Annotated in this window: 175 protein-coding genes and 12 pseudogenes (1 of these 187 running past the window's edge); 98 read left to right on the forward strand and 89 right to left on the reverse strand. The window is 70.0% G+C overall.

Annotated features, from left to right (window positions below; translation table 11 throughout):
* On the reverse strand, positions 1 to 869 hold the 5' portion of the coding sequence (locus ACIBLA_RS16550; RefSeq protein ID WP_363239866.1) for an alpha-L-rhamnosidase. It extends 2,362 nt beyond the left edge of the window; only the first 869 of its 3,231 coding nucleotides appear in the window; its start codon is at positions 867 to 869; its stop codon lies beyond the left edge, outside the window.
* A 495-nt stretch (positions 870 to 1,364) separates the two neighbouring features.
* Here ACIBLA_RS16550 and ACIBLA_RS16555 point away from each other — a divergent pair.
* The 5 genes and pseudogenes from ACIBLA_RS16555 to ACIBLA_RS16575 form a co-directional block, all read left to right on the forward strand.
* A pseudogene (locus ACIBLA_RS16555) lies at positions 1,365 to 2,447 on the forward strand (ATP-binding protein); the annotation flags it as partial.
* A complete protein-coding gene (locus ACIBLA_RS16560; protein WP_363239865.1) occupies positions 2,444 to 2,893 on the forward strand; it encodes a response regulator in 450 nt (149 codons plus the stop codon). The pseudogene ACIBLA_RS16555 and the gene ACIBLA_RS16560, both read left to right, overlap by 4 nt.
* An 89-nt stretch (positions 2,894 to 2,982) precedes the next feature.
* Positions 2,983 to 4,146 (forward strand): DUF475 domain-containing protein, encoded by a 1,164-nt coding sequence (locus ACIBLA_RS16565; protein ID WP_363239864.1) that lies wholly within the window; start codon positions 2,983 to 2,985, stop codon positions 4,144 to 4,146.
* Positions 4,147 to 4,153: 7 nt separating this feature from the next.
* Entirely contained in the window at positions 4,154 to 4,360 is a 207-nt protein-coding gene (locus ACIBLA_RS16570; RefSeq protein ID WP_363239863.1) for a hypothetical protein, read from the forward strand.
* Positions 4,361 to 4,433: 73 nt separating this feature from the next.
* Complete coding sequence (locus tag ACIBLA_RS16575) at positions 4,434 to 5,969, forward strand: SDR family oxidoreductase (RefSeq protein WP_363239862.1); 1,536 nt, start codon at positions 4,434 to 4,436, stop codon at positions 5,967 to 5,969.
* A 228-nt stretch (positions 5,970 to 6,197) separates the two neighbouring features.
* Here ACIBLA_RS16575 and ACIBLA_RS16580 read toward each other — a convergent pair.
* Positions 6,198 to 6,933 (reverse strand): annotated as a pseudogene (locus tag ACIBLA_RS16580) (capsule biosynthesis protein CapD).
* A 523-nt stretch (positions 6,934 to 7,456) separates the two neighbouring features.
* Here ACIBLA_RS16580 and ACIBLA_RS16585 point away from each other — a divergent pair.
* The 12 genes from ACIBLA_RS16585 to ACIBLA_RS16640 all read left to right on the forward strand — a co-directional run bounded on the left by ACIBLA_RS16585 (position 7,457) and on the right by ACIBLA_RS16640 (position 19,120).
* A complete protein-coding gene (locus ACIBLA_RS16585) occupies positions 7,457 to 8,683 on the forward strand; it encodes an ROK family protein (RefSeq protein WP_399198988.1) in 1,227 nt (408 codons plus the stop codon).
* Positions 8,684 to 8,947: 264 nt separating this feature from the next.
* Complete coding sequence (locus ACIBLA_RS16590) at positions 8,948 to 9,451, forward strand: flavin reductase family protein (RefSeq protein WP_363239860.1); 504 nt, start codon at positions 8,948 to 8,950, stop codon at positions 9,449 to 9,451.
* Between the two features lie 51 nt (positions 9,452 to 9,502).
* Complete coding sequence (locus ACIBLA_RS16595) at positions 9,503 to 10,855, forward strand: LLM class flavin-dependent oxidoreductase (RefSeq protein WP_399198989.1); 1,353 nt, start codon at positions 9,503 to 9,505, stop codon at positions 10,853 to 10,855.
* A 56-nt stretch (positions 10,856 to 10,911) separates the two neighbouring features.
* A complete protein-coding gene (locus ACIBLA_RS16600; RefSeq protein WP_399198990.1) occupies positions 10,912 to 11,370 on the forward strand; it encodes an RrF2 family transcriptional regulator in 459 nt (152 codons plus the stop codon).
* A 166-nt stretch (positions 11,371 to 11,536) separates the two neighbouring features.
* Positions 11,537 to 12,811, forward strand: a complete 1,275-nt coding sequence (locus tag ACIBLA_RS16605) for an acyl-CoA dehydrogenase family protein (protein WP_399198991.1) — start codon at positions 11,537 to 11,539, stop codon at positions 12,809 to 12,811.
* Positions 12,812 to 12,948: 137 nt separating this feature from the next.
* Entirely contained in the window at positions 12,949 to 13,917 is a 969-nt protein-coding gene (locus tag ACIBLA_RS16610) for an alpha/beta fold hydrolase (RefSeq protein WP_363239856.1), read from the forward strand.
* A gap of 79 nt (positions 13,918 to 13,996) precedes the next feature.
* Complete coding sequence (locus ACIBLA_RS16615) at positions 13,997 to 14,641, forward strand: alpha-ketoglutarate-dependent dioxygenase AlkB (protein ID WP_363239855.1); 645 nt, start codon at positions 13,997 to 13,999, stop codon at positions 14,639 to 14,641.
* Positions 14,642 to 14,715: 74 nt separating this feature from the next.
* Positions 14,716 to 15,432 carry a GntR family transcriptional regulator gene (locus ACIBLA_RS16620; protein WP_399198992.1) on the forward strand — a complete coding sequence of 239 codons (717 nt, stop codon included), beginning with the start codon at positions 14,716 to 14,718 and terminating at the stop codon, positions 15,430 to 15,432.
* 39 nt (positions 15,433 to 15,471) lie between these two features.
* Positions 15,472 to 16,479: a 1-aminocyclopropane-1-carboxylate deaminase gene (locus tag ACIBLA_RS16625; protein ID WP_399198994.1), complete on the forward strand. Its 1,008-nt coding sequence runs from the start codon at positions 15,472 to 15,474 to the stop codon at positions 16,477 to 16,479.
* 148 nt (positions 16,480 to 16,627) lie between these two features.
* Positions 16,628 to 17,377, forward strand: a complete 750-nt coding sequence (locus ACIBLA_RS16630; protein WP_363239852.1) for a carbonic anhydrase — start codon at positions 16,628 to 16,630, stop codon at positions 17,375 to 17,377.
* Between the two features lie 392 nt (positions 17,378 to 17,769).
* Positions 17,770 to 18,546, forward strand: a complete 777-nt coding sequence (locus ACIBLA_RS16635; protein ID WP_399199051.1) for a polysaccharide deacetylase family protein — start codon at positions 17,770 to 17,772, stop codon at positions 18,544 to 18,546.
* An 82-nt stretch (positions 18,547 to 18,628) separates the two neighbouring features.
* Positions 18,629 to 19,120 carry a DNA-binding protein gene (locus ACIBLA_RS16640; protein WP_363239851.1) on the forward strand — a complete coding sequence of 164 codons (492 nt, stop codon included), beginning with the start codon at positions 18,629 to 18,631 and terminating at the stop codon, positions 19,118 to 19,120.
* A 29-nt stretch (positions 19,121 to 19,149) separates the two neighbouring features.
* On the opposite strand, the gene nhaA is transcribed toward ACIBLA_RS16640, so the two are convergent.
* From nhaA to thrS, 5 genes are all read right to left on the reverse strand, one after another.
* Complete coding sequence (nhaA, locus tag ACIBLA_RS16645; RefSeq protein WP_399198995.1) at positions 19,150 to 21,051, reverse strand: Na+/H+ antiporter NhaA; 1,902 nt, start codon at positions 21,049 to 21,051, stop codon at positions 19,150 to 19,152.
* Between the two features lie 91 nt (positions 21,052 to 21,142).
* Positions 21,143 to 21,874: a 2OG-Fe(II) oxygenase gene (locus tag ACIBLA_RS16650; protein ID WP_363239848.1), complete on the reverse strand. Its 732-nt coding sequence runs from the start codon at positions 21,872 to 21,874 to the stop codon at positions 21,143 to 21,145.
* Between the two features lie 129 nt (positions 21,875 to 22,003).
* Positions 22,004 to 22,879, reverse strand: coding sequence for an alpha/beta fold hydrolase (locus ACIBLA_RS16655; RefSeq protein ID WP_399198996.1), 876 nt, complete (start codon positions 22,877 to 22,879; stop codon positions 22,004 to 22,006).
* 64 nt (positions 22,880 to 22,943) lie between these two features.
* Entirely contained in the window at positions 22,944 to 23,615 is a 672-nt protein-coding gene (locus ACIBLA_RS16660) for a CGNR zinc finger domain-containing protein (RefSeq protein WP_399198997.1), read from the reverse strand.
* 79 nt (positions 23,616 to 23,694) lie between these two features.
* A complete protein-coding gene (gene thrS, locus ACIBLA_RS16665; protein WP_399198998.1) occupies positions 23,695 to 24,930 on the reverse strand; it encodes a threonine--tRNA ligase in 1,236 nt (411 codons plus the stop codon).
* A gap of 329 nt (positions 24,931 to 25,259) precedes the next feature.
* Between thrS and ACIBLA_RS16670 the strand changes: the two genes are divergently transcribed.
* Positions 25,260 to 28,556 (forward strand): LamG-like jellyroll fold domain-containing protein, encoded by a 3,297-nt coding sequence (locus tag ACIBLA_RS16670; protein ID WP_399199000.1) that lies wholly within the window; start codon positions 25,260 to 25,262, stop codon positions 28,554 to 28,556.
* 92 nt (positions 28,557 to 28,648) lie between these two features.
* Here ACIBLA_RS16670 and ACIBLA_RS16675 read toward each other — a convergent pair whose 3' ends face one another.
* Both ACIBLA_RS16675 and ACIBLA_RS16680 read right to left on the reverse strand, forming a co-directional pair.
* Positions 28,649 to 29,608: an aldo/keto reductase gene (locus ACIBLA_RS16675; protein WP_363239844.1), complete on the reverse strand. Its 960-nt coding sequence runs from the start codon at positions 29,606 to 29,608 to the stop codon at positions 28,649 to 28,651.
* A 90-nt stretch (positions 29,609 to 29,698) separates the two neighbouring features.
* The gene (locus ACIBLA_RS16680; RefSeq protein WP_363239843.1) at positions 29,699 to 30,430 is read right to left on the reverse strand and encodes a haloacid dehalogenase type II; all 732 of its coding nucleotides are present in this window, start codon (positions 30,428 to 30,430) and stop codon (positions 29,699 to 29,701) included.
* Positions 30,431 to 30,513: 83 nt separating this feature from the next.
* Between ACIBLA_RS16680 and ACIBLA_RS16685 the strand changes: the two genes are divergently transcribed.
* A complete protein-coding gene (locus tag ACIBLA_RS16685; protein ID WP_363239842.1) occupies positions 30,514 to 31,086 on the forward strand; it encodes a CGNR zinc finger domain-containing protein in 573 nt (190 codons plus the stop codon).
* A 16-nt stretch (positions 31,087 to 31,102) separates the two neighbouring features.
* Here ACIBLA_RS16685 and ACIBLA_RS16690 read toward each other — a convergent pair whose 3' ends face one another.
* Complete coding sequence (locus tag ACIBLA_RS16690) at positions 31,103 to 31,696, reverse strand: GNAT family N-acetyltransferase (protein ID WP_363239841.1); 594 nt, start codon at positions 31,694 to 31,696, stop codon at positions 31,103 to 31,105.
* A gap of 178 nt (positions 31,697 to 31,874) precedes the next feature.
* On the opposite strand from ACIBLA_RS16690, the gene ACIBLA_RS16695 reads away from it, so the two are divergent.
* Positions 31,875 to 32,132 (forward strand): type B 50S ribosomal protein L31, encoded by a 258-nt coding sequence (locus ACIBLA_RS16695; protein WP_363239840.1) that lies wholly within the window; start codon positions 31,875 to 31,877, stop codon positions 32,130 to 32,132.
* A gap of 345 nt (positions 32,133 to 32,477) precedes the next feature.
* Here ACIBLA_RS16695 and ACIBLA_RS16700 read toward each other — a convergent pair whose 3' ends face one another.
* The 4 genes from ACIBLA_RS16700 to ACIBLA_RS16715 all read right to left on the reverse strand — a co-directional run bounded on the left by ACIBLA_RS16700 (position 32,478) and on the right by ACIBLA_RS16715 (position 36,562).
* On the reverse strand, positions 32,478 to 33,830 hold the full coding sequence (locus ACIBLA_RS16700) for an MFS transporter (RefSeq protein WP_363239839.1): 1,353 nt from the start codon (positions 33,828 to 33,830) through the stop codon (positions 32,478 to 32,480).
* A 110-nt stretch (positions 33,831 to 33,940) separates the two neighbouring features.
* Entirely contained in the window at positions 33,941 to 34,411 is a 471-nt protein-coding gene (locus ACIBLA_RS16705; protein ID WP_363239838.1) for an RpiB/LacA/LacB family sugar-phosphate isomerase, read from the reverse strand.
* Positions 34,412 to 34,414: 3 nt separating this feature from the next.
* Positions 34,415 to 35,389 carry a ribokinase gene (locus ACIBLA_RS16710; protein WP_399199001.1) on the reverse strand — a complete coding sequence of 325 codons (975 nt, stop codon included), beginning with the start codon at positions 35,387 to 35,389 and terminating at the stop codon, positions 34,415 to 34,417.
* 162 nt (positions 35,390 to 35,551) lie between these two features.
* A complete protein-coding gene (locus ACIBLA_RS16715) occupies positions 35,552 to 36,562 on the reverse strand; it encodes a LacI family DNA-binding transcriptional regulator (protein ID WP_363239836.1) in 1,011 nt (336 codons plus the stop codon).
* Between the two features lie 264 nt (positions 36,563 to 36,826).
* On the opposite strand from ACIBLA_RS16715, the gene ACIBLA_RS16720 reads away from it, so the two are divergent.
* Positions 36,827 to 37,606 (forward strand): SDR family oxidoreductase, encoded by a 780-nt coding sequence (locus ACIBLA_RS16720; protein ID WP_363239835.1) that lies wholly within the window; start codon positions 36,827 to 36,829, stop codon positions 37,604 to 37,606.
* Here the strand turns inward: ACIBLA_RS16720 and ACIBLA_RS16725 are convergent.
* On the reverse strand, positions 37,560 to 38,066 hold the full coding sequence (locus ACIBLA_RS16725; protein WP_399199002.1) for an HIT family protein: 507 nt from the start codon (positions 38,064 to 38,066) through the stop codon (positions 37,560 to 37,562). The genes ACIBLA_RS16720 and ACIBLA_RS16725 overlap by 47 nt on opposite strands.
* 112 nt (positions 38,067 to 38,178) lie before the next feature.
* Positions 38,179 to 39,111 (reverse strand): EamA family transporter, encoded by a 933-nt coding sequence (locus ACIBLA_RS16730; protein WP_363239832.1) that lies wholly within the window; start codon positions 39,109 to 39,111, stop codon positions 38,179 to 38,181.
* A gap of 40 nt (positions 39,112 to 39,151) precedes the next feature.
* Between ACIBLA_RS16730 and ACIBLA_RS16735 the strand changes: the two genes are divergently transcribed.
* From ACIBLA_RS16735 to ACIBLA_RS16750, 4 genes are all read left to right on the forward strand, one after another.
* A complete protein-coding gene (locus ACIBLA_RS16735) occupies positions 39,152 to 39,667 on the forward strand; it encodes a MarR family transcriptional regulator (RefSeq protein WP_363239831.1) in 516 nt (171 codons plus the stop codon).
* A 94-nt stretch (positions 39,668 to 39,761) separates the two neighbouring features.
* A complete protein-coding gene (locus ACIBLA_RS16740) occupies positions 39,762 to 40,445 on the forward strand; it encodes a winged helix-turn-helix domain-containing protein (RefSeq protein ID WP_363239830.1) in 684 nt (227 codons plus the stop codon).
* Positions 40,446 to 40,537: 92 nt separating this feature from the next.
* Complete coding sequence (locus tag ACIBLA_RS16745) at positions 40,538 to 41,866, forward strand: MFS transporter (protein ID WP_363239829.1); 1,329 nt, start codon at positions 40,538 to 40,540, stop codon at positions 41,864 to 41,866.
* A gap of 65 nt (positions 41,867 to 41,931) precedes the next feature.
* Positions 41,932 to 43,206 carry an aromatic acid exporter family protein gene (locus ACIBLA_RS16750; protein WP_363239828.1) on the forward strand — a complete coding sequence of 425 codons (1,275 nt, stop codon included), beginning with the start codon at positions 41,932 to 41,934 and terminating at the stop codon, positions 43,204 to 43,206.
* Positions 43,207 to 43,255: 49 nt separating this feature from the next.
* Here ACIBLA_RS16750 and ACIBLA_RS16755 read toward each other — a convergent pair.
* Positions 43,256 to 43,609: pseudogene (locus tag ACIBLA_RS16755) on the reverse strand (MerR family transcriptional regulator); the annotation flags it as partial.
* Positions 43,610 to 43,660: 51 nt separating this feature from the next.
* Between ACIBLA_RS16755 and ACIBLA_RS16760 the strand changes: the two are divergent.
* Positions 43,661 to 44,761, forward strand: a complete 1,101-nt coding sequence (locus ACIBLA_RS16760; protein WP_363239826.1) for an alkene reductase — start codon at positions 43,661 to 43,663, stop codon at positions 44,759 to 44,761.
* 51 nt (positions 44,762 to 44,812) lie between these two features.
* On the opposite strand, the gene ACIBLA_RS16765 is transcribed toward ACIBLA_RS16760, so the two are convergent.
* From ACIBLA_RS16765 to ACIBLA_RS16775, 3 genes and pseudogenes are all read right to left on the reverse strand, one after another.
* A complete protein-coding gene (locus ACIBLA_RS16765; RefSeq protein WP_363239825.1) occupies positions 44,813 to 45,952 on the reverse strand; it encodes a lactonase family protein in 1,140 nt (379 codons plus the stop codon).
* 241 nt (positions 45,953 to 46,193) lie between these two features.
* On the reverse strand, positions 46,194 to 47,099 hold the full coding sequence (locus ACIBLA_RS16770; protein WP_363239824.1) for a hypothetical protein: 906 nt from the start codon (positions 47,097 to 47,099) through the stop codon (positions 46,194 to 46,196).
* 163 nt (positions 47,100 to 47,262) lie between these two features.
* A pseudogene (locus ACIBLA_RS16775) lies at positions 47,263 to 47,424 on the reverse strand (ATP-binding domain-containing protein); the annotation flags it as partial.
* A 517-nt stretch (positions 47,425 to 47,941) separates the two neighbouring features.
* On the opposite strand from ACIBLA_RS16775, the gene ACIBLA_RS16780 reads away from it, so the two are divergent.
* The gene (locus tag ACIBLA_RS16780; RefSeq protein WP_363239823.1) at positions 47,942 to 49,039 is read left to right on the forward strand and encodes an N-acetylmuramoyl-L-alanine amidase; all 1,098 of its coding nucleotides are present in this window, start codon (positions 47,942 to 47,944) and stop codon (positions 49,037 to 49,039) included.
* Positions 49,040 to 49,203: 164 nt separating this feature from the next.
* Here the strand turns inward: ACIBLA_RS16780 and ACIBLA_RS16785 are convergent, their stop codons facing one another.
* From ACIBLA_RS16785 to ACIBLA_RS16810, 6 genes are all read right to left on the reverse strand, one after another.
* Positions 49,204 to 50,187 (reverse strand): carbohydrate ABC transporter permease, encoded by a 984-nt coding sequence (locus ACIBLA_RS16785; protein WP_399199003.1) that lies wholly within the window; start codon positions 50,185 to 50,187, stop codon positions 49,204 to 49,206.
* 7 nt (positions 50,188 to 50,194) lie between these two features.
* Complete coding sequence (locus tag ACIBLA_RS16790; RefSeq protein ID WP_363239822.1) at positions 50,195 to 51,130, reverse strand: sugar ABC transporter permease; 936 nt, start codon at positions 51,128 to 51,130, stop codon at positions 50,195 to 50,197.
* Positions 51,131 to 51,154: 24 nt separating this feature from the next.
* Positions 51,155 to 52,465: an extracellular solute-binding protein gene (locus ACIBLA_RS16795; protein WP_363239821.1), complete on the reverse strand. Its 1,311-nt coding sequence runs from the start codon at positions 52,463 to 52,465 to the stop codon at positions 51,155 to 51,157.
* A complete protein-coding gene (locus ACIBLA_RS16800) occupies positions 52,462 to 54,444 on the reverse strand; it encodes a sugar-binding domain-containing protein (protein WP_363239820.1) in 1,983 nt (660 codons plus the stop codon). The genes ACIBLA_RS16795 and ACIBLA_RS16800 overlap by 4 nt, the downstream gene beginning before the upstream one ends.
* Before the next feature lie 162 nt (positions 54,445 to 54,606).
* Positions 54,607 to 56,106, reverse strand: a complete 1,500-nt coding sequence (locus ACIBLA_RS16805; RefSeq protein WP_363239819.1) for an alpha-N-arabinofuranosidase — start codon at positions 56,104 to 56,106, stop codon at positions 54,607 to 54,609.
* Between the two features lie 165 nt (positions 56,107 to 56,271).
* Positions 56,272 to 56,838 carry an NAD(P)H-dependent oxidoreductase gene (locus ACIBLA_RS16810; protein WP_363239818.1) on the reverse strand — a complete coding sequence of 189 codons (567 nt, stop codon included), beginning with the start codon at positions 56,836 to 56,838 and terminating at the stop codon, positions 56,272 to 56,274.
* An 83-nt stretch (positions 56,839 to 56,921) separates the two neighbouring features.
* On the opposite strand from ACIBLA_RS16810, the gene ACIBLA_RS16815 reads away from it, so the two are divergent.
* Positions 56,922 to 57,434 carry a MarR family transcriptional regulator gene (locus tag ACIBLA_RS16815; protein WP_363239817.1) on the forward strand — a complete coding sequence of 171 codons (513 nt, stop codon included), beginning with the start codon at positions 56,922 to 56,924 and terminating at the stop codon, positions 57,432 to 57,434.
* 51 nt (positions 57,435 to 57,485) lie between these two features.
* Here the strand turns inward: ACIBLA_RS16815 and ACIBLA_RS16820 are convergent, their stop codons facing one another.
* From ACIBLA_RS16820 to ACIBLA_RS16830, 3 genes are read right to left on the reverse strand one after another with little or no spacing between them, the layout of a single operon-like run.
* Entirely contained in the window at positions 57,486 to 58,226 is a 741-nt protein-coding gene (locus tag ACIBLA_RS16820; protein WP_363239816.1) for a PIG-L family deacetylase, read from the reverse strand.
* Positions 58,223 to 58,879 carry a DUF1796 family putative cysteine peptidase gene (locus ACIBLA_RS16825; RefSeq protein WP_363239815.1) on the reverse strand — a complete coding sequence of 219 codons (657 nt, stop codon included), beginning with the start codon at positions 58,877 to 58,879 and terminating at the stop codon, positions 58,223 to 58,225. The genes ACIBLA_RS16820 and ACIBLA_RS16825 overlap by 4 nt, the downstream gene beginning before the upstream one ends.
* The gene (locus tag ACIBLA_RS16830) at positions 58,879 to 60,027 is read right to left on the reverse strand and encodes a hypothetical protein (RefSeq protein ID WP_399199004.1); all 1,149 of its coding nucleotides are present in this window, start codon (positions 60,025 to 60,027) and stop codon (positions 58,879 to 58,881) included. The genes ACIBLA_RS16825 and ACIBLA_RS16830 overlap by 1 nt, the downstream gene beginning before the upstream one ends.
* Before the next feature lie 216 nt (positions 60,028 to 60,243).
* On the opposite strand from ACIBLA_RS16830, the gene ACIBLA_RS16835 reads away from it, so the two are divergent.
* The 3 genes from ACIBLA_RS16835 (at position 60,244) to ACIBLA_RS16845 (ending at position 62,714) form a co-directional block, all read left to right on the forward strand.
* Positions 60,244 to 61,095: an aldo/keto reductase gene (locus ACIBLA_RS16835; protein ID WP_363239813.1), complete on the forward strand. Its 852-nt coding sequence runs from the start codon at positions 60,244 to 60,246 to the stop codon at positions 61,093 to 61,095.
* Between the two features lie 72 nt (positions 61,096 to 61,167).
* Positions 61,168 to 61,407 carry a DUF2630 family protein gene (locus tag ACIBLA_RS16840; protein WP_363239812.1) on the forward strand — a complete coding sequence of 80 codons (240 nt, stop codon included), beginning with the start codon at positions 61,168 to 61,170 and terminating at the stop codon, positions 61,405 to 61,407.
* A 101-nt stretch (positions 61,408 to 61,508) separates the two neighbouring features.
* Positions 61,509 to 62,714 (forward strand): cysteine desulfurase-like protein, encoded by a 1,206-nt coding sequence (locus tag ACIBLA_RS16845; RefSeq protein ID WP_399199052.1) that lies wholly within the window; start codon positions 61,509 to 61,511, stop codon positions 62,712 to 62,714.
* 42 nt (positions 62,715 to 62,756) lie between these two features.
* Here the strand turns inward: ACIBLA_RS16845 and ACIBLA_RS16850 are convergent, their stop codons facing one another.
* The 3 genes from ACIBLA_RS16850 to ACIBLA_RS16860 form a co-directional block, all read right to left on the reverse strand.
* Positions 62,757 to 63,632 (reverse strand): DMT family transporter, encoded by an 876-nt coding sequence (locus ACIBLA_RS16850; protein WP_363239811.1) that lies wholly within the window; start codon positions 63,630 to 63,632, stop codon positions 62,757 to 62,759.
* A gap of 3 nt (positions 63,633 to 63,635) precedes the next feature.
* Positions 63,636 to 65,243 (reverse strand): MFS transporter, encoded by a 1,608-nt coding sequence (locus ACIBLA_RS16855; protein WP_399199006.1) that lies wholly within the window; start codon positions 65,241 to 65,243, stop codon positions 63,636 to 63,638.
* Positions 65,244 to 65,399: 156 nt separating this feature from the next.
* The gene (locus ACIBLA_RS16860; RefSeq protein WP_363239809.1) at positions 65,400 to 66,431 is read right to left on the reverse strand and encodes an NAD(P)-dependent alcohol dehydrogenase; all 1,032 of its coding nucleotides are present in this window, start codon (positions 66,429 to 66,431) and stop codon (positions 65,400 to 65,402) included.
* Between the two features lie 102 nt (positions 66,432 to 66,533).
* Between ACIBLA_RS16860 and ACIBLA_RS16865 the strand changes: the two genes are divergently transcribed.
* The 5 genes from ACIBLA_RS16865 to ACIBLA_RS16885 all read left to right on the forward strand — a co-directional run bounded on the left by ACIBLA_RS16865 (position 66,534) and on the right by ACIBLA_RS16885 (position 73,510).
* Complete coding sequence (locus tag ACIBLA_RS16865) at positions 66,534 to 67,334, forward strand: SDR family NAD(P)-dependent oxidoreductase (protein WP_363239808.1); 801 nt, start codon at positions 66,534 to 66,536, stop codon at positions 67,332 to 67,334.
* A gap of 183 nt (positions 67,335 to 67,517) precedes the next feature.
* Complete coding sequence (locus ACIBLA_RS16870) at positions 67,518 to 68,387, forward strand: branched-chain amino acid ABC transporter permease (protein WP_363239807.1); 870 nt, start codon at positions 67,518 to 67,520, stop codon at positions 68,385 to 68,387.
* 11 nt (positions 68,388 to 68,398) lie between these two features.
* Positions 68,399 to 70,903, forward strand: coding sequence for an ATP-binding cassette domain-containing protein (locus ACIBLA_RS16875; RefSeq protein WP_363239806.1), 2,505 nt, complete (start codon positions 68,399 to 68,401; stop codon positions 70,901 to 70,903).
* Between the two features lie 76 nt (positions 70,904 to 70,979).
* A complete protein-coding gene (locus ACIBLA_RS16880; protein ID WP_363239805.1) occupies positions 70,980 to 72,323 on the forward strand; it encodes an FAD-binding protein in 1,344 nt (447 codons plus the stop codon).
* Positions 72,324 to 72,376: 53 nt separating this feature from the next.
* Positions 72,377 to 73,510 (forward strand): acyl-CoA dehydrogenase family protein, encoded by a 1,134-nt coding sequence (locus tag ACIBLA_RS16885; protein WP_363239804.1) that lies wholly within the window; start codon positions 72,377 to 72,379, stop codon positions 73,508 to 73,510.
* 15 nt (positions 73,511 to 73,525) lie between these two features.
* Here ACIBLA_RS16885 and ACIBLA_RS16890 read toward each other — a convergent pair whose 3' ends face one another.
* Positions 73,526 to 74,389, reverse strand: coding sequence for a 3-hydroxybutyryl-CoA dehydrogenase (locus ACIBLA_RS16890; protein WP_363239803.1), 864 nt, complete (start codon positions 74,387 to 74,389; stop codon positions 73,526 to 73,528).
* A 157-nt stretch (positions 74,390 to 74,546) separates the two neighbouring features.
* Here ACIBLA_RS16890 and ACIBLA_RS16895 point away from each other — a divergent pair, with 157 nt between their 5' ends.
* The 18 genes from ACIBLA_RS16895 (at position 74,547) to ACIBLA_RS16980 (ending at position 91,057) form a co-directional block, all read left to right on the forward strand.
* Positions 74,547 to 75,605: an alcohol dehydrogenase catalytic domain-containing protein gene (locus ACIBLA_RS16895; protein ID WP_363239802.1), complete on the forward strand. Its 1,059-nt coding sequence runs from the start codon at positions 74,547 to 74,549 to the stop codon at positions 75,603 to 75,605.
* Between the two features lie 115 nt (positions 75,606 to 75,720).
* A complete protein-coding gene (locus ACIBLA_RS16900; RefSeq protein WP_363239801.1) occupies positions 75,721 to 76,509 on the forward strand; it encodes an enoyl-CoA hydratase/isomerase family protein in 789 nt (262 codons plus the stop codon).
* A 5-nt stretch (positions 76,510 to 76,514) separates the two neighbouring features.
* Positions 76,515 to 76,916: an OB-fold domain-containing protein gene (locus tag ACIBLA_RS16905; protein WP_363239800.1), complete on the forward strand. Its 402-nt coding sequence runs from the start codon at positions 76,515 to 76,517 to the stop codon at positions 76,914 to 76,916.
* Positions 76,913 to 78,058, forward strand: a complete 1,146-nt coding sequence (locus tag ACIBLA_RS16910; protein WP_363239799.1) for a thiolase family protein — start codon at positions 76,913 to 76,915, stop codon at positions 78,056 to 78,058. Before ACIBLA_RS16905 ends, ACIBLA_RS16910 begins: the two co-directional genes overlap by 4 nt.
* Before the next feature lie 17 nt (positions 78,059 to 78,075).
* Positions 78,076 to 79,278, forward strand: a complete 1,203-nt coding sequence (locus ACIBLA_RS16915; RefSeq protein WP_363239798.1) for an acyl-CoA dehydrogenase family protein — start codon at positions 78,076 to 78,078, stop codon at positions 79,276 to 79,278.
* Positions 79,275 to 80,249, forward strand: a complete 975-nt coding sequence (locus ACIBLA_RS16920; RefSeq protein WP_363239797.1) for a phosphotransferase family protein — start codon at positions 79,275 to 79,277, stop codon at positions 80,247 to 80,249. The genes ACIBLA_RS16915 and ACIBLA_RS16920 overlap by 4 nt, the downstream gene beginning before the upstream one ends.
* A 37-nt stretch (positions 80,250 to 80,286) precedes the next feature.
* Complete coding sequence (locus ACIBLA_RS16925) at positions 80,287 to 81,531, forward strand: acyl-CoA dehydrogenase family protein (RefSeq protein WP_363239796.1); 1,245 nt, start codon at positions 80,287 to 80,289, stop codon at positions 81,529 to 81,531.
* The gene (locus tag ACIBLA_RS16930; RefSeq protein WP_363239795.1) at positions 81,528 to 82,313 is read left to right on the forward strand and encodes an SDR family oxidoreductase; all 786 of its coding nucleotides are present in this window, start codon (positions 81,528 to 81,530) and stop codon (positions 82,311 to 82,313) included. Before ACIBLA_RS16925 ends, ACIBLA_RS16930 begins: the two co-directional genes overlap by 4 nt.
* Positions 82,310 to 83,095, forward strand: coding sequence for an SDR family oxidoreductase (locus ACIBLA_RS16935; protein ID WP_363239794.1), 786 nt, complete (start codon positions 82,310 to 82,312; stop codon positions 83,093 to 83,095). Before ACIBLA_RS16930 ends, ACIBLA_RS16935 begins: the two co-directional genes overlap by 4 nt.
* Positions 83,092 to 83,895 (forward strand): enoyl-CoA hydratase-related protein, encoded by an 804-nt coding sequence (locus tag ACIBLA_RS16940; protein WP_399199007.1) that lies wholly within the window; start codon positions 83,092 to 83,094, stop codon positions 83,893 to 83,895. Before ACIBLA_RS16935 ends, ACIBLA_RS16940 begins: the two co-directional genes overlap by 4 nt.
* 28 nt (positions 83,896 to 83,923) lie before the next feature.
* Positions 83,924 to 85,072 carry an acetyl-CoA C-acetyltransferase gene (locus tag ACIBLA_RS16945; RefSeq protein WP_363239791.1) on the forward strand — a complete coding sequence of 383 codons (1,149 nt, stop codon included), beginning with the start codon at positions 83,924 to 83,926 and terminating at the stop codon, positions 85,070 to 85,072.
* 85 nt (positions 85,073 to 85,157) lie between these two features.
* A complete protein-coding gene (locus ACIBLA_RS16950; RefSeq protein ID WP_399199008.1) occupies positions 85,158 to 85,778 on the forward strand; it encodes a TetR family transcriptional regulator in 621 nt (206 codons plus the stop codon).
* A 180-nt stretch (positions 85,779 to 85,958) separates the two neighbouring features.
* Positions 85,959 to 87,155 (forward strand): ABC transporter substrate-binding protein, encoded by a 1,197-nt coding sequence (locus tag ACIBLA_RS16955; RefSeq protein ID WP_363239788.1) that lies wholly within the window; start codon positions 85,959 to 85,961, stop codon positions 87,153 to 87,155.
* A gap of 56 nt (positions 87,156 to 87,211) precedes the next feature.
* Positions 87,212 to 87,595, forward strand: coding sequence for a nuclear transport factor 2 family protein (locus ACIBLA_RS16960; RefSeq protein WP_363239787.1), 384 nt, complete (start codon positions 87,212 to 87,214; stop codon positions 87,593 to 87,595).
* A complete protein-coding gene (locus tag ACIBLA_RS16965) occupies positions 87,592 to 87,969 on the forward strand; it encodes a hypothetical protein (RefSeq protein WP_363239786.1) in 378 nt (125 codons plus the stop codon). Before ACIBLA_RS16960 ends, ACIBLA_RS16965 begins: the two co-directional genes overlap by 4 nt.
* A 70-nt stretch (positions 87,970 to 88,039) precedes the next feature.
* Complete coding sequence (locus ACIBLA_RS16970; RefSeq protein ID WP_363239785.1) at positions 88,040 to 88,360, forward strand: EthD domain-containing protein; 321 nt, start codon at positions 88,040 to 88,042, stop codon at positions 88,358 to 88,360.
* A 73-nt stretch (positions 88,361 to 88,433) separates the two neighbouring features.
* The gene (locus ACIBLA_RS16975) at positions 88,434 to 89,945 is read left to right on the forward strand and encodes a class I adenylate-forming enzyme family protein (protein ID WP_363239784.1); all 1,512 of its coding nucleotides are present in this window, start codon (positions 88,434 to 88,436) and stop codon (positions 89,943 to 89,945) included.
* Between the two features lie 71 nt (positions 89,946 to 90,016).
* On the forward strand, positions 90,017 to 91,057 hold the full coding sequence (locus tag ACIBLA_RS16980) for an MBL fold metallo-hydrolase (RefSeq protein WP_363239783.1): 1,041 nt from the start codon (positions 90,017 to 90,019) through the stop codon (positions 91,055 to 91,057).
* Between the two features lie 48 nt (positions 91,058 to 91,105).
* On the opposite strand, the gene ACIBLA_RS16985 is transcribed toward ACIBLA_RS16980, so the two are convergent.
* From ACIBLA_RS16985 to ACIBLA_RS16995, 3 genes are read right to left on the reverse strand one after another with little or no spacing between them, the layout of a single operon-like run.
* A complete protein-coding gene (locus ACIBLA_RS16985) occupies positions 91,106 to 91,864 on the reverse strand; it encodes an SDR family NAD(P)-dependent oxidoreductase (protein WP_363239782.1) in 759 nt (252 codons plus the stop codon).
* Positions 91,840 to 92,898: a phosphotransferase family protein gene (locus tag ACIBLA_RS16990; RefSeq protein ID WP_363239781.1), complete on the reverse strand. Its 1,059-nt coding sequence runs from the start codon at positions 92,896 to 92,898 to the stop codon at positions 91,840 to 91,842. The genes ACIBLA_RS16985 and ACIBLA_RS16990 overlap by 25 nt, the downstream gene beginning before the upstream one ends.
* Before the next feature lie 2 nt (positions 92,899 to 92,900).
* Entirely contained in the window at positions 92,901 to 94,103 is a 1,203-nt protein-coding gene (locus tag ACIBLA_RS16995) for an acyl-CoA dehydrogenase family protein (RefSeq protein WP_363239780.1), read from the reverse strand.
* Between the two features lie 134 nt (positions 94,104 to 94,237).
* Between ACIBLA_RS16995 and ACIBLA_RS17000 the strand changes: the two genes are divergently transcribed.
* The 3 genes from ACIBLA_RS17000 to ACIBLA_RS17010 all read left to right on the forward strand — a co-directional run bounded on the left by ACIBLA_RS17000 (position 94,238) and on the right by ACIBLA_RS17010 (position 97,083).
* Positions 94,238 to 94,918, forward strand: coding sequence for a TetR/AcrR family transcriptional regulator (locus ACIBLA_RS17000; RefSeq protein ID WP_363239779.1), 681 nt, complete (start codon positions 94,238 to 94,240; stop codon positions 94,916 to 94,918).
* Between the two features lie 61 nt (positions 94,919 to 94,979).
* Positions 94,980 to 96,098: an AI-2E family transporter gene (locus tag ACIBLA_RS17005; protein ID WP_363239778.1), complete on the forward strand. Its 1,119-nt coding sequence runs from the start codon at positions 94,980 to 94,982 to the stop codon at positions 96,096 to 96,098.
* 37 nt (positions 96,099 to 96,135) lie between these two features.
* Positions 96,136 to 97,083 (forward strand): aminoglycoside phosphotransferase family protein, encoded by a 948-nt coding sequence (locus tag ACIBLA_RS17010; RefSeq protein WP_363239777.1) that lies wholly within the window; start codon positions 96,136 to 96,138, stop codon positions 97,081 to 97,083.
* Positions 97,084 to 97,173: 90 nt separating this feature from the next.
* On the opposite strand, the gene ACIBLA_RS17015 is transcribed toward ACIBLA_RS17010, so the two are convergent.
* On the reverse strand, positions 97,174 to 98,061 hold the full coding sequence (locus ACIBLA_RS17015) for a septum formation family protein (RefSeq protein ID WP_363239776.1): 888 nt from the start codon (positions 98,059 to 98,061) through the stop codon (positions 97,174 to 97,176).
* A gap of 190 nt (positions 98,062 to 98,251) precedes the next feature.
* Here ACIBLA_RS17015 and ACIBLA_RS17020 point away from each other — a divergent pair, with 190 nt between their 5' ends.
* Positions 98,252 to 98,548 (forward strand): hypothetical protein, encoded by a 297-nt coding sequence (locus tag ACIBLA_RS17020; RefSeq protein WP_363239775.1) that lies wholly within the window; start codon positions 98,252 to 98,254, stop codon positions 98,546 to 98,548.
* Between the two features lie 388 nt (positions 98,549 to 98,936).
* Complete coding sequence (locus ACIBLA_RS17025) at positions 98,937 to 99,470, forward strand: hypothetical protein (RefSeq protein ID WP_363239774.1); 534 nt, start codon at positions 98,937 to 98,939, stop codon at positions 99,468 to 99,470.
* 687 nt (positions 99,471 to 100,157) lie between these two features.
* On the opposite strand, the gene ACIBLA_RS17030 is transcribed toward ACIBLA_RS17025, so the two are convergent.
* Positions 100,158 to 100,442: a hypothetical protein gene (locus ACIBLA_RS17030; protein ID WP_363239773.1), complete on the reverse strand. Its 285-nt coding sequence runs from the start codon at positions 100,440 to 100,442 to the stop codon at positions 100,158 to 100,160.
* Positions 100,443 to 100,693: 251 nt separating this feature from the next.
* Positions 100,694 to 102,481, reverse strand: coding sequence for an NAD(P)/FAD-dependent oxidoreductase (locus tag ACIBLA_RS17035; protein ID WP_363239772.1), 1,788 nt, complete (start codon positions 102,479 to 102,481; stop codon positions 100,694 to 100,696).
* Positions 102,482 to 102,650: 169 nt separating this feature from the next.
* On the opposite strand from ACIBLA_RS17035, the gene ACIBLA_RS17040 reads away from it, so the two are divergent.
* On the forward strand, positions 102,651 to 103,670 hold the full coding sequence (locus tag ACIBLA_RS17040; RefSeq protein WP_399199009.1) for an SMP-30/gluconolactonase/LRE family protein: 1,020 nt from the start codon (positions 102,651 to 102,653) through the stop codon (positions 103,668 to 103,670).
* Positions 103,671 to 103,695: 25 nt separating this feature from the next.
* Here the strand turns inward: ACIBLA_RS17040 and ACIBLA_RS17045 are convergent, their stop codons facing one another.
* A complete protein-coding gene (locus ACIBLA_RS17045) occupies positions 103,696 to 104,295 on the reverse strand; it encodes a helix-turn-helix domain-containing protein (protein WP_363239770.1) in 600 nt (199 codons plus the stop codon).
* A gap of 55 nt (positions 104,296 to 104,350) precedes the next feature.
* Here ACIBLA_RS17045 and ACIBLA_RS17050 point away from each other — a divergent pair.
* Positions 104,351 to 105,019, forward strand: a pseudogene (locus ACIBLA_RS17050) (Tn3 family transposase); the annotation flags it as partial.
* Between the two features lie 254 nt (positions 105,020 to 105,273).
* Here the strand turns inward: ACIBLA_RS17050 and ACIBLA_RS17055 are convergent.
* Entirely contained in the window at positions 105,274 to 105,852 is a 579-nt protein-coding gene (locus ACIBLA_RS17055) for a TetR/AcrR family transcriptional regulator (protein ID WP_363239769.1), read from the reverse strand.
* 92 nt (positions 105,853 to 105,944) lie between these two features.
* Between ACIBLA_RS17055 and ACIBLA_RS17060 the strand changes: the two genes are divergently transcribed.
* Both ACIBLA_RS17060 and ACIBLA_RS17065 read left to right on the forward strand, forming a co-directional pair.
* Entirely contained in the window at positions 105,945 to 106,391 is a 447-nt protein-coding gene (locus tag ACIBLA_RS17060) for an anthrone oxygenase family protein (protein WP_399199010.1), read from the forward strand.
* Positions 106,392 to 106,700: 309 nt separating this feature from the next.
* Positions 106,701 to 107,126 (forward strand): DUF4267 domain-containing protein, encoded by a 426-nt coding sequence (locus ACIBLA_RS17065; RefSeq protein WP_363239767.1) that lies wholly within the window; start codon positions 106,701 to 106,703, stop codon positions 107,124 to 107,126.
* 260 nt (positions 107,127 to 107,386) lie between these two features.
* Here ACIBLA_RS17065 and ACIBLA_RS17070 read toward each other — a convergent pair whose 3' ends face one another.
* Complete coding sequence (locus tag ACIBLA_RS17070) at positions 107,387 to 108,025, reverse strand: TetR/AcrR family transcriptional regulator (RefSeq protein ID WP_363239766.1); 639 nt, start codon at positions 108,023 to 108,025, stop codon at positions 107,387 to 107,389.
* Positions 108,026 to 108,169: 144 nt separating this feature from the next.
* Here ACIBLA_RS17070 and ACIBLA_RS17075 point away from each other — a divergent pair, with 144 nt between their 5' ends.
* Positions 108,170 to 108,931 (forward strand): SDR family NAD(P)-dependent oxidoreductase, encoded by a 762-nt coding sequence (locus ACIBLA_RS17075; protein ID WP_399199012.1) that lies wholly within the window; start codon positions 108,170 to 108,172, stop codon positions 108,929 to 108,931.
* 37 nt (positions 108,932 to 108,968) lie between these two features.
* Here ACIBLA_RS17075 and ACIBLA_RS17080 read toward each other — a convergent pair whose 3' ends face one another.
* The gene (locus tag ACIBLA_RS17080) at positions 108,969 to 109,220 is read right to left on the reverse strand and encodes a hypothetical protein (RefSeq protein ID WP_399199013.1); all 252 of its coding nucleotides are present in this window, start codon (positions 109,218 to 109,220) and stop codon (positions 108,969 to 108,971) included.
* A 16-nt stretch (positions 109,221 to 109,236) separates the two neighbouring features.
* The gene (locus ACIBLA_RS17085; RefSeq protein ID WP_399199014.1) at positions 109,237 to 109,485 is read right to left on the reverse strand and encodes a hypothetical protein; all 249 of its coding nucleotides are present in this window, start codon (positions 109,483 to 109,485) and stop codon (positions 109,237 to 109,239) included.
* Between the two features lie 339 nt (positions 109,486 to 109,824).
* On the opposite strand from ACIBLA_RS17085, the gene ACIBLA_RS17090 reads away from it, so the two are divergent.
* Positions 109,825 to 110,526, forward strand: coding sequence for an LmbU family transcriptional regulator (locus ACIBLA_RS17090; protein WP_399199053.1), 702 nt, complete (start codon positions 109,825 to 109,827; stop codon positions 110,524 to 110,526).
* A 21-nt stretch (positions 110,527 to 110,547) separates the two neighbouring features.
* Here ACIBLA_RS17090 and ACIBLA_RS17095 read toward each other — a convergent pair whose 3' ends face one another.
* The 3 genes from ACIBLA_RS17095 to ACIBLA_RS17105 all read right to left on the reverse strand — a co-directional run bounded on the left by ACIBLA_RS17095 (position 110,548) and on the right by ACIBLA_RS17105 (position 112,738).
* Positions 110,548 to 111,222 (reverse strand): hypothetical protein, encoded by a 675-nt coding sequence (locus ACIBLA_RS17095; RefSeq protein WP_399199015.1) that lies wholly within the window; start codon positions 111,220 to 111,222, stop codon positions 110,548 to 110,550.
* A gap of 183 nt (positions 111,223 to 111,405) precedes the next feature.
* Positions 111,406 to 112,197, reverse strand: coding sequence for a hypothetical protein (locus tag ACIBLA_RS17100; RefSeq protein ID WP_399199016.1), 792 nt, complete (start codon positions 112,195 to 112,197; stop codon positions 111,406 to 111,408).
* Between the two features lie 85 nt (positions 112,198 to 112,282).
* Positions 112,283 to 112,738 (reverse strand): peptidoglycan-binding protein, encoded by a 456-nt coding sequence (locus ACIBLA_RS17105; RefSeq protein WP_399199017.1) that lies wholly within the window; start codon positions 112,736 to 112,738, stop codon positions 112,283 to 112,285.
* Between the two features lie 303 nt (positions 112,739 to 113,041).
* Here ACIBLA_RS17105 and ACIBLA_RS17110 point away from each other — a divergent pair, with 303 nt between their 5' ends.
* The 6 genes and pseudogenes from ACIBLA_RS17110 (at position 113,042) to ACIBLA_RS17135 (ending at position 119,653) form a co-directional block, all read left to right on the forward strand.
* Positions 113,042 to 113,860 carry a peptidoglycan-binding protein gene (locus tag ACIBLA_RS17110; RefSeq protein WP_363239758.1) on the forward strand — a complete coding sequence of 273 codons (819 nt, stop codon included), beginning with the start codon at positions 113,042 to 113,044 and terminating at the stop codon, positions 113,858 to 113,860.
* Positions 113,857 to 114,711, forward strand: a complete 855-nt coding sequence (locus ACIBLA_RS17115; RefSeq protein WP_363239757.1) for a DUF2690 domain-containing protein — start codon at positions 113,857 to 113,859, stop codon at positions 114,709 to 114,711. The genes ACIBLA_RS17110 and ACIBLA_RS17115 overlap by 4 nt, the downstream gene beginning before the upstream one ends.
* Before the next feature lie 37 nt (positions 114,712 to 114,748).
* A pseudogene (locus tag ACIBLA_RS17120) lies at positions 114,749 to 115,292 on the forward strand (IS5 family transposase); the annotation flags it as partial.
* Between the two features lie 65 nt (positions 115,293 to 115,357).
* Positions 115,358 to 115,606: a YlcI/YnfO family protein gene (locus ACIBLA_RS17125; RefSeq protein WP_399199018.1), complete on the forward strand. Its 249-nt coding sequence runs from the start codon at positions 115,358 to 115,360 to the stop codon at positions 115,604 to 115,606.
* 2 nt (positions 115,607 to 115,608) lie between these two features.
* Positions 115,609 to 115,980 (forward strand): toxin Doc, encoded by a 372-nt coding sequence (locus ACIBLA_RS17130; protein ID WP_399199019.1) that lies wholly within the window; start codon positions 115,609 to 115,611, stop codon positions 115,978 to 115,980.
* Positions 115,981 to 116,716: 736 nt separating this feature from the next.
* Positions 116,717 to 119,653 carry a BTAD domain-containing putative transcriptional regulator gene (locus tag ACIBLA_RS17135; protein WP_399199020.1) on the forward strand — a complete coding sequence of 979 codons (2,937 nt, stop codon included), beginning with the start codon at positions 116,717 to 116,719 and terminating at the stop codon, positions 119,651 to 119,653.
* 7 nt (positions 119,654 to 119,660) lie between these two features.
* Here the strand turns inward: ACIBLA_RS17135 and ACIBLA_RS17140 are convergent, their stop codons facing one another.
* Positions 119,661 to 119,831 carry a hypothetical protein gene (locus tag ACIBLA_RS17140; protein ID WP_363239754.1) on the reverse strand — a complete coding sequence of 57 codons (171 nt, stop codon included), beginning with the start codon at positions 119,829 to 119,831 and terminating at the stop codon, positions 119,661 to 119,663.
* A gap of 207 nt (positions 119,832 to 120,038) precedes the next feature.
* Between ACIBLA_RS17140 and ACIBLA_RS17145 the strand changes: the two genes are divergently transcribed.
* The 9 genes from ACIBLA_RS17145 to thpD are packed head-to-tail and all read left to right on the forward strand — an operon-like array spanning position 120,039 to position 127,188.
* Complete coding sequence (locus ACIBLA_RS17145) at positions 120,039 to 121,328, forward strand: diaminopimelate decarboxylase (protein ID WP_399199021.1); 1,290 nt, start codon at positions 120,039 to 120,041, stop codon at positions 121,326 to 121,328.
* The gene (locus tag ACIBLA_RS17150; RefSeq protein WP_363239752.1) at positions 121,325 to 121,717 is read left to right on the forward strand and encodes a 4'-phosphopantetheinyl transferase superfamily protein; all 393 of its coding nucleotides are present in this window, start codon (positions 121,325 to 121,327) and stop codon (positions 121,715 to 121,717) included. The genes ACIBLA_RS17145 and ACIBLA_RS17150 overlap by 4 nt, the downstream gene beginning before the upstream one ends.
* A gap of 23 nt (positions 121,718 to 121,740) precedes the next feature.
* Complete coding sequence (locus ACIBLA_RS17155; protein WP_363239751.1) at positions 121,741 to 122,172, forward strand: hotdog fold domain-containing protein; 432 nt, start codon at positions 121,741 to 121,743, stop codon at positions 122,170 to 122,172.
* Positions 122,169 to 123,704 carry a class I adenylate-forming enzyme family protein gene (locus tag ACIBLA_RS17160; RefSeq protein WP_399199022.1) on the forward strand — a complete coding sequence of 512 codons (1,536 nt, stop codon included), beginning with the start codon at positions 122,169 to 122,171 and terminating at the stop codon, positions 123,702 to 123,704. The genes ACIBLA_RS17155 and ACIBLA_RS17160 overlap by 4 nt, the downstream gene beginning before the upstream one ends.
* Positions 123,705 to 123,731: 27 nt before the next feature.
* The gene (locus ACIBLA_RS17165) at positions 123,732 to 124,001 is read left to right on the forward strand and encodes a phosphopantetheine-binding protein (RefSeq protein ID WP_214923742.1); all 270 of its coding nucleotides are present in this window, start codon (positions 123,732 to 123,734) and stop codon (positions 123,999 to 124,001) included.
* Positions 124,002 to 124,038: 37 nt separating this feature from the next.
* Complete coding sequence (gene ectB, locus ACIBLA_RS17170; RefSeq protein ID WP_363239749.1) at positions 124,039 to 125,307, forward strand: diaminobutyrate--2-oxoglutarate transaminase; 1,269 nt, start codon at positions 124,039 to 124,041, stop codon at positions 125,305 to 125,307.
* Between the two features lie 26 nt (positions 125,308 to 125,333).
* Positions 125,334 to 125,738: an ectoine synthase gene (locus ACIBLA_RS17175; protein ID WP_363239748.1), complete on the forward strand. Its 405-nt coding sequence runs from the start codon at positions 125,334 to 125,336 to the stop codon at positions 125,736 to 125,738.
* Between the two features lie 2 nt (positions 125,739 to 125,740).
* The gene (ectA, locus tag ACIBLA_RS17180) at positions 125,741 to 126,295 is read left to right on the forward strand and encodes a diaminobutyrate acetyltransferase (RefSeq protein WP_363239747.1); all 555 of its coding nucleotides are present in this window, start codon (positions 125,741 to 125,743) and stop codon (positions 126,293 to 126,295) included.
* Positions 126,292 to 127,188 carry an ectoine hydroxylase gene (thpD, locus tag ACIBLA_RS17185; RefSeq protein WP_399199023.1) on the forward strand — a complete coding sequence of 299 codons (897 nt, stop codon included), beginning with the start codon at positions 126,292 to 126,294 and terminating at the stop codon, positions 127,186 to 127,188. The genes ectA and thpD overlap by 4 nt, the downstream gene beginning before the upstream one ends.
* A gap of 59 nt (positions 127,189 to 127,247) precedes the next feature.
* Here thpD and ACIBLA_RS17190 read toward each other — a convergent pair whose 3' ends face one another.
* The gene (locus ACIBLA_RS17190; protein ID WP_363239745.1) at positions 127,248 to 128,267 is read right to left on the reverse strand and encodes a helix-turn-helix domain-containing protein; all 1,020 of its coding nucleotides are present in this window, start codon (positions 128,265 to 128,267) and stop codon (positions 127,248 to 127,250) included.
* Between the two features lie 64 nt (positions 128,268 to 128,331).
* Here ACIBLA_RS17190 and ACIBLA_RS17195 point away from each other — a divergent pair, with 64 nt between their 5' ends.
* Together ACIBLA_RS17195 and ACIBLA_RS17200 are read left to right on the forward strand one after the other, a co-directional pair.
* Positions 128,332 to 129,615 carry an MFS transporter gene (locus ACIBLA_RS17195; protein ID WP_363239744.1) on the forward strand — a complete coding sequence of 428 codons (1,284 nt, stop codon included), beginning with the start codon at positions 128,332 to 128,334 and terminating at the stop codon, positions 129,613 to 129,615.
* A 45-nt stretch (positions 129,616 to 129,660) separates the two neighbouring features.
* Positions 129,661 to 129,903 (forward strand): hypothetical protein, encoded by a 243-nt coding sequence (locus tag ACIBLA_RS17200; protein ID WP_363239743.1) that lies wholly within the window; start codon positions 129,661 to 129,663, stop codon positions 129,901 to 129,903.
* Here ACIBLA_RS17200 and ACIBLA_RS17205 read toward each other — a convergent pair.
* From ACIBLA_RS17205 to ACIBLA_RS17215, 3 genes are all read right to left on the reverse strand, one after another.
* A complete protein-coding gene (locus tag ACIBLA_RS17205) occupies positions 129,894 to 130,913 on the reverse strand; it encodes a helix-turn-helix transcriptional regulator (protein ID WP_363239742.1) in 1,020 nt (339 codons plus the stop codon). The genes ACIBLA_RS17200 and ACIBLA_RS17205 overlap by 10 nt on opposite strands.
* Positions 130,914 to 130,919: 6 nt before the next feature.
* On the reverse strand, positions 130,920 to 131,924 hold the full coding sequence (locus ACIBLA_RS17210; protein ID WP_399199024.1) for a phosphoribosylglycinamide synthetase: 1,005 nt from the start codon (positions 131,922 to 131,924) through the stop codon (positions 130,920 to 130,922).
* A 172-nt stretch (positions 131,925 to 132,096) separates the two neighbouring features.
* Positions 132,097 to 132,402 (reverse strand): hypothetical protein, encoded by a 306-nt coding sequence (locus tag ACIBLA_RS17215; RefSeq protein WP_363239740.1) that lies wholly within the window; start codon positions 132,400 to 132,402, stop codon positions 132,097 to 132,099.
* 99 nt (positions 132,403 to 132,501) lie between these two features.
* Between ACIBLA_RS17215 and ACIBLA_RS17220 the strand changes: the two genes are divergently transcribed.
* Positions 132,502 to 133,929 (forward strand): gamma-aminobutyraldehyde dehydrogenase, encoded by a 1,428-nt coding sequence (locus ACIBLA_RS17220; protein WP_399199025.1) that lies wholly within the window; start codon positions 132,502 to 132,504, stop codon positions 133,927 to 133,929.
* A 75-nt stretch (positions 133,930 to 134,004) separates the two neighbouring features.
* Here the strand turns inward: ACIBLA_RS17220 and ACIBLA_RS17225 are convergent, their stop codons facing one another.
* Positions 134,005 to 134,193, reverse strand: a complete 189-nt coding sequence (locus ACIBLA_RS17225) for a hypothetical protein (protein ID WP_399199026.1) — start codon at positions 134,191 to 134,193, stop codon at positions 134,005 to 134,007.
* Between the two features lie 210 nt (positions 134,194 to 134,403).
* On the opposite strand from ACIBLA_RS17225, the gene ACIBLA_RS17230 reads away from it, so the two are divergent.
* Together ACIBLA_RS17230 and ACIBLA_RS17235 are read left to right on the forward strand one after the other, a co-directional pair.
* Positions 134,404 to 137,544, forward strand: a complete 3,141-nt coding sequence (locus ACIBLA_RS17230; RefSeq protein WP_399199027.1) for a discoidin domain-containing protein — start codon at positions 134,404 to 134,406, stop codon at positions 137,542 to 137,544.
* A 202-nt stretch (positions 137,545 to 137,746) separates the two neighbouring features.
* Positions 137,747 to 138,196: a hypothetical protein gene (locus tag ACIBLA_RS17235; protein ID WP_363239736.1), complete on the forward strand. Its 450-nt coding sequence runs from the start codon at positions 137,747 to 137,749 to the stop codon at positions 138,194 to 138,196.
* 74 nt (positions 138,197 to 138,270) lie between these two features.
* Here ACIBLA_RS17235 and ACIBLA_RS17240 read toward each other — a convergent pair whose 3' ends face one another.
* The 12 genes from ACIBLA_RS17240 to ACIBLA_RS17295 all read right to left on the reverse strand — a co-directional run bounded on the left by ACIBLA_RS17240 (position 138,271) and on the right by ACIBLA_RS17295 (position 151,317).
* Positions 138,271 to 139,365 (reverse strand): PP2C family protein-serine/threonine phosphatase, encoded by a 1,095-nt coding sequence (locus tag ACIBLA_RS17240; protein WP_363239735.1) that lies wholly within the window; start codon positions 139,363 to 139,365, stop codon positions 138,271 to 138,273.
* A gap of 302 nt (positions 139,366 to 139,667) precedes the next feature.
* Positions 139,668 to 140,441 carry a glucose 1-dehydrogenase gene (locus ACIBLA_RS17245; protein ID WP_363239734.1) on the reverse strand — a complete coding sequence of 258 codons (774 nt, stop codon included), beginning with the start codon at positions 140,439 to 140,441 and terminating at the stop codon, positions 139,668 to 139,670.
* Entirely contained in the window at positions 140,438 to 141,241 is an 804-nt protein-coding gene (locus ACIBLA_RS17250; RefSeq protein ID WP_363239733.1) for an SMP-30/gluconolactonase/LRE family protein, read from the reverse strand. Before ACIBLA_RS17250 ends, ACIBLA_RS17245 begins: the two co-directional genes overlap by 4 nt.
* Positions 141,242 to 141,603: 362 nt before the next feature.
* Complete coding sequence (locus ACIBLA_RS17255; protein WP_399199029.1) at positions 141,604 to 142,569, reverse strand: sugar kinase; 966 nt, start codon at positions 142,567 to 142,569, stop codon at positions 141,604 to 141,606.
* Positions 142,566 to 143,198: a bifunctional 4-hydroxy-2-oxoglutarate aldolase/2-dehydro-3-deoxy-phosphogluconate aldolase gene (locus tag ACIBLA_RS17260; protein ID WP_363246584.1), complete on the reverse strand. Its 633-nt coding sequence runs from the start codon at positions 143,196 to 143,198 to the stop codon at positions 142,566 to 142,568. The genes ACIBLA_RS17255 and ACIBLA_RS17260 overlap by 4 nt, the downstream gene beginning before the upstream one ends.
* Positions 143,199 to 143,271: 73 nt before the next feature.
* Positions 143,272 to 144,420, reverse strand: a complete 1,149-nt coding sequence (gene dgoD, locus ACIBLA_RS17265; RefSeq protein ID WP_363246583.1) for a galactonate dehydratase — start codon at positions 144,418 to 144,420, stop codon at positions 143,272 to 143,274.
* Positions 144,417 to 145,202 carry an FCD domain-containing protein gene (locus tag ACIBLA_RS17270; RefSeq protein WP_363246582.1) on the reverse strand — a complete coding sequence of 262 codons (786 nt, stop codon included), beginning with the start codon at positions 145,200 to 145,202 and terminating at the stop codon, positions 144,417 to 144,419. The genes dgoD and ACIBLA_RS17270 overlap by 4 nt, the downstream gene beginning before the upstream one ends.
* 59 nt (positions 145,203 to 145,261) lie before the next feature.
* The gene (locus tag ACIBLA_RS17275; protein WP_363246581.1) at positions 145,262 to 146,542 is read right to left on the reverse strand and encodes a DUF4380 domain-containing protein; all 1,281 of its coding nucleotides are present in this window, start codon (positions 146,540 to 146,542) and stop codon (positions 145,262 to 145,264) included.
* 3 nt (positions 146,543 to 146,545) lie between these two features.
* The gene (locus ACIBLA_RS17280) at positions 146,546 to 147,628 is read right to left on the reverse strand and encodes a zinc-binding dehydrogenase (RefSeq protein WP_363246580.1); all 1,083 of its coding nucleotides are present in this window, start codon (positions 147,626 to 147,628) and stop codon (positions 146,546 to 146,548) included.
* A 44-nt stretch (positions 147,629 to 147,672) separates the two neighbouring features.
* A complete protein-coding gene (locus ACIBLA_RS17285; RefSeq protein WP_363246579.1) occupies positions 147,673 to 148,692 on the reverse strand; it encodes an ABC transporter permease in 1,020 nt (339 codons plus the stop codon).
* 11 nt (positions 148,693 to 148,703) lie between these two features.
* Positions 148,704 to 150,239 carry a sugar ABC transporter ATP-binding protein gene (locus tag ACIBLA_RS17290; protein ID WP_363246578.1) on the reverse strand — a complete coding sequence of 512 codons (1,536 nt, stop codon included), beginning with the start codon at positions 150,237 to 150,239 and terminating at the stop codon, positions 148,704 to 148,706.
* Positions 150,240 to 150,318: 79 nt separating this feature from the next.
* Positions 150,319 to 151,317: a substrate-binding domain-containing protein gene (locus ACIBLA_RS17295; protein WP_363246577.1), complete on the reverse strand. Its 999-nt coding sequence runs from the start codon at positions 151,315 to 151,317 to the stop codon at positions 150,319 to 150,321.
* An 851-nt stretch (positions 151,318 to 152,168) separates the two neighbouring features.
* On the opposite strand from ACIBLA_RS17295, the gene ACIBLA_RS17300 reads away from it, so the two are divergent.
* Entirely contained in the window at positions 152,169 to 152,933 is a 765-nt protein-coding gene (locus ACIBLA_RS17300) for an MBL fold metallo-hydrolase (protein WP_363246576.1), read from the forward strand.
* Positions 152,934 to 153,002: 69 nt separating this feature from the next.
* Here the strand turns inward: ACIBLA_RS17300 and ACIBLA_RS17305 are convergent, their stop codons facing one another.
* The 3 genes from ACIBLA_RS17305 to ACIBLA_RS17315 form a co-directional block, all read right to left on the reverse strand.
* A complete protein-coding gene (locus ACIBLA_RS17305) occupies positions 153,003 to 153,218 on the reverse strand; it encodes a hypothetical protein (protein WP_363246575.1) in 216 nt (71 codons plus the stop codon).
* A 462-nt stretch (positions 153,219 to 153,680) separates the two neighbouring features.
* Positions 153,681 to 153,941: a hypothetical protein gene (locus ACIBLA_RS17310; protein ID WP_363246574.1), complete on the reverse strand. Its 261-nt coding sequence runs from the start codon at positions 153,939 to 153,941 to the stop codon at positions 153,681 to 153,683.
* Positions 153,942 to 153,963: 22 nt separating this feature from the next.
* On the reverse strand, positions 153,964 to 154,170 hold the full coding sequence (locus ACIBLA_RS17315) for a hypothetical protein (protein WP_363246573.1): 207 nt from the start codon (positions 154,168 to 154,170) through the stop codon (positions 153,964 to 153,966).
* 112 nt (positions 154,171 to 154,282) lie between these two features.
* Between ACIBLA_RS17315 and ACIBLA_RS17320 the strand changes: the two genes are divergently transcribed.
* The gene (locus ACIBLA_RS17320; RefSeq protein ID WP_363246572.1) at positions 154,283 to 154,819 is read left to right on the forward strand and encodes a hypothetical protein; all 537 of its coding nucleotides are present in this window, start codon (positions 154,283 to 154,285) and stop codon (positions 154,817 to 154,819) included.
* Positions 154,820 to 155,246: 427 nt separating this feature from the next.
* Positions 155,247 to 156,032, forward strand: a complete 786-nt coding sequence (locus tag ACIBLA_RS17325; RefSeq protein WP_399199030.1) for an IS5 family transposase — start codon at positions 155,247 to 155,249, stop codon at positions 156,030 to 156,032.
* A 206-nt stretch (positions 156,033 to 156,238) separates the two neighbouring features.
* Here the strand turns inward: ACIBLA_RS17325 and ACIBLA_RS17330 are convergent, their stop codons facing one another.
* Positions 156,239 to 157,042: an SDR family NAD(P)-dependent oxidoreductase gene (locus tag ACIBLA_RS17330; RefSeq protein ID WP_399199031.1), complete on the reverse strand. Its 804-nt coding sequence runs from the start codon at positions 157,040 to 157,042 to the stop codon at positions 156,239 to 156,241.
* A gap of 129 nt (positions 157,043 to 157,171) precedes the next feature.
* On the opposite strand from ACIBLA_RS17330, the gene ACIBLA_RS17335 reads away from it, so the two are divergent.
* The 3 genes from ACIBLA_RS17335 to ACIBLA_RS17345 all read left to right on the forward strand — a co-directional run bounded on the left by ACIBLA_RS17335 (position 157,172) and on the right by ACIBLA_RS17345 (position 159,780).
* Positions 157,172 to 158,080, forward strand: coding sequence for a LysR family transcriptional regulator (locus ACIBLA_RS17335; RefSeq protein ID WP_399199032.1), 909 nt, complete (start codon positions 157,172 to 157,174; stop codon positions 158,078 to 158,080).
* A 432-nt stretch (positions 158,081 to 158,512) separates the two neighbouring features.
* A complete protein-coding gene (locus tag ACIBLA_RS17340; RefSeq protein ID WP_399199033.1) occupies positions 158,513 to 159,382 on the forward strand; it encodes an IS5 family transposase in 870 nt (289 codons plus the stop codon).
* A gap of 68 nt (positions 159,383 to 159,450) precedes the next feature.
* Positions 159,451 to 159,780 (forward strand): hypothetical protein, encoded by a 330-nt coding sequence (locus ACIBLA_RS17345; RefSeq protein ID WP_399199035.1) that lies wholly within the window; start codon positions 159,451 to 159,453, stop codon positions 159,778 to 159,780.
* Between the two features lie 12 nt (positions 159,781 to 159,792).
* On the opposite strand, the pseudogene ACIBLA_RS17350 reads toward ACIBLA_RS17345, so the two are convergent.
* A pseudogene (locus ACIBLA_RS17350) lies at positions 159,793 to 160,242 on the reverse strand (hypothetical protein); the annotation flags it as partial.
* Positions 160,243 to 160,555: 313 nt separating this feature from the next.
* Between ACIBLA_RS17350 and ACIBLA_RS17355 the strand changes: the two are divergent.
* Both ACIBLA_RS17355 and ACIBLA_RS17360 read left to right on the forward strand, forming a co-directional pair.
* Positions 160,556 to 161,314, forward strand: coding sequence for a NucA/NucB deoxyribonuclease domain-containing protein (locus tag ACIBLA_RS17355; RefSeq protein WP_399199036.1), 759 nt, complete (start codon positions 160,556 to 160,558; stop codon positions 161,312 to 161,314).
* Positions 161,315 to 161,420: 106 nt separating this feature from the next.
* Positions 161,421 to 161,894 carry a hypothetical protein gene (locus tag ACIBLA_RS17360; RefSeq protein WP_399199037.1) on the forward strand — a complete coding sequence of 158 codons (474 nt, stop codon included), beginning with the start codon at positions 161,421 to 161,423 and terminating at the stop codon, positions 161,892 to 161,894.
* Between the two features lie 120 nt (positions 161,895 to 162,014).
* On the opposite strand, the gene ACIBLA_RS17365 is transcribed toward ACIBLA_RS17360, so the two are convergent.
* On the reverse strand, positions 162,015 to 162,407 hold the full coding sequence (locus ACIBLA_RS17365) for a Dabb family protein (protein WP_399199038.1): 393 nt from the start codon (positions 162,405 to 162,407) through the stop codon (positions 162,015 to 162,017).
* Positions 162,408 to 162,487: 80 nt separating this feature from the next.
* On the opposite strand from ACIBLA_RS17365, the gene ACIBLA_RS17370 reads away from it, so the two are divergent.
* The 3 genes and pseudogenes from ACIBLA_RS17370 to ACIBLA_RS17380 all read left to right on the forward strand — a co-directional run bounded on the left by ACIBLA_RS17370 (position 162,488) and on the right by ACIBLA_RS17380 (position 165,297).
* Positions 162,488 to 163,114, forward strand: a complete 627-nt coding sequence (locus ACIBLA_RS17370) for a TetR/AcrR family transcriptional regulator (RefSeq protein ID WP_399199039.1) — start codon at positions 162,488 to 162,490, stop codon at positions 163,112 to 163,114.
* Between the two features lie 90 nt (positions 163,115 to 163,204).
* Positions 163,205 to 163,353: pseudogene (locus ACIBLA_RS17375) on the forward strand (IS5/IS1182 family transposase); the annotation flags it as partial.
* Positions 163,354 to 164,064: 711 nt separating this feature from the next.
* Positions 164,065 to 165,297: an IS110 family transposase gene (locus ACIBLA_RS17380; protein WP_399199054.1), complete on the forward strand. Its 1,233-nt coding sequence runs from the start codon at positions 164,065 to 164,067 to the stop codon at positions 165,295 to 165,297.
* Here the strand turns inward: ACIBLA_RS17380 and ACIBLA_RS17385 are convergent.
* The 4 genes and pseudogenes from ACIBLA_RS17385 to ACIBLA_RS17400 form a co-directional block, all read right to left on the reverse strand.
* Entirely contained in the window at positions 165,287 to 165,817 is a 531-nt protein-coding gene (locus ACIBLA_RS17385) for a hypothetical protein (protein WP_399199040.1), read from the reverse strand. The genes ACIBLA_RS17380 and ACIBLA_RS17385 overlap by 11 nt on opposite strands.
* A gap of 266 nt (positions 165,818 to 166,083) precedes the next feature.
* Positions 166,084 to 166,221: pseudogene (locus ACIBLA_RS17390) on the reverse strand (DUF6233 domain-containing protein); the annotation flags it as partial.
* 18 nt (positions 166,222 to 166,239) lie between these two features.
* On the reverse strand, positions 166,240 to 166,371 hold the full coding sequence (locus ACIBLA_RS17395) for a hypothetical protein (protein ID WP_399199041.1): 132 nt from the start codon (positions 166,369 to 166,371) through the stop codon (positions 166,240 to 166,242).
* A gap of 16 nt (positions 166,372 to 166,387) precedes the next feature.
* Positions 166,388 to 166,687 (reverse strand): hypothetical protein, encoded by a 300-nt coding sequence (locus ACIBLA_RS17400; protein ID WP_399199042.1) that lies wholly within the window; start codon positions 166,685 to 166,687, stop codon positions 166,388 to 166,390.
* A 212-nt stretch (positions 166,688 to 166,899) separates the two neighbouring features.
* Here ACIBLA_RS17400 and ACIBLA_RS17405 point away from each other — a divergent pair, with 212 nt between their 5' ends.
* Complete coding sequence (locus ACIBLA_RS17405) at positions 166,900 to 167,403, forward strand: hypothetical protein (RefSeq protein ID WP_399199043.1); 504 nt, start codon at positions 166,900 to 166,902, stop codon at positions 167,401 to 167,403.
* A gap of 27 nt (positions 167,404 to 167,430) precedes the next feature.
* Here ACIBLA_RS17405 and ACIBLA_RS17410 read toward each other — a convergent pair whose 3' ends face one another.
* The 14 genes and pseudogenes from ACIBLA_RS17410 to ACIBLA_RS17475 form a co-directional block, all read right to left on the reverse strand.
* Positions 167,431 to 168,108, reverse strand: a complete 678-nt coding sequence (locus tag ACIBLA_RS17410; RefSeq protein ID WP_399199044.1) for a DUF6262 family protein — start codon at positions 168,106 to 168,108, stop codon at positions 167,431 to 167,433.
* 211 nt (positions 168,109 to 168,319) lie between these two features.
* Positions 168,320 to 168,580, reverse strand: coding sequence for a hypothetical protein (locus ACIBLA_RS17415; protein WP_399199045.1), 261 nt, complete (start codon positions 168,578 to 168,580; stop codon positions 168,320 to 168,322).
* Positions 168,577 to 169,149, reverse strand: a complete 573-nt coding sequence (locus ACIBLA_RS17420; RefSeq protein WP_399199046.1) for an N-acetylmuramoyl-L-alanine amidase — start codon at positions 169,147 to 169,149, stop codon at positions 168,577 to 168,579. Before ACIBLA_RS17420 ends, ACIBLA_RS17415 begins: the two co-directional genes overlap by 4 nt.
* 9 nt (positions 169,150 to 169,158) lie before the next feature.
* Positions 169,159 to 169,623 carry a hypothetical protein gene (locus tag ACIBLA_RS17425; RefSeq protein WP_399199047.1) on the reverse strand — a complete coding sequence of 155 codons (465 nt, stop codon included), beginning with the start codon at positions 169,621 to 169,623 and terminating at the stop codon, positions 169,159 to 169,161.
* A 245-nt stretch (positions 169,624 to 169,868) separates the two neighbouring features.
* Positions 169,869 to 170,147 carry a hypothetical protein gene (locus ACIBLA_RS17430; RefSeq protein WP_399199057.1) on the reverse strand — a complete coding sequence of 93 codons (279 nt, stop codon included), beginning with the start codon at positions 170,145 to 170,147 and terminating at the stop codon, positions 169,869 to 169,871.
* Positions 170,135 to 170,371 carry a hypothetical protein gene (locus ACIBLA_RS17435; RefSeq protein ID WP_399199058.1) on the reverse strand — a complete coding sequence of 79 codons (237 nt, stop codon included), beginning with the start codon at positions 170,369 to 170,371 and terminating at the stop codon, positions 170,135 to 170,137. Before ACIBLA_RS17435 ends, ACIBLA_RS17430 begins: the two co-directional genes overlap by 13 nt.
* Before the next feature lie 58 nt (positions 170,372 to 170,429).
* Positions 170,430 to 170,741 (reverse strand): annotated as a pseudogene (gene tcmP, locus ACIBLA_RS17440) (three-Cys-motif partner protein TcmP); the annotation flags it as partial.
* A 373-nt stretch (positions 170,742 to 171,114) separates the two neighbouring features.
* A pseudogene (locus tag ACIBLA_RS17445) lies at positions 171,115 to 171,647 on the reverse strand (two-component system response regulator); the annotation flags it as partial.
* A gap of 181 nt (positions 171,648 to 171,828) precedes the next feature.
* Positions 171,829 to 172,341: a hypothetical protein gene (locus ACIBLA_RS17450; RefSeq protein ID WP_363246851.1), complete on the reverse strand. Its 513-nt coding sequence runs from the start codon at positions 172,339 to 172,341 to the stop codon at positions 171,829 to 171,831.
* An 823-nt stretch (positions 172,342 to 173,164) separates the two neighbouring features.
* The gene (locus ACIBLA_RS17455; RefSeq protein ID WP_399199048.1) at positions 173,165 to 173,656 is read right to left on the reverse strand and encodes a hypothetical protein; all 492 of its coding nucleotides are present in this window, start codon (positions 173,654 to 173,656) and stop codon (positions 173,165 to 173,167) included.
* Between the two features lie 479 nt (positions 173,657 to 174,135).
* The gene (locus tag ACIBLA_RS17460) at positions 174,136 to 176,118 is read right to left on the reverse strand and encodes an esterase-like activity of phytase family protein (protein WP_399199049.1); all 1,983 of its coding nucleotides are present in this window, start codon (positions 176,116 to 176,118) and stop codon (positions 174,136 to 174,138) included.
* Complete coding sequence (locus ACIBLA_RS17465) at positions 176,115 to 176,471, reverse strand: hypothetical protein (protein WP_399199056.1); 357 nt, start codon at positions 176,469 to 176,471, stop codon at positions 176,115 to 176,117. Before ACIBLA_RS17465 ends, ACIBLA_RS17460 begins: the two co-directional genes overlap by 4 nt.
* Positions 176,387 to 177,790 (reverse strand): IS3 family transposase, encoded by a 1,404-nt coding sequence (locus ACIBLA_RS17470; protein ID WP_399199050.1) that lies wholly within the window; start codon positions 177,788 to 177,790, stop codon positions 176,387 to 176,389. The genes ACIBLA_RS17465 and ACIBLA_RS17470 overlap by 85 nt, the downstream gene beginning before the upstream one ends.
* Before the next feature lie 5 nt (positions 177,791 to 177,795).
* Complete coding sequence (locus ACIBLA_RS17475; RefSeq protein WP_363023801.1) at positions 177,796 to 178,083, reverse strand: transposase; 288 nt, start codon at positions 178,081 to 178,083, stop codon at positions 177,796 to 177,798.
* A gap of 85 nt (positions 178,084 to 178,168) precedes the next feature.
* Here ACIBLA_RS17475 and ACIBLA_RS17480 point away from each other — a divergent pair.
* Positions 178,169 to 178,409: pseudogene (locus tag ACIBLA_RS17480) on the forward strand (IS5/IS1182 family transposase); the annotation flags it as partial.

The raw sequence follows: 178,409 nt of genomic DNA on the forward strand, positions 1-178,409 counted from the left end.
CCCGCCGAGGTCAGCTCCAGCACGGCGATGAGACCGGCCGGGCTCTCGGTGGCGTTGACCGCCGACGCCGCCAGGACGTTGGCGCCCGCGCGCAGATGGGCCGTGACGTCGACGACGGCGGGGCGGCGCCAGTTCTCGGCGGGCCCGTCGGGCTCGGTCCGGCCCACCTCGGTGCCGTTCACGTACACGGTGTACGCGTCGTCGGCGCCCACCACGAGCCGGGCACCCGTGACACCGGCAGGGACGTCGACGGCGCGCCTGAACCAACGGGTCCCGGCGGGCAGGTTGCTCGTCGGTTCGCCCTCGGGGTACCAGATCCAGGACGCGCCCCGCAGCGTCGGCGCGCCGCTCAGCGCGGCCGGCGCGGCGATCCACCGCGCGGACCAGGCCGCCGTGCTCAGCAGCCCGGTCTCCCACCAGGCGCTCTCGCTCCAGCCGGAGACCTCACCCGCGGTGTTCCAGACGCGAACCGACCAGTGATACCGCGTCAGAGGCTTGAGCGCCGGACCCGCGTACGGCACGAGCACCGAGCGGTCCGACACGACCTTGCCGCTGTCCCACACATCGGGCTCGGCCAGCTTGTCGGGACGGGAGGCGACCCGGATCTGGTACGCGCTCTGCGCCTGGCCGGGAGCCTCGGACAGGAGGGGCCAACTCAGCCGGGGCTTCGGGGTGTCGAGGCCCAGCGGATTGCGTACGTACTCGACGGTCGGCGCGCTGACCCGGAGTGCTCCGCGCCCGCTCGAGCCGGCGGCGGTGCCGGCCGGGGACTGCTCGACGGCCTGCGCCGACGGCGCGTTGGCCGTGGCGAGGGTGGTGCCCAGTGCGGCTGCTGTGGTGGTGGTGAGCATGCGGCGTCTACTGATCACGTCAACCCCAGAACAATTCGACAGTGAATCGATTCAGGGCAGTGAAAGTAGGGGCGCCCTCCTGGCGCGTCAAGGTGTCGCGCTCACATTGCCTTGCCGGACAGGCGATTTGGGGCGCTTCACTGAACCCTTTCAGTCAGACCGCCCGCCGGGACGGGTGCAGCGGGGGTCGTTTGCGACCGATCCGTGTGTACGGTCCTCACCTCTGCCGGGATCTCTTCCCTGGGCACGCCGACGGCCGTCCGTCACTGATCCGGGGAATGTTGTTGTGCGGTAACTGATCGCTTTAGTCTCAACCCGGACGCACCCGGCGGTCCCACGGGGCCGCGGCGCCCGTGGCGAGAGGAGAACAACTGCCATGGGCACCCGCCCCGACACTGCGGTCAAATCCACCTCGGGCAGACCCGGCACACCCACTCCGTCCTCCGGCGCACAGGGACACATCCCCGCGAGGCGGGCCACGAGCCGGGGCAGCGGAAGGCGCGGGCGGCGTTCGCCGAGGCCCGCTCGGACCGCGACCGGGCGCTGATCGCCGCGCTCGTGGCGTTCCTGCTGACCGGGGTGGCGATCACCGTCCTCGTGCACTTCGCGGTGGTACGCCCGCTGCACACCGTGCGCACCGCGTCCCGGCGCGTCGCGGGCGGGGACTTCGACCACGCGATCCCCGCGCACGGACCGGCCGATCTGCGGACCCTCGCGGAGGCCGTGGAGGGGATGCGACTGCGGGTGGTCAGCGAGCTCGCCACCTCCCGCGGCAACGAGGGCGAACTCGCCCGCCAGGCCGCCGAGCTGGACGCCGGCGCGGTGGAACTGCGGCGGTCCAACGCGGAGTTGGAGCAGTTCGCGTACGTCGCCTCGCACGACCTCCAGGAGCCGCTGCGCAAAATCGCGTCCTTCTGCCAACTGCTGGAGAAGCGTTACGGCGACCAGCTCGACGACCGCGCCACCCAGTACATCGACTTCGCCGTCGACGGAGCCAAGCGCATGCAGGTCCTCATCAACGACCTGCTTACCTTCTCCCGTGTCGGCCGGGGCCAGGACGCGCAGGAACCGGTCGCCCTCGACGCGGCCCTGGACCGTGCCGTACGCAATCTCTCGGTGACGATCGAGGAGACCGGCGCGGTCGTCGAGCGCCCTGCGGAGCTGCCCGAGGTCGTGGGCGACCCGACGCTGCTCACGATGCTCTGGCAGAACCTCGTCGGCAACGCGGTCAAGTTCCGCCGCCCCGACCGGGATCCGCGTGTCCGCATCACCGCGTACCGGACCGTCGACCGCGAGGAGGGGGCCGACTTCTGGACGTTCACCGTCACCGACAACGGCATCGGCATCCCCGAGGAGTTCGCCGACAAGGTCTTCGTCATCTTCCAGCGGCTGCACGCCAGGGACGCGTACGCCGGCACGGGCATCGGTCTGTCACTGTGCAAGAAGGTCGTGGAACACAGCGGAGGACACATCTGGATCGACACGACGCACACCGGCGGCACACGAATCGCCTTCACCCTCCCCGCCGATCCCGCGCGGCCCGCGGCCGTCGAACCGCCCCCACCGGCCCCCACCACCGAAGGAAGCACCGCATGAGCACATCGCCCCAGCCCCGGCCCGTCGAAGTACTGCTCGTCGAGGACGACGCGGGTGACGAACTCATGACCCGCGAGGCGTTCGAGGACAACCGGATCGGCAACACCCTGCATGTCGTACGGGACGGTCTGGAGGCCCTGGACTTCCTCTACCAGCGCGAGGAACACGTCGAGGCACCGCGCCCCGATCTCATCCTGCTCGACCTGAACCTGCCCAAGTACGACGGCCGGCAGGTGCTGGAGAAGATCAAGTCCGACCCGGACCTCAGCCCCATCCCGGTGGTCGTCCTCACCACGTCGGCGGCCGAGGAGGACATTCTCCGAAGCTACAAGCTCCACGCCAACGCGTATGTGACCAAGCCCGTGGACCTCGACCAGTTCATCAAGGCGATCCGGCAGATCGACGACTTCTTCGTGACCGTGGTCAAACTGCCGCGCGCGTTCTGAGACGGCTCCGCCACGCCGCCGGCTCCGCCGGGCCCACCGGGTGTGTGAGGGGAAATCGCCTAGCATGTCCGCGGAAGGCAGGGTGAGTCGTGGTCCTCAAAACATTCGGCTGGGCGTTCGGTTTCACCGTGCTCGGCCTCGTGGTGGCGGTGCTCTACGACGGATGGACCGCGCTCGGGGTCGTGGCGATCCTGACGGTGCTGGAAGTCTCGCTGTCCTTCGACAACGCGGTGATCAACGCCGGGATCCTGAAGAAGATGAGTGCCTTCTGGCAGAAGATCTTCCTCACGATCGGTGTCCTCATCGCCGTGTTCGGTATGAGGCTCGTGTTTCCCGTCGTCATCGTCGCGGTCACCGCCAAGCTCAGCCCCGTCAAGGCGGTGCAGCTGGCGGTCAACGACAAGGACCGGTATCAGCAACTGGTCACCGACGCCCACCCGTCGATCGCCGCCTTCGGCGGCATGTTCCTGCTGATGATCTTCCTCAGCTTCATCTTCGAGGAGCGCGAGATCAAATGGCTGGGCTGGATCGAACGCCCGCTGGCGAAGCTCGGACAGGTCGAGATGCTGGCCGTCTGCCTCGCGCTGATCGTGCTGATGATCGCCTCCATGACCGTCGCGACGCACGCCCATCAGCACGGCGGCGCGCACGCCGACAAGACGCAGACCGTCCTCACCTCAGGACTGGCCGGTCTCATCACGTATCTGATCGTGGGCGGGCTCTCCACCTACTTCGAGAACAGACTCGCCGACGAGGCGGACACACAGGCCGGCGCGCAGGTCATCACGCCCGGTGAGGGGGGACGGGAGGCAGGACCGGAGACGGTGCCCGGCCAGCGCGGCAGCGGCGCCTCGCTTGTCGCCGTCACCGGCAAGGCCGCGTTCTTCATGTTCCTCTACCTCGAAGTCATTGACGCGTCCTTCTCCTTCGACGGCGTGATCGGCGCCTTCGCGATCACCAACGACATCGTGCTGATGGCACTGGGGCTCGGTATCGGCGCGGTGTACGTCAGGTCGCTCACCGTCTACCTCGTCCGCCAGGGGACACTCGACGACTACGTCTACCTGGAGCACGGCGCGCACTACGCGATCGGCGCGCTGGCGGTGATCCTGCTCGTCACCATCCAGTACCAGATCAGCGAGATCATCACCGGCCTCATCGGCGTCGTACTGATCGGCTGGTCCTTCTGGTCGTCGGTCCTGCGCAACCGCCGGATCGCGGCGGGCCGGGCGCGCCCGACGGACTTCGCCTGAGCCGCGCGTGACCACCGGGACCGCCCGCCGCGTCACCGAGGCGCTCCAGCCCCGCGACACCCTGCTCGCCGGAATGGTCGGCACCGGTGCCGGCGCGCTCGCCACGACCGCCGGACGGGCACCCACGGGCATCCTCGTCGCGATGACCGCGCTGTGGGCCATGACCGTACGGCCCGGTCGTCGCCGTGTGCTGGTCACGTTCCTGCCGCTGTAGAGCCGCCCGGCCGGGCGGGAGTCCTCGTACCGGGAGAGGGTGGGGCCAACGTACCCGGCCGGCGGAGGGCTCCATGACGAACCGTGACGAGGCACCCGTCGAGGACACCGCCGTCGCCCCGCACTGCCTGGTGACCGGTGCCACCGGCTACATCGGCGGGCGGCTCGTACCGGAGCTGCTGGACGCCGGGTACCGGGTGCGCTGTCTCGCCCGTACGCCCGAGAAGCTGCGCGACCACGTCTGGGCGGGCCGGGCCGAGGTCGTACGCGGCGACGTGACCGACGCCGAGTCGGTCGGCGCCGCCCTGCGGGGCATCGACGTCGCGTACTACCTGGTCCACGCGCTCGGCTCCGGCCCCGGCTTCGAGCGGACCGACGCCGACGCCGCCCGGATCTTCGCCGAACAGGCCCACGCGGCGGGTGTCCGGCGCATCGTCTATCTCGGCGGCCTGACCCCGGCCGGCGTACCCGAGCGGAACCTGTCACCCCATCTGCGCTCGCGCGCCGAGGTCGGACACATCCTGCTCGACTCGCGCGTCCCCACCACCGTGCTGCGCGCCGCCGTCATCATCGGGTCCGGCTCGGCGTCCTTCGAGATGCTCCGCCATCTCACCGAACGCCTCCCGGTGATGGTCACACCGAGCTGGGTACGCAGCCGGATCCAGCCCATCGCCGTACGCGACGTCCTGCGCTGTCTCGTCGGCAGCGCGCGGATGCCCGCCGAGGTGAGCCGCGCCTTCGACATCGGCGGGCCCGACGTCCTCACCTACCGGGACATGATGCACATCTACGCCTCCGTCGCCGGGCTGCGGCGCCGGCTGATCGTCCCCGTGCCCGTCCTCACGCCGAGCCTGTCCAGCCACTGGATCGGCCTGGTCACCCCCGTACCCCGCGCGCTCGCCCGGCCGCTCGCGGAGTCCCTGCGTCATGAAGTCGTGTGCCACGAACACGACATCGCGCGGTACGTCCCCGACGGGCCCGGCCGGCCCATCGGCTTCGAGCAGGCGCTGACCCTGGCCCTCGAACGGATCCAGGACGCCCAGGTGACCACCCGCTGGTCCTCCGCCTCCGTCCCCGGCGCGCCCAGCGACCCCCTGCCGACCGACCCCGACTGGGCGGGCGGCAGCCTCTACACCGACCACCGCGACCTGACCGTCGACGCCGGGCCCGAGGCGCTGTGGCGGGTCATCGAGGGAATCGGCGGGGACAACGGCTGGTACTCCTTCCCGCTCGCCTGGGCCGTACGAGGCTGGCTGGACCGGCTCGTCGGCGGCGTCGGGCTGCGCCGGGGACGCCGCGACGCCGCCCGGCTGCGGGTCGGCGACTCGCTGGACTTCTGGCGCGTCGAGGAGATCGAACCGGGCCGGCTGCTGCGGCTGCGCGCCGAGATGCGGCTGCCGGGGCTGGCCTGGCTGGAGATGCGTGTGGCGCAGGACGATCGGGGCCGTACGCGCTACCGGCAGCGCGCCGTGTTCCATCCGCGCGGGCTGCTGGGGCACGCGTACTGGTGGAGCGTCGCGCCGTTCCACGCCGTCGTGTTCGGCGGGATGGCGCGCAACATCGCACAGGCGGCGGGCAGGAGCGGGCTCGTCGGCCCGTCGGGTGACTGACACCGGGAGTGGATTCCGTCGGGTCGGCCGGGGCCGCCGAATTGGCTGATGTGTTCGAGTCGTTGGCGGGGGACAGAGGGTGGGGCGATTCGCAGAAATGCCGGTCCGCGTCGCAGAACACGGCGTAACCCTTGTTCACACACCCTCCCTCGTCGGCGACAGCGCCAACCGTGCCATGCCGCCAGGGGAATTTCGCAGACACCCGGGCGCCGTCCGCAGGCGGACGGCTCAGCGGAAGGCGACGGCATTCTCGGCGGCCCACTGCCGAAACGTCCTGGCCGGGGCGCCGATGATGCGGGAAGCGGTGTCGCGCACCGCGAGCAATTCGTCGTTGACATCGCCGCCCGTCAGATCGAGAACGGCGTCCGCGGCTTCGTCGCCCAGGAATACGGCCATCCGGCCATGGGCTTCCTCCCGGCTGATTTCGGTGAACGGCACTTCCCGCCCCAGCGCAGCCGCGATGGCACCGACCTGCTGCCGGGCCGTGATCAGCTCCGGACCGGTCAGTGCGTAGGTGCGCCCTCGGTGGCCGGACTCGGTGAGCGCCACCCGTGCCACTGACGCGATGTCCGCGGGGTGGACGGTGGGGAGGCCGATGTCCGCATAGGGCACGCGGACCGTTTCACGCTCGCGGATCGCGCCCGCCCACCACAGGGCGTTCGAGGCGAACTGCGTCGGCCGCAGGATCGTCGACGCCATGCCACTGTCCTTGAGCAGCCGCTCGACGGCCAGATTCTCGCCGGCGGGGCCCAGGTGCGGATGGGTCTGCACGGTGATGGACGAAACCAGCACCACGTGTGCCACGCCCGCGCGCCGGGCCGTCTCGATGATCTCGGCATCCGAGCCCAGGCGTGAGACGAGAGATGTCACGGGTGAGGCCTCTCAATGGCCCGGCGCCGCAGGCGTGGAGCTCCCGCAGAAGGGCACTGCCGATAGTTCCGGTGGCTCCGGTCACGAGGATCATGAGGTGTTCTCCTCGCGGCAAGCGGGTCGGCGTAGACCCCGTAGGCGTCCGATCATCCGGCTCGTTGTGCCACTCGCTCGCGAGCGGTCCGGCGCCGTGCGGACGTGTCCTGTTGATGTGGCCCGGCTGAAGCAAGGCGTGGTGGTCGGGACGATCAGTGACGCGCCACTTCATGCTGAATTTCGCAGGGTGGGCCGGTTCCGGCTCCTCCACCACAACCTGGCCCTCTTCCCCGGCGCCACCTGTCGGGTATGCGCCGGGGGCCCGGACCCCGGCGACGTGGAAGCCCGTACGTCCAGGATGCGGCCGGTGATTGACCCCGTCCGGGCGCCACGGTTACGTTGCCGGGCATGCAGCGATCCGCGCGCCTGACGACGAGAGGTCACATCGACCTCAAGCGCGTCTGCTCCGCGGCGTGTCACCAGGGCTGACACCACAGCGCCCACGCGGTCCGGCCGACCACCCGAGACGGGACGAGTTCCCGCGGTCGCCGCCGCTGCCGTCCAGGACCTGGAAGACACCCGTGAAGAATCCGCCGGTGCCCACCCGACGCCGACCAACTCCCGTACGCCGCACGGACATCCCGCCTCCCGCCGCACCACCACGCCGGGCTCCCGGCACGAGGGCCGTGCTGAACGCCGTACTCGACCACGGCCCGGTCGCCCGCAGCACCGTCGCCCGCCTCACCGGGCTGTCCCCGGCGTCCGTCACGGCGCACAGTGCCCGCCTGCTTGCCCGTGGGCTGATCCGGGAGAGCCCGGAGACCTCCGGGCCGCGCGGGCTCGGACGGCCCCACGTCCCCGTGGACATCGACACCAACCGCTATCTGGTGGCGGGCGCGCACATCGCCGTCACCAACTCGACGCTGTCCCTGATGGATCTGCGCGGCCGGATCGTCGCCGAGGACCGGCAGCCGCACCAGGACACCCGGCCGCACCCGCGCCGAGTGCTGGACGGACTCGCCCGGCGGCTGCCTCGCCTCATGTCCGCCCACGCCGAGGGCCGTTCGGTGCTGGCCCTCGGCGTCGCCACCGGTCACCGCGTGGACCCCGGCGCCGGGGTGATCAGGCTCCATCCCCAACTCGGCTGGCGGAACGTGGCCGTACGGGACCATCTCACCGACGCGACCGGGCTGCCGGTCCATGTGGACAGCCACGCACGGGCGTTGGCGCGCGCCGAGCAGCTGTTCGGCGAGGCCGCGACGCGCGGGAGCGCCGTGCTGCTGTTCGTCGGCGCGGTGGTGGACGCCGCGTTCGCCACCGCCGGAGAGGTGCACCTCGGACCCCGGCACGGTGCGGGAAGCGTCGCGCGTCTGCCGGTCGGCGGTGCCGGCAGCCTCGAATCGGAGGTCTCCGAACAGGCGATGGTGCGGCTCGCGGCCGAACAGGGCCACCCCGTAAGGGCGTTCACGGAGCTGCTGGAGCGTGCGCTGGCGGGGGAGCATCGAGCACTGGAGCTGTTCCGCCGCAGGGCCAGGCTCGTCGGCCGGGCGGTGGCACTGCTGCTCGACATGTTCGACCCCGATGTCCTGGTGGTGGTCGAGCCGGGCACCGGGCTCCTTCCGCACTGCCTCACCGATCTGCGGACGGCGGTTGCGGAGCGCTCCCTGGTCTGCGAGGACCCCGAACAGGCCGTCGTGGCAAGCAGCTTCACCGGCGGTGTGCTGTCCACGGCGGGCGCTGCGGTGGCCCTTGCCGCCCTGTACGCCGACCCGCTCGGTCCGTGGCCCGCGCTGACGGCCGTGTCGTAAGCGGATGGGCGGCGGAGCGATGGGCGGCGGAGCGTGGAATCGAGCCGAGTTAATTCAGAAAGTTGCATTGTTGACCGGCTCCGAAGACGCACCGGACAATGAATTCATGACCATTCGGCAGCGGATTCCGCAGTACGTGCCCTGCCTCTGTTGTCGCGCCTGAATTCCCCGCGCGCCCTGGTCCACCGCTGAATTCACCCGCCCTCTCACCTGCGGGCTGCTGCCCTCTTCTCACCGCTGCCACCACTCCTCCTGGGGGAGACCTTGACTGTCACCGTGCCGACGCAACTCGCCAGGGGCATCGCCCCGGAGCGCTTCAGGAAAGCATTCCGCCGATATCCGGCGGGAGTGGTCGTGATCACCGCCGACGCCGGCCACGGCCCCGTCGGATTCACCGCCACCTCGCTCACTTCCCTGTCCCTCTCGCCGCCGCTCGTCTCGTTCGGTATCGCCGTCTCGGGGTCTTCCTGGCCGACGATCCAGCGCGCGTCGTCGGCCGTCGTCAACTTCGTCGGGTCCGAACAGGAGCCGCTGGCAAGGACGTTCGCGACCAGCGGCGCCGACAGGTTCGCGGCGCCGACGGCCTGGCACCGCCTGCCGGAGGGGGAGCCCGTACTCGACGGTGTGGCCGGCTGGCTGCGGCTCGCCATCCAGCAGATCGTCCCGGCCGGTGACCACCGGATCGTCGTGAGCCGTGTCGAGGAGGCCGAGTACGACGACACCCGGCGCCCGCTGCTCTTTCACGACGGCTGCTACCTCGCGCTCTGAGCCGTAGCAGTGGCAGTAGCCGTAGACCCCCGCCCCAGGAGACGAAGCCCCATGTCACGCGAACCGGACCGCAAGCCCCTGCACCTCAACGCCTTCCTGATGACCGTCGGCCATCACGAGGCCGCCTGGCGGCTACCGCAGAGCCCCACCGACGGCACGGACGTCGAGCACTACAAGAACCTGGCGCGTATCGCCGAACGCGGCAGACTCGACTCTCTCTTCCTCGCCGACAGCCCCGTCCTGCACGGCGACCCCGGGCGGCGGCCCTCCAGCATCCTGGAACCCACTGTGCTGCTCACCGCCCTGGCCGGCGTCACCAGCAGGATCGGCCTCACCGCGTCCACCAGCTACAACGAGCCGTACAACCTCGCCCGCAGGTTCGCCTCCCTCGACCATGTCTCCGGCGGTCGCGCAGGCTGGAACATCGTCACCACGGCGGGCGCCGACGCCGCCCGCAACTTCGGTCTGGACGACACCCCCTCGCACCGCGACCGCTACCTGCGGGCGGCCGAATTCCTCGAAGTGGCCACCAAACTGTGGGACAGCTGGGCCGACGACGCGGTGGTGGCCGACAAGGAGCGCGGAGTCCACGCCCGCGCCGAACGCGTCCGCCGGATCGACCACCACGGGGCCCACTTCCGGGTCGACGGCCCCCTGAACGTACGGCGCGCCCCGCAGGGCCACCCCCTCCTCGTCCAGGCCGGATCCAGTGAGGACGGCAAGGACTTCGCGGCGCGTTACGCGGAGGCGGTGTTCACCGCGCAGCAGACCCTGGAGGAGGGCGTCGCCTTCTACAAGGACGTCAAGCAGCGGGTGTTGGCCTTCGGGCGTGATCCGGACGGCATCAGGATCCTGCCGGGGATCGTGCCGGTCATCGGTGCCACGGAAGCCGAAGCGCTGGAGCTGGACGCCGAGTTGGACCGGCACATCGTCCCCGAGTACGCCCGCCGCCAGCTCGCCCGCCTCCTCGGCATCCCCGACGAGCGGTTGGCGCTCGACGAGGAACTGCCCGACGACATCCCCACCGAGGACGACATCGAAGGCGCCAAGAGCCGCTTCACGCTGGTCGTGGAGCTCGGCAGACGCGAGCGCCTGACGGTACGTCAACTCATCGGCAGGCTCGGCGGAGGCCGCGGGCACCGTACCTTCGCAGGCACCGCCGAGCAGGTCGCCGACACCATCGAGCACTGGTACGACAGCGGCGCGGCCGACGGCTTCAACATCATGCCCGCGCTCCTCCCCTCCGGCCTTGAGGTCTTCGTCGACCAGGTCGTGCCGATCCTCCAGGAGCGTGGCCTGTTCCGTACCGAGTACACCGGCACCACGCTGCGCGAGCACTACGGACTGCCGCGCCCCGCCAACCGGCTGTTCGACACGGTGGCGACCTCCGCCGGCGCGGGCTGACACCGGCCCGCACGGTGGGCCGCGGACGGGGCGGAGCCGTACGAGATACTGCGGGCATGCGCATTTCAGCCAGAGCGGACTATGCGGTACGTGCCGCGCTGGAGCTCACGACAGCCCGAGACGAGGCCCCTCTGAAGGCGGAGGCGATCGCCGCCGCCCAGGACATCCCGCACAAGTTCCTCGAAGGCATCCTCAACGACATGCGCCGCGGCGGGCTCGTGGTGAGCCGGCGAGGCGGCAACGGCGGCTACCGGCTGGCCAGGCCGGCGGGCTCGATCACCATCGCCGATGTCATCCGCGCGGTCGACGGACCTCTCGTCTCGGTGCGGGGGGTCCGGCCGCCCGAGCTTTCCTACACCGGTGCCGCCGAGTCGCTGCTGCCGCTGTGGATCGCACTGCGGGCCCATGTCCGCCAGATCCTGGACGTCGTGACCCTGGCGGACGTGGCCTCCACCGGCCTGCCGGAGGACGTGTCCGTGCTCGCGGCCGACCCCGAGGCCTGGACGAACCCCTGACTCGGGCTCTGCCCGCTCCGCTCGCTCCGGCCGCTGTTCCGTTTCGCTGTCCGGAACGCGAGTCCACCATATGAACGCGCACTTGGGGCCGTGAAGACTCCGTGGCAGTATTAGTTTCCCTACTAAACAGGTGGGAAAACTGGGGATGTTGGAGGTGGCCGGCAGCGTGCCGACGAAACCCGTGGTCCGAACCGCCGCCCCGCCCAAGCCCCCCGTGTCCGACGACGCGATGTGGCCGCGCGTCACGCGGGAGGTCGCGGACGATCTCGCCGCCGACGCGATCGCCCGCGACCGGGCGGGCAAGCCGCCGTACGACGAGGTGGCACGGCTGCGCGAGGCAGGCCTGCTCGCGCTCCTGACGCCACCCGCGCTCCCCGGCGGACACGGCGGCGCCGACTGGCGCACCGCCGTCGCCGTCGTCCGCGAGATCGCGGCGGCCGACGGCTCCATCGGCGAACTCATCGCCCGGCACTACGTGTTGTCGTGGAGCAGCCGCTTCTTCGGCGCGCCGGACGACAGGGCGACCGGGCACGAACCACCCGCCGTCGCCCCCGGCTGGCTCCTCGGCGGCGGCACCGACCTCCCCGACCCGGACGCGGGCCCCGGCCTCACCCTCTCCCCGGCCGAGTCGGGCCATGTGCTCAACGGCCGCAGGGCCTTCGCGGCCGGTGTCACCGTCGCCGACCGGCTCGTCGTCGGCGCGACCTCCACCCACACCGGCGAGTTGCTGATCGCGCTCGTGAACCCGGCCCACCCCGGCGTGCTCGCCGGCACCGACAACGACCGCCTCGGCCAGCGGCTCACCGCCGCGGGCAGTGCCGACTTCGACAACGTGCCCGTGGGCGCCGACGACATCCTCGGCGCGATGCCACGCGACGAGCACGCCGTCTCCGCGTTCACCGCGCTGGCGCCGGTCGCCCTGCGACTCGTCCTCAGCCATGTCGCGCTGGGCATCGCGGAAGGCGCGCTCGCCGAGGCCCGCGACGTCAGCCGGGCGGTGCGGTCCGCGCCGCGTTCCGGGGCGCCGGACCCCACGACCTACGCCGTGCGGCCCAGCGGCGACCCGTATCTCCTGCTCGCCTACGGGGAGTTGGCGACCGCGGCGCACACCGCCGCCGCCGTCGTGGGCCGCGCCACGGACGCCCTGGAGCAAGGGCTCCTCGCCGGGCGGGACATCGGCATGGACCAGCGCGCCGAGATCGCCGTCCTCGTCGCCGCGGCGGAGGCGGTCACCAGCAGGTCGGCGGTCGACATCACCACCCGCGTTCTCGAACTCACCGGCACGGCGGTGTCGTTCGACGGCGGCGCGGCGCTCGACAGATTCTGGCGCAACGCCCGCGCGCTGACCGCGCAGAGTTCGCCCGCCCACCGGCTCCGCGACATCGGCGACCACTACCTCAACGGCACACACCCGCCTTTCACGGCCTCGGCCCGCACCTGACCGCCCCGGCCGGGGTAGCTCCACCGGGCACGCTCCGCGCCCACCGATGGGGTAATCAGGCCGGTGGGAGACCGTATGGGATCGGATGGCGGGCGTCATCGAAAGACGCCCTCTCCTCCGTACCTCCGGGAGTCCCGTTGAAGCTCAGACATGTCGCCGCCGCGCTGGTCGGATCCGCGGCGCTCGCCGTCGCGGCGGCGGTGCCCGCGTCCTCGTCCCCCTCCGTCTCCGTCCCTTCCCTCACTTCCGTACCCGAGGGCTCCGCCCGTACCGCGGCCGTCGCCCCGAACACCGGCCTCGCGAAGTTCGCCGCGGCGTTCACCCGGTCGCAGGCCGCACCCGAGGCGGCACCGCCCGGTGCCAACGACTGGGCGTGCGAGCCCAGCACCGCGCACCCGCGTCCCGTCGTGCTCATCCACGGCACCTGGGCGAACGCCTACGCCAACTGGTCGGGCCTGTCGCCCGTCCTGAAGAAGGCCGGCTACTGCGTCTACGCCCTCAACTACGGCGCGCCCGACGGCGACGTGTTCAAGGGCAAGGGCCATGTCCCCGATTCCTCCAAGGAGGTGGCCGCCTTCGTCGACAAGGTGCTCGACGCCACCGGCGCGGAGAAGGCCGACCTGGTCGGACACTCGCAGGGCGGCGGGCTGCTGCCGCGCTGGTATCTGAAGTTCGACGGCGGCGCGGCGAAGACCCACCGGCTGGTGGGCATCGCGCCCAGCAACCACGGGACGACGGCGTCGGGCATGGCCTCCCTCGCCAAGTCGCTGCGGGTACTGGACACCACGGCGCAGATGGCCGGACAGGCGGCGAAGGATCAGACCGTCGGATCCGACGTCAACGCCCGGCTGGACGCCGACGGCGACACCATGCCCGGCGTCCGCTACACGACCGTCGTCACCCGCACCGACGAGGTGGTCACCCCCTACCGCCAGCAGTACCTCATGGCGGGTCCCGACGCCCCGGTGGACAATCTCACCCTCCAGGACGCGTGCCCGACCGACATGAGCGCGCACCTGGGCATCGCCTACAGCACGGTCATGAACCGGCTCGTACTCAACGCACTCGACCCGGCGAACGCCCGCCCGGCGAGCTGCCTCAGCTGAGTGCGCCCCCACCCCCGGCACGCGCCGGACCCGCCGCGCTAATCGTTCGTACGTTCGAACGTGTGGCTATGCTCGACGCATGGCAGCACACACGCAGGGTTCGCTCTTCGACCAGACCGACGAGATCCGACTCGGTCCGCTCACGGACATCCGGCGGACCGTGCTCGGCGACGGGGCGTGGATCGATCTGCTCCCCGGCTGGCTCGGCGGGGCCGACGCGCTGCACGAGGAGCTGGCCTCGGCCGTGCCGTGGCGGGCCGAGCGACGGCAGATGTACGAGCGGGTGGTGGCGGTGCCGCGACTGCTCGCCTTCTACGGAGAGCGGGGTGACGGTACGCGCGAGGAGCTGCCGCACCCGGTCCTGGACGAGGCGCGCGACGCGCTGAGCGCGCACTACGCGGACGAACTGCGCGAGCCGTTCGCGACCGCCGGGCTCTGCTACTACCGGGACGGCCATGACGGCGTCGCCTGGCACGGCGACCGGACGGGCCGGGGCTCCCGCGAGGACACCATGGTCGCGATCCTCTCGGTCGGCGCGCCGCGCGATCTGGTGCTACGGCCTCGCGGGCGCCCCGGCTCCGTCGTCCGCAAGCCGCTCGGGCACGGCGACCTCATCGTGATGGGCGGCTCCTGTCAGCGCACGTGGGAGCACGCCGTCCCCAAGACGGCGCGCGCGGTGGGGGCGCGGATCAGCATCCAGTTCCGGCCGCACGGCGTGCGCTGACCGTCGCTCCAACCCGGTCCGCGAAACAGGCCCGCTCTTGACGGGCCCAGCCGTGGCGATGTGCAATATTTTGCATGCCGGTACCTCAGAGCCGAGGGCTCGTCTCCAGATCGCTCCTCCGGGAGAACGCCTACAACGCCCTCAGGGACGCGATCGTCGACGGCACCCTCACGCCGGGCGAGCGGCTCAACGACGGCGATCTCGTGGAGTGGCTGGGCATCAGCCGCACGCCCATCCGGGAGGCGCTGGGGCGCCTGGAGCAGACCGGCCTCGTACGGACCAAACCAGGCCGCTACACGATCGTCAGCCCACTGGATCTCCGGGCCGCCCGCGGCGCGCAGTCCGTCACCGCCGCCATGCACGAACTGGCCGTACGCGAAGCCCTGCCCAACCTGTCCCGGTCCGAACTCGATGCCATGCGCGCCGCCAATTCCCGTTTCGCCGACGCGCTGGCCAGGAACGACGTGGACGCGGCGCTCGCCGCCGACGACGCGTTCCACGGCGTCGCCGTCACCGCGAGCGCGAACCAGGCCCTGCGCGCCGTGCTCGAACAGTTCACACCGGTGCTGCGCCGCGTCGAACGGCTGCGCTTCTCCTCGCTGAGCGGCCGGGGCTCGGTGGCCCAGCACAACCGGATCGTCGAACTGTGCGCCGTCGGCGACGTGGACGGCGCCGCGGCGGCCACCGGCGCCAACTGGCAGACGCTCGTCCCGCTGCTCGACGCCCTGCCCGACGACGACGCGGAGGAGGACGAGGCCGAGCGGCACCCCAAGAGCAAGAACACCGACTGACCACGCCCCACGGCGCCCGCCCCGCTCCAGGAGTCTCAGATGTCCCTCGACACCTTCCCCCGCCACCCTCTCCTCTTCGGTCCCAGCCCGGTCCACCCGCTCGACCGCCTCACCGACCACCTCGGCGGCGCCCGTATCTGGGCCAAGCGCGAGGACTGCAACAGCGGCCTGGCGTACGGCGGGAACAAGACCCGTAAGCTGGAGTATCTGGTCCCCGACGCCCTCGCGCGGGGCGCCGACACCCTCGTCACCATCGGCGGCATCCAGTCCAACCACACGCGCCAGGTCGCGGCCGTCGCCGCCCGGCTCGGCCTGAAAGCAGTCCTGGTCCAGGAGAGCTGGGTCGACTGGCCCGACGCCGTCAACGACAAGGTCGGCAACATCCTGCTGTCCCGCGTCATGGGCGCCGAAGTACGCCTGGTCGAAGCCGGGTTCGGTATCGGCGCCAAGGACAGCTGGCACCAGGCCCTGACCGACGTCGAGGCCGGGGGAGGCACCCCGTACGCGATCCCGGCCGGCGCCTCCGACCATCCCCTCGGCGGGCTCGGTTTCGCCAACTGGGCCTATGAGGTGGAGCGCCAGGAGCGTGAACTGGGCGTCTTCTTCGACACGATCGTGGTGTGCAGCGTCACCGGCAGCACGCAGGCGGGCATGATCGCGGGTTTCGCGGGCCAGGACCGCCCCCGCAGGATCCTCGGCATCGACGCCTCGGCCAAGATCGACGAAACCCACGCCCAGGTCGCGAGGATCGCCCGCGCCACCGCCGAACTCATCGGCCTGGGAAGGGACTTGAGGGACGAGGAGATAACCGTCCTGGAGGGCTGGGCCGGGGACCTCTACGGCATCCCGGTGCAGTCCACGCTCGATGCCATCCGGCTCACGGGCGGCCTGGAGGGCGTGATCATCGACCCGGTGTACGAGGGGAAGTCGATGGCAGGGCTGATCGATCTCGTACGCGGCGGGGACATCCCGGCGACCTCCAACGTGCTGTACGCGCACCTCGGCGGCCAGCCCGCCCTCAACGCGTACAGCGGCATCTTCCGCTGAGCTGTGGGGCTTTCAACCCTCACGGGACGTCGCGAAGCGGTCGTAAGCGCTCACGCTCAGGTCATGTATAGCCAAGGGACATTCAAGGGCCAGCCAAGACTTGTCTTGTATGAAAGTCCTTTAATGTTACGGACGTTAGCGTCCCGGCGTGAACCTGACCCCACATGCCCAGCTGCCGGAGGCCACGAGCCGCCGCGCGCTGCTCCGCGCCTCCGTCGCCACGGCCGCGGTCGCCACCGCGGCCGGAAGCGGACTCATCGCCGGTTCGCCGGCGAGTGCCGCCACCCGGACTCCCACTACGCACTCCAAGAGGCCAACGACCCCCGCCGAGGCTCTGGCGGAACTCTCCACGGGCAACCGCCGGTGGCGCACCTTCAATCAGCAGCACCCGCACGAGTCGCAGAGCGTGCGGCAGGTCCTGGTGTCCAGCCAGGCGCCCTTCGCCGTCGTACTCGGCTGCATCGACTCCCGCGTACCGCCGGAGCTGGTCTTCGACCAGGGGCTCGGCGACCTCATGACCGTGCGCTCCGCCGGTGAGGTCCTGGACGACGGCGTGCTCGGCAGCGTCACCTACGGTGTCCTCGAACTCGGCGTCCCGCTGATCCTGGTCCTCGGGCACCAGTCGTGCGGCGCCGTCCGCGCCGCCGTGCACGCGGAGGAGACGGGCGAGCCCCTGCCCGCCTCCCTCCAGTACATAGCCGAGCAGATCAAGCCCGCGATCGACCACTCGCAGGAGGGCGACGCACGGGTGGACGCCACGGTCAGCGCCCAGGTGGGGCTGGTCCGTTCGCGTCTGGCGGCGGAGCCCGACCTCGCTGCCAAGGTGGCCGCCGGGAAGCTGGAGATAGTCGGCGCGCGCTACGAACTGAACACCCAGCTGGTCCACCGGATCAGCTGATCAACCGGAGCCCGCAGGGCTTCGCGACGGGTAACCGAGGGATCGCGGACGAGTGCTTCTCGTCCGCGATCCTTTGCGTTTCCGGCGGCGATTCCCGGACCTCTATGCACTGCGCGTATACATCGTATGTATAGTGATTCGCATGTCATGGGACCCCGCCTGGCCTGGCTTGTTCTGCCCTGCCCGGCCCCATCTGGCCGACGCCGCGCCCTTTCGCGGTGACGGGAACCGGATGTAAGCACTTGCCCTTCTGAGGGCCCCTTCCTCCACGCGGCAACCCCGCTCGCGCACACCGTCGCGAGGCATCGGGGCGGGCCCCGTCGTGCCGGTTCCGACCCGTACATCGCAGAGAGAACTCCGTCATGCCCGAGAACGCCACACCCGGCTCCGCCATGCCCGAAACCACCCCATTCGCACCCGTGCGCCGCACGGCCGCCGCCGCATGCGCCGTCGTCGCGGCCCTCGCCCTTGCGCTCACCGGCTGCGGGACGCAGACCGTCTCGCCCGCCTCCGTCAGAGGGGGCGCGGGGGGTGACGGCAAGGGTGCGTACGGCTCCGTCGACTGTGCGAAGGCCAAGTGCATAGCCCTCACCTTCGACGCCGGACCCGGCAAGGACACGCCCCGGCTGCTGGACACCCTCAAGGAGAAGAAGGTGCCGGCCACCTTCTTCCTGCTGGGCAGGAATCACGTACTGGCCCATCCCGAGACCGTCCGCCGCATCGCCGACGAGGGGCACGAGGTCGCCAACCACACCTGGAGCCACCGGATACTCACCGATCTCGACCGGGACGGGATACGCGAAGAGCTCGCCCGCACGCAGAACGCCATCGCGAAGATCACCGGACACAAGCCCACGCTGATGCGCCCGCCCCAGGGTCGTACCAACGGCGACGTCACCGACATCTCCCGCGAACTCGGTCTCTCGCAAGTCCTGTGGAGCGCCACGGCCAAGGACTACTCCACGACCGACTCCGCCCTCATAGAGCGCCGCATCCTCGACGACGCCTCCGCCGACGGGATCATCCTGCTCCACGACATCTACGACGGGACGGTCCCGGCCGTGCCCGGAATCATCGAGAAGCTGAAGGAGCGCGGCTATGCGTTCGTGACGGTTCCGCAGCTCTTCGCGCCGGCGGTCCCGGAGCCGGGCGAGGTGTACCGCCCGTGACTCTTTGACCGAAGTCGTGTTTGAACGGAATGTTCAACACGATCAGTTGACATCATCACGTGTGTCGACGCATGCTTGTCGCATGTCATCGACTCCTGACTGGCACGCCTCCGACCCCTTCACCGCTCCCCACCCGGACCAGGCCCGTGCGCACCGCGTGCACGCGTCGCTGTTCCGTATCGCCGAGCGGCACGCGGCCACCGACGCCCAGCGCCGCAGGCAGGCGCATCCGTCCGTCATCGCGCCGCACGAAGCCGTCCGGCTCGTGTCGTTCCTGCTGAGCGGGGCGGCGCGGCCGGAAGCGGGTGAGCCGGAGGTGGATCACGCGGACATCACCGCCGCACTGAGCCTGGTGCCGCGCGCCCGTGGGGACATGGACGAGCTGGAGGCGGGACTTCTCCAGATGGCGCGGGGCCGGGGGATGACCTGGCAGGAGGTCGCCTTCGGCCTGGGTCTCGGCACCCCGCAGGCCGCCCGCCAGCGCTACGAACGGCTGGTCGGGCGTACGGCCGGCGGCCAGGATCAGGGTCCCGACGGAGACGCGGGCGGAGACCCGGACGCGGACGGGAAGTAGACCGGCGGGTCGCACATGACCCGCCGGCATTACGGCTCCGGCTCCGGCTCGTCGAGCGCCGCCTGTTGCCGGGCGGTGCGCACGGCCGCCGAGAGATTGCCGATGTCGTACGCCCCGTGGTGACGGCGCCCGTTGACGAAGAACGTCGGCGTCCCCGACACCCCGCTCAGGTCGGCGGAGTCCGTGTCGTCGGCGATCCGCCCCGCGCCCTTGTGGCGCCGCAGGTGCCGCTCGAAGCGCTCCGTGTCCAGACCGAGGTCGGCGGCGAGGCGGAGCGCGTCCGTGAACAGCAGCGTGCCCTCGCGCGCGAGCAGGAGGTCGTGCATGTCCCAGAAGGCGCCCTGGTCGTGCGCGGCCTCCGACGCCTCGGCTCCGAGCATCGCGCCCGGATGCACATCGGTCAGCGGCAAGTGCCGCCATACGTAGCGGACATCGCCGAAGTCGGCCAGCAGCTCCCGGATGACCGGTTCGGCCTTCCCGCAGTACGGGCAGTCGAAGTCGCCGTACTCCACGACCGTGACCGGCGCCTCCAACGGGCCGCGGATCTTGTCCCGTTCGGAATCTACCGGGACCACGAGGTCGACGATCGAGTCGGCGGTGCCGAGCAGCGCGCGGATGCGGCGCCGCTTCGGCAGGAGCCCGATCACGGTGCTGACGGCCCAGGTCACCGCGAACGAGCAGATGAGGGCCGTGAGTGTGCCGATCTTCGCGTTCTCCAGCTGTTCGCCGTCGAAGGCCAGGGTGGCGATCAGCAGCGACACCGTGAACCCGGCACCCGCGATCGTCCCGCCGGCGGCGACGGCGCCCCAGCCGACGGGCGGGCGCAGCCGCCCGTGGCTGAAGCGCGTGGTCAGCCACGAGGCGGTGAGGACCGCGACCGGCTTGCCGACGACGAGTCCGCACACGATGCCCAGCGTGACGCGGGAGGAGAAGGCCTGGGACAACTCGTCGGCATTGATCCGGATCCCGGCGTTGGCCAGCGCGAACACCGGCACGATCACATAGCTGGACCACGGGAGGTATATCCGCAGCAGCCGGTCGTTCGGCGAGATCGCCGACGCCAGGCCGATCCGCGCGGAGCGTTCCAGCTCCGGCGTCGGCTGTTCCCTGAACCGGCGGAAGAGGCCGGTGGCCCGTTCCAGATCACCACGGGCGGCCGGATACGCGTACGTGAGCAGCCCCACGACCAGCCCGATGACGACGGGATCGACACCGGACTCCCACAGCGCCACCCACGCGGCGGCGGCCAGCACCGCGTACCAGCCGCCGCGGCGTACGCCCTCGTAGCGCAGCAGCGCGATCACGCCGAGGATGCCGACGGCCACGAGCAGCGCGACGGGCGCCACGCTCTCGGTGTAGGCGAACGCGATGACCCCGAGAGCGACCAAGTCGTCCACGACGGTCACGGCCAGGATGAACGTACGCAACCCCTTGGGCAGCCGTCTGCCCAGCAGAGCGAGCATGCCGAGGGCGAAGGCGGTGTCCGTGGACATCGCGGCGCCCCAGCCGTGGGTCGTGCCATGACCGGCGTTGACGAGGAGATAGATCGCGACGGGCACGAGCATGCCGCTGAGGCCGACGAGCACGGGCAGCGCGATACGCCGCGCGTCGCGCAGCTCGCCCAAGTCCCGCTCGCGGCGCGCCTCAAGCCCGACGACGAAGAAGAACACCGACATCAGACCGCTGTTGACCCACTCGCGCACTTCGAGAGACAGGCTCCGCGAACCGAACGACAGCCCCACATGTGTCCGCCAGAAACGCTCGTACGACGAGAGGTCGGCGTTCGCCCAGGCGAGCGCGGCCAGCACTGCGACCAGCAGTACGGCGGCGCTGCCGGTCTCGGTACGCAGGAACGTCAGCCACGGCGACCGCGCCGGCCCGTCGCTCTCCGTCTGCCCGGTGTATCCGGCGGCTGATGAGGAATCCGTCATTTCTGGATTCTCCACTCGCCGCGCGCGCGGGACCGGCAGCGTTCAGTGTGTCGGCCACGGCTGTCGCCGTACGCGCCCGGCGGGACGTACGTCACGCGGCGTCGTGGAAGACGAGCCCCAGCGTGTGCCGGTGTCCGGAGCGCACCGTGCTCACCCCGTGCCGCATGGGCGCGTTCGACCAGCCCCGCGCCGAGTGGACCGGCCGGTCGCGGGTGGTGAAGACCAGCCCGTGGCCCTGCGGGACGGTGGCCGACGAGCCGCGCGACTGGGCGCGCGGACGCTGCTCGGTCATGATGAACTCCCCACCGCTGAAGTCCGTTCCGGGTACGTCCAGGCCGACGACGACCTGGAGCGGGAAGACCATGTCGCCGAACACGTCCCGGTGCAGGGCGTTCCAGTCGCCGGAGCCGTAACGCAGCAGGATCTGGGCCGACTTGGCCTGCCCGGCCTCGTGACACATCGTCAGCCACTCGTCCAGCGTGTCGGGCCAGGGCGCGGGGTTGCCCAGCTTCCCGGCCCAGTCGCGTGCGACGGGCAGCAGACGCGGATAGAGCGCGGCACGCAACTCCCGTACCGGCTCGGGCAGATCGTGGGTGAAGTAGCGGTACTGCCCCGACCCGAACCGATGCCGGGCCATGTCGACGGTCGTCCGGAACCGTTCGCCGTCGTCGTACAGCGCGGTGATCGCACGGCACTCGGCGGGGGTCAGGAGCGGCTTTCCGGTGAGGGCGTTGCCGTACGAGTCGAGATCACCGGCGATCGTGTCCCAGTCCTGCGCGGCGACACGATCGCCGATCCGGCCCGCCCGGTTGATGGTCTTCATTGTCTCTCCGCCTCTCCGGTCACTCTCGTCGCACTGTCGAGAGTGCCGCGCGGAGATATCCCCTGCTGGCGGGATTCGGACATGGCACTGGGGCCCGTCCTCAGCGCGCCCCAGAGGGGCGGGGGTCCGTCAGCCGGCGGGCAGATCCGCCTTCGCGAGGAAGGTGCGGATCAGCTCGACGACCTCGTCCAGTGCGCTTTCGAGCAGGAAGTGGCCGCCATCGACGAGATACACCTGGGCGTCGGGCACGTCGTCGACGAACGCCTCGGCGCCCGCCGGGCCGAAGATCTCGTCGTTCTTGCCCCAGACCGCCAGCAGCGGGGGCCGGCGATCCCGCAGATAGGCGTGCAGGGCCGGGTACAGAGGCAGATTGGTGGCGTAGTCGAGCAGCAGCTTCAGCTGCACGCGGTCGTTGCCCGGGCGGGAGACGAGAGCGTGGTCGTGGTGCCAGGTGTCGGGGCTGACCAGGCTCGGGTCCGGCACGCCGTGCAGATACTGCCACTTGATCATGCCCAGGCTGAAGGCCTCGCGGATGGCGGCGATCGTCTCGGGGGTCTGTTCGCGCCAGTAGGCGCGGGCCATCCCCCAGAAGCCCTCGACGAGGCCCGCCTCGTAGCCGTTCCCGTTCTGCGTGATGATCGCCGTGATCGCGTCCGGGTCCTTCAGCGCCAGACGCCAGCCGACCGGGGCGCCGTAGTCCTGGACGTACATGGCGTAACGGTTCACCCCGAGCCCGGCGAGCAGGTGCGCCGTCAGGTCGGCGAGGGCGTCGAAGGAGTAGTCGAACTCCCCGACGGTCGGCGCGTCGGACAGGCCGAAGCCGAGGTGGTCGGGGGCGATGACGTGATAGCGGTCCGCCAGCTCCGGGATGAGATGGCGGTACATGAACGAGCTGGTGGGGAAGCCGTGCAGCAGGACGAGTACGGGCGCGTCGACAGGGCCGGCTTCCCGGTAGAACAGCTCTCGGCCCTGGACGGTCGCGTAGCGGTGGTGGACCTTGACCATGACGGACTCCTTGTCTGAGGGCCCCGAGTGTCGGTGTCGGTTCACACCCTCGCGGGGTGTCGGCTCACGCCTTCGCCGCCTCGCCGGCTCCGCGGTGGCGCCGGTAGTGGCGGGCCACGCGGGCGCGGTTTCCGCAGTCGGCGGAACACCACTCCCGGCGTGGGTGGGAGCGCACGAAATACAGCACGCAGCGCGGACCCTGGCAGGCCCGCAGCCGGGCCCGGCCGGGCCCGGTGAAGAGGCGTACCCCTTCCTCCGCGACGCGCGACAGGATCCGCGCGGCCGGGGTGCCGTTCGTGACATCCGTACGGGTCGGCCCGCCGGCCCCGGTCCACTCCAGCGAGGACCAGGAAGGCGCGTACGCGCAGGCCTCGTTGACGGCGGAGACCGCCGTCGCGAGGAGGTCGGCGCCGGCGACGGGGTCCCGCGTGCCCCGCTCGTCGCCGGTCGTGACGGCGGCGAGGTGCCGCAGCGCGTCGCGCAGCCGCCGGAACCGCCGGAGTTCGTCCGCCGACGGGTCCGGCAGCTGCGCGAGGGACAGACCCTCGGCCGCTGAGAGACGCGGCCCGACGCCGCGCAGCCAGGCCGCGAGACCTTCGGGATGTGTCAGCTCGTCATGTACGCCGTCCCGGTCTGCCCAGATGGTGTTCATCAGCTCGACCGGCAGCGGCTCACCGAGCAGCGGGGCCGCTGTTGGGTGAGCGGACTCGGACGTACCGGGCTGAATGCTCTCCATACAGCCGACTGTAGTGCCAGATCTAATGGTTGTCGACCGGAGTAAGCATGTGGACCCTGCCGAATCGGCAAGGCCCGCCTCAGGGGCCGGTGTCCCCGTCCCCCTCCCACAGATCGGTGCTGAACGCGCCGACGAGCGCGCCCACACGGGCCGGCAACTCGGCCGCCGGCAAGGCGTCCACGCGCCGCCCGTCCCGCAGCCGCAGCGCCACCGAGTCCCCGGCCGCCTCCCGCGCCCCGATCACCGCCTGGTACGGCACCAGCCTGGCCGCCCTGACCCGTGCGCCGAGAGTCCCGTGCTCCGGCCCCGAGACCTCCGCCCGCAGCCCTCGCTCGGCACATCGCTCCACGAGCGCGGCGGCCTGCGGGAGTTCGCTGTCGGAGATGGGCAGCACCACGATCTGGGTCGGCGCCAGCCAGCCGGGAAACGCCCCGCCGTGCTGCTCCACGAGATGCGCGACCGCTCGCTCCACGCTGCCGATGACACTGCGGTGGATCATCACCGGCCGGTGCTTGGCGCCGTCCGCTCCGATGTACCGCAGATCGAACCGTTCCGGCTGGTGGAAGTCGACCTGGACGGTGGACAAGGTCGACTCGCGCCCCGCCTCGTCGGCGATCTGCACGTCGATCTTCGGGCCGTAGAACGCCGCCTCGCCCTCCACCGCCTCGTACGCGACACCCGAGCGGTCGAGGACCTCGGTCAGCAGCGCCGCGGACCGCTCCCACAGAGCGGGGTCGGCGACGTACTTCCCGCCGGGCCCCGGCAGCGAGAGCCGGAACCGTGCCGGGCGGATGCCGAGCGCGCCGTACGCCCGCCGGATCAGCTCAAGCGCCGCCCCCGCCTCGTCGGCCACCTGGTCCAGGGTGCAGAAGATGTGCGCGTCGTTGAGCTGAATCGACCGTACGCGGGTCAGTCCGCCCAGCACCCCCGACAGCTCGGAGCGGTACATGCCGCCCAACTCGGCCATTCGGAGCGGCAGTTCGCGATAGCTGTGGGCGCGGGAACGGTAGATCAGCGCATGGTGCGGGCACAGGCTCGGCCGCAGCACGAACTGCTCCCCGCCCAGCTCCATCGGCGGGAACATGTCGTCGCTGTAGTGCGACCAGTGCCCGGAGATCTCGTACAGCTCCCGTTTGCCCAGCACCGGTGAGTACACATGCCGGTAGCCCGCGCGCCGCTCCACGTCGCGGATGTACTCCTCCAGGGCGTGCCGTACCGTCGCGCCGTCGGGCAGCCAGTACGGCAGACCGGCGCCGATCAGTGGGTCGGTGTCGAACAGGCCCAATTCGCGGCCGAGTCTGCGGTGGTCGTGCATAGTGGTCTCCTCGCTGGTGCGGAGCGAGTGACCACGTGACGAAGCCCCGGGGCACTCGCCCCGGGGCTTCGAACTGGGTCAGCAGTCAGCGCGCCGGGACACTCTCCGGCGTCGTCGTCATCGCGGCACGCTTCATGGCACGGACGGTAGAGGCCAACCCCTGTCGAGGGCAACATCATTTCTCCCCGGTGTCTCGCGAACACCTTCTGTCGTAACTCTGGACACTCGCGGAGCGGGCGTGCTGTCATTCCGCTGCGGACCTTTCCAACGTTGTAATGACGGGCGAAATCCCTTCCGCCCCCGCCCGCGCGAGGACACCGAGGACAACCATGAGACGAAAGCCCGCCGCCCGCCCATCCCTTCGCTCCCGACCACTGCTCCGCTCGCTGCTGCTCGCCGTCGCCCTGCTGCTGCCGGCGACCGGCTTCGCCCCGGCCGCGACGGCCGCCGGCACCGCGCCCGGCGGCGTACCCTCCGCCGCATCCGCTGCCGCCCCCGCGGACGAGGTGCACGGCCTCAAGGGCGAGTACTTCAGCATGTCCGCGCCCGGCGCGCGCGACTTCGCCGATCTCGGGGGAGTGGCCCTCGACCCGCAGATCGAATTCCCGGGCCTGGCCTCGACGTTCGAGTCCCTGACGGGCCGTACGGAACACACCACCGCCCGCTGGACCGGCCGTATCGAGGCCCCCGCGAGCGGCGACTACACGTTCTACGCGACCGGCGACAACGGCTTCCGGGTGTGGATCGGCGACCGGACGGTGATCGACCACTGGGAGCCGGACTGGGACAAGGAGCAGACCAGCGAACCGGTCGGGCTCACCGCAGGTGAGCCGCAGGAGATCCGTGTCGAGATGTTCCAGGACACCGGCGGCGCGAACATGTTCCTGCGCTGGTCGGGCGCCGGGACCAAGAAGCAGATCGTCCCCGAGTCGGCGTTCACCCCGCCCGCCGACTTCGAGATCTACCCGGTCTCGCTGACGGTCGGCAAGGACGGCCGTCAGGTCCGTGCGACCTTCGAGGACAAGGTCGGCGGCACGGTCGCGGCCGTCAAGGACCATCTGAAGGTCGAGGTCGACACGACACCGATGCCGGTCTCGTCCGTCGCCCGTACCCCCGGTGACCCCACCTCCCTGACCGTCACGCTGAAGGCGCCGGTCCAGAAGGACCAGCGGGTCGGCTTCCGTTACGACGGTGAGGGCGGCCTCCAGGTCGGCGGCGAGACGGTGCCGCAGATCATGCGTACGGCCGCCAACGAGTCCACGCACCGGCTCACCACCGAGTGGGGCGACAAGCTCGACAAGAACAACCCCCTGCCCGAGTACCCCCGTCCGCAGCAGATGCGCGACAAGTGGCAGAACCTCAACGGGCCGTGGCAGTTCGCGGGCGCCGAGAAGGACGAACTGCCCGTCTTCGGCAAGGACCTGGACGAGAAGATCATCGTGCCGTTCCCGGTGGAGTCGCAGCTCTCCGGCCTCGAACGCCACGAGGACCACATGTTCTACCGCAAGCTTGTGACCGTCCCCAAGAACTGGCAGGTCGGCAGCGGCAAGCGGCTGAAGCTCAACTTCGACGCCGTCGACTACGCGACCCGCGTCTGGGTCAACGGCACGAAGGTCACCGAACACACCGGCGGCTACACGGCGTTCAGCGCCGACATCACCGACGCCCTCAAGGACGGCGGCAGGGGACCGCAGGAGATCGTGGTCGCCGTCACCGACACCAACGGTCCCGACCAGCCGATGGGCAAGCAGTCGACCGACCCCGGCGGCATCGTCTACACCCAGTCGTCCGGCATCTGGCAGACGGTCTGGATGGAGCCCGTCGCGACGGCGGCCGTCGACGAACTCGTCACCACGCCCGACATCGACTCCCGCAGCCTGGCCGTCACCGTCAACTCCGCGAAGGCATCGCCCGACGCGAAGGTCAGGGCGGTCGCTCGCGACGCCCGAGGGGGGATCGTCTCGACGGCGAGCGGCCGTCCCGGCACCGAGCTGCGCCTGCCGATCACGAACCAGCGGCTCTGGACCCCGGACGACCCGTACCTCTACGACCTCGACGTCACCCTCACCGACGGCCGCTCCACCGACAGCGTCGACAGCTACTTCGGCATGCGGTCCGTCGGGATCGAGAAGGTCGGCGGCTACCAGAAGCTCGTACTCAACGGGAAGCCGGTCTTCTCCCTCGCCATGCTGGACCAGGGATTCTGGCCCGACGGCCTCTACACCCAGCCCAGCGACGCGGCGCTCGCCTTCGACCTCAAGGCGCAGAAGGATCTCGGCTTCAACGCCGTACGCAAGCACATCAAGGTCGAGTCGGCCCGCTGGTACCACCACGCCGACAAGCTCGGTCTGCTCGTCTGGCAGGACTTCGTCTCCAGCGACATCACCACCGAGGCAGGGCAGCGGACCTTCGTCGCCGAGGGCAAGCAGATGATGCGGCAGTTGCACAACTCGCCTTCCATCATCGGCTGGATCGTCTTCAACGAGGGCTGGGGCGAGTGGAACAGGGAGGAGACCGGCAGGATCGCCGAATCGGTGAAGCAGACCGACCCCTCTCGTATCGTCAACGCCCACAGCGGGGTCAACTGCTGTTCATCCAAGGGGGATTCGGGCAAGGGCGAGATCATCGACCACCACGACTACGTGAACAACGACGCCCCGTTCCCCGACCACCGCGCCGCGATGGACGGCGAGCACGGCGGCTTCACGCTCCGTACCCCCGGACATATGTGGCCCGGCCCGCCCGCCGCGATCTACAGCGGGGTGGCCGACAAGGAAGCGCTCACCGCGAAGTACGTCCAGAACACCACGGACTTCTACCTCGAAGCGGCGGGCGCCGAGCTGTCCGGCTCCGTCTACACCCAGGTCAGCGACCTGGAGAACGAACTCAACGGCTTCTACACCTACGACCGCCGGCAGATCAAGGTCGACCCGGCACCCGTGCGTGCCATCAACGAGAAGGTCATCGAGGCCGGCGCGGAAGCGGGCGACCGGGACGAGTTGAGCGGCGGCGGTCACTGGCCGATGGACGAGGGGAGGGGCGTCACGGCCGAGGACAGCGGCCCGAACGGCAAGGCCCTCGGCCTCGTCGGCGGCGCCACCTGGACGCCGGGCGTCAGCGGCTCGGCACTCGCCTTCGACGGCACGGGCCAGTACGCACAGACCGAAGGCCCGGTCGTCGACACCACCAAGAGCTACTCGGTGTCGGCCTGGGTCACCCTCGACGCGCTCCCCGGCAACTACGCGACGGCCGTCAGCCAGGACGGACGGCGTACGGAGAATCCGTTCTATCTCCAGTACGGCCAGGGCGCGTTCGCGTTCAGCACCCCGGGCGGCAACCGCGCACGGCTGGTGACCGAGCCGGAGACGGACCGCTGGTACCACCTCGTCGGGGTCCGTGACGCGGCGTCGGACGACATCACGCTGTACGTCGACGGCGCACCGGCCGCGACCGTCGCGGCGGGTCCGGTCGATGTGAGCACCGGGCCGCTGTCGGTCGGCCGCGCCAAGTACGACGGCGCCAAGGGCGACTTCTGGAACGGATCGATCGACCAGGTGCGCGTCTACGACAAGGCGCTGACGAGCAGTCAGGTCCAGAGCCTGCACGAGGAGGAACGGCCGCGGTAACGCGTCCGAGGTAACGCGGTCACATGGGGGTTGGTCCCTGGCGAGCCGACCGGCATGCCAGGGACCACACCCGCGTCGGGAAGGGGCCCCGGTCAGGGCAGCGGCGCGCCGCGCGCCGTCAGCCACAGGTCGTACCACTCCTCGTGGGTGAGTTCCGGCTCCCGTACGGCCGCGTCCGCGCAGGCGCGGATGCGCTCCGGCCGAGCGCTGCCGACGACCGGCGCGATCCCGGCCGGGTGGCGTCGCAGCCACCACAGCAGGATCGTCTCCGGCGTGGTGTTCTTCGCCTCGGCCAGCGAGGCGACGAGCCGTGCCGTGGCTACCTCGTCCGGGGTCTCCTGACGACCGGTGTAACGGCCCTGCGCGAGGGCTCCCCATGCCTGGAGGGCGATCCCGTTCGTCCGGCAGTACTCGGTCGTCCCGAGCGGATAGCCGCCGTCGGCCGCCGCCGGGGTGTTCACGAGCACCCCGGCCTCGACCCAGTCCCGCCGCTGGAGGCTCATCTCCAACTGGTTGGCGACCAGGGGGAGTCCGAGCGCTGCCCGCAGCGGCTCGATCTGCGCGCCGCTCATGTTCGACACCCCGAACCGGCGTACCAGACCCTGCTCGTGGAGCGAGATGAGCGCGCCCGCGATGTCGTCCGGGTCGGCGAGCGGGTCGGGCCGGTGCAGGAGCAGGACGTCGATGACATCCGTACGCAGCCTGGTCAGACTCTCCTCGACGCGTCGGACGATGCTCTCGGATCGCAGGTCGTAGATTCCGGGCCGGTCGCCGTCGGCGAGACGGATGCCGCACTTGGTCTGGAGGACGACACGCTCCCGCAGTCCGGGGGTGCGGCTGAGGACCTCGCCGAAGACGGCCTCGGACTTCCCGTGCCGGTAGATGTCGGCGTGGTCGAACGTGGTGATCCCGCTGTCCAGCGCCGCCTCGACCGCCGCCTCGGCGGCGTCGATGTCCGCCGGACCGTAGGGCGTGGTGTCCCAGCCGCCGCCGAGTCCCATGCATCCGTAGAGCAGCCGGTCGCCGTTCGTGGTCTCCGCTTCGTTGGTCACGCGATCACCCTACGGCGGCCCCGGCGGCGGACGGCTCCGGGGCCCTGACCGGCTGATGCTCCCGGCTTCCTGATGTCCTGGGCGTGCCGGTTACGGCTCGGTCAGGGCGGTGACCAGTTCGTCCAGTCCGTCGAACTCCCCGTCGAAGGCGTCGGAGGCCGTCGGCGGATCCCCGACCGGCCGCCGGACGTAGGCGGTTCGCATGCCGCTCGCCCGCGCGCCCCGGAGGTCCCAGGCGTGGGCGGCCACCATGAGCACGCGCTCGGCCGGGCATCCGGCGGTGTCGACGGCGAGTTGGTAGACCTGCGGGGCCGGCTTGTAGGCCAGAACGGCTTCGCCGGACAGGACTTGGTGCCAGCGCAGCCCGGCATACGCGTTGAGCCGCAGCAGCGCGGCGCCGCCGGCGTTGGAGAGCCCGAGTACCGGCAACCGCCGAGTGAGCCGATCGAGACCGGCGACGGAGTCGCCCCAGGGCGGCAGGCGCCGAGCTGCTGTCGACAAGCGGGCGACAGTCGCAGGATCGGTCAGTCCGGCCCGGTCGGCCACCCGTCGGGCGGCCTCCGCGTCGATGACGTCGGAGTTGACGTACGCGCGGTGCCCCCGCGCGATGTCTCGCTGCTCGCTCTCGACGTGCCGCTGCCACAAGGAGAGCAACTCATCGACGAGCGCATCGTCGGAGGGGCCCCTCGACTTGTCGCCCGACCCCTCGTCGGACGCAGACAGCGCGTCCCGGATCGCCGCCCGAAGCCCGCCGGGTTCATCGACCAGTGTTCCGAGGATGTCGAAGACGACAACCTCGATGTCGCGGACGCTCTCGGCCACTGCGCTCTCCCGTTCCCGCCGATGTCACCGGCTCAGCAGGTGACGACCTTGTCACCAACAACGTAACCGGTCAAGATGGTGACGTGGATTTCGCCTTTGTGAGCGGCAACCCGGCCCTCGATCTGGCCGGCACCGTGGCGTCCCGCCGGGACGAGCCCGTCGACGCCCTGGCCACGCCCCGTGACCTTGAACGGTGGGTGGCCGAATGCGACGAACTCCCCGACCGTGTCACCGCCGACGTCGCGACCTTCGAGTCCGCGCTCTTACTGCGGGAAGCCATCTACCGACTCGCTCTCGATCGCGTGTTCGGCCGATCCTTCGATCCGGGCAGTCTGGCGATCGTCAACGACACGGCCGCCGGGCCGATGCCCACGGTCAGGCTCGGCGACGCGGGACTGCGGATGTCGGGAGACCTTCTCGCGGTCCTCTCCCACCTGGCCAGGAGCGCCATCGCCGTGCTCGCCGATCCGCATGCCTGTCTCAAGGAGTGCGGTCGCAGTACCTGCACCCGCGTCTATCTCGACCGCTCGCGCGGCGCTCGGCGGACCTGGTGCGGGATGGACGAGTGCGGTAACCGCGTCAAGGCCGCGGCTTATCGGGCCCGTAGAAAGGCATCGGCCGAGGCCAAGGGCCACGGCTCCGAAGGAAGAATCTGACGCGTCGCTCTTCTCGCTATCGCAAAGCCGCTGTGGGACCGCTCGCGTCAAGGTCACCTTTGCGCAGACGGTAAACCTGCAATGACAGGTTGTAGTACTTCTCCGTCTCGCCGACCCACTCCATCCCGACCCGCCGGGCGGTCGCCGCGCCTCGGCTGTTCCGGGGCCGTACCACCGCGAACAGCTCCTCCACCCCGGCGCCCGACTCGAAAGCCTGATGCGCCACGGCATGCCCCGCCTCCGCCGCCAGGCCCTGACCCCAGACATCGGGAGCCAACTGCCAGCCGATCTCCAGGTCGCTGCCCAACGGGGGGAGTGGCAGCAGTGCCACCCCTCCGACCAGCCGGCCCGTTTCACGCAGCGAGACGGCCCACCTGCCCTGGGGAGGTTCGAGGGTGGTCGACTCGGTTATCCACCGCTCGATGAGCTGTTCCATGGCGGCCAGGTCCGACACCGGCTCCAGCGCCGGGGCGAGCCATCGGGCAACCTCGTGCACGCCGTAGACGGGCAGCGCCGCGTCGGCGTCGCCCGGCGCCCACGGTCGAAGGGTCAGCCGGGGAGTGCTGATCCGTGAGCCTTCGATAATGACCCGATGTATTCGGTCGGCCATATATCGAGAATATCACCGGAAGGCCTGGTCAGTCGGGGGCCGGTTCGGGCCAACTACCGGTTCGGCGGCCATGGGTGGGCCACGCGAATCCGGTGGAATATCCGGCCTCCATCCGCCGTTGAGAGTGGTACCGGGGGTCGTAGAGACCCCGGGCGGCCGGCGACAGGAAGGATCACATATGAAGGCTCGTATCCACCCTGAGTCCCGTCCGGTGGTATTCCGGGACCGCGCTGCTGACGTCGCGTTTCTGACGCGCTCGACGGCCGATTCGGACAAGACCATCGAGTGGGAGGACGGGCAGAGGTACCCCGTCGTCGACGTCGAGACATCATCGGCGAGCCACCCCTTCTACACCGGTAACTCGCAGGTTCGTGACACCGCGGGCCGTGTGGAGCGCTTTGAGCGCCGCTACGGCGACGCGTCGAAACGTGGATGAGCGCCACCGGGAAGCGTCGGCGCGAAGACGGAGAGTACGAGGCCCCGGCAGCGGGATCGAGATGATCACGCGGTCGGGGTTTCTCCATGTCGCGCCCTGCCGTGCGCCACGGCCAAAGGAATTGATGACCGCCCGCGCCCTCTGACACCATCACCCGGTGATCAGCATCGGCACGATCGTGATGGGCGCCACCGACGTACGGCGCGCGGCCGACTTCTGGAGCCGGGCGCTGGACTACGTTCCGCGCCGAACGCCCGGCGGCTGACTAGTCGCCCACCTCCGGGTCCCACGCCCGCCCCGCGCCCTCGGGCGGGCGCCGGGCGGGCGTGCTCGGTGGCTTCCGCGTCAGGGCCGGCCCGCCACCAGCAGGTCCGCCTTGTCGGCCTCCTCCGCCGCCGCGCGCTCGCGCGGGCCCCACGTTTCGCGTGTCGTCGCCACACCGAGCAGTCCGACCAGGCCGATGACCACGTAGAAGCCGGCCGGGCCCGCCCAGTCGAAGGACTCCGCCAGGAGCACCGCCAGGAATGGCGCGAATCCGGCGACGGACGCCGCGGTCTGGTAGCCCAACGAGGCGCCGGACGTACGGGTGTTGGTCTTGAACAGCTCCGCGAACCACGCCGCCTGCGTGCCGGTCAGCGCCGCGTGGATCACACCGATCGCGATCAGATAGATCAGCACGATCAGCACCGGATTGGCGGTGTTGGCCATCAGAAACATCGGGAAGCCGAAGGCGACCGCCAGCAGACAGCCGGCCAGATACAGCTTCCGGCGGCCGATCCGGTCGGTCAGCGCCCCGGACAGCACCGTCGTACCGACCGCGAGCAGACTCGCTATGACGATGCCCGCGAGGGCGATCCCGCGGTCGTTCTCGTCGCGGTCGGTGATGTACGACAGCAGGTAGGTCGCCGTCAGGTAGTACGCGCAGGACTCGACGACGCGCAGCGCGATGATCCGCAGGATGTTGCGCCAGTCGTCGCGCAGCACCGTCGCGAGCGGGTTCTTGACGGTGTGGCCGCTCGCCTTGGTCTCCTCGAACTCCGGTGACTCCGTGAGCTTCACCCGTACGACGAGGCCGACCACGATCAGCGCCGAGCTGGCCAGGAACGGAATGCGCCACGCCCAGTCGCTGTCGAGATTCACCGACAGCAGGAAGGCGATGTTCGCCAGCGCGATGCCGAGCGGGTTGCCCGCCTGCGGAATCGCCGCGTACAGACCGCGCCGCCTGCGCGGTGCGTGCTCGTACGCCATCATCACCGCGCCGCCCCACTCGGCGCCGAACGCGAGGCCCTGCACCATACGGATCAGCACGAGCAGGATCGGCGCGGCGATGCCGACCTGTGCGTAGGTGGGCAGCAGACCGATGAGGACCGTGGCGATGCCCATCGTCAGCAAGGCCCCGACCAGGACGGGCTTCCGGCCGTACTTGTCGCCGAGATGGCCGCCGACGGCGCCGCCGATGGGGCGCATCAGGAAGCCGACCCCGAGCGTGACGAAGGCCAGCAGTGTGCCGACGACCGGATCGGACTCGGGGAAGAAGACGTCACCGAAGTAGAGGGCGGACGCCGTGCCGTAGGCGACGAAGTCGTAGTTCTCCACGCAGGTTCCCGCGGCGGCTCCGAGGGAGGTTCTCAGCTTGCCGCGGCTGCCGTCCTGAGCGGTGGCGGCGGCCGGGGAGGATGCGCTGTTGTTCGCGCTCATGCCGTAACTCCTAATCACCTTTGATCACCGGTTACGCGGTGGGTACTCCAGCGGGTGTTGTACGTGGGGAGTGGGGACGGGGGTGTCTGGGACGGTCAGGGGGGCGGGCGTCAGCTCTCCGCGATGAGTTCGCGGGCCGACCTCAGCTCCAGCTCGCGGAGCTTGCCGACCCGCCGGACGGTGTCCTCGTCGTTGTCGAACGTCGCGCCGAGGAACGCCTCGACCACCGCGCCCGCCATCGCCGGGCCGATCAGCCAGGCGCCCATCGCGATGGCGTTGGCGTCGTCGTGCTCGACGGCCTGGTGGGCCGAGTAGACGTCGTGCCCGAGACCGCAGCGGATCCCGGCGATCTTGTTGGCCGCCATCAGCGCGCCGGCGCCGGTGCCGCACACGAGTACGGCGCGGTCCGCCTCACCGGTGCGAACGGCGTCGCAGGTGGCGAAGGTGATGTCGGGGAAGTCGACCGGCGCGTCGCTGTCGGTGCCGCGGTCGAGGACTTCGTGTCCGAGCCTTTCCAGGACACCGCGCACATGGTCCTTCAGCGCGTGCCCGGCGTGGTCGTTGCCCAGTGCGATTCTCATCTGTCAGCCCTTCGTGGTGAGTTGGGTGTTGTCGGTGTACGGGTGCGGTCGCGGGGCCGCGTCGATCTCGTGCGCGTACGGAATCGAGGCCATCGCCCCGCGCCGGGTGACCGTGACCGCGGCGGCGGCCGAAGCCGTAGTCAGCGAGGCGGTCAGATCGGTCTCGCCCCGCGCGAGCGCCGCCGCCAGATAGCCGGTATAGGTGTCGCCGGCCGCGGTGGTGTCGACGGCGGTGACTCGTACGGCGGGGATGTGCGCCACCCGGTCGCCGACGTTGACGTACGCGCCGCCCGCGCCCGTGGTGCAGACGACCACGCAGTCCAGCGCTCGCGACGTGGCGAGCACCGTCGCCGCCACATCCTCCCGCCCGTCGGCATCCCCACCCGCTCCGATCAGCCGGGCCACCGCCCGCATCTCCACCTGGTTGACCACCAGCACGTCGATGTCGGTCGTCAGACAGCCGGAGTCGGCGGGTGCCGGCGCGGCGTTGAGGAGGACGGTGGCGCCGCGCTCCTTGGCGAAGCGCGCCGCGTAGGCGACCACCTCGACCGGGGTCTCCAGCTGAAGCAGGACGAGATCGCCCGGCGCCGCCCCGGCGAGCCCCGATTCGACGTCCTGACCGGTGAGGCGGGCGTTCGCGCCGGACGCCACGATGATGCGGTTCTCGCCGCCCGCCTCGACGGCGACGACCGCCGTGCCCGTGTGCGTACCGTCGACGGTCCCCACCCACCCGGTGCCCACGCCGGATTCGGTCAGCGCCCGGCGTACCAGCAGTCCGTGCGCGTCGTCGCCGAGCGCGCCGATCATGACGACCGCCGCGCCGGCCCGTGCGGCGGCCACCGCCTGATTGCCGCCCTTGCCTCCGGCGGTGATCAGCACGTCCGAGGCGAGCACGGTCTCGCCGGGTGCCGGGAACGCGAGCACCTCCAGGAGCTGGTCGGCGTTGAGGCTGCCGACGACGAAGACGGTGGTGGGCATGGGGGATCCCCGTTCATGGTGTGGAAGGCACGGTGCGGCAGGGCGACGGCGGACGCCGGTCGGGCGCGCCGTTCCCTCGAAGGGCCTGATTCGGATGAGCAGTTGTGTGAGGTGGGGCAGGGCGCCGACCCCTTGACACGGGATCCGGCGCCCCGGAAGTCCCTACGCCTGTCGGCGTGCCCCGCCCGATGACTCCCGCACGACGAGGCGCGTCGGGAGGACCACCGATTCGGGTGTGCGGCCCGCGATGACGTCGAGGAGGAGTCCCATCGCCGTCGACCCCATGGCCTGCGCGTCGTGGGAGACGACAGTCAGGGGCGGGTCGAGTTCGGAGAACCACTCGATGTCGTCGAAGGCCACCAGATCGATGTCCGAGCCGATCCGCAGCCCCCGGCGGCGCAGCGCGCCGAGCGCGCCCACCGCCATCGGACTGTCGGCCGCGAGCAGCGCGGTCGGCGGACGCCCGCCGGACAGCAGCCGCTCGGCGGCCGTCGAACCGCTCGCCGACCGGAAGTCGCCGGAGGTGATCAGCTCGGGGTCGGCGTCGAGACCGTGCCGGGCCACCGCACGCACGAAGGCGTCGTGCCTGGCACGCCCGGTGGAGATGGACCGCGGGCCGCCGATGTAGCCGATACGGGTGTGGCCGCGGTCGGCGAGATGGGCGACGGCCTGGTCGATGCCCAGCGCGTTGTCGGAGGTCACGCTGGGCACCTCGAACCCGTCGACGGTCCGGTCGACGAAGACGAGGGGCACGGTGGTGGCGAGGGTCCGGAGGTGGGCGCTGTCCTCGCCCTGCGGAGCGATGATGATGCCGTCGACCCGCTGGGTGAGGAAGGACTCCAGGTAGGTGTCCTGCTGCTTCGGATCCTCGTTGGCGTTGGCGAGGAGGGTGACGTACGAGGAGCGCAACGCCGCCTGTTCCGCGCCGTGTGCCACATCTGCGAAGAACGGGTTGCGTACGTCGGAGATGAGCAGCCCCACCGTCTGCGAACGGGCCGAACGCAGCGAGCGCGCACGGGCGTCGGGCCGGTAGCCGAGTTGGGCGACGGCGGCGTGGACGCGTTCACGCGCGGCGGGGGAGGTGGAGGGGTTGCCGGAGAGCACTCGGGACGTCGTGCCCACGGAGACACCGGCGAGTGCGGCGACGTCCTTGATGGTCACGGTGCTGTCCATGGGTGCCTCTTGCGAATCGAGTGGGGCAGGTGCAGGAGCGGGTACAGACGGTCGAGATATGTGGGCGGACGGGCGGACCGACCTGACGGGACTGTATCCCGAGCAGGCCTGGAAACGATTCCATGGAAACGTTTCCGAGACAGGATCCTGAAGTGTCTCCTCCCATGCGTCAAGAGGTTCGACCGATCGGTTTTCGGATCGGTCCGCGCGCCCGGTGCCACCCTCATCAGGCCGGGAGCCCCGCCCGACCTCTAATCTGCGGGCATGGAATCGCAGGCGTACCTCTCCGAACTCTTCTCCCTGGAAGGCCGCGTGGCCCTGGTCACCGGCGGCAGTTCCGGCATCGGCAAGGCCATCACCGAGGCCCTTGCCCGCGCCGGGGCGAGCGTCGTCATCGTGGCGCGCCGGGAGGCCGAACTGACCGCCACCGTCGAGGAGTTGACGGACCGTGGCTGCCGGGTCGCGTGGGTCAGCGGCGACCTCGGCTCACGCGAGGGCGTACGTACGGTGGCCGACGAGGCGGCGGAGGTCTTCGGCGAACCCGACACCCTCGTCAACTGTGCCGGGATCAACCTGCGGCCCCCGATGGGGGAGGTCGGCGACGACGTGTGGGACACGACGATGGCGGTGAACCTCCAGGCGCCGTATCTGCTCGGTCAGCGGTTCGGCCCCGGTATGGCCGAGCGCGGCTTCGGGCGGATCATCCATGTCACGTCCCAGCAGGCGCACCGGGCGTTCGTGCAGAGCGGTGTCTACGGTGTCTCGAAGGGCGGTCTGGAGTCGCTGGCCCGCTCGCAGGCCGAGGCGTGGTCGCCGTACGGGGTCACCTGCAACACGCTCGTGCCGGGCTTCGTGATGACGCCGCTCAACGAACGGCTGTCGTCCGACCCCGAGCGGGTGGCGGCGCTCGCCGCGCGCACGATGACCGGGCGCAACGGGGTGCCGGAGGACTTCGCGGGCGCGGCCGTCTTCCTGGCGAGCCGGGCCTCCGCGTACGTCACGGGGCAGTCGGTCTTCGTGGACGGCGGGTTTCACGTCCACTGACCCCGCCCGAGCCACTCGGCGTCGACCGCGTATCGAGGGCGGCGAGGCCTCCACGAACCGCTGCCGCCGCCTCGTCGAGCACGGCGCGTTCGTGTACCCGCCAGTCCGCGTCGATGCGAAATGGATCTCCCCCGAAGCGGGGGAAGACATGCAGGTGGACGTGGAAGACCTCCTGGAAGGCCGCTTCGCCGTCTGCCAGGAAGAGATTGACTCCTTCACATCGAAGGCCGGACATCCGCAGTGCCCGTCCGAGCCGGTGGCCCACCTTCCAGACCCGTACTCCCAGGTCGTCGGGCAGGTCCACCAGCCCTTCCGCGTGAGGTTTGGGAACAACCAGCAGGTGCCCCGGGTTGACGGGGCGCAGGTCCATGAACGCGATGACCCAGTCGTCCTCGTGGACGACGCTCGCATCCGCCCGGCCTCGCGCGATCGCGCAGAAGACACATTCATCGCTGAGCAACCCAGCCTCCTCATCCTCGGGGACGTCCGTACTTACCCCAGCAGACGAACCGGCCGTGCACGAGTCCTCTGCCGCCCCCCAACCGGTCGTACCCCGGCAATCGCTGCCGTCGTCAGGCCTGTTGGCGCGGCCTTACGGGTGACTCGGGTGCGTCGGGCCCCGCTGTCGAGCGCCGGGCGCGCCCGCCGCGTACGGCGCGGGTCACCCCCGGCTGCCCCAGCACGATGCCGAGGAACACCAGCACCAGCCCGGCGCCCTGGCGCCCGGTGAGGGTGTCCCCGGCGACGAGCGTGCCGAGCAGGACGCCGGTGACCGGGTTGAGGAGACCGATTGGCCCCACCGTGCCCGCGCTCAGGCGCCGCAGGCCCGCGAACCACGCGGTGAACGCGAGAGCGGTCGCCACTCCGGACACGTAGGCGAAGCCGAGCACCGCGCCCCCGTCCAGAGTCGGCGGCGCGCCTTCGGCCACGACCGCGATCGGTGCCAGAACCACGCCGCCGGCGATGAGCTGCCAGGAGGTCAGCGCGAGCACGTCGACGTCCGGGCACCACTTCTTGGTGAGGATGTAGCCGATCGAGGACATCGTCATGGCCGCCACCGAGGCGAGTACGCCGAGCGGATCGATTCCGGTCGCGTCCGTGAGGAGCATGACGCAGACGCCGGCGATCCCGACTCCCGCGCCGACGGCCGGCAGTATCCGCGGGCGCTCCGCCAGCAGCGGCCAGGCCAGCAGCATCATCACCACCGGCGCGGTCGCCATGACCGTCGAGGCGATGCTGGTCGGCAGAAGCTGAGCCGCTACGTAGACGAGGGCGAAGAACGCACCCATGTTGAGGGTGCCGAGCACCATCGCCTTCCACCACAGCGCTCCGTGCGGCCGTCGTCGGCTCAGCGCCAGCAGGACGATCCCGGCGGGCAGCGCCCGGAAGACCGCCCCGTACAGCGGATGGTCGGCCGGGAGATACCGCTGGGTGACGAAGTACGTCGTGCCCCACGCGATCGGGGCGACGGCGGTGACGAGGGACCAGCGGGCGGTGGCTTCCATGGAAGCGATAGTATCTTCCTCGGAAGGTATTATTCCCTCCATGGCTGAATCCCTTGACCGCGTCGCGCGTATCCAGCGCGAATGGGCCCGCGAACGCCCCGACATCGACGTGCGCCCGCAGGGCGTGATCGGGCGGCTGCACCGCCTCGGCGCTCATCTCACCGAGGAGTTGTGCGTCGTGTACCGCAGGTACGGGCTGGGGGAGGGCGACTTCGACGTCCTGGCCGCGCTGCGGCGGGCGGGCGCGCCGTTCGAGCGCGCACCCGGTGAGCTGGCCGAGCACACCATGGTCACCACGGGCGCGATGACCAAACGCGTAGACCGGCTCGAACGGGCCGGACTCGTCTCCCGGCGGGTGAGTGAGAGTGACGGGCGGGGCAGGGTCGTCGCGCTGACCTCGGAGGGGCGCGCGCTCATCGATCGCGCCTTCACGGAGCACATGGCCAACGAGCGCCGTCTCCTTGACGCGCTGACCGAGGAGGAGGCCACGCAGCTCGAATCACTGCTGACCAAGTGGCTGGCCGAGGCGGAGGGGTCGCGTCGGCCGCAGGACTGAGGGCTCCGGGGGCTGGACTCCCAAGGCGTATACGCAAAGAGATCTTTGCGAATAAGTCTTTGCGAAGAATTGTTTGCGGTCTAGGCTGCTCGGTATGACGGATTCGAACGACACCCCTCCCGGTCCGAAGCACGAGTCGAACGCGGTCGTCCTGGACGCGAAGGGACTGCGCGCCCTGGCGCATCCGGTCCGTGTCCAACTGGTCGGACTGCTGCGGAAGTTCGGCCCTTCGACCGCCACCCGGCTGGCCGAGCGTCTGGGGGTCAACTCCGGTACGGCCAGCTATCACTTGCGCCAGCTCGGAGACGCCGGGTTCGTCGAGGAGGACACGGAGCGCGGCAACGCGCGGGAGCGCTGGTGGCGCGCGGTCCACCAGTCGACGTGGTTCAGCGAGCCCGAGCTGGCGGAGCGGGAGCCCGAGGCGGCATTGGCGTACCTCCAGTCGGTCGCCGCCGCGTACACCCTGCGCACCCAACGGGCCCTCAGCGAGCTGCAGACCATGCCGGAGCGGTGGCGGGGCACCTTCGACATCAGCGACTGGGCGCTGCGGCTGACTCCCGAGGAGGCGGTGCGGCTGCGCGAGGAGCTGTACGCGCTGCTCGCCCGCTACCGGTCGGACAGCCCGGAGGCGGCGGCCGAGGCGCCGGAGGGCGCCGAGCGCGTCTCGCTGATCACCCAGATCCTGCCGGAACTGGACACCCCTGGGCCGGACACCTCCGGCGGTGGCGCCGCGGGAGATCCGGCTCGCGCACGTCTGCGGGGGATGGAGAGCTGGTGAGAAGACCGTGGTCATGTGCGGTGCGGGAGAAGGGTTCTGACAGGCCATCAGGAAGAAGCGCGCTGCTGCCGCTCGTCGGCGTACTCACCGCGATGGCGGTGTCATTGACCGGTACGCGGGTCTCGGCCATCGCACTGCCCTGGTTCGTTCTCGTCACCACCGGCAGCGCCACGCAGACCGGAGCGGTGGCCTTCTGCGAGATGGCGCCGTACGTGGTGGTGAAGGCGTTCACCGGACCGCTCGTCGACCGGGCCGGACCCCGGACCATCTCCTGGACCACCGACCTGGTCAGCGCCGTGGCCGCCCTCGCGGTTCCCCTCCTGCACGCGGCGGACCGGCTCTCCTTCCCCCTGCTGCTCGTGCTGGTCGCCCTGATCGGCGCGGCGCGCGGGCCGGGCGACCTGGCGAAGGACGTCATGGTCCCCGAGGCGGCCGACCACGGCCGCGTACCGCTGGAGCGGGCCACCGGCTTCGCCGGCGTGACCGAACGGCTCGCCTCCACCGTCGGCCCGGCGGCCGGCGGCGCGCTTATCGCGCTCCTCGGGCCGCTGTCGGGGCTGACCGTCAACGCGGCCTGTTTCGCGCTCGGTTCGGTGGTCGTCGGGCTGATGCTGCCGCGCGGCATGGGCCGGCCCGCCGAGCAGGTTCGGTCGCCTCAGGACGTCGCCGACGCGGCTGCCGGTCCGTCAGCCGCGTCGGGGTACTGGCGTCGGTTCGGCCAGGGCTTCACCTTCCTGCGCGGTGAACCGCTGCTTCTCACGATCATCGTGATGGTCATGGTCACCAACTTCCTGGACGCGGCGTTCAGTGCCGTGCTGCTTCCCGTCTGGGCCAAGGAGTCGGGCAACGGACCGAGCGCCATCGGCCTGTGCGCCGCCGCGGGCGGACTCGCGGCGATCGGTGGCAGTCTGATCGCGGCGGCGATCGCGCACCGGATGCGGCGGCGCGCGGTCTTCTTCGCCGGATTCCTCCTGGCGGGCGCGCCGCGATGGCTGATCCTCACCTCTCCCGCACCTCTGTGGGCCGTGGTGGTCGTGTTCGCGGTCGGTGGCTTCGGCGCCGGTTTCCTCAATCCCATCCTGGCGGCCGTCAGTTACGAGCGCGTACCGCGCCGCCTGCTGGGCCGGGTCAAGGCCCTCAGCGGTGCGCTCTCCTGGGCCGGGATGCCGCTCGGCGGGCTGATCGGGGGCGCCGCGGTGGCCTCGTTCGGGCTGGCGCCGGTGCTGCTGGTGGGAGGAGCCGCGTACTTCCTCACGACGAACCTCACCGGACTGCGCCCGGAGTGGCGGGAGATGGACCGGCTGCGCGGCAAGGGCCGGCCGGCCGACGACCCCGTCGCCGTACGGAACACCGAACAGGGCTCGGACCCGGCCCCGGATCCACCGCCCGAGCCCGTGCGCGTACGACGAGGGGGTCCGTAGCCCCGCACGCCGTAAGCCGCGTGTCGTACGGAATCCGCGCGCCCTCTGTGGGCAGGGTGCTGCTCATGAGACTGCGGGCCGCGAACAAGGACGACAAGGGAGGCTCCGGGAACGGGGCGTTGACCGGGCTGCTTAAACTGCGGAACGACGTGACCGTCACCCAGACCCTGCGCTCGACGGTGGCCGCGACGCTCGCGTACATCGTCGCGCTGTGGCTGAGCAGCGAACCCGCTCCGCTGACCGCACCCCTCACCGCGCTGCTCGTGGTCCAGGTGACCCTCTACTCCACCATCACCACCAGCATCCGCCGCGTGAACGCCGTCGTCGCGGGCGTGCTGATCGCCATCGCGTTCAGCGTCCTCGTCGGGCTCTCGTGGTGGAGCCTCGGGCTGATCATCCTGGCCTCGCTCCTCGCGGGGCGGCTCGTCCGGGTCGACGAGTTCGTACCCGAGGTCGCGATCAGCGCCATGCTCGTCCTCGGCGTGACCCACGCCGCGGGCACCGCCTGGGACCGCGTACTGGAGACGTTGATCGGCGCGGTGGTGGGGCTGCTGTTCAACGTGCTGTTCGTGCCGCCGGTCTGGGTCGGGGCCGCCGGGGAGTCCATCGAGGACCTTGCCCGCCGGATGCGCCGGCTGATGCGCGACGTCGGCGAGGAGCTGACCACGCCCACCCCCGTCGAACGCGCCGCAGCCCGGCTGCGCGAGGCCCGGCGGCTCGATCACGGCATCGCCGACGTGGACGCGGCGCTGCGCCAGGCGGAGGACAGCCTGCGGCTCAACCCGCGCGTCAAGGAAGGCCTGCTGCACCGGGTGGTGCTCCGTACCGGCCTCGACACGCTGGAGATCTGCGCGGTGGTCCTGCGCGTGCTCACCCGCACCATCACGGACCTGGCCAAGGAGCGTGAGGAGGAGGACCTTTTCGCACCGGAGGTGGGATCCGCCCTGGAGGAGCTGCTGTCGCAGGTCGCCGACGCGCTCGTCAGCTTCGCCGTACTGGTCACCACACAGACGAGCGAGGCCGCCGAGGCGGCCGAGGACCGACTCGCGGGGGACCTGAGCGCCGCCGCCGCGACACGCGAGAGGGCGGCGCATTTGCTGCTGGAAGGCGTACAGCGGCACCCGCGCCAGTGGCAGCTCCACGGCGCGCTGCTGTCGGAGATCGACCGGCTGCTCGACGAACTCGACACCGACCACCGCTCGCAGCGACTGATGGAGGAGCTGGACAGATCCACCCGCGAAGAGCGCGAACGGCACCCGCGACTCACCAGGTTCACCCAGTGGCTACGCGGTCTGAAACGACCCTCGCTGAAACGTCCTGCGGTGAAGCGGCGTGGCTAGGGGGTGCCGGCGGGCCCGAATCCGTCTGCGACCCGGTGGGCGAGGACACACCTGACGCCGCCACGATGACATCGTCCAGCACCTCACGCGTACGCATCAGCTCGGCGATCTGCTCGTCGATCCTGGCCCGCTGCCGCGTCAGGTCCGCGACGAGCCACGGCGTCGCAGCCGCCGAGGGACCCCCGTCCTCGTCCCGCATGCACGGCAGCAGCTCGGCGATCTTCCCGCTGCACAGCCCGGCGGCGAACAGCTCCTGGATACGGATCACCCGGTCGACCGCCCGCTCCGGATAGGTGCGATGACCCGAGGGCGTACGCGTGGAAACGAGCAGCCCCTGCTCCTCGTAGTAGCGCAGCGAGCGTTCGCTGACGGCGGTTCGTCTCGCCAGTTCGCCGATCTTCACGCTTCCTCCCAGATTGAACCTGACACCAGTGTGAGGTCCTACCGTCCCGCCATGACGAAAACGACGCTCCTCACCCCCTATTCCCTCGGCCCCCTCCACCTCCCCAACCGCATGGTGATGGCACCCATGACCCGCCACCGCGCGGCCGTGGACGGTACGCCCCTGCCGGTCGTCGCCGACCACTACGCGCAGCGCGCCGGCGCGGGCCTCATCGTCACCGAGGGCATCTGGCCCAGCAGCCGGGGCCAGAGCGACTGGCGGCTGCCCGGCCTGGAGACGGAGGCGCACATCGAGGGCTGGCGAGCCGTGACCGGAGCGGTGCACGCCGCCGGCGGGCGGATCATGGCCCAGCTGATGCACGGCGGCCGGCGCGGCCACCCGCGGTCCCGGATCGACGGGGACATACCGAGCGGCCCGTCGGCCGTCCCGGTGCCGGGTCCCGTCCACATACGCGACGGCCTCAAGGCCGACCCGCTGCCGCCGCGCGAGATGACGCGGGACGACATCCGGCAGGCCGTCGTCGACCATGTCAAGGCGGCCGAGAACGCCCTGGCGGCAGGCTTCGACGGGGTCGAACTGCACGGCGCCAACAGCTACTTGATCCACCAGTTCCTCGCCGACAACACCAATCTGCGCGATGACGCGTACGGCGGTACGACCGAGGGCCGGATCCGCTTCCCCGTCGAGTTGGTCACGGCCGTCGCCGACGCGATCGGAGCGAGCCGGACGGCGCTGCGGCTCTCACCGGGCAACCCCCAGTTCGGCATGGCCGAGGCCGACCCGGCCCCCGTCTACCGCGCGCTCCTCGGAGCCGTCGACGGGCTCGGTCTGCTCTACCTCCACCTCACCGACAACGACACCTACCCGGCCCTCGCCGACCTGCGGCCCCGCTGGCACGGCCCGCTCATCGCGAACATCGGTGAGAACCGCGACCCCACCACGCGCGAGGGGGGTGAGGCGGTGCTCGCCGGCGGACTGGCCGACCTCGTCTCGTACGGCAGGTCCTTCATCGCCAACCCGGACCTCCCCGAACGCTTCGCCTCCGGCGCAGCGCTCAACACCATCGACGCGCGGTACCTCTACACGCACGGCGCCGAGGGCTACACCGACTACCCCGCGCTGCGGCAGGAGTTGTGCGCCGCCGACAGGTGACCGCCGTGGCCTTCGCCGGCCAACTGCTGCTGCGCGTCGGACGGGCCGGTCTCAGAGCGGCAGCACGCAGACGGCGACCGGAGACGCGAACGGGGCGCCCGTCGAAGTCAGTTGGCCGCTGTCCTGGTCGACATGGAAGACGGACACGGCGTTCGACCGCTGATTCGCGGCGAACAGCAGACTCCCGTCGGGGGAGAGCGCGAGCTGCCTCGGGTAGTCGCCGCCGACGGGCACCGTGTCCAGCAGGCGCAGACCGGCACCGTCCTCCTCCACCGCGAAGCGGGAGAGGCTGTTGTGCCCCCGGTTGGCGAGATGGACGAACGCGCCGTTGGCGGTGATCACCGGCTGGGAGGGGAAGCTGCTGCCCGCGCCTCCGGCGCCGGTGGGCTGCGGTTGGCCGGGGGTGAGGGTGCCGCTGTCGGGGTCGTACCCGCAGACGGCGATCGTGTTGCTCAACTCGTTGGCCAGATAGGCGAATCGCCCCGAGGGGTGGAAGACAAGATGCCGAGGCCCGGCACCGGCGGGCAGCGTCGCGTACGAGACCCGCGTGAGCGTGCCCGCCGTCTCGTCGAGGCGGTAGGTGTAGACGCTGTCGGTGCCGAGATCGACGGCGAGTACATGGCCGCCGTCCGGGCTGGTGACGATCTGGTGCGCGTGCGGGCCGTTCTGGCCGGGCCCCGGAGCCGGTTCGCGGTGCGTGACCAGGTCGGTGCGCTCGCCGAGCGCGCCCGACGCCTCGATGGGGTGGACGGCGACATTGCCGGAGCCGTAGTTCGCGCTCAACAGCCAGCGCCCGCCGGGGTGTACGGACAGATGGCAGGGCGACGAGCCTCCGGTGCCGCGCGTGCCGAGGACCGTGTGCCCGCCGTCCGCGCCCAGCGCGATCGCGGTGACACCGCCGTCCTGGCGCTCGTTGACCGCGTACAGGGTGCTGCCGTCGGGGTGCACGGCGAGGTACGAGGGGTCGCCGACGCCCTGCAAGGTCCCGGCGGAGGTGATGTGGCCGGTGGCCGTGTCGTACGAGGCGAGCCCGATGCCCGGACCGCCGCTGGAGGTGTACGTGCCGATGAACAGCGGTCCTGTGGCGCGGGGTTGCCGGGGGCGGTGCGGTGCGGACGCGGTGGCTGTCGGGGCCGCGGTGGCCGTCGCCGTGGCGGGCACCGAGACCGTCGCGACGGCCGCTGCCAGCATGCCGACGACCTGACGGCGACTCGGCCCGCCGGCCGATGTCGCGCTTGATCCGGATCGTGTCGCGGCTCCGGTTCCTTTTTCGGCGGCTGCTTCTGTTCCTGTTTCTGTTCCTGTGCTGTCGCTTCTCATGCCGGGCACCTCGGATGACTCGTGGGGGGGGGAGTGGGGGAGTGCTTGCCGGTGTAGTGGCAGACACCCTGTCGCCATCCCGCCCCCGGCGGCAAGTGCCCCACCGGCGGGGTCAGTTGCGGAGCGACGCCGCGTCCCCCATCACGATCACCGGGCGCTTCGCCGGGTCCAGCAGACGCAGCAGTTCCACCATCCGCTTCTTCGTCAGCGAGACGCAGGCCTGGGTGGGGCCTTCGTGGTCGACATGGATCCAGACGCCGCCGCCCTTGCCTTGGCCGAGGGGGCGGGACGTGTCCAGCGGAGTGGTCCCCCGCGTCCGGTTGTAGTCGATGGCCACGACGTAGTCGAAGGAGCCTTCCAGCGGCTCGCCCAGGAAGCCGGTGCCGGCGACCTCGAACGCGCTGTCCTCGTCGTACGGGAGTCTGGCCCCCGGATCGGGGAGCCGGCCCCCGGCGTCGCCGAGCGAGAAGACACCGATCGGCGAACGCAGGTCGCCGACCTTGTGATGGCGTGTCCAGCCGCGCAGTGCGTTGTGCGCGGGCCAGCGGTTGGTGACGGGTTGCCAGCCCGCGTCCGCTTCGCGCTCGTACAGCACGACGCCGGAACGGGGCGAATTCCGGCCCTCGCCCCTGACGACGAGCGCCTGGCGGGTGGCGACAGGGATACGGGAGCGGGTGGCAGGACCGAGACCGGGGATCTCGCGGCCCATGGCCGCCTCGACCGGCGCCCCGGCGAGCCCACGCGCCGCCTCGTTCGGCGAGCCCTGACGCCGCTGGGCCCGGCTCCCTGACGTGCTCCCCTCTGCCGACTTGCTCCCGGCGTCCGGGCTCGCCACGCTCGGGATCCCGGCGCTCGGGCTCGGCGGCGGCACGGTCCGCGCCGGCCGGCTCTCGGCCGGCTGTCCGCCGGCCGGCGAGGCCCCCTGCTCCGCGCATCCGGCGAGGACCAGGCACGTACAGAGCGAGGTGAGGGCCAGGGCACCTCTGGCGAGCTGTCGAGCGCGGGGGAGGGGGAACATGTCAGGCCTTTCGTGGGGCGTCGGCAGACGGTCGGTCCTCGTCCGCCGCGTTTCTGTGCGCCATGAAACGCGATCATCGTGTGATCCGACTGCCCCCGGATCCGCGATCAGACATGGGCCCGAAGATTTCCCCCGTTCTGCCTAACTGCTGGGCCGGGGCCCGTCATGCCGAGGTGATGGTGAGAGCGCAGAGCCGTTTGGTGGCGCGGGTGAGGGCGACGTACAGGTCACGCTCGCCGCCGGGGCGCGCTCCGGCGATCTCCTGCGGGCCGACGACGACGTCGAATTCCAGCCCGCGGGCCTCGGAGGCCGGCACGATGCGGGCCCACCGGCCTGCCAGACGCTCATCCAGTACCTGATACGCGGCGGTCACCTGAACCTGCTCGGCCCCCACCTGGCCCCGGCGTCATCGTCGTCGGACCGCACCAGCAGCCACCTCGTTCCCCTCTGAGAGGCCCCCACTGTGCGACCGAGTTCCCGTAAAGGTAAGTCTTGGCTTACCTGCTGGCTCGAGCCGCTGACCTGCGTGCGGTCCGAGCCGGTCGCCGGGACGGAAAGGAGCCTTCCGGCCTTCCGTCATTGGTGCGAGCAAAGACGGTCGCGGGTGATTCGTCGTGCCGCGGGTGATTCGCGCATACGTGTGGTTTCAGACTGCCGAAAGAGCGTCAAATAGGTTGCCCGGCAGGGTTGTCGGGGCCGTCGCGGAATTGCTTATCTTGATGCGTCGTGGACAGTCGACGCGCGTCAACTCCGCCCCACCGCAGCCGCGTTCGCCTGTTGCGCGACGTGCCTGCCGTCGTTGAACACGGGAGAGCTTTCCCCCACATCCCAAGGAGATCGACATGGTTGCCAAGTCGGGCCCCGGCCGTCGTACGGTACTGCGGGGTGGTCTGACCGCCACCGCGGTCGGCGCTCTCGGACTCGCCGCGAACGGACCGGCCAACGCCGCCCCGGTGGGCGCGAGTCGCCGCGCGGCGGCCGATTCGGGGCTCGCCGTGCCCGAGCCGCGAATCTACAGCACCAGCGAATGGGGCGCGCGGCCCCCGAACGGACAGATCGTGGTGCTCGACCGGGTGCCGACCTACATCGTGGTGCACCACACCGCCGAGCCCGGCAACAGCGAGGACTACTCGCTTGAGCATGCGATGGCGATCTGCCGGTCGATTCAGAACTACCATATGGACGGCCAGGGTTGGGTCGACTCGGGCCAGCAGTTCACCAACTCGCGCGGCGGCTTCGTCCTCGAAGGCCGGCACCAGAGCCTCGACGTCGTACGTGGTGGTACGCAGCACGTGCAGGGCGCGAACGTCGGAGGCCGGAACAGCGAGGTCATCGGCATCGAGAACGAAGGCCTCTACACGACGGTCGACGTACCGGCCGCGCTCTGGGACTCGCTCGTCCAACTCGTCGCGTGGATCGCCACCCGGTACGGGCGGCCGGTCACCGACATCATGGGCCACCGCGACTTCAACTCCACCGAATGCCCCGGCGGCGTGCTCTACGGACGGCTCCAGGAGCTGCGCGACGCCGTCGCCGGAGCGCTCGGCGTCGCGCCGGCCGACCGGCCCTCCGTCTGGCCGCTGCTGCGGCCGGGGGCCGCCGGCCCCCAGGTGCGTGCCGCGCAGTACCTCCTGCGCGCTCGCGGCTTCTCGGACGTACCGGTGGACGGGGTCTTCGGCGCGGACACGAAGCGGGCGGTGGTGAAGCTGGCCGACGTGCACAACGTCGAGAAGCACACCTGCGCGGCCATGACCCGCGCCGGCACGGACGAGACCGGCTACCTCGGCTCCGACATCTGGCCGCTGATCACCCCGAAGGTCGGGGCGGGCGAGAACGCCGATGTCGAGAAGGCGGTGACCACCCTGCACCGCGCGGGCGCGAACCGGGCCCACTCGGCCGGCGTACTCACGGCGACGGACTGGAAGCGTCTGCTGGCCTGACGAACCACCGCCGGACCGCACCGTCCGGCGCCTCGCGGTGCCTTCGGCGGCAGGAGTCCCTTCCTGCCGCCGAAAGGCATGTCCGGGCCTCCGGCCCCTTCTGTTTCGACCGGCTCCACCCCAGCCGCGCCCACGGCCGCGAGAGTGTCACCTCGCTGTCCGGCTCACTGGCCTCCCAGCCCCGTCGTGGCGACGGACCTGACGATCTGCCGCTGGAACAGCATGAAGACCACCAGCAGCGGAATCGCCGCGAGGACCGACGCCGCCGACGCCTGCGCGTTCTGCAGGCCGTAGGAGTCCTTGACGCTCGACAGGCCCACCGGCAGCGTCATCAGCGTCGGGTCGCTGGTGATGATGAACGGCCACAGGAAGTTGTTCCAGGTGGTGATGAAGACGAAGATCGACACCGCGGCGAGGATCGGCCGCGACAGCGGCAGGATGATGCTGACGAAGATCCGCGCGCTCCCCGCCCCGTCGATCCGGGCCGCCTCCTCCAACTCACGCGGAACCGCGTCGAAGAACTTCTTCAGGATGTAGACCATGACCGGTGCCACCACCTGCGGCAGTATCACCGCCGCGTAGGTGTCCACCAGGTTCATCACCAGCATCTGCCGGAACAGCGGCACGATCAGGATCTGCGGCGGCACAATGATCGAGGCGACGATCACCGCGAGCAGTGCCCGGCGGCCACGGAAGAGCCCCCGCGACAGCGCGTACGCCGCCATGGCGGACACGACGACCGTCAGCACGGTCACCGCCGCACCGATCAGCAGGCTGTTGAGTGCCCAGACGGGCAGGTTCCCCTGCGCGAAGATCTCCCGGTACGCCGCGAGCGTGAAGCCGCTCGCCGGAATCCAGTCGCCGCCGCCCCCGCTCGCGTCCACCTCCGACTTGAAGGAGGTGTCCACCCCCCAGGCGAGCGGCACCAGCCAGACACCGGCCATCAGAATCAGCGCCAGCACGGACAGGACGCGGGGCAGGAGGCCGGCACCCAGCATCGGGTGCCAGCTCCGCCCGCCCCCGCTCCCGCCCCCGAGCGACCCGCCGCCATGCCCTCCTCCCGCACGGCGCTTGCGCGCCACCTCCCTCGGCATGGTGCTGCGGCGTGGTCCGGACGCGTTGGTCGTGAGTGATGCGTCGGTGGTCATGGCCGGATCAGTCCTCCCTGCGCGAGAAGAGCTTGAGCTGAACGAGGGAGAGGACGACGACGATCGCGAAGAAGACGTAACTCACCGCGGAGGCGTAGCCCAGCCGGTAGTTGGTGAAGCCGGTGTCGTAGATGTATTCCAGGATCGGCCGGGTCGATCCGGCGGGCCCGCCCTGGGTGAGCAGATAGATCTGGTCGAACACCTTGAGGGAGGCCAGTACTTGAAGGACGGCGATCAGTCCGGTCGTACGGCGCAGCTGCGGCAGCGTGATCGACCACAGCCTGCGCCACGCGCCTGCTCCGTCGAGCGCCGCCGCCTCGTAGAGATGGTCCGGGACGGACTGGAGGGCCGCCAGATAGAGCAGGAAGTTGAAGCCCACGGTCCACCAGAGTGTGAGGAGCGCGACGGCCCACATCGCGTACTTCTCCTCCACCAGCCAGCCGATCCCGTCGATGCCGACGGCCTTCAGCAGGGTGTTGAACAGCCCCGCCTCGGGCTGGTAGAGCAGGCCCCACACCTGGGTGACGACGGCCACGGGCAGCAGGTACGGGGCGAAGAAGGAGAGCCGCCACACCCACTGGCCGGGCATCCCGGTGTGCACGAGCAGTGCCATCACCAGGGCGAAGAGCACCAGCGGCACCGACGAGAGCAGCGTGAACCAGGCGGTGTTGCCAAGGCTCTGCCAGACCTCGCTGTCGGTGAACGCCTCGGTGTAGTTGTCCAGCCCGGCGAAGGTGGCGTCGCCGCGGCCGGTGAGACTGGAGTCGGTGAGGCTCATCCACAGCCCGAAGCCGAGGGGCACGACGAGGAAGAGCACGAAGAAGACCAGGAACGGCACGACGAACGGCCACCCGGAGCCTTTCGGGGCGCCTCGGCGACGTTTCGCGGAGGGACGGGCCCCATCGACGGCGGCCGGGCCGGTGGCGCTGCGCACACTGCTCATGACCATCGCTCCTTTCCTGCGCGATCAGGCCGGATTCGGCTTGGACAGAAGCGTGTTGATCTCCGACTCCATCGTCCGTACGGCGCTGCGCGCGGACGCCGCGCCGGTGAGAGTCGGCTGCAGGGCCTGGCACATCCGGTTCTGGAAGTCCGACCCGGAGCCGGTGAACCAGGCCTGCGGATCGAGGACCGGGTGGTCGGCCGCCCCGGCGTACTCCGCCTGCGGACGCAGCGCGGCGTACTCCTCCGACTCGACGACCGGCCGGTACGCGGGGATATGACCGGCCTCCGCCCATGCAAGGCTCGACTTGACCAGCTCGGCGACGAACTGATGCGTACGGCGCCGCCGTTCCGGATCCGCCCCGGTCTGCCGGGGGAGCACCAGCGAGTGGCTGTCTGACGCGCCGCCCGGTCGGTCGAAGAAGGTGGGGAAGGGGGCGGCGCCGAGGGCGTCCTTCTTGGCCGTACGGAACGTGTTGAGCTCCCACTCGCCCGCGAAGATCAGGGGAGACTCGCCGTTGGCGAACGCGGCTATCGCCGTGCCGAGATCCATCGTCCGGCAGTCGGGCCGCACGATGTCCGCCATGAACTCGACCGTCTCCGCGGCCACTTCACGGTCGATCTCCAGCCGGTCGCCCGACAGGTCGAAGGTGGCGCCGGTCTGGTGGAACAGGGTCCAGAACATGCGCCAGCCCATTCCGGCGTCGGTGACATGCCCGAACACGGGGCCGAGCTTTCCGTGGTCCTTGCGGAGTTTCTCGGCGAGTTCGAGATAGTGCGCGGGCGATTCGAAGGGGACCGGCTGCCCGTCGGGCTTGAGGAGACCGGACTTGTCCATCATGTCCCGGTCGAAGTAGATGATGAACGGGTGGGTGTCGAGAGGGATCGCGTACGGCTCGCCCTCGTACAGACAGCGCTTGAACACCGCCTCGTTGAGATCTTCGCGGCGTACGCCGAACTCGGCCAGCAGATCCATGTCGAACGGGTCGAGCAGCCCGCCGGGCGCGTAGCCGGGCAGCCGGGTCAGATGCAGGATCGCGAGGTCGGGCGAGCGTCCGCCGGCCGAGGCCATGGCGAGCTTGGTGTAGTACGGCCGCCCCCACTCCAGCACCGTGCTCCTGACCTTCAGTTCCGGCGTACGGCGCTCGATGTCGCGGGTGATGTCCTTCATCAGCGCGCCGTCGGGCCCCTGGAACAGATTCCAGTACTGGATCTCCTCGGCGTCCGACCCACTGCCCGTGACCGAGCCGCAGGCGCCGAGCGCGGGCGTCAGGGCGGCGGCCCCGGCGCCGTACAGCGCCCCGGTCAGCAGCCGGCGCCGGGAGAGGCCGTTCACCGTTCCGCCCCGTCGTCGCCGTCCGCTCCCGCGCCGCCCGGGTCAGCCGGATCCTCCAACGCCGGATCCTCGAACGCCGCCCGGCGCTCCTGGGCCGCGCGCAGTCGCCCCACGTCGAGTTTCGGCGTGCGGTCGAAGCGGTAGACGCCGTTCTGTTCCTGGAACACGTCGGTGAGCTGGGTGTAGCAGTAGCCGAACATGTGCGGATCGTCAAGCAGTACGCTGGTGAGCCCGGCGAAGCGCCGCTGGAACTCCTCCTCCGTACGTGGGCGTTGACCGTAGCCCCACGACACGCTGCGGTCGGCGTCGTCCGCGGCGATGTCAGTGTCCGTGCCGTCCCGATGGGCGGCGGCCTCTTCCGGATTCCACCAGATGCCGCCGAACTCACTGCAGAAATAGGGCTGTCCGCGATAGGGCAGCGACCACACGGCGTCCGTGTCGCGCTCGTCCGGATTGGTGAACGGCGCGTCCTTGTCCAGTCCCGCCATCTGGGCGCGGAAGAGTTCCGGGTCCTGTTCGTAGCTGTGCGAGTCGTACACGTCGGTCTCGGCGACCCGGTGGGAGTAGCCGGACGCGTCGATGACCGGCCGCGAACGGTCGGCGGCCTTCGTCGCGAGGAACATGGACCGGGTGACGTCGTCCAGGACGGTCCGCCGGTCGTGGAGTTTCTGGTGGGTCTCGTTGAGCGGGCACCAGCCGACGACCGAGGGATGCGAGTAGTCCCGCTCCAGCGCCTCCAGCCACTGCGCGGTGTATCCGGCGGTCGGCTGCTGGTTGTCCTTGGTGGTGCCCCCGATCGCGCACCCCCAGTCGCCGAACTCGCCCCAGACGAGATAGCCCAGCCGGTCGGCGTGGTGCAGGAACCGCTCCTCGAAGACCTTCTGGTGGAGGCGTGCGCCGTTGAAGCCCGCGGCGAGGGAGAGTTCGATGTCACGGACGAGTGCCGCGTCGTCGGGCGCGGTCATCAGCCCGTCCGGGTACCAGCCCTGGTCGAGTACGAGCCGCTGGAAGACCGGGCGCCCGTTGAGCAGCAGCCGTTTGCCGTCGATGGCGACCGACCGCAGTCCGGCCGTGCAGACGGCCGAGTCGGTCACCTGCCCGCGCGCGTCCACCAACTCGACCAGCACCGAGTACAGATGCGGGTCCTGCGGACTCCACGGCCTGCGCCGGCCGGCGGGGACGGTCAGCACCATGCGGGGCGCGAGATCGAGATCGGCGGGGACGTCGGCCCGTACGACGGTGTCGCCGTCCGCGTCGCGCAGCACGGCCCGTACGCGGTGCCCCGGCCGGTTGGCGGAGAGCGGCAGTTCGAGATGGAACGCGCCCGAGCCGAGGTCCGGGGTGATGCGGGGGCGCTCAAGGCGGACGTCGGCGACCGGCTCCATCCACACGGTCTGCCAAATGCCGGTCGTGCGGGTGTAGTTGCAGGCGGTGTTGGCGTACTCCACGGACTGTTTGCCACGTGCCTGCGGGCCGTGCGGAGTGTCCCTGGCCCGTACGACGATGACGACCTCGCCGTCGCCGTTGTCGTCGCCCGCCCTCGGATTCGCTCCCGCCACGTCTCCGAGATCCACGGTGAAGGAGGTGAACCCGCCGCTGTGGCGGCCCACTTCACGCCCGTCGGCCCACACGGTCGCATCGTGGTCGACCGCACCGAAGTGCAGAAGCACCCGCCGGCCGGCCCACCGTGCGGGGACGCGCACCGTACGCCGGTACCAGACGGCGGGGTGGAAGTCGGGGTCCCCGATGCCCGACAGCTCGGACTCGGGACAGAAGGGCACGACGATCCGGCCGTCCAGTTCCCGGTGGACCAGGCCACGTTCCAGACCGCTGTCGCCGGGGTCGAACGCGAACTGCCAGGTGCCGTTGAGATTCCGCCATTCCTCACGCACGAAGCTGGGACGAGGATATTCGGGCCGTGGGACGGTGTTCGACTGGTCGGACGGGAAGTCGGACGGGCCGGTGGAGGACAGTGACATGGCGTCTCCGGTCAGGGAAGAGGCACGTACAGGCACGTGGAGCCATGGAAGAGGCAGCCGGGAGGCTGGGCGGACGTGTGCGGCAGGTTTTCGATTACATCGATGTAAAAGGCCTGGTGTAAATACCTCGTACCCAGGTTTCTCGTCCGCGGGGACGCGCGATCAGGACAGCCGGATCATGTTCCAGGAGAGCGGAGCGAGCGTGGCGCGCAGGGAACCGCCGGACAGTACGGTGTCCAACTGGGCGCGCGGCGCGACCCGTTCGGGCTCGGCGAGCGTGTTGCGCGCGTCGGGATCGGCGTCATGGAGCGCGCTGTGCTCGACGACTTCGCTCACCCCCGTCCCGCGCAGGGAGACCTCCAGCGGCAGCGGCTCGGTCGTGCTCCGGTTCACGGCGAAGACCGTGACCGAGCCGTCGGCGCCCTCGACGGCGGTGGCGTGCAGCAGGTCGGTCTCCCCGTACCTGCGGGTCGGATACGTGGGCGAGTCCGCGGCCACCTGGAGCACCCGGCCCCGGCCGTACCGCGACGCCTGCTGGAAGGGGAAGTACGTCGTCTGCTTCCAGGCTCCGCCGCCCGGCTCCGTCATGATCGGCGCGATGACGTTGACCAGTTGGGCGAGACAGGCGACGGTCACCCGGTCGGCGTGCCGCAGCAGGGCGATCAGCAGCGAGCCGAACACGACGGCGTCGGTGACCGAGTACGCGTCCTCCAGCAGCCGGGGGGCCTCGTCCCAGCTGTCGCCGGCCGGGGGCTCGTGACGCGACTGGTACCAGACGTTCCACTCGTCGAACGAGAGATTGACGCGCTTGCCGGACTTGAGCCGGGCGCCCACATGGTCACAGGTGGCGACCACGTTCTCGATGAAGGACTCCATGTCGACGGCCGAGGCGAGAAACGAGTCGCGGTCGCCGTCCTTCTCCTCGTAATACGCGTGCAGGGAGATGTGGTCGACCAGGTCGTACGTCTCCAGCAGCACCTCCGCCTCCCATGCGGCGAACGTCGCCATGCCCTGGTTCGAGCTGCCGCACGCGACGAGTTCGACGGACGGGTCGAGCTGGCGCATGGCGCGTGCGGTCTCGGCGGCGAGCCTGCCGTACTCCTGGGCGGTCTTGTGCCCGGTCTGCCACGGGCCGTCCAGCTCGTTCCCCAGGCACCAGAGCCGGATGCCGTACGGCTCCTTCGCGCCGTGCGCCCGGCGCAGCTCCGACAGGGCGGTGCCGGCGGGGTGGTTGGCGTACTCCTGGAGGTCCAGCGCCTCCCGTACCCCGCGCGTGCCGAGGTTGAGGGCCATCATGGGCTCCGCGCCGACCTTGCCGGCGAAGTCCATGAACTCGGCGAGGCCGAACCGGTTGGTCTCCGTCGAGTGCCAGGCGAGATCGAGCCGGCGGGGCCGGTCCTCGACGGGGCCGACGGAATCCTCCCAGCGGTGGCCGGAGACGAAGTTGCCGCCGGGGTAGCGGATGACGCTCACCCCCAACTCCCGTACGAGGGCGAGCACATCGCCGCGCAGGCCCGCGGCGTCGGCGGTGGGGTGGCCCGGCTCGTACACGCCGGTGTACACGCAGCGGCCGAGGTGCTCCACGAAGGAGCCGAAGAGACGGTCGTCGACGTGGCCGACCGTGAAGGCGGGGTCGAGGGTGAAGTGGGCGGTGCGGGGCATGCGTTCCTCACCTTGTTCGGTATGTCGGACATCGGTCGCTATCCCGGACGCGAACAAGGCGAACGTAAGGCGGGTGAAGAGTCTCGTCAACGGTTCCGGGGCGGGCGGACATGCCCTGGCGACTCCGCCCGCCGCGGCCGGCCGGCCGGTCGTGAGGCGCTTCCGTCAGCCGCCGGTGCGGACCGTCCGCAGTGCCTTGGACCAGCTCACGAGCTGGTCGAGCGTGGTGTCCAGGACGGCCTTCTGGTGGTCTCCGGGCGTGAACGAGGAGTAGTTCTCGAAGTCCGTGAAGAGGGAGAGGGCGACCTGCGACCGTACGGTCGCCACCTGGAGCTCGGACATGATCAGACGCAGATGCTCGACGGCGCGGGCGCCGCCGACGCTGCCGTAGCTGATGAAGCCGGCGGCCTTGTTGTTCCACTCGCCGTACAGGAAGTCGATGGCGTTCTTCAGGGCGCCGGAGGTCGAGTGGTTGTACTCGGGGGTGACGAAGAGATAGCCGTCGAAGGAGGCGATCTTCTCGGCCCATGCTCGGGTGTGGTCGTGCTCGTACTGCCCCGCGGAGGCCGGAACGACCTCGTCCAGGTGCGGCAGCTTGAAATCGGCGATGTCGACGAGTTCGAACTCCGCGTCGCCGCGCTGAGCGGCGATCTTCTCGGCCCACTTGGCGACGGCCTCGCCGTTGCGGCCCGGACGGGTGCTGCCCAGAATGATCGCGATCTTCACGGTCATGCCCTGCTCCTGACTTGAGATGTCAACCGACGTCCCATCCTGGGCACGCTTGAAGTCTCAAGTCAAGCGACTACGATGTTCGCATGACGGACGAGAACTCCCCGGCCAACGACACTCCGTGGCTCTCCGCCACCGAGCTGGAGTCCTGGGTGCCGTTCAGCGGGATGCTCCTCGGTCTCGTCAGCGCCCTGGACGCACAGCTCCAGAGCGACGCCAAGGTGAGCTTCTTCGGCTATCTGGTGCTGGCGGGCCTCTCCGAGGCTCCCGAACGCACCCTGCCCATGAGCGACCTGGCGGTCCTGGCCCACGGCTCCCTGTCGCGCCTCTCCCACGCCGTGTCCACCCTGGAGAAGCGAGGCTGGGTCCGCCGCAGCCCCTCGCCGGACAACGGCCGCGTCACGGTCGCGATTCTCACCGACGCCGGGTACGCCAAGATCGTGGCGACCGCGCCCGGCCATGTCGAGGCAGTCCGCCGGCTCGTCCTCGACCCGATCAACGCGGACCAGCTGCGCGCGCTCGGCAAGATCTCGACCGCCATCGCCGACTCGATGGGTTCGCCCTGTGCGGGGCCGGCCCGCCCGGCCGCCGACCGTTGACCATCTGCCGCGTCGCTGGTCCCCGGGGACGTCGGGCGGGTGTCGGCGCTCTCAGCGCCCCTCGGCCCCTGCCGCCCAGACACGCTCGGCACGCAGCGGCCCGGTGCGCGCAGTGAGCATGCCGTGGTCGGTGGCCAGCGCGGCGAGTTGGGAGCTGTAGCACAGCACCGCCTCACGCTTCAGGGCCCATTGATCATCCGTCAGGACGAGGTCGTGCACGGGACGCAATTCATGACGCTCCGTCATGTCCTGGTAGGCGAGCCCGTACCGGTGGCTGCGGCCGAGCGCGTGATCGACCTCGGGGGAGCCCCATTCGTCCAGATGGCCGGTGTAGGGGAGGTCCGCGTAGAGCAGCGGCAGCGGGCGGCCGAGCTTCTCGATCACCGTCAGCGCACGGTCCCGCACCTTCTGGTGGTCCTGCTGGTTGGTGGAGAGGGGAATCAACAGCTGGGTCTCCGGGGCGAGTTCGGCGAGACAGGTGTCGATCGCCGTGAGTTCCGTCCCGTCGAAGTAGGGGCCGTCGGGATGGTGCAGGGCGACGCTCTCCACCCCCAGGAGCCCGCAGGCCCGCTCGTCCTCGACGCGGCGCGCACCGTAGGCCTCCCGCGCCGTGGAGAATCCGCAGACACTGTCCCACCAGGAGACCGGGTGGTGGGACCCGGGCTCGCCTCCGTACACCGTCACGACCGTGACGGGGCCCGGGAGTTGGGGAATGAGCCCCGCGAGTGAGAGCACGGCGTCGTCGAAGTGCGGCGAGAGGATCACGGTGGCGGGCTGCTGTCCGGGCGTCATGCGGGGTGGCTCCTCGGTCGTGGGGTGGGTCGAAGGGGATCGGGCGACATCGGTAGGGCGCTGAACACCTGGTCCCACTGGGCGTCGTCGCCCTCCCAGCGGCCGGGGGCGGCGGCGACCACGCCCCACGAGATTCCCGGACCGAGGTCGGCGGCGTCGGCGGGCGGCGTACGGCGCAGCCACAGCAGCGAGAACCGCTGCTCGGGATGGGCGGTGGCGATCACGTGCCGCAGCCGGCGCAGATCCCTCGCCACGCATTCGTCGAAAGCGTCGTGATGGACGTACAGCACCTGGGCAGGGGACCTGGCGAGGGCGCGCCAGCGCTCCGCGAGCGCCCCGAACTTGGCCCTGACACGGTCGAGTTGGCCGTCGATGTCGTCCTGGGTGACCAGGTGTCCGTAGGCCGGCCGGAAGTCGTGGAAGAAGCGGATGTCCGAGCCGCGGTCGAGGGCGCAGAGCCCGTCGCTGAACGGTTCCACCAGCCCCGGACGCAGGACGTTGGCGAAGTCGTCGGCGATGGTCTCGACCACCGAGTCGAGATCGAGGTCGAGCCAGTCGAAGAAGTGCGCCGACTCGTTCCCGGTGATCCGGCGGATCTGATAGGTCGATTCGCAGTGGTAGCCGAGCCCCACGCAGACGTCGTACGCGTCCATCAGCCGGTGGTACGTCGCAGCAGGAGCCCGTCGCTGCCGCGTTTGATGAGATAGGCGCGGCCCGCGCACACCGTCTCGACGCGCGGCGGGACCAACTGGACCGTCTCCGCCTCCCGCCAGGTCGTGGACGTCGCGAGCCACGGCCGCAGACGGCTGTTCATGGCATCCGGTTCAAGAGCGACGAAGACGTGATCGGTGGGCAGACGGTCCAACAGGCCGAGGTCCTGGCCGTAATAGAGCATCTCGATGAGCAGATGGGCTCCGGCACGCGGGTGGCCTCCCTCGGTGAGCCCCGCCAGATCCTCGGCGGAGACCCGTACGGACCCGGTGCCCCGCACGGCGTCCGCGAGGCGCGTCCTGAACAGCGGGTTGGGCTCGGTGGCGTGAACGGCGATTCCCCCCGCGACCAGACGCCGTGTCAGGGCGCCTTCGCACGCGCCCACTTCCACCAGCGACTCGCCCGTCTCGGCGCGATGGCCCAGCACCCAGGCGGCGGTGGCGTCCAGCCGGTCCTTCTCGTACGGGGAACTGCCGAACTCCCAGGGGTCCGGGACGGACGCGGCCTCGTCGTCCAGGCTCGCCAGCAACGCGAAAAGCCGTTCGCGCTCGTCGGCGTCGGTGTGGAAGAAGCGCTCGGTGGAGGGTATGCGGGGCGTCTGGACCACATACTCCGGAGACTGCTCCGTGAGCAGGTGCTCGCACGCGCGGTTGACGAAGTCGAGCTTGGCGGCGATCAGTTCGCGGTCCACCGAACGGTCGAAGTCGCTGACGACCTGGAGAAACGGCGAGTAGCCGACGGCGTGCCGCACATCGCCGCCCGCACACCCGATCGCCGTGTCCCGGCCCACCTTGCCCCGGCTGCGCCGGTTGTCCGCGGGCGAGTGCGTCCATACGCGCGCGTCGCGGTCGCCGCCCGCCTCGCGTACCAGCTCCGCCAGGGGGACGGGACCGGGCGAGCCGGCACGGTCGTCGGCCGGACGTACGTGCCGCGCGATGTCGGCGAGCCGTTCGGCCGGGCTGCGCGCGGCGGAGAAGGCGAGTGTCCGGCCCTGGTCGGCGAGGACAAGAGCGGCTTCCCCGTCGGTGAGAACGGACAGGAAGTCGAGTACGGCGTCTTCGGCGCGGAGCACAACAACGATGTCGATCACAGGATCGGTCCTCTGTACGGAACGGACGGGCCGCGAGTGGCACACGCTAGGTCTAGACCACTGCGCGATGCAAGGGATCGAGCCCCCGAGGGGCGTGTCTCGGCCTTCCCGGCCCGGACGGCGGACCGCGGCGCCCGGAGCGGCCGGGGGCCACCGCGGTTGACAGGGAGCACCCTGGTGAGAGCCTTGAAGAAGCACGAGAGGAGGGGCGCGCCGATGGGACCGACACCGGACGTCCGCACCGTCCCGCTCCCTTCGGGAGAACACGTCCCCGTGCTGGGACAGGGCACCTGGGGCTGGGCGCAGGACCCGGCGCGCCGGGCCGGTGAGAAGGAGTCCCTGCTGCTGGGGCTCGACTTCGGCCTGACCCTGGTCGACACGGCCGAGATGTACGGCCGGGGCGCCGCCGAGGAACTGGTGGGTGAAACCCTCGCCGCCCGCCGCAACGAGGCCTTCCTGGTGACCAAGGTGCTGCCGTACAACGCGGGCCGGGCGGACACCGTCAACGCCTGCGAACGCAGCCTGAAACGCCTGCGCACCGACCGGATCGACCTCTACCTGCTGCACTGGCGCGGCTCCGTGCCCCTGGAGGAGACCGTCACCGCGTTCGGGGAACTGCTCCGCGCGGGCAAGATCCGCCACTGGGGAGTCAGCAACTTCGACCCGGCCGACCTGCGGGAACTGGCCGACGTGCCGGGCGGCGACGCGATGGCCACGAACCAGGTCCTGTACAACCTCACCCGGCGCGGAACCGAGTACGACCTGCTGCCCCGGAGCCGGGAGCGCGGCATCCCGGTCATGGCCTACTCACCGGTCGAGCAAGGACGGCTGCTGACCGCCCCGGCACTCGAAACCGTGGCCCGGCGCCACGGGGCCACACCCGCACAGGTGGCCCTCGCCTGGGTCCTGCGCCGCAGCGAGGTGATCGCGATCCCCCGGGCGGGCCGGCCGGACCACGTCCGCGAGAACCGTGCCGCACTCTCGCTCACCCTGACCCACGACGACCTCGCCGCCCTCGACGAAGCCTTCCCGCCCGTCCGGGGCCCGGTGCCGCTGGAGGTGCTGTGAACGCACCGCACGAACCATCGGGCCCCACCGGCCCGTTACGGCCAGTCGGGGCCCACGACAACGGAGGTAGCGATGGCGGACGACATTCTGCGGACGATCGACTCACTGGTCGCGGAGGAACACCGCCTCCGTGACCAGGCTCCCGGCAAGGGCCTCGACCCGGAGGACCGCGCACGGCTCCAGGTGCTGGAACAGCGGCTGGACCAGTGCTGGGACCTGCTGCGGCGGCGGAGGGCCGAGGCGGATTCGGGCCAGGACCCGCAGCGGGTCGAGCCCCGCCCGGTCGCCGAGGTCGAGTCGTACGAGCAGTAGACACACCCGGGTGATGTCAGGGGCGTCTGCGATGATCGGCCCGAGCCGGACCGACGGTTCCGGACCGAGCATGGTGAGGGGTTCTCGTGACGTACGACGCCGTGACGTACGACATCGACGCGGTGCGTGCCCGGATTCCCGCGCTGCGGGCGGGAGTCGCGCACTTCGACGGCCCCGGCGGTACGCAGACGCCCACGCCGGTCATCGAGGCCGTCACGAACGCGCTGAGCCGTCCGCTGTCGGTCAGGGGCTCCGTCGCACCGGGAGAGATCAACGCCGAGACGATCGTCCGCGACTTCCGCCGGGCGATGGCCGACCTGCTGGGCGCCGAGGAGACCGGCATCGTCGCCGGGCGCAGCGCCACACAGCTCACGTACGACTTCTCCCGCGTACTGGCCCGGAGTTGGGCCCCCGGTGACGAGGTGGTGGTGACCCGGCTGGACCACGACGCCAACATTCGCCCCTGGATCCAGGCCGCCGAGGGAGCCGGTGCGGTGGTGCGCTGGGCGGACTTCGATCCGTCGACGGGCGAGCTGCCCGTGGCGTCCGTGGGCGCCCTGCTGACCGACCGCACGCGCCTGGTCGCGGTGACCGCCGCCTCGAACCTGATCGGGACCAAGCCCGACGTCGCGGGCATCGCGGACCTGGTCCACCGGGCGGGCGCTCTGCTGTACGTCGACGGGGTGCACTTCGCCGCGCACGATTTCGTGGACGTCGCGGCGCTCGGCGCCGACTTCTTCGTCTGCTCGCCGTACAAGTTCTTCGGCCCCCACCACGGCGTACTCGCCGCGTCCGCACGGCTGTTGGAGACCCTGCGACCGGACAAGCTGGCGCCGTCCACCGACGCCGTACCGGAACGCTTCGAGCTGGGCACCCTGCCGTACGAAGCCCTCGCGGGCACCCGCGCCGCCGTGGACTTCGTCGCGGATGTCGCCCCTGGCACGGCAGGAGACCGGCGCGAGCGCCTGCGCGCCGCCTACGCGGCGATCGGGGTCCATGAGACGGCCCTGCGCGAGAGCGCCGAGGAGGCGCTGTCCCAACTGCCCGGCGTGACACGCCACTCCCGTGCCTCGTCGCGCACCCCCACGATGCTGCTCACCTTCGACGACCGCGCCGCGGTGGACGCCTACGGCTTCCTCGCCCGCTCCCAAGTCCACGCCCCCGCCGGTTCGTTCTACGCGCTGGAGGCCTCCCGCCACCTCGGCCTGGGAGACGCGGGCGGCCTGCGCGTGGGCCTTTCCCCGTACAACAACACGGACGACATCGAACGCCTGACGGCGGGCCTGTCGGCGTTCCTGCGCTCCTGAGGACGACGTCCGACCTCATCAGACACGGCCTAGGCGTCGAGGTCAGCGGACGCGGCGTTTGACCGGGGAGGTACCTCCCGCCAAGGGGGACCGGGCCAGTTCGAGGCAACCGGCCGTGATCAGGGCGACCGCGATCAGCTCGGGCAGCAGCCACCAGCCGGTACGTACGCTCTCGCCGAACAGCGTGACACCGAAAGTGATGCTGATCAGCGCGTCACCGAGCGTCAGCATCGGCTGCGACGCGACCAGGGAGCCGGCCTGGAGGGCGTTCTGGAGGAGGAAGAGCGCGCCGATTCCGGCGACGGCGGTGGCGTACAACTGCCAGGAAGAGAAGAAGGCGGCGATCCCCGCTCCCTGGTCGAGCCGGGCCACGGCGTCCTTGAGAAGCGCGGCCGTCAGGGCGTACGCGCAGGCCGCCGCCAGTCCCAGCAGCGCGGCACGCGCGTTCCTCCGCGCCCGGCGCGCGGCGGCGATCAGCAGCGCTTCGAAGATCCCCGTGGCGATCAGTGCCGGAACCCAGGCGAGACCGTTCACCGTCTCGCTGCCGCCGGTGGGCGCGGCCGAGCCGAGACCCAGCGCCAGTCCGAAGGTCACCGCGGCCACGCCGTACCAGGCGGTGTGGGGCAGCCGGGAACGGAAGGCGTAGCTCGCGATCAGCAGCGTCATGGGCAGTTCGAGCACGAAGATCGGCTGTACGACGGAGATGGGCCCGGTCGCGAGCGCCACCGCCTGACAGAAGGCGGCCACGATGACCAGCGCGATACCGGCGAGCCAGACCCGCTGCCGGAGCAGGTGCCCGATCAGCGCCAGGCGCATCGAGTGGGAGTCGGACACCGTGGACGCGGCGCGCCGCTGGAGGACAGAGGCGGAGCCGTTGCTGATCGCGGTCAGCACGGCGAACAGGACACTGATGACCACCGCCTACCTCCCGGCGTCGGGAGCAGCCGCTTTCGCCGCCGCCTCTTCCTCTGCCGCACGGGCTCGGGGAGACTTCCCGTTGATCATGAGGGCGCCGATGACCGCCGCGGTGAGCAGGATGATCGCCGCCCAGGCGATGGCGACGGTGAAGCCGTGGACCGTGCCCGTGTTCACGATGCGTGTCCGCTCCGCCGGCGTCAGCGGGCCCTCGCGCGCCGCCGCCGCGAGATGGCTGGTCAGGTACGCGGTCGTGGTGGTGGTCGCGATCGTGTTCAGCAGGGACGTACCGATGGAACCGCCCACCTGCTGCGCGGTGTTGACCGTCGCCGAGGTGACCCCGGAGTCCCGTGGGGCGACCCCCATCGTGGCTGTCGAGATGACGGGCAGGAAGGTCAGCCCGAGCCCGAAGCCCAGCAGGATGGTGCCGGGCAGGATGTGCCCCACGTAGGTGGAGTGGATGTCCAGAAACGTCAGCGTGTACATGCCCCCGGCGCTGAGCAGCAGCCCGGGGACCAGCAGGGCGCGTGGGGGGACGAGGGGGAGCAGCCGGGCGGAGATCTGGGTCGAGCCGATGATGATTCCGGCGGACAGCGGGAGGAAGGCGAGGCCGGCGCTGAGCGGCGAATACCCGAGGACGGTCTGCAGGAAGAACGTGAGGAACAGGAACGCGCCGAACAGGCCGATCGTCGTCATCCCCATCACGATCACCGACCCGCCGCGATTGCGGTCCCGGATGATGTGCAGCGGCAGCAGCGGATCGGGAGACTTCGTCTGCCACCAGGTGAACGCGGCGAGCAGAAGGACGCCGACGCCCAGCACCGTCAGGACCTCCGTGGAGGTCCACCCCTGCGGCTCGGCCCGGCTGAACCCGTACACGATCGCGACGAGGCCCCCGCTGCCGAGGAGGACCCCCGGAATGTCGAGGTGCGCGCCCTTCGCCCCGGCCCGGTCCCGGAGCAGGGTGAGCGCGCCGATCACGGCGAGAAGGGCGATGAAGACGTTCACGTACAGACACCAGCGCCAGCTGAGCCATTCGGTGAGGATGCCACCCAGCAGCAGCCCGATGGCGGAGCCGCCGCCCGCGATGGCGCTGAAGATGCCGAAGGCCTTGGCGCGATCCTTGCCGCCGGGGAAGGTCGTGGTGAGCAGGGAGAGCGCGGAGGGCGCGAGGAGCGCGGCGAAGACGCCCTGCAGCGCACGGGAGAGGTACAGCATCTCCTGCCCCGGGGAAGCGCCTCCGAGTGCGGAGGCGCAGGCGAAACCGATGAGACCGATGATGAAGGTGCGCTTACGGCCGACGAGGTCGGCGACCCGGCCACCGAGCAGCAGCAGTCCGCCGAAAGCCAGTGTGTACGCGGTGATCACCCACTGGCGGTTCCCGTTGCTGATGCCGAGGTCGCGCTGTGCGGAGGGAAGCGCGATGTTCACGATCGTCGCGTCGAGCACGACCATGAGCTGCGCGGTCGCGATGACGGCCAGGGCCCACCAGCGGTGGGGGTCCGGTTCGTCAATCGTGGTGCTGGGCGCGTCGGTCCGTGAATCGCCCGGTTTCCCGCTCTCTCTTCCGCCCGCGCCGATGCCGGGCCGGTCGGGAGCCGACGGATCACTCATCGATGACTTCCTTCGCAGTGGACCTCCGCTGCCGCGCGTCAGCGGCTCACCATTCAGGAAAGAACATCACAAAACGGACTCCGTTGTCCTTCTGTGGGGTCCGAGCCGCGGCGCAGGCCCTGGTTGCGGCGGCCGGGTTCACGTGGAGCCCGCCCTTCAGTCCGGCACCAGTACGAGTCGGCCTCGTACCCCGCCCCGCCGCAGCCGGTCGAATGCCTGCGGCGCGGCGGACAGCGGGGAGCGGTCCGTCTCGACCCGGAGCGCCCCTGAGCGTGCCAGCGCGATGACGTCGGCCAGCTCGGGGCGGCTGCCCCAGAACGGCAGCGAGAGCCGGAAGCCCGGAGGGAGGAAACCCGGCTTGCGTACGGTGAGTTGACCGCCGCCGCTGCCGACCACCGCGAGTTCCCCGCCCGGCCGCAGGGTCGCGGTGGCCAACTCCAGAGTGGCCGCGTCACCGACGAAGTCGAGCACGGCGTCCACGCCCACGCCGCCGGCCCGATCCCGCAGCACACGAGCGGTGTCTTCGCGCAGCAGGGTGCCGAAGTGCGCGCCGGACCGGTCCGCGAGGGCCAGTGCTTCCTCGCGGATGTCGACCGCGAGGACACGGCTCGCCGTGGTCGCGCGCAGGATCTGGACGGCCAGGTGCCCGAGCCCTCCGATGCCGATGACCACGGCGGTGCTGCCCTCGCCCAGGGTGTGCCGCAGTCCGGCGACGGCGTGGTACGAGGTCAGCCCCGCGTCCGAGAGCGGTGCCGCCTGGTCGGCCGAGAGGTCGCCGATCGGCACCAGGTGCCGGGTGGACGGGACGAGGACGTGGTCGGCCATTCCGCCGTCCCGGCCCAGACCGACTCCGTGCCAGGAGAGAGCGCCGCGGCGGTCGCAGTAGTTGTCCCGGCCTGTGGCGCACCGCCCGCACGACCCGCAGCCCCACGGCCCGTGGATCACGACGCGCTCACCGATCGCCGTGCCGTCGGCAGCGGGGCCGAGGGCCGCGACGTGCCCGGCGACCTCATGGCCGAGGGTGAACGGCAGACGGTAGGGCAGTGCGCCGGCGGCCGCGTCGACCACATGGAGATCGGAGTGGCAGAGCCCGGCGGCCTCGACACGTATCAGCACCTCGGCGTCGCGGGGGACGGGCCGCTCGACCTCGGTGAGCATCGGCTCCCGTCCCCAGGCGTTCAGTCTCATGGCTCGCATAGACACCTTCCAGGCTCTTGTCAGTCGGCGGTCCGGCACGATAACAGAGACGAAGTCAGTTCAATATCAGGGTGTGGTCGAGGGAGTTGAGGGATGAACGACACAACGCCGGAGGGCCGGTTCGACGGCAAGGTGGCGATGGTGACGGGGGCCGGCTCGGGCATGGGCGCGGCCGTCGCGAGGCAACTGGCCGGTGAGGGGGCGCGGTCCGTGGTCCTGGCCGATGTGAACACCGGGGCCGTCGAAGGCGTCGCCGACGAGCTGGCAGTCGGGCACGCGGTCGCCCTCGACGTGTCGGACCCGGCCGCGGTCGACGCCGCCGTCGCGGCGGTCGTGCGACGGTTCGGGCGGCTCGACATCCTGGTGCACGCCGCCGGCGTCGACGACCCGGAGGCCAAGCAGCTGATCGCGGACGCACTGGTCGAGGGCCGTCAGCCGGAGGTGACCGACCGGCTCGGGGACGCCGCCTGGCGGCGCGTCATGCGGATCAATCTGGACGGCACCTTCCATGTGCTGCGCGCGGCCGTACGTGCGATGCGCCCGGTCGGGGCGGGTGCGATCGTCGTCGTCGGCTCCTCGTCGGTCTTCGACACACCCGTCGGCTACCCCCACTACGCGGCGTCCAAGGCGGGCGTCCACGCGATGAGTCAGGCCGTCGCCAAGGAGGTCATCGCCTCGGGAATCCGGGTGAACGTCGTGGCGCCCGGCCCCACGGAGACGGGTATGGCGGCCCGTACGCCCGCCGCGCTGCGCGGCGGATTCGCCGACCCGAGGGTGCGTCCGTACGCGACACCCGAGGAGATCGCGGACATCGTCCTGTTCCTGGCGAGTGAGGACGCGGCGAACCTGGTCGGCGCGGTGCTGCTGGCCAACGGAGGGCGTTTCACCGGTTGAACGGCCCCTGGGGGCGGGATTTCCGCCCGCGTTCGGCGCGGTGCGCGAATCGACTCGCGCACAGGTCTTGCCTGTGCGGGCCGGGAATGCCTACGGTCCATGAATCGAATTCAGTTTGCAGCGCGCTGAAGGTGGCGCCGAGGTGCGGGGCGCGTGGGCGCCCGGCGCGAGGAGACGGTCGACGTGGATCAGCTTCTGCTCGTCCTGGTGAGCGGTCTCGCCAGTGGTGCGGTGTACGGCCTGATGGGGCTCGGGCTGGTGATCATTTACAGGGCGACGGATGTGGTCAACTTCGCGCTCGCCAGTCTGGCGACCGTCGGCCTCTACGCCGCGCTGTCGCTCCACGACAGCGGCCTGCCGCTGCTGTTGGCCGCCGTGGCCGCGATCGCCGTGACCGTGGTGGTCGGCCTCGGCACCCGTGAAACCGTGCTCAGGCCGCTCGCCCAGGGAGACCTGCTCGCGGCGCTCGTCATGACCATGGGCGTCTCGCTCATCGCGGAGAGCGTCATCAGCACGATCTGGGACGACCAACCACGGCTCTTCCCGAGCCTGGTGGAGGGATCCGTCTCGTTCGGCGTCGCCGCGATACCGACGCAGAGTCTGCTGACCATCGCCGTCGCGGCGGTGGCCATGGGACTGGTGGCCTACCTCTTCGGACGGACCACCATCGGATCGGCCATGCGCGCCGTGGCCGAGTCGGCCGACACCGCGCAGATCCTCGGTCTCGGCTCGCAGCGCATCGCCCGCATCGCCTGGGCACTCGGGCTCGGCCTGGCCGCGCTCGCCGCCTTCCTCTACGCCCCCCGGTCCGGACTGATGCCCGCCGTGCTCGGCGCACCGCTCTTCCGCGCCTTCGCCGGGATCTTCCTCGGGGGCCTGACCAGCATGTACGGCGCTGTCATCGGGGGCCTCACGGTCGGCGTCCTGGACAACCTGGCCGCGACCTACGTCTCGGCCGGCTATCGCGACACGTTTGTCTTCTCGTTCACCATCCTCGTGCTGCTGATCCGCCCCCAGGGGCTGTTCGGCGAGCGCACGTTCCAGCGGGTCTGAGGGAGCGGTCCATGTCCGTCGTCAGTCGTACCAACCTCGCCAAGGCGGCGCTCGGGCCGCTCGCCGCAGCCGCACTCATCGCCGTACTGGGCGCCGGGGTCATCCCGCCCTACCAGGCGTACTCCGTGGGAATCGCGGCCGTCTACACCGTCCTTGTCCTCTCGGTCGGTCTCCTCGCGGGCTGGGCCGGCATCTGGTCCATCGCCCATCCCGCGTTCTTCGCCCTGGGCGCCTACTTCGCGGCGTACGGCAGCACGCACGACTGGTCCCTGGAACTGGTCGTGGTCGCGGCGGTCGGGTGCGGCGCCGCCCTCGGGGCGTTCCTCGGGAGTGCGGGCGCGCGGTTCTCCATGCTCTATGTGGCCCTGCTCACCCTCGCGTTCGCCATGGTGTCGATGGAGGTGATGGGCCAGTGGACCAGCGTGACCGGCGGCGACCAGGGCATCCCGATGGAGAAGCTGCACAGCGCCCTGGGCCTCGGCACGCTGGCCAGCGCCGGGACGCAGGCCCAGTACATCGCGGTCGGCGTGGCCGGGATCGCGCTCGCGGTGGCGGTGCTGGCCAGGCCCAGCGCCCTGCGGATGCGTCTTGTCGCGGCCAAGTCCCACCCGATGGCCGCGCGTTCGGTCGGCATCGCGCCGGAGGCGCAGTCGGCGCTCGCTTTCGCGGTCAGTGCCGCGTTCGCCTCGGTGGCGGGTGTTCTGCTGGCGCTGGTCGTCGGATTCGTCAGCCCGGAGCCGTTCTCGCTGGTGCTGGCGACCTCGCTGATCGCCGCGTGCGTACTCGGCGGTGCCGGCACACTGCTCGGCGCGGTCGTCGGTGGCGCCTACCTGACCTGGGCACCGACGGCCGCCGAGAGCGCGGGGGTGCCGCAGCCGATCCTGCAAGGTGTTGTGCTCATCGCCGCGCTGCTCTTCCTGCCCGGCGGCGTGGTGCCGTTCCTCGGGCGGATGGCGCGCCGGCTGCTCAGGCGGCCCGCGGCGCAGCCCGCCGCCGCGGTGGAACTGCCCGAGGAGAGCCCGGCACCCGTGCCGCCCCCACCCGCGCCAACCACCGCGGAAGTGCTGCGACTTGACGATGTGGCGGTCACGTTCGGCGGTCTGAAGGCACTGGAGGGCGGCTCGATATCGGTACGGGCCGGCGAGACCCTCGCGATCATCGGCCCCAACGGTGCCGGCAAGACGACGCTGGTGAATGTCCTGTCGGGGCTCGTCGGCGTCGGGCGGGTGTCCGGCGACGCCCGCTATCACGGCGAGTCTCTGCTGAAGACCCGGGCCACCGCCCGCCGGGCGCTCGGCATCGGGCGCACTTTCCAGCACGCCGAGGTCTTCGCGGAACTGACGGTCCTGGAGAACGTGCTCTGCACCCACCGCCGGATCACGGCGCAGCACCGGGCCAGAGCCGTCGAACTCCTCGACCAGACAGGCCTCGCGCACGTGGCCGACCGATACCCGGCCGAGCTGCCCTTCGGCCTGCACAAGCGGCTCGACCTGGCCAGGGCCCTCGCCGAGGAACCCGAACTGCTCATCCTGGACGAACCGTTCGGCGGCCTCGACGCCACCGAACGCACCCTGCTGGCGCGGCAGATCGTGCGGCAGCAACAGCGCGGCACGGCCGTCGTGATCATCGACCATGTTCTGGACGACCTGTTCGCCGTCGCCCACCGCGTGGTCGCCTTCGACTTCGGCCGGCCGATCGGGGAGGGCGAGCCGGGCAAGATCCTGGACGATCCACGGGTGCGCTCCTCCTACCTGGGCAAGGGCGGTGCGCTGGACGCCCTGCCGCCGCGCGACGGCACTGCGGGCACCGCTCTGCGACTCGACGGCGTCCACCACACCTACGGCGGTGTCACCGCCCTGAGCGGGATCGACCTCACCATCCCGCGGGGCAGCGTGATCGGTGTCGTCGGCGCCAACGGCGCGGGCAAGAGCACCCTGGGACGTATCGCGCACGGCGCACTTGAGCCCACGGGCGGCCGGCGCACGGCCGACAAGGACGTGCGCGCCGCCCTCGTACCGGAGGGCCGCGCGCTGTTCAAGACGCTCTCCCTCCAGGAGAACCTGGAGGTCTCCGCCTACGCCGCGGGCATCAAGGGGGCGGCCCTGCGGGCGCGGCTCGCGGAGACGGCCGAGTGGCTGCCGCAGCGGCTGCGCGACCGGATGGGCGTGCCCGCCGCGGGACTCTCCGGCGGCGAGCAGCAGATTGTGGCGATCGCCCGCGCCCTGATGGCGTGCCCCGACCTGCTGATCGTCGACGAACCGGCGCTCGGGCTCTCCCCGGCGATGGTCGACGAGGTGTACTGCCGCCTCGGCCGTCTCGCCCACGAGGGCATGACGGTCGTCCTGCTGGAACAGTCGCTGGGCCGCGCCGCGTCCGCCTCCCACGAGGTGGTCGTGCTCCATGAGGGCCGTATGGCCGTCCGTGGTGAGCCGGCCGACCCGTCGTTCCTCGCCCGTGCCGAACAGGCCTACTTCGACGGCCAGGACGGCGTTCCGGCGACCGCCGCACAGGGCTGAGGCGACGCCCGTCAGCCGCACCACGGGGTCCGGTGTTCGTCGCCGGAGAGTCGATTCGAAGCCGGAAGGAACTGGCATGCACGCGGAAGACGTTGACCTGCTGATCATCGGTGCGGGGATGGCGGGGCTGACCGCCGGCGCCCGCGCCGTCCGCGACGGGCTGTCCGTCACGGTCGTCGAGATCGCCGCGGACGTCGGTGGCTCGGCACGCTTCGCGGGTTACGCGTGGACCGCCCCCAGCCATGAGCTGATGGACCGGCACAATCCCGGCGGGGACGTCGCGCTCAAGCGGGCGCTGGTGGACCGCTTCGCCGACGGCATCTCCTGGATCCGCTCCCTCGGCGTCGAGGCCAAGGACGCACAACGCGTCCTCAGCTTCGGCCGCGGGCACCAGTTCGACACCAACCACTACCTCGACACCTGCCGGCGCGTCATCGCCGAAGCCGGTGGCAAGGTGCTGGTCAGGACCGATACCGAACGGCTGCTGGTCGAGCACGGTGTGGTCCTCGGAGCGGAGCTGAGGGCGGCCGACGGCACGCGGCGACAGGTGCGCGCCCGCAGCACGCTCATCGCGACCGGCGGATTCCAGGGCGACCCGGCCCTGCGCACCGCCCACGTGCACCCGCGGGCCGACCGTATGGAGCTGCGCTCCAACCCCCACAGCCGCGGCGGAGGTTACCGTCTGGCCACCGAGGCCGGCGCGGCCACGGGCGGGGACGACGCCGGCTTCTACGGCCACCTCATCCCCAGTGGCATACCCTTCGCCGACCCCGCGGACTTCGTCGACATGTCGCTGTACTACAGCGAGCACGCGCTGCTGCTCAATCTGCGCGGCGAGCGGTTCACCGACGAGACGCTGGGCGACCACCTCACGGCCAACGCCCTCCTCGACCAGCCCGAGGGCCGGGGGCTGCTGATCGCCGATGCCCGCGTGTTCCGCGACTGGATCGTCGGCAGCTACGTCGAAGGCGCCGTCGCCGTCGACAAGTTCGCGCTGGCGAGCAAGCGCGGTGGCCGCGTCGGACTCGCCGAGGAACTCGACGAACTCGCCTACCTGCCCGAGGAATGGGGATACGACGGTGAGCGCGTCCGCGACGCCGTCAAGCTGTTCAACGAGCGGGCCACGGCCGGGCGCGAGCTGGCACCGGGCCGGGCACTGGACCGCCTGCCGCTGGACGAACCGCCGTACTACGTCATCGAGACGGAGCCGGCCATCACCTTCCCGTTCCACGGCGTGCGCGTCGACGACCGGGCCCGGGTGCTGGGCGAGGACGGCCGGCCGCTGCGCGGACTCCTCGCGGCCGGATCGGACACCGGCGGTCTGTGGCACCGCGCCTACGCCGGCGGTCTCGCCTCGGCACTGGTGTTCGGGCTGACCGCCGCGGCCACCGCCACGGAGCGCATGCGGAAGGAAGCATGACCGCCCATCGCCGTCCGCGACACGAGCACCAGCACGAGAATGAAGGAGCGCCCATGCACCCCCATCACCCCGAGATCGACCCCCAGCTGCTGTCCGAGACAGCGGAACAGCGGGAACTCCGAGGGGTCCTGCGTTCCTTCCTCGCCGAGGCGAGCGGGCCCGAGGAGGTACGCGAACACCTCGCCACCCCGCGCGGATACGACGAGGAGCTGTGGGCGCGGCTCGCGGGCGAGATCGGGGTGCACGGCCTGGCGATCCCCGAGGAGTACGGCGGATCCGGCTTCACCTTCGCGGAACTCGCCGTCGCGCTGGAGGAGTCCGGACGGGCGCTGTACTGCGCGCCGCTGCTCCCCACGGTGGTCCTCGCCGCGCAGGCCCTGCTGAACAGCGGCGACCGGCAGGCGTGCGAGCGCTTCCTGCCACGGATCGCCGAGGGCACACTCACCGCCACCGTGGCCGCCTTCCACGAGGGCGAACCCGGTGTCACGGCCGAACAGGGCGGCTCGGGCTGGGTGTTGCGCGGTGCGGCGGACTTCGTACTCGACGGTGCCGATGCCGGTCTCGTCGTCGTCCGGGCCCAAACCCCCCACGGGGCACGGCTGTTCACCTGCGAGCCGGACGCGGACAGCTGCCGGCGTGCACCGCACCGCGTCCTGGACGAGACGCGCCGCCAGGCGCGGGTGGAGTTCCGCGGTGCGCCCGTCACGCTCGTGGGGGAGTCGGGGGACGTGACCGCGACCCTCGACGCCGGGCGGGCGGCACTGGCGGCCGAACAGGTCGGCGGCAGCGCCCACGCACTGGACGCCACGACCGAATTCCTCGCGCAGCGCCACCAGTTCGGGCGACCGATCGGATCGTTCCAAGCGGTCAAGCACCGGCTGGCCGATGTACTGGTCGCCCTCGAAGCGGCGCGCTCGGCAGCCGCGTACGCGACCGCCTGCGTCGCCCTCGCCTCCCCGCGGCTGCCGGTGGCGGCGAGCGCCGCGTCCGTGGTCTGCTCCGAGACCTTCCGTCTGGCGACGGCCGAGTACGTCCAGCTGCACGGCGGGATCGGCTTCACCTGGGAGCACCCGGCACACCTCTACGTACGCAGGGCCCGCAGCAGCGAGGTGCTGTTCGGCACCGCGGCCCGGCACCGTGCCCGGCTCGCCGAACTCATCGGTCTCGCCCCCCGGTCAGCGGCCTGAGCGGGCAAGGAGCGCTCAGGCGTCGTACGCGTAGAACCCGTGGCCGCTCTTCCGTCCCAGGTGCCCCGCCGCGACCATCCGCCGCAGCAGCGGGGGCGCGGCGTACAGCGGCTCCTTGAACTCCTCGTACATCGACTCGGCGACCGCCTGCGCCGTGTCCAGGCCGATGAGGTCGAGCAGCCGCAGTGGCCCCATCGGATGGGCGCAGCCCAGCTCCATGCCGCTGTCGATGTCCTCGGGGCGGGCCGCGCCGGACTCGACCATCCGGATCGCGGCGAGCAGATACGGCACCAGCAGCGCGTTGACCACGAAACCCGAGCGGTCGGGCGCCTGGATGACCTCCTTGCCCAGTCGCCGGGCTGCGAACTCACGGGCGCGGGCGAGGGTGTCGGCGCCGGTGGTGAGGGCGGGGATCACCTCGACCAGCCGCTGTACCGGCACGGGATTGAAGAAGTGCAGGCCCACGACCTGTGAGGCCCTGGTGGTGGCGACGGCGAGATCGACGACGGGGATCGACGAGGTGTTGGTGGCGAGGACGGCCTGCGGGTCGGTGACCACCTTGTCCAGCTGACGGAAGATCTCGACCTTCACCTCCCGGTTCTCGGCGACGGCCTCGACGACGAACTGGCGGTCGCCCAGATCGCCGAGGTCGTGGGTGAACGTGAGCCGGGCCAGGGCCTGGTCGCGCTCGGCCTCGGTGAGTGTGCCGCGTCGCAGTCGGCGGTCCAGGGAGGCGGTGACGCGCTCGCGGCCGGCGGCGGCGAGTCCGGGTGCGGACTCGGCGACGGTGACGTCGAGTCCGCGCAGCGCGGCGACCTCGGCGATGCCGGAACCCATGAGGCCGCAGCCCACGATGCCGAGACGGGAGATGTCGGACATGAAGTGTTCTCCCTGGTGGGGAAGGTGAGTACGGGACGCTCTCCATACTGAACCGAAGTAGGTATGAGTCTCAAGGAAAATATTGAAGTCAGTTCAGTTTGGTGGCAATGTCATGGGGGTCGGATGTGTCGGATGCGCGCGATTCCCAGGAGGAGCCATGCTGGCCGCCAGGCTGTACGGAACCAAGGATCTGCGGATCGAGGAGATGCCCGAACCCGAGCCGGGGCCGGGTGAGGTGAAGATCCGCGTGGCGCACGCGGGGATCTGCGGCACGGATGTGCACGAGTACTTCGAGGCGCCGCGCGCCACGCACGAGCCCAACCCGCTGACCGGGGCCACCCTGCCGCAGACCCTGGGGCACGAGTTCGCCGGGACCGTGGTCGCCCGCGGCGAGGGGGTCGAGCGGGCCGCGCCCGGCGACCGGGTGTGCGTACGGCCGATCCGCACCTGCGGACTGTGCCCGCGGTGCACCGAGGGGCTGTCCCATCTGTGCACGGCCCTGGCGGCGATCGGGGTGACCTCTCCCGGCGGTGGACTCGCCGAGTACGTGGTCGTGCCGGAGGACTCCGTGTTCCGGCTGCCCGACGCGCTCCCGCTGGAGCAGGGCGCCTTGGTGGAGCCGATGGCGGTGGCCCTGAACGCCGTGGAGCGGGCTCAAGTGCCCGGCGGCGGAAGCGCGTTGGTGTCCGGCGCGGGCGCGGTCGGCATGGGGGCGCTGTTCGCGCTGAAGGCGAACGGGGTCGACGACGTGCTCGTGGCGGAGCCCTCGCCGTCCCGCCGTGCGGCGGCCGGGCGGCACGGCGCCCGTGTCCTCGATCCGGGCGCGGTCGACGTGGCCGAGGAGGTGATGCGGCACACCCGTGGCCGGGGTGTCGACGCCGCGATCGAGTGCTCGGGCCGGGTCGACGCGCTGAACGCCGCGATCCGGTCCCTGGCCGCCCGCGCCCCGGTGGTGATGGTGGCCCTCTACTCGGACCCGGTCGTCATCGACGCCTCCGTCGTACGCCTGGCCGAACTCGCCCTGCTCGGCTGCGAGGCGTATCCCGGCGGTGTCTTCGAGCGGGTCATCGCGCACATGGCCGCCGGCCGCTTCCCGACGGACGGCTGGCTCGACCACATCCCCCTCGCGGACACGGTCGCGGGGCTGCACGACGTCCGCGACGCGCGGCGGGTCAAGGTACTCGTCGACATCCCGGCGGACGACGGCGACCGGTGAGGTCCGCTGTCACCGTGTGTCTCCTGAACCGATTTCGATCCGGTACTTGACAGTGAATCACCAGCTCCGCAGACTCGTAGTGAATTCAGTTCAGTTTGCACCGGAGGGATCAGAGATGGCAGTGGAAGACGAGATCCAGTTCGAGCGCGACGGCCACGTCGCCCGCGTCTGGCTCAACCGCCCGTGGAAGAAGAACTGCGTCACGGTCCCGATCCTGGACCGGCTCGACGAGATCATCACCGAGGTCGACGAGGACCCCGAGCTACGGGTCCTGGTGGTCCGCGGCCGTGGCGGCACCTTCTGCTCGGGCTTCGACCTGGACAGCCTCAAGGCCGAGTTCATCGGCAAGTCGAACGCCATCGACGTCGCGGTCAAGTCCGCGAAGGTGTGCGACCGCCTGTACTCGATGAAGACCCCCTCCGTCGCGGTCCTGGAGGGCCATGTCACCGCGGGTGGCTTCGAGATCATGATCTCCTGCGACTTCGCGATCTCCGCGGACGACGCCAAGATCGGCGACTTCCACATCCGCCGCTCACTGTTCGGCGGAGCAGGCCCGATCTACCGGGTGCCGCGCATGATCGGCATCCGCAAGACCAAGGAGCTGATGCTCACCGGCAAGCTGCTGTCGGGCGTCGAGGCCGCCGAGTTCGGCCTGATCAACAAGTCGGCCCCGGCCGACAAGCTGGACGAGACGGTCGAGGACTTCATCGCGGACCTCACCGACAAGAGCCCGTTCATGATGTGGCTCACCAAGATGACCATCGACCGCAGCCTGGACGCCGACACGCAGTCGCTCATGGTGATGGAGCATCTCGCCGTGGGCGTCGCGCTCAACTCCGAGGACGCCGCCGAGGGAGTCTCGGCGTTCCTGGAGAAGCGCGAACCCAAGTGGCGGGGGCGCTGACCCCGATGACCACGCGTCCGCGGAACCCGGCCGCCGAGGCCACGTGTCCGCACACTCCGGCCGCCGCGCTCCAGGGCTCACGCTGCCCCCGCTGCCCGGTGGCCGTCTACCCCGCGGACGGCACCTGCCCGCGCTGCGGGGGGCCGGCCGACCCGGCGCTCCTGTCCGGCGCGGGCACCCTGTGGACCTGGACGGTGCAGCGGTACGCGCCCAAGTCGCCCCCGTACAGGGAACCGCCCGGCGGCTTCGTGCCGTTCGCCGTCGGCTACGTCGAGCTGGCGCATGACGTACGGGTGGCCGCCGTACTCGACGTGGACGACCTCGACGAGGTCCGGATCGGCATGCCGCTCACGGTGAGCGCCGGCGACGGCGTCCCCCGTGCCCGGCCCGCACAGGAGCCGGCATGAGCGACGACGTCCTGATCTGCGGGGCCGGCCGCACCCCGTTCGGCCGGCCGGCGGCCGACGGCCGCCAGTTGGCGGTCGGCGCGGTCAACGCCGCGCTCGCGGACGCCGGGATCGAATGGCCGCGCGTACGGGCCGCGTTCGGCGGCAGTGACAGCGCCGGGCTCGCCGACACACTGGTGGCCCAACTGGGCCTGACCGGGCTGCCGTTCGTCAACGTCAAGAACGGCTGCGCGACCGGCGGCAGCGCGCTGGTCTCCGCGGTCAACGCGATCCGCTCCGGCATGGCCGATGTCGTCCTCGCCGTCGGCTTCGACAAACATCCGCGCGGCGCCTTCGACCCGCGCCCCGAGGACTGGGGTCTGGGTCAGGAGTACGGCAGCGACGGGCTGATGGTGACCACACAGTTCTTCGGCATGAAGATCCAGCGCTATATGCACGATCACGGAATCACGCCACGGACGCTCGCGCTGGTCGCGGAGAAGGCGTACCGGAACGGTGCCCTGACCCCCGAGGCCTGGCGTCGCGAACCGCTGGCCGCCGCGGAGATCCTGGAATCCGCCATGGTCAGCGATCCGCTGACCCGCTACATGTACTGCTCGCCGGGAGCGGGCGCCGCCGCACTGGTGCTCTGTTCCCGTGAGGTCGCCCGCACCCTGGAAGGACCGTCGGTCACGCTGCGGTCGGCGGCCGTACGCACCCGGCGCTTCGGTTCGTTCGAGGTGTTCAGCCCCTGGATCCCCGGCGGTGAGCTGACCAGCGTCAGCCGCGACGCCTCGGCAGCAGCCTTCGAAGAGGCCGGCGTCGGCCCCGGCGACATCGACGTCTGCCAGCTGCAGGACACCGACAGCGGGGCCGAGGTCATGCACCTGGCCGAGTGCGGGTTCTGCGAGGACGGCGAGCAGGAGCGGCTGCTCGCCTCCGGTGCCACGGAGATCGGCGGCGCGCTCCCCGTCAACACCGACGGCGGCTGCATCGCCAACGGCGAACCGATCGGCGCCTCGGGGCTGCGCCAGGTCCACGAGATCGTCCAGCAGTTGCGCGGACGGGCCGGTGAACGCCAGGTCCCCGGCGCACCCACGGTCGGCTTCACCCATGTGTACGGCGCGCCGGGCGTGAGCGCCTGCACGGTGCTGTCCCGCTGAAGGAAGGTGTACTGGAAGTGAGCGGTATCCCGGAGCCCGACCAGTTCCGCGCCCAGGCCCGGCGCTGGCTCGCCACGGTGGCCCGGCCGCGCGCCGCGGACCTGGAGTGGGGCAGCGGCTCCGACTCGGTCGCCGTCTTCGAGAACTGGACCGAGGAGCAGGAGCGCGAGCACACCGTCCGCACCCAGCAGTGGGAACGCACCCGGTACGACGCGGGATGGGGCGCGCTCAACTGGCCGGCCGCGTACGGGGGCCGCGACCTGCCCGCGTACTACGAGCAGCTCTACCGCTCCGAGGAAGCGGCCTTCGACGTACCGCACCGCACCGAGATCTTCCCCGTGACACGGCAGCTCGTCGCCCCCGCGATCGGCATCTGGGGAACGCCGGAACAGAAGCAGCGGTGGCTGCGACCCCTGCTGCGCACCGACGAGCTGGCCTGCCAGCTGTTCTCCGAGACCGAGGCCGGATCCGACCTCGCAGGCGTGCGCACCAAGGCGGTGCGCGACGGTGAGAACTGGGTGCTGACCGGCCACAAGGTGTGGACCTCCGGGGCGCGCGTCGCGACCTGGGGTGTCGCGGTCTGCCGCACCGACCCCCAGGTGCGCAAACACGCGGGCATCACGGTCTTCCTCGTCCGCATGGACGCGCCCGGTGTGACCGTACGGCCCATCCGGCAGATGACCGGCGGCGCCAGCTTCAGCGAGGTGTTCCTCGACGGAGTCGTCGTCCCCGACACCGACCGGCTCGGCCCGGTCGGCGAGGGCTGGCAGGTCACGCTGAGCGTGCTGGCCGCCGAACGGCTCGACTCCGGCAACCTCGGCCTGGACAACGCCGACCGGGCGATCGACCTGGCCCGGCATCTGCCCCGGCCGCTCACCGGCGGCGAGCGGGAGCGGGTGGCCGACCTCTGTGTACGGGCCCTGGTGCAGCGCCTGATCGGGCTGCGGGTGACCGGCTCCCTCGTCGCCGGACGCGAACCGGGCGCGGAGGCCTCGGTCGGCAAGCTGTACGCCACCGAGACCATGCGCCGCACCAGCGCCCTCGTCTCCGAACTGCTGGGCGCCCGGCTCGTCGCCGACACGGGGGAGTGGGGCACGTACGCCTGGACCGAGCACCTGCTCGGCGCGCCCGGCTACAGCATCGCGGGCGGCACCGACGAGATCCAGCGCAACATCCTCGCCGAGCGGGTGCTCGGCCTGCCGAAGGAGCCGGCCCGATGAGCACGGCCACACCCGTCGCCGAACTGACGCCGCGGGTCCACCGGCAGCTCGCCCGCCTGCACCCCGGCGCACCCATGGGCGAGTTGCGCCCCCTGCCGGGCGGACACTCGGGACTGACCTACTCGGTGACGGCGGGTCACCTGACGTATGTCGTCAAGGCCGTGCCTCCGGGGCAGCGGCCCATCGGGCGCAACGATGTACTGCGCCAGGCCCGCGTGCTCAGGGCGCTCGCCGGGCCGGCGGTGCCGGTGCCGGGCCTCGTGGCGGTCGACGAGACCCAACCCGCCTGGTTCGCCATGGAGTTCGCCGCCGGAGAGGCCGTCGAGCCCGTGCTCGACACACCCGAGGTGCCTCCCGCCACGGCACGGACGCGGATGCTGGGGATCGCCACCGTGCTCCGGCGGCTGCACGACACCGACGTCCGCACCCCCGGCCTCGACGCCCCTGAACCACTCGACCCGGCAGGGGAGTTGGACCGCTGGAGCCGCACCATGCGTGCCGTCCCGGCCGAACTGCGGCCGGGAAGCGATACGTTGCTGGCGCGCCTGGCCGACGACCCGCCCGAGGCGCTGCCGCCGGTGCTGCTGCACGGCGACTTCCGGCTCGGCAACGTGCTGTGCGTCGGTGAGCGCGCGAGCGCCGTCGTCGACTGGGAGATCTGGAGCGTCGGCGACCCGCGTACCGACCTCGGGTGGTTCCTGCTCTTCGCCGACCACCGGAACTTCCCTCAGCTGGGACGGGCCGTACCCGGCCTGCCCACCGAGGCCGAACTGCTCGACGCGTACGCCGACGGCGGGCCGGCCCTGCCCGCCATGGACTGGTTCCGGGCCCTCGGCCGCATGAAGATGGCCGCGATCATGGGCCACAACCTGCGCCGGCACCGCGAGGGCAAGCACCACGACCCGGACCAGGAGCGGCTGCCGCCGACCATCGCCGCGGTGATCCGCACGGCCCGCGACCTCCTCGGCTGACCCGCACCGGCCACCCCACCCCCGTCAAGGAGCACACATGGATTTCGGATACTCGCCTCGCGCGAGCGAACTCCAAGGCCGCATGCGGTCGTTCATGGACCAGCACGTCTACCCCGCCGAGGCCGTCTACGACCGGCAGCTCGCCGAGGCGGACGACCCGCACGCGCTGCCGCCGGTGATGACCGAGCTGAAGGAGAAGGCGCGCGCCGAGGGCCTGTGGAACCTGTTCCTGGCGCACGGCGACTGGGGCGCCGGACTCACCAACCTGGAGTACGCGCCACTCATGGAGCTGGCGGGGCGCTCCATCATCGGTCCCGAGGTGTTCAACTGCTCGGCGCCCGACACCGGCAACATGGAACTGCTCGCCCTGTACGGCACCCCCGAACAGCAACAACGCTGGCTCAGACCCCTGTTGGCGGCAGAGATCCGCTCCTGCTTCGCGATGACCGAACCCGAGGTCGCCAGCTCCGACGCCCGCAACATCCGCACCCGTATCACCCGCGACGGCGACCACTACGTCGTCAACGGCCGCAAGTGGTACACCTCCGGGATCCTCGACCCCGACTGCCGGCTGATCATCCTGATGGGCAAGACCGACCCGGACGCGCCCACCTACCGGCAGCAGAGCATGCTGCTCGTTCCCCGTGACACCCCCGGCGTCACGGTTTTGCGCGACCTGCCGATGTTCGGCTACACCGACCGGTGCGGTCACGGCGAGGTGCTCTTCGAGGACGTCCGGGTACCGGTGGCGAACATTCTCGGCGGGGAGGGCGAGGGGTTCGCTCTCGCGCAGGGGCGGCTCGGACCGGGCCGTATGCACTACGCCATGCGCGCCGTCGGATTCGCCGAGCGGGCCCTGCGGCTGATGTGCGAACGCGTCACCGAGCGCGTCGCCTTCGGCGGCCCCCTCGCCGAGCAGGGCGTGGTCCGTGAGTGGATCGCCCGCAGCCGTATCGACATCGAGCAACTGCGGCTGCTCGTCCTCAAGTCGGCCTGGCTGATGGACACCGTCGGCAACGCGGCCGCCCGTACGGAGGTCGCCGCGATCAAGGTGTCGGCCCTTCAGGTCGCCCATCAGGTCGTCGACCGCGCCGTGCAGGCACACGGAGCGGCGGGCGTCAGCGACGACACCGTACTGGCCCGGCTGTACGCCATCACGCGCGCGCTGCGGATCGCCGACGGCCCCGACGAGGTGCATCTGCGGACCGTGGCCCGCCAGGAACTGGCCAAGTACCGGCCCACCGGGCAGCACAGGACCGACACGAAAGCAGGAGCGGCGTGAGCACCGACGGCGCGAACACCCTCGACGGCAAGGTCGCCGTCATCACCGGCGGATCCCGCGGCATCGGCCTCGGTATCGCCACCGCCTACCGGGCGGCCGGCGCGCATGTCGTGATCGCCGCCCGCAAACCGTCCGGACTCGCCCAGGCACGCGAGGAGTTGCAGCGCGCCAGGGGCGACGGCGACATCCACACGGTGGTCGCCAACGCCGGCGAACCGGACCAGGCCGAGGCCTGTGTCGAGGAGACCATGACCCGCTTCGGCCGTCTCGACATCCTCGTCAACAACGCGGCGACCAACCCGTACCACGGCGACCTCATCGACCTGGACCTGCCACGCGCGGAGAAGACCGTACGCGTCAACCAGTACGGCATGATCGCCTGGACCCGCCACGCCTGGCGCGCCTGGATGGCCGAGCACGGGGGAGCGGTGGTCAACATCGCCTCCGTGGGAGGGCTGATCGTCGATCCGCACATCGGCTACTACAACGCCACCAAGGCCGCCATGCTGCACCTGACCCGGCAGCTCGCCTTCGAACTCGGCCCGCGCGCACGGGTGAACGCCATCGCCCCCGGACTGATCAAGACGGAGCTGGCGCGTGCGGTGTGGGAGGTCCGCGAGCCGATCCTCACCGCCAAGCTGCCGATGCGGCGCCTCGGCACGGTGCAGGACGTGGCGAACGCCGCGCTCTTCCTGGCCTCCGACGCCTCGTCGTGGATGACCGGCCAGACCCTTGTACTCGACGGCGGCGCGACCGCACTGCCCATCGGAGTGGACGAATGAGCGCCCCGCGGCCCGCCGCCGAACTGTTCTCGCTTCAGGGCAGGACGGCCGTCGTCACCGGTGCCTCCGCCGGGCTCGGCGCCCGGTTCGCCACCGTCCTCGCGCAGGCCGGGGCCACCGTGTTCGCCGCCGCCCGCCGTATCGACCGGCTGAAGGAACTCGCCGATCGTGACGCGCGCATCCACCCCTTCGCCTGCGACGTCGCCGCGGAGGCCGATCGCGAGCGGCTGGCGGAATCCGCCCTGGCCACCACAGGCCGTATCGACATCCTGGTCAACAACGCGGCCATCCCCGGTGAGACCCGCGCCGAGGACGAGCCACCGGACGCGTTCGCCGACGTGCTCGGCGTCAACCTCATCGCGCCGTTCCACCTGGCCAGGCTGACTGCCGAGGCACCCGCACCACAGGCGGCCGGGCCCGTGCGCCGGAGCATCATCAACGTCTCCTCGATCCTCGGCCTGGTCTCCGCGTACCCCCTCGGCGGAGCGAGCTACGCGGCGTCCAAGGCCGGACTGATCGGCCTGACCCGCGAGTTGGCCGGCCAGTGGGGCCACAGCGGCACACGCGTCAACGCGCTCGCCCCCGGCTGGTTCCGCACCGAGATGACCGAGGAACTGTTCGGCGACGAGCGCTCCGGCCGCTGGGTCGGGCGCAACACCATGCTGGGGCGCGGCGGTGACCCGCAGGAACTCGACGGTGCGCTGCTGTACCTCGCCTCGGACGCCTCCACGTACTGCACCGGACAGGTCCTGACCGTCGACGGCGGATGGACCGCGCGATGACCGTACGCGCGGTGGGAGTCGAGATCCACGACGACGGCCTCGCCCGGATCACCCTGAGCCGGGGCGAGGCGGGCAACGCCATCGGACTGGAAACGGCACGCGGACTCCTCGACGCGGCACGGACCTGCGAGCGAGCGGCCGTACGGGCCGTCCTGCTCACCGCCGAAGGGAAGTCCTTCTGCGTCGGCGGGGACCTCAGGGAATTCTCCCAACTGTCTGGACAGGCACTGGAGAAGCACCTCGTCGCGGTCACCGACGCGCTCCACGAAGCCCTGCGCCTCTTCGCCGCGATCGACGCGCCCCTGGTGGCCGCCGTCCAGGGCGCGGTCGCGGGCGCCGGGATCGGTCTGGCAGCGGCGGCCGATGTCACGGTCGCCGCCGAGAACGCCTCGTTCACCGCCGCGTACACCGGCATCGGATACTCCCCGGACGCCGGGGTGAGCTGGTTCCTGCCGCGCCTGATCGGCCCGAAGCGGGCGCTCGACCTGCTGCTCACCAACCGTCGTGTACCGGCCGCCGAAGCCGCCGCGCTCGGACTGGTGAGCCGCGTCGTCGCCGCCGAGTACGTCCTGGCCGAATCCGTACGCACGGCGCAGACCCTGAGCCGCGGACCGACCGCCGCCTTCGGCGCGACCCGCCGGCTCGTCGCCGCCGGGCTGACCTCGGACCTCGGCCCCCAACTGGACCGTGAGGCACGGACCCTGGCCGCCGCTGCCGCCTCGGACGAGGGCCGTGAAGGGGTTGCCGCCTTCCTCGGCAAGCGCGCGCCGGACTTCACACGCACCACGTCCACCCACTGACCTCGTACCCGTACCAAGGGAGCCCACCATGCCGGAAGCCTTCGTCGTCGGAGCCGTACGCACTCCTGTCGGCCGCCGCAAGGGCGCACTCAGCGGCGTCCACCCCGCCGACCTCGGCGCCCATGTACTGCGCGCGCTGCTGGAGCGCACCCGCGTCGCCCCGGACGCGGTGGAGGACGTGTACTTCGGCTGCGTCAGCCAGATCGGGGCGCAGAGCGGAAACATCGCGCGCACCGCGTGGCTGTCGGCGGGACTGCCCCAGCACGTTCCCGGCACCACCATCGACCGTCAGTGCGGTTCCTCGCAGCAGGCCGTGCACTTCGCCGCCCAGGCGGTCGGCTCCGGCGCCGCCGACCTCGTCGTGGCGGGCGGCGTGGAAGTGATGAGCCTGGTGCCCATCGCCAGCCCGATGTTCCTCGGCGAGCAGGCCGGTGCGGGCAGCCCGTACGCGGGCGACGGCTGGCGCGAGCACTTCGGCGACCAGGAGGTGTCGCAGTTCCGCGGGGCCGAACTGATCGCTGAGAAGTGGGGGATCTCCCGCGAGGACATGGAGCGGTACGCGCTCCACAGCCACCAGCGGGCACTCGCGGCCCAGGCGGCCGGGGACTTCGACGACGAGATCGTCCCGGCTTTCGGGCTCACCGCCGACGAGGGCCCGCGCGCCGACACCACGCTGGAGAAGATGGCGGGCCTGAAGCCCCTCACCGAGGACGGCCGGCTGACAGCCGCCGTTTCCAGCCAGATATCCGACGGTGCCGCCGCGCTGCTGATCGCCTCCGAGGCGGCGGTACGCCACCACGGCCTGACGCCGCTGGCGCGGGTGCACAGCATGGCCGTGGTCGGATCCGACCCGATCCACATGCTGACCGGGCCGATCCCCGCGACCGAGAAGGTTCTGGACAGGGCCGGCCTCGCTCTCGACCGGATCGACCTGGTCGAGATCAACGAGGCCTTCGCCTCCGTCGTCCTTGCCTGGCAGAAGGAGCTCGGCGCTCCCCGTGAGCGGGTCAACGCCTCGGGCGGGGCGATCGCGCTCGGACATCCGCTCGGCGCGACCGGCGCCCGGCTCATGACCACACTCGTTCACCAGCTGCGCAGGACCGGTGGCCGCTATGGTCTCCAGACGATGTGCGAGGGAGGCGGCATGGCCAACGCCGCCGTTCTGGAGCGCATGTAGGAATCGAGCCGCCGATTGGCAACTGAGTTCAATTTGGGTTTACTCTCGGGTACGACCACGGTGGGTGACGGCCAGGAGAGCATTGATGGCAAGGTTCGTTGAACAGGACGCGGGGCCCCGGTCGAAGCGTGCGGCCATTCTCACGTCCGCTGTGGACTGCTTCGGCGAGGCCGGATTCGAGGCCACCAAGTGGTCGACCGTGGCGGAGCGCGTCGGTATCGGACAGACCGCCCTGTATCACTACTTCGAGTCGAAGACGCACTGCCTGCTCACCATCATGCGGCTCGAACTGGAGCGTTCGCACGAACGGTTCGCCGAGGCGACGGCGGACGTCGAGGACCCCGTAGAGGCGCTGCGGGCCGCGGTGCGCGCGGCCTACGTGGTCTCCCCTCATGAGGTTCTGCAGATGCGGATCCTGCAGAGCCACATGGACCTGCTCTCGGGTTCCCGCCGCTCGAAGCGCGAGGAGGCCGAGCGGGTGGCGGCCCGCCAGCTGGTCCAGGTCGTCGAGAGGGACTGGACGAACCTGCTGGTGAAGGGCATGTCCCAGGGTGCGTTCCCGCTGCGGGACGCGCAGTTGCTCGGCGCGGGCGTGCTCGGCCTGATCGTCAGCGTCTGGCGCTGGTACCGACCGTCGGGACCGACACCGCTCGCCGAGATCAGCGAGCTGATCGAGGGCGCCTGCGTACGGATGGTGGCTTCCTAGCAGCGCTCGGTCAAGCACCTCGCGGCCCCCGACGGACATCCGTCGGGGGCCGCGTCGTCGTGCGCCCGTGCATCCCGTCCGGATCGAGGCGATCGCGCGGGTGACCAACCATTGCCAGGCGTGTTTCTCCCGGATTAAAATCCCTGAACTGAATTGAACTCAGGTTGATCAGGAGAGGTCATGCGACGACGCACGACACGCTCGCTCATCGCCGCGCTGACCGCGACGTTCGCCCTGCTGGCGAGCGCCTGCGACACCGGAGGCCCCGCGGCGGCGGCAGGGAACGACAAGGTCATCAGAATCGGTGCGTGGTACCCGCTCACGGGGCCCCTGGCCTCCTTCGGAATCCCCGAGCGAGCCGGCGCCGAGGCGTACTTCAAGTCGGTCAACGCACGCGGTGGGATCAACGGACGCAAGATCGACTGGATCGTCAAGGACAACGCCAACGATCCGCAGCAGACCGTTCAGATCGCCCGCAGGCTCGTGGACCAGGAGGGGGTCGTGGCGATCGTCGCGGCCAACGGTACGTCCCAGTCCCAGGCCACCTTCCCCTTCGTGCTGGAGCAGTCGAAGGTGCCGGTCCTCAACACGCTGGGCGGCGACGCCTCCTGGTACGAACCGGCGCGTGAGGGCCTGTTCGGTCTCCAGACCCTCTACGAGGACCAGGCGGTCGCGCTCGGGGACTGGGTGACACGGGACGGGGCGAAGAAGGTGCTCGTCGTGCACAGCGACCCGAAAGCGTTCGTGAACGTGGCCAAGGTGGTCGGCCCCGCGGCTCGCAAGACCGATCCGGCGGCCCAGGTGGAACGCCTCATGGTGAAGTACCAGACCACCGACTACAGCCCGGTGATCCGCAAGGTCAAGGCCGCCGGGCCCGACGCCGTCGTCCTGATCCTGACCGCCGCGGAGACCGCGTCCTACCTCAAGGAGGCGAGACTCCAAGGAGCCACCGCCCCCACGTACGGCTACGCGCCTGTGGCGGCCCAGGCCACGCTGACGCTGGGGGGCACGGCGACCGAAGGGCTCAAGGCGCTGCAACTGGTCAAGTCGCCGAACGACGACGACCCGGCCATCAAGGAGTTCCGCACGGCGATGGAGAAGTACGAGCGGCGGCAGCCGGCCGACTTCATCACCCTGTGGGGCTGGGAGGCGGCGAAGGCCTTCGTCGAGGTCGCCAAGACCATCGACGGGCCCGTCACCAGCGAGTCCCTGACCCAGGCGTACCAGAACGCACGCCATGTCGACACCGGCGTCGGGCCGGTCCTCAACTACGGCCCCGATCGCCACCTCGGCACGCGCGACCTGCAGAAGGTCATCGTCAAGAACGGCCGCTGGGAGTCGCAGGGCGACTTCTTCACCCCGCCCGGCCGGGACTGACAGCCACCCCGGCGGCAGGAGTTGTCCGCGACGGCCCCCAGCGAAAGGACCACCCCATGACCAGCGTCTTGCCCGCCTACATGGCCCGTATGGACAGCGGCGACCCCCAGCGGGCCCTCGAACTCCTCGTACCGGAATTCCGCTTCCTCATCGTCCTGCCGAGCGGCGAGGTGACGGGACGGTCCAAGGCCGACTTCGCCGCCTACGTCGCCGGCCGCAACGCCGTCGACAGGGAGCACAAGATCCTCCGCCACAGCTGCGACGGTGATCTGGAGACCGTGTACGGGGTCGTGACCGAGTCCGGGAAGTCGGTGGGGTCCTTCCTGTCGGCCGCTGTTGTCACGCCCGAGGGACGGATGGCCCGCTACCAGTCGTACTTCACCACGACGTACGACCTCATCGACCTGCCGGAGCAGCAGCAGAGAAGGAAGTCCACATGACCGACACATCCACGGCACCGGCGCCCTTCCTCACCGCATGGTTCGAGATCCTCGACAGCGACGAGCCGGACAGGATCCTCGACCTGATCAGCGACGACTTCTCGCTCTCCATCCTGTTCTCCACCGGTGACGGTGAAGCGACCGACTTCGCCGGCGACCGGTCCGCGCTGGTCGGCTATCTCGAACAGCGTGAACGGGGCACCCGCACCCACCATCTGCTGTCCGCGACCACGCTCGGCCGGGACGAGCTGTTCCTCGGCGAGGTACGCCGCGGTGGCGTACCCGAGGCGAGCTTCGTCGCGGCCGGCCGGGTGGAGGGGAAGCGGCTGAAGCGTCTGCTGATCGGCAGGTCGTCTCAGATCCGATTCGATTGAAAACCGCCCCTCGCCCCCTCGCACCTCTTCTCGTTTGTCCGTCTTGACCGACCACCTACGGAGAACAGCCATGTACAACCTCGTCCTGCTGGCGGCCGGGCCCCCCGAGTGGACGCACACGCAGTTCATCGACTGGTGGCGCGGCGACCACGCGGAGCTGACCCGTCGCCTGCCCGGACTGCGGGCGTGGCGGCACACCGCGATCGACCAGGCTCTGGAGCAGCGCTCCGAGGGCTGGGACGGGATCTCCGTGCTCAGCTTCGACTCGCCGGAGGCACTGAAGGCGGCCCTCGCGAGCCCGGAGTGGGCGGAAGCGGTCGCGCAGGTGGGAGACATGAAGGGCCGTCGTATCGCGGTGATGGGCCAGGAGGCGGAGATGTTCACCGGCTGAGGGCCGGCCGAATTGGCCCGGAAGTGCGCCATGCGTTCATCACGGAGTTCGGCACAGCGTAGCGAGGAAGCGGATGCGACAGGTAGCGCGGGAGTTCCAACACAGGGCCGAGCAGGAGGACTTCGTCGCCGTCATCGACGACACGGGTCCCCATACAGCGCGGGAGCTGCTCGCCGAGGCGGCCAGGCTGGCCGAGGCGATGTCTCCCGGCACGGTCGGCGGGAACGGCGGCACGGTCGTGCTCCAGGCCGACAACTCGTGGCGTACCGTCGCCGGCACCCTCGCCGCCGGTTTGAGCGGCGGCGTGCTCGCGGTGGTCAACCGGCACACCACGCGCGCCGAGTTCGCCGCGGCCTTCGAGGACATCCGCCCGGACGCCGTGGTGGCCGAACCCTCGGCGATGGACGAATGGTCGGCGGCCGACCTGCTGCCGGGGGACCGTACGGACACCGCGCTCGACGGCTGGACCTGCCGGTCCGTGTCCGGCCCCCATGATGTCTCGCGCTGGAGGGGCGGCGTCCTCATCGGACTGACGTCAGGCTCGACCGGGCGGCCGAAGGGCGTGGTGCAGTCCGAGGAGGCCCTGCGTTACGCCGCCACGAGCACCGTCGAGATCAACGGCCTGACGCGCGGCGACGCGGTGGCCGCGATCGTGCCGCTGTCGTCGACGGCCGCGTACTGCTTCGGCGTCTACCTCGCCCTGCTGCTCGGCGGGCCGCTCGTGCTGACCGCCAGGTGGGACCGGGCCGTCGCCCTGCGCCGGATGGCGGACGCCGAGGTCCGCTGGACCATGTGCGTACCGACGATGGCGCTCCAGATGGGCACCGAGGCGGCCGGCTCCGGCGTACTGGCGGGCGTGCGGGCGATCACCGTCGGCGGCGGGCCGATGGACCGTGGCGCGCTGGCCCGCGCCGAGCGGTCCCTGGGTACGAAGATCCTCCGTGTCTTCGGCATGTCCGAATGCCTCGGCCACACCTCGCCGAGCCCCGGCGACGCGGAAGAGATCCGGCTCGGCAGGGACGGCCGCCCCTTCCCCGGCACGGAACTGCGCCCGCTGACCGCCGAGGGGGCGGCCGTGGCACCGGGCGCCACCGGCCGGGCGCACGTCCGCGGCCCTTCGCTCTTCCTCGGCTACGCCCGTGACGGCCGGGTCGAGCCGCCGGTGCTGACGGCGGACGGCTACTTCCCGACGGGTGATCTGCTGATGACCCACGAGGACGGCACGGTCACCGTCATGGGCCGCGAGAAGGACATCATCATCCGCGGCGGCCGGAACATCGACATCACCGAGATCGAGCGGGCGGTCGCCCGCTACCCGCGCGTCGCCAGGGCTTGCGTGGCCGCCGTCCCGGACGAGGTCCTCGGCGAGCGGGTCGCGCTGCTCGTCGTCACCGAGGACGGCGGTGGCATCGACCTGGCGGAGGTGACCGGGCATCTGGAGAGCATCGGTCTCGCCAAGGCCAAATGGCCCGAATTCGTGTACGGCGTCGAGGAGTTGCCCCAGACCAAGGTCGGCAAGCTCGACCGGTCCGGGGCCCGCGCACTGGCCCAGCGGCTCAAGACGCGGGCCTCCGGTCCGGGCTGATCCGAGGGCACCGGCCGACACCACGCCCACCGGCGAGCACCACCACGGCACACCAGCAGTGAGGGAGAGTCATGACCACGCGGTTCGACCAGGGCCCATGGGCCGCAGCCGGAGTCCAGACGGTGCGGCCCGGAGTGCACCGGGTTCCCCTGCCGCTGCCCAACGACGGACTGCACGCCGTGAACGTGTATCTGCTGGAGGACATGTGCGACGACGGCGGCCTGGTCATGATCGACGGCGGGTGGGCGATCCCGGAGGCCCGCAAGGTCCTTGAGACGGCTCTGGCCACGATCGGCCGCGACCTGGGCGACATCGGTCACATCCTGGTCACCCACATCCACCGCGACCACTACACCAACGCCGTCGAGCTGCGCCGGCTGCTCGGCTCGCGCGTGTACCTGGGCGCGGGGGAGCGGCCGGGCCTGGAGATGCTCGACCGGCTGCGCAGCGACGTACCCGCCGGTTCGCTGGAGACCCTGCGCAGGGCGGGCGCCGGCGAACTGGCCGACCGCGTCCGGGCGATGGACTACGACGACTACGACCCGAGTGTGTGGCAGCCCCCCGATCGCTGGCTCGGCGCTGAGACCCTGCGCTTCGGCGACCGCGAACTGGTGGTCGTACCGACTCCGGGGCACACCAGGGGACATGTGGTCTATCTGGACGAGGAGCGCGGGCTGCTGTTCTCCGGGGACCATGTGCTGCCGCACATCACACCGTCCATCGGCTTCGAGCTGGCCGAACCGGGCGGGCACCCCCTCGCCGACTACCTGGACTCCCTGCGGCTGATGACCCGGTACGCCGACACGCGTCTGCTGCCCGCTCACGGGCCGGTCGCCGACAGCTCCCACACCCGTGTCGCCGAGCTGCTCACGCACCATGACAACCGGCTGGCCGCCAGCCTCACCGCACTCGGCGATGACACGCTCGACGCCCACACGGTGGCGCGGAAACTGGGCTGGACGCGCCGCGAGGTGCCGTTCGGCGACCTGACCGCCTTCAACCAGATGCTCGCCGTCAACGAGACGGCGGCGCACCTGGACGTCCTCGTCCTGCGGGGGCGGGCCGCCGTGGCGTTCAGCGACGGGGTGAACCGCTACACGCGCCTGCGCTGACCACGGTGGGGGTACGGCAGTCGCCGTCCCCCCACCCACACACACGTGTCAGCGTGCGGTCCAGCCCCCGTCGACGTACAGCTCGGAACCGGTGACGAAGCTGGAGTCGGCCGAGGCGAGGAAGGCCACCGCCCCGGCGACCTCGTCGGGCCTGCCGAGGCGTCCCATGGGGGTGCCCTCGACCATCGCCGTGTGCCGGGGTGTGCCCTGCCACAGCTCGCGGGACAGGGGGGTCTCGATGAAGCCGGGATGGATCGAGTTGACGCGGACGCCGCGGGTGGCCCAGTGCAGGGCGGCGTTCTTCGTCATCAGTCGTACGGCGCCTTTCGCGGCGTGGTAGGAGAACTGGCTGCCGAATCCGCCGACCGTCCCGAAGATCGACGCGATGTTGACGACCGAGCCGCCGCCGGAGTGCTCGATCGCGGGCCCGCCGTGCTTCATCCCGAGCCAGACCCCGCCCTGGGTGACGGCGATGACCTTGTCCCAGGTCTCGCGGGTCTCGCTCTCCACGGTCCGCGTCTCGGCGATGCCCGCGTTGTTGACCAGTACGGTCAGGCCGCCCAACTCGGCGACGACCCGCTCCACGGTGGCGCGCCACGCCTCCTCGTCGCTGACGTCCAGCGCGACTCCGAGCGCCCGCGCCCCGTCGGCGGACAGCTCCCGCGCCAGCTCCGTACAGCGGTCCTGGTCCACGTCGGTGACCACCACCGTGGCGCCCTCGGCGGCCAGCCGGCGTGAGACGGCGGCGCCGATGCCGCCCGTGGCACCGGTGACCAGGGCGGTCATGCGGGACAGTCGGTCGTGCATGGTTTCTCCCTTGTGAGCAGTTCCAGTCCCGAGCGCAGCAGTGCGGGGACGGCGGAGCCGACGCGCTCGAAGCCGGTGCCCACGGTCTGCCCCGCGAGGTAGCGGGCGTGGATGCCCTCCGCGATCACGGCGAGCTTGAAACTGGCGAACGCCTGGTAGTAGGGCAGGAATCGGATGTCACGGCCGGACCGTGCGGCATAGCGCGCGGCCAGTTCGTCGCCCGGAGGAAAGCCGGGGTTGGCCGTCGGGGCATGGCGCGCCCCGAGTACGGGTGCGCAGGCCGGGTCCCAGTACATGAGCAGCATCCCGAGATCGGCGAGCGGATCACCGAGTGTGGCCATCTCCCAGTCGACGATCGCGGCGATCCGGCCGTAGTCGCCGGGAGCCAGGATGGTGTTGTCCAGGCGGTAGTCACCGTGCACGATCGCTGGTGCCCCGCTCGGGGGCAGAGCGCGGGCGAGCGCGTCGTGCAGTGCGTCGAGGTCGGGCAGCGCCCGCGTGGCGACCCGGTCCCACTGCCCGCGCCACCGACTCACCTGGCGTGCCAGATAGCCGTCGGGGCGGCCGAAGCCACCGAGGCCGATGTCGTCGGCGTCGACCGCGTGCAGGGTCACCAGGGCGTCGACGAGCGCGTCGGCGGCCCGCCGCGCGTCCGCGGGGTCCAGCGAGGCGGCCTCGTCGCCGTCGCGCAGCACCGGCCCCGCGACGAACTCGACGACGCAGAACGGCGCCCCGGTCACCTCCGGTTCGGTGCACGACATCACGGCGCGGGCGACGGGGACCCCGGTACCGCCGAGCGCGGCGACGACGCGGTACTCCCGGTCCATGTCGTGCGCGGTCGGCGTCAGCACGCCCAGGGGCGGGCGGCGCAGTACCCAGCGGTGCGTCCCGTCGGTCACGTGATACGTCAGATTGGAGCGCCCGCCGTGCAGCAACTCGAACCGGAGCGGTCCGGCGCACTCGGGCACATGGCGTTCGAAATACCGCTGGAGCGAGGGCACGTCGAGGCCGGCGAGGGCCGCGTCGTCGGACACCTTCACCGTGCGGCCCGCCGCTCCCGCGCCGCACGCACGGCGCGCTTGGCGATCGCCCAGCGGTGCGTCTCGGACGGACCGTCGTAGATACGGAACGGCCGCACCTCACGGTAGAGCCGCGACAGAGGAGCGTCCCCCGAGATGCCGAGCGCGCCGCACACCTGCACCGCCCGGTCGACGACGCGGTTCACCGCTTCGGAGACGTAGGTCTTGGCGATCGAGGTGTGCTGGGCGGCGGGACGGCCCTGGTCGAGTTCCCAGCAGGCCCGCCACAGCACCGCCCGGCCGGTCTCGATGTCGATCTCGGAGTCGGCCAACAGTTGCTGCACCATCCCCAGTTCGGCCAGTGGCCTGCCGAACGCCGAGCGGTCCGCCGCGCGTTCCAGGGCGATGTCCTGGGCCCGCCGCGCCACTCCGAGCCAGCGCATGCAATGGGTCATGCGCGCGGGCCCGAGCCGCACCTGCGCGTACGTGAAACCCTGGTCGACCTCGCCCAGCACGGCGTCGTCGCCGACCTCGCAGTCCTCGAAGACAAGCTCGCTGTGGCCGCCGAACAGCCCCTGGTCCAGCGTGTCGATGTTCCGGACGATCTTCATTCCCGGATTCCCGGCGTCGACGAGGAACATCGTCGCACCGCCCGCGTCACCGGGGCTTCCACCGGTGCGGGCCATGCAGATGGCGAAGGCGGCCCCGTCCGCGCCGCTGATGAACCACTTGCGGCCGTCGATCCGCCAGCCCCCGCCGGTCCTCGTGGCGGTGGTGGCGAGCGCGCGCGGGTCGGAACCGGCTCCGGGTGCGGGCTCGGTCATCGCGAAGCACGAGCGCACCCGCCCTGCCGCCAGGGGACGCAGATACCGCTCCCGCTGCTCCGGTGTGGCGACCACTTCGAGCAGATGCGTGTTGCCCTCGTCGGGCGCGGCGCAGTTGAGCGCGAGGGGCCCCAGCAGTGAGTACCCGGCCGCTTCGAAGACCACCGCCTGTCCACACAGATCCAGCCCGAGCCCGCCCCACTCGATGCCGGCGTGCGGGGCGAACACCCCTGCCGCGCGGGCCGATTCCTGAAGCCGCAACCGCAGCGGCTCCGGCCCGGTGTGGACGTTCCCGTCGCACGCCTGCTCCTCGGGGATCACCACCTCCTCCACGAACGCGGTGGTGCGCCGCGCGATGTCGGCGACCCTCTCGTCGGTCTCGAACCCGATGGACACGCTCACTCCCGAGCTAGGCTAATCATCATTAGCCATCAGAGGGGCAGGTGGTCCGCTGTGTCAAGTGGCGAGACCATGGTTCGAGATAAAGTGAGAGCATCCATGGCTAGCAATCAGTAGCTCCGGGAGCCGGAATGCCTGCAGCGCAGAACGATCCGCACGATCCCCATGAGCGCCCGCATCGCCCCTCGGGAGCCGGGACGACGTCCCCGGCGGACCGCCGGGTGGCGATTCGGCTGGCGGCGCTGCGTCTGTTCGCGGTGCAGGGCTACCGGGCGACGACCATGACGGACATCGGCGCCGCTGTGGGCATCCGTGGCCCGAGCCTGTACAAACACGTGGCGTCGAAGCACGAGCTGCTGGCCGAGATCATGACCGGCACGATGGAGCAGCTCATCGCGGACAACGACGCGGCGGTCGCCGGCACCGACGACGTACGGGAACAACTGCGCCGCTCGGTGGAGGCCCACATCCGCTACCACGCCCGCCACCGCCTGGAGGCCTTCGTCGGCAACCGGGAGATCGGCAACCTGGAACAGCCCGATCAGGCCCGTGTCCTCGGCCGCCGCGGCGACTACGAGCGCCGCTTCCGCGAACTCATCGAGCGGGGTGTGCGGGACGGTGCCTTCGATGTCCCGTCCGCCAGGATCGCGTCGTACTCGATCCTGGACATGGGCATCGGCGTGGCCAGCTGGTTCAACGAGGGAGGCGAGTTCTCGGTCGACCAACTCGCCTACCAGTACGGCGACATGGCGCTACGCATCGTGAACGCCCACCCGCGTGGCGGGCCCACCGATTCGCCCCCGGTCCGGTAGCCCCGCAACCAGGTCCGGGCGCTGTCCGACCGGGGTGGTGTGGGGCCGTAGGGTGGCGCGTATGTCTGTCTCGCTGAGTTCCGCGAAGTCCCGTGCCGCGCTTCGCACTTCGGCCCGTGTGTCGGTCGAGTTGCTGGTCGTCCTGGTGATGGCGGGGGTGGTTCTGTGGCTTCTCGGGCGGATGTGGCCGGTGGTGTGGCCGCTGATAGTGGGACTGCTTCTGACGACGCTGACCTGGCCCTTCGCACGTTTCCTGCGCCGGCACGGGTGGCATCCGGCGCTGGCGGCTTCCGTGGTGACGGTGTTGTTCCTCCTGGCCGCCGCCGGAGTCGTGGCGCTGATCGCGGTCCCGGTGGCGTCCCAGTCGGGGGAGTTGGCGAAGGGCGTCATCGAGGGCATCGACAAGGTGCGGGAGTGGGCGGCGGGGCCGCCGCTGAACATCGGCGAGGACGAGATCACCGGTGCCCTCGACGCCGGGGCGGCCCGTCTTCAGGACAGTGTCGGCAGCATGGTCACCACGGTCGTCACGGGCCTGAGCACCGTGGTCAACGGCGTCGTCACCGCTGTCCTGGCACTGTTCCTGATGTTCTTCTTCCTCAAGGACGGACCGAAGTTCCTGCCGTGGCTGACCCGGCAGCTGCCCGGCCGGCTCGCCACCGACATCCCGGTGGTCGCCGCCCGCAGTTGGGACACGCTCGGCGCGTTCGTGCGTTCCCAGGCGTTCGTCGGCCTGCTGGACGCCGTCTTCATCGGTCTCGGCCTGTGGATCGTGGGCGTGCCACTGGTGCTCCCGCTGGCGGTGCTGACCTTCGTCTCGGCGTTCGTCCCGGTGGTCGGGGCGTTGTTCGCGGGGCTGGTCGCGGTGCTCATCACGCTGGTGTCGAACGGCCCGACGGACGCGCTGATCGTGCTGGGGGTCATCGTCGTGGTGCAGCAGTTGGAGGGCAACGTCTTCCAGCCCATGATCCAGAGCCGTGGGCTTGGTCTTCACGCGGCGGTGATTCTGCTGGCGGTGACGCTGGGGGCGAGTCTGGCGGGCATTGTGGGCAGTCTGCTGGCCGTGCCGGTCGCGGCGCTGATGGCGGTGGTCTGGAACTACGTACGTGAACAGCTCACCGACCCGCCGCAGGACCCGGCACCCACCCGGCCGGATGCCGGAGCGGCTGTCCCGTCGGCGTAGCGTTGCTTGTGGCGCTGTCCGGACGACGAGGTGGCACGTGATCGACCATGATGATGCGGCGGCCGTGCGGCCGTTGACCCTGGCGTGGGTGGGCCGGCACCTGGAGGCCGGCGAGCTGATCGTCAGCACCGAGGTGCTGCACGGCGGCATCACCGCCGAAATGCGCAGGCTGACCATCGGCACACGGGACGGAAGCACGCGTGAGCTGGTGCTGCGGACCGTCGTAAACGTGGAGCACGCCGAGGACTGGCTGAACCGGGAGGCCGGCGCCCTGACGCTGCTCGGGGGAACCGGTGTGCGGGCTCCCGCACTGGTCGCGGTCGATCCGACCGCCACGTACTGCGAGTATCCGTCTCTCCTGATGACGCATCTGGCGGGCCGGACGGTCCTCGACAACGAGGGACTGGAGACGCGCGTTCCTCTGCTGGCCCGTCAACTCGTCGCGATCCACGCGTTGCGACCCGCCGAGCGGCCCCAGAAGTACGTGACGCTGACGACCGCCGACACCGTCGTGACTCCGGAGGGCGCCGACGCGGCGGCATGGTCCGCGGCGATCGAGCTGATCCGCCGGCCCGCGCCACCATATGAAGGGCGCTTCCTGCACCGGGACTTCCACCCCGGCAACGTGTTGTTCGACCTGGAGTCCGCAGGCCCGGCGGGTGCCCGGATCACCGGCGTCGTCGACTGGGCGCAGCCTTCCTGGGGCCCGGCGGATCTGGATGTGGCGCACTGCTCCACGAATCTCGCGCTGCTGCACGGCCCGGTGTGGGCTCTGCGGTTCGCCGAGGCGTACGAGGAGGCGGGCGGAGTGCTGGCCGCAGCCGCGAGCGAGCGGCTGTACTGGCGGGTGCGGGACGCGCTGGCGTTCTCGGAGGAGGTGCGGTGGGTGGCGCGGCCATGGCGGAAGGCGGGGAGGACGGAGCTGACGACGCGGGCCGTGGAGGAGCGTCTGGACGCCTATGTGACCGCCCTGATGAACGCGTGAGCACAGCGGCCCGGCTTCCACGTCCGGTGCGTTCCCACGCAGCCGGGGCCGGATCCTTGACGGACCCGGCCCCGTTGATCCGACGGAGCGTCAGCCCGCCCAGACCTCGGCCTCGTCGGCCGGGACGGTGGTGGCCAGGCCCAGTTCCTTGCGGGCCGCGACGGACTTGTTCGGGTCGATGTCGGTGAACGCCGGGTCGTAGGCGATGTAGAACGCGTCGGCGTCGGCGGCGTCCGCGGCCTTCTTCCAGTTCCCCGCCGCCTTCGTCAGCGTCGCGCGGAGCTTGCCGACCTCGGCGCCCTCGATGCCGTCCAGACCCTTGACGTGTTCGTCGAGGGCGGCGGCGACGCTCTCGGCCTGCGTCTTGTAGCCGGGCAGGTCGTCCTCGACGGTGTCCTTCTCGGGCTGGTTGGCCCACAGGGCCTCGTAGACCGCGTTCGAGCCCTTGAGGTACGTGTTCTGCTCGGGCTTGAGGGACTTCGCGGTGTCCAGCGACCCGCTGAACGTGCCCTTCTCCGCGGTGTAGGTGCAGCTCACCGCGCGGTCGCCCGTCGCCCAACTCTCCATGGTCGGCGTGTAGTAGAAGAGGGCGACACCCTTGGGGAGCGCCCAGGTGTCCGCGGCGTACTTCTGCGCCTCGGCCGGGCAGCGGTTGTCCGCGACCGTCGCGACCTCGTCGTCACCCGGGTACGACGTGCCCTTGTCGATCGCGAACTCGCCTACGACCTGGCCCTGGTGTGCTTCCTCGCAGGGCACGATCTCGACGGAGTACGCGGTCCCCTCGGCCTTGCCGGTCGGGTTGTAGCAGTCGCCGATGTCCAGCGAGAACACCGAGCGCTGGCGAGCCACCTTCTTCGCACCGTCCTTGGCGCTGTCGACGGCGTCGGAGACGTCCGAGCATCCCACCCCGCCGATCGCGAGCAGGGCGGCAACGACGGATATGCCGCGAAGAGACCGATACGGGGCATGGACTATCATGACGTGTACATCCTCTTAACTAATCTTTATGAGGGTCACGCGCATCTTATGCCATTTCTATGGCCCCGATTTACGCGAATCCGCTCACCTCATGGCGGCGTCTCTGACTCGCGACGGGCCGCGAGGGTTGTATCCGGGCTGCGGTTGGGTGGCGGTGCCGGTGATCGTTGGGCGGGTAGGGTACCGGCCCATGAGAATCATGGGATGGATCCTCCTCGTGCTCGGCCTGTATTTCCTCGCTCAGGGGTTCGCGATGCCGCTGATCGCGGAGCGCAGCGACGTGGAGAGCTCCGAGTTCATGCAGATCCGGGAAGCGAGTTCGCATCTCGGCATAGGCCTGATGATCGGTGCCGTCGCCTGCGCCCTGCTGGACCAGAGGCGCGACCCGGCCACCACACAGCGACCGGGCCTTTCGGTGCCGCCGCAGTACCCGCCACAGCAGCCGTACCAGCAGCCGGGCAACTGGCAGGCTCCGCCGCAGCATTGAACCGCCACTCGTCCGGCATCAGGCGCCGATGATGCCGCGTGCATTGTTCGCAAAGGTCGCAGGGGCCTCTTGACCACGGCCCGGCGCCCGGACCTGTCAGCGGGACGAACGGCTCGCGTCGACTGCTTCCCGTTCAGCGAAGCAGGTAGAGGTTGGTGGTCTGCTCCTAGGAGTACAACCCTGTCAACCATTGTTCAGCAGCCCGCTTCGAGCGGTGAACAACTCTCAGCTCCCTCTGAAACTCAGCGATTTCACGAAGAGGGCAGCCATCCGATCGAGTCGTTTGACATCGACTCCATTCGTTTCGGGCTTCCTTGACATCGAAACCAGTCGTGCGAGGTGACAGCGCGCGGGACCCCTCCCGAGCACTCGCGTGTAGAACGGCCCCATGACCACATCGGAACCATCGGCCCGTTACCGTAAAACCAGACTGTCCGCAGCGCACGGTGCGGTAGGGACAGTCTGCGCACTGGCCCTCGCCGCCGCACTGACCGGCTGCGGCTCCGACTCGGGCGACGACGCGGGGGCGCCCGCGCCGGCCGCACCGTCGCGTTCGGCCGCACCGTCGCCCGCCTCGCCCACGCCCGCGAAGCCCTCCTCGCCGCCACCTACCCCGGTGAAGCCGATGAAGCCGTCAACCCCGGCCGAGCTGCGGGCATGCGCGGACGGAAGCTGCACGGTCGTCGTGACGAAGGGCACCGAGATCCCGGGCGCCGCGAGCCTTCGGGCGGGACCGTTCACGGTGACCGCCGTCGGTGCCGAGGGCGTGGACCTGACCTCGGTCGACGCGAGCGGATTCACCTCCAGCCTGCTCGGGCAGCGCCCCGACCAGGGCGGGCCCTCCACCGTCAACGAACTGTCGATCGCCGTTCTCGCCATCGCGGGAGACACCGCGAAGCTGCGGCTCTTCCCGGCGAAGTAGGGCGGGTGTCGCAGCCGGGCTGACCTGCCGGAACCCCGGCATCCCACGCGCGGCAGAGCGCAGGACTGTGCGGGCGGACCCCACGCGTTCCCGCGATCGAACGTGTGGTGCCTTCGCTCGCCTGCCAGAGGCCCGCGCCCGAGGGGATTGGCCCTCGCGGGCCTACTCCTCGATTGAGCGGTGTGCGGAGGGCGGCTTCTCTGAAGGACCGGGTGCGACGAGTCCTCCGACCTGGGAGCGCCTATGGGCCGCAACGAGCCGGGCAGTGACGCCGCGGTACCGGCCGCGGAGCACGAGCCGCGCGCCGGTGCGCGGAGCTGCGCGGCTCATCTCCTCGCCGGTCACTGGAACCTCTCCGGCGAACGTGTCGCGCTCGCGCCACTGGCGCCCGCCGGTAGAGAGCGCTCAGCCATGTTCCGGGGCTCTGGCGCGTCGACATCCCGACGCCGTTACCCGGCCTCGCGCCGGCCTTCGTACTCAAGACGCAGCTGAACCCGGAGGCGGCACGCGCCCCTTCTCCTTTCACCTGATCAAGTGGACTCAACGGGCGGTGGGCCCGGGATTTGCCCGGTGCGGATCGCCGCACCGGCGGCCGTCGACACCGCGGACGCCTTCCCGCCCGCGGGCACGCCGGATGGACCGCGTGCCACAACTGGCGCTGTTGCCTGCCGTTTCCGGCAGGTCCGGCTATGCGGAAGCCCCGACCTCTCCTGCCGTGACCTGGGGTGGGTTGGGGAGCCGTGAGGCGAGGTTGTCGCGTACGAAGTGGGATGCCTTCATGGTCGATTCCTCGGCGCCGGCCTGGTCCTGGAAGACGCTGGTCGAGGCGAATACGCCGTTCCCGGCGTCGATCCAGTAGAAGGCCACGAAGCCGGGGATCCGGCGCACGAGCGGCACGAACCCCTCTCTCACGAGGCGTGCCACCTCGGGCGGGTCGGTCACGCCTTCGTACCGCCGTACTGCTGCGTACATGGCTGGTCTCCTCGCGGGTCTCGGGTCGGTCCTGTGCTGAGGTGCCGTACCCCCTCGGCGGTCCCCTCGCTCACGAGCCGGCTCGCAGTCACCGGAAGGGCCGCCCGCGGTGATCCGGATGGCGGTTCAGGGCCTCGCTCCGGATCGCGCGCCGGAACGCGCACCGTCCGCGCGCGGACGGCGTGCGCCCGACGCCGGCCGCCGAGGCGCCGAGCGCCGCCCCGGCGCCGCGCCGGATTCCCGGCAACCCCTTACGCGAGCACCTCGTCGATGGACTCCTCCCTCCAACGGCGCAGGAGTTCGTGGAAGGCGCGGGCGCCGTGTGGGTAGGCGCTCGGGCCGTTGGGACGGCCGCGCCCTTCCCGGTTGTAGTAGCCGGGAGTGCAGTCGGCGTGGAACCACTCGTGGTCGGGAGCGTCCCGCGCCATGGTGGCGATCCAGGCGTCCTCCGCCTCACGGGACGGCTCGATCAGGGCGCCTTTGGCCTCGGCCGCCGCCACGAGGGCGGCGGCGTGTACGGCCTGCTCGTCCAGGACGTGTGTGAAATTGACGCTGCTGGTGTTCTGCAGTGACCCCATCTGGATCAGGTTCGGGAAGCCGTTGCTGGTGGCGCCGTGAAGGGTGCGGATGCCGTGCCGTGCCCACGCGTCGAGCAGTGTGGTTCCTCCCCGGCCGTGGACGGGGAGCTTCCCGGAGTGGATGCCGGAGATGCCGACGGAGAATCCGGTGGCGAAGATCAGGCAGTCGAGTTCGTAGACGGTGTCGCCGACCACGACGCCGTTCTCGGTGACGCGTTCGATGCCGTGGGTGTCCGCGGTGTCGACCAGGGTGACGTTGCTCCGGTTGAACGCCGGGTAGTACAGGTCGGAGAAGGCGGGGCGCTTGCAGGCGTACCGGTACCAGGGTTTGAGCGTCTCCGCCGTCGCCGGGTCCGTGACCGTCCGCTCGACGCGGGCGCGGACCTCGTTCATCTTGGCGGCGTCGGCGGCTTCGTAGGCGGCTTCGAAGGCATCCCGGTCGCCGGAACGGCGGAAGCTCGGCAGCAGCTTCTCCAGGAGGCCGGCCGACGACGTCCACCCGTCCGCCACCAGATCCACGCCGGACTCCTCGCCCGAGACGATGCGCAGGAAGTTGTCACGGCGCTCGCGGGCCCAGCCGTCGCGCTCGGCGCCCACGTCCCCCGCCGTGGTGCGGCGGTTGGCGCGTACGTCCACTGTGGAGGGGGTGCGCTGGAAGACGTGGACGTGTCCGGCGTCCTCGGCCAGCATCGGAATGACCTGCACGCCGGTGGCGCCGGTGCCGACGACGCCAACGCGTCGCTCCGCCAGTCCGGTCAGGCCGCCTTCCGGGGTGCCGCCGGTGTAGGCGTAGTCCCACCGGGACGTGTGGAAGGTGTGCCCCTTGAAGTCCTCGATGCCGGGTATCCCGGGCAGTTTCGGCTCGGTCAGGGGGCCGGTGGCGGTGATGACGTACGTCGCCCGGAAGGTGTCGCCCCGGTCGGTGTCCACGATCCAGGTGCGGGAGTCCTCTTCCCAGGTCAGCGCGGTGACCGAGGTGGAGAACAGGGCGTCCGCGTAGAGGTCGAACTTCCGCGCGATCCGTACCGCGTGGATCCGGATCTCCTCGCCCGGGGAGTACTTCCACTCCGGTACGTATCCGGTCTCGTCGAGCATCGGAAGGTACACGTGGGACTCGATGTCGCAGTGGACGCCCGGATACCGGTTCCAGTACCAAGTGCCCCCGAAGTCACCGCCCTTGTCGATGACGCGGACCCGCTCCACGCCCTGCTGCCGCAACCGCGCCCCGGCGAGGATGCCGCCGAATCCGCCCCCGACGACGGCGACGTCGACCGTGTCGCGCAGCGGTTCGCGCCCGGCCACCTCGCCGGCGTACGGGTCGGCGGCGTAGAAGCCGAACTCGGCGTCGGCGTCGCGGTACTGGCCGGCGCCGTCGGGCCGCACGCGCCGTTCACGCTCGTGGCGGTAGCGCTGCCGCAGTGCGGCGAGCTCGTCGGAGGTCGGCGTCTGGGGGGACGTCATGTGGGGGTGCCTCTCTTCTGTTCAGCTGCTCGGTACGGGCCGGCCGTCCTTGACCTGCTGAACTGCCCTGCCGATGAACGGCCTTGAGGAACCGTAGCAACAACCGGACAGTGATGTCCGGTTAGAGTGCGGGGGTACCACGACCTTCGGACAGAAAGTGGTGACCCCCATGCGACGACTCCGGAACCGACCCCTTGCCGTGTTCGCCGCGCTCGGCGCGCTGGTCCTGGCCGGATGCGGCACCGACAGGCACACTCCCGGCGACGGGGCGACGTCCACCGTTTCGGGCAGGACCGTCACCGCCCACCAGCTCATGCGACTGACGACGGTTCATGAGGAGACCGGAATGACCTTGCTGGAAGGACCGGTATTCGGCGAGGACGGCAGGCTGATCGTCGTCGACGTCACCGCACCCGCCGGAGAGTCCAAGGTCATGAGCGTGGATGTCCGGAAAAAGACGGTGCGCAAGGTCTTCACCGACGATCGGGGCGCTTACACCTCGGCCCAGTTCAGCCCGTACGACGGCCGGCTCCACCTGACCGACTTCGCCCACGGCGAGATCGTCTCCCTGGCTCCCGACGGCAGCGACCGGCGCACCTTCTTCACCGGCGAGGTCGACGGCGACCGGATGCGGCCCGACGACATCGCCTTCGATCAGGACGGCAACCTGTACGTCAGCGACTCGCTCGGCATGTCCGAGGGCGAGGCGCGCGGACGAGTGGTGCGCATCGACCGCGACGGTGAGAACGCCACCGTCCTGGCCGACGGCCTCGCCGCTGTCAACGGCATCTCGTTCGACATCGGCTACCGCGGGCTGTGGATCAGCGAGCTGACGGAGAACCGGATCTCGTACCTGCCCGTCGTTCAACGTCCCGGGATGGCCGGCCGGCACACCGCCGTCCGCGTCGACGGAGGCATCGCCCAGACCGACTCGATCGCCGTGGACGCGGACGGCAACCTGTACCAGGCCCTGCACGGCCGGCCCGCGATGGCCGTGTACGACAAGCACGGCGAACGCCTCGCGACAGTGGAGGTCCCGGCCCGTGCCAAGGGGCTGGAGTCGGCGACCAACGTGGCGATCACGCCCGGCGGGACCAGGGCGTACATGACCGTCAGCGGACCCGCCGGCGGATACCTGTACACCTTCGACGCGCTCGCCGAGGGCGTACGGCAGTCCAACGGCGGCTGACGCCAACCGCCCTCATCCCTCGCCCTCATCCCTTGAAGGGCGCCACCGGTCCCACCGTGATGCCGAGCAACCGCCAGGCCGCCAGCGCCCGGCGTTCACGTTCCTCGGGAGTGGGGCCGGTGACGGCCCCGGAGACCATGGCGACGGACAGCATCAGGTCGTCCGGCGCGTCCGGGGCGCCCAGGGGGTGGCCGTCCGGCAGACACCCCCGCAGGGAGCGCTCGAACCGCTCGGACAGGTCCCCGGCAAGCGCGTGAGCGCGGAAGCGACCGTTCGCGCCGTCGGCGTGCAGAAGGCCGATGAAAGCCGCCGACTGCGCGAGATGCCAGGTGACCACTCCCAGAACCCCGGCGAAGGTCGCGTCCTCGCCGGTGGCCGCCTGCTCGACCTGGCGCACGTTCTCCTCCAGGACCGCGGACGCGATGGCGTCCCGATCGGGGAAGTGCCGGTACAGCACGCCCTGTCCGACTCCGGCCCTTCGCGCGATCCCGGACAGTGGAGCGTCCAGACCGTGCACCGCGTAGATCTCCCGTGCGGCGGCGATCAGAGCGGCCCGATTGCCGGCGGCGGCCTTCGGCCCTCGGTTCGCGGGCCTCCGCTCGTCCGGCGGGGGGTGCTGGGTCATCCGGACAGCGTAACGGGGGGACGTCGGGGATCCCTTACTCCGGCCCCGGGGAGCAATGGACCTGCCGGACCTGCTCTTCGAGGTCGACTCCTGGACCGGGTTCCTGGACGCCTTCGTGCACCCGGGCGACGGCCGGACGCGCATGGAGTACATCAAGACCTCGCTGGTCGCGCTGCTGGTGAGCGAGGCGTGCACCATCGTCTATACGCCGGTCATCGACGCCGACGACGGGGCGCTCACGCGAGCCCGGCTGGTCCACGTCGATCAGTACTACCTGCGGGTGGACACCATCGCCGCGGCGAACGCGAAGCTGATCGAGGCTCAGGCGAAGGTGCCGATCGTGAAGTTCTGGGGCGAGGGGCTGCTGGCCTCGGTCGACGGGCTGCGCCTCGTGGTGCCGAAGCGGACCATCCACGCCGGGCCGTCGCCGAAGTACTACCACTTCAAGCGCGGCATCACCTGGCTGAATGGCGTGAACGACCAGGTCGCGGGCATCGGGCAGATGGTCGCGCCGGGCACCCCGCGCGACTCCCTGCACATCCTGGACGCGCTGCTGAACCTGGACGCCGGAGTGAAGCCGGAGATGGTCGCCACCGATAACGCCCCGTACTCCCACATCGTGTTCGGGCTGTTCACGATGCTGGGCTTCAACTTCTCGCCGCGCTTCAAAGACCTGGGCGACCAGCGGTTCTGGCGGGCGGAGATGCCCGGAGTGGAGACCGGCGAGTGAGGACGTGGCCCGGGTCTCCCCGCTGAAGCACGCCGACCTCAACTGTCTGTGCCGCTACAGCTTCGCCGCCCGCCACGCGAGGGCCTGCGCCCACTGCGTGACCCGGCGACCGTCCACCTCGACGAGGACGACGAGGGCACCGGCGAATGACGCGGCGTCAGGACGAGTATCGGGTCGCGATCAATGAGCATCGCAGCTCCCGGGGCGGGTGCCCGAGGGCCCGGCTGCGTGCCCGCCGGGACGGTGTGTCAGAGCACGGCGAGCCGGTCCACCAGCAGCTCCACTCTCTGTGCGGCGTCCTCCGGCAGCAGCCGTCCCGTCCGGGTCAGGGTCGCCAGGCCGTGCAGGGACGCCCAGAACACCTCGGTGAACAGCCCCGGGTGGACGCCGTCCCCGGCGACCTCGCCCAGGCTCTCCATCAGCGCGGCGAAGGCGTCCTTCAGCGGCTCCGGGGTGTCCTCCTGCGCGTACGCCAGGCCGCCGTCGAGCTGGAACAAGGCGTCGTAGACCGCCGGGTTGCGCTCGGCGAAGTCGAGGTAGGCGCGGGCGAGGGCGGTGACCCGCTCGCGCGGGCTGTTCGCGCTGGAGGTCGCGGCCCGCACCGCGACGGCCATCTCGGCGGCGCCCTGGAGGGCGACGGCGCCGACGATCTCCCGTTTGCCGCGGAAGTGGCTGTAGAGGACGGGCTGGCTGTATTCGATGCGCTCGGCGAGCCGGCGGGTGGTGACCGCGTCCCAGCCCTGCTGCTCCGCGAGTTCGCGGGCCGTCGCCACGATGAGGCGCTCGCGGACCGCCCGTTCGCGTGCCTTGCGTTCCTGTACCGACATAACTCGAATCCTAGCACCGCTAGACAAGCAAGCGGCAGTAGCACTAGCGTTGCCTGCATCGGCTAGCAGTGCTAGATCTTGGGAGGGGCAACATGCTCAGCGCACTCGAGGTAATCACCACCGTGATCGTCGGCCTGATGGTGGGGGTGGAGTTCTCCGTCGCCTTCGTCATGAACCCGATCTTCAACGCCCTCCCGGAGGACAGTAACCAGCTGGCCCACTCCCACGGGGGCCGGATGCTCGGCGCCGTGATGCCGTTCTGGTACATCGGCTCACTCGTCCTCGTCGCGGTCTGGGCTGTCGCGGGATGGCACCACCACGGCACCGGCCTCGTCGTCACCGCCGGCGCGCTGCTGATCGTCAGCGTGATCATGTCGATCCTGCTGCTCGTCCCGATCAACAACCGGGGTAAGACGTGGACCCCGGAGAACCGGCCCCAGGAATGGAAGGAGCAGATGAACCGCTGGGACCGCTTCCACTACGTCCGCGTCGCCGTCATCATCGGCGCCTTCACTCTGCTGGTCGCCGCCCTCGTCTGATACCAAAGCCGCCCCGACATGCGCTGGTTCACCCCTGTATGTCGAGAGCTTTCGCCCGTCGGGGCTTCGGATTTCTGACCCCGCGGGCCGCCCCGCGCCGGTGGCGCACCATCCCCACTCCCCGGGCGGCAGGTGGCCACCGAAATCCCGACATTCGGGAATGCGGCTGCCGCTCAGATTCCACAACGGCGATCCCGACAAGCCACGCCCCTCGATCAGCCGCGTCCGCGCGGCCTGATCAGGCCCCACACGACTCAGCAAGCTCCACGAAGCTCACCAAGCTGAAGAAGACTCTCAAGGAGAAGAAGAGTGTCGCTGAAGAAGATCAACACCGTCCTGGCCGCCACCTTCATCATCTTCATCCTCTGGTTCGGGACGGAGTTCATCCTGAGCCCGGAGACGACGGCGCCGGGCTTCGGCCTGCCGAGCTGGCCGTCCGGCGACGGCGACGGCTTCCTGATCATCAAGGGAATCCGCGACGTCGTCTTGGCCCTGGTCCTGGGCATCCTGCTGGTGACGGGCCACCGCCGGGCGCTGGGCTGGGCGCTGCTGGTGGAGGCCCTCGCCGCGTACGGCGACATGACCACCGTGCTGGCCCACCACGGCTCCGTGGCCACCGCGCTCGGCGTCCACTGCCTGACCGCGACACTGATGGTGGTCAACGGCCTGCTGATAATGCGCGAGACCCGCAAGGTCGCGGCCGCTCCGGCAACGCCCGCCCCACAGCCCGCCTAACGCCACCTTGACGCGTGTCGGTATGCGCCTGTCAGCCCCTGCCGGGAAAGGCGAGGCGCACGATATCAGCGACGACATGCTGCACACCGTGCTCCGCCGCCGGGCGAACGGCGAGTCGGTCGAGCAGATCCAGCCCGACCTGATCATCCCCACCGGCAAACGGAAGGGTCAGGCCCCCAGTGTCGCGAGCATCTACCGCGCGCTCGCCGAACACGAGACGAAGGAGGTGTACCCCGAAGCCGCCGCCCCACGCCGCGGCGCTACTCGACCCCTTCCGCCGCTACGGCGAGGGCTTGACGCAGGGTCGCCTCCAACTCGCTGTCCTCTGTCGTACGTTCACCCGGCCCGTGATCGCCGCGCCAGGCGTAGTGCTCGACCGCCGCGCGCAGGGCCGCGTTGAACATCGCCGCACGGATCGTCACGCGCAGGTCGTCGGCGGGCAGTCCGGCCCGCTCGGCGAGGGCGCGGGCGAACGCCGGCTCCGCCTCGTCGTAGGTCTGGAGCCAGACGGCGCGCAGTCCGGGTTCGGTCCGGGTGAGCCGGACCAGGGCGCCGACGGTGGCCCGGTCGGGCCCCCCGGTGATGCCGGTCCCCGCCGCGAGCCATCGGTCCATGGCCTCGTGCAGGGACTGCCCGGACGGCCACTCGCGAAGGAAGGCGGTGATCGAATCGATGCCTTCCGAGAACAGCGGTGTCACGCAGCTCTCCTTGCTCGGGAAGTAGCGCCACACGGTGCGCGCCGACAGTCCGACGGCCGTGCCGATCTGTTCTCCGGTGGTGGACGTGACGCCCTGGGTGACGAACAGGTCCACCGCGGCCCGGGCGATCTCACGCCGGATCTCGGTCCTGCGCGCCTCGGTGAGGGGCGGTCGTCCCGTACGGCCACGGGGTGCGGTCATCGGTTCCTCCTGCTCCGTCGATCGTGCGATCGAGCTCTCGGACGATCTTCCACCACGTCTTTATGTCACTCAGAGACAGTAAGTTGTACCGTGGTGACGTCAGGGCCGATCCGAGCCCCTCACGACGATGAACAGGAGAGCGACATGGCCGGTGTTTTCGACGGACGCGGCGTCATTGTCACCGGGGCGGGATCGGGGATAGGCCACGCCACCGCCCTGGCCTTCGCCGCAGAGGGTGCCCGGGTCCTGATCGCGGACCTCAACGGCGAGAGCGCCATGTCGACCGCCGAGGCGATCGAGACGTCCGGCGGCACGGCTGTCGCCGTCACCGGCGACCTCGGCGACCAGGTCGTCGTGGATCAGGTGACGCGGACTGCCGTCGAGCGCTTCGGCGGGGTGGACGTCCTGGTCAACAACGCCGGGATCATGGACGGGATGACGGCGCTGGCGGATGTGACCGACGCGGAGTGGGAGCGCGTCCTGCGGGTCAACCTAACCGCGCCCTTCCTACTCACCCGCGCCGTGCTGCCGCACATGCTGGCGGCCGGCAAGGGCGCCATCGTCAACACCGCCTCCGAGGCCGGCCTGCGGGGCAGCGCGGCGGGCGCCGCCTACACGGCCTCGAAGCACGGCGTGGTGGGACTGACCAAGAACCTCGCGGTGATGTACCGCAATCAGGGCATTCGCGCGAACGCCATCGCCCCGGGCGGCACCGCCACCGGCATCGTCGTCAACACCGACTCGGCCGCACACGGCCCCGCGGCACTCGGCCCCCACTTCGTCAACCTCGGACGCCTCGCCCAGCCCGAGGAGCAGGCTGCGGCCATCCTTTTCCTCGCCTCGGACGCGGCGAGCAACATCAACGGAGTGGTTCTGCCGGTGGACGACGGATGGGCCGCGGTGTGATGTTGCCGGCCGAGCGGTTCCCGGCAGGGACGGAGTCTCACTGGCGCCGCTCGCTGAACCAGAACCGGCTCTCCGGCTGCTTCGGGCGGACGATGGCCAAGATCGCGGGCACGAGCCAGATCAGCCCGAGTATGGGTGCCACCTGGAAGAAAGCCAAGGTGAAGGGCAGGGCTGTCCAGCCGTACGCGGACGCCGAGACGCGCAGGTTGGCCTGGCGTGTGGGGAACTTCAGGGCTGGGGTGATGCCCCATGCGGCCACGGCCAGCACGAGCACCCCAGCGAAGACCACGATCCCCGAGTTGGCCTCACCCGGCCGACCGGTCGGCCGCCCTGGCCCGTGCCCGAACGACGAGGTAGGCGGCCCTGGACAGACCTGCCACGAAGAGCAGTCGGACCAACGGGGCCGACTCCGGGACATGCCCGGGGGAGGAGAGGACGTCGCCCAGCGCGCAGGCCGCGGCCCCGAGCGCGGCCAGGGTGGCGCCGACCACCGGGCGCGGGGCCCACTCCTGCTGGAAGGTGATGACGCAGATGCCGACGACCGCCTCCACCATCACATCCGCGCCGGCGCCGCCGAGGACCGGCTGGGCAGGCGCTCGCCGGATCTGCGGCCCTCAGGCGTCTCAGCGGCCCCGTCCGCGTATCCCGTCACCGCGTTCTCCGGTGAGTGCGACCGCCGTTCCTTGTGGGTCGAACGACCGGCACACTCCGTGACCGGGCCGGGCTACGGTGCCCGTCGTACGGGTTGAAACCGGCCGTGGCGGGCGCGCATGACGGGGCGAGCAGTTGATGAACGAATTCGCGTGGTGACGCATCGGATGACCAACTCTGGAAACGCGAAAGCTGCGGCGCTTCGCACGGACCCTCAGACGGTGCCACGACAGCGGAGGGCGATGGGTGGTGGGCCCGATCGAGGCCAGCTGCTGACCACGAAGACCGGTCTGCGGATACCGGCCGGAATGGCCTTCGAGGACTGGGAGCAGGCCGGGCGCCAGCTGTCCGGAATCCTGGATTCGTCCTCATGGTGGCTCGGCGACTGGCTCGTGTACGGGAAAGACCACTACACGGACCGGTACCAACGAGGAATTCGCGCTGTGGGCCTGCGATATCAGACTCTCCGGAACTATGCCTGGGTCTCACGGCGATTCGAGTTCAATCGGCGGCGAGCAGCGCTGAGTTTCCAGCACCACGCCGAATTGACCTCACTCCCGGTCGACGAGCAGGAAGCGTGGCTCGATCGTGCTGAGCGGATGAAGTGGTCCACCAAGCAACTCCGTACCGCCCTGCGCGCCTCGCGCGAAGCGGGGGATGGGGCCGGGGCTGAAGCGGGACACGAGAAGCGGGCCGGCGCCGTGGGGCGGCTCGCCGTTCCCCGCGGCCGTATCCCGTGGTGGCACGAGGCCGCCGAGCGGTCGGGCATCGGATTGGAGCGGTGGGTGCTGACCACGCTCGACCGGGCGGCCGAGTGGGTCCTCGGTGAACGCGGTCTCCGGGAGATCGACGGCGCAGGGACAGCGCCACCCCCGCGAGGACGATCCGGCCTGCCGCCGGGCCGTCCGGCGGGACAGGGGCGAGACCTGTCCACCGGCGCGTAACACCCGCCGCGCTCCCGGACGTCAGTCCGTCCGGCTGTCCCACGGATTCCCCATCCGGCTGTCGAACGAGGGGATCAGGGCCGCGAGGGCCGCTCCGAGCCGCCAGTCCAGGTCGGGTGCGTTCATATGCACCGTGTCGCCGGACGACTTGAACTCCAGCGGTATCCGTCCGCCGGCGCGCCACTTGATACGGCGGGGGCCACGTGGCCAGTCGCCGCCGAGGCCGCCGTTGAACAGCGCGGCGAAGACGACGAAAGGCATGAGGGGTGAGCAGAGCCACCACACGCACCACCAGAAGAGCCGGCCCTTGTATCCGACGGCGTCGAGAGCGCCCGGGCGGCTCACCGTCCAGCGTGTGCGCATGCCCCGGCTGAACGCCTTGTCGCGCGTGACCCTGCCGAGTGTTTCGCCCTGCGGCCCGAGCACCTCGAACTGTGCCCGCCGGCCTCCGGCGAGGGTGACGAGGCTGGCGACCCGGGCTTGTCGCGACTCATCCGCCCACAGGACGAACGAGCGTGCGCCGTTCTTGCGGGCCGCGAGGTAGGCGGATATGCCGCCCGGTGGCAATTGGCGTTCCACGTAGGCGACCGAGCGCGAGGTTTCCGCTCCGTCGGAGAAGTCGATCTGGCAGTCGAAGTGCCCGCCGGGAGTCGTCCGCAGCCGCCGCAGCGCTCGCAGTTTCAGAGTACTGGTCACCCGATGGGCTCCTTCTTGCGTTTCCGTGTCCAACGTTCGGTACGAGGGGGCGCACCCGGGTGAGTGACGTGGCAACGCCCCCGGTCGGCCGCGCGTGCCGCCGGGGCCGTCCTCGACCGACCGGCCGGTGCGCCGGGGGCGTGATCTCCGGATGACGGAACGCCAGGTTCGTCGGGCCGGCGATCAGCCACCGCTGTCGCTTCTGACCTCGACGGCGTCACCGAGACCCGGCGCCGCGCTCCTGGCGAGTTCCCCGGCACGGACCGGGTCCGCCCCCTCGGCCACGACGATGGTCAGACGATCAGGCTGAAGGCCCGCGGAGACGACCGGGTGCTCGGCGACCACCGCCTCGTACGCGGCGATCGCCTCGGTCGGGAGGGTGCCGTCGAAGCCGGTCCGAACGGAAAGTCCCGGCCGTACCCCTCGCTCCGAGCTGACCGTCAGGGACGTCACGTCCGAGAGGGGCCGGTGCCGGCCGCCTTCGGAGACCATGTCCTTGAACACCGTCATCGCGCCGGTGGCATCGGCCGCAGTGATCTCGGACCGCCAGCCGCGGGTGTTCTTCCGCGACGCGTCGTTGATGTCGCCGTCCACCACGTGGTCGTCGGCCGTCAACGACCGCCAGAGGGACAGCACTTCACTGGTGCGTCGCTGCTCCGCGACGACGGTGAACGTGACGCCGTCCGCCGTGATCCGGCCGGTGATGTTGCTGTGACGGGCGACGTAGTCCCTCAACTCGTCGACCCGTTCGGCCACGAGGTCGGCCGACGTGCCCTGCGCCAGGACCAGTTCGCCGGTCGCCGTCCCGCTGAAGGGCAGCGTGTTGTTCTTGGTGGTAAGGATTCTCGCCACGTCCGCCGTGCCGGCCCAGTCCTTCTCGAAATCCGCGGCGAGCGCCGTGCCCTTGTCGATGGCGCAGCCGCCCGACAAGGGCACGGCCAGCACGGAAGCGATGGCCGGTATCAACCATCGCAAGGTGTTCTTCCTCAGAGCCGTCTCCTTGAGAGCGGGCGCGGCGGGGCGGACGGGCCCCAGCGGGTGAATGGTTCTCGGGCCGGGCTCAGCAGACGCTGGAGAGCAGATTGGCGTACTCCGCGAACGCGGCCTTGGTGCGTGCACCCGGGACGCCGTCGACGGCCAGGTTCTCCTTGAGGTTCATGTTCAGGAAGCGCTGCAGCGCCATGACGGTGTTCGCTCCGACCACCCCGTCGGGGGTGCCGGCCTCAAGGCCCAGGTCGTTGAAGAACCTCTGCGCCGCCTTCCAACTGCTGGTGCCCAGTCGCCCGTCGGGCGTCCCGGGGTTGTAGCCCAACACGCGCAGCTGGCACTGCCAGTCCTTCGCCTGGGCGGTGCTCAGTCCCAGGTTGACCACCGCGAGTGGCGCGACCTCGGCGCTCGCCGTCCGCTGCTGGGTCGGGGCGGGAGCCGCCACGGCCGCCCCCGCGTGGGCCACCCCACCGGCGGCAACCCCTACGGCAGTGGTGACACCGACGAGTGCCTTCGTGAGAGCTCGCATGCTGTTTTCTCCTTCATGGATGTGCGCTGAGCGGAGCCGTCCGCGCCGGGCCGGTTCCGCCACGAGACTGCTGGTCCGGCGCGATGTCCCGCCACAGGCGACGGGGAGGTGACGTCATCCTGGGACGTCCCACTCGCTGACCTGCCGGAACGTCGCCTGCCGAGTCCGTACGGCGGGACGGCCGCGAGCGGGAACGGCGATGCGCACCCGGGCGGGGTCCCCCTTCGGCAGGCGCCGTGATGATGCAGAATGAGCCCGGAAGACGGGGCCGGATCAGCGGCCCCGAACGCGAATGGGGGAAACATGTCGCGTTGGAAGCCGCTGCCCGCCGAACTGCACCCGCACGTGTACCAGTTGATCGTGCGATTGCGCAGACTGAAGGACCGCGGGGAGCTGAGCACGCGCCAACTGGGCGTGAAAACCGGGTACAGCGCGAGATCGTGGCAGCGGTATCTGAACGGTAGGTCACTGCCGCCCCGGGAGGCCGTCGAGGCGATGGCCCGAATCGGAGGTGACGATCCGGTCCGGCTGCTGGCGCTGCACGAGACAGCGGCCGAACACTGGGCCCGGGGACGCCAGGCCCCCTCCGATGCCCCGAAGAGTGCCGCGGGGAGCGCCCCGGAGGGCACTCCGGTGACGCCGCTCCACGCTCCCACGGAGCAGCAGGCGTACGGGCGTTATCTGCGCGCCGCGGTCATGGCGGGAGCAGTGGCTCTGGTGTTGTCCGTCTCCGCGGTGCTCCTGCTGGCCGTACGCCTCGCCGACGCCCGCGCCGAACTCGCGGACCGCGCCGGTACGGCCCCGGCGACCCCGGCCACCGTGTCGGAGACCTTGATACCGGTCTCCTACACCTGCCGGTTGGAGCGGCATGACGGCCGCTGGTACGCGGGCCACAGCAACACCAGGGACATCATCCTGGCGTACACGCACGTGGGGCGGGAGGTGGCCGAGGCGCAGTGCCTGCTGCGCCGGGCCGGTTTCTCACCGGGTGACATCGACGGCATTTTCGGCCCGCAGACGCAGCGCGCCGTCGAGCGAATACAGAAGCGGGACGGGCTGGTCGTGGACGGTGTCATCGGCCCGCACACCTGGAAGTCCCTGCGGGCGGCGGCGCCCAAGTGACCGCGGAGAACGACCGGTTGGCCGCGGCACTGCGGGAGTTGCGGGCCCGAACAGGTCTTAGCCTGGCGGCGCTGTCGGAACGGACCCCGTACAGCAAGTCCTCGTGGGAGCGTTACCTCAACGGCAAGAGCCTGCCCCCTCGTCAGGCCGTACAGGAGCTGTGCCGACTCGCGAACGAGCCGCACGGGCGGCTGTTGGCCCTGTGGGAGATCGCCGAGTCCGGCTGGAGCGGACGCGCGGCGTCCCCCGCTCCGGCCCCGGCCCCCGCGCCCGAGGATGCGGCGTCCGCCGCCCCAGCCCCCACCACCGAAGCCGAGGAACCGCCCCGGCCCACTGAGAGCGGGCGGCCGCGCGGCCGCAGGGGCCGGCTCATGGTGGTGCTGGTGTCGGTGTACGCCGTGATCGTCGGCGGTGTGGCACTGGTGTTCTTCCTGCTGTCGGACCGAGGGGCCCCGGCGGACGAACCGCTGACGGACTCCGCCCCCTACTCTCTCGGCCCCCAATGCCACGGAGCCGCCTGCGAGGGCCGGGACCCGATGCGCCTGATCTGCGGCATCGGCCCCGCCACCCTCACCACGTACCGCACCGCCACCGGCGCCCACGTGGAGCTGCGCTACAGCGAGAAGTGCGGTGCGACCTGGGCCCGCGTGTGGGGGGCCCGGATCGGTGACCTGGTAGAGGTCACGGCGGCCGGCCCGACCCGCGACGTACGCATCAAGGACACCGCCGACGAGGAAACCTACCGCTACACCCAGATGACCGCGGCCGCCCCCGGCGGCACCGTCCGGGCCTGCTTCCGCCCCACGTCGCCCGACGGCGAACGGGAGTGCGTCGAGGCCCGCGTGGGCTAGGCCGTTTCCTTCGGATCATCTGATCGTTGGTTGATGTGTGTCGTTGACTGACGCGCAGTGGGCGCGGATCGAGCCGTTGCTGCCGGACCGGACGCCTCGGCAGGGTGGGCGGTGGCGTGATCACCGGCAGGTGATCGATGCGTTCGCGTTCAAGTACCGCACCGGGACGCCGTGGATGGATCTGCCCGAGCGCTTCGGGTCCTGGAAGGGGGCCCACAACCGGCTGCGGATGTGAGCCGCCGACGGCACCTGGGAGAAGGTCTTCACCGCTCTGCTCGCCCAGGCTGACGCCGAAGGCGAACTCGACTGGGTCGTCGCGATTGACTCCACCGTCGTCCGTGCCCACCAGCACGCGGCCGGGGCCCGTCAAAAGGGGCCCGCCCGGCGAGCCGCACGATCACGCCCTCGGCCGGTCCCGCGGCGGGCTGACCACCAAGATTCACCTGGCGGCCGACAGCAGGTGCCGGCCACTGGCGTTCGTCATCACACCCGGCCAGGCCGGTGACGCACCCGCCTTCCCTCAGATCAAGGCTCGCTTGCGAGTGCCGAGACCGATCGGTCGCCCCCGGACGACACCCGAACGCTCTGTTCGGTTCTGTCCGTCGACCCGATATCGGTGCTGTACGCCTTGCTGTACGGTCGGAGTATGTCGAAGCCAGTGACGATCCGAGTCCCCGAAGAGCTCCACGCGCAGCTGCAGGCGCGTGCCGAGGCCGAAGGCACCACGGTCACCTCGCTCATCACCGAGGCCGCGCGCAACGCGGTCCGCGACCCGCGGCTGGAGGGCGCGGCTGAGGTCTTCCGCGCCTTCGTCGCCGACAACGCTGCCGCGTTCGACGCGGCCTTTCCCGATGACGCCCCCGACCGGCTGGACTCCTCGCGGCGGGCTGCCTGACCGTGGAGCTCTACATCGACATCCGGTGGCTCCTGGAGCGCCAGGCGGAGGTCCTGCCCAAGCAGCCCTCGGTCCACGACTTCTCAAACCTGGTCGCCGCGGTCGCCCGCCACCGGGTCAACACCCCTCAGGTCGGCGTCACCGTCGACAACGCCTGGCGCGCGGCCGTACTCATGCACACCATCATCCGGCTGCAGCCCCTCCCGGCCCGCAACGCTCTGTTCGGCTCAGCCATCGCCGTGGCCTACATGGGCGCCGCCGGTGAAGGCATCAACCCGCCGTACGGCGCCCTGATCGACCTCGCACGCGACATCGACGCCGGACGGACCGACGCATACGACACGGCCGACCGCATCGGCTCCTGGCGGGTCTGAGTGCCTGCCCGGTGGGAGTTTCCCCAGCTCAGGATTGGAAGTGGCAGCGCCAGGGCTGGATCGAAGGCGATCCGACGATCGGCATCGAACCTCTGTCTTCTGCCGGGGAAGGCCGACCCTGTCGGCGGTAGCGGCAGCGAGACGGGCTGCGACCGCTGACGCCCCCGGCATGCGGCACCCAACTGCGCTGGACTACGCCGGAGCTGATCGCGGCCGGCCAACGAGCGGGGCCGGGCGGGGCCGGGCGCGAACGTCCGCGCCCCATTCCGCCGCCCGCCCATCCAGGGCCGGCCTCGGCACGACGGCGGCCGACCCGGATCGCCAGTCGACCGTGCCCGCAGCGCCGGTGCAGGGCAGTCCGTCGGACGGCTACCGTCGCGCCCTCGAAGCGCACCGCGAAACCGCTCGCGCCTGGCCTTGCCCGTTCGAAGGGGTGGGGCCAGTCCTCCCGTTGCCCTGGGGCCGGCGAACCCCCGTTCAAGACACGCGCAAGACAGACGGGGCGGAACCGAGTTCCGCACCCGAGTAGGCATCCCATGAGTGAGCTTAAGATCACAACTTGGGCTCGAAGGCAGGCATCGTCCTTAGGGGGTACTACGTGCACGCCCCGATTTCAGACATAGACGAGACAACCGCAAGCGGCAGACCCCACTTCAGGATTCTTGGATCCCTGGAAGTCTGGAACGCAGGGGGCCCGGTCCCCATCAACGGGATCCTGCGGAAACGTGTCCTCGCCATGCTGTTACTCGAAGCCGGGCGGGTGATCCCCGTCTCACGCCTTGTTGAAGCCGGTTGGGACGAAGCGCCTCCGGAGAGCGCGGCACACCAGATCCGCAAGGCCGTGGCCGAGTTGCGCCGCCGGATCCCGCAGGGCTTCGAACTGATCGTGACCGATGGCCCCGGCTACCGTGCGGTTGTCGGCGTGGATCAGCTCGACCTGCTGCGTTACCAGGAGTTGCTGCGTCAGGCCCATGCAGCGGGGGAAGCGGGAGCGCACGCGAGGGCGGCGGAACAGCTGCGCTCCGCGCTGGAGTTGTGGCGAGGGCCTCTGCTGGCTGGGGCCGGCGGGCAAGTCGTTGATGCCATTTCGACCGCCCTGGAGGAGCAGAGCCTCGCGGCCGCCGAGCGGCTGTACGAGCTGACCATAGAGGCGGGCGAGGCGGCCTCCATCATCGGTGAACTGCGCTCCATGGCGGGCCGGTACCCCTTGAGGGAGACGCTGCGCAGCCAGCTGATGCTCGCTCTCTACCACACCGGCCAACAGGCCGCTGCCCTCGAAGAGTTCACTCAGATTCGGGACCTGCTTGCCGAAGAGCTCGGCATCGACCCCAGCGCCAAACTTCGTGAGTTACATGCATACATGCTGCGGCAGGATCTCTCCCTCGCCCCTCCGGAGCGGGCGCCGGCCCGCGCGTACGGCGCTTCCTTTGAGGTCCCGCAGGCGCTGCCGTACGACATGCCGGACTTCTCAGGCCGTGCGTCCGAGCTGGAGCGGATCCGTGCAGCGGTCGAACGCACACCGACGAGATCGCCCACGGTCATCGCGATCGACGGCATGGGTGGCGGGGGCAAGACCGCGCTGGCCGTACGAGCCGCGCACCAGCTGGCGCAGCGCTACCCGGACGGGCAGTTGTTTGTCGACCTGCGAGGGTTCACTCCGGGACAGAGGCCGCTCAGTACGTTCTCCGCCCAGGGTGACCTGCTGGCGGCCGCCGGGATCCCCAGCGAGGAGATTCCGGGCGTTCCTGCAGGCCGCAGCGCACTCTGGCAGTCCTACATGCGCGGCCGCCGGATGCTCCTCATCCTCGACAACGCCGACACCTCCGAACGGGTCCGTACCCTCATCCCCACCTCGCCCGACAGTCTCACCCTGGTCACCAGCCGCCCCCGGCTGACGGACCTCGACGGCGTGGAATGGCTCTCCGTCGGTGCCCTCCCGGAGTCGGACAGCCACGAGATCCTGCGGCACACCCTGGGCGCCGAGCGGGTGGAACGGGAGCCGGAGGCCGCGGTCGAATTGCTGCGACTGTGCGGCGGGCTCCCGCTCGCCGTACGCATCGCGGCTGCCCGGCTGTCGAACAGGCCGCGCTGGACGATCCAGCGTCTGGTCGACCGGTTACAGGACCACGGGCGGCGGCTCGATGAACTGTCCGGCGAGGACAGAGGAGTTGCGAGCGCGCTGTCTCTGTCGTATGAGTCCCTGCCGAAGGACCAGCGCACGGCTTTCAGACTGCTGGCCCACCACCCGGGCCGGTACATCGACATTGACGAGGCCGCCGCGCTGCTGGGCGTCGGGGCCCTGGACACCGAGGATCTCCTGGAGAGGCTCGTGGATGTCCGCCTGCTGGACGCCAGGGAGCCAGGTACGTACGCCTTCCATGATCTGGTGCGCCATTTCGCGCGCCGGCTGGCTCAGGGCCAAGCGGCTCCGGAAGACGGGCAGTCGGTGGAGCGGCTCCTCGACCACTATCTGCACACGGCGGCGCACGCCTGCGACACACTCTTCCCCGGCAGGCCCCGCCACAGCGGGTCCGTTGGCGAACGGGACGGACAGGAGCCGGAATTCGAGGGCAAGGATGTCGCACTGAGATGGCTCGACCAGCACCGTGACAGTCTGCTGGCAGCAGTGGACATCGCGCACGGACGCGGGCTGCTGCGGCACGCGGCGCGGCTGCCGCGCGAGGTGGGCTTCCACTCCAGCATCCGCAGCTACGACCTGGACGCGAATGTGGCGCTCGAGACGGGCGTCACGGCATCCCGGCAGCTGGCGGACCCGTCGCTGCTGCGTCTGAACCTCACCAATCTGGCCATGGGGCAGTGGCGGCTGGGCCGCATCAGGGACGCGGTCGCCCATCTGGAGGAAGCCCTGGAGCTGTCACGGTCCATGAATGACCCACGCAGCGAGGCCGAGTGCAAGGCCCGGTTGGGCCAGGCGTACAACAGCCTGGGCGAATTGCGGCGCGCACTCCAGCTCAGCGAGGAGGCCAACCGCATGGCGCGGAAGACCGGCTTCGCACGGCTCGACGGCTCTTCCCTGAGCACTCTGAGTCAAGTGCAGGTGCGACTCGGGCAGTTCGCGGTGGCGGCCGAGACGGCAAAGGAGGCGCTGACAGTATTCGACTCCATAGGAGAGTTACAGCTGTCCGTGGACGCACTCAGTTATCTCTCGCGAGCCCTGGAAGGCATGGGCCGTTACGAGGAGGCACTTGCCCGGGTGGAAGAGGCGGTCGAGCGCTGCGAGCATCTCCGGATGCCCTCCGTCCTGCCGGCCATGCTCGCCTGCCGCACTGACATCCTGCTACGTATGGGCCGGGTCGAGAACGCCCGCGAATGCGTCCTGCACGCGCTGGCCGAGGCCATCCGCAGCACGGACGACATCCACCGGGCGCTCGTGCATCTCTCCGCCGCCCGCACGTACTTCGCGCTGGGCGACTTCACGGAAGCTCTGCGCCAGAACCAGCTGGCCCACGAGGTCTCCTCCCGCATGGAGCTGCACTACGAGAAGGCCCAGGCCCTGGACGGCCTCGCCGCAACCAGTGAGGCGATGGGAGACCTGGAGGCCGCCGCCAGTAACCGCCGGAAGGCCGACTCGCACTTCTTCCTCATGGGCGTACCGGAAGCCGTGTTCCGGTACGCCAGAGGTGACGGCTCCCAGGAGGACCGGTACGCCTGAGCCCCAGTCAGCTGTTGCCGTTGTTGTCGTTGGCGGTGGCGCTGGTCGCCTGGCCGGCACTCGTGCCGGCCGCTGTCGTCAGCTGCCAGCCGGAGTCCTGGGTGCCGGCCTGTGCGGGGGCGGCGAGCGCCCAGACGAAAGCCCCAGCCGCGACGATGGTGGTGAGCTTGGTGCGCATTTCGAATCTCCCTCGGGTGGCGTTTCCCTCTGACGCCGCTGATACTTCCGCGACTCCTTCCCTGCCCGTTACCGCCCCGGCACCCTGCAGATCCCGCGCCCTCGCGCGCCCGGCCCAAAGAGGCCAAGGACGCTTTTGACCAGCGGTTCTGCATTCCACTCCGCAGTCGTCGACCGCAAGAATTCGAGCGGCGGCAAGGAGGAGAACATGAGCGCCGAGGAAATCCACGTTCAGGGAATCCCCGCGTCAGCACTCGCTGACCGCTTCGGAACCCCGCTGTTCGTCTACGACACCGAGATCCTGGAGAGCACCTTCCGCACGCTCCGCGAGGAGCTTCCGGAAGAGATCGACATCTTCTACTCACTCAAGGCCAACCCGAACATCAGCGTGTGCGCCTTTCTCGGCACGCTGGGCGCGTGCGCCGAAGTCTCTTCGTACACCGAACTGCTGACTGCCCTGCGGGCCGGTATCGCACCCAGCGACATCATCTTCCTCGGTCCGGGCAAGGACGAGCGGGAGCTCGCGGCCTGCGTCGAGGCGGGAATCCACGCGGTGGTGTGCGAATCCCTGGCGGAACTCCAGCTGCTGGACGACCTGCTGGAGAGCAGCGGGGGCGGCACCTTCCCGGTGATGCTGCGGGTCAACCCGGCCTTCGCCGGCAAAGGATCGGGGCTCGCGATGGGAGGCAAGCCCCGGCAGTTCGGCATCGACGAAGAGACCGTACGCCGCTCCAAGGAGCAACTGGCGGCTCTGCAGCACGTCGAGGTCATCGGCCTGCACGCCTACATGGGCACCCGCATTCTGGATGCCGCCGACGTCGTCCACAACACCCGCAGAATCCTGGCCACCGCCGAGGATCTCGCGGGGGAACTCGGTATCCCGCTGCGCACGGTAGATATCGGCGGTGGGCTCGGAGTCGCGTACTTCGACGGCGAGGCAGACCCCGATGTAGCAGCACTCGGTACCGGAATGCGTGAAGTCGTCATCCCCTTCACACAGCGTCACCCTGGATGCCGCGTGATCATGGAGCTGGGTCGGTACCTGGCCGCCCGCGCTGGGACATACATGGTGCGCGCCCGCTATGTGAAGCAGTCCATGGGGGAGTGGTTCGTGGTCGCTGACGGCGGCACCAACCACCACATGGCCGCTGTCGGCATCGGCAGTTTCGTCAAGCGGAACTTCCCCGTGCGGCACATGAGCCGCCCCGGCGGCCGGGCGGACCGCCGCTATTCGCTCACCGGTCCGCTGTGCACGCCCAACGACGTAGTCGCCAAGAAGGTCGCCCTGCCCCAAGTGCGGCCCGGTGATCTGCTGGGCGTAGAGCGTTCCGGTGCGTACGGACCCACCGCGTCCCCCGGGCTCTTCCTGAGCCACGGCTTCCCCGCCGAGGTGGTGGTCCACCGGGGCGAGGCCCACCTGGTGCGTGAACGGGACACGCCCGAGGACCTGCTCAGCCGCCAGCAGCTGGCTGACTTCAGCGGGGAAGGCCGTCAGTGAACCCACCAGATGTGCGCATCGGACTGGACGTAGTCGACCGCGGCGAGCTGCGTAGGCTGGCGGACCGGGACTGGTTCCTGCGCTATACCTTCGCCGCCGAGGAGCTGGCGCTCGCCGCGCAGATGACCGCCGGGCGCCGCCTGGAGTTCCTGTCCGGCAGGTTCACCGCCAAGGAGGCGGTCCTCAAGTCCTTGGGCCGGGGCTTCTTCCAGGGACTCGCGCCCCGCGAGATCAGCATCGGCCGCACGGACGACGGAGCGCCGTTGGTGCGCTTCACCGGCCGGGCCGCCGGCTTGTCCCTGCCTCCCCCAGCCCTGTCCATCGCGCACAAGAAGAACGTGGTGGCGGCTGTAGCGATCAGCATTCCCTCTGCGGGGACCGGCATTTGACCTACTGAGAGGAGTTCCGTGCCATGAATACACCGGAAAACGAGTCCAACCCCACCACCACATTCCTGCGGGTGCGCATGAGCCAGGCAGATGCCCACTACGGCGGCGGCCTGATCGACGGGGCTTGCATCCTCCGGCTGTTCGGAGATCTGGTCACTGAGATCACCGTACGCACTGACGGCGACGAGGGCCTGCTGTCCGAGTACGCGAAGGTCCGCTTCACCGCTCCCGTCTACCCCGGCGACTACATCGAGGCCCGCGCACGGCTCGTCCACCGCACCAGACTGCGCCGGGTGGTGGAGCTGGAGGCACACAAGGTGGTTTCAGCACGTCCCGGTGCGTCGCCGAGCGCTGCCGAGGCACTGTCCAGCCCCCAACTGGTCTGCAGCGCCACGGCCACCACGGTCGCTCCTCTGGTCGCCAGGCCCACCCCGACCGAAGGGGCGGCGGCGTGACCCCGGCGGACGAACAGCCGCGGCTGCTGCACGAGGTGCTGGACGCCGCCGCCGAGAAGCTTCCGCAGCGCATCGCCCTGACCGACCGGAACGGCAGCCTCACCTACGGTGAGCTGGCCACGGCCAGTGTCCGCGCCGCCACGGCATTCGCCGGACGGGGCGTACGGCGCGGTGACCGGGTGGTGGTCACGGCAGTTGACGGACTGGGCATCGCGGCGGCGCTGTACGGTCTCTCCCGGCTCGGGGCCGCTTTCAGCGTGCTGCATGAGCAGGTGCGGGGCGGGCCGCTGGAGCACGTACTGCTTGACAGCGAGCCAGTGCTGCTCGTCACGGACGACTCTTCGGCCGAGGCGACGGCACAACGGGTGGGGACGGCGTCCCTGTCGCTGACGGAACTCCTCACGGTGCAGGCCGGGGCAGGACCGCTGCCCCACCCCGGCACCCTCGCCGTCGACCCGGCCTGCCTGATCTACACGTCGGGCACCACCTCGCTGCCCAAGGCGGTGGTGAGCACCCATCAGCAGATGCTGTTCGCGGCCTCGGCCATCCAGGACCGGCTGGACTACCGCGGCGACGACATCATCTACTGCCCGCTGCCGCTGTCCTTCGACTACGGCCTGTACCAGTTGTTCCTCGCGGTACTCAGCGGCGCGCAGCTCCGACTCGCCACCGCGGCCGAGGCCGGTCCACCACTGCTGCGCAGTCTGGAGAGCAGCGGGGCGACGATCCTCGCGGGTGTCCCCTCGGTCAGCGACCGACTGGCCTGGTTGCTCGCCCGTAGCAGCCGCGGCAGCGGGCGCCTGGCCGGACTTCGACTGCTGACGAACACCGGTGCCGCCCTGCCCGCCGAGACCATGTCCACCCTGCGCTCCGCCCTGCCCGGTCTCCGGATCCAGGTGATGTACGGGCTCACCGAGTGCAAGCGCGCGGCGATCATGCCACCGGACGGGGATCTCGAACGTCCAGGATCCAGCGGCCGGCCGCTGCCTGGCACGGAGATATACGTCGCCGGAGACGACGGCGAGCGTCTCCCGCCGGGCGAGATCGGGCAGTTCGTGGTGCGCGGCCCTCATGTGATGACCGGCTACTGGCGCCGTCCCGAACTGACCGCCGAACGCTTTCCCCGCGCCGAAGGCCTCTTCCCTGAACTGTGTACCGGCGACTACGGCTGGATGGACGAGGACAGCTATCTCTACTTCTCCGGCCGCCGGGACGATCTGTACAAGGAGCGGGGCTTTCGCGTCAGCTGTACGGAGGTCGAGGCGGCGGCGCGCCGGATCGAGCAGGTGTCGGCAGCAGCTGTCCTGCCTCCGGACAGCGGACGACCCGCGCTGCTCGCGGCGGTCACTGAACTGACCACCGATGAGCTTCTGGAACGGATGCGCGAACAGATCGAGCCGTTCAAAATCCCCCGCCGCTGCGTCCGGCTCAACGAACTGCCGGTCAACGGCAACGGAAAGGTCGACCGGAAGCAGCTTGCCTCCCTGGTCGAGGCGGACGTTCCCGACCGGCAGACAGCCCAACTCGACTGAACCCAACTCGACTCAAGGAGAAGACTCATGGAACGCAAGGATGTCGTCCAGGCCCTGGAGACGGCGTTGACCGATGTACTGGAGCGCCCTGTCACCGGTCTGCGGGGGGAGGTCAGGCTCTTCGACGACCTGCACCTGGACTCCACCACCATGCTCGAGATGCTGATGGCGCTCGAGGACTCCATCGGGCTCGTAGTCGATCCCGAAGAACTGGACGTGGACGACTTCGAGTCGGTGGACACATTCACCGACTTCGTACTTTCCGTCCCGCTGGCCCCTTCCCCCGCCGCGGCGTGACCGTACGCGCTGCTCCCGAAGCAGAAGGAGGCACCGCATGACGATCACTCTGCCGGACCTGAGCGTCTTCGAAACCCTCGAGTCGGAGGTACGCAGCTACTGCCGTGGCTGGCCGACCGTCTTCCAAAGCGCGCAGGGCTCGCACATGTACGACGAGGACGGTCACGCCTACCTCGACTTCTTCGCCGGTGCGGGCGCCCTCAACTACGGCCACAGCAATCCCGTACTCAAACGTGCCTTGCTGGATTACCTGCAACGGGACGGCGTCATACACGGTCTGGACATGTCCACAACGGCCAAGCGCGCCTTCCTGGAATCGTTCCAGGACATCGTGCTGCGGCCCCGCGACCTGCCGTACAAAGTCATGTTCCCGGGCCCGACGGGTACTAACGCCGTCGAAGCGGCGTTGAAGCTGGCGCGCAAGGTCAAGGGTCGTGAGACGGTCGTGTCCTTCACTGGCGCGTTCCACGGAATGTCACTGGGCGCTCTGGCGGTGACGGGCAACGCCTTCAAACGCGCTGGTGCGGGTGTACCTCTGGTACACGGCGTCCCGATGCCCTTCGACCGCTACCTCGACGGCCGGGCCCCGGACTTCCACTGGTTCGAGCGACTGCTGGAGGACCAAGGCTCCGGCCTCAGTCAGCCGGCCGCTGTGATCGTCGAAACGGTGCAGGGCGAGGGCGGCATCAACGTGGCCCGCACCGAGTGGCTGCGGAGCCTGTCGGACCTGTGCCGACGGCGCGACATGCTGCTGATCGTCGACGACATCCAGATGGGCTGCGGCCGGACGGGCGCCTTCTTCTCCTTCGAGGAGGCCGGCATCGTCCCGGACATCGTCACCCTCTCAAAGTCCATCAGCGGCTACGGCTTGCCCATGTCGCTACTGCTCCTCAAACCGGAGCTGGACGTCTGGGAGCCGGGCGAGCACAACGGCACATTCCGCGGCAACAACCCGGCCTTCGTCACGGCTACCGCGGCGCTGGAGGCCTACTGGGCCGATGGCCACCTGGAGAAGCAGACCTTGGCCCGTGGCGAACAGGTCGAGATCACGCTCAGAGGTATTGCCGCCGAACACCACCACGAGGTGGCGGACGTCCGCGGCCGCGGACTGGCCCGGGGCCTGGAGTTCCATGACCCGCTGCGTGCCGCGAGGATCTGTCGCCGCGCCTTTGAGCTGGGGCTTCTCGTAGAGACCTCTGGCGCGCTGAGCGAGGTGGTGAAGCTGCTGCCCGCCCTGACCATCACCGAGGACGAGCTGGACGAAGGACTGGCTGTCCTCGCCCGTTCCGTCCGCGAGACCCGCTGAGACAGTCAAGGAGAGGAGAACCACCCATGATCGTACGGTCGTTCGCCGGCATCACCGATACCGACCGTCACGTCCGCTCGCGTTCCGGAACGTGGGAGAGCAAGCGGATCGTGCTCGCCCGGGAAAAGGTCGGCTTCTCGCTGCACGAGACCACCGTCTACGCCGGCACTGAGACAACGATGTGGTACGCCAACCACATCGAGGCCGTGCTCTGCGTCGAGGGTGAGTCGGAGCTCACCGACGAGGAGACGGGGGAGACGCACTGGATCGCTCCGGGCACGATGTACCTCCTCAACGGGCATGAGCGGCACACCCTGCGTCCCAAGACCGACTCTCGCTACATATGCGTATTCAACCCGCCGGTCACCGGCCGAGAGGACCACGACGAGTCTGGCGTCTACCCGCTTTTGACCGAGGGCGAGGTGGACTGACCGTGACGACCGCACTCAAATCCGGGCCCCAGGCATCGCCCCGCAAGGAGGCCGTCTTCCGTACTCCGCGTCCCGCGGATGGCTTCGCGGTGTGGGAGATGGTGAAGAACACCCCCGGCCTGGACACCAACAGCCCTTATTACTACGTGCTGTGGTTCCGGGACTTCGCCGACTGCTCGCTGCTGGCCACCGTGGACGACGAGATCGTCGGCTTTCTCACCGGCTATCGGCGTCCCGATGAACCGGACACGTACTTCGTCTGGCAGACCGCGGTCAGTCCGCGGCACGGGATCCCGTTCCTCGGCGTGAAGCTCTTCGAGGCCGCAGCCGACCGGCAGTGGGACCGCGGTGCCCGGTACGTCGAGGCCACCGTCTCCGCCGAGAACAAGGCCATCCTCATGGTCCTCAGGCAGTACGCCCGCAAGCGTTCGGCCGAGGTCACCGACCGTGTGCTGTTCCCGGCCGACTGGCTGGGCGACGGCCATCACGACGAAGTCCTGCACCGCATAGGCCCCCTCGCAGACGTGCCCTCCAAGCAGAAGGAGAAGACCGTATGACCGCCGCCACCCGCACCGACCTGTATCCGACCCGCGTCACGGGCGAGGCGATAGCCCGGACGCGCCTCGATCCGACCGTCTGGGGCGACCACGAAGGGCCGCTCAGCCAGCAGGAGCGGGACCGCTACGAGTCCAACGGCTACCACGTCTTCGACAACCTGCTGACCCCGCAGGAAGTCGAGACGTACCGCGCTGAACTCCAGCGGCTGAGCGAGGACCCTGTGCTGCTGGCGAGCGACCGTGTGGTGCTGGAGCCGGATTCCGACCGCCTCCGCTCGGTCTTCGAGGTCGAGAAGGTCAGTGAGCTCTTCGCCGCACTGCTCAACTCACCCCGGCTGACCGACGTCGCCCGGCAGGTGCTCGGTTCGGACGTATACGTCCACCAGAGCCGGGTCAACTACAAGCCCGGCTTCGGCGGCGCCCAGTTCGACTGGCACTCGGACTTCGAGACCTGGCACGCCGAGGACGGCATGCCCCTGCCGCGCGCGTTCAGCGTGTCCATCGCCCTGAGCGAGAACTACGAGTTCAACGGCCCTCTCATGGTCATGCCGGGTACGCACAAGACGTTCGTCCCCTCGGTCGGCGAGACTCCCCTGGACTTCCACAAGGAGTCCCTTCGGGTGCACCGCATCACCGTGGGCTCTCCCGGCCAGGAGCACCTGTCGCGGATGGCCCACGAACACGGCATCAAGCAGATCGCCGGCCCCGCCGGGTCGGCGGTGATGTTCGACTCGAACCTGATGCACGGTTCCAACGGCAATATCACCCCGTTCTCGCGCTCGAACATCTTTATCGTCTACAACAGCGTGGAGAACGCCCTGGAGGAGCCCTTCGCGGCAGCCCTTCCCCGCCCCCAGCACCTGGGCAACCGGGAGTTCGCACGCGGGATGTGACCTCAGCTGAATGACCCGTCCGGCGCGGGGCAGCTCCAGTGGAGCCGCCCCGCGCCTCGTCATGTGTACGCCGGCCGCAGACCTCCGGGGCCGCGGAATGTGGTGCGGTAGGCGCTCGGTGAGATCCCCAACGCTGCGTGGAAGTGCTGACGCAGGTTGGCCGCCGTACCGAGTCCGGTCTGCGCGGCGACTTGGTCGACGGGCAGATCCGATTCCTCCAGCAACTCTCTGGCACGTTCGACGCGCTGCTGGATCAGCCAGTTCATCGGCGTCATGCCGACCTCGTCGCGGAAACGCCGGTTGAAGTTCCGCACGCTCATCGCTTCTCTGGCTGCCAGCTGCCCCAGAGTGATGGGCTCTTTCAGGCGCCGCAGCGCCCACTCGCGGGCGGCCGATGTGGCGGGCGCCGAGAGAGCGGGCACGGGGCGGCGGATGTACTGGACCTGGCCGCCCTCACGGTGTGGCGGTACGACAGTGCGGCGGGCGACGTCATTGGCGACGGCCGTTCCATGGTCACGCCGGACCATGTGCAGGCACAGGTCGATTCCGGAGGCACAGCCCGCCGAGGTCAGCACGCCCCCAGCGTCGGTGTAGAGCACATCCGGGTCCAGTTCGACCTGCGGGAACAGCCTGGAGAACAGGTCGGTGTAGCGCCAGTGCGTCGTCGCGGTGTGCCCGTCAAGCAGCCCGGCGGAGGCGAGCACGAAAGCGCCGGTGCAGATCGAAGCCATCCGGGTGCCGGGGCGGATGCGGGCGAAAGCCTCGGCGAGTGGGGCCGGAAGCTCCGGGGTGTCCTGGACGTAGTCCTCGTACGACGACAGAACGATCACGGTGTCTGCCTCGGCCAGCGCCTCGGGGCCGTGCGGGACACTGACGGTGAAGTCGCCGTCCGTACGCACGTCGCCGGCCTGCAACGTGCAGGTGGCGACCTCGTACAGCTGCTCTCCGTCCGCCGAGGCCCCCTCTTTGGCCTGTCCGAACAGCTGGTGCACGATGCCCAGTTCAATGGGGAGCAAGACCTGGCGGGCAAGGACGGCAACGTGATGCCGTCCGGAGTGAGAGAAAACAGGCATGGCCATATCCTTGCGCACCTCGGCCATCTAGACCCTCGTTTTGGTGAGACTCTCCCACCAGGCTTGAGGCATGGCTCAGCTGACACAGACCTCACCGACCACCTCACCGCGCGCCCCGGGGCCACGCTTTCACCGCGCCTGGGCCATCGCCGTCGCCTCGGGCGCGGCCATCGTCATAGCCGGTGCCTTCACCACCGTCCCCGGCCTGCTGGTAACGCCGCTGCATGAGAACTACGCCTGGGACCGCGGCCAGATCGCCCTGGCTGCTTCGGTGAACATGGTGCTCTTCGGTCTCGCCGCTCCCTTCGCGGCGGCTCTGATGGATCGGGTCGGAATCCGCCGCGTAGTCGTGGGTGCGCTGCTGCTCATCACCGCGGGCGCCCTGCTTACCAGCGTCATGGCACAGCCCTGGCAACTGGTCGCGTACTGGGGCGTACTGATAGGTCTCGGCAGCGGCTGCCTGACCATGACCTTCGCCGCCAGCGTTACTGGCAGGTGGTTCGACAAGCGCCGTGGACTGGTCACCGGCGCGCTCAGCTCCTCCAGCCACCTGGGCCAGTTGCTCTTCCTGCCGCTGCTCGCGTGGGCCGTCGACCGCTTCGGCTGGCAACCGCCGGTGGTGACGCTGGCGTTCGTGGCGCTGGCGGTGGCCGCCCTGGTGTTCCTGGTGCTGCGCGATCACCCGGCCGACGCGGGCGTGAAGCCTTACGGAGCAACGGAGTTCGTACCCAAGCCCGCACCCGCGTCCGGAGCGGCCCAGCGCACGGTGAAGGTGCTCTTCAGCGCCGCGCGCACCGGCCCGTTCTGGCTACTGGCCGGCATGTTCATCATCTGCGGCGCCTCCACCAACGGCATCATGTGGAGCAACTGGGCTCCCGCCGCCCACGACCATGGCATGCGGGTCACGGCCGCAGCCTCGATGCTGTCCCTGATCGGCGTCTTCTCCGCCCTGGGCGCCGTCTTCTCCGGCTGGCTCACCGACCGATTCGACCCTCGCCGCCTGCTGACCGCCTACTTCGCGATCCGTGCGCTCACGCTGCTCGCGCTGCCGATGGTGTTCTCCTCCACGGTCACGCTCTCAATGATCGTCTTCGTGGTTGTCTACGGCCTCGTCGATGTCGCGACCGTCCCACCGGTCATCGCGCTCACCAGCCGCGTCTACGGCGAGGACGGCCCCATCGTCTTCGGCTGGACGAACTCCGCCCACCAACTGGGCGCGGGAGCCTCCGCCTTCCTCGGTGCCACCGCCCGCGACTTGTTCGGCACATACGACGTGGTGTGGACCACGCTGAGCGCGGTCTGCCTCGTCGCGGCCCTGATGGCCATCGTCGTACGCATCCCGCGCACCGCCTAGTACGTACCAAACGCACCGTCCCCGAAGCGACAGGAGAGTTCCGCCATGACGCAGATCCTCACCGGCTCCACGGCCGTCCCGACTCCACAGATTTCCCAGCCGCCGAAGAAGCCGCTGTGCACCTACTGCGGAGCCGATGGCCATGAGGACTTCCGGGTCCTTTCCCGGCACCGCACCTCAGTCGGCACCACGGTCTGGCTGCGCTGCTCCTGCGGTGCCCTCCAGGTCCGCGTCGTGACCGGCGCGGGGGCCCAGATCGTCGCTCGTGGACGCCGTGCTCAGGCGTAGGGCCGGGGCAGATGTCCTCGCTGCGCGGCAAGGACCCCGGCCTGGAAGCGGCTGCGCGCATCCAGGCGGGCCATGACCTCTGCCGCGGTGCGCCGGGCGGTACGCGGCGAGACGCCGAGCCGCTTGGCGACAGCCTGGTCGGTGTGGCCCTGGGAGAGCAGCCGCAACGCCTCCGCCTGCTGCGGCGTGAACCCCGTGGTGTCCCTGCGCTGTGGCGCCCCGAGAGGATCGGCCCGCCGCCAGGTTTCGTCGAAGAGCGCGCACAGCGTCTCGACCAGCCCGCGGGTCCGCAGGACGACGGCACCCGCCCCGGTGTGTTCACTGTCCACCGCGACGAGGGCCACCCTCCGGTCGCAGATGATCACGCGGTTGGGGAGGGTCGGCGTGGTCCGTACTTCTCCGCCGTGCAGGGTGAGCCACTCGGCGTGGGCCACGCTGGCACGGTCGCGTCGCAGACTTTCGAGGTAGACGGTGCGCATCCGGACCCCGCGCTCGAGGAGCCGTCGGTTCAGCGGACGGGAAGCGCGCATGTTCGCGCCGGTCTGCGCGCCTCCGGGTGCGAAGGCCAGCATCTCCTCACCGACCTCGGAGTTGAGGATCTCCAGGAAATCCCGGATGCTGTCGAGCCCGTCGAGGAATTCCACGCCGCCACCCTGCGGCACACTGCCCCCTGGTGGCGGAAACTCACCAAGCAGCCGTGCTGCCGCAGCCCTCCCCTCTCGCAGCCGCTGCTGATGCGCGCCCAGCTCAGCAGCCTGCCGGGAGAGAAGGATTTCCATGCCCAGGTGTGGGCTGACGGCATGCAGTTGATGCGGGGGCTCGGCAGCCGGGCGTACAAATCCCAGTGCCCGCAGGCGCCCCAGGGCCACACCCAGCGCCCGGTCGGACAGCCCCAGGCTGTCGGCCAGCTCTTGCTGGCCCTCCCCGGGAAGCGCCAGCAGCCGCCGGTAGACGGCTTCGCACGCTGCGTCCATGCCGAGGACATTCAGGGAGTTACTTCCGCTGTTCATGGTCGCTCATCCCTCCGTACGGATGTCGGTGACGAGGTCGGCCCGCGCCTGGCGGACCCGCTCCCTCGTGATTTCCGGCGAGTCGCCTTCCACCACCACGTAAGCGCGCCGCGAGCGGGGATCCGTGGCGGGCGGGATCCAGTCGTGGACGGTGTACGGGAAGCGCGCACCGCGTACCCAGGGGGTGACGGCGATGTCCTCCGTCCCCGCGTAGGTCCGCAGCCGGCCTTCAGACAGCGGGAAGAAACCGATCTCGGCGTACTGGTGCGCGGGCCGCAACCGCGGAGCTTCACCAAGGAGTGCGTCGAAGAGCGCCGCCTCACAGTCGAATCCGCTCGCGACCTGGATCAGCAGTGGGATGCGATCGGGGCTGAGCCGAGGCTGGCAGCACACCACCCGCGGCCCGTCAGCGGTGAGCGCCACTTCGGTGTGAGCCGGCCCGAAGCGGTAGCCGCTCGCCCGCAGCAACCCGCAGACCAGCTGTTCGACCGTCTCCCGCTCCAGGTTCGATAGCGGCGCGGGAAATAGATACCCCGTCACCGCGAAGTCCGGTGGACCACTGGTGCGCTGAGTAGCCATGCCCACGACATGGTGGCAGCCGTCCACGGTAAGCGTCTGCACAGTCAGCCGAGGTGCCTCCACTGATGGCTCATCGGCTTCCCGGAGCCGCCTGAGCGCCTCGGGCGGATTCGGAGACAGCCCAAGATGCCACGCCTCCTCGACGACCGGCAGCACGGATGGCCCGCTGCCACAGTGCAGCACGGTCCCGAGGTTGTGCTGACGTGAGACCTGGGTCACCAGCTGTCGCAGCCTCGCCTCGTCCGCGAAACTGGTGTGCAGCAGTTCCTCAGAAGCATCCGCGACCTGCGACAGGAAGTCGGCCTCAGGTATCAGGGGGTCCCACAGAGACCAGACGCGAAAGCCCGCCTCGGCAGCCTTCCTGGCGAGTTGGTGATAAGGCATCACCAACAGCAGCCTGTTCTTCGAACTCTTCGAGCGGCGTGCAGACATGGCCCACACCTTGCGCCGCCGTCTTCCCGGCGGCTTCCTCTCCTGTTCCCTCGGGGACCCACAAGACAGCTGACTCCCCGCAGGAAGCTGGGGAGTGCGAGCGGTACGCGCTGTCACGGCTCGGGCAGAGCGAGGAAGCCGAGGCGGAAGCTCGGCGCGCGTACCGGACCGATCAGAACCGCCCCTGGTACCGGGCGGTCCCGAAAAGCACGGACGCGGTCGCCGCCGCGGCACAGGCCGCCGACGCCGCCCGGCAGGAGGAAAAGGAAGCGCGGGAGGACCACGACCACGGCTCCGCCCCGCTGCGCCGGGCCGCGCGGAACTCCTGGTCGGGAACCCGGTCGGCGTAAGCGGAACGCACCGGCCGGACCACATCGATCCACTCCCGGGTGAGCAGGTCGATGTCGTCGAGGCAGTCTCCGGCGAACTGGACGACCCTGGGGGTCGGAGCAGGCAGCGCCTGGAGGTGACCGCGCATGTGCACAATCCTGACCCCCGCATCGGCGATGTAACCGGAGTCAGTGCCCAGGCCGCCGTCTCTCCACGGCACGGCCGTCGATCCACAAGGAGCACCCGAATGCCCGAACTGACCCTCCACAACATCGTCAACGGCGAACCGGCCGACGTCGAGGCGCGCATGGACCTCACCGACCCCTCCACCGGCGACATCTACGGGACCGCGCCCCGGTCGTCGGCCACCGATGTCGACGCCGCGGTGTCCGCCGCCCGCCGCGCGTTCACCGGATGGCGGCGCACCACGCCCGCGCAGCGTCAGGCCGCGCTCCTGCGTCTGGCCGACCTCGTCGCCGAGAACGCGGACACTCTGTTGGCCGCGGAGGTGCGCAGCACCGGCAAACCGTCCGGGACGACCCGTGTCCTTGAGATCGACCGGTGCGTGGACCAACTGCGCTTCTTCGCCGGTGCCGCCCGGGTGCTGGAGGGCCTGGCCGCCGGCGAGTACACGGAGGGGCACACGTCGTACGTGAGGCGCGAACCGGTCGGTGTCATCGGCCAGGTGACGCCGTGGAACTACCCGCTGATGATGGCGGTGTGGAAGCTCGGCCCCGCCCTCGCCGCGGGGAACACCGTCGTACTGAAGCCGTCCGACACCACACCGTGGTCCACCGTGCTGCTGGGAGAGCTGGCCGCCCGCGTGCTGCCGCCCGGCGTGCTCAACATCGTCTGCGGTGACCGGGACACCGGCCGGGCCCTGGTCTCCCACCCGGAGGTCGACATGGTCGCGATCACCGGCAGTACCCGGGCCGGCTCGCAGATCATGTCCGCCGCCGCGGCCGACCTGAAGAACGTCCACCTCGAACTCGGCGGCAAGGCCCCCGCCGTCGTCTTCGCGGACGTCGATCCGGCGCGCACCGCGCGGGCCCTGGCCGACGCCGCCTTCTTCAACGCGGGACAGGACTGCACTGCGGTCACCCGGGTGCTCGTGCAGCGCGAGGCCCATGACGCGCTGCTCACCTCGCTCGTCGAGGCGGCGCGCGCCACCCGCACCGGCGACCCGTCGCAGGACGTCTTCTACGGCCCGCTCAACAGCGCGGTCCACGCCGAACAGGTCTCCTCGGTCATCGCCGCCCTGCCGCCGCACGCCGTGGTGGAGACCGGCGGAACGCGCCTGGACCGTCCCGGCTACTTCTTCCCCGCGACGGTCGTCTCCGGTGTACGGCAGGACGACGCGGTGGTCCAGCGGGAGACCTTCGGCCCGGTTCTCACCGTCCAGCCCTTCGACACCGAGGACGAGGCGCTGGAACTCGCCAGCGGCATCGACTTCGGGCTTGCCTCCAGCGTGTGGACGGCGGACCTGGGCCGGGCGACGCGGGTCAGCGCGGAGCTGGACTTCGGCATCGTCTGGCTCAACTGCCATCAGGTGATCCTGGCGGAGCTGCCGCACGGCGGCTACAAGCAGTCGGGGAATGGGCGTGATCTGAGCCGCTACGGATTCGACGACTACACGCGCGTCAAGCACGTGATGGTCTCCCACACCGCCCCCTGAACCACGGCGAAACCATGGCGGGCTCCACCGGGAACAGTTGAGCCCGCCATGCTTCCGTCGTGGTTCCGCGGTGGGTCAGTCGGCGAGCTCGCCGGTGGCGAGGGCCCGTACGACCTCGGTCAGCAGCGCGAGACCGGCGACCATGTCCGCGTTGGTGGTGCACTCCAGCTCATGGTGGGAGACCCCCTCCGAGGACGGCACGAAGAGCATCACCGTCGGCACGAGATCCTTCATGTTTATGGAGTCGTGGCCCGCGACCGTCATGACGTCGGTGTGGGAGAGGGCAGGATGAACGGCGCGTCGTCGTCCGCACATCTGGCCGATACACCCCGTGGGTCGGCCAGGTGATCGCGCGCCGGGTCCACGGTGAATGGTGTGTGTGTCCGGGGTCTTGACGGTTTCGGATTCGGATACGTAAGAATGAGCGCAACTTGACAACGTTGTCTTCGATTCCGTTCCAGGAGGCGTGTCCGCGTGAACCATCACCCGGCTGAGCTGAGCAGGCGTCGTTTCGCCCAACTGACCGGCCTGACCGCGGCGTTGGCGACCGTCTCGTCCCTCGGTGTGCCGTCGGCCGTGGCCGCCGCCCGTCCGGTCGCTCCTGACGGCATCGCCGACATCTACCACCGGGTACTGCTCACCCATACCCGCTGGTCCGAGACCCGGTGGGACGCGGCCAAGGGGTACTACACCGCGAAGGACTTCGGCTTCGCGGTCGTCCTCGGCAACGCGCTGCTGCTCACCCGCGGTACGTACGACGCCGAGCGGGCCGGAATCGATGAGAAGACCCTGCTCTCGCGCACCGTCGACACCATCAGGCACTTCGCCGCCTCGAACCGCCTCACCGGCGGCACCGAATGGGGCCGCACCCTGTTCTTCGACACCACGTTCCAGCTCTACTTCGTCCTCGCGGCACGCCTGCTGTGGGACCGGCTGGACGGCGCGACGCGCGACAACGTCGACACGATCGTGCGGGCGCAGGCCGAATACACCACCGGCCTCGGCACGGGCGACGACCCCGCGTCGGGAAGCTGGACGCCGCGCGGCCTCACCGGCGGATTCGTGGGCGACACGAAGCTGGAGGAGATGGGCGTCTACGCGCAGTCGCTGGCCCCCGGTCTCGCCTGGGCGCCCGGGAGCGCGAACCACCCGCAGTGGAAGGACGCCTTCGGCCGGTGGAGCCGTAACGAGGCCGGACTGCCGGCCGCGGACCTGGCTAATCCGGCGCTGGTCGACGGCGTCGCCATCAGCGACAACACCGCGCAGAACCTGTACGACACGTTCATCGTGGAGAACCACGGCTCGTTCGGCCCGCACTACCAGTCCGAGCTGTGGCGGACGTCGGGACGCAACGCTGCGCACTTCGTGACCGCCGGGCGGCCGATGCCCGAGGTGCTGACGTCCCAGCCGAACGCCGGTCTCCTGTGGGAGACCCTTCTCCTGGTGATGAGTGACGCGGGTGAGCCGCTGATGCCGATGGTCAATGACCGTGAGCACCTCTACGGGCGTGACGTCATCCCTCTCGCGTTTCTCGCCCAGGTGCTCGGGGACCGCGCCGCCGCCCGCGCCGAGGCCGCGTTGGCGGAGCGTCTGGAGGCCTATCAGGCGTACACGCCGGTGGACCGGCTGACGAAGTTCTCCGGGGAACCGAAGTACGAGCCGGAGGCCCGCGCCGAGATCGCCATCAGTTATCTGCTGCACGAGTGGCGGGCCGGTCAGGGCAGGCCCGTACGCCCGCTCACGGAGCAGGAGTTGTTCGAACGGGCCGGCGGCGTAAAGGACTTCGGCAGCGGACCGGGCCTCGTCGCGCATCAGTCGCCGGCGGCCTGGGCCGGGGCCGTCACCAAGCCCGGCTTCGTCAAGTTCGCCTGGCAACCCGCCCACGACGACTGGCTGTTCGCCCTGAGCGGCGCGACGCCCATGTTCCTTCCCACGACCACGGCGAAACCCGCCTCCCGTTCCGTCACCACGTACAGCGAACTCCGAGACGGCTTCGACGGCAGTGCCACGCTCCTGACGCTGCCCACGGGCTTCGCGGGTTTCACCACCCTGCCCTCCGGTGACGTCGTCTACGCGACCAGCGGCACCTCCGCGGGCGAGGGCCGCCTCGATGTGCACAACTTCACCATGCCGGGTGTCGCCGGTCTCGACGGCGGCCGTACGTACACCGCCGCCGAGGGAGCCGCCACCGTCGCCGCCCAGGACAGCGGCACCGCGGCCCCGGCGCCTGCCGCCGGCGGGCGCACGGACGAACTCACCCTCACCCGGGCATCGTTCAGGCATCTGCGGGTGCAGGGGATCATCCCGGACCCCAGGTACGGCTACTCCCTGTACGCGATCGAGGTCCGTGACGGCACCGGGGGCCAGGATCTGGCGCGGGGCACGACCGCCACCGCATCGTCGTCAGACGCGGGCAAGGGCGCGGCCCTGGCGGTCGACGGCGACCTCACGACGCGCTGGGCCGTCTCCGTCGCCGACCGCGCACGGGCGGACAGCTGGATCGGCCTCGACTTCGGACAGGAGCGGGAGTTCGACCGCGTCACCCTGCGCTGGGAGACCGCCGCGGGCCGTGCGTACGCACTCCAGGGCTCGGCCGACGGAAAGACCTGGACAGACCTCGCGCGCCACCCGGAGGCCGACCTCACCAGCACCCGCGGCTGGATCTCGGTGGACGGGCGCGCGGGCCTGGTCGTACGCGGTGCGAAGAACCCCCTTGCCGTCTACGGTGACACACTCATCCTTTCCGACGGGCCGGCAGAGGCGTTCGTCGTGGAGGGCTACGCCGACGGTGATCCGTCGGAGGTGAAGGCGGCGGCGGGGCGCGAGGCGCCCCGTTCGGACCATCCCGACGTACGCGCGAGCACCGCGGGCGGGCACCTGAGCCTGTTCAACCTGTCGGCCGCCGCGGTGACCACCACGGTCTCCGTGCCGCAGGACACCCGCTCGGTGCGGCTGTACGCGGGTACGCAGACGGTGACGGCGGGCGGAAGCGACTACCGTGCCGAACTCCCGGCCGCCCGGGCGCAGGTGACACCCGCTCGCTTCGTCCTGCGCCCGAGTGCGGGCGGTCGCGTTCCGGCCGGACTGCGCGCCGAGGTCGTCGACGCGGCCACGCTCCTGCTTACCGGGCCCCCCTGCCGTCTCCTGGTCACGTCGACGGGAGGGAGCGCGACGCAGGTCAGCGTCCGCCGCGGTCGTACCGAGCGGGTGACAGTGACCGGTACCCCCGCTTATCCCCTCAACGACCTGGCGCTCGGCCGAACCACCTTCCCGACGGCCCCGCTCCCGGCCGGCATGTCCGACCCCGCGGCGGCTGTCGACGGCGACCGGCACACCTCCTGGAGTCCTGGGGCCGAAGGGCGGATGGTGGTCGATCTCGGGGAGCCGACGGCGATCCGCGAGCTCCGGGTCAACTGGACGGCGGGCCGCGCGCCGTTGGCGGAAGCCGGGTTCAGCACGGACGGTCTGTCGTACGAACCGGCCGGGACCTTCCGCACCGCAGGCCGCGTCGCGACCCTCACCGCGAAGGGCACGGCCCGCTATGTCGCCCTGCGGATCCGGGACCGGGCACGCGACGACGCACGTGTGGTCGCGCTCTCCGTGCTACCGGCCTGACACCCACGCCGATCGGGCGACCCCGGCCACGGCACCGCGCCGTGGCCCCCGACTCCCGCGGCCTCCGCACGTACTCCAGCCGCGTCAGGCCAGCTGTCGCAGTGTGCCCATCTGGGTGAAAACGAAAGAGAACCGGATGCTGTGCCCATGAATTGGCCCATAGTCCCTCGGTGAGGAAGAGGCTCAACGAGAGGACTGAGACATGCGTCTGAGGCGTGCGGGGACGGCCCTGGGTGCGGCCGTGCTCACTGTGCTGACCATCCCGACCAACGCTCACGCCGCGGCGATCGCCTGCGGCGGCGGCACGTCGACCGGCCGTGTGGCCGTCAACGGATGTATCAGCGCCCAGAGGCAACTCCACGGGCACGCCCCCTTCAAAGAGGTGACGGCGTACGTCAAGTTGCGGAACACGGGGACCAGGGCGGTAAACGTCTCGTACGAGGCGTACTGGCGTACCTCTGGCTTCGACTGGACGAAAATGGGCAACAGCCGTACCACTGTCGGGGCCGGTCAGACCGTCGGCCCTCTCGAGGTGGGAACCAAGGACCGCGCATGCGACACCATCAAGGTCGAAATCCGGGTGCGTGCTCAGGTCAGCGGCGGTTCTTGGAGCGGCTGGGCCCCGGCATCCACCAAGCAGTGCCAGACCTGATCACCCTGGCCCGCCCGGTCCGCGAGTCACCGGCCGGTACGGGCCGGTGACTCCGGGGCCGTCCAACACAACCATCACACCTGCCCGTGGTCGCCGACACGTGCGACGGCGACCACCGCCATGTCGTCGTCGTGCTCACCCTGCGCCCACCGGCTGACCGACGTGAACAGGACGTCGATCAGCCGCTCCGGATCCCCGTCCGGAGCCGGCCGCAGCTCACGGCAGGGGTCGTAGAAGATCCCGGCCGCGTTCCGGGTCTCCGTCACCCCGTCCGTGACACACAGCAAGGTGGTGCCGGCAGGGAAGTCGTACGACTGGGGGCCGCCGGCACCGGGCGCGAGGTTCCGCATACCCAGCGGCGGCGCCGCATCACCGGTGTCCAGCAGCCGCAGTTCGCCGTCCCGTACGAGATAGGGCGGGGGGTGGCCACAGCTCAGTAGCCGAAGAGTGGTTCCGCCCCGGTCGATCTCGACCAGGAGCGCGGTGGCGAAGGCCTCGGCGGCCTCGGCGTCGTAAGGATCGGCGTTCTGCTCGACCGAACGGGCGACGGCCCGGTCGAGCCGTTCGGCGAGGGTCGCCAGGTCGGGCTCGGACTCGGCGCGCTCACGGAACGCGCCGACGATGATGGAGACGGCGGAGACCGCGCCGAGACCCCTGCCGCGTACGTCGGCGATGAGCAGCCGGAGGCCGAAGGGCGTCTCCTGTACGGCATAGAGGTCGCCCCCGATCCGGGCCTCCGCGGACGCCGCCTGGTACCGGCAGGCGACGACCACGGGACCGACAATTCTGGGCAGCGGCGGCAGCACGGCCCGCTGAAGCTTCTCGACGGTGGATCTGACCAGGGAGAAGCTCACGCTCTGCCTGTCGAGCATGCGCCGGACGGCCAGGGCGAGAGCGCCGGCGATCACCACCTCGCCGATCTGTACGCCCCTGGCGAAGTTGTCGAACTTACTGAACAGAGCGGCGACGACAATGATCGCGACTCCGACGGTCACGACCAACAGGGTGTAGCGGAATGTGGCGGTGATGGCGGCCATCATGCCGGCGACCGCGACGAGCGCGGCCCCGTTGATGATCGCGGGAGTCAGCAGTTCGAGCCCGGTGGCCGCGGCGAGAAGCGCCGGCGACAGCCAGGGGTACTCCTGGATGCGGGAATGCCGCTCGTCCATATCACCGGTCCTTGTCTGACGAACCCCGCCCGAGGAGGAACGGGATCACCGGCTCAAGTACCTAGTTGACAGCACATCCGTGTGCCGCGCATCTCGTTATTCGAACGTGCGCGCGATTCGGCTCGTGGTCGAGTGCGACTTCCCTGGCGATCGCCGTGACCGACAGAACTGTGGCTGTGGGTGAGCCGCGACCCCCTCGTCACCGAGAGCCAGACCGGAAATCCTTGGGGTACCCGTCGGCAGGGTCGGCCTGGGCACGGTGACCAGCGGGCAGCGGGCCCGTCTCGCGTGGTCGGGCCGGGTCAGCCCGCGAAGCGGGCGCCGAGGCCGCCGTCGACGGGGATCTCGGCGCCGGTGATCCCGCGGGCACCCGGACCGAGCAGGAAGGCGACGACCTCGGCCACGTCCTGTGGCTCGCACAACCGCCGCATCGGGTGCACGTCCACCACTTGGCCCTCGGCGGCGGCCGGGTCGGGCTGGGCGGCGAAGTAGTCGCGGACCAGGGCCGTCCGGGTCCAGCCCGGGCTGACCGCGTTCACCCGCACGCCGTGCGGCGCCAGTTCGAGGGCCAGGCTGCGGGTCAGCCCCACCAGCCCGGACTTGGCCGCCGCGTAGGGGAAGTACCCGGCGGAGGTGAGCCGGGCGTGCAAGGACGCGACGTTGACAATGGCACCCGTGCCACGCTCGCGCATGGCGGGAATCAACTGCTTGGCGACGAGCCAGGCGCCCTTGAGGTCGACCGCGAAGACGCGGTCCCATTCCTCGGTGGTCATCGTGGCGGGGTCGAAGTAGGCGTTGATCCCGGCGTTGTTGACCAGCAGCGTCGGCGGGCCGAAACGCTCGGCCACGGCCGCGGCGGCGGCGACGACGCCCGCCTCATCGGTGATGTCGACGGCCAGCGGCAGCATCCGGTCGGTGTGCGCGGCATGCCGGGCGGTGGCGCGGTCGAGTGCCGTTTCGTCGCGGTCCAGCACGGCGACGGCGGCACCTGCCGCCAGCAGGACATCGACGACGGCCTCGCCGATACCTTGAGCGCCGCCGGTGACGACGGCGGTTCGGTCCTGGAGCGGGTTCACGGTGCCTCCCCGTGGGTACGGCCGGCGGACTGACGCGCGGCGGCGGTGGGTGGAACCCCGGGGGTTCCCGGGTGCAGTACGGCGGCATGGGCGGGCGGGGCCGACGCACCCACGTCGGCGGCCAGCACCCGCCCGTCGTGTCCGAACCCGCCGTCGGGCCGCGCCCCGTCGGCGGGGCTGCCGGGCGGAAGATCGAGGCCGATCGTCGCGGTGGCCACGAACAGGGTGCCGTCCACGAGCGCGGGGCTCGCCGGCTGGGCGGCGGGGAGTGGCAGGACGGCATCGAGTGCGCCGTCCGGTGTGTACCGGTGGACCGCGCCGGCACCCCAGACCGCCACCCAGAGACGGCCGTCGTCGTCCACCGTCATGCCGTCCGGGCTGCCCGCGCCCGGCGCGAACGTGACGTGCACGGTCCGGTCGTGGAGCTCTCCACCGGGGTCCACCCGGAAGCGGTCGATACGGCCCTCGGCGCTGTCGGCGAGGTACATCACCGTCCCGTCCGCCGTGAACACCGGACCGTTGGGGATGCTGAGCCCGTCCAGCACGGCGGTGACCGATCCGTCGTGCCCGACCCGGTGGAGCCGGCCCAGGCCGCGCTCCGGACCGCAGGGCATGGTGCCGAACCAGAAGCGTCCGGCCGGGTCGCAGCAGCCGTCGTTGACCCGGCTGGGCACGGGGTCGGTGTCCCCGGGCCGGGCCAACCAGGTGAGGCCCCCGTCGGGGGCGAGCACAGCGGCACCGGTGCCCGCCGCCGCCAGCCAGTGGCCGGGCCGGCCGGCCAGCGGTGCGACGGCGCCCAACGGGACGTCCAGACGCAGGAGTACGGTTCCGTCGCCGGGGGCCGCCGGGGGCCGCCGGGTCGAGGGCGGTGAGGGTGCCGTCGAGGATGTCGACGGTCACCAGGCGGCCTCCGGTGTGGCGCAGGCCCTCGCCGAGTTCGCGCCGGGAGGTGGTCCAGGGGCGGAACGCCGGTGTGGCGGTCGCCCGGTGCGGGTCACGGGTCACGGGTTTCTCCTTCCGGTTCCGACGCACCCGCCGGGACGGGCGCGGTACGGCGGCGGGGATGCGGGCGGGGATGCGGTCGCGCCGGGGGTGCGGCCCACGGAACAGGTCCGGTGGGCGAGGGTCCCCGGGCCGCGTGGACGGGTCGGGAGGCGAGAGGTCAGCGCACCGTGGCGCCGTCCTCCCGCTCCAGCAGGGCCAGTTCCCGGCGCTCGGGCAGTCCCTCCCAGTCGCCCGCGGAGCCGACGGCGAAGGCACCCACGGTGTTGGCGCGTTCCAGGCGTTCGCGCGGACCGAGTCCGTCCAGCAGTCCGGAGAGCAGGCCGGCGGTGAAGGCGTCCCCGGCGCCGACGGTGTCGCGGACGGTGACGCGCCGGGCAGGCGCGTGTTCCCGGCCGTGCGGGGTGTGCAGCTCAGCGCCCTCGCCACCGAGCTTCACGGCCACCTCCCGGGTGTGACCGCCGGCCAGCAGGGACCGGACCCGATCGGCGGTGGTGCGCGCCGACGGGTCGGCGGCCAGGGCGAGTTCGTCGTCGGAGGCGATGACGATGTCGGCGTCCCGGGCCAGCGGGCGCAGTACGTCGGCAGCCTCGGACGCGCCCCAGAGCCGGGCGCGGTGGTTCACGTCCAGGCTGACCAGGACACCGGAGGCCCGGGCCGCTCGGACGGCGGCGCGCACCGCGGCCAGCGGCCCGGGGCCCAGGGCGCAGGTGATGCCGGTGACGTGCAGGACGCGGGCGCCGTCGAGCATCTCGGCCGGCACGTCCTCGGGGCACAGGCGGGAGCCGGCCGAGCCCGCCCGGTAGTACTGGATGCGGGTCAGGTCGGCGATCCGCGGTTCGGACAGCAGCAGTCCGGTCGGCGCGTCGGGGTCGGTGCGAACGCCGGCGGTGTCCACGCACTCGGCGCGCAGGCTGCGCAGGATCAGGGTGCCCAGCTCGTCGTCGCCGACGCGCCCTACCCAGCGGGCCCGGTGTCCGAGCCTGGCCAGTCCGACGGCGACGTTGGATTCCGCGCCGGCGACCGAGAGCCGCAGGTCACCGCCGAGCCGGAGCGGCCCGCCGGCCCTCAGCACGGCCATGGTCTCCCCGAGGGTGACGACGTCGAGGGCCGCCCCGGTGGTCACGGCTGGTCCCGATGGGCCGCGAGGGCGGCGAGGAAGGCGCGGCACCGTGCCCGCAGCTCGTCCACGTCGCCGCCGCGCGGGGCGTCCCCCACGATGGGCGAGCCGACACCGACAGCCAGCGCCCCGGCCTCCAGGTAGGCGCGGGCGGCCTCGGTATCCACACCCCCGGTCGGCACGAACGGGACGCCGGGCAGCGGGTCGCGCAGTGCGCGCAGGTAGGACGGGCCGCCGACGGAGGCGGGGAAGAGCTTGACGGCGGCGGCGCCCTCGGAGACTGCCCGGACGATCTCGGTGGGGGTCAGCGCACCGGCGACGACGGGCAGGCCGAGCGCGTGTGCGGTGACGCTCCCCTCGGCGAGTGCCGGCGTGACGACGAAGGCGGCTCCGGCCTGCTGGACGGCGCGGGCGTCGTCGCCGGTGAGGACGGTTCCGGCGCCGATGAGCGAGTCGCCGCTCTCCCGCGCGCAGCGGGCGATGATCCCGGCCGCGTCCGGGGTCGTCAGGGACACCTCGATCAGGGCGACGCCCTCCTCCCGGAGGGTGTGCACGGTCCTCTCGGCGGCCTGCGGGTCGGTGCCGCGGACGATGGCGATCACGCGTTCACGGCGGAGACGGTCGGTGAATCTCATGCGGTCTGTCCTCGGGTGGGTGCGGGACGGGTGGGTTCGCCCGGCGAAGCCGGGGGCCGGGGGCCGGGGCGTGTCACCACTCGGCGAACGAGCCGTCGGGGTGGCGCCACAGCGGGCTGCGCCAGGGGGCGTTCGCCGCGGCGTCGGCCCGTCGCACCGCGTCCTCGTCGACGGTGATGCCCAGCCCCGGCCCCGTCGGGCGCGCGACGTGGCCGTCGGTGAAGCGGAAGACCTCGGGGTCGACGACGTAGTCGAGGAGTTCGGCGCCGTCGTTGTAGTGGATGCCGATGCTCTGTTCCTGGATCAGGAAGTTGGGTGTGGCGAAGGCCACCTGCAGGGAGGCGGCGAGCGCGATCGGTCCCAGAGGGCAGTGCGGCGCCAGCTGGGCGTCGAAGGTCTCGGCGAGGGCGGCGATCCGGCGCAGTTCGGAGATGCCGCCGGCGTGCGAGGGATCGGGCTGGGCGACGGCGATACCGGCGGTCAGCGCGGGCAGGAAGTCCCAGCGGGAGTAGAGGCGTTCGCCGGTGGCGACGGGCACGGTGGTGGAGCGGACGAGCGGCTCCAGCAGCCGGGTGTGCTCGGGCGTGACGGGCTCCTCCGCGAACAGCGGGTGCAACTCCTCCAGCGCGACGAGCAGGCGCCGCGCCCCGGCGGGTCCGAGCCGGCCGTGCAGGTCGACGGCGACGTCCCGCTCGGGTCCGAGCACCTCGCGTGCGGTGGCCACGCGGGCGTGCGCGGCGGCCACGTCCGCCGCGCCGGCCAGGCGGCCGCTGAGGCCGGTGGCGTTCATCTTGACGGCGGTGAATCCGGCCTCCACCTGGGCGCTGACGGCGTCGGCGATCTCGGCCGGGTCGTCGCCGCCGACCCAGCTGTAGACGCGTGCCCGGTCGCGGACGGCGCCGCCGAGCAGGTCGTACACGGGGACGCCGAGGGCCTGGCCCCGGATGTCCCACAGGGCCTGGTCGATACCGGCGACGGCGCTGGAGAGTACCGGTCCGCCGCGGTAGAAGGTGCCGCGGGTCATGACCTGCCAGTGGTCCTCGATGCGCCTCGGGTCCAGCCCGACGAGGTACTCGGCCAGTTCGCCGACGGCCGTGCGGACGGTGTCGGCGCGGCCCTCGACCACCGGCTCGCCCCAGCCGACGAGCCCTTCGTCCGTCTCGATGCGGCAGAAGAGCCACCGGGGCGGCACCCGGAAGGTTTCGATGCGGGTGATCTTCACGGTGTTTTCCGGTCCTCCGGTTCGGTGTCGTGCCCACCGCCGGGACCGGTGCGGTCGTTGTCCGCCCCCGGTGTGGTGCGGGCACGGGAGAGGCCCGCGGTGCGGGCGAGGTCGGCGTCGGCGCGGGCGAGCAACGCGCGCATGGCCTTCTCGGCGGCGGACGGGTCCGCGTCGCGGACGGCCCGCAGGACGGGCTCGTGCGCGGGAACCGGATCGTCGGCCTCGGCGGCGTGGACGAGCCGGTCACGTTCGGCCAGGCCCGGGCCGATGAAGACGTCCATGCGCTGGAGCAGTTCGTTGTGGGTGGCGCGGAGCAGGGCGCGGTGCCAGGCGAGGTCGGCTTCGGCCGCCGCACCGGCGTCGCCGGAGCTCTCGCCCATGCGCACCAGGGCCTCCTCCATCGCGATGAGGTCCTCCTCGGTGCGTCGTTCGGCGGCGAGGCGGGCGGCGGCGGGTTCGATCACGAGGCGGACCTCGGCGAGGTCCCGCAGGACGAGCTCCGGCGGGTCCGCGACGAGCTGCCAGCGGATGACGTCGGCGTCCAGCAGGTTCCAGTTCTCCCGTGGGCGGACGAACGTGCCGCGCTTCTGCCGCGCGTCGACCAGGCCCTTGGCCGTGAGCACCTTGACGGCCTCGCGCAACACCGTCTGGCTTATGCCGAGTTCGTCGATGAGGGAGGCGATGTCCAGGGTCTCCCCGACCCGCAGACGCCCCTGCACGATGCGGGTGCCGACCGTCTCCACGATCTGCCCGTGCAGGCCCCTGCCCACGTACTCGGCCATGTTCCGTTCCTCCTCCGCTGTGCGCTCCGCGCGGTGCGCACAGCGCCACCCTATATTATTTATGAATTAAAAGTGGTTCTGCTCCCGTTCTCCCCGGCCGTGAGACGGACCACGGGCACCGTGCCGCCGCCGGGCAGCGGCGCCGTCAACTCCCAGGTCTCACGCGGGTCCTGATCGTCGGGCAGGCGGACGTGACAGGCGCGGCCCGGCTCCAGCCGGCCCAGCGTGAGCGGCGGCGTGCCCGACGGACCGCGGGCCTCCAGCCGGCCCGCCGCGTACGGCACGAAGACTCCCGTGATCCGGCCGTCCTCGCTCGCGCGGGGCAGCCCCGCCCAGTAACCGGCCGGGGTCGCCGCCTCCACCGGGCCGACGGCCGGGCCGACACCGAACTCCACGTCCAGGGAGGCCGACGCGCCGGGCGCCAGCGTCGTCAGCGGCCCCAGCGCCTCACACTCGACGACTCGGTCGCGCGGCAGCAGGCCGCCCAGATGGGGCAGCCCCTCCGCCAGCGGACACTCCAGCCACACCTCGGCACGCGACCCCTCGTCGGGGTAGGCGCCCTCGTGCACGGCGAAGCGCTGCACCAGGGTGCGCCCGGGGCCGACGTGAGCCAACCACCCCGCCGAGTCGGGGAAACCGACTTTCCCGACAACGTCCTGGTGCGGCACGTGCAGGACACCCGGCGCCGTCTCGCGCACCCGCGGCCGGCCGGTACCGGCGACCAGCGGCACGGTGGCTGGCCGCCCGGACCCGGCACAGCCGAGGTAAACGCCCTCGACGCCCACCGGATCGGCCGGCGCCCCGGCGAGTTGGGTGACGTTCCACAAGGCCCAACGGCGCTTCGTGGCGCCGATGTTGGTCATCGTCAGGCCCAGGCTGAAGGCCGTGCTGCCCGGGCGCAGCATGATCCGGCGCTCCAGCCGCAGGCCGGTGCGCGGATCGTCGCCGCTGGTCATGACGAGAGCCGCCGCGCCGTCCCGCTGCTCGACCCGGGCGGTGTACGGACCGGAGTCCAGGACCGGGTCGGGCGGACCCGCCCACTGGCCGGGGCCGTCCCAGCCCTGCGGCGCGGGCCAGGTCTTGTCGCCGCCCCAGTTGAGCCAGTCGGCCATCGGACCGTCGTGCGGTCCGGGTCGCACGCCGGGCAACGGCGCGAACGCGTGGTCCAGGAGACGGGGGTTGCGGTACAGGAACTCCGCGCCGTCCAGGGTCACCGAGAGCAGCCGGCCGCCCAGTCCGGGCGCGGCGGTCACTGTCAGGGCGCCGGCGTACAGCGTGATCAGTTCTCCATGTGCGGTCGGTGCGCGCCGCACCCGCACCGACCCGTCCGCGGAGGCCACCGGTCAGTCGTCCAGGCCGGGTTCGAGCACCACTTTGCCGCGTGCCGCGCCCGCGGCGAGCGCGAACGCCTCGTCCGCCCGCGACAGCCCGAAGCGGTCGCTGACGATCCGCTCCGGCCGGACGCCCCAGCGCACCAGGTTGCGCGCCAGTTCCGCCATGACCGGCACCGAGGTGACCCACGAGGCGTACAGCGTGACCTGCTTGTGCAGCAGGGCGTCGGAGACCTCCGTCTCCAGCGTCCCGCCCTCGCCGACCAGGGAGATCCGCCCCCATTCGGCGATGTGCGCGATGGCGGTGGAACGGCCGGCGCGGCTGCCCGAGCAGTCGATCGCGGTGGACGCCCCGCGCCCGCCGGTGAGCGCGGCGACGGCGTCGGCCGATTCCTCGGGCGCCACCGTGGCGTCAAAGATGTCCAGTCCGTCCGCCCAACTCCGGCGTTCGGGCGAGACCTCGACACCGATGACCCGCCGTGCCCCGCGTCCCCGGCCGGTCATGGCCGCGGCCAGCCCCACCGGTCCGAGGCCGACGACGAGCAGGTCGTCGTCACCGCTCACCCCCGTCCGCCGGATGCCCTCGTAGGCCGTACCGAAGCCGCAGGCCACGAGCGCGCCGTCGACGAAGCTCAGTTCGTCGGGCAGCGGCACCAGGGTGTGCTCGTCGGCGAGGAGGTAGTCCGCCGCGCCACCGTCGCGCTGCCAGCCGTAGGCGGCGCGCCCGGGGTCCGCGCAGCTGATCTGGTAGCCGCGGGCGCAGTTGTCGCAGAGTCCGCACCCGGCGATGTGGTAAACGACCACCCGGTCACTCGGCCGGTGCCGCCGCACGCCCGGGCCCGTCGCCACGACGGTGCCGCTGGGCTCGTGGCCGGCGACCACGCCCCGGTACGCGGGACCGTCCACCCCACGGTGGGTCTTGTGCTCGCGGTAGATGTAGCCGATGTCGCTGCCGCAGATGCCGGCTGCGCCCACGCGCAGCAGCACCTGTCCCGGGCCGGGCACCGGTACCGGCATCTCCCGCACCTCGGCGGTGCTGTTCCCCGGCAGGTACACGCCGCGCATGGTGGCGGGCGGGGTGGTGGTCTCACTCATGGTGTGTCCTTCGTGCGGGTCGGGCGGGGGTCGTGGCGGACAGGTCAAGTCGTGCGCGTCGCGAGGCCCTTGCGGGAGATGACGACGTTGATGAGCACGGCCCCGACGATGATCACGCCGCGCGCGACGTCCTGGAGGAAGGAGTTGACCCCCAGCAGGACCAGACCGTTGGCGATGACGGAGATGAACACGACGCCCAGCATCGTCCCCACCAGGCTGCCCCGACCGCCGGCCAGCGCGGTGCCGCCGATGACGACGGCGGCGATGACGTCGAACTCCAGGCCCGCGGCCGCGCCGCCGTTGCCCGAGCCCAGGCGGGCCGCCATCAGGATGCCCGTGAGCGCGGCGAGGAGCCCCGTGGTGGCGAACAGGATGACGCGCACCCGGCCGATCGGGATACCGGCCAGCCGTGCGGCCGGCGCGTTGCCGCCCACTGCGTAGACGGAGCGGCCGTAGGCGGTCCGCCGGGCGATGTACCAGAACGCCAGGAACAGCAGCACCAGCACGACCGCCGGGGTCGGGATGCCGATGATCTTGCCGCCCAGCGCGTCCATGAATCCGCCGCCTGGGGTGGCGACCGGGAGCGCGTTCGTGGTGTACAGCGCGAGACCGCCCAACGCGCTCCACAACCCGAGCGTCGCGATGAAGGACGGCACCCCGAAGCGGGCACGCAGCCAGCCTGCCGCCGATCCCCACAGCGCCCCGGCCACCAGGGTCAGCAGCAGCGCGACGGGCAGTCCCAGGCCCCACTCGGTGGTGCCCTTGGCGAACAGGACCGAGGCGAAGGCCACCGCCGGGCCGATGCTGATGTCGATCTCCCCGGCGATGATCACCAGCGTGACACCGAGCGCGGGTATGCCAACCATGGCGGCGTCCCGCAGGATGCCGAGCTGATTGTCGGAGCTGAGGAACCCGCCCGCGGTGACGCCGAGCGCGATGTACAGCACCACGATCGCGGCCAGCAGACCGAGTTCGTTGAGGTGGCGCGGCCGGCGGACGCGGGCGGCGCCGGCAGTTGGTGACGGGGGGCCGGACGGCTTGCCGGCCACGAGGGTCGAGGACATGGTTGTCTGCCTCACACTTCCACCGCCATGGTGGCGGCCATTATGTCGTCGAGAGTGATGTCGGGTGCGAGGAACTCGCGGGTGAAACGGCCGTTCTGCAGCGTCAGGACCCGGTCGCAGACGAGCGGCAGCTCCTCCAGTTCGCCGGAGACGAAGACGACGGCGGCGCCCTCGTCGGCCAGTGCCCGGATCAGGCCGTAGATCTGCTGCTTGGCCTCGACGTCCACACCGCGGGTGGGTTCGTCCAGGAGCAGCACCCGGCTGCGGGCGTGCAGCCAGCGGCCGATGACGGCCTTCTGCTGATTGCCGCCGCTGAGGTTGGCGATGGGGGTGTCCAGGCCCGGGGTCTTCACCGCGAGCCGCCGCACCAGGTCCTCACCGGCCTCACCGGCCCGGCGGGGCGAGAGGCCGGTCCGGCCGCTGATCCCGGCGAACCAGGACATCGTCATGTTCTCGCCGACGCCCAGCAGCGGGACGATGCCCTCGCCCTTGCGGTCCTCGGGCGTCATGCCGACGCCGAGTCGCTTCATCGCCGCCGCCGTGGGGCGGGCGACCGGTCGGCCCTCGAAGGTGATCGTGCGCTCGGCCGCGGCCTCGAAGCCGGCGACGGAGCGCAGCAGTTCACTGCGTCCCGCCCCCAGGAGCCCGCCGATGCCCAGCACTTCCCCGGCGTGCAGGTCGAACGTGACGTCCTCCAGCTTCGGTGGCAGCGTCAGCCCCCGGACGGACAGCAGAGGGGTGCCGGTACGGTCCACCGCGCGCGGCGCGAACGGTTTCTGCTCACGCGCGGCCGGGCCGAGCATGAGTGCGACGATCTGCGCGGTCGTCGCCTCGCGCACGTCCACGGTGTCCACCACGCTGCCGTCCCGGACGACGGTGACGCTGCGCGCCACCTGCCGGATCTCGTCCAGCCGGTGGCTCACGTAGATCACCGCGACGCCGGACGCGGAGATGCGGCCGACCGCGTCCAGGACGGTGCGCGCCTCGCCTGCGGCCAGCGCACTGGTCGGCTCGTCGAGGATCAGCAGCCGCGGCCGGCAGCGCACGGCGCGGGCGATCTCGACGAGCTGCTGCTCGGCCAGCGAAAGTGAGCCGACCGTGGCCTCCGGGCTGACGCGCACGTCCAGTTCGGCCAGCACCTCGGCGGCCTCGCGGCGCATCCGGGGGAAGTCCACCCCGGACGCGCCGCGGCGGGGCCATTGCCCGAGGAACAGGTTCTCGGCGACCGTCATCTCAGGGACCAGGCTCAGCTCCTGGTGCACGGTGGCCGCGCCCAGTTCGGCCGCCCGGCGCACCCCGCCCTCGCCGAGGATCTCCCCGCCGATGCGGACCTCGCCGCTGTCGGGGACCTCGACGCCGGAGAGCATCCGGATGAGCGTGGACTTGCCCGCTCCGTTGCGTCCGAGGAGGGCGCGGACCTCGCCCTGCTCAATCCGGAAATCTACGTCGACCAGGGCGCGGACACCCGGGTACTGCTTGTTCAGGCCGCTCGCCTCGGCGGCCGGCACGAGGCCGGCCTCACCGGGCTGCGGTGGGGAGGTCGTCATGCTCGCTCCACGGGAACCGGAGGGACGGGAAGGGGGACGGGAGGCGCGGTGCCGGCGGCGGCCGGTGCCGCGACAACCGTCACGGCAGGCCGTCCGGGTGGGCGCGCAGCCATTCGCGGGCCTGCTCGGGGGTGGAATAGAGCTTCACCGGGGCGGGGACGACGGGGTCGTCGAGCTTCTCGCCGCCGATGACCCTGGCGGTGGTGCGCGCCGCCAACTCGCCGACCTCGACACCGGAGATGTCCACATCGGCCTTCAGTACCTCGTGATCGGCCAGCTCCCGGGCCAGGTCGGTGGTCATGTCGCTGCCGAAGACCACCGTCCGGCCGGCGAAGCCGCGCTGGCGGACGGCGCGCACCGCGCCCATCGTGGCGCCGCCGGACTCGCCGTAGAAGGCGTCGACCCGGGGCTGCGCGCTCAGGATGCGGTCCGCGACCTCGACGGCCTGGTCGATCGTGGTGCCCTGCTGATTGGTGACTATCTTCGCCTTGGGCAGTTCCGCGAACAGCGCCTTCTCGAAGCCGACCCGGCGCTGGATGCACACCTCGACCGTCTCGCAGTTGAGCACGGCGATCCGGGGGTCGTCGATACCTTCTGCCCGGAAGTACTTCGCCGCTTCCGCGCCGGCCAGCTCACCGAACTTCACCGGGTCGCCCAGCACCCACGCGCTGACGTACTTCTTCGTCGCCTCGTCGGTCAGGCAGGTGTTGTAGCAGACAACCTTGACACCGCTCTCGTGCGCCAGGCGCACGGCCGGGATCGATGCGGTGGTGGAGACCGGCGACAGCACCAGGGCCTCCACCCCGGCGGCGCTCACGGCGTCCACGAAGGTGCTTTCTTTGGAGGCGTCGCCCTGGGCATTGAGCTCCAGCAGCTGGACCCCGTCGCCGAGACGGTCGGCCGAATCCTGCATGCCCTTGCGGACGCCGGCGTAGTAGCCCTGGGCGTCCATGTAGACCAGCCCGACCCGGCCGCCGTCCCCGGCCCGCGGCACACACCCGGCCAGCGCGACCATCGTCAGCGCAAGGCCGAGGCATAGGGCGAACGCGGTGCGATGCCGCTTCCTGCCGTCCCTCATGACACCACTCCGAATCACATACAAAAGCTGCGTACGACCGCAATCAGTGCGGATCGCCGCCGCGGCGTGCTCCGAGTATGGAAGGGTCACCCGAGTAAGGTCAAGATTAATTGCTAATTAATGATTTGATCGAGGTCGGGCGCCCGCGATCCCGGTCCGCGCGTCACGTCCGATCCGGATCCGGCGCCGGCCGCGGCGCCCACGCCGCGCTTGTTGCCGTGTACGTCATGCGCGGTGTGGCCGTGCACCAGACGGTTGCGGCTTCGTGCCCGCGCCCGGGATGCCGTACGCAGGATGCTCACCGCGGCTGACAAGGCGCTGCTGGAACTGCCCGGTCCGCAGCCGCCCGCGCCGCTGGCCCCGCAGTTGTCCGTGCAACTGGACGAGCTCGGCCGGGCCGCTGTGGAGATCCGGCGTGTCCACTTGAGGGTCAGGCCCTCCGAGGTTGCTGCCGTGCCGTGCCCGTCCAGCTGGCTCGGGAAGTCCGGGTGTGCGGGGAGTGTCTTGTCTGCCTTACCGGTGCGGCCAGGAGCGTAGCCGCCTGCGGAGCCCGGCCGCGGCGGGTGTCGCGGAGGTGGCGGCACCGTCGGACGGTGTGCTGGGCGGCCAGGATCGATCTCAGCGGTGCTTTCTGTTCGGGCAGATGCTGTCGTTATGTACCGGGGTGTCCACGTGGCCGCAACGGTCGGGGGCTGCTCGGGCGAACAGGGCGACGTCGGTGTCCGAGACAGCTACTCGTGGTGTCGTCACGGGTGGCCGTGTTGCCGGGGCGGCCCACCCGTCGGACAACCGGTTGCGTCGGGCAGATGAACACCTTCGTTGAAGAGAGGGAGCCCTCTTGCTGTCGAATTATGCGGCCTTCCTCCGCAGCTCCTGATCCTTCCTGGCCTGTCGGCGACGTCATCGTCCACCGCGTTGACGAGGTTGTTCTGCCGCCCGCGACCGGACCCTGGCTGCTGCCCGACGCCACTCCCGAGGTGGTGGCCGGCCAGGACTGGCTGCGGCCTCACTTCGCCGACCCCGAGGGCATCCTGCGTCTCGACAGCCACAGTTTCGTGTTCGTCGTGGACGGGCAGCGTGTGCTCGTCGACACCGGTATCGGCAACGGCAAGGAGCGGGCCAACCCGGCCTGGCACAACCTGCAGACCGATTTCCTGGAGCGTCTCACCGCCGGCGGATTCTCCCCGGACTCCGTCGATCTGGTGGTCCTCACCCGCCTGCACGCCGACCACGTCGGCTGGAACACCCGGGAGGTGAACGGCTCGTGGGTCTCCGCCTTTCCCAACGCCCGCTACCTCACCTCCCGCACCGAGCGGGAAGCGCGCCGTCCCGCGTGCGGCGGATGCGGCACCTGGTTCGTCGACGAACGGTGGAAGGCCATCGAGGCCGCCGGGTGGGACGCACCCAAGGACGCCCATCCCCAGCTCTGTGACGACTGCAAGCACCAAGCCGTGACACGGCAGGATCAGGCCGCGTTCGGGCAGAAGGCTGGCGGCTGGCGCTCGTTTCCGCACCTGACCGCGGCCGGTTTTCCGCCGACGGCGGGGGCCGGCCCAGGCGACCCTGGGCAAGCCCGTGTTGTCGGCGGCGGCCGGGGAGCTGGAACGCATGGATGATGCGGGGGGAGCGCCGCCGCGTGGCCTGGGCACCCATGAGTCTGACGATGGGGTCGGCGATTATCCAAGTCAATCGTTCGGGTTGTCGTGGCCGTCGAGGCTGTCGCCGCGGTGATGGTGCTTGTGCTTCGGCAGGAAGCCGAGCACCACGATGCCAATGCTTTTGAACAGGATGTCGGCGGGGGTTCCGGTCTTTTTCTCGGCTTTAACGAGCGCCATGGCGATTCCGGGCGTGCCTGGCCCGAGCAGGCCGGCGCAGACCAGCAATACGGCAGGCGTCGGCAATGCCTCATTGTCGCTCCCTGCCTCGCTGCGATCACAGCCCCGGTCACGGCGACCGCCAAGGACACCCAGACGAAGAAGATCGATGCCTTTTCATCGAAGGTGCGTTCCGGCCGGTCGGGCACCTGACTGACTGGAGGACCGGGCCGGGACTCCCTGGCTGAAGCACGGGGTCCGGCGGCCACCCGGTCCTGCTCGGCCCGCCTGTCCAATGCTGCCCCGCGGTCCTTATCTGCCTGCCGGATCTTGGCCATCCGCTGTGCGGTAGTGATCTTATTGACCTGGATACGGACGGTGGTACGGCCTCGCGGGTGGCCTTCTCGATTGCGTCCCGCTGGAGCTTGAGACAACGCTCGTCCGGCACGGTCCAGGTGCACCCGTCCGGGCGGTCGGGCCGGTAGGCGGTGATCTCGTAGGACACGGAGGTGTGCCCTTACTATGTGGCGTCACGGTTCTGGTCGCGGATCAGATTCCGGAAGGCAGCGCGGGCCGCTGCCGGATCGTCCTGAGTGTCGTCGAGGTCTGTTCGCAGGCGGTCTCGGCCGGCTTCGGCCTGGGCCAGCTTGTCGGCGAGTTCCTGGTTGGCCGCGGCCAGTTCGAGACCCGGGCGGCCTTGGCGAGACCGGGGAACGTGATCGGCTCGCCCTTGGTCTTCATGTCGTCCGCGACGGCGAGGACTCTCGCCCGTTTGGCCAGGCTGTTCTTCTTCCTGGCTTCGCGGAGCACGTCGGTGGGGTGCGCTTTGCGGTCACGTTCCGGCCTCGTCGGCAGGGTGGACGACAGGCATGGGCAGGGCGACCGGCCCGGAGGCAGCGGAGCCGGCGCGCAGGCTCCGCAGGATCTTGCCGGTCTCCTCGACCTCGTGGCGTTCCTCGTCCGGCACAGAGTCCATCTTCGCCTTCATCTTCTTGATCACGTGCAGGTAATCGGCGATCTCGCCTTCCATGCCCTTCATCGGCACCCGACACCGGCGTCGTGAACCCCCTTTGCGCGTGGCATCGTGTTCCGTGACGTCACGCGGGTGAGTATGTGCGGACCCGGTTTTCCTCCCGCACCGAGGCGATGCGATGCCCGAGCACGCCGACCATGGCCGCCGAAGGGGCGTTGCTCCAAGGCTGACCTTGCTGCACCGACTGCCGGAGCAGTCGCTGTTCAGCGGGATCTACGGCCTGGTGCTGGCCAGCGCCCTGGTGGCGGCGCTGGACGCGGCGGGCGATAAGGCCGATCCCGGTCCGGACGCGCTGTGGGTACTGCTCACCGCGCTGGCGTCGGGCGCCGCCCATGGGTACGCGCGCGTCATCGCCCAGCGTGCGTCCGTCGACGGGGCGGCCACGGTGAGCAGACTGCGGTTGGTGCTCGGCGAGTGGCCGCTGGTCGCCGCCGTGCTGCCCGCGGTGGGGATGCTGCTTGCGGCGGTTGCCGGTTGGTGGGCAGAAGCCACGGCTGTGGACGCAGCCCTGCTGTTCAACACCGTCGCCCTGTTCGGCTGGGGTGCCTGGGCCGCCCGCACCGCCGGGCACGGATGGCCGTCCTCGTGCCGGGCGGGGGGTCTGGACATGCTGATCGGCCTGGTGATCATTGTCGCGAATGCCCTGATCAAGTAGGCCAGACCGTCGGGTGACATGTCGGCGGGAAAGGCCGCGATTCCTTGGTCTATGGGCGCCCTTCCTGCCCCGCCGCTGCCGGCACCACCTCGGACCTGCGGGCCACGGTCAGAGCTCGGGCCCCGGGTCGTCGCCGAAGCTGATGCCGATCCGGTGTGTCAGCGGCTGTTGTCGTTCCGATCTTGAGGGGTGTGCGTCGAACGGGAGTCTCGATCGGGTGACCGCGGCTGGTCACGGGCATGAAGGCAGGGCCTCTTGGTAGCTCGGGGTTGCGAAGCCAACCGAGATCCAGGAGACCCCGTTGCCGCAGTTGTACGTGCTCGCGCCGGTGGAGTTCAACTCGGCTGCACCGTCGTGTGATTGTGTTGCTCACCGGTTCGGAAACGCGGCCGATCACCCGGAACGTGTTCGGCGGTATCCCTCGGATATGACGGACGCGAAGTGGGCCGTGGTCCGGCCGCTGCTGCCGGTGCCTGGCTGGATGAGGGGCCGGGGAGGGCAGCAGGAGGCGTACTGCCACCAGGCGATACTCGATGCGATCCGCTACCTGGTCGACAACGGCATCAAGTGGCGTGCGACGCCGGCGGACTTCCCGCCGTGGGACCGGGCATACGCGTTCTTCCGCCGCTGGCGCGACCACGCCCGGGTCTGGGAGTTCCACGACAGGCTGCGCGCCAAGGTCCGCGAGAAGATGGGCCTCGACGGGGAGCCGATTGCCGGTGTGATCGACTCGCAGTCGGTCAAGGCGGACGCCGTCGTCGGATGCGATAGCCGCGGCTTCGACGGCGGCAAGCTGATCAACGGGCGCAAGCGGCACGTCGTGGTCGACGCGCTCGGCCTGCTGCTGGGTGTGATGGTCACCGGGGCGGACACCGGCGACCGCGGCCCCGCGCAGGTCCTGCTTGGACGGGTGGCCGACGCGCACCACCGCCTCGCCCTGGTCTGGGCCGACGGCGGCTACACCGGCAGCCTCGTCGCGTACTGCCTGACCGCTCTCGCACTGGTCCTGGCAATCGTCAAACGCAGCGACGATCAGAAGGGGTTCGTGGTGCTGCCCAAGCGGTGGATCGTCGGGCGGTTCTTCGCCCACCTGATGCGCACCCGCCGCCTGGCGCGCGACTTCGAGCGGCGTACCACCAGTGCCGAGGCGATGGTCTACTGGTCGATGACCCTGCTTATGACCCGCCGCCTGGCCCGGCCACGGCCTTCGTGAGCGTGAACCGGCCCGGCGCGGGCTCGGCCAGCCAGCCGCGTGCGACCAAGTGTTTCGCCTTCGACCGTAATGCCTTCACCCGCGAGCCAGGCCAGCCCCTCACGCCACACTGGCACCTGCGACTTCGGCTTCGCCGCATCCCGGGGAGCCGACTGGGCGTCGCGTCCCGCGGACCCGGGGTGACCTCCACGCCGACGGTGTTGCCCTCAGCCGAAGGCGGCCAGGGAGACCGGCTGCCACTGGCGCCAGGTGCGCAGACGCTCCTCGTAGAGACCGGCGACGTCGGTGAGGGACTTGCCGAGGAAGATCCGCAGCGGGGGCTGGTCCGCGTCGACGATCCGAAGGATCGCGTCGCGGGTGGCGCGCGGGTCGCCGACCTCGAAAACCTGTGCAGTGGCCGCGTGGACTTCGGTGTAGTCCGGATGCCGCTTACTATGCCGTGCCCCGCGGGCCAGCCAGTCGGTGGCGTAGGGGCCGGGCTCGATGTTGGTGATGTGGATACCGAAGGCTGCCACTTCTTGCGCCAGGGATTCCGACAGCCCCTCAAGAGCCCATTTGGAGGCGTGGTATGCACCGATGCCGGGGAAGGCACGTACGCCGCCCTCGCTGGTCACTTGCAGGACCCTTCCCGATCGTTGGGCCCGCATGAGGGGCAGGACGGCCTGAGTGACCCATACCGCGCCGAAGAAGTTGGTCTCCATCTGAGCCCGGAGTTCGTCCTCGTCAATCTCCTCGACCATGCCGAAATGCCCGTAGCCAGCGTTGTTGACTGCGATGTCCAGCGAACCGAAATGCGTGTGGGCACGCTGCACTGCCTCATGCACCGCGGCGCGGTCGGTGACGTCGAGCCGGACCGGCAATACCGCATCCCCGTACCGCTCGACCAAAGGGGTTAGCTGCCTGACGTTCCGGGCCGTCGCCGCGACGTGATCGCCGCGTTCGAGCGCCGCCTCCGCCCACTCGCGGCCGAATCCCCTCGAACTACCCGTGATGAACCAGGTCTTCGCCATAACTGGTGCTCCCTGTAGGTGGATGGATTGCTTGCGGTTGCTACTCCATCGTGCTGCTGATCGTGGTATTCCACCAGCGAGGGTCTTACATATAAGACATGCGGTTTTGGAATGTGTCAGGATGACGGCGTGACCGACTTCACCCTCACTGGTCTCCGCGTCGTCCAGGCCGTAGTCGACACCGGATCGTTCACCGCCGCGGCCGACGCACTCGGATACACGCAGTCAGCGGTGTCCCGTCAGGTGGCGGCGATGGAGGCCGCCGCGGGTGCACCGCTGTTCATCCGGGGCGCTCGCGGGGTGGCGCCTTCTCCCGCGGGCATGATGCTCGCCCGCCGAGCCGCCAAAGCACTCAACGAGATCGACGCCGTCAGCACAGACCTCGCCGGGCTGCAGGACCACGTCACCGGACGCGTCACCATCGCGGCCTTTCCCTCTGCCGCCGCCGTGCTCGTCCCCAGGACTCTGGCCCGCCTTGGAAGCGACCACCCGGGTTTGATCGTCGAGTTTGGCGAGGCGTCATCACCCACGCAGCTTCGCCAACTCCGCGCTCACCGCATCGATGTCGCAGTGATCGGCGTGGGACCGGACCTGCCCGCCTATGACTTCGAGGGACTGCGCCGCGACCTGCTCCTGGACGGCGGTCTCCTGCTCGCCGTCCCCGCCAACCACCGGTTTGCTGGCCGCGGAACCATCCCGGTGGCCGAGCTGAGGGACGAACCCTGGATCGTCGGCAAGGGCCTCCGCGACGACCCTCAGTTCGGCCCCTGGCCAACTCTCGACCACCCACAGATCGCCTACGCCGCCCGCGAATGGCCCACTCGCCTGGGTTTTGTCGCCGCCGGTCTCGGCATTGCCGTACTGCCCGAACTGGCCGCCCCGGCGGTCCCCACCGGCGTCCGCACCGTCCACGTCAACGACCCCGCCTGGCTCGGCCGAGCCACTGTCGCCGTCACGGTCCGCAACCGCTCTCCCGAGGTGACGGCCACCGTGAAGGCGCTCCGCCACGAGGCCGCACAGCTTCGTGCGGTGCCATAACGCCGCACCCGGCAAGGAAAACCACGCTGCGACATGACCGCGCCGTCAACTGACACGCTCGACGCATAGCCCAGCCGGCCAGCAGAATCATGGCCTCGATCACTGTGCTGGCCAGCGCGCCGCAGGGCCGGCTGCACCGCGTTGAGAACGAGCGCCAGCCGGGCACCGTACCCAGCCGCGCACACCTGGTGTTCGCCGTGACAGCAGGACGCAGGAGTCGGCTCAGGCCCGCCGCCTGGCACGCGACTATGAGCGGCGCACACCGGTCTGCTGGTCGGTGAGGCTGTTCATGACGCGCCGCCTGGCCCGGCCACGCCCGCAGCCAGCGTGAACCGGCCCGGCCCGGCGCGGGCTCGGCCAGCCAGCCACGCGCGACTGGCCGTGTTTTGAAAGTGGGCTCCGCTCCTCGTCTCGCATTGTGATGATCTTGGTGTGGGGCGAGGGGACCTTTCTGATGAGCAGTGGGCGGTGCTGGAGCCGTTGTTACCGGTGGCGGTGTTGGGCAGGCCGGCAGCGTGTCGACGAAAGTTGATCGATGGGATCCGCTGGCGGGTGCGGACCGGTGCTCCGTGGCGGGATCTTCCGGCGGAGTACGGTCCGTGGCAAACGGTCTACGGTCTCTTCCGTCGCTGGCAGCGGGGCGGTGTCTGGAAGGAGTTACTGACCGGGCTGCAGGCCCGGGCAGATGAGGCTGGGCTGATCACGTGGGAGGTCAATGTCGACTCCACGGTCTGCCGGGCCCATCAGCATGCGGCAGGCGCCCGCCGCGACGGTCACACCCAGAAGGAGCCGCCGGGCGGGACTCGCACCGGGCCAGAAGACCACGGTCTGGGCCGGTCCCGTGGAGGCTTCAGCACCAAGATCCATCTCGCGTGCGAGCAAAGGCAGCGGCCTTTGTCGCTGCTGGTCACCGCTGGGCAGCGGGGTGACAGCCCGCAGTTCACGGCTGTCCTGGAGGGCATACGGGTACCTCGTCCCGGGCCGGGACGTCCCCGCCTCCGCCCCCTGCGAGTGCGGGGCGACAAGGCCTATTCATCTCGCGCGAACCGGGCCTACCTGCGAAAGCGCGGGATTCGCTGCACGATTCCGGAGCCGGCCGACCAGGTCCGGAACCGAAAGCGGCGCGGGGCGGCGGGCGGGAGGCCACCAGCCTTCGACCGCGAGGACTACAAGGCCCGGCACGCGGTCGAGTGCGGGATCAACCGGCTGAAGCGAAATCGTGCGGTGGCCACGAGGTTCGACAAACTGGCGGTCCGTTTCGAAGCCACCGTTCTGGTTGCTGCGATCGGTGAATGGCTGTGACAGGCATGGGGGGCCTCGCGTGCCATGCTGACCGCGATCAATGGAGCGGGCGAGGGGAGACACCACCGATGGGGGCCCGGTACTACGGCGCTGACAGTGAGAACGGCGACCGCATCGACGACCCGTCCGAGGACGCTCTGTTCATGATGATCAGCGACCTCAACGGCTCCGACAACACCTTCGTTGTCGTCCAGCCCGATGAGGACGACCCCATATGGTTCGCCTCGGTGGCCGTACTGGACGAAGGTGGCTACGAGGTCGTCCGTCGCGATGCCAGCCGCCGCGAGCACGACGTCACCACCTCGGCCAGCATCAACGACATCGCCCGCGACCTCACCATCTGGATGGCCGCCCGTCACTTCCCAGAACAGCCAACCGAGCAGGTCACCGACTTCTAAAACACGGCCTTGGCGCTTCGCCTTCGACCGCAGTGCCTCCACCCGCGCTGGCACCACGTCCATGCCGAACCCTGCGGCCATCTCCTAGCAGGTCAGCGGCCCTTGATGGAGCCGGAGGCGGTCCGCGAACGTCTGCAGGATGCGCTGGTAATCCAACGACAGCACCGACCAGTCCTGCCCTTCACGCCACACCGGCGCCTGCGGCTTCGGCTTCACCGCACTCCGGGGCGCCGACGGCGCGTCCGGGTCCTGCGGATCCCCGGTGACCTCCATGTCGGCGGTGCTGCCGCCGTCCGGAGCCAGCACCGTATCGACCCGCCTGCGGGCGATCACCCACTCCTGCCATTCCAGCTCGGCCACGGCCAGCTCGGCCTGGATGCGGTCGGCCTCCTCACGCAGCTCGTCCACGCGACGGGAAGAACCCAGCTCACGCTGTTCCAACGTCCCAACCACCGACGGCATCCGCGACCTCCCGGGGAACGACAACCCGAACAGACCACCACTCCCACCGAATCACCGAACCCACGCCCTACCAGCGGAAACGCAGCGATCAGGTCCGGAAAGACAACAACGGCTTCTGAGGGTGCGGCATCGGGATCGAGATCGGTCGAGGACCGTAAGAAGCGGATTCACCTGGTGCAAGGTGGGGACACACACTCTGACGGTCAAGGAGTGCGTCTTCAGCGTCTGTCGCGAGACTGGACGGGCCACCTTCCGCCTCAGCACTCTCGGGCAGGGCAGCAATGGTTCGCGCGACGTCTCCTTCGTGACCCTCATGGATGACATCAACATCTCCGGCGAAGCCGCAGTCGAACCGGTCACGCTCGACATGGAATGCACTGTCTTCAACGGCTCCGCGTGTACCGCCGCCCCGCTGAACGTTGGCCAGACGCAGACCATGACCGCATGGGCGGTCAGTCCGAGCGCCTTCTTCGCATTCACCTCCCCCACCGCCGGCGCCACGGGCACCGACCTGCTGAGCTGGTACGACTTCGAGGGAACCGTCAACGCGTCCGACGAGACCGTCTCGACCGGCAGCAACGGCTTCCGCTGCGGCTCCGCGAGCTACCTGACGTACGCTCAGGGTTGCGTCTTCGACGTGACCCAAGAGCTCTGGTACGACGTGAGTACCAGCAACCCCGAGGTGAATGAGAGCGCCCAGCACATCCTCGACGCCCAGGGGCGCCCCGATCTCACTCTGCCGCCGTGGGCAGGCAAGACGGTGCCCGGCTCGATCTTCAGCGGGCAGCCTCTCACGCGCGTCTTCTACGACATGACTCTGCGGAATGCGAACCGGGCCAAGGCCGTGGCCACGTGCAGGCAGTATTGGGGCACGTACTCGGACCTCGGGCTGGACTGCGACGAGTATCCGTTCGCAACGACCTTGGAGGGCGCTGCCGCCGGAGACGACCGCTACTCCGCCCGCGCGCTCGACGCAGCCGACAACCAGAAGGCCGGATCGATGCTGGGGGTCTTCTACGGGCGCCAGCGCGTACTCGATAACGACACCTTCTACGTCGTCGTCATCCCGTAACTCGTAAAGGCCAGTAACCTGGCGAAGCCATGGCCCCGGTCTTGTGGCCAGGCAGCCCGTCGGCCACAGGACCGGGGCATCACGATCACGAAAAGAAGCGAATCTCATGGCTGGTCCGACGAGCCCCCTCCTCCGTACCGATGCTCAACCACGCGTCGAGTACCGCCAGTTCCTACTCGCCGACCACGAGTCTCTTCCCGAGTTCCCCGGCGGATGGAAAGGGTCTTCTCGCGTCCTGGTTGAGGGCGATCGAGGAATCCTGTTCCGGACCGCGGGCAATGACTTTTATCCCGACGTCCGCATCGAAGTGTGGTCGAGCGAACCCCACCTTCCGCAAGATCAACCGTGGGATGTGATCGAGGAAGCCGCCATCGTCAGCCAAACCGGGCGGATAGGGCTGCGAGAGTGGGACCACAGCCCCAAGGGGGAGCTGCTACAACTCGGATCGCCAGGAAACTACCGACTGCGAGCCCATTGCCGCGGACGCGCTGAGGCCACCGCACGCTCTGCACAAGACATGTATTACGAGGGTGTCGAAGAGTGGCTCCTGCAGATCTGGCCCATCGCACCCAGCGATTGAGTCACCGTGCCCTACACCTACCGCCGCGAGTCCTGCCGCGTCACCGCTCCGCGCCGGTCCGAGGTAGGCGGTGCGCTCACAGTTGTGCCCGTGTCATGCACGACGAACTACCAGATCACGTCACGAGGCTGCCAACAGGGGGCCGAGTTCGGCGGCCCACTGCGGGTAGAGCGCGACCTTCTCCTCGTGCAGCGCAAGGGTGTCCCGGGCCAGGGTGGGCGTCATGTCATCGGACAGGTCCGGGCCAATGGCGATCTTGGCCAGATAGGGCATGATCTGCGGGTCGCCGGCCAGGTGGACCGGATCGTGCATGTACCGCCGCAGAGCCGGCAGATCGGCGATGCCGACGCACATGGCATGGGTGAAGCCGTCGGGATCGCCGAGTATCTGACCCACCGTCGAGAACGACACCGACTCGACAGAGGCTGTCCGCCGTATCACCGCAAGCACGCGCTCGCACTCCTCTTCGGTCGCAGTCTCCCTGAAGGCAAAACGCAGCATGTGAACGATCACGCCTGTGCCACCCTTCGAGACAAGTTGAACCAGTTGGTTCAGATTATTATTCTGAGTAGTTCAATAGCTACACTGAACCCATGGGTTCAGAAGTGTCAACCGGGAGCAGGCGCAGTACTCGTGGGCTGATCGAGCGGCGGCAGGCGATCCTGGACGGCGCGTTCGCGGTGTTCGCACGACGCGGCTATGCCCAGGCATGTGTGAAGGAGATCGCGCAGGAGGCGGGCGTGGCCAAACCGACCGTCTACAGCCATCTGAACGACAAGGCGAGCCTCTACCGCGAGGCCGTCGAGGCCGTCGCCGACCGGATCGGCGCGCGCAGCCTCGCTGTCGTCGAGCAACTGCGTGAAACCGCCGCGAACGCCGACCCGCGGACGGCGCTCACGGTCGTGGCCTGCGGCCTGCTGAAGGTATTTGGCGACGAAGATGCCATCGCCGTAAGGCAGTTGGCCTGCGCGCAGGCGGCGCAATTCCCCGACCTGGCGGCGAGCGTACGCGAGCGCACAGCCCTGCGGGTACGATCCGCCCTCGCTGACCGCCTGGCTCGCCTGGCCCTCGATGGTCGCCTGTGCAAGTGCGACCCAGAGCTCGCCGCCGAGCACTTCCTCTCCCTGATCACCGGCTCGCTGGAGTACCGCCCCGGCGCTGCCCCGGACACCGTCGCGGACACCGCCGTGGACGTCTTCCTGCGCGCTTACGGAAAATGATCCGCTCCGGCCTGTGGCCGCGAACTCGACGCACCGGCAGGTGCGGAACTTCCACGCGCTCGCCTCAAGCAGCGACGATGATCCACCCGGAGGAACACCGTCGACCACCTGATCAACAGCTGAAAGCCTGGCGAGGTATCGCCACCCGCTATGACAAGACTCCCGGAAGCTACCTCGCCGGCCTGCATCTCCGTGCCACCATGATCTGGATCAACGGCCCCACACGAACCGCCCTTTGATCACGACCGGATACAGGCCCTAGATGCATCGACGCCCTGAGAACCACAGGGCACCAGAACTACGCCCGAACAAATGAACAGTCATGCCTCTGCCCCGGCTCCCACCGTCAGCGAGGCTCCCGAAGAAGACCCCCTCGGCCTCCACCGGCAGGTCCGGGTTGCACCCAAGGGCGGCTGAACCATTGGCTGGACGGTTGCTTCCAGCGGGGGATCGGGGGTGGGACCGGAGGTGTGAACCCACCAAATCGGGAACCGCCCGTTCTCGCAGGTCAACCTTGGTGGGCAAGCCGATCACGCACGACGACACCTCTAATTCGATAGTAATTAGAGGTTCTGGATCTCTGAAGGACCCGGGGCGGCGTGTTCCGCTCGGGCAGGACGTGTGCGGTCCGGTCGGTGCTGTGGTGATCCCTACGACACCTCCGACCGATCAGGTCTGTTGAAAGACCGGTGGCGCCGTGGTGCCGGCCGGTCCTCGCACGTTCTTCCCCCACGGGCCTCTCGGGTTCGAGATCCTCGTTGGATGAGGCTGCCGCACGGTGACGCGTTTTTCCTCACGAGCTTCGAGCTCTGGACACGGCGTGCGCCCGTGCGTTAAAGCGGTGCCGCGCACGGCTGATGAGGTGGTGGGCCTTGGAGCCCTGGAATTAGTGCGCCGTGCGGCCCCGTGTGCTCGTGTTCGTGAACAGCACCGGCGAAGGGGCGGGATCCATGGCCGTGTTCTGCGGGGTCGACTGGGCGGAGGGACACCACGACGTCGCGATCATCGACAACACCGGCAAGCTGCTGGCCAAGTGCCGGATCGACGACGGCCTGGACGGCTACCAGCTGCTGCTGGACCTGATGGCCGATCACGGCGACACCGCCGAGACGCCGATCCCCATCGCGATCGAGACCAGCCGCGGCCTGCTGGTCGCCACCCTGCGGGCCGGCAACCGGCAGATCTTCGCGATCAACCCGATGGCGGCCTCTCGCTACCGCGACCGGCACGGCGTGGGCCGCAAGAAGTCCGACCCCGGCGACGCCCTGGTCCTGGCGAACATCATCCGCACGGACGTGCCGATGCACCGGCCGCTGCCCGACGACAGCGACGTAGCCCAGGCCGTCGCCGTTGTCGCCCGCGCCCACCAGGACGCCGTCTGGAAGCGGCAGCAGATCACCAATCAGATCCGCTCGCTGCTGCGCGAGTACTACCCGGCCGCGCTCGACGCTTGGCGGGAGAAGGCGGGCATCCTGAGCCGTCCCGACGCCCGGAGGATCCTCGCAGCGGCCCCCACCCCCACCCTGGCGGCAGAGCTGCCGACGTGGAAGCTGCGGCTGATGATGACGAAGGCGGGCCGCAAGTGCGGCATTACCGCGGACGCCGAACGCCTCCACACGCTGTTCCGGCAGCCCACCGCCCACCAGCTGCCTGCGGTCGAGGAGGCCATGGGCATCCAGGCGAAAGCCCTGCTGACCCAGCTCGACGCCGCCTGCAAGGCCGTCGACGAGCTTGCCAAGGCGGTCGAGGAGACCTTCGGCACCCACCCGGACGCGCCGATCATGCTCAGCTTCCCCGGCGTCGGCGCACAGGTCGGCGCCCGCCTCCTGGCCGAGATCGGCGACGACCGCACCCGCTTCGCCACCGCCGGCGGACTGAAGGCATACGCGGGCGCGGCCCCCATCACCCGGGCCTCCGGCAAACGCAAGTACGTCGGCCGCCGGTTCGTGAAGAACAACCGGCTCAACCACGCTGGATACCTCTGGGCCTTCGCCACCCTCACCCACTCGAAGGGCGCCAACGCCCACTACCGACGACGACGCGAGACCGGAGACTGGCATGCCCAGGCCCTGAGGCACCTGTTCAATCGCATGCTCGGACAGCTCCACCACTGCCTTCAGACTCGCGTTCCGTTCGACGAAACGATCGCCTTTTCCGCAGGGCCGAACACCGCTACGGGGTGACCGGCGGTTCTACGTCTTCGGGTACGGCCATGACGAGACCCGAGCTGACTGGGCGCTCGTCGTTGACAAGAATGAGCCGGTTCCCGGCCCAGCGGTCGAGCTGAGTGCAGGCCCACGCGGGGTCATACGCTGCCGTGGGCAGCTGGGGTATGCGCTTGCGGCCGGTGTCGTCGAGCCGGTAGGGGATGTCGAAGGCCGCGTTCCAGCCGTCCAGGTTCGCGGCAAACCGCTCTTCCGCTTCTGCTGGACCGATTCCCAGGTACTGGGCGATCTCCGTCCAGGAGCTGCCTCGCTCGCGTTCGTAGATCACGGCCGAGGCCAGAGCGCGCTCCGCGAGTTCGATGAGCTGAAATGTCTGGCTGACCCGGCCCCCGGGACCGGTGTCTGGGTCGTTCTCGGTGGCGACCAGGCCCGCGGCGCCATCGGCGACGTCCACGGCGTGATCGCAGAGGACCAGGCGTGCCAGCGCCTGGCGGGTGAATCGCGCACGGTCGGCGTCGTAAGGGGTCGTCTCAGTCACCCGCACAGCCTCCCAGGCTGTGCGGGTGGCGAGTACCTGATTTCGCCGGGGACCGGTCTCCGCTTGACGGCTTAGCCGCATGAGGTGTCTTCCCCACGCGATAGCCGGGAGAAAGGGTGCACTCCACGGTCAGGTGCTGACTCTCGCTCTGCTGCTCTGGTGACGACTCATCTCGGTGTCGGCCTGGGGCCGGACTGAGCTGGGGCTGTGGAGGCGCACCGGCGGACTTTTGAGAAAGCCCAGCTCACTGGGATGAGAGTCAGACGCTATTCAAGTACGCCGAGGTCTCGGTCCGGGGTGCAGCACACGCAGGGCGGGATCTGGTCGACGGTTACTGCGCGCAGTGCCTGTTCGCGGGTGAGCGCCTTCTTCGGGCCGCTCATGCCGCAGTCCCAGGTATGGACGGTGGGGGCTTGTCGCCTTCAGCGGGAGGCCGCCTCCGCGACGCGCTCCTCGGCCACACGTATCCAGTGCTCGGTCTGCTGCAGGTGGTGGAGCTGGATGTTGTAGAGGAAGCGCAGCTGCTCCAGGCGGATGCGGGGGTCGCGGGGCACGACGAGGCCGGCCGGGTCAGGCGGCGCGGGCAGCGGCGGACCCGGGGGTACCGTCGTCCGGTGCCGCGGCCACATCGCCGACCGCCGCCGGGATGGTCTGCTTGAGAGCCATCCGTCCCTCCACCACCATGCCCGGCTCGAGCGTGGCCCAGTAGGGGTGGGTGGAGACCGTGACGGACAGCTCCAAGACGGCGGCGCGCAGCCGGGCCACCTCACTCTTCTCGTGGTCGGTGTGGCCGGGACTGTCCGGCTTGGCGCTCGTGTGGTCGGTGTACGGCTGCTTCTCCCCGGCAGCCCATCCGGGCGCCGGGTCCACGTTCCACGGCAGGGTCCGGCACAACTGGTGGTAGGCCGCGCTCGCCTGGTGAAGGCGCAGCTGGGTGTCGCGGAGATCGTCGGGCTTACCGATCGTCGAGTCGGCCAGATGGGTCCTGCGCAGTGGTGATGCGTCGCGGACATGTCCGTGACGTGCCCTTCGATATGTTCTTCGAAGCTCGTGGATGTCGAGTTGGGGGTGTGTTGAGGAGGATGAACGTGTCCGGTGAGCGGCTCGACTCGGAGTGGGTGCGAGGCTGGTGCGAGCAGACTTCTGCGGAGCTCCGGGCTGTGATGTCGTCGTTCCTGGAGACGCATGGTTTCCCACCAGGTGAGAACGCCGTCGTCCTCGCAACGGATGCGAGCAGTAAGGCGACGGATGCACTGGTGGACCTGACGCCGATTCCCTCCGACCTGACCACTCTTTACTGGGTGATTTGCGAAGTCTCCATGCCCGATGTCGAGCACGGATACTTCATCCACTCAGCCTCGACCGTTGCCGAGCACTTCCGCGAGTACGGATCTGTCCAGATCGACGATGAGTCACTAGCCATCGTGTTTGCCAGTGATGGTGGCGGTCGTCTGTTCGCAGTGGCAGGCAGTGGACAAGTCTGGAAATCGACTACTGCCTCCTGGTTCGACGATTTCGCGGTCGCCGCAGCATCGATCCAGGAATTCCTTGAACAGATCGGCCGAAGGGTCGCCGGCCAGGACTGACCCGGGAGCCGTGGCGTGGCTGCCGCTTCAGGATTGGTCACGTTCCAGAAGCTGGGCTTCGAGCTGAGAGATCCGCCGATCTAGGAAGCGCGTGTTGGAGCGGGCGGCTTGGAGGCGGTCTTCGAGTGTGCGCTTGTCTTGGGGCAGGAGGCGCAGGCGCTCCTTGAGGGCCGTGTTCTCGACGGTGATGCACTGGGCTGATTCCTGTGGTTGGTGGGTCTCCAAGTCGCGGATGTGGCCTATGAGCTGCCCAATCCTGTTCCGCTGGGTTCGGATCTCGCTGTGTGCGTCCTTGAGGGCGGCTTCGGCGTTGAGTGCTCTGTCACGCAATCCGTCCTCGACCCTGGGCGCGGGGAGGGCGCTGGCGCGATCCCTGCTGGCTCTGTCGTGGTGGATGCTTTCGGCGACGAGGGCTCGGGCTTCGGGGTTTTCGTAGAGGAAGGTGCGGGAGACAGCTGCCTGGCGGACAAGGGCAACGACTGTGATCGTGGTCCGTTGTCGCTGCAGGATGGTGATTGCAGCGCGGACCTGCTCGATCTTGGTCTGGGTTCGTGCGCGACGGGCGCGGATTGCTGCCGCTGTCCGTGACGTCCGGAAGGCGGTGCTCCACATGCGGTGGAAGTAGTCCTGCGGGCGGCGAAGGTCCAGAGCGAGCGCGTCGTCGAGGAGGCCGAGCCCGGCCCACGCCGCTGGGCGGGCGCTCAAAGCGCAAGGGGCCTCGTGCGGGAGCACTTGGAGTTCGGCGCCGGAGGGATGTGCGCGAGGCCGCTACCCCCCTGACATGGTCTCTGCTGGTCCCTGACCGGCTGAGGCCGCGAGCCAGTGCAGCTCCTGGGCCGCCTACTACCACGCGGGGTTCGGCAACAGCCGTACGCAGGCGTACCGGCTCCTTCGGCGGCTCGGGGGCCTCCGCCACCTACAGGTCCAGTACCGCCGACAGGCGCCGGCCGTCCTCCGCAGTGTCCGCACCGCACGACACCGCTCCCAACGCAGCCAGCTTCGGCAGGACCCGCTCATCCGTCACCGCCAGCCCAGCCCGGTGCGACAAGACCACGATCAACGCCCGCCGGCCCTGGTTCGCCAGATGCAGACTCACCCGTCGGCCCCCGTCGTCCACGGCCGTCGACACCAGCAACGCCGCCCGCCGCGCCTCACGGCCAAGCACTGGCAGGGTCAACGCCCAGCTGTGTCCGCCCAATCGCGGGCGACGACGTTCCATGGGAAGAGGGGCCCGGGGTCGATCCGCCGCCGTACCATCTTCTCCGGCTGGTCTTCTGCTGGGACCAGTCGCTCGTCGAGGTCGCTGTGCCGACGCAGTTCCACGATGGCGGGGTACTGCTCCCGCAGCGAGCGAAGAAGGGCGCGTAGCGCTTCGATTTGAGCCGGCGGGAACTTTTCCGTCGGCTGCTGGCCCCAGCTCGTGAACCAGTTGGGATAACGTCCACGGTTCACCAACTCGATCCCGATGGACGGGGTGTTGAACCCCTGGACGTGGAAGGCGACTCGGTCGAACGGCACAAGGCGGTACACGGTCCCGTCCTGGTCTACGTAGAGGTGCCCGCACACGCCCCGGCCGGAATCACTTGCTGAGGCCGACTTCTCGGCCTCAGCCCAGGCAGCCGCCATGTCGGGCAGCTCGGTGGCATGCAGTACGACCATGGAGATGTCCGCCTCGTTCCGCGCTGGCAGAAGGGTGTGCCATTCGACGATCCGGTCTGTGATCTCGATGCCGCCGCGCGGTTCCATGTGGCGACTCTAGTCTCCGCTCAGCAGCAGGTACGCAACGCACATGGCGACGGCGCAGCCGCCGGTGGCGGACAACTTCATCCCCCAACGATAGAAGTGGCCGCGCCGCTCCCACACTCCCACCCCACCGGCCCAGAGCTGTCGGGCGTGCTTGGCGTCGGCCGAGGCGATGCAGCGTGCGATCCCCATCCGGGCTATGTGCAACGCACGAACGTACCGGAAGAAGCAGCTGGCACCGGCCCCCACCAGAATCAGGCCCAACAGCAGGAGGCACCGGAAGGCCAATGGCATTCCGACCAGCCGGTCGAAGGGCAACTGGGTGAGCGTGACGAGCATGGCCGTCAGGGCCAGCGTCACGTACAGCATCACGTGCCGTGCGTCCTCGCCCGCGACCTCGATCATCGACTCGATGTAGGCGAGTCTGCGCTCCTCCGGGCCTTCCAGATCGGATAAGTCGTCCGGGAAATCAATCATCGGAGCGGGTTCCCCTCCGTGACTTCTCACCCAGTGCGGCAGAGGCGATCCTGTCAGTCGCGGCGTAGGACGACAGAATCAGCGACGGCTGTCCCGTTGCCGCTATTCGGAGCAGCTGGCGTGCGAACTCGTTGTGCCTGACCCGCTTCTGGCTCATGGAAGTCTCCTTCATGTAGCGGCCCGCCACGGGCTGAGGCCCCAGCGGCGACAGGTGCTGCCCGTCTGATCACATGCCGAAACAGCATTCAGGCGGCAAGCCTCTTGGGCAGGACGGTTATCTCGCGGGTCCGCTTCACGCCGACACCGTCGGTGGGCGTCTTGCCTTGCCCGTGCCGAAGCCGCACCGCCTTGCGCGCCACTGGCTCAGTGACCTGCCCGTAGAACTCCCCGAAGATCTCCAGCGTGTGGTCGACCAGCTTGACGGGACGCCCGGTGCGCAGCAGCAGTTTCTCCAGGTTGCCCGCGATCACCGGCACCGCCCGGTTCTCCACATCCTGCGGATCCGGGCGTGTCAGCGACGCCATGGAGAACAACCCTGGGTCAGCGACTTCTCGTTGCCCTTCGGCGAGCGGACATGACCGCCCAGCCGCCACACGGCCATCATGCTGAAGTTCATCAGCAACTCGGTCGCCGGCTTCCTCTGCGGCCGTTTGCGCGCCAGCACCTCCGTGAGCCGATCCTGCGGCAGGACCAGCCCGCACGGGTCCAGAAACAGGAAAAGCGGCGCCTGTACGGCGCGTTGCACCACATCGTCCAGGACGCCGACGACCTCGCCGCGATGGGCGTGCGCCAGCAGACCGCGCGCCGCGTACTGCTATACGACCGCGCAGCCGCTCAAAGGACTCCTGCTGCGCTTCCGTGAAGAAGCAGTCCAGGGTGAGCCCGTGCTTGGACCGAAGGTAGGAGGCGATCCGCAGCGCGATCTCCGCCGACGCTGGATCACCGTTCTCGTAACGGCCCTCACCCGCGTGCCCGTCCAGATACACCACGCGCTTGCCGTGGGAATGAGACCCCGTCATCCCGCCGAACTGCGGCAGGTAGCGCCTGAGTAACTCGTGCTTGAACACGCTGGGCAGCGCCTTGTCCGCCCAGTAGCCCCCACTCGTTCCCGACGACATCGCCACACCCCCGGATCGATCTACAGTATCCGCCTGATTACAGATGGTGAAGCACGGAGCATGGATCGGGCAAGACCGACGGAACCGCGCGCGCCGGACATCGCGAGCTTGCGCTGCTTTGTGAATGCGCAGTTCAGAAGGCGGGCGCGGCGGATTGTCGTGGACTTCGGTGATGCGAGGGGTCCGGTACCCATGGGGCTTCTCGCTGCCGTCGGCACTCCTGTTCCTGCGACGGTCCTCCTCCCTTCCGCTTGGCTGCCCGCATCCTTGTAGCGCTGGGGGCGTAATCGGTCGTCTGCGCCCCTCCGGCCCCCGAAGCGGCTAATCGGCTCGTTGCCCCTGGTGGGTCCAAAAGGGGCAACCGCCGCTGACTTCAGCCGGTGGACTGGCTGATGCGTCGTTCGAGGTGGATCTCGGTGAAGACGGCGACCTTGGCGCGCAGGGCCCAGGGGTCGAAGGGCTTGCTGATGTAGTCGACCGCACCAGCTGCGTACCTGCGGGCGGTGTGCTCGGGATCGACGCCCATCGCGGTGAGTCGTCGTGATGAAGCAGCGCCTTGAGGGCTTCGCGGCCGGAGGACACGGTGACGAGTTCCTGGTCCAGCGTCTCTAGTACCGCTCTCATGGCGAGCAGGTTGTCGGGCTGGTCGTCCACGACCTGGACCTTGGGCATGGGCTGCGGCAGGGGCAGAGCGGCTGGGCGTTCGACGGCTTCGAGCTGACGCTCCAGCAGATCGCAGCGAGCTTCCGCGTTCGCCCTCTGCTCTTGTGCTGCCCGGAGTTCGTTTCCCAGTCGCTTCACCGCCTGCCGCTGGACGTCACGCTCGCCCAACAGCTCCGAGGCGTCGGAGTGGGCTGCTGCCAGCTGGCCGGCGCGCTCGCGCTCGGCGGTGAGCGTCGCCTCCACCGGATGCGAACTCCTTCCGCCGCAGGCCGAACGGGGACTGAAACTTTTTTCTGGGCTACACCGGCGGTCTGGAAAAACTCGTCCAGGACATCGGTGTGGAGTAATTCTCCGTTTTCTTCTGCAAGAAGCGGAGCCCGGAAGGAGTTCCGGGCTCCGCTCTGTGTACTGCTGTACGAATAGGTCAGTCCACCTGACGAATCCGAAAATCGGACGTCGGGTCGGCGACCGACTTGCTGAATTCGTTCAGCATTCCGAAACCGTGCTGGAGTTTGACGCGGTCCTCGACGTCGAACGCGACCGCCGTGCGAGTGCCTCCGGTCGGGTTCTTCTGGTGCTCGGCCACCCAGTACGCGACTTCCCGCTTCGCCACTTCCTCGTGCGCCTTGAGGTCGCTCAGCGGCCTTCGGTAGAACTTAGTCATCTCCGGATTCACGAAGACCGTGTCGATCTGGCGCGCTCCCCGCTCACCTGCGGCTTCGCGCAGCGTCCGGATGGCGGAGACAATCCCCTCGCCGACCGTCGGCCCGTCGCAGTCCTTGATCTGCGCCTGAATATGGTTGATCACGTTCAGGCGAGGAGTCGAACCGTCCGTCGGCGGTACGTCGGTGCGGAGATCCGGAACACTTGCCACGCTTTTCACGAACAGGGTGATGAACCAGGACTGTTTCCGTCCCTCAGGCTGCTGAACGCTCAAATTTCCCCCCAATGGAGTTTTGGAAACCTACTCAGCAAGTAGACACTCCGCACCAGAGGCCGTCAATTGTCTGCGGTGAAATAAAATTAGATGCTCTCGTTCCATCCGTCACGCTGGTCTCCATTGGTCACGGAAAGACTCAGCCGGAGGCCAGCGCATGCGCCGCCGCGACCAGCGCCGAGTTGTCCCGGGCAAGGCCGAGGACGGGGGCGGAGAACGCCGACCCCTACGCGGAGCCCGAGATGCTCTGCGGTCGGCCTGCGGCTGCGGGATCATCGACCGTCACTGGCTGTTCGAGCAGTACGTCGCCCTTCGCCGAACGCTTCGTGACCTTGCCCACGAGAAGGGCATGAGAGTTGCGAACATGACCAGATGGGCCCACCACCAGCGCTTGCCCGCGTCCCCGCGGCGGAGCCAGCCACAACGACCCCCTCCACGCAGCCGACTCGGCAGCCGTGCACCAACTTCCGTGCCGTCGCGGCCGCCGGGCTCGGCCGGCCCCGAAGTCGGTGATGAGGCTTCCTAAATTTCCCCACCTTGTGCTCAGGGGTGGGACAGACCTGCTCTCCGAGATTCCCCACCTCCGAGGCCCCGCCCCGCGGCCAAGCCTCAGTGATTCGCCAACTGATCCTCCGAGCCCCGCACCTTTCGTTCGGTCCTTGGGCACCCGGACAAGACCGTCACCCGCCTCATCACCGAGACACACCGACGAGATGCTGTACGGAGCGGCAGGAATACGCGCGGGCCTGGCGGGGAATGGCCAGGCCCGCGCGACAGGCTCCAGGTCGATCCGCGACCACCGTGGAGCGTCCACGCTGTCGGCCTAGCTGTCGCCGACGGCGAACTGGTCGATCGTCGCGGCGTAGCTGGTGAGGCCACCGGTCACGCACCCGGCGCCGAACTCGATCAGGTTGCTGGTGGTGCGGCCGTTGGCGCGTGCGGTGCCGTCGGCGAAGGTGCCGTCAGCGATCGAGCCGCCCTCCAGGGAGAAGGACTGCGCGTCGCCGCGGAAGGTCGACTGGTGGATGACGGTGCGGCTTCCGTCGTTCCAGTTGATCGTCACCTTGGCGTAGTCGGGTCCGACGGGCCCGGGACAAGCGCCAGTGAGAGCGGATTCGACTCTGACCGTACCGCCGCTGATCTTCGGGTGGTTTTGGGATCTGCAGACGCCCATTTCACCGTTGGCGGCCAGCCGCACGGTGTTCTTGCTGAATGTGATGCCGGGGTTGTACTGCACGTTGAGGGAGCCGCCGTTGCAGACGATGTCGCCGATGTTCGGACGGGGCGGCGGCAGCGGCCGGGTTGAGAGGGGCAAGAGCGATCACCGCGGCAGCGGCAACCACCGCCGAAACGAATGGACTACGCACGTGGGAGCCTCGTTCCAAGCTGGGATGGGGGCGAACGAGAGAATCGAATCCGCTTCCGTGCCGGCAGGTCTGCGCCGCGCCTGAAGTCCTCGGAGCGCCATTCCAACGGCCAACCGCGAACTGCCCGCAGCAGGCAGCCCCCGATCCCAGTTGCCGACAGCAACCGCATGGGGAACGAGGAGCGAGACTGGCCGATTTCACGAAGCCTCATCAATTCGCCAAATACGCCCATCACCTACGCACCAGGTAGGTGAAATCCCCGTGTCCAGTTCCACGCAGGACTGGAGGGTGAGGTCGCCCCAGTACAGGCCGTGTGTCGGGGCGCCACGGCCCAGGGAAGTGACGAGCGTAGACCTGGTGGTGAAGGATCCCGCGCGATACACCACCGCGCGCCACACCGCTTACGCCGCGCCCGGTGAGTGAACTATCAGGACAGCTGGACCGCCATCGAGTACACGCGAGTGATCTGGGTCTCGTTGCTGTTGTCGTCCGAGACCAGATACAACGGGCGCCACCCTTTGTAGGGGCCGTCGGTCCACGCGCCGCCGAGAGCCATTCCCTCGACATTGTCGAGCAGCGGGTTGAGCTGTCTCGTCCCCGGCGTCGCCACCATTCCGGGGCCGCCCGCCGGGCATTGGGCGAGGTCGAAAACGGGCTCGGTCGTGGCGTAGATGTCGGCCGGCTGGTCGTACAAGGACTCCTCGCCCGTCACGTCGCTCGCGTTCGCCAGTGATATTTCGACGACCTGGATCGCGCTGCCGAGACTCGCGGTGTACTGGCGCTCCAGCGCCAGCAGCCGCCCACTGTCCACCGCGGCCAGCTCCACAAGATACATCCCGTTCCCGGAGACATACGCGTACTGCCTGTCCGGCGTGTACGCGCCACCGTGCGTTCCCGTGTACCGCTGTATGCGCAGGATATTGCCGCCACCGGTGTCGCCGTCCTGGGCGAGCGGGGCCTCCCAACCGGCGTACAGATAGCGGCCGTCTGGGGAAACGGCGAGAGATTCGATGCCTCGGCCCATCTGGGCACCACCCGCAGGCGGGTACTGGAGCTCCTTCGGCACGGGGATGGACGGGCCGATCTGCTCTCCGCCCTCGATCTTGAACCGGCGGATGGAAGGACCGGTCTCGGAACCGATCAACATCGTCTTGCCGCCCTTCTCGATGACCAGCGCCTCGCCGTCGTACCAAGGGGGCAGCTTCCCGCCCTCCGCCGGGCGCAGGGTGTTGGCCCTACCCGCCGAGGGCTTCAGGTCGAACGGCGAACCGAGTTTAAGCGGGAAGACGCGGCCCGGTGAGTTGTCGGCGAGCGCGAGTGCGACCGGAGGATCGGCGGACTGCAGACCGAGTGCCGAAATGCCCTCCACCTTCTCGTTCTCGACGTCCTCCTTGTCGAGAGCGTCGGAATGGTCGAGCAGTACGGCACGGGGAGAACACCTTCCCGTGGCCTCGGCGGGATCTGTCTCCTGCCACCCGTCCAGCGCTGGCGGCAGGACCAGCCCGAGCACCAGGCCCGTCGCCCCGGCGAGCAGCGACAAGAGCGCTGTCCGGCCTCTGCGCGCCGCCGGCGGCGGGGCCGCCGGAGCGGGAAGCGGCGGAAGCACCGCCACATTGCGGATGAACCCCAGAGCGCCGACCCCGTTGTGGTCCTCGTCCTGCGGTTCCTGCGGCAGCTCCGGGCGCATACTCGCGATACGCGCCTTGACGCCCTCGAAGAGCGCATGCAGTCCGAGCATCCCCGGTCCGTCCGGGACCCCCTGGCGCATGATGTCGACCAGGGCGCCGGTGAACGCGGTACAGCTCAACGGATCGGGTGCGTGCGAGGGCCGGTCGCGCGGGGCCGACGTCATCACGTACGAGCCCTCGACATCCCGCAGCGTCTCGACGGCCACTTTCCCGCCTCGCACCCCGCGGTCCGCCGCGGACATCTGTGTCAGCACCTGTCCGCTGAAGCAGCAGTCGAGGATGAGCACCCGGCGCAGGGCCGAGCCATTCTCCCGGATGGCGTGGCGCACGTCGTCGGCACGCACCGAGGTGTACGGCTGGTCCTCAGCGGAGTCGGGCAGCGTCAGATGCAGCCTCTGGTCATGGCGGTCGAGGAGCCCGTGCCCGGCGTAGTAGACGATCAGGGTGTCTTCCGCCCGCTTGGCCGCCTCTCGTATCGGACCGACCAGTTCGGAGGGGGTTCCCGGATTCGACACGGTGGTGATCCGGTCTTCGGGGATGCCCCAGATCTCGTTGTCGGTCAGCGCGGCCCGCAGTTCGGTGAGGTTTTGCTTGACGCTTCGCAGTGAGTCGAGATGGGTGTAGTTGTCCACTCCGATCAAGACGCAGGTCGAGCGGCTCGGATCGATCCGCCGGGAAGGGCCGTCCGGCTGCTGCCCGTCCGACTGCTCGACACCATTCACAGCGCGCCCCCGGGGGTGCGACGGGTGTCGGGGTCGGGGTCCGTGTCGGGGTCATTCGGATGGGGGTCGGACGTTCGAGGCTCCGGGGTCTGCGGGTCGGGGGAAGCTCCCCCGGCGGGTGGCTCCAGCCCGAATCTGCGCAAGACCGCTTCGGTTTCCGCCGTGTTCGCCCCGATGATATTGATGGTGATCAGCGCCTGCGATCTGCGGCCCTGGCGCCAGGCTAAGTACGAGTAGGGCAGCTGCCCCAGCGCGGCTCCCGCGGAGATCAACGCGAGCACCGCATCAAGGCTGGGCCCCATCCGCCCGGGCACCGTGCCGGTGACCGCCTCGATACGGACGTGCCCACGCAGCGCCCTGTCATCCGCAAGCCAGTTGTAGAGAGAGCGCAAATCCGTCTCTTGGTCCGGTCCTGTCGTCTCAAATCTGATCTCCATCGGCTCCCCCGTTTTGGTTCGTTGCCGAACGACATGCCTCTCGTGTGTGCTGCACGCGACGGTGTAACTATCTTACGGAGAACGGGAATTGCGCCACCGCAATTCGACAGGTTCGTGCCACGGGCGGTAACCACCGGCCCGATCCCGCGAGACGCCGCCCAACCTTTCGTGTGCCCGGAAGGCGGTCTGCGTTTGCGGGCTGGGGTCAGACCGTCCGCGATCGGCAGAAGCACGGACTCGACCCGGTCGTCAGCGCGGACGCGCGCGTTGAACTCCCGGATGGCCAGGCCGTTTGAAGTTCCCCCCGCGAACTGGACAACGGGTGTTTGCGCTGCCGGGGCGAGGTTCTGCCTGAGCAGGGATCTCGTTTCGAGGGGGGTGACGTACCCGTAGTCGGGGTGCCGACGGAGCCGGCTGCGGTTGTACTCGACCTCGACGTAGCGGAAAACGTCGGCCCGGGCGGCCTCGCGGGTCTCCCACATGGTCGTCCCGATCTCCGCTTTCAGGATGGCGAACCAGCTTTCCGCGGCGGCATTGTCGTAACAAGAGCCGACGCGCCCCATCGACTGCCTCATGCGCAACTTGCGTATTTCGCTGCGGAATTCGTCACTCGTGTACTCGCTGCCGCGATCCGTATGCATGACGCAACCCTGCTCCAGGCCGCCACGCCCGGCCGCCATCCGCAAGGCGGCGACCGGCAGCTCGGCGCGGTGGTGGTCGGCCATCGCCCAGCCGACCACCTCCCGCGTCGCGAGATCGATACAGGTCGCCAGATACAACTTCCCTTCCAGCGTGCTGAGTTCCGTCATGTCGCCGACGAGCCGTACCCCGGGCCGGGGCGGGGTGAAGTCCCGGCCGATCAGGTCGAGCGCGAACACCGCCCGTTTCGCCTGCCGGGTCAGGCCCCGCCGCCGGCGGCGGGTGATCCCCACGATCCGGTGCTTGCGCATCAGCCGCTCGATCTTCTTGGAGTTCACCACCCGCCCGGCCCGCCGCAGGGCGGCGTGGATCCGCGGGGCCCCGTAGGCACCACGAGATCCGGCGTGAAGCACCCGGATCTCGCCCACCAGCACCTCCTCAGCCCGCTCCCGCACCATCCGGGCCGGCCGTGACGCCCTGTGCGCGTAGTAGGTGGAACGGGGCACTGCCAGCACACGGCACAGAAACACAACGCTGTGACCTGCAGGATTTCCCTCCGACGCCTTCTCCGCGTCGATGAAACGACACCGTGCCACGGTGTCTACCTCATCTTGTCCTGAGCGAAGAAGGCGGTCGCTTTTCCCAGAACATCGATCGTGGCCTCCTGCTCGCGAACCTTCCGCCGCAGCCGGACCAACTCCTCACGCTCCGCAGTGGTCAAAGCCCCGGCGGGCCCCTCACCGCGGTCGACCTTCGCCTGCTTCACCCACCCGCGCAGCCCTTCCGGACTCACGCCCAGATCCCTCGCGACCTCGGTGACTGTCTTCTCCGAGGACAACGCCAAGGCGACCGCGTCCCGCTTGAACTCGGCCGTGTACCGCTTGCTCATGTTGCTCTTGTTACCCACTACCTGTGACTGCTTCCTCCGGGACCAGCCGTCCCAGTATCAAGCTGTCCGGCCGACAGGGGGAACCTCAGTCCGGGTCACCGCGGCGAGCATTTCCGACAACGTCGGCGGCATGCACCTGATGTCCCACATCGCTGCCACGCACCCTCGTGTGACCAAAGCATGGGCCGACACCGGCTACCGCACCAAAGCCACTGAACACGGCGCCTGCCCCGGCATCGATGTGGAAGTCGCCCAACGCGCCCCGGGCGTCAAAGGCTTCAAGGTGATCCCGCGACGCCGGGTCGTCGAGCGGACCTTCGGCCGGC

It is taken from the genome of Streptomyces sp. NPDC050433 (assembly GCF_044458565.1).
Taxonomy (GTDB): domain Bacteria; phylum Actinomycetota; class Actinomycetes; order Streptomycetales; family Streptomycetaceae; genus Streptomyces.

What these genes read in the sequence shown, in the direction of transcription:
- ACIBLA_RS16560 (WP_363239865.1), top strand. Translation starts at nt 2,444, where the DNA reads ATGAGCACATCGCCCCAGCCCCGGCCCGTCGAAGTACTGCTCGTCGAG.
- ACIBLA_RS16575 (WP_363239862.1), top strand. Translation starts at nt 4,434, where the DNA reads ATGACGAACCGTGACGAGGCACCCGTCGAGGACACCGCCGTCGCCCCG.
- ACIBLA_RS16595 (WP_399198989.1), top strand. Translation starts at nt 9,503, where the DNA reads ATGTCACGCGAACCGGACCGCAAGCCCCTGCACCTCAACGCCTTCCTG.
- ACIBLA_RS16600 (WP_399198990.1), top strand. Translation starts at nt 10,912, where the DNA reads ATGCGCATTTCAGCCAGAGCGGACTATGCGGTACGTGCCGCGCTGGAG.
- ACIBLA_RS16615 (WP_363239855.1), top strand. Translation starts at nt 13,997, where the DNA reads ATGGCAGCACACACGCAGGGTTCGCTCTTCGACCAGACCGACGAGATC.
- ACIBLA_RS16620 (WP_399198992.1), top strand. Translation starts at nt 14,716, where the DNA reads ATGCCGGTACCTCAGAGCCGAGGGCTCGTCTCCAGATCGCTCCTCCGG.
- ACIBLA_RS16625 (WP_399198994.1), top strand. Translation starts at nt 15,472, where the DNA reads ATGTCCCTCGACACCTTCCCCCGCCACCCTCTCCTCTTCGGTCCCAGC.
- ACIBLA_RS16635 (WP_399199051.1), top strand. Translation starts at nt 17,770, where the DNA reads ATGCCCGAAACCACCCCATTCGCACCCGTGCGCCGCACGGCCGCCGCC.
- ACIBLA_RS16640 (WP_363239851.1), top strand. Translation starts at nt 18,629, where the DNA reads ATGTCATCGACTCCTGACTGGCACGCCTCCGACCCCTTCACCGCTCCC.
- nhaA (WP_399198995.1), bottom strand. Translation starts at nt 21,051, where the DNA reads ATGACGGATTCCTCATCAGCCGCCGGATACACCGGGCAGACGGAGAGC.
- ACIBLA_RS16650 (WP_363239848.1), bottom strand. Translation starts at nt 21,874, where the DNA reads ATGAAGACCATCAACCGGGCGGGCCGGATCGGCGATCGTGTCGCCGCG.
- ACIBLA_RS16655 (WP_399198996.1), bottom strand. Translation starts at nt 22,879, where the DNA reads ATGGTCAAGGTCCACCACCGCTACGCGACCGTCCAGGGCCGAGAGCTG.
- ACIBLA_RS16660 (WP_399198997.1), bottom strand. Translation starts at nt 23,615, where the DNA reads ATGGAGAGCATTCAGCCCGGTACGTCCGAGTCCGCTCACCCAACAGCG.
- thrS (WP_399198998.1), bottom strand. Translation starts at nt 24,930, where the DNA reads ATGCACGACCACCGCAGACTCGGCCGCGAATTGGGCCTGTTCGACACC.
- ACIBLA_RS16670 (WP_399199000.1), top strand. Translation starts at nt 25,260, where the DNA reads ATGAGACGAAAGCCCGCCGCCCGCCCATCCCTTCGCTCCCGACCACTG.
- ACIBLA_RS16690 (WP_363239841.1), bottom strand. Translation starts at nt 31,696, where the DNA reads ATGGCCGACCGAATACATCGGGTCATTATCGAAGGCTCACGGATCAGC.
- ACIBLA_RS16695 (WP_363239840.1), top strand. Translation starts at nt 31,875, where the DNA reads ATGAAGGCTCGTATCCACCCTGAGTCCCGTCCGGTGGTATTCCGGGAC.
- ACIBLA_RS16700 (WP_363239839.1), bottom strand. Translation starts at nt 33,830, where the DNA reads ATGAGCGCGAACAACAGCGCATCCTCCCCGGCCGCCGCCACCGCTCAG.
- ACIBLA_RS16705 (WP_363239838.1), bottom strand. Translation starts at nt 34,411, where the DNA reads ATGAGAATCGCACTGGGCAACGACCACGCCGGGCACGCGCTGAAGGAC.
- ACIBLA_RS16710 (WP_399199001.1), bottom strand. Translation starts at nt 35,389, where the DNA reads ATGCCCACCACCGTCTTCGTCGTCGGCAGCCTCAACGCCGACCAGCTC.
- ACIBLA_RS16715 (WP_363239836.1), bottom strand. Translation starts at nt 36,562, where the DNA reads ATGGACAGCACCGTGACCATCAAGGACGTCGCCGCACTCGCCGGTGTC.
- ACIBLA_RS16720 (WP_363239835.1), top strand. Translation starts at nt 36,827, where the DNA reads ATGGAATCGCAGGCGTACCTCTCCGAACTCTTCTCCCTGGAAGGCCGC.
- ACIBLA_RS16730 (WP_363239832.1), bottom strand. Translation starts at nt 39,111, where the DNA reads ATGGAAGCCACCGCCCGCTGGTCCCTCGTCACCGCCGTCGCCCCGATC.
- ACIBLA_RS16735 (WP_363239831.1), top strand. Translation starts at nt 39,152, where the DNA reads ATGGCTGAATCCCTTGACCGCGTCGCGCGTATCCAGCGCGAATGGGCC.
- ACIBLA_RS16740 (WP_363239830.1), top strand. Translation starts at nt 39,762, where the DNA reads ATGACGGATTCGAACGACACCCCTCCCGGTCCGAAGCACGAGTCGAAC.
- ACIBLA_RS16745 (WP_363239829.1), top strand. Translation starts at nt 40,538, where the DNA reads ATGGCGGTGTCATTGACCGGTACGCGGGTCTCGGCCATCGCACTGCCC.
- ACIBLA_RS16750 (WP_363239828.1), top strand. Translation starts at nt 41,932, where the DNA reads ATGAGACTGCGGGCCGCGAACAAGGACGACAAGGGAGGCTCCGGGAAC.
- ACIBLA_RS16760 (WP_363239826.1), top strand. Translation starts at nt 43,661, where the DNA reads ATGACGAAAACGACGCTCCTCACCCCCTATTCCCTCGGCCCCCTCCAC.
- ACIBLA_RS16765 (WP_363239825.1), bottom strand. Translation starts at nt 45,952, where the DNA reads ATGCTGGCAGCGGCCGTCGCGACGGTCTCGGTGCCCGCCACGGCGACG.
- ACIBLA_RS16770 (WP_363239824.1), bottom strand. Translation starts at nt 47,099, where the DNA reads ATGTTCCCCCTCCCCCGCGCTCGACAGCTCGCCAGAGGTGCCCTGGCC.
- ACIBLA_RS16780 (WP_363239823.1), top strand. Translation starts at nt 47,942, where the DNA reads ATGGTTGCCAAGTCGGGCCCCGGCCGTCGTACGGTACTGCGGGGTGGT.
- ACIBLA_RS16785 (WP_399199003.1), bottom strand. Translation starts at nt 50,187, where the DNA reads ATGACCACCGACGCATCACTCACGACCAACGCGTCCGGACCACGCCGC.
- ACIBLA_RS16790 (WP_363239822.1), bottom strand. Translation starts at nt 51,130, where the DNA reads ATGAGCAGTGTGCGCAGCGCCACCGGCCCGGCCGCCGTCGATGGGGCC.
- ACIBLA_RS16800 (WP_363239820.1), bottom strand. Translation starts at nt 54,444, where the DNA reads ATGTCACTGTCCTCCACCGGCCCGTCCGACTTCCCGTCCGACCAGTCG.
- ACIBLA_RS16805 (WP_363239819.1), bottom strand. Translation starts at nt 56,106, where the DNA reads ATGCCCCGCACCGCCCACTTCACCCTCGACCCCGCCTTCACGGTCGGC.
- ACIBLA_RS16810 (WP_363239818.1), bottom strand. Translation starts at nt 56,838, where the DNA reads ATGACCGTGAAGATCGCGATCATTCTGGGCAGCACCCGTCCGGGCCGC.
- ACIBLA_RS16815 (WP_363239817.1), top strand. Translation starts at nt 56,922, where the DNA reads ATGACGGACGAGAACTCCCCGGCCAACGACACTCCGTGGCTCTCCGCC.
- ACIBLA_RS16820 (WP_363239816.1), bottom strand. Translation starts at nt 58,226, where the DNA reads ATGACGCCCGGACAGCAGCCCGCCACCGTGATCCTCTCGCCGCACTTC.
- ACIBLA_RS16825 (WP_363239815.1), bottom strand. Translation starts at nt 58,879, where the DNA reads ATGGACGCGTACGACGTCTGCGTGGGGCTCGGCTACCACTGCGAATCG.
- ACIBLA_RS16835 (WP_363239813.1), top strand. Translation starts at nt 60,244, where the DNA reads ATGGGACCGACACCGGACGTCCGCACCGTCCCGCTCCCTTCGGGAGAA.
- ACIBLA_RS16840 (WP_363239812.1), top strand. Translation starts at nt 61,168, where the DNA reads ATGGCGGACGACATTCTGCGGACGATCGACTCACTGGTCGCGGAGGAA.
- ACIBLA_RS16855 (WP_399199006.1), bottom strand. Translation starts at nt 65,243, where the DNA reads ATGAGTGATCCGTCGGCTCCCGACCGGCCCGGCATCGGCGCGGGCGGA.
- ACIBLA_RS16860 (WP_363239809.1), bottom strand. Translation starts at nt 66,431, where the DNA reads ATGAGACTGAACGCCTGGGGACGGGAGCCGATGCTCACCGAGGTCGAG.
- ACIBLA_RS16865 (WP_363239808.1), top strand. Translation starts at nt 66,534, where the DNA reads ATGAACGACACAACGCCGGAGGGCCGGTTCGACGGCAAGGTGGCGATG.
- ACIBLA_RS16875 (WP_363239806.1), top strand. Translation starts at nt 68,399, where the DNA reads ATGTCCGTCGTCAGTCGTACCAACCTCGCCAAGGCGGCGCTCGGGCCG.
- ACIBLA_RS16880 (WP_363239805.1), top strand. Translation starts at nt 70,980, where the DNA reads ATGCACGCGGAAGACGTTGACCTGCTGATCATCGGTGCGGGGATGGCG.
- ACIBLA_RS16885 (WP_363239804.1), top strand. Translation starts at nt 72,377, where the DNA reads ATGCACCCCCATCACCCCGAGATCGACCCCCAGCTGCTGTCCGAGACA.
- ACIBLA_RS16890 (WP_363239803.1), bottom strand. Translation starts at nt 74,389, where the DNA reads ATGTCCGACATCTCCCGTCTCGGCATCGTGGGCTGCGGCCTCATGGGT.
- ACIBLA_RS16895 (WP_363239802.1), top strand. Translation starts at nt 74,547, where the DNA reads ATGCTGGCCGCCAGGCTGTACGGAACCAAGGATCTGCGGATCGAGGAG.
- ACIBLA_RS16900 (WP_363239801.1), top strand. Translation starts at nt 75,721, where the DNA reads ATGGCAGTGGAAGACGAGATCCAGTTCGAGCGCGACGGCCACGTCGCC.
- ACIBLA_RS16905 (WP_363239800.1), top strand. Translation starts at nt 76,515, where the DNA reads ATGACCACGCGTCCGCGGAACCCGGCCGCCGAGGCCACGTGTCCGCAC.
- ACIBLA_RS16910 (WP_363239799.1), top strand. Translation starts at nt 76,913, where the DNA reads ATGAGCGACGACGTCCTGATCTGCGGGGCCGGCCGCACCCCGTTCGGC.
- ACIBLA_RS16920 (WP_363239797.1), top strand. Translation starts at nt 79,275, where the DNA reads ATGAGCACGGCCACACCCGTCGCCGAACTGACGCCGCGGGTCCACCGG.
- ACIBLA_RS16925 (WP_363239796.1), top strand. Translation starts at nt 80,287, where the DNA reads ATGGATTTCGGATACTCGCCTCGCGCGAGCGAACTCCAAGGCCGCATG.
- ACIBLA_RS16935 (WP_363239794.1), top strand. Translation starts at nt 82,310, where the DNA reads ATGAGCGCCCCGCGGCCCGCCGCCGAACTGTTCTCGCTTCAGGGCAGG.
- ACIBLA_RS16940 (WP_399199007.1), top strand. Translation starts at nt 83,092, where the DNA reads ATGACCGTACGCGCGGTGGGAGTCGAGATCCACGACGACGGCCTCGCC.
- ACIBLA_RS16945 (WP_363239791.1), top strand. Translation starts at nt 83,924, where the DNA reads ATGCCGGAAGCCTTCGTCGTCGGAGCCGTACGCACTCCTGTCGGCCGC.
- ACIBLA_RS16950 (WP_399199008.1), top strand. Translation starts at nt 85,158, where the DNA reads ATGGCAAGGTTCGTTGAACAGGACGCGGGGCCCCGGTCGAAGCGTGCG.
- ACIBLA_RS16955 (WP_363239788.1), top strand. Translation starts at nt 85,959, where the DNA reads ATGCGACGACGCACGACACGCTCGCTCATCGCCGCGCTGACCGCGACG.
- ACIBLA_RS16960 (WP_363239787.1), top strand. Translation starts at nt 87,212, where the DNA reads ATGACCAGCGTCTTGCCCGCCTACATGGCCCGTATGGACAGCGGCGAC.
- ACIBLA_RS16965 (WP_363239786.1), top strand. Translation starts at nt 87,592, where the DNA reads ATGACCGACACATCCACGGCACCGGCGCCCTTCCTCACCGCATGGTTC.
- ACIBLA_RS16970 (WP_363239785.1), top strand. Translation starts at nt 88,040, where the DNA reads ATGTACAACCTCGTCCTGCTGGCGGCCGGGCCCCCCGAGTGGACGCAC.
- ACIBLA_RS16975 (WP_363239784.1), top strand. Translation starts at nt 88,434, where the DNA reads ATGCGACAGGTAGCGCGGGAGTTCCAACACAGGGCCGAGCAGGAGGAC.
- ACIBLA_RS16980 (WP_363239783.1), top strand. Translation starts at nt 90,017, where the DNA reads ATGACCACGCGGTTCGACCAGGGCCCATGGGCCGCAGCCGGAGTCCAG.
- ACIBLA_RS16985 (WP_363239782.1), bottom strand. Translation starts at nt 91,864, where the DNA reads ATGCACGACCGACTGTCCCGCATGACCGCCCTGGTCACCGGTGCCACG.
- ACIBLA_RS17000 (WP_363239779.1), top strand. Translation starts at nt 94,238, where the DNA reads ATGCCTGCAGCGCAGAACGATCCGCACGATCCCCATGAGCGCCCGCAT.
- ACIBLA_RS17005 (WP_363239778.1), top strand. Translation starts at nt 94,980, where the DNA reads ATGTCTGTCTCGCTGAGTTCCGCGAAGTCCCGTGCCGCGCTTCGCACT.
- ACIBLA_RS17015 (WP_363239776.1), bottom strand. Translation starts at nt 98,061, where the DNA reads ATGATAGTCCATGCCCCGTATCGGTCTCTTCGCGGCATATCCGTCGTT.
- ACIBLA_RS17020 (WP_363239775.1), top strand. Translation starts at nt 98,252, where the DNA reads ATGAGAATCATGGGATGGATCCTCCTCGTGCTCGGCCTGTATTTCCTC.
- ACIBLA_RS17025 (WP_363239774.1), top strand. Translation starts at nt 98,937, where the DNA reads ATGACCACATCGGAACCATCGGCCCGTTACCGTAAAACCAGACTGTCC.
- ACIBLA_RS17030 (WP_363239773.1), bottom strand. Translation starts at nt 100,442, where the DNA reads ATGTACGCAGCAGTACGGCGGTACGAAGGCGTGACCGACCCGCCCGAG.
- ACIBLA_RS17035 (WP_363239772.1), bottom strand. Translation starts at nt 102,481, where the DNA reads ATGACGTCCCCCCAGACGCCGACCTCCGACGAGCTCGCCGCACTGCGG.
- ACIBLA_RS17040 (WP_399199009.1), top strand. Translation starts at nt 102,651, where the DNA reads ATGCGACGACTCCGGAACCGACCCCTTGCCGTGTTCGCCGCGCTCGGC.
- ACIBLA_RS17045 (WP_363239770.1), bottom strand. Translation starts at nt 104,295, where the DNA reads ATGACCCAGCACCCCCCGCCGGACGAGCGGAGGCCCGCGAACCGAGGG.
- ACIBLA_RS17055 (WP_363239769.1), bottom strand. Translation starts at nt 105,852, where the DNA reads ATGTCGGTACAGGAACGCAAGGCACGCGAACGGGCGGTCCGCGAGCGC.
- ACIBLA_RS17060 (WP_399199010.1), top strand. Translation starts at nt 105,945, where the DNA reads ATGCTCAGCGCACTCGAGGTAATCACCACCGTGATCGTCGGCCTGATG.
- ACIBLA_RS17070 (WP_363239766.1), bottom strand. Translation starts at nt 108,025, where the DNA reads ATGACCGCACCCCGTGGCCGTACGGGACGACCGCCCCTCACCGAGGCG.
- ACIBLA_RS17075 (WP_399199012.1), top strand. Translation starts at nt 108,170, where the DNA reads ATGGCCGGTGTTTTCGACGGACGCGGCGTCATTGTCACCGGGGCGGGA.
- ACIBLA_RS17085 (WP_399199014.1), bottom strand. Translation starts at nt 109,485, where the DNA reads ATGGTGGAGGCGGTCGTCGGCATCTGCGTCATCACCTTCCAGCAGGAG.
- ACIBLA_RS17090 (WP_399199053.1), top strand. Translation starts at nt 109,825, where the DNA reads ATGGGTGGTGGGCCCGATCGAGGCCAGCTGCTGACCACGAAGACCGGT.
- ACIBLA_RS17105 (WP_399199017.1), bottom strand. Translation starts at nt 112,738, where the DNA reads ATGCGAGCTCTCACGAAGGCACTCGTCGGTGTCACCACTGCCGTAGGG.
- ACIBLA_RS17110 (WP_363239758.1), top strand. Translation starts at nt 113,042, where the DNA reads ATGTCGCGTTGGAAGCCGCTGCCCGCCGAACTGCACCCGCACGTGTAC.
- ACIBLA_RS17125 (WP_399199018.1), top strand. Translation starts at nt 115,358, where the DNA reads ATGTCGAAGCCAGTGACGATCCGAGTCCCCGAAGAGCTCCACGCGCAG.
- ACIBLA_RS17135 (WP_399199020.1), top strand. Translation starts at nt 116,717, where the DNA reads ATGCTGTTACTCGAAGCCGGGCGGGTGATCCCCGTCTCACGCCTTGTT.
- ACIBLA_RS17140 (WP_363239754.1), bottom strand. Translation starts at nt 119,831, where the DNA reads ATGCGCACCAAGCTCACCACCATCGTCGCGGCTGGGGCTTTCGTCTGG.
- ACIBLA_RS17145 (WP_399199021.1), top strand. Translation starts at nt 120,039, where the DNA reads ATGAGCGCCGAGGAAATCCACGTTCAGGGAATCCCCGCGTCAGCACTC.
- ACIBLA_RS17155 (WP_363239751.1), top strand. Translation starts at nt 121,741, where the DNA reads ATGAATACACCGGAAAACGAGTCCAACCCCACCACCACATTCCTGCGG.
- ACIBLA_RS17165 (WP_214923742.1), top strand. Translation starts at nt 123,732, where the DNA reads ATGGAACGCAAGGATGTCGTCCAGGCCCTGGAGACGGCGTTGACCGAT.
- ectB (WP_363239749.1), top strand. Translation starts at nt 124,039, where the DNA reads ATGACGATCACTCTGCCGGACCTGAGCGTCTTCGAAACCCTCGAGTCG.
- ACIBLA_RS17175 (WP_363239748.1), top strand. Translation starts at nt 125,334, where the DNA reads ATGATCGTACGGTCGTTCGCCGGCATCACCGATACCGACCGTCACGTC.
- thpD (WP_399199023.1), top strand. Translation starts at nt 126,292, where the DNA reads ATGACCGCCGCCACCCGCACCGACCTGTATCCGACCCGCGTCACGGGC.
- ACIBLA_RS17190 (WP_363239745.1), bottom strand. Translation starts at nt 128,267, where the DNA reads ATGGCCATGCCTGTTTTCTCTCACTCCGGACGGCATCACGTTGCCGTC.
- ACIBLA_RS17195 (WP_363239744.1), top strand. Translation starts at nt 128,332, where the DNA reads ATGGCTCAGCTGACACAGACCTCACCGACCACCTCACCGCGCGCCCCG.
- ACIBLA_RS17200 (WP_363239743.1), top strand. Translation starts at nt 129,661, where the DNA reads ATGACGCAGATCCTCACCGGCTCCACGGCCGTCCCGACTCCACAGATT.
- ACIBLA_RS17205 (WP_363239742.1), bottom strand. Translation starts at nt 130,913, where the DNA reads ATGAACAGCGGAAGTAACTCCCTGAATGTCCTCGGCATGGACGCAGCG.
- ACIBLA_RS17210 (WP_399199024.1), bottom strand. Translation starts at nt 131,924, where the DNA reads ATGTCTGCACGCCGCTCGAAGAGTTCGAAGAACAGGCTGCTGTTGGTG.
- ACIBLA_RS17215 (WP_363239740.1), bottom strand. Translation starts at nt 132,402, where the DNA reads ATGCGCGGTCACCTCCAGGCGCTGCCTGCTCCGACCCCCAGGGTCGTC.
- ACIBLA_RS17220 (WP_399199025.1), top strand. Translation starts at nt 132,502, where the DNA reads ATGCCCGAACTGACCCTCCACAACATCGTCAACGGCGAACCGGCCGAC.
- ACIBLA_RS17225 (WP_399199026.1), bottom strand. Translation starts at nt 134,193, where the DNA reads ATGACGGTCGCGGGCCACGACTCCATAAACATGAAGGATCTCGTGCCG.
- ACIBLA_RS17235 (WP_363239736.1), top strand. Translation starts at nt 137,747, where the DNA reads ATGCGTCTGAGGCGTGCGGGGACGGCCCTGGGTGCGGCCGTGCTCACT.
- ACIBLA_RS17240 (WP_363239735.1), bottom strand. Translation starts at nt 139,365, where the DNA reads ATGGACGAGCGGCATTCCCGCATCCAGGAGTACCCCTGGCTGTCGCCG.
- ACIBLA_RS17260 (WP_363246584.1), bottom strand. Translation starts at nt 143,198, where the DNA reads ATGAGATTCACCGACCGTCTCCGCCGTGAACGCGTGATCGCCATCGTC.
- ACIBLA_RS17270 (WP_363246582.1), bottom strand. Translation starts at nt 145,202, where the DNA reads ATGGCCGAGTACGTGGGCAGGGGCCTGCACGGGCAGATCGTGGAGACG.
- ACIBLA_RS17280 (WP_363246580.1), bottom strand. Translation starts at nt 147,628, where the DNA reads ATGAGTGAGACCACCACCCCGCCCGCCACCATGCGCGGCGTGTACCTG.
- ACIBLA_RS17285 (WP_363246579.1), bottom strand. Translation starts at nt 148,692, where the DNA reads ATGTCCTCGACCCTCGTGGCCGGCAAGCCGTCCGGCCCCCCGTCACCA.
- ACIBLA_RS17290 (WP_363246578.1), bottom strand. Translation starts at nt 150,239, where the DNA reads ATGACGACCTCCCCACCGCAGCCCGGTGAGGCCGGCCTCGTGCCGGCC.
- ACIBLA_RS17295 (WP_363246577.1), bottom strand. Translation starts at nt 151,317, where the DNA reads ATGAGGGACGGCAGGAAGCGGCATCGCACCGCGTTCGCCCTATGCCTC.
- ACIBLA_RS17300 (WP_363246576.1), top strand. Translation starts at nt 152,169, where the DNA reads ATGCGGCCTTCCTCCGCAGCTCCTGATCCTTCCTGGCCTGTCGGCGAC.
- ACIBLA_RS17315 (WP_363246573.1), bottom strand. Translation starts at nt 154,170, where the DNA reads ATGAAGGGCATGGAAGGCGAGATCGCCGATTACCTGCACGTGATCAAG.
- ACIBLA_RS17320 (WP_363246572.1), top strand. Translation starts at nt 154,283, where the DNA reads ATGCCCGAGCACGCCGACCATGGCCGCCGAAGGGGCGTTGCTCCAAGG.
- ACIBLA_RS17325 (WP_399199030.1), top strand. Translation starts at nt 155,247, where the DNA reads ATGACGGACGCGAAGTGGGCCGTGGTCCGGCCGCTGCTGCCGGTGCCT.
- ACIBLA_RS17330 (WP_399199031.1), bottom strand. Translation starts at nt 157,042, where the DNA reads ATGGCGAAGACCTGGTTCATCACGGGTAGTTCGAGGGGATTCGGCCGC.
- ACIBLA_RS17345 (WP_399199035.1), top strand. Translation starts at nt 159,451, where the DNA reads ATGGGGGCCCGGTACTACGGCGCTGACAGTGAGAACGGCGACCGCATC.
- ACIBLA_RS17355 (WP_399199036.1), top strand. Translation starts at nt 160,556, where the DNA reads ATGGATGACATCAACATCTCCGGCGAAGCCGCAGTCGAACCGGTCACG.
- ACIBLA_RS17360 (WP_399199037.1), top strand. Translation starts at nt 161,421, where the DNA reads ATGGCTGGTCCGACGAGCCCCCTCCTCCGTACCGATGCTCAACCACGC.
- ACIBLA_RS17370 (WP_399199039.1), top strand. Translation starts at nt 162,488, where the DNA reads ATGGGTTCAGAAGTGTCAACCGGGAGCAGGCGCAGTACTCGTGGGCTG.
- ACIBLA_RS17380 (WP_399199054.1), top strand. Translation starts at nt 164,065, where the DNA reads ATGGCCGTGTTCTGCGGGGTCGACTGGGCGGAGGGACACCACGACGTC.
- ACIBLA_RS17405 (WP_399199043.1), top strand. Translation starts at nt 166,900, where the DNA reads ATGAACGTGTCCGGTGAGCGGCTCGACTCGGAGTGGGTGCGAGGCTGG.
- ACIBLA_RS17420 (WP_399199046.1), bottom strand. Translation starts at nt 169,149, where the DNA reads ATGGAACCGCGCGGCGGCATCGAGATCACAGACCGGATCGTCGAATGG.
- ACIBLA_RS17425 (WP_399199047.1), bottom strand. Translation starts at nt 169,623, where the DNA reads ATGATTGATTTCCCGGACGACTTATCCGATCTGGAAGGCCCGGAGGAG.
- ACIBLA_RS17430 (WP_399199057.1), bottom strand. Translation starts at nt 170,147, where the DNA reads ATGGCGTCGCTGACACGCCCGGATCCGCAGGATGTGGAGAACCGGGCG.
- ACIBLA_RS17475 (WP_363023801.1), bottom strand. Translation starts at nt 178,083, where the DNA reads ATGAGCAAGCGGTACACGGCCGAGTTCAAGCGGGACGCGGTCGCCTTG.